This window comes from uncultured Rossellomorea sp., from assembly GCF_947488365.1.
Taxonomy (GTDB): domain Bacteria; phylum Bacillota; class Bacilli; order Bacillales; family Bacillaceae_B; genus Rossellomorea.
The window spans coordinates 230,687-461,372 of sequence record NZ_CANKZT010000004.1 but is presented as its reverse complement, the minus strand read 5'-3'; the positions used below and the strand labels follow the sequence as shown (position 1 = coordinate 461,372).

At 41.6% G+C, this 230,686-nt stretch carries 224 protein-coding genes, 1 tRNA gene, 1 other RNA gene, 2 pseudogenes and 4 riboswitches (2 of these 232 cut by a window edge); of the genes and pseudogenes, 72 read left to right on the top strand and 156 right to left on the bottom strand.

Translation table 11 applies throughout. From position 1 onward, the window contains the following. On the top strand, positions 1–8 hold the 3' end of the coding sequence (locus Q1B03_RS16780) for a DUF378 domain-containing protein (RefSeq protein WP_044338099.1). The gene continues 226 nt to the left of window position 1, outside the view; 8 of the gene's 234 nt are visible here — the last part of the coding sequence; its start codon lies off the left edge, out of view; it ends in the stop codon at positions 6–8. A gap of 94 nt (positions 9–102) precedes the next feature. Here the strand turns inward: Q1B03_RS16780 and Q1B03_RS16775 are convergent, their stop codons facing one another. From Q1B03_RS16775 to Q1B03_RS16765, 3 genes are all read right to left on the bottom strand, one after another. Continuing rightward, positions 103–1,494, bottom strand: a complete 1,392-nt coding sequence (locus Q1B03_RS16775; RefSeq protein WP_299744037.1) for an aldehyde dehydrogenase — start codon at positions 1,492–1,494, stop codon at positions 103–105. Between the two features lie 222 nt (positions 1,495–1,716). Next, on the bottom strand, positions 1,717–2,961 hold the full coding sequence (locus Q1B03_RS16770; RefSeq protein ID WP_148970825.1) for a Glu/Leu/Phe/Val dehydrogenase: 1,245 nt from the start codon (positions 2,959–2,961) through the stop codon (positions 1,717–1,719). 165 nt (positions 2,962–3,126) lie between these two features. Continuing rightward, on the bottom strand, positions 3,127–4,320 hold the full coding sequence (locus tag Q1B03_RS16765; protein WP_299743872.1) for an ornithine--oxo-acid transaminase: 1,194 nt from the start codon (positions 4,318–4,320) through the stop codon (positions 3,127–3,129). A gap of 296 nt (positions 4,321–4,616) precedes the next feature. Here Q1B03_RS16765 and Q1B03_RS16760 point away from each other — a divergent pair, with 296 nt between their 5' ends. Further along, on the top strand, positions 4,617–5,999 hold the full coding sequence (locus tag Q1B03_RS16760; protein ID WP_299743869.1) for a sigma-54-dependent Fis family transcriptional regulator: 1,383 nt from the start codon (positions 4,617–4,619) through the stop codon (positions 5,997–5,999). A gap of 160 nt (positions 6,000–6,159) precedes the next feature. Here the strand turns inward: Q1B03_RS16760 and Q1B03_RS16755 are convergent, their stop codons facing one another. From Q1B03_RS16755 to Q1B03_RS16715, 9 genes are all read right to left on the bottom strand, one after another. Beyond that, positions 6,160–7,620, bottom strand: coding sequence for a catalase (locus Q1B03_RS16755; protein ID WP_299743866.1), 1,461 nt, complete (start codon positions 7,618–7,620; stop codon positions 6,160–6,162). A gap of 251 nt (positions 7,621–7,871) precedes the next feature. Beyond that, positions 7,872–8,204: a DUF779 domain-containing protein gene (locus tag Q1B03_RS16750; RefSeq protein ID WP_299743862.1), complete on the bottom strand. Its 333-nt coding sequence runs from the start codon at positions 8,202–8,204 to the stop codon at positions 7,872–7,874. Between the two features lies 1 nt (position 8,205). After that, the gene (adh, locus tag Q1B03_RS16745; protein WP_299743859.1) at positions 8,206–9,726 is read right to left on the bottom strand and encodes an aldehyde dehydrogenase; all 1,521 of its coding nucleotides are present in this window, start codon (positions 9,724–9,726) and stop codon (positions 8,206–8,208) included. A 206-nt stretch (positions 9,727–9,932) separates the two neighbouring features. Continuing rightward, a complete protein-coding gene (locus tag Q1B03_RS16740; protein ID WP_299743856.1) occupies positions 9,933–10,496 on the bottom strand; it encodes an MEDS domain-containing protein in 564 nt (187 codons plus the stop codon). Between the two features lie 162 nt (positions 10,497–10,658). Further along, complete coding sequence (gene yugI / locus Q1B03_RS16735) at positions 10,659–11,075, bottom strand: S1 domain-containing post-transcriptional regulator GSP13 (protein ID WP_299743853.1); 417 nt, start codon at positions 11,073–11,075, stop codon at positions 10,659–10,661. A gap of 195 nt (positions 11,076–11,270) precedes the next feature. Continuing rightward, positions 11,271–12,527 (bottom strand): hypothetical protein, encoded by a 1,257-nt coding sequence (locus tag Q1B03_RS16730; protein ID WP_299743850.1) that lies wholly within the window; start codon positions 12,525–12,527, stop codon positions 11,271–11,273. Then, entirely contained in the window at positions 12,520–12,639 is a 120-nt protein-coding gene (locus Q1B03_RS16725; protein WP_299743848.1) for a hypothetical protein, read from the bottom strand. The genes Q1B03_RS16730 and Q1B03_RS16725 overlap by 8 nt, the downstream gene beginning before the upstream one ends. Beyond that, complete coding sequence (locus Q1B03_RS16720) at positions 12,588–13,076, bottom strand: RNA polymerase sigma factor (RefSeq protein ID WP_299743846.1); 489 nt, start codon at positions 13,074–13,076, stop codon at positions 12,588–12,590. Before Q1B03_RS16720 ends, Q1B03_RS16725 begins: the two co-directional genes overlap by 52 nt. A 139-nt stretch (positions 13,077–13,215) precedes the next feature. Then, positions 13,216–13,500, bottom strand: a complete 285-nt coding sequence (locus tag Q1B03_RS16715; RefSeq protein ID WP_148970727.1) for a spore morphogenesis/germination protein YwcE — start codon at positions 13,498–13,500, stop codon at positions 13,216–13,218. 344 nt (positions 13,501–13,844) lie between these two features. Between Q1B03_RS16715 and Q1B03_RS16710 the strand changes: the two genes are divergently transcribed. After that, positions 13,845–15,173 carry a sodium-dependent transporter gene (locus Q1B03_RS16710; protein ID WP_299743841.1) on the top strand — a complete coding sequence of 443 codons (1,329 nt, stop codon included), beginning with the start codon at positions 13,845–13,847 and terminating at the stop codon, positions 15,171–15,173. 130 nt (positions 15,174–15,303) lie between these two features. Then, complete coding sequence (locus Q1B03_RS16705; protein WP_299743838.1) at positions 15,304–15,675, top strand: helix-turn-helix domain-containing protein; 372 nt, start codon at positions 15,304–15,306, stop codon at positions 15,673–15,675. A 183-nt stretch (positions 15,676–15,858) separates the two neighbouring features. Here the strand turns inward: Q1B03_RS16705 and Q1B03_RS16700 are convergent, their stop codons facing one another. Both Q1B03_RS16700 and Q1B03_RS16695 read right to left on the bottom strand, forming a co-directional pair. After that, positions 15,859–17,028: an aminotransferase gene (locus tag Q1B03_RS16700; protein WP_299743835.1), complete on the bottom strand. Its 1,170-nt coding sequence runs from the start codon at positions 17,026–17,028 to the stop codon at positions 15,859–15,861. After that, on the bottom strand, positions 17,025–17,525 hold the full coding sequence (locus Q1B03_RS16695) for an Lrp/AsnC family transcriptional regulator (RefSeq protein ID WP_299743832.1): 501 nt from the start codon (positions 17,523–17,525) through the stop codon (positions 17,025–17,027). Before Q1B03_RS16695 ends, Q1B03_RS16700 begins: the two co-directional genes overlap by 4 nt. A gap of 199 nt (positions 17,526–17,724) precedes the next feature. Here Q1B03_RS16695 and Q1B03_RS16690 point away from each other — a divergent pair, with 199 nt between their 5' ends. Then, positions 17,725–18,633, top strand: a complete 909-nt coding sequence (locus tag Q1B03_RS16690; RefSeq protein ID WP_299743829.1) for an alpha/beta fold hydrolase — start codon at positions 17,725–17,727, stop codon at positions 18,631–18,633. A 134-nt stretch (positions 18,634–18,767) separates the two neighbouring features. After that, positions 18,768–19,931 carry a MalY/PatB family protein gene (locus Q1B03_RS16685; protein ID WP_299743826.1) on the top strand — a complete coding sequence of 388 codons (1,164 nt, stop codon included), beginning with the start codon at positions 18,768–18,770 and terminating at the stop codon, positions 19,929–19,931. Positions 19,932–20,302: 371 nt separating this feature from the next. Here Q1B03_RS16685 and Q1B03_RS16680 read toward each other — a convergent pair whose 3' ends face one another. The 3 genes from Q1B03_RS16680 to Q1B03_RS16670 form a co-directional block, all read right to left on the bottom strand. Then, the gene (locus tag Q1B03_RS16680; protein WP_299743823.1) at positions 20,303–20,833 is read right to left on the bottom strand and encodes a superoxide dismutase family protein; all 531 of its coding nucleotides are present in this window, start codon (positions 20,831–20,833) and stop codon (positions 20,303–20,305) included. Between the two features lie 172 nt (positions 20,834–21,005). Further along, a complete protein-coding gene (locus Q1B03_RS16675) occupies positions 21,006–21,209 on the bottom strand; it encodes a hypothetical protein (RefSeq protein ID WP_299743820.1) in 204 nt (67 codons plus the stop codon). 231 nt (positions 21,210–21,440) lie between these two features. Next, a complete protein-coding gene (locus Q1B03_RS16670) occupies positions 21,441–22,181 on the bottom strand; it encodes a peptidylprolyl isomerase (protein ID WP_299743817.1) in 741 nt (246 codons plus the stop codon). Between the two features lie 95 nt (positions 22,182–22,276). Between Q1B03_RS16670 and Q1B03_RS16665 the strand changes: the two genes are divergently transcribed. Further along, positions 22,277–22,675, top strand: coding sequence for a kinase-associated lipoprotein B (locus Q1B03_RS16665; protein WP_299743813.1), 399 nt, complete (start codon positions 22,277–22,279; stop codon positions 22,673–22,675). A 45-nt stretch (positions 22,676–22,720) separates the two neighbouring features. Here the strand turns inward: Q1B03_RS16665 and kapD are convergent, their stop codons facing one another. Next, positions 22,721–23,341: a 3'-5' exonuclease KapD gene (gene kapD, locus Q1B03_RS16660; RefSeq protein WP_299743810.1), complete on the bottom strand. Its 621-nt coding sequence runs from the start codon at positions 23,339–23,341 to the stop codon at positions 22,721–22,723. A gap of 247 nt (positions 23,342–23,588) precedes the next feature. Between kapD and Q1B03_RS16655 the strand changes: the two genes are divergently transcribed. Together Q1B03_RS16655 and Q1B03_RS16650 are read left to right on the top strand one after the other, a co-directional pair. Next, the gene (locus Q1B03_RS16655; protein ID WP_299744032.1) at positions 23,589–24,800 is read left to right on the top strand and encodes an MFS transporter; all 1,212 of its coding nucleotides are present in this window, start codon (positions 23,589–23,591) and stop codon (positions 24,798–24,800) included. A gap of 16 nt (positions 24,801–24,816) precedes the next feature. Then, a complete protein-coding gene (locus tag Q1B03_RS16650; protein WP_299743807.1) occupies positions 24,817–26,664 on the top strand; it encodes a transglycosylase domain-containing protein in 1,848 nt (615 codons plus the stop codon). A gap of 39 nt (positions 26,665–26,703) precedes the next feature. Here the strand turns inward: Q1B03_RS16650 and Q1B03_RS16645 are convergent, their stop codons facing one another. Together Q1B03_RS16645 and Q1B03_RS16640 are read right to left on the bottom strand one after the other, a co-directional pair. Continuing rightward, positions 26,704–27,279: a DUF5366 family protein gene (locus Q1B03_RS16645; protein ID WP_299743804.1), complete on the bottom strand. Its 576-nt coding sequence runs from the start codon at positions 27,277–27,279 to the stop codon at positions 26,704–26,706. A 166-nt stretch (positions 27,280–27,445) separates the two neighbouring features. Next, positions 27,446–27,709 carry a hypothetical protein gene (locus tag Q1B03_RS16640; RefSeq protein ID WP_299743802.1) on the bottom strand — a complete coding sequence of 88 codons (264 nt, stop codon included), beginning with the start codon at positions 27,707–27,709 and terminating at the stop codon, positions 27,446–27,448. 302 nt (positions 27,710–28,011) lie between these two features. On the opposite strand from Q1B03_RS16640, the gene Q1B03_RS16635 reads away from it, so the two are divergent. Genes Q1B03_RS16635 through mnhG form a run of 7 tightly spaced genes read left to right on the top strand, consistent with a single transcriptional unit; the run spans position 28,012 to position 33,770 of the window. After that, positions 28,012–30,417, top strand: coding sequence for a Na+/H+ antiporter subunit A (locus Q1B03_RS16635; protein ID WP_299743799.1), 2,406 nt, complete (start codon positions 28,012–28,014; stop codon positions 30,415–30,417). Beyond that, positions 30,414–30,842: a Na(+)/H(+) antiporter subunit B gene (locus tag Q1B03_RS16630; RefSeq protein ID WP_299743796.1), complete on the top strand. Its 429-nt coding sequence runs from the start codon at positions 30,414–30,416 to the stop codon at positions 30,840–30,842. Before Q1B03_RS16635 ends, Q1B03_RS16630 begins: the two co-directional genes overlap by 4 nt. Next, positions 30,842–31,183 carry a Na(+)/H(+) antiporter subunit C gene (locus Q1B03_RS16625; RefSeq protein WP_044338125.1) on the top strand — a complete coding sequence of 114 codons (342 nt, stop codon included), beginning with the start codon at positions 30,842–30,844 and terminating at the stop codon, positions 31,181–31,183. The genes Q1B03_RS16630 and Q1B03_RS16625 overlap by 1 nt, the downstream gene beginning before the upstream one ends. Further along, positions 31,176–32,657 carry a Na+/H+ antiporter subunit D gene (locus Q1B03_RS16620; protein WP_299743791.1) on the top strand — a complete coding sequence of 494 codons (1,482 nt, stop codon included), beginning with the start codon at positions 31,176–31,178 and terminating at the stop codon, positions 32,655–32,657. Before Q1B03_RS16625 ends, Q1B03_RS16620 begins: the two co-directional genes overlap by 8 nt. Positions 32,658–32,663: 6 nt before the next feature. Next, entirely contained in the window at positions 32,664–33,140 is a 477-nt protein-coding gene (locus Q1B03_RS16615; protein WP_299743789.1) for a Na+/H+ antiporter subunit E, read from the top strand. Next, positions 33,140–33,424, top strand: coding sequence for a Na(+)/H(+) antiporter subunit F1 (locus Q1B03_RS16610; protein ID WP_299743786.1), 285 nt, complete (start codon positions 33,140–33,142; stop codon positions 33,422–33,424). Before Q1B03_RS16615 ends, Q1B03_RS16610 begins: the two co-directional genes overlap by 1 nt. Further along, positions 33,408–33,770: a monovalent cation/H(+) antiporter subunit G gene (gene mnhG, locus Q1B03_RS16605; protein ID WP_299743783.1), complete on the top strand. Its 363-nt coding sequence runs from the start codon at positions 33,408–33,410 to the stop codon at positions 33,768–33,770. Before Q1B03_RS16610 ends, mnhG begins: the two co-directional genes overlap by 17 nt. A 58-nt stretch (positions 33,771–33,828) precedes the next feature. On the opposite strand, the gene Q1B03_RS16600 is transcribed toward mnhG, so the two are convergent. Both Q1B03_RS16600 and Q1B03_RS16595 read right to left on the bottom strand, forming a co-directional pair. Then, positions 33,829–34,197 (bottom strand): DUF2188 domain-containing protein, encoded by a 369-nt coding sequence (locus tag Q1B03_RS16600; RefSeq protein ID WP_299743782.1) that lies wholly within the window; start codon positions 34,195–34,197, stop codon positions 33,829–33,831. Positions 34,198–34,281: 84 nt separating this feature from the next. Next, entirely contained in the window at positions 34,282–34,665 is a 384-nt protein-coding gene (locus tag Q1B03_RS16595; RefSeq protein WP_299743779.1) for a PaaI family thioesterase, read from the bottom strand. Positions 34,666–34,840: 175 nt separating this feature from the next. Here Q1B03_RS16595 and Q1B03_RS16590 point away from each other — a divergent pair, with 175 nt between their 5' ends. Continuing rightward, entirely contained in the window at positions 34,841–35,221 is a 381-nt protein-coding gene (locus tag Q1B03_RS16590) for a hypothetical protein (RefSeq protein ID WP_299743776.1), read from the top strand. Between the two features lie 75 nt (positions 35,222–35,296). Here the strand turns inward: Q1B03_RS16590 and Q1B03_RS16585 are convergent, their stop codons facing one another. Both Q1B03_RS16585 and Q1B03_RS16580 read right to left on the bottom strand, forming a co-directional pair. Beyond that, a complete protein-coding gene (locus Q1B03_RS16585; RefSeq protein WP_299743774.1) occupies positions 35,297–36,613 on the bottom strand; it encodes a Na+/H+ antiporter family protein in 1,317 nt (438 codons plus the stop codon). A 502-nt stretch (positions 36,614–37,115) separates the two neighbouring features. After that, positions 37,116–38,621, bottom strand: a complete 1,506-nt coding sequence (locus Q1B03_RS16580) for a leucyl aminopeptidase (RefSeq protein WP_299743771.1) — start codon at positions 38,619–38,621, stop codon at positions 37,116–37,118. A 157-nt stretch (positions 38,622–38,778) separates the two neighbouring features. Here Q1B03_RS16580 and Q1B03_RS16575 point away from each other — a divergent pair, with 157 nt between their 5' ends. Next, a complete protein-coding gene (locus Q1B03_RS16575) occupies positions 38,779–39,258 on the top strand; it encodes a divergent PAP2 family protein (RefSeq protein ID WP_149157587.1) in 480 nt (159 codons plus the stop codon). Positions 39,259–39,268: 10 nt separating this feature from the next. Further along, positions 39,269–40,057 carry a cobalamin-binding protein gene (locus tag Q1B03_RS16570; protein WP_299743766.1) on the top strand — a complete coding sequence of 263 codons (789 nt, stop codon included), beginning with the start codon at positions 39,269–39,271 and terminating at the stop codon, positions 40,055–40,057. A 42-nt stretch (positions 40,058–40,099) separates the two neighbouring features. On the opposite strand, the gene Q1B03_RS16565 is transcribed toward Q1B03_RS16570, so the two are convergent. From Q1B03_RS16565 to Q1B03_RS16545, 5 genes are all read right to left on the bottom strand, one after another. Beyond that, a complete protein-coding gene (locus tag Q1B03_RS16565; protein WP_299743763.1) occupies positions 40,100–40,804 on the bottom strand; it encodes a 3D domain-containing protein in 705 nt (234 codons plus the stop codon). A 276-nt stretch (positions 40,805–41,080) separates the two neighbouring features. Next, positions 41,081–41,398, bottom strand: coding sequence for a YuiB family protein (locus Q1B03_RS16560; RefSeq protein ID WP_299743760.1), 318 nt, complete (start codon positions 41,396–41,398; stop codon positions 41,081–41,083). Positions 41,399–41,609: 211 nt separating this feature from the next. Further along, a complete protein-coding gene (locus Q1B03_RS16555; protein WP_172655674.1) occupies positions 41,610–41,735 on the bottom strand; it encodes a YuiA family protein in 126 nt (41 codons plus the stop codon). 158 nt (positions 41,736–41,893) lie between these two features. Continuing rightward, the gene (locus Q1B03_RS16550) at positions 41,894–42,391 is read right to left on the bottom strand and encodes an NUDIX domain-containing protein (RefSeq protein ID WP_299743757.1); all 498 of its coding nucleotides are present in this window, start codon (positions 42,389–42,391) and stop codon (positions 41,894–41,896) included. A 65-nt stretch (positions 42,392–42,456) separates the two neighbouring features. Then, a complete protein-coding gene (locus Q1B03_RS16545; RefSeq protein WP_299744027.1) occupies positions 42,457–43,674 on the bottom strand; it encodes an NAD(P)/FAD-dependent oxidoreductase in 1,218 nt (405 codons plus the stop codon). 792 nt (positions 43,675–44,466) lie between these two features. Between Q1B03_RS16545 and Q1B03_RS16540 the strand changes: the two genes are divergently transcribed. Next, a complete protein-coding gene (locus Q1B03_RS16540; protein ID WP_299743754.1) occupies positions 44,467–45,465 on the top strand; it encodes an NAD(P)/FAD-dependent oxidoreductase in 999 nt (332 codons plus the stop codon). 262 nt (positions 45,466–45,727) lie between these two features. Next, positions 45,728–46,372, top strand: coding sequence for an SDR family oxidoreductase (locus tag Q1B03_RS16535; RefSeq protein WP_299743751.1), 645 nt, complete (start codon positions 45,728–45,730; stop codon positions 46,370–46,372). A 50-nt stretch (positions 46,373–46,422) separates the two neighbouring features. On the opposite strand, the gene Q1B03_RS16530 is transcribed toward Q1B03_RS16535, so the two are convergent. Further along, entirely contained in the window at positions 46,423–46,785 is a 363-nt protein-coding gene (locus Q1B03_RS16530; protein ID WP_299743748.1) for an iron-sulfur cluster assembly accessory protein, read from the bottom strand. Between the two features lie 197 nt (positions 46,786–46,982). Further along, the gene (locus Q1B03_RS16525) at positions 46,983–47,219 is read right to left on the bottom strand and encodes a YuzB family protein (RefSeq protein WP_258549604.1); all 237 of its coding nucleotides are present in this window, start codon (positions 47,217–47,219) and stop codon (positions 46,983–46,985) included. Between the two features lie 331 nt (positions 47,220–47,550). On the opposite strand from Q1B03_RS16525, the gene Q1B03_RS16520 reads away from it, so the two are divergent. Next, positions 47,551–48,618 carry an NAD(P)/FAD-dependent oxidoreductase gene (locus Q1B03_RS16520; RefSeq protein WP_299743745.1) on the top strand — a complete coding sequence of 356 codons (1,068 nt, stop codon included), beginning with the start codon at positions 47,551–47,553 and terminating at the stop codon, positions 48,616–48,618. 103 nt (positions 48,619–48,721) lie between these two features. Here the strand turns inward: Q1B03_RS16520 and Q1B03_RS16515 are convergent, their stop codons facing one another. Next, the gene (locus tag Q1B03_RS16515) at positions 48,722–49,048 is read right to left on the bottom strand and encodes a YuzD family protein (protein ID WP_299743742.1); all 327 of its coding nucleotides are present in this window, start codon (positions 49,046–49,048) and stop codon (positions 48,722–48,724) included. 311 nt (positions 49,049–49,359) lie between these two features. Here Q1B03_RS16515 and Q1B03_RS16510 point away from each other — a divergent pair, with 311 nt between their 5' ends. Next, entirely contained in the window at positions 49,360–49,596 is a 237-nt protein-coding gene (locus tag Q1B03_RS16510; protein ID WP_034763763.1) for a NifU family protein, read from the top strand. Positions 49,597–49,653: 57 nt separating this feature from the next. Here Q1B03_RS16510 and Q1B03_RS16505 read toward each other — a convergent pair whose 3' ends face one another. Both Q1B03_RS16505 and yutH read right to left on the bottom strand, forming a co-directional pair. Beyond that, positions 49,654–50,613 (bottom strand): D-glycerate dehydrogenase, encoded by a 960-nt coding sequence (locus Q1B03_RS16505; RefSeq protein WP_299743734.1) that lies wholly within the window; start codon positions 50,611–50,613, stop codon positions 49,654–49,656. Between the two features lie 78 nt (positions 50,614–50,691). Next, positions 50,692–51,693, bottom strand: coding sequence for a spore coat putative kinase YutH (gene yutH, locus Q1B03_RS16500; protein ID WP_299743731.1), 1,002 nt, complete (start codon positions 51,691–51,693; stop codon positions 50,692–50,694). A 290-nt stretch (positions 51,694–51,983) separates the two neighbouring features. Between yutH and Q1B03_RS16495 the strand changes: the two genes are divergently transcribed. Together Q1B03_RS16495 and sda are read left to right on the top strand one after the other, a co-directional pair. Beyond that, positions 51,984–52,484, top strand: coding sequence for a phosphatidylglycerophosphatase A (locus tag Q1B03_RS16495; protein WP_113968983.1), 501 nt, complete (start codon positions 51,984–51,986; stop codon positions 52,482–52,484). 346 nt (positions 52,485–52,830) lie between these two features. Beyond that, positions 52,831–52,932: pseudogene (gene sda, locus Q1B03_RS16490) on the top strand (sporulation histidine kinase inhibitor Sda); the annotation flags it as partial. On the opposite strand, the gene Q1B03_RS16485 reads toward sda, so the two are convergent. The 3 genes from Q1B03_RS16485 to Q1B03_RS16475 all read right to left on the bottom strand — a co-directional run bounded on the left by Q1B03_RS16485 (position 52,929) and on the right by Q1B03_RS16475 (position 55,078). Continuing rightward, the gene (locus Q1B03_RS16485) at positions 52,929–53,180 is read right to left on the bottom strand and encodes a helix-turn-helix domain-containing protein (protein ID WP_299743724.1); all 252 of its coding nucleotides are present in this window, start codon (positions 53,178–53,180) and stop codon (positions 52,929–52,931) included. The pseudogene sda and the gene Q1B03_RS16485 sit on opposite strands and share 4 nt — an antisense overlap. A 573-nt stretch (positions 53,181–53,753) precedes the next feature. Beyond that, a complete protein-coding gene (locus Q1B03_RS16480) occupies positions 53,754–54,518 on the bottom strand; it encodes a TIGR01457 family HAD-type hydrolase (RefSeq protein ID WP_299743721.1) in 765 nt (254 codons plus the stop codon). A 122-nt stretch (positions 54,519–54,640) separates the two neighbouring features. Next, positions 54,641–55,078, bottom strand: a complete 438-nt coding sequence (locus tag Q1B03_RS16475) for a DUF86 domain-containing protein (RefSeq protein ID WP_299743719.1) — start codon at positions 55,076–55,078, stop codon at positions 54,641–54,643. Positions 55,079–55,217: 139 nt separating this feature from the next. On the opposite strand from Q1B03_RS16475, the gene Q1B03_RS16470 reads away from it, so the two are divergent. Together Q1B03_RS16470 and Q1B03_RS16465 are read left to right on the top strand one after the other, a co-directional pair. Then, entirely contained in the window at positions 55,218–55,487 is a 270-nt protein-coding gene (locus Q1B03_RS16470) for a DUF3055 domain-containing protein (protein ID WP_299743716.1), read from the top strand. 67 nt (positions 55,488–55,554) lie between these two features. Continuing rightward, complete coding sequence (locus tag Q1B03_RS16465; RefSeq protein WP_044338153.1) at positions 55,555–55,857, top strand: hypothetical protein; 303 nt, start codon at positions 55,555–55,557, stop codon at positions 55,855–55,857. A 42-nt stretch (positions 55,858–55,899) separates the two neighbouring features. Here Q1B03_RS16465 and Q1B03_RS16460 read toward each other — a convergent pair whose 3' ends face one another. Next, positions 55,900–56,175, bottom strand: a complete 276-nt coding sequence (locus tag Q1B03_RS16460; protein ID WP_299744023.1) for a YutD family protein — start codon at positions 56,173–56,175, stop codon at positions 55,900–55,902. A gap of 102 nt (positions 56,176–56,277) precedes the next feature. Here Q1B03_RS16460 and Q1B03_RS16455 point away from each other — a divergent pair, with 102 nt between their 5' ends. Continuing rightward, positions 56,278–57,006: a YhcN/YlaJ family sporulation lipoprotein gene (locus Q1B03_RS16455; protein ID WP_299743705.1), complete on the top strand. Its 729-nt coding sequence runs from the start codon at positions 56,278–56,280 to the stop codon at positions 57,004–57,006. A 145-nt stretch (positions 57,007–57,151) separates the two neighbouring features. On the opposite strand, the gene lipA is transcribed toward Q1B03_RS16455, so the two are convergent. After that, positions 57,152–58,069, bottom strand: coding sequence for a lipoyl synthase (gene lipA / locus Q1B03_RS16450; RefSeq protein WP_299743703.1), 918 nt, complete (start codon positions 58,067–58,069; stop codon positions 57,152–57,154). A 268-nt stretch (positions 58,070–58,337) separates the two neighbouring features. Between lipA and Q1B03_RS16445 the strand changes: the two genes are divergently transcribed. Continuing rightward, on the top strand, positions 58,338–59,297 hold the full coding sequence (locus Q1B03_RS16445; protein ID WP_299744020.1) for a M23 family metallopeptidase: 960 nt from the start codon (positions 58,338–58,340) through the stop codon (positions 59,295–59,297). Positions 59,298–59,337: 40 nt separating this feature from the next. Here Q1B03_RS16445 and Q1B03_RS16440 read toward each other — a convergent pair whose 3' ends face one another. The 30 genes from Q1B03_RS16440 to Q1B03_RS16295 all read right to left on the bottom strand — a co-directional run bounded on the left by Q1B03_RS16440 (position 59,338) and on the right by Q1B03_RS16295 (position 88,781). Continuing rightward, complete coding sequence (locus Q1B03_RS16440; protein WP_299743700.1) at positions 59,338–59,451, bottom strand: methionine/alanine import family NSS transporter small subunit; 114 nt, start codon at positions 59,449–59,451, stop codon at positions 59,338–59,340. Between the two features lies 1 nt (position 59,452). Beyond that, entirely contained in the window at positions 59,453–60,979 is a 1,527-nt protein-coding gene (locus tag Q1B03_RS16435) for a sodium-dependent transporter (protein ID WP_299743697.1), read from the bottom strand. A 320-nt stretch (positions 60,980–61,299) separates the two neighbouring features. Next, positions 61,300–62,865, bottom strand: a complete 1,566-nt coding sequence (locus Q1B03_RS16430) for a Na+/H+ antiporter NhaC family protein (protein WP_299743694.1) — start codon at positions 62,863–62,865, stop codon at positions 61,300–61,302. Between the two features lie 115 nt (positions 62,866–62,980). Further along, positions 62,981–63,163: riboswitch (Lysine riboswitch) on the bottom strand. Positions 63,164–63,242: 79 nt separating this feature from the next. Next, positions 63,243–64,007, bottom strand: a complete 765-nt coding sequence (gene yunB, locus Q1B03_RS16425) for a sporulation protein YunB (protein ID WP_148970790.1) — start codon at positions 64,005–64,007, stop codon at positions 63,243–63,245. Positions 64,008–64,066: 59 nt separating this feature from the next. Then, positions 64,067–65,179, bottom strand: coding sequence for an HD-GYP domain-containing protein (locus tag Q1B03_RS16420; RefSeq protein WP_299743689.1), 1,113 nt, complete (start codon positions 65,177–65,179; stop codon positions 64,067–64,069). Between the two features lie 192 nt (positions 65,180–65,371). Further along, positions 65,372–65,674: a YunC family protein gene (locus tag Q1B03_RS16415; protein WP_299743686.1), complete on the bottom strand. Its 303-nt coding sequence runs from the start codon at positions 65,672–65,674 to the stop codon at positions 65,372–65,374. Between the two features lie 56 nt (positions 65,675–65,730). Beyond that, positions 65,731–67,083: a bifunctional UDP-sugar hydrolase/5'-nucleotidase gene (locus Q1B03_RS16410; protein WP_299743683.1), complete on the bottom strand. Its 1,353-nt coding sequence runs from the start codon at positions 67,081–67,083 to the stop codon at positions 65,731–65,733. Positions 67,084–67,110: 27 nt separating this feature from the next. Beyond that, positions 67,111–67,935 carry a sulfite exporter TauE/SafE family protein gene (locus Q1B03_RS16405; protein ID WP_299743680.1) on the bottom strand — a complete coding sequence of 275 codons (825 nt, stop codon included), beginning with the start codon at positions 67,933–67,935 and terminating at the stop codon, positions 67,111–67,113. 21 nt (positions 67,936–67,956) lie between these two features. Next, entirely contained in the window at positions 67,957–68,799 is an 843-nt protein-coding gene (locus Q1B03_RS16400; RefSeq protein ID WP_299743677.1) for a DUF72 domain-containing protein, read from the bottom strand. Positions 68,800–68,951: 152 nt separating this feature from the next. Beyond that, complete coding sequence (gene sufB, locus Q1B03_RS16395; RefSeq protein WP_148970815.1) at positions 68,952–70,349, bottom strand: Fe-S cluster assembly protein SufB; 1,398 nt, start codon at positions 70,347–70,349, stop codon at positions 68,952–68,954. A 39-nt stretch (positions 70,350–70,388) separates the two neighbouring features. Then, positions 70,389–70,829: a Fe-S cluster assembly sulfur transfer protein SufU gene (sufU, locus tag Q1B03_RS16390; RefSeq protein ID WP_044338168.1), complete on the bottom strand. Its 441-nt coding sequence runs from the start codon at positions 70,827–70,829 to the stop codon at positions 70,389–70,391. Beyond that, entirely contained in the window at positions 70,819–72,048 is a 1,230-nt protein-coding gene (locus Q1B03_RS16385) for a cysteine desulfurase (protein WP_299743667.1), read from the bottom strand. The genes sufU and Q1B03_RS16385 overlap by 11 nt, the downstream gene beginning before the upstream one ends. Next, complete coding sequence (gene sufD, locus Q1B03_RS16380) at positions 72,048–73,358, bottom strand: Fe-S cluster assembly protein SufD (RefSeq protein WP_299743664.1); 1,311 nt, start codon at positions 73,356–73,358, stop codon at positions 72,048–72,050. The genes Q1B03_RS16385 and sufD overlap by 1 nt, the downstream gene beginning before the upstream one ends. Positions 73,359–73,375: 17 nt before the next feature. Continuing rightward, positions 73,376–74,161, bottom strand: a complete 786-nt coding sequence (gene sufC / locus Q1B03_RS16375) for a Fe-S cluster assembly ATPase SufC (protein ID WP_044338171.1) — start codon at positions 74,159–74,161, stop codon at positions 73,376–73,378. Positions 74,162–74,511: 350 nt separating this feature from the next. Continuing rightward, positions 74,512–74,670 carry a hypothetical protein gene (locus tag Q1B03_RS16370; protein ID WP_299743659.1) on the bottom strand — a complete coding sequence of 53 codons (159 nt, stop codon included), beginning with the start codon at positions 74,668–74,670 and terminating at the stop codon, positions 74,512–74,514. A gap of 877 nt (positions 74,671–75,547) precedes the next feature. Further along, positions 75,548–75,913 carry a carboxymuconolactone decarboxylase family protein gene (locus tag Q1B03_RS16365; protein WP_299743656.1) on the bottom strand — a complete coding sequence of 122 codons (366 nt, stop codon included), beginning with the start codon at positions 75,911–75,913 and terminating at the stop codon, positions 75,548–75,550. A 155-nt stretch (positions 75,914–76,068) separates the two neighbouring features. Then, positions 76,069–76,896 (bottom strand): MetQ/NlpA family ABC transporter substrate-binding protein, encoded by an 828-nt coding sequence (locus Q1B03_RS16360; RefSeq protein ID WP_299743653.1) that lies wholly within the window; start codon positions 76,894–76,896, stop codon positions 76,069–76,071. 15 nt (positions 76,897–76,911) lie between these two features. Further along, positions 76,912–77,580, bottom strand: a complete 669-nt coding sequence (locus Q1B03_RS16355) for a methionine ABC transporter permease (RefSeq protein ID WP_299743651.1) — start codon at positions 77,578–77,580, stop codon at positions 76,912–76,914. After that, a complete protein-coding gene (locus Q1B03_RS16350) occupies positions 77,577–78,599 on the bottom strand; it encodes a methionine ABC transporter ATP-binding protein (RefSeq protein ID WP_299743648.1) in 1,023 nt (340 codons plus the stop codon). The genes Q1B03_RS16355 and Q1B03_RS16350 overlap by 4 nt, the downstream gene beginning before the upstream one ends. A gap of 152 nt (positions 78,600–78,751) precedes the next feature. Further along, a riboswitch (SAM riboswitch) is annotated at positions 78,752–78,858 on the bottom strand. 99 nt (positions 78,859–78,957) lie between these two features. After that, positions 78,958–79,308 (bottom strand): SCP2 sterol-binding domain-containing protein, encoded by a 351-nt coding sequence (locus Q1B03_RS16345; protein ID WP_299743645.1) that lies wholly within the window; start codon positions 79,306–79,308, stop codon positions 78,958–78,960. 250 nt (positions 79,309–79,558) lie between these two features. After that, positions 79,559–79,876, bottom strand: coding sequence for a thioredoxin family protein (locus Q1B03_RS16340; protein ID WP_299743642.1), 318 nt, complete (start codon positions 79,874–79,876; stop codon positions 79,559–79,561). A gap of 2 nt (positions 79,877–79,878) precedes the next feature. Next, positions 79,879–80,238, bottom strand: coding sequence for a toprim domain-containing protein (locus tag Q1B03_RS16335; RefSeq protein ID WP_044338481.1), 360 nt, complete (start codon positions 80,236–80,238; stop codon positions 79,879–79,881). Between the two features lie 176 nt (positions 80,239–80,414). Beyond that, positions 80,415–80,651: a YusG family protein gene (locus tag Q1B03_RS16330; RefSeq protein ID WP_299743636.1), complete on the bottom strand. Its 237-nt coding sequence runs from the start codon at positions 80,649–80,651 to the stop codon at positions 80,415–80,417. Positions 80,652–81,080: 429 nt separating this feature from the next. Next, positions 81,081–81,464 (bottom strand): glycine cleavage system protein GcvH, encoded by a 384-nt coding sequence (gene gcvH, locus Q1B03_RS16325; RefSeq protein ID WP_044338178.1) that lies wholly within the window; start codon positions 81,462–81,464, stop codon positions 81,081–81,083. Positions 81,465–81,592: 128 nt separating this feature from the next. Beyond that, entirely contained in the window at positions 81,593–81,949 is a 357-nt protein-coding gene (locus tag Q1B03_RS16320; RefSeq protein WP_299744017.1) for an arsenate reductase family protein, read from the bottom strand. Between the two features lie 112 nt (positions 81,950–82,061). Further along, positions 82,062–82,364, bottom strand: coding sequence for a helix-turn-helix transcriptional regulator (locus Q1B03_RS16315; protein WP_044338179.1), 303 nt, complete (start codon positions 82,362–82,364; stop codon positions 82,062–82,064). 32 nt (positions 82,365–82,396) lie between these two features. Further along, positions 82,397–83,176 (bottom strand): SDR family oxidoreductase, encoded by a 780-nt coding sequence (locus Q1B03_RS16310; protein WP_299743624.1) that lies wholly within the window; start codon positions 83,174–83,176, stop codon positions 82,397–82,399. 149 nt (positions 83,177–83,325) lie between these two features. Beyond that, positions 83,326–85,110: an acyl-CoA dehydrogenase family protein gene (locus Q1B03_RS16305; RefSeq protein WP_299743621.1), complete on the bottom strand. Its 1,785-nt coding sequence runs from the start codon at positions 85,108–85,110 to the stop codon at positions 83,326–83,328. A 70-nt stretch (positions 85,111–85,180) separates the two neighbouring features. Continuing rightward, entirely contained in the window at positions 85,181–86,359 is a 1,179-nt protein-coding gene (locus Q1B03_RS16300; protein WP_148970072.1) for an acetyl-CoA C-acetyltransferase, read from the bottom strand. 37 nt (positions 86,360–86,396) lie between these two features. Further along, positions 86,397–88,781: a 3-hydroxyacyl-CoA dehydrogenase/enoyl-CoA hydratase family protein gene (locus Q1B03_RS16295; protein WP_299743616.1), complete on the bottom strand. Its 2,385-nt coding sequence runs from the start codon at positions 88,779–88,781 to the stop codon at positions 86,397–86,399. 239 nt (positions 88,782–89,020) lie between these two features. Here Q1B03_RS16295 and Q1B03_RS16290 point away from each other — a divergent pair, with 239 nt between their 5' ends. The 3 genes from Q1B03_RS16290 to Q1B03_RS16280 all read left to right on the top strand — a co-directional run bounded on the left by Q1B03_RS16290 (position 89,021) and on the right by Q1B03_RS16280 (position 91,906). Further along, complete coding sequence (locus Q1B03_RS16290) at positions 89,021–90,601, top strand: bifunctional UDP-sugar hydrolase/5'-nucleotidase (RefSeq protein ID WP_299743614.1); 1,581 nt, start codon at positions 89,021–89,023, stop codon at positions 90,599–90,601. Positions 90,602–90,697: 96 nt separating this feature from the next. Continuing rightward, positions 90,698–90,835 (top strand): YuzL family protein, encoded by a 138-nt coding sequence (locus tag Q1B03_RS16285; protein ID WP_299743611.1) that lies wholly within the window; start codon positions 90,698–90,700, stop codon positions 90,833–90,835. A gap of 444 nt (positions 90,836–91,279) precedes the next feature. Then, positions 91,280–91,906: a YitT family protein gene (locus tag Q1B03_RS16280; RefSeq protein ID WP_299743608.1), complete on the top strand. Its 627-nt coding sequence runs from the start codon at positions 91,280–91,282 to the stop codon at positions 91,904–91,906. 109 nt (positions 91,907–92,015) lie between these two features. Here Q1B03_RS16280 and Q1B03_RS16275 read toward each other — a convergent pair whose 3' ends face one another. Next, positions 92,016–93,479: a potassium/proton antiporter gene (locus Q1B03_RS16275; protein ID WP_299743605.1), complete on the bottom strand. Its 1,464-nt coding sequence runs from the start codon at positions 93,477–93,479 to the stop codon at positions 92,016–92,018. Between the two features lie 215 nt (positions 93,480–93,694). Next, positions 93,695–94,612 carry a proline dehydrogenase gene (locus Q1B03_RS16270; protein ID WP_299743602.1) on the bottom strand — a complete coding sequence of 306 codons (918 nt, stop codon included), beginning with the start codon at positions 94,610–94,612 and terminating at the stop codon, positions 93,695–93,697. A gap of 315 nt (positions 94,613–94,927) precedes the next feature. Here Q1B03_RS16270 and Q1B03_RS16265 point away from each other — a divergent pair, with 315 nt between their 5' ends. Both Q1B03_RS16265 and Q1B03_RS16260 read left to right on the top strand, forming a co-directional pair. Then, on the top strand, positions 94,928–95,191 hold the full coding sequence (locus tag Q1B03_RS16265) for a hypothetical protein (RefSeq protein ID WP_299743599.1): 264 nt from the start codon (positions 94,928–94,930) through the stop codon (positions 95,189–95,191). Positions 95,192–95,207: 16 nt separating this feature from the next. Continuing rightward, positions 95,208–95,555, top strand: coding sequence for a spore coat protein (locus Q1B03_RS16260; protein ID WP_299743596.1), 348 nt, complete (start codon positions 95,208–95,210; stop codon positions 95,553–95,555). A gap of 289 nt (positions 95,556–95,844) precedes the next feature. Here Q1B03_RS16260 and Q1B03_RS16255 read toward each other — a convergent pair whose 3' ends face one another. From Q1B03_RS16255 to Q1B03_RS16235, 5 genes are read right to left on the bottom strand one after another with little or no spacing between them, the layout of a single operon-like run. Next, positions 95,845–96,111, bottom strand: a complete 267-nt coding sequence (locus tag Q1B03_RS16255; protein WP_299744014.1) for a DUF2573 family protein — start codon at positions 96,109–96,111, stop codon at positions 95,845–95,847. A 25-nt stretch (positions 96,112–96,136) separates the two neighbouring features. After that, positions 96,137–96,895, bottom strand: coding sequence for a siderophore-iron reductase FhuF (gene fhuF, locus Q1B03_RS16250; protein ID WP_299743593.1), 759 nt, complete (start codon positions 96,893–96,895; stop codon positions 96,137–96,139). Further along, entirely contained in the window at positions 96,892–97,710 is an 819-nt protein-coding gene (locus Q1B03_RS16245) for an ABC transporter ATP-binding protein (protein ID WP_044338193.1), read from the bottom strand. The genes fhuF and Q1B03_RS16245 overlap by 4 nt, the downstream gene beginning before the upstream one ends. Before the next feature lie 15 nt (positions 97,711–97,725). Continuing rightward, the gene (locus Q1B03_RS16240; protein ID WP_299743587.1) at positions 97,726–98,781 is read right to left on the bottom strand and encodes an iron ABC transporter permease; all 1,056 of its coding nucleotides are present in this window, start codon (positions 98,779–98,781) and stop codon (positions 97,726–97,728) included. A 3-nt stretch (positions 98,782–98,784) separates the two neighbouring features. Beyond that, complete coding sequence (locus Q1B03_RS16235) at positions 98,785–99,771, bottom strand: iron ABC transporter permease (RefSeq protein ID WP_299743585.1); 987 nt, start codon at positions 99,769–99,771, stop codon at positions 98,785–98,787. 231 nt (positions 99,772–100,002) lie between these two features. Here Q1B03_RS16235 and Q1B03_RS16230 point away from each other — a divergent pair, with 231 nt between their 5' ends. From Q1B03_RS16230 to Q1B03_RS16215, 4 genes are all read left to right on the top strand, one after another. Continuing rightward, positions 100,003–100,968 carry an ABC transporter substrate-binding protein gene (locus tag Q1B03_RS16230; protein WP_299743582.1) on the top strand — a complete coding sequence of 322 codons (966 nt, stop codon included), beginning with the start codon at positions 100,003–100,005 and terminating at the stop codon, positions 100,966–100,968. A gap of 490 nt (positions 100,969–101,458) precedes the next feature. Further along, complete coding sequence (locus tag Q1B03_RS16225; RefSeq protein WP_299743579.1) at positions 101,459–102,964, top strand: spore germination protein; 1,506 nt, start codon at positions 101,459–101,461, stop codon at positions 102,962–102,964. A gap of 17 nt (positions 102,965–102,981) precedes the next feature. Then, positions 102,982–104,070 carry a GerAB/ArcD/ProY family transporter gene (locus Q1B03_RS16220; protein WP_299743576.1) on the top strand — a complete coding sequence of 363 codons (1,089 nt, stop codon included), beginning with the start codon at positions 102,982–102,984 and terminating at the stop codon, positions 104,068–104,070. Further along, on the top strand, positions 104,067–105,164 hold the full coding sequence (locus Q1B03_RS16215) for a Ger(x)C family spore germination protein (RefSeq protein ID WP_299743573.1): 1,098 nt from the start codon (positions 104,067–104,069) through the stop codon (positions 105,162–105,164). The genes Q1B03_RS16220 and Q1B03_RS16215 overlap by 4 nt, the downstream gene beginning before the upstream one ends. 40 nt (positions 105,165–105,204) lie before the next feature. Here the strand turns inward: Q1B03_RS16215 and Q1B03_RS16210 are convergent, their stop codons facing one another. Further along, entirely contained in the window at positions 105,205–106,245 is a 1,041-nt protein-coding gene (locus tag Q1B03_RS16210) for an oxidoreductase (protein WP_299743571.1), read from the bottom strand. A gap of 124 nt (positions 106,246–106,369) precedes the next feature. On the opposite strand from Q1B03_RS16210, the gene Q1B03_RS16205 reads away from it, so the two are divergent. Further along, positions 106,370–106,684 carry a thioredoxin family protein gene (locus Q1B03_RS16205; protein ID WP_299743568.1) on the top strand — a complete coding sequence of 105 codons (315 nt, stop codon included), beginning with the start codon at positions 106,370–106,372 and terminating at the stop codon, positions 106,682–106,684. A gap of 62 nt (positions 106,685–106,746) precedes the next feature. Here Q1B03_RS16205 and Q1B03_RS16200 read toward each other — a convergent pair whose 3' ends face one another. The 5 genes from Q1B03_RS16200 to Q1B03_RS16180 form a co-directional block, all read right to left on the bottom strand. Next, positions 106,747–108,171: a triacylglycerol lipase gene (locus tag Q1B03_RS16200; RefSeq protein ID WP_299743565.1), complete on the bottom strand. Its 1,425-nt coding sequence runs from the start codon at positions 108,169–108,171 to the stop codon at positions 106,747–106,749. Positions 108,172–108,374: 203 nt separating this feature from the next. Beyond that, entirely contained in the window at positions 108,375–109,556 is a 1,182-nt protein-coding gene (locus tag Q1B03_RS16195) for a GTP-binding protein (RefSeq protein ID WP_299743562.1), read from the bottom strand. Positions 109,557–109,597: 41 nt separating this feature from the next. Then, positions 109,598–110,755, bottom strand: coding sequence for a hypothetical protein (locus tag Q1B03_RS16190; protein ID WP_299743559.1), 1,158 nt, complete (start codon positions 110,753–110,755; stop codon positions 109,598–109,600). A 96-nt stretch (positions 110,756–110,851) separates the two neighbouring features. Beyond that, a complete protein-coding gene (locus Q1B03_RS16185) occupies positions 110,852–111,754 on the bottom strand; it encodes a TIGR03943 family putative permease subunit (protein ID WP_299743556.1) in 903 nt (300 codons plus the stop codon). A 14-nt stretch (positions 111,755–111,768) separates the two neighbouring features. Further along, the gene (locus Q1B03_RS16180) at positions 111,769–112,767 is read right to left on the bottom strand and encodes a permease (protein WP_299743553.1); all 999 of its coding nucleotides are present in this window, start codon (positions 112,765–112,767) and stop codon (positions 111,769–111,771) included. Between the two features lie 189 nt (positions 112,768–112,956). On the opposite strand from Q1B03_RS16180, the gene Q1B03_RS16175 reads away from it, so the two are divergent. Further along, positions 112,957–113,097, top strand: a complete 141-nt coding sequence (locus Q1B03_RS16175) for a hypothetical protein (RefSeq protein ID WP_299743551.1) — start codon at positions 112,957–112,959, stop codon at positions 113,095–113,097. Between the two features lie 69 nt (positions 113,098–113,166). On the opposite strand, the gene Q1B03_RS16170 is transcribed toward Q1B03_RS16175, so the two are convergent. Then, the gene (locus Q1B03_RS16170) at positions 113,167–113,322 is read right to left on the bottom strand and encodes a hypothetical protein (RefSeq protein ID WP_299743548.1); all 156 of its coding nucleotides are present in this window, start codon (positions 113,320–113,322) and stop codon (positions 113,167–113,169) included. A 114-nt stretch (positions 113,323–113,436) separates the two neighbouring features. Here Q1B03_RS16170 and Q1B03_RS16165 point away from each other — a divergent pair, with 114 nt between their 5' ends. Then, positions 113,437–113,616, top strand: a complete 180-nt coding sequence (locus tag Q1B03_RS16165) for an H-type small acid-soluble spore protein (RefSeq protein WP_299743545.1) — start codon at positions 113,437–113,439, stop codon at positions 113,614–113,616. A gap of 68 nt (positions 113,617–113,684) precedes the next feature. Here Q1B03_RS16165 and Q1B03_RS16160 read toward each other — a convergent pair whose 3' ends face one another. The 5 genes from Q1B03_RS16160 to Q1B03_RS16140 all read right to left on the bottom strand — a co-directional run bounded on the left by Q1B03_RS16160 (position 113,685) and on the right by Q1B03_RS16140 (position 119,939). Further along, positions 113,685–115,064, bottom strand: a complete 1,380-nt coding sequence (locus Q1B03_RS16160) for an alkaline phosphatase (RefSeq protein ID WP_299743542.1) — start codon at positions 115,062–115,064, stop codon at positions 113,685–113,687. A gap of 171 nt (positions 115,065–115,235) precedes the next feature. Further along, positions 115,236–116,093 (bottom strand): dimethylarginine dimethylaminohydrolase family protein, encoded by an 858-nt coding sequence (locus Q1B03_RS16155; protein ID WP_299743539.1) that lies wholly within the window; start codon positions 116,091–116,093, stop codon positions 115,236–115,238. Positions 116,094–116,282: 189 nt separating this feature from the next. After that, complete coding sequence (locus Q1B03_RS16150; protein ID WP_299743536.1) at positions 116,283–116,567, bottom strand: hypothetical protein; 285 nt, start codon at positions 116,565–116,567, stop codon at positions 116,283–116,285. A 149-nt stretch (positions 116,568–116,716) separates the two neighbouring features. Then, positions 116,717–118,297, bottom strand: a complete 1,581-nt coding sequence (locus Q1B03_RS16145) for a long-chain-fatty-acid--CoA ligase (RefSeq protein WP_299743534.1) — start codon at positions 118,295–118,297, stop codon at positions 116,717–116,719. A 190-nt stretch (positions 118,298–118,487) separates the two neighbouring features. Continuing rightward, complete coding sequence (locus Q1B03_RS16140; protein WP_299743531.1) at positions 118,488–119,939, bottom strand: DEAD/DEAH box helicase; 1,452 nt, start codon at positions 119,937–119,939, stop codon at positions 118,488–118,490. Positions 119,940–120,028: 89 nt separating this feature from the next. Here Q1B03_RS16140 and Q1B03_RS16135 point away from each other — a divergent pair, with 89 nt between their 5' ends. The 4 genes from Q1B03_RS16135 to Q1B03_RS16120 all read left to right on the top strand — a co-directional run bounded on the left by Q1B03_RS16135 (position 120,029) and on the right by Q1B03_RS16120 (position 122,033). After that, complete coding sequence (locus Q1B03_RS16135; protein WP_299744011.1) at positions 120,029–120,484, top strand: hypothetical protein; 456 nt, start codon at positions 120,029–120,031, stop codon at positions 120,482–120,484. Between the two features lie 168 nt (positions 120,485–120,652). Beyond that, entirely contained in the window at positions 120,653–120,991 is a 339-nt protein-coding gene (locus Q1B03_RS16130; RefSeq protein WP_299743529.1) for a hypothetical protein, read from the top strand. A gap of 131 nt (positions 120,992–121,122) precedes the next feature. Beyond that, positions 121,123–121,659, top strand: coding sequence for a flavodoxin family protein (locus tag Q1B03_RS16125; RefSeq protein WP_148970101.1), 537 nt, complete (start codon positions 121,123–121,125; stop codon positions 121,657–121,659). Positions 121,660–121,745: 86 nt separating this feature from the next. Then, a complete protein-coding gene (locus tag Q1B03_RS16120) occupies positions 121,746–122,033 on the top strand; it encodes a hypothetical protein (protein ID WP_299743523.1) in 288 nt (95 codons plus the stop codon). Here the strand turns inward: Q1B03_RS16120 and Q1B03_RS16115 are convergent. Then, entirely contained in the window at positions 121,936–122,991 is a 1,056-nt protein-coding gene (locus Q1B03_RS16115) for a nuclease-related domain-containing protein (RefSeq protein ID WP_299743520.1), read from the bottom strand. The genes Q1B03_RS16120 and Q1B03_RS16115 overlap by 98 nt on opposite strands. 36 nt (positions 122,992–123,027) lie before the next feature. Between Q1B03_RS16115 and Q1B03_RS16110 the strand changes: the two genes are divergently transcribed. Continuing rightward, the gene (locus Q1B03_RS16110; RefSeq protein ID WP_299743517.1) at positions 123,028–123,198 is read left to right on the top strand and encodes a hypothetical protein; all 171 of its coding nucleotides are present in this window, start codon (positions 123,028–123,030) and stop codon (positions 123,196–123,198) included. 253 nt (positions 123,199–123,451) lie between these two features. Here Q1B03_RS16110 and Q1B03_RS16105 read toward each other — a convergent pair whose 3' ends face one another. After that, complete coding sequence (locus Q1B03_RS16105; protein WP_299743514.1) at positions 123,452–123,892, bottom strand: MarR family winged helix-turn-helix transcriptional regulator; 441 nt, start codon at positions 123,890–123,892, stop codon at positions 123,452–123,454. A 178-nt stretch (positions 123,893–124,070) separates the two neighbouring features. Between Q1B03_RS16105 and Q1B03_RS16100 the strand changes: the two genes are divergently transcribed. The 3 genes from Q1B03_RS16100 (at position 124,071) to Q1B03_RS16090 (ending at position 126,473) form a co-directional block, all read left to right on the top strand. Beyond that, the gene (locus Q1B03_RS16100; protein ID WP_299743511.1) at positions 124,071–124,493 is read left to right on the top strand and encodes an organic hydroperoxide resistance protein; all 423 of its coding nucleotides are present in this window, start codon (positions 124,071–124,073) and stop codon (positions 124,491–124,493) included. Between the two features lie 135 nt (positions 124,494–124,628). Next, positions 124,629–125,039: a VOC family protein gene (locus tag Q1B03_RS16095; protein WP_299744009.1), complete on the top strand. Its 411-nt coding sequence runs from the start codon at positions 124,629–124,631 to the stop codon at positions 125,037–125,039. A gap of 243 nt (positions 125,040–125,282) precedes the next feature. After that, positions 125,283–126,473 (top strand): FAD-binding oxidoreductase, encoded by a 1,191-nt coding sequence (locus Q1B03_RS16090; protein ID WP_299743508.1) that lies wholly within the window; start codon positions 125,283–125,285, stop codon positions 126,471–126,473. A 17-nt stretch (positions 126,474–126,490) separates the two neighbouring features. Here the strand turns inward: Q1B03_RS16090 and Q1B03_RS16085 are convergent, their stop codons facing one another. From Q1B03_RS16085 to Q1B03_RS16065, 5 genes are read right to left on the bottom strand one after another with little or no spacing between them, the layout of a single operon-like run. Further along, positions 126,491–127,126 (bottom strand): Crp/Fnr family transcriptional regulator, encoded by a 636-nt coding sequence (locus Q1B03_RS16085; protein ID WP_299743505.1) that lies wholly within the window; start codon positions 127,124–127,126, stop codon positions 126,491–126,493. After that, complete coding sequence (msrB, locus tag Q1B03_RS16080) at positions 127,123–128,265, bottom strand: peptide-methionine (R)-S-oxide reductase MsrB (protein WP_299743503.1); 1,143 nt, start codon at positions 128,263–128,265, stop codon at positions 127,123–127,125. The genes Q1B03_RS16085 and msrB overlap by 4 nt, the downstream gene beginning before the upstream one ends. Further along, on the bottom strand, positions 128,262–129,314 hold the full coding sequence (locus tag Q1B03_RS16075; RefSeq protein WP_299743500.1) for a cell wall metabolism sensor histidine kinase WalK: 1,053 nt from the start codon (positions 129,312–129,314) through the stop codon (positions 128,262–128,264). The genes msrB and Q1B03_RS16075 overlap by 4 nt, the downstream gene beginning before the upstream one ends. Beyond that, complete coding sequence (locus Q1B03_RS16070; protein ID WP_299743497.1) at positions 129,304–130,011, bottom strand: response regulator transcription factor; 708 nt, start codon at positions 130,009–130,011, stop codon at positions 129,304–129,306. Before Q1B03_RS16070 ends, Q1B03_RS16075 begins: the two co-directional genes overlap by 11 nt. A gap of 13 nt (positions 130,012–130,024) precedes the next feature. Next, positions 130,025–130,543, bottom strand: coding sequence for a DM13 domain-containing protein (locus Q1B03_RS16065; protein WP_299743495.1), 519 nt, complete (start codon positions 130,541–130,543; stop codon positions 130,025–130,027). 163 nt (positions 130,544–130,706) lie between these two features. On the opposite strand from Q1B03_RS16065, the gene Q1B03_RS16060 reads away from it, so the two are divergent. The 3 genes from Q1B03_RS16060 (at position 130,707) to Q1B03_RS16050 (ending at position 132,889) form a co-directional block, all read left to right on the top strand. After that, positions 130,707–131,795, top strand: coding sequence for an MBL fold metallo-hydrolase (locus tag Q1B03_RS16060; RefSeq protein ID WP_299743492.1), 1,089 nt, complete (start codon positions 130,707–130,709; stop codon positions 131,793–131,795). Between the two features lie 69 nt (positions 131,796–131,864). Then, the gene (locus Q1B03_RS16055) at positions 131,865–132,407 is read left to right on the top strand and encodes a DUF6944 family repetitive protein (protein WP_299743489.1); all 543 of its coding nucleotides are present in this window, start codon (positions 131,865–131,867) and stop codon (positions 132,405–132,407) included. Between the two features lie 209 nt (positions 132,408–132,616). Then, on the top strand, positions 132,617–132,889 hold the full coding sequence (locus tag Q1B03_RS16050; protein WP_299743486.1) for a spore coat protein: 273 nt from the start codon (positions 132,617–132,619) through the stop codon (positions 132,887–132,889). A gap of 111 nt (positions 132,890–133,000) precedes the next feature. Here the strand turns inward: Q1B03_RS16050 and Q1B03_RS16045 are convergent, their stop codons facing one another. From Q1B03_RS16045 to Q1B03_RS16035, 3 genes are all read right to left on the bottom strand, one after another. Then, a complete protein-coding gene (locus Q1B03_RS16045; RefSeq protein ID WP_299743483.1) occupies positions 133,001–133,978 on the bottom strand; it encodes an LLM class flavin-dependent oxidoreductase in 978 nt (325 codons plus the stop codon). Positions 133,979–134,199: 221 nt separating this feature from the next. Further along, positions 134,200–135,048, bottom strand: coding sequence for a VOC family protein (locus Q1B03_RS16040; RefSeq protein ID WP_299743479.1), 849 nt, complete (start codon positions 135,046–135,048; stop codon positions 134,200–134,202). Between the two features lie 15 nt (positions 135,049–135,063). Then, positions 135,064–135,465, bottom strand: a complete 402-nt coding sequence (locus tag Q1B03_RS16035) for a DoxX family protein (protein WP_299743476.1) — start codon at positions 135,463–135,465, stop codon at positions 135,064–135,066. A 152-nt stretch (positions 135,466–135,617) separates the two neighbouring features. On the opposite strand from Q1B03_RS16035, the gene Q1B03_RS16030 reads away from it, so the two are divergent. Next, entirely contained in the window at positions 135,618–135,932 is a 315-nt protein-coding gene (locus tag Q1B03_RS16030; protein ID WP_299743473.1) for a helix-turn-helix domain-containing protein, read from the top strand. A gap of 7 nt (positions 135,933–135,939) precedes the next feature. On the opposite strand, the gene Q1B03_RS16025 is transcribed toward Q1B03_RS16030, so the two are convergent. Then, entirely contained in the window at positions 135,940–136,950 is a 1,011-nt protein-coding gene (locus Q1B03_RS16025) for a nuclease-related domain-containing protein (protein WP_299743470.1), read from the bottom strand. Between the two features lie 291 nt (positions 136,951–137,241). Here Q1B03_RS16025 and Q1B03_RS16020 point away from each other — a divergent pair, with 291 nt between their 5' ends. Beyond that, entirely contained in the window at positions 137,242–138,450 is a 1,209-nt protein-coding gene (locus tag Q1B03_RS16020; protein WP_299743467.1) for an MFS transporter, read from the top strand. A 100-nt stretch (positions 138,451–138,550) separates the two neighbouring features. On the opposite strand, the gene Q1B03_RS16015 is transcribed toward Q1B03_RS16020, so the two are convergent. Continuing rightward, the gene (locus Q1B03_RS16015; protein ID WP_082051198.1) at positions 138,551–138,706 is read right to left on the bottom strand and encodes a DUF1540 domain-containing protein; all 156 of its coding nucleotides are present in this window, start codon (positions 138,704–138,706) and stop codon (positions 138,551–138,553) included. Between the two features lie 143 nt (positions 138,707–138,849). Between Q1B03_RS16015 and Q1B03_RS16010 the strand changes: the two genes are divergently transcribed. Beyond that, a complete protein-coding gene (locus Q1B03_RS16010) occupies positions 138,850–139,125 on the top strand; it encodes a hypothetical protein (protein ID WP_299743462.1) in 276 nt (91 codons plus the stop codon). Between the two features lie 42 nt (positions 139,126–139,167). On the opposite strand, the gene Q1B03_RS16005 is transcribed toward Q1B03_RS16010, so the two are convergent. The 3 genes from Q1B03_RS16005 to Q1B03_RS15995 all read right to left on the bottom strand — a co-directional run bounded on the left by Q1B03_RS16005 (position 139,168) and on the right by Q1B03_RS15995 (position 141,778). Then, a complete protein-coding gene (locus Q1B03_RS16005) occupies positions 139,168–139,929 on the bottom strand; it encodes a hypothetical protein (RefSeq protein ID WP_299743459.1) in 762 nt (253 codons plus the stop codon). A 17-nt stretch (positions 139,930–139,946) separates the two neighbouring features. Next, entirely contained in the window at positions 139,947–140,414 is a 468-nt protein-coding gene (locus Q1B03_RS16000; protein ID WP_299743456.1) for a flavodoxin, read from the bottom strand. A gap of 161 nt (positions 140,415–140,575) precedes the next feature. Continuing rightward, positions 140,576–141,778: an MFS transporter gene (locus Q1B03_RS15995; protein ID WP_299743453.1), complete on the bottom strand. Its 1,203-nt coding sequence runs from the start codon at positions 141,776–141,778 to the stop codon at positions 140,576–140,578. 177 nt (positions 141,779–141,955) lie between these two features. On the opposite strand from Q1B03_RS15995, the gene Q1B03_RS15990 reads away from it, so the two are divergent. After that, positions 141,956–142,384 (top strand): MarR family winged helix-turn-helix transcriptional regulator, encoded by a 429-nt coding sequence (locus Q1B03_RS15990; RefSeq protein ID WP_299744006.1) that lies wholly within the window; start codon positions 141,956–141,958, stop codon positions 142,382–142,384. Positions 142,385–142,411: 27 nt separating this feature from the next. Further along, a complete protein-coding gene (locus tag Q1B03_RS15985; RefSeq protein ID WP_299743450.1) occupies positions 142,412–143,167 on the top strand; it encodes a sugar phosphate isomerase/epimerase in 756 nt (251 codons plus the stop codon). Positions 143,168–143,208: 41 nt separating this feature from the next. Here the strand turns inward: Q1B03_RS15985 and Q1B03_RS15980 are convergent. Next, positions 143,209–144,188 (bottom strand): annotated as a pseudogene (locus Q1B03_RS15980) (zinc-binding dehydrogenase). A gap of 131 nt (positions 144,189–144,319) precedes the next feature. Between Q1B03_RS15980 and Q1B03_RS15975 the strand changes: the two are divergent. Continuing rightward, positions 144,320–144,697, top strand: coding sequence for a helix-turn-helix domain-containing protein (locus tag Q1B03_RS15975; RefSeq protein ID WP_299743447.1), 378 nt, complete (start codon positions 144,320–144,322; stop codon positions 144,695–144,697). A gap of 41 nt (positions 144,698–144,738) precedes the next feature. Here the strand turns inward: Q1B03_RS15975 and Q1B03_RS15970 are convergent, their stop codons facing one another. Next, positions 144,739–145,629: a TIGR01777 family oxidoreductase gene (locus Q1B03_RS15970; RefSeq protein WP_299743444.1), complete on the bottom strand. Its 891-nt coding sequence runs from the start codon at positions 145,627–145,629 to the stop codon at positions 144,739–144,741. Positions 145,630–146,021: 392 nt separating this feature from the next. Continuing rightward, positions 146,022–146,963, bottom strand: a complete 942-nt coding sequence (locus Q1B03_RS15965; protein ID WP_341356925.1) for an arginine deiminase family protein — start codon at positions 146,961–146,963, stop codon at positions 146,022–146,024. A gap of 128 nt (positions 146,964–147,091) precedes the next feature. On the opposite strand from Q1B03_RS15965, the gene Q1B03_RS15960 reads away from it, so the two are divergent. Further along, positions 147,092–148,411: an amino acid permease gene (locus tag Q1B03_RS15960; RefSeq protein ID WP_299743441.1), complete on the top strand. Its 1,320-nt coding sequence runs from the start codon at positions 147,092–147,094 to the stop codon at positions 148,409–148,411. Here the strand turns inward: Q1B03_RS15960 and Q1B03_RS15955 are convergent. Together Q1B03_RS15955 and Q1B03_RS15950 are read right to left on the bottom strand one after the other, a co-directional pair. Then, complete coding sequence (locus Q1B03_RS15955; RefSeq protein ID WP_299743438.1) at positions 148,408–149,154, bottom strand: YqcI/YcgG family protein; 747 nt, start codon at positions 149,152–149,154, stop codon at positions 148,408–148,410. The two genes, Q1B03_RS15960 and Q1B03_RS15955, sit on opposite strands and share 4 nt — an antisense overlap. 64 nt (positions 149,155–149,218) lie before the next feature. After that, positions 149,219–149,848: a LysE family transporter gene (locus tag Q1B03_RS15950; protein WP_299743435.1), complete on the bottom strand. Its 630-nt coding sequence runs from the start codon at positions 149,846–149,848 to the stop codon at positions 149,219–149,221. A gap of 146 nt (positions 149,849–149,994) precedes the next feature. Here Q1B03_RS15950 and Q1B03_RS15945 point away from each other — a divergent pair, with 146 nt between their 5' ends. Together Q1B03_RS15945 and Q1B03_RS15940 are read left to right on the top strand one after the other, a co-directional pair. Next, positions 149,995–150,627: a spore coat protein gene (locus Q1B03_RS15945; RefSeq protein WP_299743432.1), complete on the top strand. Its 633-nt coding sequence runs from the start codon at positions 149,995–149,997 to the stop codon at positions 150,625–150,627. Between the two features lie 123 nt (positions 150,628–150,750). Next, the gene (locus Q1B03_RS15940; protein ID WP_299743429.1) at positions 150,751–151,245 is read left to right on the top strand and encodes a L,D-transpeptidase family protein; all 495 of its coding nucleotides are present in this window, start codon (positions 150,751–150,753) and stop codon (positions 151,243–151,245) included. A 77-nt stretch (positions 151,246–151,322) separates the two neighbouring features. On the opposite strand, the gene Q1B03_RS15935 is transcribed toward Q1B03_RS15940, so the two are convergent. Both Q1B03_RS15935 and Q1B03_RS15930 read right to left on the bottom strand, forming a co-directional pair. Then, positions 151,323–152,519 (bottom strand): aspartate kinase, encoded by a 1,197-nt coding sequence (locus Q1B03_RS15935; RefSeq protein ID WP_299743427.1) that lies wholly within the window; start codon positions 152,517–152,519, stop codon positions 151,323–151,325. A 173-nt stretch (positions 152,520–152,692) separates the two neighbouring features. Next, entirely contained in the window at positions 152,693–153,940 is a 1,248-nt protein-coding gene (locus Q1B03_RS15930; protein WP_299743424.1) for a homoserine dehydrogenase, read from the bottom strand. Between the two features lie 160 nt (positions 153,941–154,100). After that, a riboswitch (SAM riboswitch) is annotated at positions 154,101–154,210 on the bottom strand. A 260-nt stretch (positions 154,211–154,470) separates the two neighbouring features. Here Q1B03_RS15930 and Q1B03_RS15925 point away from each other — a divergent pair. Further along, a complete protein-coding gene (locus tag Q1B03_RS15925; protein ID WP_299743422.1) occupies positions 154,471–155,856 on the top strand; it encodes a DUF2254 domain-containing protein in 1,386 nt (461 codons plus the stop codon). A gap of 42 nt (positions 155,857–155,898) precedes the next feature. Here Q1B03_RS15925 and Q1B03_RS15920 read toward each other — a convergent pair whose 3' ends face one another. The 7 genes from Q1B03_RS15920 to Q1B03_RS15890 form a co-directional block, all read right to left on the bottom strand. Continuing rightward, a complete protein-coding gene (locus tag Q1B03_RS15920; protein ID WP_299743419.1) occupies positions 155,899–156,159 on the bottom strand; it encodes a hypothetical protein in 261 nt (86 codons plus the stop codon). Positions 156,160–156,199: 40 nt separating this feature from the next. Then, positions 156,200–157,429: a helix-turn-helix transcriptional regulator gene (locus tag Q1B03_RS15915; RefSeq protein ID WP_299743416.1), complete on the bottom strand. Its 1,230-nt coding sequence runs from the start codon at positions 157,427–157,429 to the stop codon at positions 156,200–156,202. Positions 157,430–157,847: 418 nt separating this feature from the next. Continuing rightward, positions 157,848–158,348 carry a protease inhibitor I9 family protein gene (locus tag Q1B03_RS15910; RefSeq protein ID WP_299743414.1) on the bottom strand — a complete coding sequence of 167 codons (501 nt, stop codon included), beginning with the start codon at positions 158,346–158,348 and terminating at the stop codon, positions 157,848–157,850. A 117-nt stretch (positions 158,349–158,465) separates the two neighbouring features. Beyond that, positions 158,466–159,176 carry a hypothetical protein gene (locus Q1B03_RS15905; protein WP_299743412.1) on the bottom strand — a complete coding sequence of 237 codons (711 nt, stop codon included), beginning with the start codon at positions 159,174–159,176 and terminating at the stop codon, positions 158,466–158,468. A gap of 19 nt (positions 159,177–159,195) precedes the next feature. Beyond that, the gene (locus tag Q1B03_RS15900; RefSeq protein WP_299743410.1) at positions 159,196–159,735 is read right to left on the bottom strand and encodes a signal peptidase I; all 540 of its coding nucleotides are present in this window, start codon (positions 159,733–159,735) and stop codon (positions 159,196–159,198) included. Between the two features lie 501 nt (positions 159,736–160,236). Further along, complete coding sequence (locus Q1B03_RS15895) at positions 160,237–161,475, bottom strand: helix-turn-helix domain-containing protein (protein WP_299743408.1); 1,239 nt, start codon at positions 161,473–161,475, stop codon at positions 160,237–160,239. 231 nt (positions 161,476–161,706) lie between these two features. Further along, the gene (locus tag Q1B03_RS15890; RefSeq protein ID WP_299743406.1) at positions 161,707–165,804 is read right to left on the bottom strand and encodes a S8 family serine peptidase; all 4,098 of its coding nucleotides are present in this window, start codon (positions 165,802–165,804) and stop codon (positions 161,707–161,709) included. A gap of 536 nt (positions 165,805–166,340) precedes the next feature. Between Q1B03_RS15890 and Q1B03_RS15885 the strand changes: the two genes are divergently transcribed. Continuing rightward, positions 166,341–170,399 (top strand): S8 family serine peptidase, encoded by a 4,059-nt coding sequence (locus Q1B03_RS15885; protein ID WP_299743403.1) that lies wholly within the window; start codon positions 166,341–166,343, stop codon positions 170,397–170,399. Between the two features lie 317 nt (positions 170,400–170,716). On the opposite strand, the gene Q1B03_RS15880 is transcribed toward Q1B03_RS15885, so the two are convergent. The 5 genes from Q1B03_RS15880 to Q1B03_RS15860 all read right to left on the bottom strand — a co-directional run bounded on the left by Q1B03_RS15880 (position 170,717) and on the right by Q1B03_RS15860 (position 183,099). Further along, a complete protein-coding gene (locus Q1B03_RS15880; RefSeq protein WP_299743401.1) occupies positions 170,717–174,142 on the bottom strand; it encodes a S8 family serine peptidase in 3,426 nt (1,141 codons plus the stop codon). A 486-nt stretch (positions 174,143–174,628) separates the two neighbouring features. Continuing rightward, positions 174,629–178,807, bottom strand: a complete 4,179-nt coding sequence (locus Q1B03_RS15875) for a S8 family serine peptidase (RefSeq protein WP_299743399.1) — start codon at positions 178,805–178,807, stop codon at positions 174,629–174,631. A gap of 321 nt (positions 178,808–179,128) precedes the next feature. Further along, on the bottom strand, positions 179,129–180,400 hold the full coding sequence (locus Q1B03_RS15870; RefSeq protein WP_299743397.1) for a helix-turn-helix transcriptional regulator: 1,272 nt from the start codon (positions 180,398–180,400) through the stop codon (positions 179,129–179,131). Between the two features lie 391 nt (positions 180,401–180,791). Continuing rightward, a complete protein-coding gene (gene aspA, locus Q1B03_RS15865; RefSeq protein ID WP_299743395.1) occupies positions 180,792–182,222 on the bottom strand; it encodes an aspartate ammonia-lyase in 1,431 nt (476 codons plus the stop codon). Positions 182,223–182,469: 247 nt separating this feature from the next. Next, positions 182,470–183,099 (bottom strand): methanogen output domain 1-containing protein, encoded by a 630-nt coding sequence (locus Q1B03_RS15860; RefSeq protein WP_299743393.1) that lies wholly within the window; start codon positions 183,097–183,099, stop codon positions 182,470–182,472. Between the two features lie 244 nt (positions 183,100–183,343). Here Q1B03_RS15860 and Q1B03_RS15855 point away from each other — a divergent pair, with 244 nt between their 5' ends. Together Q1B03_RS15855 and Q1B03_RS15850 are read left to right on the top strand one after the other, a co-directional pair. Further along, positions 183,344–183,712, top strand: coding sequence for a cytochrome-c oxidase (locus Q1B03_RS15855; RefSeq protein ID WP_299743391.1), 369 nt, complete (start codon positions 183,344–183,346; stop codon positions 183,710–183,712). Between the two features lie 144 nt (positions 183,713–183,856). After that, complete coding sequence (locus tag Q1B03_RS15850; protein WP_299743389.1) at positions 183,857–184,279, top strand: VOC family protein; 423 nt, start codon at positions 183,857–183,859, stop codon at positions 184,277–184,279. A 97-nt stretch (positions 184,280–184,376) separates the two neighbouring features. On the opposite strand, the gene Q1B03_RS15845 is transcribed toward Q1B03_RS15850, so the two are convergent. The 9 genes from Q1B03_RS15845 to Q1B03_RS15805 form a co-directional block, all read right to left on the bottom strand. Beyond that, positions 184,377–185,765, bottom strand: a complete 1,389-nt coding sequence (locus Q1B03_RS15845) for a M20/M25/M40 family metallo-hydrolase (protein ID WP_299743387.1) — start codon at positions 185,763–185,765, stop codon at positions 184,377–184,379. A gap of 196 nt (positions 185,766–185,961) precedes the next feature. Then, positions 185,962–186,264 (bottom strand): cytochrome aa3 quinol oxidase subunit IV, encoded by a 303-nt coding sequence (gene qoxD / locus Q1B03_RS15840; protein ID WP_188048567.1) that lies wholly within the window; start codon positions 186,262–186,264, stop codon positions 185,962–185,964. Then, positions 186,261–186,872, bottom strand: a complete 612-nt coding sequence (gene qoxC, locus Q1B03_RS15835) for a cytochrome aa3 quinol oxidase subunit III (protein ID WP_148970166.1) — start codon at positions 186,870–186,872, stop codon at positions 186,261–186,263. The genes qoxD and qoxC overlap by 4 nt, the downstream gene beginning before the upstream one ends. Positions 186,873–186,874: 2 nt before the next feature. Then, on the bottom strand, positions 186,875–188,839 hold the full coding sequence (gene qoxB / locus Q1B03_RS15830) for a cytochrome aa3 quinol oxidase subunit I (RefSeq protein ID WP_299743385.1): 1,965 nt from the start codon (positions 188,837–188,839) through the stop codon (positions 186,875–186,877). A 17-nt stretch (positions 188,840–188,856) separates the two neighbouring features. Continuing rightward, positions 188,857–189,882, bottom strand: coding sequence for a cytochrome aa3 quinol oxidase subunit II (gene qoxA / locus Q1B03_RS15825; RefSeq protein ID WP_299743383.1), 1,026 nt, complete (start codon positions 189,880–189,882; stop codon positions 188,857–188,859). Between the two features lie 289 nt (positions 189,883–190,171). After that, on the bottom strand, positions 190,172–190,963 hold the full coding sequence (locus Q1B03_RS15820) for a S9 family peptidase (RefSeq protein WP_299743381.1): 792 nt from the start codon (positions 190,961–190,963) through the stop codon (positions 190,172–190,174). 42 nt (positions 190,964–191,005) lie between these two features. Then, the gene (locus Q1B03_RS15815; RefSeq protein WP_299743992.1) at positions 191,006–191,362 is read right to left on the bottom strand and encodes a dicarboxylate/amino acid:cation symporter; all 357 of its coding nucleotides are present in this window, start codon (positions 191,360–191,362) and stop codon (positions 191,006–191,008) included. Between the two features lie 47 nt (positions 191,363–191,409). Then, a complete protein-coding gene (locus Q1B03_RS15810; protein ID WP_299743990.1) occupies positions 191,410–191,526 on the bottom strand; it encodes a cation:dicarboxylate symporter family transporter in 117 nt (38 codons plus the stop codon). 285 nt (positions 191,527–191,811) lie between these two features. Then, positions 191,812–192,729: a sulfite exporter TauE/SafE family protein gene (locus Q1B03_RS15805; protein ID WP_299743378.1), complete on the bottom strand. Its 918-nt coding sequence runs from the start codon at positions 192,727–192,729 to the stop codon at positions 191,812–191,814. Positions 192,730–192,903: 174 nt separating this feature from the next. Next, a riboswitch (SAM riboswitch) is annotated at positions 192,904–193,007 on the bottom strand. A 239-nt stretch (positions 193,008–193,246) separates the two neighbouring features. On the opposite strand from Q1B03_RS15805, the gene Q1B03_RS15800 reads away from it, so the two are divergent. Further along, positions 193,247–193,432 (top strand): hypothetical protein, encoded by a 186-nt coding sequence (locus Q1B03_RS15800; RefSeq protein ID WP_299743376.1) that lies wholly within the window; start codon positions 193,247–193,249, stop codon positions 193,430–193,432. A 56-nt stretch (positions 193,433–193,488) separates the two neighbouring features. On the opposite strand, the gene Q1B03_RS15795 is transcribed toward Q1B03_RS15800, so the two are convergent. Continuing rightward, complete coding sequence (locus Q1B03_RS15795; protein ID WP_299743987.1) at positions 193,489–195,228, bottom strand: ABC transporter ATP-binding protein; 1,740 nt, start codon at positions 195,226–195,228, stop codon at positions 193,489–193,491. Positions 195,229–195,407: 179 nt separating this feature from the next. Between Q1B03_RS15795 and Q1B03_RS15790 the strand changes: the two genes are divergently transcribed. Genes Q1B03_RS15790 through Q1B03_RS15780 form a run of 3 tightly spaced genes read left to right on the top strand, consistent with a single transcriptional unit; the run spans position 195,408 to position 200,173 of the window. After that, a complete protein-coding gene (locus tag Q1B03_RS15790) occupies positions 195,408–196,820 on the top strand; it encodes an ABC transporter permease (RefSeq protein ID WP_299743984.1) in 1,413 nt (470 codons plus the stop codon). 13 nt (positions 196,821–196,833) lie between these two features. Then, complete coding sequence (locus Q1B03_RS15785; RefSeq protein ID WP_299743374.1) at positions 196,834–198,345, top strand: ABC transporter permease; 1,512 nt, start codon at positions 196,834–196,836, stop codon at positions 198,343–198,345. 31 nt (positions 198,346–198,376) lie between these two features. Then, entirely contained in the window at positions 198,377–200,173 is a 1,797-nt protein-coding gene (locus Q1B03_RS15780; RefSeq protein ID WP_299743372.1) for an ABC transporter substrate-binding protein, read from the top strand. 445 nt (positions 200,174–200,618) lie between these two features. Here Q1B03_RS15780 and Q1B03_RS15775 read toward each other — a convergent pair whose 3' ends face one another. Beyond that, a complete protein-coding gene (locus Q1B03_RS15775) occupies positions 200,619–201,446 on the bottom strand; it encodes a DUF2935 domain-containing protein (protein ID WP_299743370.1) in 828 nt (275 codons plus the stop codon). A 163-nt stretch (positions 201,447–201,609) separates the two neighbouring features. On the opposite strand from Q1B03_RS15775, the gene Q1B03_RS15770 reads away from it, so the two are divergent. Further along, positions 201,610–202,098 carry a hypothetical protein gene (locus Q1B03_RS15770; RefSeq protein WP_299743369.1) on the top strand — a complete coding sequence of 163 codons (489 nt, stop codon included), beginning with the start codon at positions 201,610–201,612 and terminating at the stop codon, positions 202,096–202,098. A 117-nt stretch (positions 202,099–202,215) separates the two neighbouring features. Here Q1B03_RS15770 and Q1B03_RS15765 read toward each other — a convergent pair whose 3' ends face one another. Beyond that, positions 202,216–202,734: an undecaprenyl-diphosphatase gene (locus tag Q1B03_RS15765; protein WP_299743367.1), complete on the bottom strand. Its 519-nt coding sequence runs from the start codon at positions 202,732–202,734 to the stop codon at positions 202,216–202,218. A gap of 279 nt (positions 202,735–203,013) precedes the next feature. On the opposite strand from Q1B03_RS15765, the gene Q1B03_RS15760 reads away from it, so the two are divergent. Further along, positions 203,014–204,426, top strand: a complete 1,413-nt coding sequence (locus tag Q1B03_RS15760) for a sorbosone dehydrogenase family protein (RefSeq protein WP_299743364.1) — start codon at positions 203,014–203,016, stop codon at positions 204,424–204,426. A 2-nt stretch (positions 204,427–204,428) separates the two neighbouring features. Here the strand turns inward: Q1B03_RS15760 and Q1B03_RS15755 are convergent, their stop codons facing one another. The 17 genes from Q1B03_RS15755 to Q1B03_RS15675 all read right to left on the bottom strand — a co-directional run bounded on the left by Q1B03_RS15755 (position 204,429) and on the right by Q1B03_RS15675 (position 221,019). Beyond that, complete coding sequence (locus tag Q1B03_RS15755; protein ID WP_299743362.1) at positions 204,429–204,989, bottom strand: hypothetical protein; 561 nt, start codon at positions 204,987–204,989, stop codon at positions 204,429–204,431. 203 nt (positions 204,990–205,192) lie between these two features. Beyond that, on the bottom strand, positions 205,193–205,582 hold the full coding sequence (locus tag Q1B03_RS15750; protein ID WP_299743359.1) for a cupredoxin domain-containing protein: 390 nt from the start codon (positions 205,580–205,582) through the stop codon (positions 205,193–205,195). Positions 205,583–205,720: 138 nt separating this feature from the next. Further along, the gene (locus Q1B03_RS15745; RefSeq protein WP_299743356.1) at positions 205,721–206,113 is read right to left on the bottom strand and encodes a DUF3139 domain-containing protein; all 393 of its coding nucleotides are present in this window, start codon (positions 206,111–206,113) and stop codon (positions 205,721–205,723) included. A 274-nt stretch (positions 206,114–206,387) separates the two neighbouring features. Then, positions 206,388–206,751, bottom strand: a transfer-messenger RNA (tmRNA) gene (gene ssrA / locus Q1B03_RS15740). Positions 206,752–206,901: 150 nt separating this feature from the next. Continuing rightward, a complete protein-coding gene (smpB, locus tag Q1B03_RS15735; protein WP_044338267.1) occupies positions 206,902–207,372 on the bottom strand; it encodes an SsrA-binding protein SmpB in 471 nt (156 codons plus the stop codon). Positions 207,373–207,492: 120 nt separating this feature from the next. Continuing rightward, positions 207,493–209,835, bottom strand: coding sequence for a ribonuclease R (rnr, locus tag Q1B03_RS15730; protein ID WP_299743351.1), 2,343 nt, complete (start codon positions 209,833–209,835; stop codon positions 207,493–207,495). A 27-nt stretch (positions 209,836–209,862) separates the two neighbouring features. Then, entirely contained in the window at positions 209,863–210,609 is a 747-nt protein-coding gene (locus tag Q1B03_RS15725; protein ID WP_299743348.1) for a carboxylesterase, read from the bottom strand. Between the two features lie 351 nt (positions 210,610–210,960). Further along, positions 210,961–211,188 carry a preprotein translocase subunit SecG gene (gene secG, locus Q1B03_RS15720; RefSeq protein ID WP_044338270.1) on the bottom strand — a complete coding sequence of 76 codons (228 nt, stop codon included), beginning with the start codon at positions 211,186–211,188 and terminating at the stop codon, positions 210,961–210,963. A 532-nt stretch (positions 211,189–211,720) separates the two neighbouring features. After that, entirely contained in the window at positions 211,721–213,013 is a 1,293-nt protein-coding gene (eno, locus tag Q1B03_RS15715; RefSeq protein ID WP_044338271.1) for a phosphopyruvate hydratase, read from the bottom strand. Between the two features lie 13 nt (positions 213,014–213,026). Then, positions 213,027–214,562, bottom strand: coding sequence for a 2,3-bisphosphoglycerate-independent phosphoglycerate mutase (gpmI, locus tag Q1B03_RS15710; protein WP_299743328.1), 1,536 nt, complete (start codon positions 214,560–214,562; stop codon positions 213,027–213,029). Then, positions 214,555–215,319, bottom strand: coding sequence for a triose-phosphate isomerase (gene tpiA / locus Q1B03_RS15705; protein WP_299743325.1), 765 nt, complete (start codon positions 215,317–215,319; stop codon positions 214,555–214,557). The genes gpmI and tpiA overlap by 8 nt, the downstream gene beginning before the upstream one ends. Before the next feature lie 59 nt (positions 215,320–215,378). Continuing rightward, positions 215,379–216,563: a phosphoglycerate kinase gene (locus Q1B03_RS15700; RefSeq protein WP_299743322.1), complete on the bottom strand. Its 1,185-nt coding sequence runs from the start codon at positions 216,561–216,563 to the stop codon at positions 215,379–215,381. 182 nt (positions 216,564–216,745) lie between these two features. Then, entirely contained in the window at positions 216,746–217,753 is a 1,008-nt protein-coding gene (gap, locus tag Q1B03_RS15695) for a type I glyceraldehyde-3-phosphate dehydrogenase (RefSeq protein WP_044338275.1), read from the bottom strand. 54 nt (positions 217,754–217,807) lie between these two features. Next, positions 217,808–218,827: a sugar-binding transcriptional regulator gene (locus tag Q1B03_RS15690; protein WP_299743312.1), complete on the bottom strand. Its 1,020-nt coding sequence runs from the start codon at positions 218,825–218,827 to the stop codon at positions 217,808–217,810. Positions 218,828–218,976: 149 nt separating this feature from the next. Then, positions 218,977–219,222, bottom strand: coding sequence for a glutaredoxin family protein (locus Q1B03_RS15685; RefSeq protein WP_299743309.1), 246 nt, complete (start codon positions 219,220–219,222; stop codon positions 218,977–218,979). A 133-nt stretch (positions 219,223–219,355) separates the two neighbouring features. Then, a complete protein-coding gene (gene rpoN, locus Q1B03_RS15680) occupies positions 219,356–220,696 on the bottom strand; it encodes an RNA polymerase factor sigma-54 (protein WP_299743306.1) in 1,341 nt (446 codons plus the stop codon). Positions 220,697–220,947: 251 nt separating this feature from the next. Continuing rightward, positions 220,948–221,019, bottom strand: a tRNA-Arg gene (locus tag Q1B03_RS15675). 580 nt (positions 221,020–221,599) lie between these two features. On the opposite strand from Q1B03_RS15675, the gene clpP reads away from it, so the two are divergent. Then, entirely contained in the window at positions 221,600–222,196 is a 597-nt protein-coding gene (gene clpP, locus Q1B03_RS15670; RefSeq protein ID WP_098352025.1) for an ATP-dependent Clp endopeptidase proteolytic subunit ClpP, read from the top strand. Positions 222,197–222,243: 47 nt separating this feature from the next. Here the strand turns inward: clpP and Q1B03_RS15665 are convergent, their stop codons facing one another. The 5 genes from Q1B03_RS15665 to Q1B03_RS15645 all read right to left on the bottom strand — a co-directional run. Beyond that, positions 222,244–225,120 (bottom strand): ATP-binding protein, encoded by a 2,877-nt coding sequence (locus Q1B03_RS15665; RefSeq protein ID WP_299743296.1) that lies wholly within the window; start codon positions 225,118–225,120, stop codon positions 222,244–222,246. Next, entirely contained in the window at positions 225,107–225,478 is a 372-nt protein-coding gene (locus tag Q1B03_RS15660; RefSeq protein WP_299743292.1) for a response regulator transcription factor, read from the bottom strand. Before Q1B03_RS15660 ends, Q1B03_RS15665 begins: the two co-directional genes overlap by 14 nt. A 2,538-nt stretch (positions 225,479–228,016) precedes the next feature. Further along, the gene (locus tag Q1B03_RS22185) at positions 228,017–228,085 is read right to left on the bottom strand and encodes a lipoprotein (RefSeq protein ID WP_366141304.1); all 69 of its coding nucleotides are present in this window, start codon (positions 228,083–228,085) and stop codon (positions 228,017–228,019) included. Between the two features lie 625 nt (positions 228,086–228,710). Then, positions 228,711–230,123 carry a glycosyltransferase gene (locus Q1B03_RS15650; protein ID WP_299743286.1) on the bottom strand — a complete coding sequence of 471 codons (1,413 nt, stop codon included), beginning with the start codon at positions 230,121–230,123 and terminating at the stop codon, positions 228,711–228,713. Continuing rightward, on the bottom strand, positions 230,120–230,686 hold the 3' portion of the coding sequence (locus Q1B03_RS15645; protein WP_299743283.1) for a HEAT repeat domain-containing protein. Its footprint extends 477 nt past the window's final position; the window shows 567 of its 1,044 coding nt (coding positions 478–1,044); its start codon lies beyond the right edge, outside the window — the gene reads right to left on this strand; its stop codon occupies positions 230,120–230,122. The genes Q1B03_RS15650 and Q1B03_RS15645 overlap by 4 nt, the downstream gene beginning before the upstream one ends.

The following is a 230,686-nucleotide window of genomic DNA, read 5'->3' as shown; positions in this document are numbered from 1 at the left end:
CAAGATAAATGATGCTCAAACAGCATCAAAATTAACGAGGATTACACTTTGATCCTTCGCTTAACAGTTCAAAAAGGTGACCCATTCTTTGGGTCACCTTTCTTATTTCAGTAACTTCTTAATGATCTGCATGCCAAATCTTCCACTTGGATAACGGAAGCTTAAGTCGAACTTCGTCGTCTGCTTTAAGATGCTTTTATAATGTGAGAAAGTTGAGAAGCTTGATTCCCCGTGATAATTCCCAATCCCACTCTCACCTACTCCTCCGAAAGGAAGATATGGTGTAACGATGTGCATGAGTGTATCATTCACACAACCGCCGCCGTAGGAAATTGATCCGTTAATTCGCTCTTCGGTGACTGGATTGCTCGTGAACAAATATAGAGCCAGGGGTTTCGGTCGCTCTGTCACAAATTCAATGACTTCATCAAGCTCCTCATATTCTATGACTGGGAAAATAGGGCCGAATATTTCATCCTGCATCACCGGTACAGTAAAATCTCTCGGCTTCATTAAAGTGGGTTCAATTTTTAAGCTCCCAGCATCTACATTTCCCCCTAAGAGGATTTCTCCATCTTCCAGGTAGCTTGTTAAACGATTGAAATGACGCTCATTGACAATCCGACCAAATTTTTCACTCTTTAATGGTTCTGTTCCATAAAACTCAATAACCGTTGTCTTAAATTCAGTGATAAATTCATCTAGCTTGCTTTTATGAACAAATAAGTAATCAGGTGCAATACACGTTTGCCCGGCATTTGTCACTTTACCGAAGGCGATGCGCTTCGCAGCCAGAGGGATATCCGCCGTTTCATCCACGATACACGGGCTTTTCCCACCCAATTCAAGAGTGACAGGTATCAACTGTTTTGCCGCTGCTTCCATCACCACTTTTCCAACGGGAACGCTTCCCGTAAAGAAAATATAATCAAATGGCTGTTTTAGAAGATGCTGCGTCGTTTCCACTCCACCTTCAATCACGAAAAGCTGTCTTGGGTCAAAATGAGTATTGATCATTTCCGCTAATAATGCCGATGTAGTAGGAGTTAATTCTGACGGTTTAATAATGGCTGTATTCCCCGCTGCAATCGCTCCAATGACAGGGGCTAGTGCAAGCTGGATTGGGTAATTCCATGGTGCGATGATCAGGGTAACCCCGTAAGGCTCCGGCACGGTATAGGCTTTAGAGCCAATATGTGTTTTCGCCGTTTTGACCTTTTTAGGTTCTGCCCATTCGTCGATATTCTTCAGAACAAATCGAATTTCTTCAAGCAGGATGCCGATTTCTGTCGCATACGTTTCCATCTCTGATTTATTTAAATCTCTTTTCAATGCATCGATGATTTCTGCTTCATGATTTTTTATGACTGCTGAGAATTTCTCTAACAAGTCTTTTCTATATTGAATTGGCCGGGTAACCCCTGACTTGAAAAATCGCTTATGCTTTTGAAGTGCTGATTCAACCGTTTCAAGAGAAGCTTCCTCGATAATCATTTCAGTTGACACATGAATCCCTCCGAATCTTTAATGTTTAATAGTTTAAACATAAGAACATTAATATCGTACGACGACTTATGCTTATTGTCAATTTTAATGATTTTACCCAGAATCGATGCTCTCTAATCATTTCGATACAAATAGAAAATTCCTTTACAAACCGAAAAAAAAAACGCATTCCCAATAAATTGAGAACACGTTCTTTATTTTATGCGATCGTTACACCCAACCTCTGAATCTGGAGGCTTCAGCCATTTTGCGTGCGCCGACCATGTATGCGGCGAGTCGCATATTCACTCGACGATTCTGAGATGTTTCGTATACATTGTTGAAAGCTTCGACAAGTTTAGCATGAAGCTTCTCGTTTACTTCTTCTTCCGTCCAATAATACCCTTGGTTGTTCTGAACCCATTCGAAGTATGAAACCGTAACTCCACCCGCACTTGCAAGTACGTCCGGTACAAGCAGGATTCCTCTTTCAGAAAGAATTCGAGTTGCTTCAAAGGTAGTCGGACCGTTTGCAGCTTCTACCACAATGGATGCTTTAATATCATAGACATTCTCTTCAGTGATTTGGTTTGAAATCGCTGCTGGAACAAGGATGTCACACTCAAGCTCCAATAATTCTTTATTTGAAATCGTGTTTTCAAATAGAGTCGTTACTGTACCGAAGCTATCGCGACGATCTAATAGATAATCAATATCCAAACCTGCCGGGTCATGAAGGGCACCATGGGCATCAGAAATGGCGATGACCTTCGCACCCGCATCGTGCATGAACTTCGCCAAGAAACTTCCTGCATTTCCAAAACCTTGGATCACGACGCGTGCACCTTTGATGTCGATGCCACGTTTCTTTGCAGCTTGGTCAATACAGATTGTAACACCTTGAGCCGTTGCCTTTTCACGACCTTGGGAACCACCAAGAACAATCGGTTTTCCTGTAATGAATCCTGGTGAGTCATTTTCACGAAGACGGCTGTATTCATCCATCATCCAAGCCATGATTTGTGAGTTTGTGTACACATCAGGTGCTGGAATATCCTTTGTAGGACCCACAATCTGACTGATGGCACGAACATAACCGCGGCTTAGCTTTTCAAGTTCAGTGAAAGACATCGTTCTTGGATCACAGATGATCCCGCCTTTTCCTCCACCGTATGGTAAATCAACAATTCCGCATTTCAAGCTCATCCACATGGATAAGGCCTTTACTTCCTCTTCATCTACTTCAGGATGGAATCGTACCCCGCCCTTGGTAGGTCCGACTGCATCGTTATGTTGTGCACGGTAGCCAGTGAATACCTTGATACTGCCATCGTCCATTCGAACCGGGATTCGAACGGTCAACATACGAATCGGCTCTTTCAGAAGTTCATACATTTCTTCCGTATATCCTAGCTTAGATAAAGCATCATTGATGACATGCTGTGTAGAAGTAAACAGATTAAGGTTTTCTCCCATTGTAAACATTCGCCTCTTTATTATGTGATCTGAAACGTTGTAATTGTAACATATTACCGTATCTTAAACCATTGACTTGGTAAAGAAATAATTTTTATTTTCACGCCTTATTACGCTCAGTCTAAGAAAAAAATCTTCTTGCTAAATGGTTATTCACCCTTGGGATTAAGATAATACTTTTTTGATTCTTTCGATTGCCCAATCCAGGTCTTCTTGTGAGATGACAAGTGGTGGAGCAAAACGAATGACTGTATCATGTGTCTCTTTACAAAGCAGTCCTTCTTCTTTCAGCTGTTCACAGTATTTACGGGCTGGTTCGTTAAGTTCCACTCCAATAAATAAACCACTACCACGAACTTCCTTAATCATAGGATTATCTATCTCACGAAGTTTACTCATAAAGTATTCTCCCATTTGAAGAGAACGCTCTGCCAGATTCTCATCGATCAGTACATCCAGGGATGCTACAGAAACCGCACATGCCATTGGATTTCCTCCAAAAGTAGAACCATGGGAGCCTGGGTTGAATACACCTAACACTTCTTCATTGGCAACAACACAAGAAATCGGGAATACCCCTCCACCAAGTGCTTTTCCAAGGATGTACATATCAGGGTCAACATCTTCCCACTCACACGCAAACATTTTACCAGAGCGTGCTAGACCTGCCTGAATTTCATCTGCAATGAATAGGACGTTGTTTTCTTTACATAATTCATATGCTGCTTTCATGAAGCCTTTAGGAGGGAATACAATCCCTGCTTCTCCTTGGATAGGTTCGATTAGGAAAGCTGCTGTATTTGGTGTAATGGCGGATTTCAATGCTTCCAAGTCACCGTAAGGAATCAAGTTGATTCCCGGAAGCATCGGACCGAAGCCACGCTTGTATTCTTCTTCTGAAGAGAGGGAAACAGCTGTCATCGTTCTTCCGTGGAAGTTCCCGTTACATGCGATGATTTCCGCACTGTTTTCGGCTACACCCTTCACATCATATGCCCAGCGGCGAGCTGTCTTGATCGCTGTTTCCACTGCTTCAGCACCAGTGTTCATTGGAAGAGCCATGTCTTTACCGGTCATCTTACAAATCTTCTCGTACCAAGGAGCCAATTGATCGTTGTGGAAAGCACGTGAAGTCAATGTCACACGATCTGCTTGATCTTTTAATGCCTGTATGATCTTTGGATGACGATGTCCCTGATTTACAGCTGAATAGGCGCTAAGCATATCCATATACTTATTCCCTTCAGGATCCTTAACCCATACACCCTCTGCTTCTGAAATAACGATTGGTAGGGGATGATAATTTTTCGCACCATACTTTTCCGTTTGTTCGATAATCGAATGAGTACTTACTGCCATGAAAGTTCCTCCTTGTTTAAAACATTCTATTTTTAAAGGCTTATGACGAGGTTAGTTAACAGATATGCAAAAAAAGTTTGCATTTAGAAAACCCTTACACTTATAATAATGCAAAAGATAGTTGCATTTTTCAAGAGTTTTTTAAAATTTTTTATAAATCCGCTCTTTTTGCCAATTTAATTGCTTAACAGTCATCAATTCAGTAACGGACGGAAGGAAAATTTGCGCAAATAGATGCTTTATAGACGATACGTTTTGCAGTAAGACCTAATGAAAAAGAAGAGGAGAGAGACAGCATGCTGGAATCAGAAAAACGTTTGTATATGTACGAAAAAGTCGCTGAACATCTCGAATCAGGCATACATGTCATCGATTCTACCGGAAGAACCATCATCTACAATCGAAAAATGCGCGAAATCGAAGGGATGGAAATTGAAGACGTCCTGGATAAAAATTTGCTGGATGTTTTCCAATTTCACTCTGAAGAAGAAAGTACCCTTCTTAAAGTTCTGAACACAAAGGAACCAACCCTTAATGTGAAACAAACTTATTTTAATATGAACGGAATCGAAATCACGACGATGAACGACACCTTTCCGATCTTTCACGATGAAGTGCTAATTGGGGCGATTGAAATTGCCAGAGACATCACGAAACTCGAAAAGGTGATGAGAGATCATATAAATAAGCGTCCAAGCAGTTTATTTACCTTTGACAGCATCATCGGTAAACATCACCGACTGCAGGACGCCGTCGAAACCGGAAAGCGGGCGACAAGGACGTCTTCCCCTGTGTTGATATGTGGTGAAATCGGTACCGGAAAGGAGCTTTTTGCACAAAGCATCCACAACGACAGCGCCCGTGCCAATCGCCCTTTCATCACCCAGAATTGCTCGTCACTACATGATGATAAGCTAGAAGAAATCCTGTTTCACGAGAAGCGAAAGGACAGCAATCCGGAAGAACACCGCCCCTCCCTCTTCCAACAAGCACAGGGAGGCACACTGCTACTGGACGAAATTAACTCATTACCCCTTTCCCTTCAAGAGAAGCTGCTAAACTTCTTTTCCCAAGGGACGGACCTTCCATATGATGTGCGGGTGATGGCGACTGTGAACGAGGATCCCATCGACGCAATTGCAGAAGGGCGGTTATTAAAGGACCTCTATTACAGGCTGAGCATTGTTTCAATCTTTATCCCCTCTCTCCGCTCGAGAAAAGAAGATTTACCGGAGATTGTGAACTATTTCATTGACCAGTTCAACCACCATTTCGCTATGGGTATTAAAGGGATTTCGGATGAAGTGAGTGAAATTTTCCACCAGTATGACTGGCCAGGCAATGTGAGGGAGCTTGAGCATGTCATTGAAGGAGCATTTAGCTTGGTGGGGTTTGAAGAAGAGATTGGCTTCAATCATCTTCCATTCGGATTCAGGCAGAGGATTCATCATACTTCGACAGGAGAAAATAGTCAGGATGAATCGGAGTTTCTTTACCAATCTGGAACCGAAATCAAGCCGTTGGAAATTTTCATGGAAGAAGCTGAAACCTATTATATTCAAAAAGCGTTGAAATACCATGACTTTAATATCACTAAAACAGCGAAATCCCTTGGTATGAGCAGGCAGAATCTGCAGTATCGGATACGGAAGTATGGGATTGAGCGGAATGCGTTTTAATGTTGGTATGTGGCCACTTTCCTTTTAGGGGAGTGGCTTTTTTGGTGGCGCGGTGATGCTGTTTGTCGCGTTGCTTACATCTCCCCAACAATAGAAAAAAGAGCACCAGCCCTTTCATCAGCACACCTTCACCGATAAAAAGACCAGTACTCATCCATTTTTATTTCACATGCTGCAAATATGGCGTCAGATCCAACCCGATACTCTTCGCCAAATCCTTCCCAAGCCCCTCATCCGCCCGGAAGAAATTGCACACTGCACGCAGGGCAATTCTTTCGTTGATTCCTGATAATTCACTTGAAATATTCTTCACGACTTGCTTCTTCACTTCTTCGGGATAGCTTCTGTAAATGTGACCGGCCTGACCAAAATCGTCCGTTTTCTGGATCTTCTGTCTTCCTGTTTCTCCTGCCATCGGCTGATGAACCTCTGTATACCCTGACACTTCTTTCGGCGTATCATTAAAGCTGTTCGGCTCATAATTTATCGGACTCGTTTGCTGCTTGAACGACATTTGTCCGTCCCTCTGATTATTGGCCACTTGAGCAAATGGGCAGTTGATCGGGAGCTGCAGGTAGTTTGCACCGATTCGGTAACGCTGTGTATCTGAATAAGAGAATAGTCTTCCTTGCAGCAACTTGTCTTCTGACGGAAGCATCCCGTTTACTAGCACTCCTGGGTTAAAACCCACTGATTCTGTCTCAGCAAAAATATTTTCAGGATTTCTATTTAAAATCATGGTTCCGACAAAATGAGATGGAATGTCACCTTCTGACCAATCCTTCGTTGCGTCAAGAGGATCGAAATCAAAGGCATCCATATCCATTGGGTCCAGCACCTGCACATACAGGTCCCATTCCGGGAAATCCCCTTTTTCAATCGATTCATATAGATCACGGCTTGCATGATTAAAATCTTTCCCTTGAACTTCAGCTGCTTTTTCTGTTGTTAAATTTTCAATGCCTTGCTTTGGTTTCCAGCTTAGCTTCACATAAACAGTATTCCCGGCAGCATTCACCCATTTATATGCATGCACACTTGACCCTCGCATTTGTCTATAATTAGCAGGAATCCCTTCATCTGTGTAGAGATGCAGCAGCATGTTGGTTGATTCAGGAGTTAATGACATGAAATCCCAATATCTCTCAGGTTCTTGGATATTCGTTTGTGGATTAGGTTTTAAAGAATGGACCATATCCGGAAACTTCATGGCATCACGAATGAAAAAAACAGGCAGGTTGTTCCCCACAAAATCCCAGTTCCCTTCTTCAGTATAGAATTTGACGGCAAATCCACGGGGATCGCGCAGGGTCTCCGGTGAATGCTGGCCATGGACGACGGTGGAAAAACGGGCAAATACAGGTGTTTCTTTGCCAGTTTCCTGAAAAAGTGCAGCTTTCGTATATTTTTTCATGCTGTTTTTTGTAATGAATACACCATGCGCTCCCGCTCCTCTGGCGTGAACGACTCTTTCAGGAACTCGCTCACGATCGAAATGAGCCAGCTTCTCAATTAGTTGAAAATCTTCAAGCAGCGCAGGTCCTCTATCCCCAGCTGTCAATGAGTTCTGGTTATCGCCGATCGGGGCACCTTGATTCGTTGTTAGTTTTCTATTATCCACTTCAGACACTCCTTTAGATTATAATAATTATTAAGTAATTATAGTTTTATTTTAACTATTTGAGAACGAAAGTCAATTACAAATTATAATCATTCTAAAATTGTAATCGTTAAAATTAGTAAAGTCAGCATACGATAGGCATACCCACACAATCAATCGCTCTAAAGACAATAAAAAAGAGACAACCTATAAAAAAGTTGTCTCTAGAAATTATTATTGAGAGTAGAAGGGTAGAACCATAAGATTCACATTTATGCTTTGATCAGTTTGGAATCCGTAATAAAGCGTACGCCTTCCGTTGATTCCAAAGAGAACACTCCTCCCCTTCCTTCCTTTACATCCAATATGATCCGGAAATGCTTCCAATACTCATATTGTTGTTCGTTCATATAAAAAGGACAGTCGGCTACAGTACCTACTAATACATCACTGTCACCAATGATCAGATCATCTTGACTTAAACACATAGGAGAACTGCCATCACAACATCCTCCAGACTGATGAAACAGGAGGGCCCCATGCTTGCCTTTTAACGTTTCAATCAGCTGAAGGGCTTGTTCAGTTGCCTCTAGTCGCTGTTCCATTTTAGAAGAATCCTAACGCTTTAGGGCTATAGCTAACTAGTAAATTCTTCGTTTGTTGATAGTGTGATAGCATCATTTTATGATTTTCACGACCGATACCGGACATTTTGTATCCACCGAATGCCGCATGTGCAGGGTATTGGTGATAGCAGTTCGTCCATACGCGTCCTGCTTGAACCTCTCTACCGAAACGGTAAGCCGTGTTCATATCACGTGTCCATACACCTGCTCCAAGTCCGTAAAGAGTATCATTGGCGATTTCAAGGGCTTCTTCTTTCGTTTTGAACGTTGTAACGGAAACAACAGGGCCAAAGATTTCTTCCTGGAAAATACGCATTTTGTTGTTGCCTTTGAAGACCGTCGGCTTCACATAGAAACCTGCCTCCTGATCTCCATCCAGTGTATTTTGCTCACCACCGATGAGCAATTCCGCTCCTTCTTCTTTCCCAATCTCAATATAAGATAGAATCTTATCCAATTGCTCTTGAGAAGCTTGAGCACCCAGCATTGTATCTGAATCCAACGGGTTCCCCTGCTTGATTTGTTTCACGCGTTCGATGGCACGCTCCATGAACTTATCGTAGATCGATTCCTGGATCAGCGCCCTTGAAGGACATGTACACACTTCTCCTTGATTAAGTGCAAACATCACGAAACCTTCGACTGCTTTATCAAGGAAATCATCATCCTGATCCATTACATCTTCAAAGAAGATATTAGGTGATTTTCCACCAAGTTCTAACGTAACAGGGATAATGTTTTGAGATGCATATTGCATGATCAGTCGGCCAGTTGTCGTTTCACCTGTGAAGGCTACCTTACCAACACGCTTACTTTGCGCAAGGGGTTTCCCTGCTTCCACTCCAAACCCTTGAACAACATTCAGTACACCTTTAGGCAGCAAATCTTCAATCAGTTCAACCAGAACCATGATGGAAGCAGGTGTCTGCTCAGCCGGCTTCAATACGACACAGTTACCTGCAGCCAGGGCAGGGGCAATCTTCCATACACCCATCAGAATCGGGAAGTTCCAAGGAATGATTTGGGCTACAACCCCGATTGGCTCATGGAAATGATATGAAACCGTATCATTATCGATCTCACCAAGAGATCCTTCCTGGCCTCTGATACATCCGGCGAAATAACGGAAGTGGTCAATCGCAAGGGGTAAGTCTGCCGCTAATGTTTCACGAACCGGCTTACCATTATCCCACGTTTCGGCTACAGCAAGCATTTCTAAATTTTCTTCCATACGATCTGCGATTTTATTTAAGATGATGGATCTTTCCGTAACAGAAGTTTTGCCCCAGGCGTCTTTCGCTGCATGTGCTGCATCTAATGCCTTTTCGATATCCTCTTTGTTTGAACGGGCAATTTTCGTGAAAACTTTCCCCGTAACAGGTGATACATTTTCAAAGTATTCTCCACTTGCTGGCGGCACATATTCTCCACCAATAAAGTTCTCATACTTGTCTTTAAATTGTACCAGTGACCCTTCAGTGTTCGGATTATTATAAAGCATCTAAGATCCTCCTGTATATATGTATTTTCGTTAAATTAAGCGCTTTCATTTCTCATTATAGGCCATTAAGGAGGTACGGACAAGTGTATTGTTCAAAAATTCATTATTTTTCGTTAATTTATGATGGATTATTCCACGAACGGCCAAACCTTCTTCAAAAAAAATAAGTTGATTCTCATCAAGAGAATCAACGATATATTTACTGACTAATTGGCTTTACTATATACTTTCGAGTTCAGAATATTCTCATCCGACATTAAATATCCATGATTTTTCTTTAAAGCGTCTTCCAGTTGATCTGGCATTTTCTTTGAATCATACGCACAGACAACGGTCAGATTGTACTCGTGTACAACGCGATCCGTTTCTGTTTCAAACCATTCAATAATGGACGTTGGCTCTTCTAATGTGCCCCACTCCACATTTGTCCACGAGCGAAAAGAAATATCGTTCTCTAAGTAGGGGGTAATGGCTTTTGTTAATTGTTCATAAATGGCTGGAGGATGGTAACTTCCACTAGATTGATAAAAATCAAAGTTACTGATAACCTGAATCCTCTCCAATTGGCTGCTTGTTAATTGGGTTTTTAACCGTTTGAGCAACACATTCAGATTCCTTTCGTTCTCAATCAGAACGACGGAATCCCCAGTTTCGATCCCCTCAAGAATATAGGCTACGGCGTTTTCTAAATATTTATTTCGATCCTGATAGGCATAAAGGACATGAGTGCATTGATTTCCAGCTAAAAGATTCCCTATTTCCTCTTTCATATTCTCCCTCTCCCCATCAATTTTTTCTATTTATATCTATCAATTCTCTAAAAAAGAGCAATATCCCTCTTTTTCAAAGGATATTCCGGTACCTCCAGGGATATAAAACAAATCTATAAAAAAGACCGCCCTCCAAGAAAGGCAGTCTACTTAAAAATTGTATTATTTCTTGATTAGATCTTCACGTTCTGATTGTTCGATCCACTCTTCAAGCTTGTCTTTAAGAGTGTTGAAGCCAGCTGGTGTTGTTTCTTCGTTTGCTTGCTTTACACTTCCTTGACCTTGACGGCGAGGTTTTTTCGCTGCTGCAGGTTTTGCTTGTGGTGCTGCAGGAGCTTCTTCTGTAGCACGGATAGAAAGGCTGATTTTACCAGCTTTTTCGTCCACTGATAATACTTTAACCTTTACTTCGTCGCCTACTGAAAGGTGCTCGCTAACGTCTTTAACAAAGCCGTGAGTGATTTCAGAGATATGAACTAATCCTTGTGTTTCTTCATCAAGTGCAACGAACGCACCGTATGGTTGAATGCCTGTAACTTTACCTGTTACAACAGTTCCTGTTTCGAATTTTGTAGTCATGGTAACACTCCTAGTATATATATTATTTTTCGTCTTTACACGCAATTGTAGATTATATCATAGAATCCGTGATTCGGCAAAAGTTTATTCTATAAGACCTCTGCAACTAACCCCATTTTCATTGATTTATTCACCTATAATTGCTTTCTCACTAGTTATGCTTCCCAATTTTTAAAATTATTAAAACAGTGTAACTTAGCGCTCTTTATATAGTTCTTCTGTCTCTGAAGACAAAATGACCGGTGTCGTCTGAACCCAACGATCTGGCTTAACGAAATTTACACGTCTTAACTCTTCGTATACTTCTTTCAGATGAAGGGATGTTGTGTACTCTGGATACTCTTTCAGTATATATCGGTAGGTTTCTTCAACTTGTGATTTCATTTCATCACTTTCATCAAAGATGGGCTGATACACATTTCCATCTGTAAAGTTTTGATAGAGAAGATCGTATTCAAGCTTCACTTCCACCCTGAACCTTGAATTTTCCGGCAATTCCTTTAACATCTTTTCGTAGTCCATCAAGCGATCAACTGCTTCTTTCCATGTCCCTGTAAATTCACCTGCTTTAATGACTGGATCAAAACGGGTAATCATATACAATTCATACCCTTCCGGTAAGGCTCCACGACTTGTGATCATCCTGAAGTACTCCACATCCAATGTAGTTTCAAGCCGGTCCGTCTCACTGTTATACGATAGCTTAACTGCATTATTGAATATTCCATCCCGCAATAACCATAGTTTGGGGGGATAGTCGTTATTCATATGATTGAACTCCTTTATATTCAATTCTCCGTTCTCAACATAAGGCTTCCAATATTCACCATACTTATTCAACTCGTCCTCATATAGAGGGAGGATATCTTGTTCCTTTTTAATAAAATCATCAACCCATACTTCTGCTTCTTCCATCGTTAAAGGAGCTTTCAGATTTTTCATCATCACATCAGGAGTAGCCAATATCTGAGTCAACTCGTCACTCGCTCTCTGGATCCACTCCACTTTTCTTTCATTTGAGAAGTCCCGCTTTGGAATGGACTCGATATATGTGAGTTGCCTCCCTGCATCCCGTGCGATCACAGTCGAATTAAATATGCCTTCCGTAAACCCGAGCCGCTCCATTGCTTGAATTTTCCTTACATCATATTGAGCTTTCGCATTTTCTATCTCCCTTTGAAGTCGTTGGTCTGACTCACCGGCAAAATCAGCTTGATTCCCATTCTGTCTTCCCGGTACATCCATCGTAAGCTGCAGGATGAGAACCGCACCGATCAGAAGGACACCAATGAAACTTGCGACGTATGGCCAATGAATAAGTGTTCGCTTCTTTTGGGATTTCCCTTCTTGTTTTATGGCTTGTATGATGTCTGAGGGATTGGTCTGATCCGGAATTTTCTTATACGATTGATTCAATAATTCCATGCGTTTTTCAAGCATCTTGTCATCCATTCAATCTCCCCTCCCTTTTTTCAGCCTCTTCCAGTTCTTTTTTCAAGAGGTTTTTCCCTCTTAAAAGTCTTGTTTTGACAGTAGATAAATTGATTGACAGTATTTCAGCCATTTCTTCATACTTCTTTTCATGAAAATAGTAAGGATGATCGGTATTTGATATTTATCATCCAGCATTTGGATGCATTCGTGCAGCATGCGATCCTCTTCCTGTCTCAGGATACGTTCTTGAGGAGTAATGACGTCTCCTGAGGGTTCATTCCCGATTTTTTTCACTCGATTATTATGCTGATTTTCTTTTCGTTTAAAATCCCTCGACACATTTAACGTGATTTTATAAAGCCAGGTTGTAAACTTCGCATAAGAGAACCCGTCTAAAAATCTGTACACACGAATGAACACTTCCTGAGTAATGTCTGGTATATCAGCGATGGAATTCCCCATCTGATAGGCAAACCGTTCCACGATGGGAAAATAATATGTGATTAAATGGCTATATGCCTGCAGATCTCCTTTTTTCGCACGTTCGATCAAGTGCTCATTTTCCACTCGAATTTCCCCCCTTTTTCTATGATGCTTTCATTTATGTAACGACTACAAAGTGGATTTTGTTTCATTTATTTACCATTAATTTATTCTTTTAAAATAGACAAAAAAAAAAGCCTAACCCAATTCAAATTGGATCAGACTAATTCTTTACAGTGATTGATTTTTTCTTTCGTTGCTTTTGGATAAATGGCAAGGCATACAGCATGAAGGCTGCAATATGGGCGAATGCAAGGTTTGCAACAAATAGGCTCCACAACGTCACATGTCCCCATCCTCCAAGTTCCGGAACGGCTACGTAATAAATAAATACTGCCCATAAGGCTATAACAAATGGGATATGAAGAACCGCCCACTTACGATGTTCTATCCAAAGAAATAGCGGAGTAGCCGTTGCGATAAATAGATATACAAGAAATACATCCATAGTAAATCCCTCCAATCCGATAGTAAACGCTTTCAATTATGGCGAAAAAAAGAATAATTTGTGAACGTTTTGTTACAATTAGTATACTACATTTTAGAGAAATTTCCAGCCCATTCATCATGTTTTTGACTAGTTTTCTAGAAATTAGGTTAATTGTAATGTTTACAAACGTTTTCACACATAATAAATGGAAATACATGTTGCCAAATTGTTCGCTATCACTCATTTAATGGTATTCACCCCCATATTTCTTATATATTGAAAATTTAAAAATCCGGTGTACAGAGGGTGTAAAACATAGTACGATTGAAAAATCTTATTTTTTTGAAAGGAGGATCTTGATCTTGGCCAAAAAAGAACAGTGGACTTCTAAGATTGGTTTCATTCTGGCGGCAGCCGGTTCTGCTATAGGGCTGGGTGCCATTTGGAAATTCCCGTATATGGCTGGTGCAAATGGAGGGGGTGTCTTCTTCTTACTCTTTATCCTTTTCACCGTTTTGATCGGTGCTCCCATTCTTTTGGCAGAGTTTGTCATCGGAAGACGGGCTGGAGCCGACGCTGTCACTTCCTATAAAAAGTTGGCTCCTCATTCCTATTGGCACTGGATCGGATATTTAGGAACGGTTGTTTCTTTTATCATATTATCGTTTTACAGTGTTGTGGGCGGATGGATCCTTTCTTACTTGGCCAGAAGTGTTACAGGCTCTTTAATTGGGAAAACCCAAGAGGAGTATGGAACCTTATTCGAAAGCATCATTGCAAATCCTAAGGAAGTGCTGATTGCACAATTCATCTTTATTGTGATCACAATACTTGTGGTACAAGGCGGGATTCAAAAAGGGATTGAACGTGCAAGTCGTTATATGATGCCGGCTTTATTTATCTTATTTATTATTTTAGTCATCAGGTCCCTTACCTTGGAAGGCGCAATGGAAGGTGTCCGCTTCCTGTTATTGCCGGACTGGAGCTATTTGAATGGGGAAACGATGTTACTTGCGCTAGGACAGGCATTCTTTGCCCTTACTGTCGGACTCTCTGTCATGGTGACGTATGCATCTTATCTTTCAAAAGAGGATAGTATGCCACGGTCCGCCATCAGCGTATCCGGGTTAAATATCTTTATCTCATTATTGGCAGGATTGGTCATCTTCCCTGCTGTGTACGCCCTTGGTTTCCAACCGGATGAAGGACCTGGAATTGCTTTTGTTGTCCTGCCAGCCGTCTTTAATGAAATTGCTTTCGGCGGCATTTTCTTAACTGTATTTCTCATTTTATTATTGTTTGCAACCTTGACTTCCGCATTCTCCATACTTGAAATCGGAGTGGCTGCACTGTCAAAAGGAAATCAATCGAAACGAAAGCCATTTACATGGTTAATCGGAATCCTTGTGTTTTTTGCAGGTATTCCAAGTGCCCTTTCATTTGGTGTATTCGATGATTTTCTCATTCAAGGAAAGAACTTCTTTGACTTTGCCGATTATATAACGAGCAATTTCGGATTGCCGATAGGGGCATTACTGATCAGTATATTCGTTTCCTACCGATTAAAGAGAGAAGATGTATGGAGCGAAGTCCAATCCGGTTCGTCTATATCACCGGCCCTGTTCAACTGCTGGATCTTTCTATTGCGCTACATCGTACCCGTAGCCATTCTACTTGTTTTCATATCTTAAATGAGAGGTCCGTCCCTAAAGACGGACCTTTTATTTTTAACATTTTGTTCACTAGAAGGCGGGCTATTTTTTTCCAAATGGTGATAAACTATAGATATAAGGAAGATATTCTATGGGGAGGGACTTTAGCATGTCACACTTTGGTGAGAATTTAAGACGTGTACGCGAAGAGCGCAAATTATCTCAACAGGAGCTTGCTTTAAGGGCCAGATTAGGCACGAAGACGATTGAAAAGTATGAATCCGATCTGCAAATCCCTGATACACAAACAATTCTAAAGCTTTCAACCGTTCTTGATATACCAGCTTCCGAGCTGCTTGAACGGGAAGTCAAGGATCATCATCCGACCGGAGTTGATGTTGAAATGGAGCAGCTGATCAAAGAATTGGGTCCCAAACGAACGAAGTTGATCCTCCGCAAGGCAAAGGAATTCTCTGAAGATGATTTCCTGCGTGTGATGCAAATGTTATATGAGTTGAAATACGAAAAGAGCCAGCCTTAAAAACTTTTTATAAAATGATGTATAAATAATTGAAAAAGGGGTCATACTGAAAATAAGCTTTCTAAGTATTCCCCCTTTTGTTTTCATTTGTTGGACGATATTTCATCGTCCTATTTTTTTTTGCCCAAATTAAATAGGTGCCAGGCACAAATGTGTTTCTTTGTGCCTGGCACCCTTCATTTTCTAACTATGATTCTCAACAAATCTCTTCATCCGTTTCACAGCTTCCTGCAGCTGCTCCATACTTGAAGCATAAGAACAACGAATATATCCTTCTCCGCCTTTTCCGAATACATTACCAGGTACAACCGCAACTTTTTCTTCCATAAGAAGCTTTTCTGCGAATTCCTCTGAAGACATTCCTGTTTTCTTAACGGATGGAAAGGCATAGAAAGCTCCTCCCGGGGTGTGACAGGTTAATCCCAGTTCATTTAAAGAGTCCACAAAATAGTGGCGTCGATGGCGATAGCTTCGCTTCATTTCCATCACATCATCCATCCCTTTCTCCAGTGCCTCCACCGCGGCATGTTGGGCAGGCGTAGACGCACACATCATGGCGTATTGATGAATTTTAAGTAATGACGAAGCGATCTCTTCAGGTGCACAAATATAACCCAGCCTCCAGCCCGTCATGGCAAACCCTTTAGAAAATCCATTGATCACAATGGTACGTTTTCTCATGTCCTTTAAAGATGCAATGGACACGTGGTGATGATCATAGGCCAGCTCAGAGTAAATTTCATCTGAAAGGACCACCAAATCATGCTTACGAATCACCTCTGCCAATTCCTCCAGGTTCTCTCTTTCAAGGACCGTCCCTGTTGGATTATTTGGCGAACAGAGTAAGACGGCTTTCGTTCTCGGGGAGATGGCTGCTTCAAGTTCTTCGGCTGTGACTTTGAAGTCATTTTCCGGCTTGGTTTCAACCGTTACAGGTACTCCCCCTGCCAATTGAACAAGTGGTACGTAGGAAACGAAGCTTGGCTCCACTACAATCACTTCATCTCCCTGATCAATGATTGCCCGCATACTGATATCAAGGGCTTGAGAGGCACCGACCGTCACAATGATCTCGTTTTTCGGATCATAGTCGACGGAGTATCCATCTTTCATATACGCAGCAATCTTTTCCCGGAGCTCAAGTAAGCCTGCGTTTGCTGTATATGAGGTATAGCCTTGCTCCAAGGACAGAATCGCGGCTTCTCGAACCGTCCATGAGGTAATGAAATCTGGTTCCCCAACCCCTAACGAAATGACGCCTTCCATATTTGCAGCCAAATCAAAGAATTTCCGGATACCGGAAGGCTTTAAGTTTTTCACTGATTGAGATATGTAAGAGGTCTTTGTTGTCATGGTGACACCACAATTCGTTTATCTTCACCATGATCACCAAAAATGGTTCCATCATGTTTGTATTTCTTTAATTGAAAGTGAGTTGTTGTAGATAATACAGAATCAAGAGTCGATAGCTTCTCAGACACAAAGGTAGCCACTTCGTGCATGGATCGGCCCTCCACCGTCACAGAAAGGTCATACGCCCCCGACATTAGATAGACGCTCTTCACTTCTTTGTAACGATAAATACGGTGAGCCACTTCATCAAATCCTACTCCTCTTTTTGGAGCGACTTTTACATCGATCATCGCCGTAACCCCTTCATGTCCTTCTACCTTGGACCAATCCACAACGGTACTGTATCTGACCAGAACATTGTCTTTTTCAAGCTTCTCAATCGCTTCCTCTATTTCATCTGTTGATACTTGAAGCATTTTCCCTAAATTCTCGGTGGAAATCCTGGCATCCTTCTGTAAAATCCTAACTAAATCCAGTTCCATTTCTCTTAGTTGCATTCTTCTTCCTCCTCATCACCACTAAATGGTTTTATTATATCAGAAGTCACTATTATGAAAAGAGGGTTCATCACTTTAAGGCTATTTTCCCCATTCCATCTATAATTACAATTGAATATGTTACAACTTTCAAATAGAGGTGTTAAATGAGTAAATACGGGTAAAATACCTGTAAGCCAGTAGAGAGGAGTGACGAAGTATGCAAGAACAAGATTTTGCAAAAGTGGTTCAAGTGAATGGTGCCAATGTTTACTTTGAACATCATCAGCATCCTACAGCCTCGGAAACCTTCGTCCTTCTTCATGGATTTCTATCGTCAACCTTTAGCTTTAGACGGCTTACACCTCTTTTGAAAGAAAATTATAATGTCATTTCCATCGATCTTCCTCCCTTTGGGAATAGCGAGAAAAACAACCGATTTATCTATTCTTACGACAACTTGGCCAACACGGTCATCGCCTTATTGGATCACTTGAATGTAAGGAATGTCCATTTAACTGGTCATTCAATGGGTGGTCAAATCGCTTTGAACGTGATGAAAAAAGCACCTTCATTAGTCGAAAAAGGCGTTCTCCTATGCAGTTCCGGCTATCTCAAGAAAATGAAGTGGCCTGTCACGATGCTGAGTCACATCCCCTTTTTCCATCTGTATGTAAAGCTGTGGCTTACTCGATCAGGTGTAAGGAATAATCTTGAAAATGTGGTACATGATTCAAAAATGATTGATGATGAAATGATGTTTGGATATTTGAAACCTTTTCTGGAGGATGATATTTTCAAGGCCTTAACAAGGATGATTCGAGACCGTGAAGGAGATTTATCAGGGAACGACTTACGTAACATCCAAACACCATGCCTCCTTGTTTGGGGAGAACATGACAGAGTGGTACCCCTATCCACGGGGCATAAGTTGAAACAGGATATCCCGAACTCAAGGCTGGTGGTCCTAGAGGAAACCGGTCATCTCGTTCCTGAAGAGAAGCCTGAGGAAGTATTGGAATACATTCATCAATTTGTATCTGCAAATGCGGCAGAGTTTTCCGACGATACTCAGACACAACCACTATACAAAAAAGGACTTTCCCAAGCGCTCATTTCTGAAACGTAGGGAGAAGTCCCTTTTTTATGTTACAAGTTAAATCGAACAAGATCCGCAATAAGGATAAACAAATAATTTTCATCTTTTTCGATTACATCATATGATTATATTAATCATTACATATTTAGAAAGGGGACAAATTTGTGAGTAAATTCGAAGAAATCATCAACCGAAAAGGTTCATCCTCCGTAAAGTGGGATCTGACGAAAACGGTATTTGGAAAAGACGATGTTTTGCCCATGTGGGTGGCAGATATGGATTTCCTTCCTCCACAAGATGTATTGGATGCCCTGCAGGAACGATTGAAGCACGGAATCTTTGGCTATACCTTTGTAGGGGATGAAACGGCATCAAGCATTAAAGACTGGGTACAAAATCGTCACGGCTGGGACATCGAGAAGACGTGGCTGCAGTACAGTCCAGGAGTCGTGCCGGCCATTTCAACCATTATTCAAGCCCTCACTGTACCCGGTGACAAAGTACTCATTCAGTCCCCCGTCTATACACCGTTTTTCAGCTTGGTGGAGGACAATGACCGGGAAATTGTCAATGCTCAATTAGAGTATAAAGACGGCAGCTATTCCATTGACTATCATGCCTTTGAAGAATCACTGAAAACAGGCGCAAAACTGTTCTTACTATGCAATCCACACAACCCGAGCGGACGTGTATGGAAAAAAGAAGAGCTTACGAAAATGGCTGAATTATGCCATCAGTACAATGTCGTGATCGTCTCGGATGAAATTCACTCAGATCTGGTATACGACACGCACAAGCATATTCCATTAGCATCTCTGAATGACTCGTTCCGGGATATAACGATCACGTGCATCGCACCAAGTAAAACCTTTAATCTCGCTGGATTACAGGCTTCAGCCATGATCACTCCCAATCCCGATCTCCGGGAAAAGATCGCCGCCATTCATAAAAAACAGGGCTTTTTCACTCTCAATACGTTTGGGATTGTTGGAATGGACGCAGCTTATCGCTTTGGTGGGGCATGGCTGGGAGAAATACTTGCGTACCTGCAGGAAAATGTGAAAGTCACGAAGGAGTTCATTGGGAAGCATTTACCCAATCTTCAAGTGGTGGACGCAGAAGGAACGTACCTGCTCTGGATTGATTGCACAAAGATGAATCTATCAGATGAAGAACTGAAGGAACGTCTATTGGATAAAGGAAAACTCGCATTGGAACCCGGAACGAAATACGGTCCTGGCGGGGAAGGCTTTGTACGAATGAATATTGCCTGTCCACGAGGGACGCTGATGGATGGGTTGGAAAGATTGCGAAAAGCTTTAAGCTGATGTTAAAAACGGGAAGAGTTGCCGGCAACTCTTCCCGTTTTTTGTATTAAAGAGGGGAGGTCATCGCTTTGATCGATTGGTATCCCTTTTCATCAGCTGGAATCTTAAAGATGTTATTACACAAATATCTTAGTGTGTTGATTAGAATAAGGACAAACCAATGAGTGTTGGGTTAATAAATTGGTTCAAGCATTGAATTGAGTGACCATCTGGAATGAAATCGGTTGGGGTAGAGGGTGTTAATTTCAACTTTTGCACGTTTTTTTTACTTTTCAAATTCTAATTGTACCAGGTGCAATTAGAATTATTTGTACCTGGTACAATTCGAACTATTTGTACCTGGTACACTGTGCTGCAAATCCGCACACACTCTACTTCTTTTTATCGCTCACAATTTCCCCGCAGGCAATACGTTTACCGGAATCACCAGAAGGCTGCGTCATGCCATCATCCTTATTTTCATCAATGATCAAAGAAGTACCTTCTTTTGTAAATAGAGATGTCTTCCCTTTTGTCAAGGTGACCCCCCCTGCCATCAGCTTTGCCTTTGTTGTCCCGTCATCATCCACGATGATATTAGGCAGGTCTCCTCCATGGGCCCCTTCAGGATGAAGAAGTCCATGTTTGGTGTCATCCGGATTGAAGTGATTCCCTGCAGATACAAAATCCGGACGTTTACATACTCCTTTTTCGTGGATATGAATCCCATGCTCACCCGGTGGCAGGCCTTCAAGATCCAAGCCGACTTCCACTCCGTCTGATTTCTCTTGCAGGGTGGCTTTTCCAAGTGAATCCCCGTTCTCATTTTTCATTTCCACTTCGACCTTTTTGGGGTTTTCAATGGCACATGCCCCAAGTAAAACACTCATCAAGATCATATATAATAGTGATAATTTTGTCATATCGCTCTTCCTCCAAATCTGCATACTCTTCCTCCATTGTTGACGTTTGAGGGAAAAAGTATTCCTTTTTTGCCCGAAAAGAAGCTGCAGGTTGGAGACGGTATTAGAAGAAAATCGGGGTGAATCAACACAACAAAAAAACACGCCTATATTTAAGCGTGTTTCATTCTTTTTATTCTGATTCCCTTTTACGCTGCCCCGCTTCCTCTTCCATCTTCTTCGTTTTCAATTCTTCACGTTTTGAAACCTTTATAATTAAACGGAACGTCAATAAGGCAGCTATTAAGAAGATGGCCATTGTAATGCTTGCCGGGATATATTCCGACTTATCTTCAGGAAAGTAAAGAAATAAATTTAATACATAAGAAGAAAGCATCGTAAGCTCCTTTCAAAAAACAAACTCTTCTTTTATTATACCAACACTGTAAAGGACAAACCAACTTGAATTCGGTCCGTTTTTAACGATTTATTGAACAGCCCCGGGAACAAGCCTCGACAATTTCCGAGGAAATACTTGTATATTCCTGCATATCCTGAACCTTCAGATCCTCCACGCTATAAAAAAAAGAGCCCTGAACCTCCAAAAGGGTTCACAGCTCTCTCATTCCTATTTTACAACCTTAATGCTTTCGATCACAACTTCTTCTTTTGGAAGGTCGTTCGCACCAACTTCTACGTTGGCAATTTCATCAACGATGTCCATTCCTTCAACCACTTGACCGAACACGGTGTGCTTTTGATCAAGCCAAGGCGTTCCACCATTCTTCATGTAAGCGTCAATGATTTCTGATGGGAATCCTGCTGATTTCATTTGCTCTTCAAACTGTGGATCGATGTCATCCTTCTGCACGATGAAGAATTGACTTCCATTCGAATCAGGACCTGCATTGGCCATGGAAAGGGCGCCACGAAGGTTGAACAATTCAGGTGAGAACTCATCTTCAAAGGATTCACCATAAATACTTTCTCCACCCGTTCCATTTCCATTCGGGTCTCCCCCCTGGATCATGAAGTCTTTGATCACGCGATGGAATTTCAGTCCGTCATAATAGCCGTTTTTACTATGAGTAATAAAGTTTTCAACTGTTTTAGGTGCCTGCTCGGGGAATAGCTTTATTTTAATCGTTCCCATTGAGGTTTTCATTTCTACTAATTTCTCGTTTTCAGCAACTTCTGTTGTAAGCTGAGGGAATGTCATTGTGTCATCTCCTTTGGATTCTTCCGCAGTATTCTTACTTTCCTCTGTTTGTTGTGTTTCTTCTTTAGCGGTATCTTCCTTCTCTGTTTGTCCACAAGAAGCAAGTACTAAACCTAGTAAAAATAGGATTACAATCATCAGACGCTTCATATATGTACCTCCACATGTTACCTTTATAGTAGTTATTTCTCAATTCATTCCGCTTTCATTATAATAGAGTTTGAAGTATTAGAGGAGGATTTTTTATGAAAAACATACAAATTGGTGATTATGTCACAGCTTTTTATAAAACCGGGAAGTATATCGGCGAGGTGACCGGAGAGCGGCCAGGTGCCTATGTGGTGAAGATTCTCTCAGTGTTAAAACACCCTCGACAAGGGGACCTGCATAATCCTCAGGAGGTGGATGTTCCACTGTTTCACGAGAGAAAAGCCCTTGCCCACCGTGAGCAGGCAAACATGCCGGAGAAAATGGTCAAGCCCTTTGATGGGAACATAGTAGACTATAATGAATCATTAGTGGCTGCCTACCTTACTCTTAAAAATGAGCTGGAAGCAGATTCTTCCCCTCACGCCCAAAAGAGCCTGGAAACACTCCAGTCCATTCAGAGAGAATATGAACTTATGTACAGTCTGACATTTTAACCCAAAATGAGGGACGGACCTTAGTAAGGTCCGTCCCTCATTTCATCATGCAAGCTGATTGTAAAATTTGGAGAGGTCGATTCTGTCCCCTATGGTTGTAGGTTCAGCTTTATCGAGGTATTTTTTGTCTTTTTCGACCAGATTGTAGATATGGTGGGTGGTGAGGGCATCATCTAATGCTTTATGATGTTTTCCGACTCCTTCTCTACCGTATTCCTGAACTGCTTTCCATAGCCCCGTTTGGTTTTGATCACCAAAGAAGCGTTTATATTCCATGGACAAGTCGACGAATTGAGCTTGGAAAGGAAATGGAATATCAGTCTGGGAACAATTATCCCTCAGTACCTTCATATCCATGTTTCCCCACGTTACTACCTTCTCGACTCCCCTTGCATTTAAACCGTTAAAATAGTCGATCAAGCAATGAAACGATATTCCCGTATCGACTTCTTGCTGATTGATCGATAAGAACCGTTTACAGCGATTGGTTAGTTTGGGAAACGCAGTCGGTTTCACATAAGATGAAAACGTATCTGACACTTTCCCATTCTGAACGACCACTACACCAGCTTCGATAATCTCTGGATAAAAACCTTTGGGGACTCTATGTCGTTCCGGCATAGAAAACTCAAAATCTATGAACACAAGCTGATCCGCTTTCGCCACAATACTCCCTCCTCAAAATGTGGATAAGACCCCAATTTATCTATAATAAATAGAATGCAAAAATAATGGTACACACGTCACTTTCCCATACTTCTTATTCTTACATTATATCATGTTGAACCTAGAAATTATGACTAATTCCCGGTTTTCACCGTGAATAAATGTTCTTCGTTGGACTGGAGACTGTATCTTTAATAAAATGAATATTTAGGTATACGAAATAAATATCACATAGAAGGTGTTAACCATTTCAATCAAAAAAAAGAATTTAACGATTATGCTTTTGGCCAATTTCCTGGTAGCGGCAAGCGCGACAATGGTCTTGCCGTTTTTATCCCTTTATATCGAAACCTTTGGTACGTACAGTGAAGAATATGTACAGCGCTGGTCAGGGTTTGTGTTTGGGGTTACATTTTTAACGGCTTTCTTTATTTCTCCATTATGGGGACGGATCGGAGACCGTTTCGGGTATAAGCCGATCCTCCTTATTACAGGGTACGGAATCGCTGCGTCCATTTTTCTAATGGGCTTTATGGATTCGGTGTGGGGACTCTTTCTGCTTCGAATGGTCATGGGGGCTGTGACAGGCTTCATCCCTACCTCAATGGCCCTTATTTCCGCCCAGACCCCCAAGGAAGAAGCAGGTCGCACATTGGGGACCTTGCAAATGGGAACCGTGTCAGGAGGGTTATTCGGTCCGGTGATTGGTGGGATCCTCGCCGATAATGTGGGCTTTTCCTACACGTTTATTTTCACCTCCATTGCCATTGCCGTAGCAGCAACTGTTGTATTAATAGGCATTAATGAGCAACGGAGCAAAGAGCAACGGAATCAACGAAACCAGTATTCAAGTAAAGAAGTGCTTCACCATATTTTGAGTCACAAATTATTAGTGACGGTTCTATTACTGTCATTCCTTATCCAGGTTGCGAATTTTAGCATCCAGCCTCTTCTCGCCCTTTATGTAGACGAACTTACCTCTTCTACGAATCTGGCATTTCTGGCGGGAATTGCTTTCTCTGCTACCGGATTTGGTAATTTACTCGCGACCAGACGATGGGGTCAGCTTGGTGATGATATTGGTTATGAAAAAGTTTTATCGATTCTCCTTGTTCTGGCATCTATTTTCATCGTGCCTCAAGCACTTGCTGTTGAACTTTGGCAACTCGTCCTGTTCCGTTTCTTGTTTGGGATCGCGATTGGCGGGATGATTCCTTGTGTGACGGCTTATATCCGTCAGGAAGCCCCTATAAGCATGCAAGGGGAAGTGCTTGGATACAATCAAAGCTTTCGTTTTCTTGGAAACGTGGTTGGACCTGCTTTCGGAGGGGTTGTGTCAGGATATATTGGTATTTCTTCCGTTTTTTATGTAACAGGTGCTTTATTCTTGGGCGCGTTTGGATTACTATGGTGGAGTATACGTCATTCTGAATCAACCAGCCATGTGAAAGATTACTAGAAAAGTAGAGTGAGAAATGAGAGTTTTCGCAGGTTATATAACGGTTATTAGTTTTATGCTCATATTTTTTACCACATTATTTTTTACGACGGATGAATTAAACAAAGTACAAAGCTTTCAAAAGGAACTGGAACTCGCTGTAAGTGTAGATACCATAGACCTGAATCGGACGAGCTTACTCCTCGACCAAAACGGGCATGTCTTTTCAGAGGTGAACCGTCCCTATCGTTTATATGTTTCGGATGAACAGATTCCTCCCTTTATGGAGGAAATTCTAGTCGCGTCAGAGGATCAGAACTTTTATGAACACGTTGGATTTGATGCCGGAGCGATTCTTCGGGCTGTTGTGAAAAATTTAGTGTTTACCCACATTCAACAGGGTGGGAGCACGATTACACAGCAGCTCGCAAGAAATTTATATCTAGGTCAGGAAAAAACGTACAATCGTAAATTGACCGAGTTATTTTATGCCCATGAAATTGAAAAATCATTATCAAAAGATGAAATTTTAGAGCTTTATCTGAATGTCATTTACTTCAGTAATGGTGTTTATGGGATTGAAACTGCGTCACAGTACTACTTTCAGAAGAGTGTAACGGAACTCAATCAGGCAGAGATGGCGTTCATTGCATCGATTCCCAATAACCCGGGAAAATATGATCCCATCGATCATTTCGATCAAACGAAAGTTCGTCAGGAGCGCCTCCTGGATATTCTAGTGGCTACGTCCAAGCTTTCTAAAGAACAGGCGGAAAAACTAAAAAAAGTTCCGATTAGCTTAAACGTTCGTAAGAAAAAAGACTTATACCCTGACTACGCTTTTTACGTTGAAAACGAATTAAAAGAACTGATCTCCATGCACGAGGGGTACAAATTGGAATTAGAAAATGCAGAATCTCCTGAAGAAAAGGAAAGGATCGCTCAGAAGCTTGAGGAACGTTTTCAGGAAGTGATTTCCTCAGGTGTCCGGATTCAAACTGCTTTAAATCCAGCTCTTCAACAAAAAAGTGTTCAAGCCTTAAATGATAATTTACAGAAAGAGCTACAGGGAGCCACTATCACCATCGACAACAAGACAAGGAACATTGTGGCCTTGTCCGGCGGCAGGGAGTATCAGAAATACAATTTTCATCATGCATTTCAAGCCTTCAGGCAACCAGGATCAGCGATAAAACCACTTCTTGTATATGGGCCATATATTGAGAAATACCAGGCTTCCATTACAGATAAAGTGAATGCGAACCGGTACTGCATCGGTGATTATTGCCCTATAAACTATGGAGGGGTTCAGCCTGGTAACGTGACGTTAAAACAATCGCTGGCGCAATCCTATAACAGTTCGGCACTTCGATTGCTGGAAAGAGTCGGAATAGAGGAAGCCTTTAAATCCCTATCTGCTTTTTCATTTAAAAAGGTCTCAAACGAGGACAAAACGTTTGCTTCATCGGTTGGAGGATTCACTTATGGAATGAGCCCTTTGGAATTAACCGATGCCTATACATCTTTTATTGATGGGAATTACCAGGAGAGTCATGCCATTATTCACGTGAAAGACAATAACGGTAAGATTCTTTATAAATGGAAGAATGATCAGAAGAAGGTATGGTCCGCAGATACAACATCCAAAATAAGAAAAATGCTGGGCGAAGCAGCTACTTCGGGAACCGGAAGGACAGCTTACGTTTCAAAACCTTATGTGGGAATCAAAACCGGAACCACCAATAACTATCATGACTACTGGGTGATGGGATTAACAGACACCTTCACTACTGGAGTATGGGTCGGGCACGACATCCCCCGGAACATGAGTCAGATCGAGCAACAGCGGCCAAGTCATAAGATTTGGAAAAGAATCATGGAATAACAAAAGAGTCTTCAGCATGTGCCGAAGACTCTTTTGTTACTAAAATTTCACCTTCGACATCACTGGCAAACTCGCCATCACCCCGTTGTATAATTTCAAAAAAACAAAGAATATCGTTAAGAATAAGGATGACCACGAGAACACCTGTAAACTGACGACTCCGATGATTCCCATTTTCGAGAGGGATGGACTTATTTTATAAACAAAATAAATAAAATACACGATGGAGCTTAAAGTAAATATGATCAAAAGTCCCAGGAAGGATTTCAGACTCAGGACAGACACGAGGCCACCGATAAAGTAAATCATCGAGCCTGTTCGAACGCGGTTATACAATAAACCATTCGAATCCATGGAGAAAAACAGCATGGATACACCATTGATCGTCTCCGCTATCAGCTTCAAGGCAGCAAACACCATAAAAAAAGCAACCATTAACAAAATCAAAATGGCGAGCTTTAATTGCATATCCGATAAAAACTCCCTCATTCCGGGATAGACACCAATTTTCTTGAAGATGTCTACAAACACTTCCACACCATATACGGAAAACGTAAGGCTAAATAATAATATAGAAAAAAGAGGCAAGTAACTTGTTAAGTATGTATTTTTCAATCAAAACTCTCCCATAACGATTCTTCAACCACTCTCATCATAATCGTTTATGAGTATCTTGAAAAGGGTATAGAAACAGAAGGAACAATGACTATATACCTATCATTCATTTCGTGAAAATGACAAAAAGACTGCCCCTTCCATTCATTGCAGAAAGGACAGAACCTTATTGTTGGGTCTCAGGGCCAGAATGCGGCACGACTCGAATATATTCCCGCGATCCAAATGGTTGTCTTTGAGGAATGGGATCTCTCGTTACTTCTTCTTCCACTTCTTCTGTTTCACCATATTGAACCGGCCTGATATTCATACTGGTAGGGTCTTCAATTTCAATGATTCCTCTATTAAACCGATCTTGTGATTCAATTAACCACGCAAAGCCAAAAAAAGTAAAGAATATGGTCGTAACCGCTACAGTTTTCTTTTTCATAACTTCACCACCTTATGGATAGGATTCTCCAATTAGACCGAAACTATTCTTGAGCTCGAGTAATTCAGAAAAAATCTAACAATTTTTCAGGTGTATTTTCCGTCTGTCTTCATATTTAATACTTCATGAACAATCTGATACGAACGGAATCCTCAGTAATGCAAGCATTTATTTTTTACGTTATAATGCTCTTTGAGGTTCAGCTTCGGTCGAGGTTTTTGAAAGAAGATGCTTGTTTAAAAACTGGAAAGACATTAGACCATGCTTTAGAATAAATGAATTTTACATGAGGGGGGTTTTATATGACTTTGTTACATTGGGCTATTGTATCGCCTTTTTTATTTGCCATACTCATTCCATTCCTTTATAAGGCATTTCGGAATGTACATACCGGTTGGTTCGTATTACTGCTGCCAGTCGCTTTATTTACTTACTTTTTTCAATTCATCTCCATTACCAAAAATGGAGACACCGTCAAGGAAACCTTGGAGTGGATGCCCTCCTTCGGGATCAACTTCATCGCCTATGTTGACGGCCTTGGATTACTTTTCTCCCTTCTCATCACAGGGATTGGTTCACTGGTTGTCCTGTACTCGATTTATTACTTAGATAAGAAGAAAGAACAACTACATAACTTTTATGTGTATCTAATGATGTTTATGGGAGCGATGTTGGGAGTTGTCCTTTCTGATAACCTAATCGTTCTTTATATGTTCTGGGAGTTCACTTCCATCTCCTCATTCTTATTAATCGGTTACTGGTATCATCGTGAACGTTCGAGATACGGTGCTCAGAAATCCATGCTCATTACCGTATTTGGTGGACTGAGCATGCTAGGAGGATTTTTACTTCTCTATCTTATGGGTGGGACCTTCAGCATCAGGGAATTAGTCATGCAAGCAGATCAGCTCATGACTGAAGCACTGTTCCTTCCAGCATTATTGCTTGTCCTATTAGGCGCATTCACGAAGTCCGCTCAATTCCCGTTCCACATTTGGTTACCTGATGCCATGGAGGCACCGACACCGGTCAGTGCTTACCTGCACTCTGCCACAATGGTCAAAGCCGGTATTTATCTTGTTGCCCGCATGAGCCCGGTATTTGCAGAATCAAGTGTATGGCTGTGGCTTGTGGGCGGATTCGGTATTTTTACACTATTCTGGGGTTCCTTTAATGCGGTGAAACAAACGGATCTTAAAGGAATACTTGCATTTTCAACCGTCAGTCAACTTGGTCTTATCATGTCTTTATTGGGAGTCGGAGCAGCGGCTCTTCACTATAGTCAATTGGAAGATAATATTTATATGGTGGCTACCCTTGCAGCCGTCTTCCATTTAATTAACCATGCGACCTTTAAGGGAAGCTTGTTCATGGTTGTCGGTATCATTGACCATGAAACAGGCACGAGGGATATTCGTAAGCTTGGTGGGTTGATGAACTTTATGCCGATCACTTTCACCATTGCGATTATCGGAGCCTTCTCCATGGCTGGACTTCCTCCATTTAATGGATTCTTAAGTAAAGAGATGTTCTTTACAGGAATGGTAAGGGTCCTTGAAATGGATATTTTCAACTTGGATACACTGGGCATGATTTTCCCAATCCTTGCTTGGGTAGGCAGTGTGTTCACATTTATTTACAGCATGATTCTTGTGTTTAAAACCTTCACAGGTGAACACCAACCGGAGAAACTTGAAAAGAAGCCACATGAAGCTCCACTTGGAATGTTGATTCCACCAATCATTTTGGCTTCACTTGTGATTATTTTTGGTTTCTTTCCAAATATCCTGTCAGAACGAATCATCGCTCCGGCAGTGGCTGCCATTACTCCCAGCCTGATTCAGGAAGGACATGCTGTCGAAACTCATATTTCATTCTGGCATGGATTTACGCCTGAACTGTTTATGACGTTCGGGGTCATTCTATTTGGAATCCTGTTATATCTCCTCCTTCCAAAATGGAGAAAAGTGTACTCATGGATCCCTGATCGTTTCACATTGAATTCATTTTATGATGGTGGATTAATCGGAACCGAACGCGGAGCTTACAACTTTACAAAAGGTTATATGACAGGTTTTATCCGTACGTATCTTGTATATATATTCTCCTTCTTAATTGCCGTATTACTGTTTAGTTTGTGGTTTAAAGGAGCATTTGCGATCAATACGGATGATTTGGCTCCGATTGGAGTCTATGAGGTGGCCATAGCGCTTTTACTTATTATCAGCTCGGTTACCATCTTGTTTGCAAAGTCTCGATTAACGTCCATCATTTCGCTGGGGGCTGCCGGATATACGGTTTCTTTATTCTTTGTATTATTCCGCGCTCCGGACCTTGCTCTTACACAGCTTGTAATCGAGACCGTGTCCGTTGCTCTATTCTTACTTTGCTTCTATCACCTGCCTCCATTAAGCAGGCATGAAGAACGAATGAGCTTTAAACTTGGTAATGCGTTGATTTCCATTGGAGTCGGCGTGGTCGTTACCTTATTTGCGATTTCTGCTTACAGCACAAAGCTTTATGACTCAATTTCAAGCTATTACATCGAGAATGTGTATGAAGAAGCCGGCGGTAAGAACATGGTCAACGTCATACTCGTTGACTTCCGTGGATTTGATACATTATTTGAAATTTGTGTGTTGGCGATAGCCGCACTTGGTATTTTCTCCATGATTAAATTGCGTCTGACAAGGGGGAAAGAAGGATGAAAACAAAAACGAATGACGTCATTTTACAAACCGTAACGAACGTTGTCGCATTCATCATTATCCTGTTTTCTCTGAGACTTTTCTTCGCCGGGCACTACACCCCGGGTGGAGGCTTTATTGGAGGCTTGATGACTTCGGCTGCGATTGTGTTACTGTTGTTGGCGTATGATATCAAAACAGTAGCTACTATCCTGCCAGTGGATTATAAAATCATTACTGCGATTGGTTTACTTCTGGCTGTGGCGACTTCTGCGGGGGCACTTCTGTTTGATGTTCCTTTCCTGACTCATGCGTACGATTATTTCCATCTTCCATTGTTAGGAAAGACATCCCTGCATACAGCCGTTTTATTTGATACAGGAGTGTATCTGGTTGTGATCGGTGTCACAATGACCATTATTCAAACGATTGGGGTGAGCGAATAATGGAAATATTAATGGCCATTGTTGTCGGAATTCTTATTACCATCGCCGTGTACTTAATGTTATCCAAAAGCTTGCTCCGAATCATTATCGGGACGGCATTGTTGAGTCACGGTGCACATCTTTTACTTCTTTCCATTAGTGGTCTAAAAGGAGGAGCTGCACCTCTTCTTGGAGAACACGCAAAATCTTATGTCGATCCGTTACCACAAGCATTGATTTTAACAGCGATTGTTATTAGCTTTGGAGTGACAGCTTTCTTCCTTGTTCTTGCTTATCGGGCATATCAAGAGCTTGGAACGGATAATATGGATCAGATGAGAGGTAACGAAGGAAATGACTAACTTATTAATACTACCCATTTTAATCCCGTTATTTACGGCGATTATCTTAATGTTTATCAGCAAATATGTGAAACTACAACGCGGGATTTCAAGCCTATCGACTCTGGCTACCATTGCAGCATCCCTTGTACTCATCAACACCATCTACAATGATGGAATACAAACGATTAACTTAGGAAGCTGGGTGGCTCCTTTTGGGATTACACTCGTTTCTGACATGCTCTCTGCTTTACTGGTGACGACGACAAGCATCATCACATTGGTTGTGCTACTTTACTCCTTCAAGTCGATAGGAGCCGACAGAGAACGATTCTACTACTACCCTGTTGTTCAGTTCCTATTGGTGGGAGTGAACGGGGCATTTACAACCGGGGATATCTTTAACCTCTTCGTCTTTTTCGAAGTAATGCTGATGAGTTCGTATGTTCTGCTCGTTCTTGGCGGGACAAAGGCTCAGTTGCGTGAAGGAATTAAATACATCCTTGTCAATGTCATCTCCTCTGCTTTATTCGTTATTGCCGTGGCGTATTTGTATTCCGTAGTTGGGACACTGAATATGGCAGATATTTCGAGAAAGATTGCTGATGTGAATCAGCCGGGAATTCTTACAGCGATCGCCATCATGTTTCTCTTAGTCTTCGGACTTAAGGGTGCGATCTTCCCTCTTTACTTTTGGTTACCAGGCTCATACTACGCTCCACCAACACCGGTGCTTGCTTTATTCGGAGCCTTGCTTACAAAGGTAGGGGTTTATTCGATTTTACGAACGTACACATTATTCTTCTACCATGATATCGGGTATACACATGAAATCCTGAGCATGTTAGCCATCCTGACAATCGTGCTTGGCTGTATCGGCGCCATCGCGTATTGGGATGTTAAGAAAATCATTATCTACAACATCATCATTGCAGTTGGTGTGATATTGTTCGGGGTGTCGACCATGAACCCTGAAGCATTAGAAGGAGCTATTTACTATCTAGTTCACGACATGTTCATTAAAGCCGCCCTCTTCCTTCTTGTCGGGGTGATGATCGCGATAACGGGAACGACTAACCTTAAGAAGATGGGAGGTCTCATCAAGGAGTACCCGTGGCTCGGCTGGACATTCCTGGTCGCTGCATTCTCCTTGGCAGGTATCCCTCCTTTGAGTGGATTTATTGGAAAACTATTAATTCTAAGAGGAAGCTTTGCTGCAGAAGCCTATGTAGGTGCAGGAGTGGTTCTGGCATCAAGTCTCTTAGTACTGTATTCTGTTATTAAAATCTTCCTGAACGGTATATGGGGTAACCCGAAAGAATACAAAGGAGTTTCAAAAGGACACGCTCGTTACTTATGGATGACCTCAGCGATACTCGTCGTGTTAGCTGTATGTTACGGCTTTGGTGCCGAAGCGATCCGTCCTTTATTCTCACAAGCAGCGGAAGTACTGGTGAATCCGAATCTCTATATAGACGCAGTGTTAAAGGAGTAATGTAGAATGGCTTTTCAAATTTTATTAAACTTTTTCATGGCCTTTGTCTGGATGTTTCTTTCGGTATCCTTTACTTCTCAGTCATTCATAATTGGCTATTTGCTAGGATTGCTTGTGATTTTTGCATTCAGAAGGTTTTTCAGCTCACGGTTTTATTTATTGCGCGTGACTGCCGTGATCAACTTATTGTTCTTGTTCTTAAAAGAACTTATCCTTGCTAACATCTCGGTCTTAAAAACGATTCTAAGACCCAAGCTTGATTTCCAACCGGGAATCTTTGCTTTACCGACTGATTTAAAAACAGATTGGGAGATTACCCTATTAGCTAATCTCATTACCTTAACACCCGGGACCCTCGTGATGGATGTATCGTATGATAATAAGATCCTTTATGTCCATGCCATCGATATCCCGGATGTGGATCAAGCCATTGATGAGATAAAAAATTCCTTTGAAAAAGCCATTATGGAGGTGAGCCGCTAATGTTACACACGATTTTTCAAATCACACTGCTATGCGTCTCCCTATCCATGCTGGGACTTGTATACAGGGTTGTGAAAGGGCCAACCACTCCCGACCGTGTGGTAGCCCTGGATGCAATCGGTATTAATCTGATTGCCATCATCGCCCTCGTATCCATTATGCTCGATACTTACGCCTTTCTGGAAGTTATTCTCCTTCTTGGGATTCTGGCTTTCTTAGGAACCGTTGCCTTTTCAAAGTTCTTAGAGAAAGGGGAGATCATCGAACGTGAGCGAGATCATTAGATTTTTCATCGGATTCTTTTTAGTAGTAGGAGGGTTTCTCAGCCTGGTCACTGCCTTTGGTTTGCTGAGGCTCCCGGATGTATATACGAGAAATCATGCGGCTTCTAAAAGTGCGACACTGGGCGTGATGTCGATTCTTTTGGCAACATTCCTTTACTTTTATTTGGAGCATGGACACTTTAATTCGAGACTGATTCTGACAATCGTCTTCATCTTTGTGACGGCACCGGTTGCTGGACACCTCATCTCAAGAGCTGCTTATAATTCCGGGGTTAAGCTCTGGGACAAAAGTGTTCGGGATGACCTGAAAAATAAAAAAGAATACGATCGTCAAAACAATCAGTAAGCAGCATACAAAAAGGCTTGACCCCACGAGGATCTCCTCGGTTGGTCAAGCCTTTTTCTTATCGTTGATACAAGTGATCCTCTACACTTCCATCCTGTTTGTGTACAACAAGCGTGCCGGAATGATCCGTCACATAGTCCTTTGCCTTTGACAATAGCTTATCCTTTGTCTCTTCTACCAGGATGGCACGTTGTCCGTCTGCTTTCTTTAATTGCCAGCCGTCATCATGTGGGGTGACATGATATTCCGTTTTATCCGAAGCGTTCCCTTCTTCAGATTTATGGGCCTGGTCAGTGGCAATCGCAATCGCTCTTCCTTCCTCATACCCTTCATCGAGAAGAGCATTGGCAATCTCAATGGCTTTGTGTCGAACGTCCGCAGGCAGGTTTTTCAGTGAATCCGGATAATCATTTTTTGTCCAACTCATTAAATATTGCCTCCTATTTAAATGGTTAGTAATTGATTTCCCATTTATTCACTTTTTAAACGTATGGATATGTAAGAATTCAGTTTAGCGTTTTGGAACAACTGCCATCGTACATCTTGAAACACAGATCAATTGATCGTCCTCATCCGTGATCTTAATCTCCCAAACCATTGTGGTTCTCCCTTGGTGCATCACCGTTCCTGTCGCAGTGACAAGACCTTCACGCTTTGCTTTAATATGATTGGCGTTGATCTCCAAACCGAAGCAAATCTCCTTATCCAGATCAATTAATTGCACCGCCCCGACACTCGCAACCGTTTCTGCAAGTGCCACTGATGCTCCTCCATGGAGGAACCCGAATGGCTGTCTCGTGTTTTCATTTACGGGCATCGTCGCAATTACTTTTCCTTTTCCCAGTTCGACAAACTCAATTCCTAACGCGCTGATTAATGTATTTTCCATGTTCATGTGAATCACCTCATAATATTTTCTTCTCTATTATCTGTTCTATAGTGGCTGTGAAAATCCTTTATTTTGCCTCAAAGGGCTTGCACTCTCTCCCCATCCACCTTTTGTTTCATGAATAATTCCCTCTTCATTTTCATACATATCCTTAGAGCATTCCTAAGAAAGGGGTTATGTTATGTATCGGTACCATCCTTTTTATCCGCCCACTCAACGCCCCTATCCTCCTATTTATTCAAGGGCACAGCCTTCTTACAACCGCAACTATCCCCCTGTTGAAACCAAAACATTTATGTCATCAGCGGGTAAAACCCTGAGCCTGATGGATGACGCCCAAAAGGTACTGCGCAGAATTAACAGTTCTAAAGATTTTTCATCGAAGTTTATGAATGCTGCACAGCAATCAAACCTCCCTGAAGTTCATAAACTACTTCAAACCATCGGCACAAGAGTACAACCCGTAGTCTCATTTAATCCTGACGGTGTGCGTTTAGTCTTCGATGAGAAGCTTGGCCAGGTGGATTGCTGTCATTTGATCGTAATTGTTCGGTGGATGTAGGGAAGGCATAATTATCGACGATGGTTACCTATTCAATAAAAAAAAGCAAGGGAACACATCCCTTGCTTTTTCCATTTATAAAATGATTGCTGCAATCCAACCGAACAGGATCAGTGGAATATTGTAATGTAAGAATGTTGGTACACAAGTATCCCAAATATGATTATGCTGTCCATCTGCATTTAATCCTGCTGTCGGTCCAAGCGTACTGTCTGATGCCGGAGAACCAGCGTCACCAAGTGCACCTGCTGTTCCTACAATCGCGATCGTTGCGAGAGGGCTGAATCCAAGCTCCATGGCAAGTGGTACGAAAATGGCTGCAATGATCGGAATCGTAGCAAATGAAGATCCAATTCCCATTGTCACTAGAAGCCCTACAATCAACATGATAAGAGCAGCTAATGCCTGGTTTCCGCCGATTACGTCAGCAGTCGCTTCAACCAATGTTTCGACATCGCCTGTGGCTTTTACCACTTCAGCAAAACCTGATGCAGTAATCATCACAAAGCCAATGAACGCCATCATTTTCATACCTTCATTCAGTAACCCGTCTGCCTCTTTCCATTTAACTGATCCAGAAATATAAAGAACAGCAATACCGGCTAATGCACCAAAGATCATTGATTCCAGCTGAAGCTGAACGTATAAAGCGACAACGATGGAAACAAGGGCGAAAATCATCGCTCTTTTATTATAAACGACCTTCTCTTCAGCGATCACTTCTTCTGCTTCATTGTAGTCCCTTGGTTTACGGTAGCTCACAAATACGGCGATGAGTAACCCGATCACCATGCCCCCTACTGGAAGAAGCATCGCTTTTGGAATATCACCTAATGCAATCTCCATGCCGCTTGTACCCATGTTTTGTGCAATAATCTCATGGAACTGCAAGCCAAATCCTACTGGTAAAAGAATATAGGGAGCCGTTAATCCAAACGTAATCACGGATGCAATTAAACGTCTGTCTATACGTAACTCTGTCATCACCTTTAATAAAGGTGGAATCAAAATAGGAATAAAGGCAATGTGAATCGGAATTACATTCTGTGAAAAACAAGCCATAATTAAAATAGATAAAACAATAAGTGCTTTCGAAAGGGCTGTTTTTCTAGAATCGCCTTTTTTCCCAACAACCTTCAGTACCCAGTCAACAAGCAGATTCGGGATTCCCGTGTAGGAAATCGCCACTGCGAATCCACCCAGTAATGCATAACTTAACGCGATATTTGCCCCGCCGCTGATTCCATCAGAAAATACGGCAATCGTCTTGTCTAATCCCAATCCACCAGTCAATCCTCCGACTAACGCACCAGTAATCAGAGCGAATACAACATTCACACGTACCAAGCTTAGTACAAGCATGACAAGAACCGCTATAACAACTGCGTTCATAACTACTTCCTCCTCAAAATTCTCCATACAACGATATATCGTTTTCCTTTAGTTCACTAAATTGGTAGAGTAATAAAATCACGATTTCAACTTTAACAAGATAAAGAGAGTTTGTCAACACTTTAGCAGGGTGAAAGATGGCATGGGGGATTTTTCAGGAAAACGGTAGGTTCATGTGGACTGTTGGGTCTGGTTGGGTCTTAGTGATTCCGGGTGAGTTGAATTAATTCCCATTAAATGTTAATCGGCTGGATTCTGGTCGAAAACGGCTGGATTTTCTACCTTTTCGGCCGGATTTTGAAGAAAAGTGGCTGGATTTTCCCCTATTTCGGCCGGATTTTAAAGCAAAACGGCTGGATTAGCTGCTATCCTAAACCGGATCCCGGTTTCATCCACAAATTAAGCTATCCTATACATTACAAATAAGGAATTCCAACAAAAAAAGCCTTCTTTCAGTGCTGGAATGCTCATGCACTGAAAAAAGACTCTTCGATCCATCACATTATTTCTCTAAAGGCACAAAACGCTCAACTAATAGTGCAAGCGTCCTTGCCATTACACCCGTTCCACCAGCAGGCCCCAGTTCATAACTGCCTTTGGTGGTAGCCGTACCGGCGATATCAAGGTGCACCCAAGGTAGACCTTCAGCGAACTCTCCGACAAATGCGCCACCCATGATGGCGTGACCAGCCCGTCCTGGTGAATTGTTCAAGTCGGCAATATCACTGCCACGAACACGTTTCTTATCGTTTTCCGTATATGGAAGCTGCCAAATGTATTCGCCCGATTCACCTGACGCTTCCAGCACTTGCTCGAAGAAAGCTTCATTATTCGTGAGAGCACCTGTTTTGTCTTCACCCAGAGCAATGATGACTCCCCCTGTTAAGGTTGCAACGTCCACTAAATAATTTGCCCCTTGATGCTTTGCATAGGTCATACCGTCAGCAAGCGCAAGACGGCCCTCAGCGTCTGTATTCAATACTTCAATGGTTTTACCGCTCATAGAGGTAATCACATCGTCAGGCTTGAATGCAGAGCCGCTCACCATATTGTCTGTTGAAGGAATGACGGCAACGACGTTCTGTTCCGGTTTGATTTCACCGATGATTTCCATGGCACCAAGAACTGCAGCAGCTCCTCCCATATCGGCTTTCATTCCGACGATTCCATCTTTAGGCTTAATCGAGTAACCGCCTGTATCAAAGGTGATTCCTTTTCCGACTAAACCGATGACATCCTTCCATTCATCTTTTCCGCTGTATTTAAGAACAATCATTTTCGGTGGTTCGACGGATCCCTGATTTACTGCGAGCAGTGCGCCCATTCCCAGATGCTCCATCTCTTCTTTATCTAAAATCTCAACTTCAAAGTTGTATCGCTCAGCTAATTCAAGGGCGTATTCTGCTAATTTCGTCGAGGTTAATAGATTACCGGGGGTGTTCACCAGCGTACGGGCTGAATTGACTCCGTTACCAAAGGCAGAGCCGATATGTAAAGCCATCTCTACTTCCTTAGAATCTGAGCTTGTAAAGAACTCGATCGACTCTACCTGTACCTCTGGTCGATTTGATTTCTTCTTGTATCCGTGGAATTCATATGTAGACATCGTAAAGGCTTCTGTAAAGGCATGAGCTGCATCTGTTGCTGTCATTTCTTCAGAAACAAATGTATCCAATGCTACTGAAAAAGAAGACATTTTCATCTCTTTTAAAGCCTTTGATGCTACGCCTAACGATTCTTTTAAAGAATCAAACGTAAGCTCTTTTTGTTTTCCAAGACCTACAAATAATAACCGCTTCGTTTCCAGTTTTCCAAATGTATGTATTTTTGACACTTTCTTTGCTTCCGAAGAAATGTCTCCGTCTTTTACAAGTTGCGTAAGATAGCCTTCAAACGTGCGATCAAGTTCTTTCAGCTCTCTTTCGAATGTTGGCTGATTGTAAACCCCAACGACCAGGCACTCTTGATTTGCCGTTCTTACTTCATTTTGATTAATCGAAAATTTCATTTTAACCGACACCTCCGCTCTCTATTATAGCGAAGATGTCCCATTATTTCGACTTTCTACCAAACCAATCCACAAAGTTAATTCAGTGGTTAATAGGGTATGATATAATGAGAACATTATTTTTATTCAAACAATTGAAAGGGTGGCATTTAACAGCATGGAAGTATTTTTTAATTTTCCATTATGGGCATCTTTATTTTCGATTTTTTTTGCTCAGTTTGTAAAGGTTCCCATACAGTTTATCGCTACGAGGGAATTAAATTGGTCATTGATTACCTCAACAGGCGGGATGCCGAGTTCCCATTCAGCGGCCGTAACGGCATTATCTACTGGAGTGGCCCTGGAAGTGGGCGTGGATTCACCAATCTTCGCTGTATCCGCCATGTTTGCCATCATCACGATGTTCGACGCAACGGGTGTCAGAAGGCAGGCAGGAGAACAAGCGATTGTTCTGAATCGGTTGATGGTGGATTTCCAGAGGTTTATGTCAGAAGCAAAAGGCTGGCAGAACAAGCCTGAACAAGAAAAGCGCAAGGAGCTAAAAGAATTACTCGGTCACAAACCCATTGAAGTGTTCTTTGGGGGACTTTCGGGGATCATTCTAACCCTTCTGCTTCATTATTTCTTTTATGCTTAGGAGTGTCACGATGAGAATTGTTTCAATCTGCCCCAGTAATACAGAAATAATCGATTATCTTGGATTAACACCGAATCTTGTAGGAGTGGATGATTACTCCGATTATCCTAAAGAGGTCGAGTCCCTTCCCCGGCTTGGACCGGATCTCTCTATTAACATGGATAAGGTAGAGTCCTTGAAACCTGATTTGGTGTTTTCTTCATTAAGTGTACCCGGTATGGAAAAAAACATAGAAGAACTGGAAAAGCGGAACATCCCCCACATCACGTTAAATCCTCAGAGCTTCTCTGACATAGCCGAAGACCTTTTAACGGTTGGGAAAGCTTGTGGAATCGAAGAACATGCCATGAGCCGACAACAAGAATTTTTGCAGACCGTAAAACGCTTAAAAATGATCAGTTCCGGGGTTCAAAATCCACCATCTCTATACTGGGAATGGTGGCCAAAGCCCGTTTTTACCCCTGGTAAGATCAACTGGTTAACCGAGTTGAGCGAGATGATCGGTGCTCGAAATCTATTTGATGATGTGGATCTGGCGAGTGTTCAAACGGATTGGGACGATGTACTGAAACGTGATCCAGACTATATCTGTCTTGCCTGGGTCGGCGTTCAGCAGAAACGGGTTAATCCCGAAATCGTGAAGAAGCGCCCTGGTTGGAACGAAATGAAGGCTATTCAAAATGACCGGATTTTCGTTCTGGAAGAAGCTCTCTATTGCAGGCCATCACCCCTTCTGTTGAAAGGTGCTGTCAAGCTTGCTAGAGTTCTTCATCCTGAATTGTATAAAGAGGTCCAGTGATGATAAAAAGCTCGCAGTTCAAATTGAACTGCGAGCTCTATTCTATTCTTCTTTTGGTGATAATATCTGCTGTCTAAACACTTGCATGGATTTATTTTCATTAAGATCCACTAATTGCTGTTCAGATAACTCACCTGAACCCATCTGGATTACATATACATCCAGCGTCTGTTTACCCCATTCATTATACACATCGTCCACTGTCTCGTAATAGAGGTCCAGTCTATTCCCCTTAATAGCGCTCCCTTTATCGGCTACTACCCCATATCCATAATGGGGGATAAAAAGAATGGTACCAATAGGATAAACGGAAAGATCGGCTGCAATCGTAGAATATAAATCACGTTTCACTTTCACTCCAGAGTATGTAATTCCATAGAGGGGATGCCCAGGGTTTTTCCCGGTCGATTCAATCCCGGCTGTATAGCCTGTCGCTACAACCTTATGCTTCGTATACTGATCCCAATCAACCGACTCTTCCAACGTCCTCGGTTCAACAGGTGTACTCGCAGAAATCTGAGTCTCAAAACCTGCCAGCCTCTTAAGAAATTTAAATGACAATCCTAAACGATTTGTCTGATGCTCTTTATAATTCAAACCGGTTTGATCATGGTCACTCTTGTCCATCAACCAGGTTTTAAAGGTTTCGGCCTCTACTCCCGAAACTGATTGAAACGTAGTACCCAGTGCCAGGACAAATAAACTGGCCATAACGAATCTCTTCATCCATGTATTAAACAAATTCATGTATTCACTCCTCCCACCATTATTACTTCCCAACCAGGAGGGGATATATGCATAAATTGAGAAAAAAATCGAATAGTTTCAATATTTGGAAATTATTAGGGTGGTAGTTTCGAGAGTCCCTTATAGAGGAATTTCAACGCCCATATGCGGCCATATGCGACTTTACAGGGGCTGACGATGATATTTCCTACTTCAACTAGTATGTACAATTTTTATAAAAAGTCATAATAAAAAACCGTTCAACTCGAGAAAGATGTCTCGGTTAAACGGATGCGGTTAAAACATGCGATATCCTTTTGCTCTTAAAATCCTCATCACGACTCCTGCCAGAATCGCTCCTGCCAATCCACTTCCCAAAATCACAAGATCGGCTACAGCCAAGTGGCTGATTTTCGTACCTAACTCAGAAAACGACCCGCCTGCATTTCGAAAATAATCTATAAAACGAACATCGTCTACGATAAAAATAACAACAATTGGATAAATGATAGCCATAATCCACGTCATACGCAATAACATATTTAACAAAAAACCTATTCCGAAAAATAGAACAAAAAATAAAAGCATCGAAATAATCATTACATGTATAGGCATTGTACCGTTTACACCTCCATAAACACTAAATAATAGTGTACCCCGAGTGAAATGAAAGCGTCAATATTTTCAAGGAAGTTTTGTGGCTTATTCACAAAATAAACTTATTTATCATGCAGACATAAAAAACAGACCCAATGTCAGTATTCATACTTCATAAACGAAGTATCAACCTTCATTAGGCCTGCTTTTGCCATCTAACTTTTAGAGCTTATTTTTGCTTCCCGCTGCCTCCGCAGCACGGACACGTTTCAGAACCACCTAATACTAACTGAAAGTATCCTTTTCCTGAACAGTAAAGACAGTATTTTGTTTTAGTACTTGCAGTAGCTCTCATCATTCCCTCTCCCTTTTCTTTAATTTCTTAATTTTCTGATAATATATCATCTATCCAGAATAAAGAAAAGGGACATTAGAAGGGATGTACCTCTAAGAAAGCGAATACATTTATGTTTTTCTTTCATTATCTCTTTTTTTCTTAAAGTTTACAGAATTTTATAAAAATAATTTGTATTGAGTGTATCCGAACTGATTTCCTGGGTTTATCCCTTCAATCGGATTTAACTTATGTTGGAATGTCATTGCTTTTATCATCTCATGCACCATCACGGATGTTTTATCATCCTCTAATAATTCTTGAGGCGACTTCCACCCAACATCCCACAATTCTTTTTCTTCGATAAGGATAGAAGAAGTTTTCTTATTTTCCAACAGAAAGATCACCATGTTGTCACTAATGTCATTCTGGATGACTCCTGATCTTACTCCGATGATTCCTTTGACCGACGTTTGTAAACCTGTTTCCTCTCTCACTTCTCTAATGACCGCTTCGTCTACTGTTTCTCCTGCATTGACGAAGCCTGCTGGTAAAGACCACATACCTTTTAATCCGCTGTATTTCTTTTTCACCACAAGCCATTTACCACTTTCATCAATGACCAGTCCGGCAACCGCCAGCCAAACTTTCCCTCTTTTCACTGCAAACACCCCCATCAACATCTCCCCATAACAAAAAGCAGAGTGGAAACCACCCTGCTTTTCACTATATGATTTAAGAATTAAAAGAACTTGAACTTTCCTTTTTTGAAGACAAGTGATGGCCCACCAACCATGTAAAGAGCGCGGTTGTCGACTACTTTCTTCATGAAGGAAGCTTTTGTCCCAGTGATTTTCTTACCGTAAACGACACCGATTGCATCGTCTTCACCCAGTGAACATACTGTTCCTTTAATGTCTGGAGTGAATTCTTCCATATGATCTTTCCCGTGTAGTAAAGAAGCAATGTTACGGGCACATACTTCCCCTTGTTGCATCGCAATTTGTGCAGTCGGAGGGTACGGACGCTCTGTCTCTTCATTGATCATTAGTGAACAGTCACCGATGATGAAGATGTTATCATGACCTGGAGCGCGAAGATCTTTGTTGATTTTCACACGGGCACGCATATTTTCAATTCCCGCTCTTTCGATGATGGAGTTACCGCGTACACCTGCAGCCCATACGATCGTACCAGCCTTGATTTCTTCTACTTCATCTTCACCTTTAGCGATTAATACGCTGTCCGCTGTCGCTTGTTTAAGTGGAGTTCCGATGTGGAATTCTACACCTTTTTTCTCAAGCTTGGCACGAGCATACTTCACTAGCTCAGGATCGAATCCAGGAAGGATCATTGGTGCAGCTTCCACGCACACAATACGTACTTTCTTACGATCGATATCATATTCGTGACAAAGTTCAGGTACACGGTTTCCTAATTCACCTAAGAATTCGATACCAGTGAAGCCTGCTCCACCTACAACGATTGTAAGGCGGTCATCGTTTTTCTCTTCTTCGTTTTTATACGTAGCAAATTGTAATTCGATATGCTCACGGATTTGACGGGCAGAGTTGATGTTCGAAATCATGAAAGCATGCTCATGAAGACCCTGGATACCGAAAGTCTCAGATTCTGCACCTAATGCAACGACCAGGTAATCGAATTCTACTTCACCGTCACTTGTGATGACTTTCTTTTCTTCTACTTTAATATCTTCAACAGTAGCTTGTAAGAAGTTTACTTTGCTTGTATTGACAACATCTTTAATGTTGTAACGTACACGATCATGATGAAGTGTACCTGCAGAAGCTTCGTGTAACCAAGTGGTTTCGTAGTGATAATCATTTTTATTAACTAAAATAATTTCTGCTTCATTTGTACCTAATTGCTTTTGAAGACGAGTTACCGTCATTAATCCACCATAACCTGCACCTAATACAACGATTCTTGGCTTTCTCAACTGAATCACATCCACCTTTTTTGATAAATTTGCTTTGGATACTCTTAGAGTCCTCCACATCATGCTTTTTTATCCCGTTCAATCTGATGCTATTACCTTTTTCCCTATAGGAAAGAAACTGAAACAAATCAAACGAGAAGTTTTCCTTCAATTAAGAGGAAAGGATTGTATAAAAAATAAATAAAAACGATAAACAAGAAAGTATGTGACGTATTTCACGAACTACTACATACTTATGCGAGAATTGTCATAAATTCTTAACATTATGCCTACATTACATAATATTCTTTTTACCATGCATTTTCAAGATATATATAGGAAATTGAAAACTTAAGAATATTCCGAAAAGCGAAGGCGGCTTGCTCAGAGGCGACAAGCATAAGGTACCTGCCGGAAAGGCGTTCTTTGCCTTTTTGGCAGGTTTGACTTATGACCTCGAGCCTCTAGCTGCCGGAGCTGGACAACTCGAAAAGCGGAGGCGGCTTGCTCAGGCCCGACAAGCATAAGACGAGAACGCCGGAAAGGCGCCCTTTGCCTTTTTGGCGTTCTTGGCTTATGACCTCGAGGGACTAGCCGCCGGAGCTGGACATCACCGAAAAGCGGAGGCGGCTCTAGTCCTGGAGCTGGACAACCCGAAAACGGATGATCATTTATCTCCCCCAAAAGTCTGAAACTCCACTCCTCAAAAAGACTGATTATTCCCAATTATAATTTCAATTATTGTGAAGAATCGATCGCTCTATGATAGAATAAATTAAAGTGAAATACATCTTAATTGTTGGAGGGATCTAGTTGAAGGAAGATCAAAAAGTGTATGATATTACGATCATAGGCGGCGGTCCTACTGGATTGTTTACGGCGTTCTATGGCGGCATGAGAAAAGCATCAGTTAAGATTATTGAAAGTTTACCACAACTCGGGGGCCAGCTGGCTACTCTATATCCTGAGAAATACATATATGATGTTGCCGGTTTTCCTAAAGTGAAAGCCCAGGATCTTGTCAATAATTTAAAAGAGCAGATGGCAAAGTTTGAGACGACGATCTGTTTGGAGCAAGCTGTGGAAGGTGTAGAAAAACAGGCTGATGGCATGTTTAAGCTCACAACCGATAAAGAGATTCATTTTTCCAGAACGATCATCATCACAGCAGGGAACGGTGCTTTCCAGCCTCGACGCCTGGAACTAGAGCATGCGTCTGAATTTGAAGGTAAGAATCTTCATTACTTTGTTGATAACCTGGAACATTTTAGAGGCAAGAAAGTTGTCATTTGTGGTGGTGGTGATTCTGCCGTTGACTGGGCGCTTATGCTTGAGCCGATTGCAGAAAAAGTCTACCTCGTCCACAGAAGAGATAAATTCAGGGCACATGAGCATAGTGTGGAAAACCTGCACAATTCTACGGTTGAACTTAAGACACCTTATGTCCCTTCAGAACTGGTTGTGGATGATAACAAAATCAATCAATTGATTTTAGAAGAAACTAAGGGTGATGAGAAGGAAATTATTGATCTTGATGAGTTAATCGTAAACTTTGGATTTGTTTCTTCTCTTGGTCCGATTAAGGACTGGGGCCTTGAGATTGAAAAGAATTCGATCGTTGTCAACTCAAGAATGGAAACGAATATTCCAGGTATATACGCAGCAGGTGATATTAGTACGTACGACGGTAAAGTGAAGCTTATTGCAAGCGGATTTGGTGAGGCACCGACAGCTGTTAACAATGCCAAAGCATATATGGACCCTAAGGCAAGAGTCCAACCGATGCACAGTACATCCATGTTTACAGATTAAAGACTATTATTAGGGAGGTTTTAGGATATGTATTCCTAAGCCTCTTTTTCATTTGGAGGAGACAACACCCAAAGGAAAACAGCAAAAAGATGGCAGCTCTTATGAAACGGAATATCCAATCGAAGAAGCAACGTGACCTGATATGCATCAAACATCCACGTATACGAGTGATTTCCATCATCACCCATTGATTTGTTTATTTTAGCAATGAATGGGTAGACCAATAATAAGACAAAAACTTAGATAAAGGATGATGGAGAGAATGAATGTATTAGTTATTGGAGCAAATGGTCACACTGGCCGTCACATAGTGAAAGAACTTTCAAATAGCAGTCAGCATTTCGTGAGAGCCATGATTCGAAAAACAGAACAAGCGAAGGATATGGAAGATTTAGGGGCAAGACCGATTGTTGCAGACCTGGAGCAGGACTTTTCATACGCTCTTGAGAATGTAAATGCCGTTATATTTGCAGCTGGTAGTGGCGGATCGACCGGTGACGATAAAACTCTTGCCATTGACCAGGAGGGTGCAAAAAAAGCGGTGGATTATGCGAAGAAGATGGGAATTGAGCGTTTTGTGATGCTTAGCTCAATGGGTGCCGATAACCCGTCAAGCGGCCCGGATGAATTGCAATTCTACTTAAAAGCAAAAGGTGCAGCGGATTCCCACTTGAAGGAAAGCGGCCTAAACTACACGATCGTCCGCCCTGGCTCCCTTTCATTTGATGATGCAACTGGAAAAATTGAAGCAGCCACTTCCATTGAAGACAAAAGCAGAGACATTTCCCGTGAAGATGTCGCGAAAGTACTTGTCGACGCCTTGACAATCGAAGAAACCAATCACAAAGTATTCGAGATCTTAAGCGGTGACACACCTGTCGAAGAAGCGTTAAAGAATATTCATTGATACTTGAAAAGGGACGGACCTCCACTTTGGAGGTCCGTCCCTTTTAATCATTAGCAGTTCTCCGGCGTACCCTTATTCGTCGCCGTCACGAATGATGATCCGCATCCGCATGAAGCGATGGCGTTCGGATTGTCGATGGTGAACCCGCCGCCCATCATGGACTGCTTGTAATCTATTTTAGTACCGTTCAAGATAGCAGCATCATTTTTAGCTACAACAAGCTTTATTCCATGTTGTTCCAGTGTTGTATCTCCATCTTGAAGCTCATGTTCAAATCCCATACCGTAAGAAAGGCCGCTGCAGCCTCCCCCTTTTACCGCTACTCGCAACATGGCATCTGTTTCGTCATGTTCCTTCATCATATCTTTAATCTGAAGGGCAGCGGCTTCTGTTAGAATGACAACTTCACTCATTTACTACACCCCCAACCTTTTCATTTCTTACTACTTAGTATACTCCTTTCTATTTTACTACTCAACCAAAGGAGCTTTGGTGAATGAATGTAAGAAAACTTTTTATTGGGCTCTTTTGATCATGTTTGTTGCTACTTTAGAGGAAAAAGAATTCAATAAGACAAAAAAAATAAGCCAGTCACAAGACCAGCTTTTCTTTAGAACATCGGATTATCTTCCAGGAACTGATAGATATGATCCACCAGTTCTTCAGGTGTGTCCCCTGTTACGACTTCACCATTGACGAGAGCATAAAAGGATTGTGCGCATTTTCCGCAGTAACCCAGGCATCCGTACTCAATGACATCAAGGTTGGGGTCCCTTTCTAATATCTCAAGCGCTTTTTGCGCACCACTAGCAAGATTGCTTATACAAAATTCTATAATAGGTTTCAATTCTATCACCTCACTACTCTTTGTTATGCTACCTTTTTTTATCAATATCGTCAATCATTTGAGTTCCATGTAATGGTATAACAGATTGTGAACATTTTCGCTTATTTCTGTTGTGAAAACGCCACTATTTCGATATACTTTTAATGTTAATAGGTTTATTAATGTGATAATTGCTCGAATTATGCTTCATATTGAAAATGCTTACTTTTTCAGGACCCGTTTTAACGTGAATGTCCTTTGAATCCTGTCCCATACAACTATAGGGATATAAATCATATACAAACACACTATTTCAACAATAATGTAGAGTGCAAAAAAGGGGAAATTTTTCATGAAACAATTAGTGCTGCTTGGTGGAGGATACGGTAATATGCGAGTTCTTCTTCGCTTATTACCCAACCAATTACCTGAAGATGTATCGATTACCCTGATTGACCGAAATCCTTACCACTGTCTTAAAACTGAATACTACGCATTAGCTGCTGGTACGATTTCAGATCAACATGTACGCGTATCATTCCCGGAACATGCCCGTTTATCCTATGTGTACGGAGATATTTCCGGAGTGGACATGGAAAACAAACTCGTAAATATGAAAGATCAAGATCCAGTTCCTTATGACGACCTTGTGATTGGACTCGGTTGTGAGGATAAATATCATAATGTTCCCGGTGCTGACGAACATACTTACTCCATTCAAACAATTGAAAAATCCCGTAAAACATACCAAACCTTATGTAATCTTCCAGCTGGTTCGATCGTAGGAATTGTTGGAGCCGGCTTAAGCGGGATCGAGCTTGCGAGTGAGCTTCGTGAAAGCCGTTCTGATTTGAAAATTAAGCTATTCGATCGTGGTCCGCGTATTCTTAATGCCTTCCCTGAACGGTTAAGTTCTTATGTTCACAGTTGGTTCGACGAGAATGATGTAGACATCGTCAACGGCTCGAACATCACAAAAGTGGAACCAAACACCCTTCATAACCATGAAGAACAAATTTTTTGCGATGCCATCGTATGGACAGCAGGAATTCAACCAAGCAAAGTCGTCCGAGATATGGATGTTGAAAAAGATGCAAGCGGTCGCGTTATTCTGACAAAGTATCATAACCTGCCTCAGGATGAGAATGTTTACGTGGTTGGTGACTGCGCAAGCCTTCCTCAAGCTCCAAGTGCCCAGCTTGCTGAGGGACAAGCGGAACAAATCGTGACAGTCTTACTTAAACGTTGGAAGAATGAACCGCTGCCGGCAGAATTACCTAAGATTAAGCTAAAAGGAATTCTCGGCTCACTCGGAAAGAAACATGGTTTCGGTCTGGTAAACGAGCGCTCCATCACAGGTCGCGTCGCTCGATTGTTGAAATCCGGTGTGTTATGGATGTATAAATATCATAATGGATGATGGAAAAAAAGAACCGCAATGTGCGGTTCTTTTTTAGGTACAGCTTTATTTCTTTCATTAAAAAGGACTCTCCCAATAAGGACAGCCCTAATACCCCAATCAATCAAACCGCTTTATACCCAAATTTCTCAAGCTCAGAATAGATCGTCTTTAAGCGGGGATTCCCTTCTCCGATAATATTCCCTTCTAACAGAACAATCGGATAAAACATATCCTCTTCGATCACTCTTGAAGCAAACTGCTTAACGAATTCATCTTCAGGAGGATTGTGGATATCAACATATTTAATCACGAATGGCTGGTTTGGATACTTACGACTAACAGCAGCCTCAAGCCATTCGTACGTTTCTTTCGATGATGGTAAGTTTACACAGCTTGGACACAGTATTTCTGCCCCATACACGTAAAGTTCAACAGGTTTTCTCTCCATGTCACTCTCTCCCCTTTGTTTCCCTCTCTTGTTTATTTTACAAAAAAAACAGCCGGGTTGGAACGATTATATGTAAATTCTGTACTGGGCATTGCATTTTGAAAATTTCTTATGCAATGTGAAGTTTGGCGAGATTCAAAATGCATGAAAATTAGTGGCACAGAGTGTAGCGGAAAGGAACGGTCCATAATATTACACCACAATTCATTAAAAAACCATTTCCAAAAAAGAAATTCCCAATAGTTTGCAGGTTGATAGATTTTTTGTGAATATGTCATTATAATAGAGAGTAAGGAAAGGAGTAGATAAATATGGCTGAAAACGAAATGATCGCACCTGTTCAGGAAGTATTAGATAAATTACGTCCGTTCCTACTTCGCGATGGTGGAGACTGTGAACTAGTGGACGTTGAAGATGGTATTGTAAAATTACGCCTTCTAGGTGCTTGTGGAAGCTGCCCAAGTTCAACCATCACATTAAAAGCAGGAATCGAACGCGCATTAGTGGAAGAAGTTCCTGGTATCGTTGAAGTAGAGCAAGTATTCTAATAAACCATTAATGAAACAGGCTGAATCCTTCATTGGATTCAGCCTGTTTCTTTTTGACTATAGGGATGTGCTCGGTTTCTTTCCCTTTAATACGGCATGAATATTCTCTACACATAAAGACATCATCCCATAACGTGTTTCTTTAGAGGAACTGCCGATATGAGGAAGTGCGACCACTTGATGTAACTTGAGAAGAGGATGGTCTGCATCGATCGGCTCCGCTTCGAATACATCTAATCCTGCCCCTGCAATATCTCCCCTCTTTAACGCTTGTTCTAAAGCTTCTTCACTTACGATCGGGCCACGGGCTGCATTGATGAAAATCGCTGTATTTTTCATCAATAAGAATTGTTCTTCTTGAAACATACCTTTTGTGTCTTCGTTTAAGGGAGCAAGAACCACGACAAAATCCGATTGAGTGAGGAGTTTCTCCAATGTTGCATATTGAACACCAAGGTCTTGTTCCACTGCATATTTTCTGGAACGATTATGATATAGAACATTCATATTGAATCCCTTCGCTCTTCTTGCCACAGCTTCACCTATGCTTCCCATTCCGAGAATGCCAATGGTTTTGTGATGAATATCTAAGCCAGCTAATAAAAGGGGTGACCAGCTTTTCCACTTTCCTTCTTTCACATAACGGTCTGCTTCGACGATTCGTCTTGCCGTAGCCATTAATAGTGCAAAGGTTAAATCAGCCGTTGTTTCCGTTAGAACATCAGGCGTATTGCATATGGTTATGCCTAATTCTTTTGCCGCTTCAAGGTCTATATTGTCATGGCCGACAGCCAGATTTGCCACGACTCTTACTTGTGGAGATCTCTGTAACAGCTCCCGATCTATCTTGTCCGATAACATCGTAAGTAAAGCAGAGGCGCTCTCTGCTTTATGGAGAAGAACGTCTCTTGGTACCGAAACATCTTCATGCTCCCACATGTCAACTTCAAATTCTTTCTGCAAGGGTGCAATGATTGATTCCGGCAACTTTCTTGTAATATAGATGGATGGCTTCATATGTAGTCCCTACCTTCACTCTTTTTCTACAGTTTAGCATAAAAGTGAAGGCCGTTCCGATTGGGAGGGTCGTCGATGTTACAGCCATGTAACAAGGGGAATTCCCCATTTTTTAACGGGGACTTCAGACATATGATAAAAGTCAGACAGGAATGCTTCATATTGGTGGGAGTTTTTCAGATAGCGCTCCAGCTTATCTTCAACTACCTTCTTCTTCTGTTCTGATTGTGAAATATAATACTCCTCTATGCACTCGAAATAGTGAAGGGGAAACAAGAGACGTGAATACAGCAGTCTCCAAGAGAATGGTGAGAGTGGGGTAATGGATTCATACTCTCTGATGAATTCCTGGAGCTCAGGATGAAACGTTTGGCTTCTCATGAAATAGCGTTCTCTCACCCACTCTGCTATGTCCCGGCTGCAGTGATCGAACACCCATTGGAATGGAAAATGAATGCACACTTCCGTCCCCCATGTGGATTGAAGAAAACGCTCATGGCAAACCGTCCCCGCATCCTCTGGCTTCGGATCCTCATCAAGCTCCGTGTCAACCAGGTACTGGATGGCGTTTTCTGCCAAAGCACTGTAATAAGGGTAGCTCTCAACAAAGCGGCGTTCAAACTCGTCAGCCGGCTGGTCCTGAATAACCTGATAATAAGCCTTCTCTAACTGAGCAAGCCTCTTTTCCCACAGACTTTTCCACTGTCCCATACGATTTATTTTCTCTACTTTTTCTTCAAAGGTCCGTCCCCTGAAATGGAATTTGCTTAACTTTCTGCCCATCTTTTTATCAGAGGGAGATTGGATGCTTTCATTTCGCAGCACCACATAATCTTTATCCTTTTCTACCACAAGGAATCTTCCTTCGTTGCTCTGGACGAAGGTTGAAACATGCCGATCTCCCTGACTTTTTAGGTGTTCTGCCAATTTGTAGAGTTCCACTAAGGTTTCTTGTTCCATATTCGATACGCCCACAATACTATATACTAATCCCCCGACCATATATCGATCCATCATTCCATCAAAAAATGCCCGCTCTGGATGCAATCCAAAATGATTGATTAATATTTCTTGAGACATATTGATCTCTCCTATCTAAAGTAACCATCTTTTTTCACAGGGTGATCCGTGTCAAACAAGTCCTTTTTCATAATGTCAATTCCTTTCAAAATCACTTCATTACCACTCACGCACTTTATATGAAAACAACCTTTATAGACAATTATGAATATCTAAAACTGGAGATGGGCAAGAATGAGAATAGAAGCTATTATTATGTCTATTTTTCAAATGGGAATCATATGTGTAAAACAAGGCTTCGTCTAATCGAAATAGGGGTTTTATAATCTTTCAAAGAAAAGGTGAATAGGATGAAGGATAAAGAATCAATGGATTTATTAGAGAAAACGGCACGTAAATGGCTGCATGAAAGAGGAGTAGAGATTGAAGATATTGCTCAATTGGTCATGTACCTTCAACAAAAGTACCATCCTGATCTTGAACTAAAGGAATGTGTCTATAACGTTGAACGTGTGTTAACGAAGCGGGAAGTGCAAAATGCGATACTAACGGGTATTCAACTTGATATATTAGCTGAGAAAAAAATGCTGGAAGAACCGCTTCAGGCGATAATTGAAGTAGATGAAGGTTTATATGGTGTGGATGAAATTCTAGCCTTTTCAATTGTTAATGTATATGGATCGATTGGATTTACAAACTACGGCTATATCGATAAACAAAAGCCGGGAATCCTGGAGAGGTTGAATGATAAATCATCTGGTATGTGTCATACCTTCTTGGACGATATTGTAGGTGCAATTGCAGCAGCTGCATCAAGTAGACTGGCACACCGGGCTAAATGCGCAGAATAAGCCTAGACGGAATAAAATACGTATCCAAATCAGACGACAGGCGTCGTCTGATTTTTTTAGTGAAAGAAGAAGTGTCCTAAAAACTGACAAAATAAATCATACTGTATCCCCTAAAAATCACATAAAACATAAATAGTTCCTTTTCACTAACTTTATTATTGCACATCAATGAATAGTTTTATATAATTACAATTATAGTTGTAATTACCATAAATATAGTTGTGTCAAGGACTTCTAAACGAATACACAGCAAATAAAGGCCATCACTTAAACGGGATTAGACGGGTTCACACATACATACAAAAAATAAACAAGATGAAATCACGTCCAACTCCTAAGTGACCTAGCCCTTATCGCTGCATACAAGGAAGCAAAACAGTTAAAACTCAGTAATGATTTTATCATTCTGATCGAACAAGAAATTAAAAAGAGAAAATTAGTTCATTAAAGAATCGTTTGATTGTAGATGTCTTCGTGTTCTTCACAAGTCGGCATGATGTCTTCCCACTGAACGTCAAGAGCACATACAATGGCATTCAACTTGTTCAGGGACGGGTTTGCCTCTCCCTTTTCAATCAACGAAATATAATTAACCGTCAATCCACATTTGTGACTTAATTCTTGTATGGTGATTTCTTTTGCTCTTCTGTGGTACCTTATTTTCTTTCCGACAAGTCCTGTAACTGTAATACTCATTACCTCACTACCCTTTTAAAAATTCTTTAGAAATGACGTGGAATGTTTCGAAAATCAATTATGAAACAGTGACTTTCATTCTTAAAGTTGTTTGCATTCGTAAAGAATAGTTAGAAATTGAAAAGGTATCAATGCTAATAGTCCCCTACTACCTTTGATGTTTACCCTAGATTAATACCTTTACACTTAATTTCGTAATATTTTTTTAAAATATTCTTATTGTTTTTCAGATCCTGTCTTCCTAGTCCTTCTGAGTACTCAAATATGTGTAATGGAAAAGTTAGTTAGAGGAAAAACCATATAATACTTTAGGAGTATAATTCTCGTTCCTGCTATTATTTTACTTGCTACAGTATCTATAGAGGCATAGATATTAGCAAAAAGGACCAATTACGTAGGTCCTTAAGTATAAATAGTATTTTGATTACTTCTTTTAACACTAGTTCTATTTTACTTATACGAACGAGGGTTGTCTATTATGAATGTGTTACTAATTTAAGACATTTTTCTATTTTTGTATTCAGAAGGGCTTATAAGGTGGAGACTGTAAAAACAGCCTCCACTTTTTTATTATTATATATCCCATTCGTCTAATGTATCAATTGTGTAGGTCGGCTGAATATCCTTCGAACTTAAAGCCTCTTTGGTTGTGACTCCAGTGTGAACAAGCAGCGTATCGAGTCCGGCATTGATTCCAGCCAAAATATCGGTATCATAGTTATCCCCAACCATTAACGTGTCTTCCTTCGGGACCCCTAATACAGATAGGGCTTGCTCCATAATGATCGATTCGGGCTTTCCGATAAAGGTCGGTTCTGTTTGTGTGGAGACGGTGATAACTGACGTCAGGGAACCATTCCCAGGAAGCAATCCTCTTTCAGTCGGAATGGCGATATCTCCATTGGTTGAAATAAAAGTAGCACCATTTCTAACACCCAGGCAAGCGAGAGACAATTTTTCGTAATTAATGTCACGATCTATCCCCACTACTACGAAATCCGGTTTCTCATCCCTAAGAGTAATCCCGCTATCTTCCAGTGCCGAACGAATTCCTTCTTCCCCGATGACATATGCGGTTCCATTTGGTTTTTTCTTTGCTATATACTGAGCTGTCGCCATTGATGTTGTGAATATCTGTTCCTTCGTGGCAGGAATGGCAAAGGACTGCAACTTTTCTGCAACCTGCTCAGGTCTTCTTGAAGAATTGTTTGTTACAAACAGATAGGGTAATCCCTTCTCCTGAAGACGTTTAACGAATACTCCCGCTTCCTCGATCTTTTCTTTCCCTTTATACATCGTGCCATCTAAATCGATTAAGTATCCTTTATATTCTTTCATTGTTTACCTCCATATGATTGTTTTAGTATGCCCAAACACCTTAAAGTCTGTTCTATTTACGATAAAATGTAGCTTTAAATAAAACAAAACGCTTCCTGGTCAGAAAGCGCTGTCATATCTCATTAATTTTTAAATGCGGATACAGGTCCCAGTTCATTTTCAAGGTAGCTGCGAACCTGTTGAGGAAACTTCTCTAACGAGTAGAATACCTCGTTTAAAACCTTATGTAATTGATCATGGTTGACGGCTGTATACTCCTGAACAAGTATCTTACGATTGCCTACAAGGAGCTTGAGGTCTCTACTCATCTTGTCATCGATCACCTTTTCATCCAAAAGGATGTCAATGATGTCTTCATAGCTTCCAGGGTCTCTCATAATGAACCCATCGATCATGCTGTTCCCTACATCAAGTACGGATTCAATGATCGTATGAGCCATTCGCTCCAGGGCTAGTTTTTCTACTATGGAGTTCCATTGATCATTGGAACGAACGATGATTAACTGCTCACTCATATAAAGCAATGTCACTTCAATCTTTTCTCTATCTACGAAATACATGGTGCCACCTCTTCCTGAACGATATAATATCATCACACTTTATTCTAACATAATTTCACCATCACCATACAGGTACATCCTGCAAAACTCACTTCAGTTTGTTATGATGAAATAAGCAGAAAAAGAGGAGGACATCGTCATGAGTGAACGATTTTATTTATACGATGATACAGAAAATACAAAAACACGATTTGTGAGCTTTATGGGGGAAAATCAGCGGTACGACTTAGCTATTACCCAGACAGATCGATATTATGGTAAATCTTTGGTACTAGACCTTCAAGGCAGTCGATTTGCGATCGTTGGCAGAGATGATCTTGATGAACCCGGATATGTAGAAAGTGTATTCAAGTTAACTCTGGAAGAAGCCGATGAATTGAGGGACTTCTTAGGGGAAATCATTTTGTAAAATGTGCACTGAAGAATGAAGTCCACCCCACTCTCACATACTACAAGTATGAAAGGTGGGAGATAAAATGAGTAAAGAACCTAGAGACAAAGAAGAAGAAGTATATAGTGACTTCTCTAATGTTGAAACGTATCGCAATTTTATCGTTCCAGAAACACTTCCTGAAGGACCTTACGGATCTCCGCGGGGAAAGCATACTCCAGTCGAGAACAAAAGCACTCCATGGGAAGAAGGACAACGGTATTACAGTGCCTTCAACTATGAAAACAAATCACTTCATCAGGATATTCCACGTCAGGAGCCTGGGTCTCATCCTGTTCATGCAGACCCCGATGTGAATGAAGAACCTCCATATACTGAAAATAAGTAAAAATACAAAAGGAACAAACCAGACGGTTTGTTCCTTTCACCATTATTTATTGACTTTCTTCAAAAGAAAATAAGCGCAGCCAAAATTACAATATTCGTACAAGTAATCCTTATGTGTACTTACCTTTGTATCAAATGACGCTTTTTGATTGTGGTCATCGAAAAATCCCTTTAAACGAAGCTGGCCATATCCCCAATCCCCAAGGATATAGTCGTATTTGCTTAAGATATCGCTATATCTTTCCTTAAATGCTTCCTCGTTGAATCCGTCTCTAAATTCCTCAACGATTTCGTAGCATGTATTCTGCACACAAATCATTTCGTCCACCCACTTTCATTTCCTTATCTTAAATTATAACGGATTGTCCATTAATTACTATGAAAAATTGTCATAAGAGATGGTCACCCTATCAAATAGGGGGTGTTTAAGTTGAATAAATTCATTCTGGGTACAACTGTTTTAAGTATTGCGCTAATCGGAACTGCCTGTGATGGAATCGACACGGCCAATGAGGAAATGTTTCACGACAATGGAAACACCATAAACGTGAATGACCGGGAAGACCTGTACAACGAAAATAGCTGGACCAAAAAAGGAGCCCACCGCGGTGAGGACTTCGGTTATGTTCGCCAACAGAAAAGTCCTACAGGTGGTCAAACCATTTCCACCAAGGATATGTACAGCATCAATCGTGAACAAGTAGCCGACACGATCAGCAAAATGAGTGTGGCTCTTCCTGACGTGAAAGATTGTTCCACTCTTGTCACAGACGAAGAAGTATTGATTTCATATGTGACCGACAAAAAGGATAAAGATGGTCGCTTTGAAGTAGCCGATCAGGTAAAGAAAACAGCCATGTCTGTTATTCCCCGCTGGTACCACGTCTATGTGACTGATGACAAGAGCCTGATGCGGAATGTAGAGAACCTTGCCAAGATGGATAGTGATAGCCGTAACGCCAACACAGCTATCGATGATACCATTAACCTAATGCTGCAGGATTCTCCTCAGGGAAGAAATGTAGACGCAGGTGAAAATCCAAATGGTGAAATGACATCTGAGAAATACGAAATGCAGGACGACGACGTCCATAAAATTAACAAAGATCGCCAAAAACGAAAAGACAACACAGACAACATGGTCGATTAAAAGTAAGATTGGAGGAGGCTGACCAGAGGCGAAGCATTATGGCGTAAATGCTTAAATGCATCCCTTGTCATCCTCTACTTAGCTACAAAAAGGACTGACTGTCAGAGATTTTCTCCTTCAGGTCAGTCCTTTTATATATAAATGATTATGCCTTTTGAACTTCTTGCTCTCCGGCTGCTTGTCTTGCTTTGGCAGCTGCGTTAACTTGCTCATCTGCATGGTATGAAGAACGAACAAGTGGACCTGCTTCACAGTGACTGAAGCCTTTTTGCATCGCTGCTTCACGTAGTTCAGCAAACTCATCCGGGTGATAATATTTCTGTACTTTCAAGTGTTTCTTAGATGGCTGCAGGTATTGACCTAATGTCACAATATCAACATGGTTTGCACGAAGGTCATCCATTGTTTCAAGGATTTCTTCCTTTGTTTCCCCAAGACCGACCATGATACTTGATTTTGTTGGGATATCCGGGTTTAATTCTTTAGCACGACGCAAAAATTCCAATGTGCGGTCATATGTAGCACGGGCACGAACTCTTGGAGTCAAGCGACGAACGGTTTCGACATTGTAATTCATAATGTCTGGTTTTGCATCCATCAGTGTTTTGATGTTATCGAATACTCCACCCATATCAGAAGGTAATACTTCAATTGAAGTGAATGGACTTTTCCGACGAATTGCACGAACTGTTTCAGCAAAGACTTGTGATCCACCATCTTTCAGGTCATCACGGGCAACAGCTGTGATAACTACATGCTTCAGATTCATTAATTGAACAGAATCTGCAACGCGTTCTGGTTCTTTCAGATCTAATTCAGTTGGAAGGCCTGTTTTTACTGCGCAGAATCGGCATGCTCTTGTACAAATATCTCCAAGAATCATGAATGTAGCTGTTCTTCTAGTTCCCCAACATTCATGAATATTAGGACAACGAGCCTCTTCACATACCGTGTGAAGATTGTTTTCACGCATCATTTTCTTCAAGCCCATATAATTATCGTTCGTATTCAGCTTAATTTTAAGCCAATCCGGTTTCCGAATATGTTCATCTTTCTTGCTCATACCCCTCATCTCCAATCCTAAATAATTCTGACTTAGGCAAAGAGTGAAACGCTTTCTAGATCGTTCATCTTATGTAAAAAAAGCCATCATCAATATACTTCTTTTGTCACTTTATCATACTAAAAAAGCGAAAACAAGCATGTGATACCCTATTACCATTTATTGATGATTATGAATCCCGGTGAACGATACAAACTAGAAGTAGGCCCCTAAAAATGGAGGGATTATTTTGTACAAACGATTGGTCTTTACCTTTGTGGCTTTTTGCATGTTCATTAGTCCTTGTCAAACCTTTGCAGCAGAAAAGCTGACAGATGAACAGATCCACACAAAGAGAATGGAGTTATTCCAGAAAAGCGAGGCACTTACTCAAATTCCCTGGTACTATCTCGCTGCCATTGATCAGTACGAGAGGAGTCTTCGGTTTGCCCGTAAAGATCGGGAAAAGCCCTCTTCTCTTATATCGATTTATATGGAGCCAGAAAAGTGGGTCGGCCCTCTAAACCCTAATCCGGATGATGACAATCCCGAAACAATCGCTCTATTCAATGGAGTGGGCCGGGATGGAGACTTCGACGGTAAAGCGAGCCTGAAGAGTGATGAAGATATATTGGCAGCTTTGACAGAGGTAATATTGCGGTACGGAATTGACCGGGATAATTTCAAACTTGCTCTGTGGGACTATTACAAACGTGATAAAACGGTCAGTATCATCATGGGAAATGCAAAAATTTATAAGCAATACGGTACAATCCATTTAAACCAGAAAGCCTTTCCCCTTCCCCTCAGGTTCAACTACAGTTATCGAAACACTTGGGGTGATGCCCGTGGTTGGGGAGGAAGACGAATTCACGAAGGGACGGACCTCTTTGCTGATTATGGTGTACCTGTAAGAGCGACATCGTATGGAATCATTGAGATGAAAGGATGGAACCGATATGGAGGCTGGCGGATCGGGATACGTGACATTAATAATACGTATCATTACTTTGCTCACCTTAGTGGTTTCTCTAAAGATCTTCACGTAGGACAAGTGGTTGAACCCGGTATGGTCATAGGCGGTGTTGGGAGCTCGGGATATGGACCTCCTGGAACATCGGGAAAATTCCCTCCCCATTTGCACTATGGGATGTATAAGGATAACGGCTTGACGGAGTGGTCCTTTGATCCATACCCTCACTTACGAATGTGGGAACGACAAGACAGAATCAAAAGCAAAAAACGTTAAAAAAGCAGACAATGGTTATCCCATCGTCTGCTTCATCTTTTTATACCTGTTTTTTGGATTTGGATTTGGAAACAGCGTTCATGATACTAGCTGCTAATCCACCCCAGATGATGACCATTCCTACAACCATCATTGCAATAGCGCTACCAGTCATATTAGCTTACCTCCTTATAGCTCTCAGCTTCTGTTTTTGCATGCCAGCGTTTAAAGGAGAAAGCAACACCGGCGAGGATCGCGAATCCTGCAACAAACCAACCACTGTAAAGAATGAAGGCATCCGAGTAACCACCGTAGTTTCCAGTTTCAGTTTCAAATTCTTTTAGTAGGTTCATTTTGAATAAACCGAACATCATCCATCCAAGGACGATTGGTGTGATGACACCTAAGCATATCTTCCACCATGCACCAAGCTGGATATCAGAGATTCCATTGGCGTGGGATTGAAATGCACCTAACTTGCGTAAGAACCAGGCAATTACTACAACTTCAACTAATCCGGCGAATGCTACACCAAACTGATTGATAAAGTAGTCTGCCGCATCCAGGAACAGTAATCCACCTTGAGTCGCAAATAAGATAGAGATGATCGCAGAAAGTCCTCCACCGAATAGGACGGCTTTTGTACGGGAAACCCCGAACTTCTCAGAAACACCTGCTACATACGTCTCTGTAATCGAGATAAGTGATGACAGCCCTGCTAATACCAGGGAAGCGAAGAACAAGAATCCGAATAATCCGTTAAGGGCCGGGAATTCATTAATGATTTGCGGGAATACCACAAACGCCAATCCAACTCCCCCGCTTACTACTTCCTGAACACCTACACCTTGAGATTGAGCCATGAAACCTAAAGCAGCAAATACTCCAATACCTGCTAATAATTCAAAGCCCGAGTTACTGAATCCTGTGATGAACGCGTTATTTGTAATATCCGATTTCTTCGGAAGATAACTCGAATACGTAATCATGATTGCAAAAGCGATTGATAAACTGAAGAAAATCTGTCCGTATGCTGCTACCCATACACTTGGATCAGCAATTTTGCTGAAATCCGGTTTGAAGAAAGCGTCCAGACCATCCAATGCTCCAGGTAATGTTAAAGCGCGAACAACAATGATTAAGAATAAAATAACTAGTGCCGGAATAAAGATCTTATTCGCTACTTCGATTCCTTTCTTTACACCTTTGAAAAGAATTCCTAATGTAATCACCCAGACCAAGACAAGTGGAATGAATACTCCAGGAACGATACTGCCCGTTTGACCAGGATCAACCGTAAGCTTTAAATAGTCATTGAATAAGAATGACTCTGTATCCTTGCCCCAACCTAGATTGAAAGAAAATACACTGTAGGACATCGCCCACGCGATAATGACGGCATAATAGGTAGAAATAACAAATGCAATTAACACCTGCCACCAGCCAAGCCACTCTGATTTCCTATTAAGACGGAAATAAGATAGCGGTGCTGAGCCACGGTACTTATGACCTAATGTAAATTCAAGTACTAATAATGGAATTCCCGCTGTTAGAAGAGCGAATAAATAAGGAATAAAGAATGCTCCTCCACCATTTTCATACGCTACTGCCGGAAAACGCCAAATGTTTCCCAAACCGATTGCTGACCCGACGGCAGCTAGAATAAATCCTGCTCGTGTTCCAAACTGGGCACGATTCTCCATATTGGTCCCCCCTAGTTCTTTTCAACTACCATATTAAGGTATTTGAAATTTTTATATTTTCAGATTATTTATAATCTAAAGTCAGTATAGCTAGTTCCAGGACAATTGTCAAAGCTATTTTTAAGCCTACAGAGAGATTTTTTCAAATTGGGACAGGTACTATTTCACTATATGAATTTTGTCGAAACATGAAGGATTAATGATTGGAAAGGTCGAGGGGGATTTCTTGATACCACCATGGGTTTTAATAAATACCCTGACATCAAGTGAAAATTGCATAAAAAAACCAGGAGCCAATGAGCTCCTGGTTCTTCATTTCATTATTGTTCTGATACAGCCGGTTTTGCTTTTTCACCAAACAGAAAAGCGAATGCCAGGATTAAAATAATCACAACTCCTAAACCAAGTAACGTGCTACCAGTGAATCCCAGTACAAGGTATCCAATTGAAGCAGCAACCGCTCCGATCAATGCATATGGAAGCTGTGTGAGAACGTGATCGATATGATTGCTTCCTGCTCCAGTTGAGGAAAGGATCGTCGTATCTGAGATTGGAGAACAGTGATCTCCCAATACGGATCCAGCTAAAACGGCTGCCATAGCAGGCAATAAGATACTTACATCTGTCGCTGCTGCAATTTCCCCGGCGATCGGCAGTAAGATACCAAACGATCCCCAGGATGTCCCTGTGGAGAACGCCATGATTCCGGCAACTAAGAACAAGATGACCGGAAGTGCCTGCATCGGTAAGCTGGATTGTTCAACCAGACCCGCAAGATACGTACCTGTTTGCAATTGATCGATCAATGTTACGATCGTCCATGCGAAGATAAGAATGTAAACGGCTGGCAGCATGGATTTGATTCCTTCCACTACTGCTACTCCAACGGCTTTGCCTTCAATTCCTTTCAAGCTGACTTGACGAAGGAAGAAGATCAGCGCAACAAGGAGACCGAATAATCCACCATATAATAAAGATTTCGTTACATCTGTATTTTCAAATATCGGCAGGATGTCAAATGATCCGACGGCTTGATACCCTGTCCAGAGCATCATTCCGATTGTACCGATGACCAGAGCCACGATTGGCCAGACAAGATCTCCTACTGATCCTTTCGAGCTTACAGGCAGATCATTTTTCAATTCGCCTGGAATCTCTTTTTCAGGGTCATAAAGGGCTCCTGTTTCAAGGGCTCTTACTTCATGCTCTTTCATTTTTCCGAAGTCCAAGCCTTTAGCAGCAACCATGATCACAAGAAGGACAGCTGCCCAGACGTAAAGGTTCATTGGAATCATTTGAACGAATGCTGAAAATGCTGTGTATTCAGTGATGCTGTGTGCAGCAAGAATCGAACCGATAATCCCGATAATGTACGCTCCCCAGCTTGAGATTGGTGAAACGACACAAATCGGTGCCGATGTGGAGTCAATGATATAGGCTAGTTTTGCCCGTGAAATTTTGTGGCGATCCGTAATGGGTCTCGAAACCTGTCCAACAGCAAGGGCGTTAAAATAGTCATCAATAAAAATTATGATACCTAAAACGGCTGCAAGAAGCTGTGCCCCTTTTCTCGTTTTCACACGTTTCATCGCCCATTCACCAAATGCGCGGCTACCGCCGGAAATGTTCACAAACGCCGTGATCACACCAAGAATAAGTAAGAAGAAAATAATATAGACATTCCAGGTGTTGAGTGCTCCATCTGCGACAAAGATGCCTTTAAAGGCGTCCCACATAAAGCTGAATGTATTTGTAATTGAGAAATCTGCTAACAGAAAGGCAGACGCAACGATTCCTACTCCGAGTGAAAGTAGAACCCGTCTCGTAAGTATAACCATAAGAATGGCTAAAAGGGGTGGTAATAGTGAGTAAATCGTGTTTTCCATAGTGTCCTCCTCCTATTTGATAGGGGGGAACCATCGTAGCATGACAGAGGATAATAAAAAAAGGCAACGATAGAGAAACTATCATTACCTTAGTAAGTAATTTAAGTGCTCCATCACGATCTGTAGCTCCCCATTATAGAGATTCCCCTATAATGACAGTGTTATCCTTCTTCAAGATAACCCCAGCAAATACACCTTCGACATGCATATTTACTTCGGCAAAAGTTCCCTTTCATCTGTTCTCCCAGTTGTCATCCTCAAACAGCATACTCTTGAACCCTGCGCCTCTACCCCATCGGACTGATGATGTGGTGTGTTATTAAATTTTCTTTATTAATATAACAAACTATCATTCTTTTGACAACTTTTTTTCCTGACTAATTTGTGGGAATTTCAATGGATGGGCTGGATTCACCTCCACCATTGTTATAAAACTGTGGTACATCCAGGTGAACGGTACCCATGGCAACCAGGATATCCTGCTTGATGGTTTCCGTTTTCGTTGCAAATGGAATGATGATCTGGACATTGACTTCAAGCTCGACAAACACTTTTACAACAGCATTATTGATCCCAAATTGCTCTACTGTCGTTTTAATATCGGAACGGACATCCCCGATCGAATGAAAGCGAATGGGCACTTTTGGACCCAGATTACCGAGTAACACGTTGTTGGTCGCCTGACCAAGAGGCACCGAGTAAGTGATGCCCTTCGCTGCTTTAGATTTCCCTTCATCGATTTCCACTTCGGTAATAAATTCCAGGTTTTCTAAATTTCCTTCCTCTGCTTCCTGCAGGTTTTGCTGTACTAAGTTTGTGATTTCTGCCTGAACCCGGTTGATTGTCTGAGTATTGTATTTAAATGAGACAATATCGCCTTCTGTATTCTTCACTTCTTCCGTTATATCCGAAATATCAAGAACATCGGCAATTTTTTTGTTAATTGCTTTATTGATAACTAACGTACCGATCCTGCTGGTCTGGGTCTCAGCATAAGCAAGAAGTGTCGGTTTTAAACCTTTATTAATGATCCACAACCCGAATCCAGTAGATATCATAAAGAATAGAATCGTAATGATCATCACATATCGAAAAGGTAGCGGCCCTCCTCTTCGGGGTTTGTATGTTTTAAACTTTGACAAAAAAATCCCCCCTTACAAGCTATTTGTATGCACAGTAAGAGGGGTTTAACGCAAAAAAATTATTTAATTTTTAGAGATTGGGGTTCATAATCCGGGTCAAACCCGGTAATCACCTTATCTAATTCCGTGCTTAAATCAATGGGATAAGGGGTTTGTAATTCCTGTCCGTCTTCTTCGATGATCCGAATCACCGGTCGATCCGTTACCCCTTTATTTTGATCTGTCACTATTCCTTTTCGGCCATCATTCAGCTCCACAACCATCCCATTTGGATAGATGGCAACAGAAGACCTGAAGGCTTCGATTACATTTGTATCAAACAGGGTGCCGCTGCCTGCATATAATACCTCCAACGCTTGATGTGGAAGCATGGCTTTCCGATACACACGATTAGACGTCATGGCGTCAAATACATCCGCCACTGCAATGATTTTTGCAAACGGATGAATATCCTCGCCTTTGATTCCCCGTGGATAACCGGATCCATCAAGCCTCTCATGATGCTGATAAGCGCAATGAGCAATGATCAAAGACACAGAATGAAGCTGTCTCAGAATCTCAAAGCCGTGTTCAGAATGCTTCTTAATTTCAGAGAACTCGCCTTCTGTCAGCTTACCTGGCTTCAATAGAATCTCCTCTGGTACCAGCATCTTACCGATATCATGCAAAATCGCTCCCACCCCTAACTGCTCGAGCTGTTTAGCAGAGAGCTTAAGTTCAAGACCAATTGAGAGCGTATACAATGTAACATTAAATGAATGATGAAAAATATAGGAATCATATGTGAAAACATCTGTCAAAATGGTTAGGAGATCATGATTTGCCTTTACTTCAGACAAGACTACATCAATCACCTGCTTCAATTGCTTAGCACTATCTTCAATCATGAGCGCACTTGGCGCCGTTTTCGATGCGCTTAATTGATTAAAGGCCATTTCAATATTGTTTACAGCTTGCTGTCTCACTTTATTCGAAACGGTCCCATTTACATGGATTCCGCTCGAAAGCGAGTCTTCAATATAGACATACTGAATACTAAGCTCCTGCAATCTATAAATCATGCGTTCTGTTATCGGAACGTTATCATGAATTAAAGCTTGACCTCTCATATTATATACGGTTGTAGCTAGAACCATGCCCGGTTTCAAAGCCCTAGTTGATATAAGCCTCATAGAATTCTCCTATGTAATTCTTTCATTTTTCGACAAAATTTCCTAGTATCTCCATTATAAAGGATAAAAACGTTCTTGCAAGGTGTATTTCCTTGTATATTGTTAATTATTCATGAAAGAATATTGATGGTGTCCTCCGACACCAAAACAAAAACCAGCGCCCTCAAAAGAGCAACTGGTCCTTCTTGACACTTATATCATTTTTAACAATGCATCCCGGCCGATCATGCCCGGTGTGATGCCGCGATTTTCTGCTTCGATGGTGATGGATTCAAGAGGGGCATCAAGTAGCTGATCGATTGTTTTTACACCGACGGCTCTTCCTGCAATGATTCCTCTGTCTTTTAACTTCTCATTTAGTAACGCTACGTCCAGTGCTCCACACATTATATATCCTATATCACTCGTCACAACGAGGAGATTGGTTTTGGGCAGTTCAACAGAAATCGCTAAAAAGGTATGTCCCTGAATGGTAATCGGAAATACATTCATCATGTTTCATCGCTCCTTTCACTCATATGTATGACGCGGAAAAGGAAACGGTGAAACATTTACTGCTTTAATTTCCATTCAAGAACATCTCGTAAAAACTCAGGCATAAAGTATTTTTTTTCTAGTCTTTGAAGGTCAGGAAAGAAGTGTCCAAACGTGAACATATCAGGTAAGGCAAGCTTGTACACTTTCTGAGAATCGATCGGCTTGTTATCGATTAAGATTTCATGGTCTCCGAATTGAACATTCGTGTATACAAATCGTCCCATCACTTTGCCTCTGAACCCTAACCCTTTCACTTGAAGATGCGGCCATTCCTCATTAAATGTTTGTTTAATGATTTCCTTAAGCTCCGCCCCCTTCACCTTAATCAGGCAGGGATTGATCGGATGAGGCAGGATGCGATGCAAATCCTGTTTCGTCACCGATCCCTCACTCAGTCCATCGATGAGCAAGCCTGAATTAAGAAAGGCACAATCAGCCCGGCACCATTCAGCAAGGGCATCACATAAAACGTTCGGAAGCGGGGATGGATTGAACCAATCCACGGATAAGGATTTCGTAAGAGATGATACTTCTTTTCTTAACAAATCCTCTCCTGCCTGATACCACTCCAGGCTTTCCTGTTCTTCCTTTTCGACAGAGGGAAGCTCGTGCTGTTCATAGAGCTGTGCTTTTTTCCCTATGATGGTTTTATTGGTTATATCAACCTCAATCATCATATGCCCAACATAATGACCAAACTTTCCTGCTGCGCCAAGCATCGTTCCCTTAATTTCTTTTCCTTGATGAAGTACATGATGGGTATGAGCTCCGAGGATAACGTCAATCTCAGGAAATTGTTCTGCAATCACCTCGTCATCCCTTATCCCTAAATGTGAAAGAAGGATTATCATATCCACCTGTGGATGAAGCTCTTGAACCAACTTCTGCAGTTCATCCATTGGAGATGTAATATTCCAGCCGAGAGCTTCGTAAAATGGTTTGAAATAGGCTGTCAATCCAATGACCCCTATCTTCATTCCACTATCCGTTCGAAAAATATGATAAGGCTTTAACCAGCTTGGATGTTGTCCAGACTGATCTAATAGATTGCCTACAATCACGTGAAAATCGGCATGATCATAAAGGCTGTTTAAATCTACATAGTCCAGTGTAATACCTTCATTGTTCCCGATCGTTACAGCATCAAAGCCGACTTCATTTAGAAATTCGATGTTTCCTTTTCCTAAAGTCGCTTCACTTAATGGATGCCAGCGGTCCACATGATCTCCGATATCAAATAGATAAACAGGATCCCCTTCATCAAGATGCCATTGTTTTCTCATTTTCAAAAAATCCCGAATCCTTGACCAATGTTCAAAATGACTGTGAAGGTCGTTTGTATGATAAATATGAATGGTTTCTCTCACTATTTGCTCACTCCTATTGGAGGTATGTTATCCTGTAATGCCTTGGTAAATCAATCGAATTCCAATTAAAATTAAAATAATGCGTAAAATACTCACTAATACTTTCGATTCAAGTTTCGTATTTAAATAGGCCCCGGACTTAGCTCCAATCCAGGCCCCAGGAATAAGGGCAAGAGCATACAACCACTTTACATTGCCTAACATGATATGTGTACCTGAGCCAACCAACGCAGATAGAAAAATCATGAACATGGATGTGGCAACGGCTACATGGGGAGGAAAAAGAAATACTAAGATCATGGCAGGTACCATTAATGATCCGCCACCAATGCCAAATAAACCTGACGTAAATCCAACTACAAAAGCAATAGCCCCTCCTAATAAAGGAGGATACCCATAACGAAAGGTCTTTCCAGCGGGATCCGTAAACTTCCGTTGAAAGGAAGCATCCTTGAATTTCTCAATAGGCTTTAACTTGTTTCGGACCATGAGAATAATGGCGATCAGTATCATGAAAATGCCGAAGTATAAATTAAAGCTTTCCATGTTCAATCCCTTGTTTACCCACGCTCCCAGTATTGAACCCGGCCCACTGCCTGCAAAGAAGATCAAACCGCTTTTATAATCTACGGTCTTGTGCTTTAGATAGGCCAGGGTGGATGATAACCCTGTAAAAATCATAATGACCAATGATGTTCCTACTGCTGTCTGAGGGTTCATTTCTTCTATCAAGCTTGTATATGTACCGAAATAAATGAGGGCAGGAACAATGATGACGCCTCCGCCCAATCCGACGAGGGATCCTATTGCTCCTGCTAAAAGTCCGATTGATAGAAGAACAATCCATTCCATCTGTCTTTCATCTCCTGTCAGCTAAAATAAATCCAGTTGCTTTGGTGCAAGTCCTCCATATTCAATGCCTAATAATTCAATGAGCTCTTTCGCGTTATCAGCGGCATCTCCACCGGAATTATTATTGAAAAGAATATAAAGATCGTTAGAGGTTTTGTGCAGCTGATAAATATGCGGAATCCACTCCTCTAATTCAGCACGATTATAGCGATATAAATAACGAACCTCCCGCCAATCTCCTCCATTCGGTTTATTCCAGCCATACAGATTCCTGCCGTGAAACCGAATAAGAGTCGCATCTTTATGAGTGGCTTCCAAGACCCGCGGTACAGATCCTTCTCCTGCCTGAGGTTCATCGCAAATGCTATGGATCCACCCTTCCTTTTTCATAAACGTTAACGTCTTATCCCGAAACTGTGGTCTGAACCAGCTTTGATGACGGAACTCAAGCGACAGGGGGAACCCTTTTAATTGTTCCCGGCAGTACCGGATATAGTCAACATGTTCCTTATTACAATCGTACCAAGGGGGAAATTGAAGCAGTACCATCGCTAACTTACCTGAATCTACGTATGGAGCAAGGGATTCTTTAAAGGCCCTAAACATCTCTTCCTTTGTTTCGAAAGGGATTTCTCCCCGCTGATGTCCCGTCATACCCTGATACGCTTTTACTATAAACTTAAAGTCCCGGGGTGTTTCCCTTACCCATTTTTCAGCATTTCGAATAGGCTGGACAGCGTAGAACGTTGTATCCACCTCGACGATGGGGAAATGAGCACCGTATTCTTTTAGTTTGTCTCTAGGGGAAACATTTTCATAAAGGGTATCATGATCTCCCCAGCCTGTTACACCTATGTATATCATCTTCATTCACCTGCTTTATTATGAACATGTCCATTTTATCATAAGGGGAATGGAAATTCTTATGTTTGAATGGATTGAGGAAGAATCGTAGTGATTATTGGAACCAGAAAAAACTCCCCTGATGAGACATCAAGGGAGTTTGGTTTAAAAGATTATCCGATTGAACCTTCCATTTCGAACTTGATCAGGCGGTTCATTTCGACTGCGTATTCCATTGGAAGTTCTTTCGTGAATGGCTCGATGAAGCCCATTACGATCATCTCTGTTGCTTCTTCCTCTGAAATACCGCGGCTCATAAGATAGAATAATTGTTCTTCAGACACTTTTGATACCTTCGCTTCGTGTTCTAACGAGATGTTATCGTTAAGAATTTCGTTGTAAGGGATCGTATCGGAAGTTGATTGGTTATCCATGATCAGCGTATCACACTCAATATTTGAACGTGCGCCTTCCGCTTTACGGCCAAAGTGTACAATTCCACGGTACGTTACTTTACCACCATGCTTGGAGATGGATTTAGAAACGATTGTAGAAGAAGTATTTGGTGCCAAGTGAATCATTTTCGCTCCGGCATCCTGATGCTGGCCTTTACCTGCCAATGCGATGGATAGTGTCATACCTCGAGCGCCTTCACCTTTAAGGATAACCGCCGGGTATTTCATCGTTAATTTAGAACCGATGTTTCCATCCACCCATTCCATCGTTGCGTTCGCTTCACATACAGCACGCTTGGTAACCAGGTTGAACACGTTGTTCGCCCAGTTTTGAATCGTCGTATATCGGCAGTACGCATCTTTCTTGATGATGATTTCAACGACTGCAGAGTGAAGTGAATTCGTTGTGTAAACAGGTGCTGTACAACCCTCAACATAGTGAACACTTGCGCCTTCATCCACGATGATCAGTGTACGCTCGAATTGACCCATGTTCTCTGAGTTAATGCGGAAATAGGCTTGAAGTGGTGTATCCACCTTGATTCCTTTAGGAACATAGATAAAAGATCCACCGGACCATACCGCTGAGTTAAGGGCAGCGAACTTGTTATCCGTTGGAGGAATAACCTTTGCCCAGTGCTCGCGGAAAAGTTCTTCATTCTCTTTAAGAGCAGAATCTGTATCTTTAAAAACGATCCCCATGTCTTCAAGATCTGATTGCATGTTGTGGTATACAACTTCTGACTCATATTGAGCAGAAACCCCTGCAAGATACTTTTGCTCTGCTTCCGGAATACCTAATTTATCAAACGTCTGCTTGATTTCTTCAGGTACTTCATCCCAGCTGCGCTCCGACTTTTCAGAAGGCTTCACATAGTAAGTGATCTCATCAAAGTTCAGTTCCTGCATGTCACCGCCCCATTGAGGCATAGACATATTATAAAAATGCTCAAGTGACTTCAAACGGAAATCAAGCATCCATTGAGGTTCTTCTTTCATGCGGGAGATTTCTTCTACGATTTCACGCGTCAAACCACGTTTGGAACGAAAAATTGAGACGTCTTTGTCGCTGAATCCATATTTATAATCTCCAATCTCAGGCGCTTTCTTAGCCATGTTGATTCCTCCATTCTTTGGTAGTGCCGAAGGAGAGCATTATTCCTGCTCTTCCTCTGACACTCCTTTTTCCATCGCTTTCCATGCCAATGTCGCACATTTGATACGGGCAGGAAATTTCGCGACTCCTTGTAATGCTTCAATATCTCCTAAATCCACATCGTCGTCATAGTCATTGCCTTGCATCATATCAGAGAAGATCTTGGAAAGCTTCAATGCTTTCTCAATCTCTTTCCCTTTAACCGCTTGTGTCATCATTGAAGCAGAAGCCATGGAGATCGAACAACCTTCTCCATCGAACTTCGCATCCTGAACGATACCATCTTCCACCTTTAAAGTCAGGTGTATGCGATCTCCACAAGTAGGGTTATTCATATCGATGGTAAAGCTTCCATCTTCTAAAGAACCTTTATTTCGTGGATTCTTATAATGATCCATGATGACTTGTCGATATAACTGATCTAAATTATTAAAAGACATCGCTGAAAAACTCCTTTGTCTTCAATAGGCCTGCAACAAGTTTATCAATATCTTCTTCCGTATTATAGAGGTAGAAGCTGGCACGTGCTGTTGCGGATACGTTCAACCACTTCATCAGAGGTTGTGCACAGTGATGACCCGCGCGAACGGCAATCCCTTCAGCATCAAGTACGGTTGCCACATCATGCGGATGAACATCATCAATGTTAAACGTAACAAGACCTGCGCGTTTTCCGGGATCACTTGGTCCGAAAATTTTCATGCCTTCAACTTCATTCATTTTCTCCAATGCATAAGCCGCAAGCTTATGTTCATGTTCTTCAATGTTATGAAGTCCTACTTCTTCAAGGAAATCAATCGCAGCTCCAAGTCCAATGGCACCTGCAATGATCGGTGTACCACCTTCAAACTTCCACGGAAGCTCTTTCCAGGTGGATTCTTGAAGTCCGACAAAGTCAATCATTTCTCCACCAAATTCGACCGGTTCCATTTTGTTCAGGTGTTTTTTCTTACCATAAAGCACTCCGATTCCTGTGGGACCTACCATTTTATGACCTGAAAAGGCAAAGAAATCACAGTCCAAGTCTTGTACGTCGATCTTCATATGTGGAGCGGCCTGTGCTCCGTCAACGACCATGACTGCACCATTTTCATGAGCAATCTTGGTGATTTCCTTAATTGGGTTCATCGTACCAAGCACGTTTGAAACCATCATGATCGAAACAATTTTCGTTTGAGATGAGACGGTCGCTCTGACATCTTCAATCGCTATCGTTCCATCTTCTTGAAGAGGTACATATTTTAAAGTCGCTCCGGTTTCTTTGGCTAACTGCTGCCAAGGAATGATATTACTGTGATGCTCCATGTGAGTAATCACAATTTCGTCACCCTCGGTAAGGTTGGCGCGACCGTAGCTTGCTGCAACTGTATTGATTGCTGTTGTCGTCCCACGGGTAAAAATTACTTCTTGAGTCGAGGAAGCGTTAATGAAATTACGGACCTTTTCGCGGGCACCTTCATATCCATCTGTCGCTCTCGTCCCAAGAGTGTGAACACCCCTGTGAACATTAGAGTTATATCCACGATAATAATCATTCATCGCTTCGATAACTGAAACTGGCTTTTGTGATGTTGCGGCACTGTCAAGATAAACAAGTGGATGGCCATTTACTTCCTGGTCGAGAATCGGAAATTGTTTACGAATCTCTTTTACATCCATTAGTTTACTTTCCTTTCGATAACCTCAACAAGTTGTTTCTTAACTCCTTCAATCGGTAATTGTTTCACCACTGGAGCCAAGAAACCATGAATAACCAGACGTTCCGCTTCATGCTGCGGGATACCACGACTCATCAGGTAGTATAGTTGCAATGGATCCACTCGACCCACAGACGCAGCATGACCTGCCGTTACGTCATCTTCATCGATAAGAAGAATCGGGTTTGCATCTCCACGTGCTTTTTCGCTAAGCATCAAGACGCGAGACTCTTGCTCTGCATTCGACTTAGACGCACCGTGTTCAATTTTACCGATACCATTAAAGATGGAAGATGCTTCGTCTTTCATTACTCCATGCTTAAGGATGTATCCTTCAGAGTTTTTACCGAAGTGAACAACCTTTGTCGTGAAGTTTTGTTTCTGTTTTCCGCGTCCAACAACAACCGTTTTTGTATCTCCGTATGAGCCATCGCCCATTAGGTTTGTTACGTTTTCAGAAACGGTGTCTCCATCGTTCATCAATCCAAGAGCCCACTCGATGCGTGCATCTCTTTGTGCAACTCCACGACGGTTAACGTAAGTCGTTAATCCGCTTGCTAGATTATCCACCGCACCGTACGCCACTTTCGAATTATTATTTGCCACAACTTCCGTTACGATGTTGTATACGCCATCTTCTACATCTGTAGTAGAAATATAGTTTTCAACATACGTGACAGAGCTATTGTCTTCAGCAACAACCAATACGTGGTTAAACATCGCCACTTCAGCATTGTCATGGACGTATACCGCTTGAATCGGTTGGGTTAATTCTACGTTTTTCGGAATGTAAAGGAATGCCCCTCCATTCATTAACGCTGCATGAAGTGCTGTTAGCTTATGCTCATCCGTTTTAACGCCTTCAGTCATGAAGTACTTTTGAACAAGTTCACTATGATCCTTCACTGCTGTAAAAATATCCGTGAAAATAACACCGTTATCCTTTAATTCGTTCGAAAGAGAAAGAAAAGCAGGTGTATTATTACGTTGAATATATAAACTTTGGTCTGTGCTTTCCAAATCAACTAATGCTTTAGCTTCATCCGGCAGCTCACTCAATGATGAAAACGCATCACTTTCCACAGTATGCTTCTGGAATTGAGTAAAATTCCAATTCGTGATTTTTGTTTTATCAGCAACTGGAAGGCTTAGATCCTTTACTTTATCAAAGGCATCTGTACGAAGGGTTGTTAACCATTCTGGCTCTCCAAGTTGTTTTGAGTAGGAGCTGACATAGTCCTGATCTACTGGTAGTTTCGTTTCTACAGTCATTTTCATCCCCCTAACACTTACGCTTCTTGGCCAACAGTTTCGTCTTTGATTCCTAACTCTTCTTTAATCCAGTCATATCCTTCAGCTTCCAGGCGTTGTGCTAATTCCTCTCCGCCAGATTTCACAATGCGTCCTTGCATCATGACGTGAACATGATCAGGAGTGATGTAGTTAAGAAGACGCTGATAGTGAGTGATGATTAAGCAACCAAAATCTTCACCGCGCATTTTATTGATTCCCTTTGATACAACTTTAAGGGCATCGATATCAAGACCAGAGTCAATCTCGTCCAGGATGGCGATCTTAGGTTGTAACATCATTAATTGAAGGATTTCATTACGCTTCTTCTCTCCGCCAGAGAACCCTTCGTTTAAGTAACGCTGTGCCATATCTGGATCCATTTCCAGGTATTCCATTTCAGAATCCATTTTGCGGATGAATTTCATTAGAGAAATTTCTTCGCCCTCTTCGCGACGGCTGTTGATTGCTGAACGTAAGAAGTCCGCATTCGTAACACCGTTGATTTCACTAGGATACTGCATTGCAAGGAATAGACCTACGCGAGCACGCTCATCAACTTCCATTTCAAGCACATCTTCACCGTCGAAGTGAATGCTTCCTTTTGTCACTTCATACTTTGGATGACCCATGATAGCAGAAGATAAAGTAGATTTACCTGTACCATTTGGTCCCATTACTGCGTGGATTTCTCCACCTTTAATTTCAAGGTTAACCCCTTTCAGGATTTCCTTTCCTTCAATCTCAACATGAAGATCTTTAATTGTTAAAGTAGAACCTGCCATGTGTATTTACCTCCGTGACTTTATAATGAATTTAAGAATTAAATTCTTTAATCATTCTCAATTTATTCTCATTACAATCTTATAACAAATAAAAGCTATTATCAACTTTTTCAACTATACAGATAGTGTAAACTTGACAAGATAATCCTTTTCTATTGTTAACTTAAAATACAGGAAAAATGTAGGGGTTTCTTATACAGTTTCCTGTCATGGTGAACATATCGATACTGATATGATTTGAAACCTATGAAACCGTCCGCTTTGTTCTTCCGTTATTAGACTTGGCGTTGTATTCATAACAATAAAAAAACCAGTGCATCGTCTACACTGGTTTCCTTTTTTCTTCCTTATTATATATTAGAGTGCACCTTACGATCAAGTGCAGCAATCATTCTTCTGCTTTCCTTATAGTCCTGCTCTCTTCTTTTCTCTACTTGCATTCTGACATCATGCTTTCGTTTGTACACCTCATAACCAATCCCATGGGCTCCATGCATTGCCTTTTCCATTTCACTTGTGTACGAGATACTCTCAAGAGAGTCGATAATGAATCATTCCTTTCAGGTTTTTAATTACGTTACAACTATACTACCCCCTCGTTCACAAGACAAAACCAGTATAGGGTCATTTTTTCTTAAATTCACCTTTTCAACCTGACTCCGAGGGGCTACCATTAAGTTTTCACAAAATTCCGCCATTATACTGCCAATTAATAGCTTTTTTAATATATATTCATTTTATTGAATAAGTATTTAGTACTTGGTGATCACAAACGAACTTTCCACCTCATATTAAATAAAATAGCTTTTTTCATAAACATTGTCGCTATTTTACATAAAGAAAGTACGGCCGGTGAGTATCCTTGTCGATCTTTTAGGGTCTCTCCCACTGTTTTCGGGCAGCTTCCAAAAATGTAATTTTTCTATTGAACGGATGGTAATTTGAAAACAGGGACCGTTCCTTTTCGTTCCAGGCACTTGCTTTCCGCGGGGAGGAAGTCGAGCCTCCTCGGGCTTTGCCCTGCGGGGTCTCGACCTTTCTAGCTCCGGCGGCTAGCCCCTCGAGGTCATAAGCTAAATGGTCCAAGAAGGCAAAGAACGCCTTCTTAGGCCCATTCATCTTATGCTTGTCGGGGCTGAGCGAGCCGCATCCGCTTTTCTACTTTTCCTCTATTTCCCGCAGGAGTCAAGTGCCTTCCGCTACAATCCACTCTGTGCTACTACTTTATGGCTGTTAAACGCTAACTTCAAGAAAAGTCACCTCACCATCCAACACACTAATTGACAAAGCCCAGGAAGATTATGTAATTGAATGAAAAGCCTTGTTCAAACACTAATTTCAACAAAAAAATCGAAGAGGATTCCTCCCCTTCGACTCATCCCTTACTTATTGTTTTAACTGATTCAAATCCTGAATCGATTGCTGTACTAAAGTCACAGCCTGACTCATGACAGCTCCGCCGCCAAATGCAGCCGTTACTCCTATTGCTTCAAGGATTTCTTCTTCTGAACACCCTTGATCCAGGCATCCTTTTGTGTGATAGATGATGCAATATTCATCCTGGGAATAAAGACTTATTCCTAACGCGATCAACTGCTTTTCTTTTTTTGAAAGAACTCCTTCTCTAAAGCAGTGCTCGGTAAACGTATTATACTGCTCGGCAAGCTCAGGCATTTTTTCAGTGAAGATTCCAAGTCCCATTTTATAATCATGAAGGGCAGCTTCTGTTGTATTTCTTGGTTCTATCTGCATTTCATTCAGCTCCATTTCTGAAATAGATTCATCGAAAATAGTATGAGCTATAATGGAAATGATTATGTTTAAAAAAAATACGGTAAGTACTTATCCAGAAAAGAAACCCGATTTTGATCAATCAGAATCGGGTTTCTTATTTACGCTATATGAAATTATTCGGTCACCGGAACAACTGCCCCATCCCATTCCTCTTTAATAAAGTCCTGGATTTCTTTTGAACGAAGAGCTTCAACAAGCGCCTTCACTTCCTCTTTGTTTTCGTCACCTTTATTCACAGCAATCACATTCACATATGGAGAATTACTGTCTTCAATGGCGATCGAATCTTCCAAAGGATTCAAACCTGCATCGATCGCATAGTTGGAATTGATCAGAACAGCATCTCCCTCTTCATTTTCATACAATTGTGGAAGAAGAGCTGCTTCATATTCGTAATCGAATTTTAGTTTCTTTGGATTTTCTTTAATGTCTTCCAGCGTTGCTTTTGTCTTGTCTACTCCATCATTCAATGTAATAAGACCTTTTTCTTCTAATAACGTAAGAATACGTCCGTGATCTGCTACAGAATTACTCATTAGAATCGTTGCACCTTCAGGCAGCTCTTCAAGGGATTTGTACTTTTTAGAATAAACGCCAATCGGCTCAATGTGAATGCCGCCAGCATTTTCAAAATCATAACCGTGTTCCGCTTTTTGAGATTCTAAGTACGGTACATGTTGGAAATAGTTTGCGTCAATATCCCCATTATCCAGATCTTTATTTGGCAAGATATAGTCTTGGTACGTTTCAATTTCTAAATTGATACCTTTCTCCTCTAATAAAGGCTTCACTTGTTCAAGAATTTCAGCGTGAGGAATATTGGAAGCTCCAACCACTAATTCTTTCTCGTCGCTGCCTCCTCCTGATTCTGAATTACTCCCACATGCTGCCAATCCAAAAATGCTTGTTGCTGCAATAACTCCTGCTACCCATTTTTTCATGATATTTCTCTCCTTTTACCGTTTATCTAATTTATTTGTAAAGAAATCACCTAATATTTGAATCGCAAACACAATGAGTAAGATCATAATGGTTGCGGCGAGCGTCACGTCTTCCCTGCTTCGTTGAAAGCCATCTAAATAGGCCAGGTTTCCTAAACCGCCTGCTCCGATGACCCCGGCCATTGCCGTATATCCAACGAGAGCAATCGCTGTTACTGTAATTCCTGAAATCAAAGCCGGCATGGATTCCGGGATCAGGACTTTCCAGATAATTGTGCTCGTTTTCGCCCCCATCGCTTTCGCGGCCTCGATGACGCCTTTGTTCACTTCTCTTAAAGCAATTTCTACCATACGGGCGTAAAACGGAGCAGCTCCAATGATCAGTGCCGGCAAAGCTGCATTCGCTCCACGGATTGTGTCCAATAAAAACTTGGTGAACGGAATTAACAACACGATCAATATAATGAATGGAATCGATCTGAACACATTTACGACTGCACTTGTAATCGTGTATGTCAGTTTGTTATCCCATAGATTTTCCTTAGAGGTGAGGAAGAGCAAAATCCCAAGGATCATTCCGAGTACAAAGGTAATCACTACAGACATCCCTGTCATATACAGGGTTTCGAGGGTTGCTTCCCACATCTTGTCCCAATCTACATTTGGAAATAAATTTTCAATCATCCTCTTAACACCTCCACTTGAACCAGTTGCGTTTGAACAAACGTCAATGCGTCTTTAATGGTCCGTTCATCCCCATCAAGGTGAACAAATAACGTTCCATAGGCACCTTTTTGAGTTTGGGAGATTTGTCCTTGAAGGATGTTTACGTCTAAGTCAAACTTCCTTATCAGAGTGGTGATGAGCGGTTGCTCGGTTGATTCACCGACAAAAGTAAATTTCAACACTTTCCCATTAGGATATTGCATCAATAGGTGATCAATGGTTTCACCCGTTTCTTTTACTTGCGAGACTTCTCTCACGAAACGCTTTGTCACTTGCTCTTGTGGATTTCGGAACACTTCCAATACATCCCCGAGTTCCACGACTTTTCCCTGTTCCATGACTGCGACACGGTGACAGATCTTCTGAATCACGTGCATTTCATGAGTGATCAGGACAATCGTCAGCCCTAAGCGTTTATTAATATCCACCAATAAATCAAGAATGGAATCAGTTGTTTGTGGATCTAGAGCGGAAGTAGCTTCATCACATAGAAGGACATCAGGATTGTTAGCAAGTGATCTTGCAATCCCCACTCGTTGTTTTTGTCCGCCGCTCAGTTGAGAAGGATAGGCATCTCCCCTGCCTTCCAATCCTACAAGCTTCAATAATTCATTGGCTCTATGGAGTCTCTCTTTCTTTGGTACTCCAGCAATTTCTAATGGGAACTGTATATTTTCTAATACTGTACGAGACCAGAGGAGATTAAAGTGTTGAAAAATCATGCCTATGGACTGTCTTGCTTCCCGAAGCTTTTTACCCTTTACACGGGAAACGATTTGACCATTTACGTCCACTATTCCTTCTGTAGGAACTTCGAGACCATTGAGCATGCGGATCAGCGTACTCTTACCTGCTCCACTATAGCCAATCACTCCAAAAATTTCTCCTTGGGCAATCTCGATATTGACGCCATCAACGGCTGAAATTGGACCCGATTTGGATTGATAAATTTTTTTCACATCTGAAATGGTAATCATGTTGTATTCCACCTTCTTTCGGAGTAAAACGACCTGTTTAATCAAGATTATGGTTGCACATAGCTGGCATTTTCCGGTTATCTTTTTCTAAATCATTAAAAAATGCCTCTCTGCGATAAGCAGAAAGGCATAATCATATAGGACTATCCTTTCTCTCATCTTTCAAAGCAAATGCTTTGAGTGAATTGGCACCATTTCAATTTTCATTGACGGTTGCCGGGCTTCATAGGGCACGTCCCTCCACCTCTCTTAATAAGAGTAAAGTATCGATTATTAAATTTTTTTAAATAGTTAAAGACTCTGAAAATTTGCTACAAGAGAGATTCTATCATCGGTTATAGAGTGTGTCAATTATTTTTTAAACTTTCACCGGCTCTTTTCCCCTTGACCTCGTAAGCCAAAGGACAGATTCAACAAATAGAAGCGGTCGATACCCTCCTCTGATTTCAAGTGCCCCGGCTTCGATCAGTTGAGACAACCGTTCTTCCCCTGTGAGTAGGGAAACCACTTTTTCCTCCATTCCTTCAATTACGAAATGAGCGTCTTCACTCAAATCATCTAATACATCGCATCCCTTGCTCGAAATAGAAATACCGTACAAATCTTTTCCACAATCAAAATGAAGAACAAATGGGCTGTCTGGAAATAAGAGTCGTAAGTGATATCTTGAATGACACTGATCTACTAATTCCTCTAAATATATTCGCATGAATACCCTCCCAGTGAAACTTCTATATTATTACAATTCCACTTTTAGGTATTTTTCCCTTTTATACTTTCTCGACATGTTTTGAACGTATTCATCTAATTTGTCGAACAGTAAGAATTTGGATGGATACTAGTCAAAAAATGATGCCATTCGCAATATTTCCCGAGAAATATGTCTTCGTTTGTAGAAAGAAAATCGTTTAGAAAGAGACATATAAAAAAGACCTTCTCCCAAAAGGTCTCTTATCCCTCTAACGATCAGTGATCTTGTTTAAGGTTTCATATAGAAATGGCACGGATTGGAAGGCATAAATCCTCTCCCACTCGACTCCATCCTTAAATAATAGCAAGCAGGGTACACTTTCGATGGATTGTTCTTCCGCAAATTGGGGCAAATAATTCAAGTTGGCCTTCACAAAATGAAAAGATTGCGGAAGCTTTTCCACTACGTCAATCATTTTACTTGCCACCTGACAGGTGCCACACATCGGTGTATAAAGGTAAACGGCTTCAAGCGTATGGCCTTCAATCAGATCGTTTAATGCTTCGGTATTACTTACCTCAATCAAAACTAGATCATCCTTTTTCCTAAATATTCTTTATGAACGTCTATATTGGCTCCAATCAGGACAGACGCCAGGTGATACTCGGGAGCTGCTGCCACTTCCTTGTACATACGATCAATGTACAAATGTTCAGCTTCAGGAAACTCACGTTTAAATTGCTTTCGTAATTTTTCACCTGCATCATCAGCATCTACGAGGATATAGACATCCCTTTCCAATAATGCATCAATGAGTTCGTCCATTTTCGTAATGCTAATGGTCCCGTTTGTACAAATAATTTCAATCGGTTCTTTGATGATATCTTTCACTTTTCGTTTGTCAGTTGTTCCTTCGACAATGATTACTTTTTCGTCAAGTTCCATCATGATCATCACCTTATCTTTCAGAAATAAGATTACGATAGTATATTCAAATAACAAGAGATGATGTCCACTTTCTACTTATATTTTCTCATGTTTATAAAAAAATGCGCAAGTGGTTTGCCTATCTGCTTATACAAATGGTGCCAGATTCATTGTCGAATCTGGCACCATGGGCATTTCTAACACCAGCCACCCTCATCACAATCTGTGTATCTTGCTTGATCGCCTTCCGTGGAAGTGTAGCTTTGATAAATTTTATTTTCTTTTGCTTCAAAGTTTGGCTCCATGCTTAATCCATCAAGAGGTAAAGCCATTCTGCCGATTGGCTGATTATCCAAATATAGTTCTACTTCACCATTTTTCAGTTTTCCTGTCACCCTGTTGGTTACATCTAATTTCTTAGGCTTGAGCACCATACGTATTCATCCTTTCTTTTTAGAAGGCATTTTTCGTAAACTTTGTTGTTTTAATAAAGCGTGCAGTGGTTGATTTCCGCTCCAGGTGCTCGCTTTCCGCGGGGCGTGAGTTGAGCCTCCTCGGGCTTTGCCCTGTGGGGTCTCAACTTTCCCGCTATTCCCGCAGGAGTCGAGCACCTGCAGCGAGAATCAACCTTCTAAGCATGAGGCCCTGTTCTGCTAAGCTGGGTTGCTCGTTCGAATACTAGCTGAAAGAGGAGAACTTCCCCTCACCACCTAGTTCACACTGAATCACACAGCACTGGCAGTCTATATATTAAGAACAACAATTGTTGCGAAAAGAGCTTTCTTATAAAAAACGTCTACTCATATGGTGCCCAAAATAAAAAACAAAACACCTTGAGAAATTCTCAAGGTGCATGGTAGAAATTATCCTTCATTAATCATTTCGTCATACTGTTCAGCTGTCATAAGCTTGTCTACTTCTCCAGCGTCTGAAGGTTCAACAACGATCATCCAAGCTTTTTCATAAGGTGATTCGTTCACGAACTCAGGGCTATCAGACAGCTCTTCATTCACTTCTACCACCTTACCGGATACAGGTGCATATAGCTCAGAAACGGTTTTAACCGATTCAACACTACCGAACGGCTCGTCCGCTTTGATCTCATCTCCAACCTCTGGTAACTCAACGAATACGATATCGCCCAGTTCAGATTGTGCAAATGATGTGATTCCCACTCGTACATTTTCCCCTTCAACTTTGACCCACTCATGTTCTTCAGAATAACGAAGTTCTTTCGGTGTACTCATTCTCTATCCCTCCAAATGCTAGTTATACAACCTAATATTGACACACTTTTCATTAAAAAAGCAAGAAAACCTAGCATGAATAATGAAACTTTTTCATTGTCCATGATTTGGTAATCCCAGACCTCTTTTTACTTCCAGGTTTCTTCAAAGGTTTCTTCCTTGAAACCAACTGTCACCTTACTTCCATCCGTAGTGATTGGACGCTTGATCAGCATCCCGTCCGTGGAAAGTATTTCTAATAATTCCTCATCGGAAGCCGAGTTTACTTTATCTTTCAAGCCTAATTCCCGATACTTTTTACCACTTGTATTAAAGAACTTCTTAAGAGGTAATCCGCTCTTTTCATGTAGGTTTTTAAGCTCGTCTTTTGTAGGGGGGGTTTCAACGATATGTATTTCATTAAATGCTATGTTTTCATCTTCCAGCCACTTCTTTGCTTTCCGGCACGTACCACACTTCGGATATGAATAAAAAGACAACGACATCATTCCACCACCTTTCATTTATCTGGATGGGGACTCCCCATCCAGAATACACATTCCTCGAATCTATCTCTACATTCGACAATATTCTTTATTATCCTTCTTTTGTGAAACATTACTCACATTGTTTTTCAACCGTTTCAACCAGTTCCTTTAGTAGGACAGTTGCATTATCCAATTCAAGAGAATAGAAGCGCTGGGTTCCTTTTTGCTCTAAAGAAACTAATTGTTGATCTCTCAGGATCTTTAAGTGATGAGAAACAGCAGGGCGGGATAAAGTTAGATTTTCAGTTATCTGATTAACCGTAAGAGGTTCTTGTTCGGCAAGAAGTAATATTATGTCCTGACGATAAGGATCACTTAGCGCTTGAAATAATGGAATGCAAGCACGAAATGTATCAATTGCTTTTTGACCCATAGTCTTCTCCCTTCAAACTCATTCACATTCAATTATACCCGTTCTTGCACCTTGCGAACAATATTTGTGACCATTTTCCTCGGCATAAAACGGATGGACTGGGTCAGCATTCTATTTTTGAAACCTGGGATGATAACTGTTTTGTTCTTCGTCATCATTTGGTTATATCCCTCATCTACCACTTCTTCCACACTCATCACACCAGACTGAAATAGTTTTGAAGACTTCAGGTCAGCTGCATCACTGAACCCCGTTTGGGTAGCTCCTGGGCACAAAGCGGTTACTTTCACTCCGTGCGGTGCCCATTCATTCGCCAAGGCTTCTGAGAATGAAAGGACATACGCTTTTGTTGCATAGTAAACGGCCATTAATGGACCCGGCTGGAATGCTGCTGTTGATGCTACATTCAGAATTTGTCCACTATTTCTGCCCACCATTTCTTTTCCAAAATACTTACTTAGCTCTGTAAGGGCAGTGATATTCACTTGAATCATGTCCAGTTCTTTGGATAGTTCAGTTCGCTCAAACTCCCCAAACAATCCGAATCCTGCATTATTGATTAGGAAATCCACCTGGATCCCTTTTGCTTTGACTTCCTCATATAACGTTTCCGATGCTCCTGGTTCGGAAAGGTCTGATGGTATGACATATGCTTTCACACCGTACTTACTTTTAATTTCTTTTGATAGAATACGAAGCTTCTCCTCACTTCTTGCTACAAGAATCACATCATGACCTGAACCTGCAAATTTATGACTAAAGTGCAAGCCTATACCACTTGAAGCCCCTGTAATTAATACTGTTTTATTCATCTATGATTACCACCTTATCTTTAATGTTTAAACACTTAAACGTTTAAGTGTTTAAACATATAATAATTAATTGAGTTGTAGATGTCAAGTTATGAACAAAATTAAGGGACGGACCTCCATTTCAGAGGTCCGTCCCTTAAACTACTTAATTAAACTGTATATTTTTGTGCGTCTATCAGCTTTTCAGATGCCGCTCGTTTGACTGCGATCACGTTGATCGGTGTATGGCGGGTGAATTTACGGAGTGCGGATAGCATCATGCGCAGTGTGTCACCCGTTTCAGTTGCTACCAGCGTTTCTTTGGCATGTTGTTCGATTTCATTGAATGCTTCTTGACAGAAGATTTGTGTGTAAAGAAGTTTTTGCTGAGCTTTCTCTACTCCACCTTTTTGAATGGCTTTTTCTGTTCTAAGAACAACGGATTCCATCGCGTATGCGTTCGAAACGATATCGGCAATGTTCACAAGAATTTCCTGTTCTTTTTCAAGGGCTTTACCGAACTTTTGAGCCGCTAAACCAGATAGCATCAAGCCGATTTTCTTCGCGTTTTTCACAAGGTATTTTTCTTGAGCCAGTGGCTCATCTCCTACTTCTTCAGGCATAAGCATCATCAATTCCTCTTGAAGGGCCTGTGCCTTTTGAAGTAATGGAAGTTCACCTTTCATTGCTTTACGAAGGTACGTGCCAGGAACCAGAAGGCGGTTGATTTCGTTTGTTCCCTCAAAAATGCGGTTGATACGGGAGTCACGGTACATTCTTTCAATTTCATATTCCTGCATGAATCCGTATCCTCCGTGAAGTTGAACACCTTCATCTACTACATAATCCAGTACTTCTGTTGCGAAGAATTTATTCAGTGAACACTCAATCGCGTATTCTGCAATTGATTTTGCCACTTCTGTTCCGTTCTTCACTTCTTCATCCGTAAGCTTGCTCATGCGATCCTCGAACAATCCTACTGTACGGTAAACGGAGCTTTCTGCTGCATATAATTTAGACGCCATTGTTGCCAGTTTTTCTTTTGTCAGGTTGAAAGCAGAAATTGGAGTTTTAAATTGCTGACGTTGATTCGTGTATTGTACCGTTACCTCTAATGCACGTTTACTCGCTCCGACAGCTCCTACCCCTAATTTATAACGGCCGATGTTTAAGATATTGAAAGCAATGATATGGCCTTTCCCTGCATCACCAAGAAGGTTTTCCACTGGAATTTCAGCATCTTCCAGGATTAATGTACGGGTGGATGAGCTTTTGATACCCATTTTCTTCTCTTCCGGCCCAGTTGAAACGCCTGGGAACTCTTTTTCTACGATGAACGCCGAGAAATGCTCCCCATCGATTTTCGCATACACAACGAATACATCAGCAAATGCAGAGTTTGTGATCCACTGCTTCTCACCATTTAAAATGTAGTGAGTACCTTCTGCATTCAATTTAGCTGTCGTTTTAGCACCCAGTGCATCTGAACCTGAACCCGGCTCCGTTAATGCGTATGCTGCCAGTTTTTCACCAGTCGCCAATGGAGGAAGATATTTTTGCTTTTGTTCTTCGTTTCCGAACAGAACGATTGGCAGTGACCCGATTCCAACGTGTGCACCGTGAGAGATGGAGAATCCGCCTGCACGTGACATTTTTTCAGCAATCAGTGCCGAGCTCACTTTATCCAGGCCCAATCCGCCGTACTCTTCAGGAACGTCAGCACCCAAAAGGCCAAGATCCCCCGCTTCTTTTAACAGGCGAACGGAGTGGTCAAATTCATGGTTTTCCAGATTATCGATGACAGGTACAACTTCATTCAACACATAATCCTCGGTTGTTTTGGCAATCATTTTTTGTTCATCAGAGTATTCCTCCGGTGTGAAAACTTGCTCACAGCTTACATCTTCAATTAAAAAACTTCCACCCTTGATCAGCTTTTCTGTTTGATTCGCCATTTCGAATCCCCCTAAAAATTATTATTTTGAAGGAGCAGTGGGCCTCGGCATTCGAGGTCCGTCCCTCCTATTAACCTATTAATTCAAAGACGCCGGCTGCACCCATTCCGCCTCCGATGCACATGGTGACGATACCGAATTGCTGGTTTCTGCGTTTCATTTCGTGTACGAGGGAAAGGGTCAGCTTCGCACCTGTACAGCCCAGCGGATGACCAAGAGCGATGGCTCCACCGTTTACGTTCACTTTTTCTTCATCCAGACCCAGCTGACGAATGACTTGGATGGACTGAGAAGCGAATGCTTCGTTCAGTTCAAATAGTCCGATATCCGACAGCTCCAATCCCGCCATCTTCAAAGCCCGTGGAATCGCCTCGACTGGACCGATTCCCATGATTTCCGGCGGAACTCCGGCTACTGCAAAGCTTCTGAACTTCGCCATTGGTTGCAGTCCTAATGAACCAGCCTTTTCTCTATCCATCACCATGACAGCAGCTGCTCCGTCACTCGTCTGGGATGAGTTCCCTGCCGTTACAGAGCCCTTCACATTGAAAGCCGGGCGTAACTTAGCCAGAACTTCCGAGCTTGTTTCAGCACGTACCCCTTCGTCTTTTGAAAATTGGAATGATTTCTCCACCAGTTTATTTTCATTGCTTACTGAACGATGAAGCACATCAACCGGTACGATTTCATCGTCGAATTTCCCTTCAGCAATAGCTTTTGCCGCTTTTTGGTGACTTCTTACCGCAAATGCATCCTGATCTTCACGGGATACTCCGAACTTTCTTGCCACCTGCTCAGCTGTATGCCCCATACTCATATAGTATTGAGGCGCATTTTCAGCAAGCTTGGCATTCGGGCGGACTACGTGACCCATCATCGGAACAAGACTCATGGATTCAGCTCCACCTGCAATCGCTGTATCAGAGTGCCCAAGCATGATTTTTTCTGCAGCATAAGCAATGGATTGCAACCCGGATGAACAATATCGGTTAATCGTGATTGCCGGTACTGAATCAGGCAGGCCCGCAAGACCACCGATATTTCTAGCCATGTTTAACCCTTGTTCTGCTTCAGGCATCGCGCATCCGATGATCAGATCATCGATGTTGCCTTCATAGTTTCCTGCACGTTTGAGGGTTTCTTTAACTACAAGTGCCCCAAGATCATCTGGCCGCACCTGTGCTAATGATCCTTTTCTTGACTTTCCGACTGGTGTTCTTGCACCAGCAACAATGACTGCTTCGCGCATGAAATTCCCCCGCTTTCTAATATGATATAAACGCTGATTAATTGCGTAATGGTTTTCCTTTTACAAGCATGTGCTGCATTCTTTGCTGTGATTTAGGCTGAGCAACAAGACTCAGGAATGCTTCTCTTTCAAGATCCAACAAGTACTGTTCGTCTACTTCTGTTCCATATGGTACTTTTCCGCCTGCGATCACGTAAGCAAGCTTTTTCGCGATCATCAGATCATGTTCTGAAATGAAGCCTGATTGGAGCATGGATTGAGCTCCAAGAAGAAGGGTTGCATATCCTGTTTCACCTACAACGGGTACCTTCTTGCGGATCGGAGCTGAGTATCCACCTTCGTATAGGCTTAGTGCAGCCTGTTTTGCATCGTATAACAGATGATCATTGTTTACACTTACTCCATCCGCATTATTTAAGAAGTTGTTGTCTCTTGCTTCATCACCAGATGTGGAAACCTTCGCCATTGCAATTGATTCGAATACTTTATTGGCTACTTTTTGAAGATCGAATTCCACTCCATTTGGAAGGTTCGCTAAGTGCTTCATATAAAGTTCTTTGTTTCCGCCGCCTCCAGGGATTAATCCAACACCGACTTCGACTAAGCCCATGTACGTTTCCATGGAAGCCTGGATGTGAGCAGCCGGTAAGCAAACTTCGCTCCCGCCGCCTAATGTCATGCCGAATGGTGCGGCTACCACTGGCTTGGATGAATATTTGATCTTCATCATCGCCTGCTGGAAGTGCCTGACGACCATATCGATTTCAAATACGTTGTCATCCTGTGCTTCCATCAGGATCATGGCAAGATTTGCTCCTACACAGAAGTTCTTGCCCTGGTTTCCGATGACGAGTCCTTTATAATTCTTCTCTACTTCATCCACTGCAAAATTGATCATTTGCGTTATGTCCATTCCGATCGCGTTATTTGGAGAATGGAACTCAAGAAGCGCGATTCCATCTCCGATATCTATTAAGCTTGCTCCGGAATTCTTTTTGATAAGCTTTCCTTGCTTCTTAAGAGCCTTTAAGTCGAGTGCCTTCGGGTTTCGCTCTACAAGTTGGTAGTCTCCATTGTGATAGAAGTAACGCTCTCCATCTTCTTCTTTATAGAAAGTGGAGTGACCTTCAGCGAGCATCGTTTCTACCCACTCAGGTACCTTTAGGCCTTCTTCCTTCATGCGGGTCACAGATTTTTCAACACCGATTGCATCCCATGTTTCAAATGGGCCCATTTCCCATCCGAAGCCCCATTTCATGGCCTGGTCGATGCCTACGATATCATCAGCGATTTCACCATGCAGCCGGGCTGAATAATTTAACACCGGGGACACGATATTCCATAGGAGCATGCCTGCTTGATCTTTCGCATAGACAAGTGATTTTATTTTATTCTTTAATCCTTTTTCATTCTTCGCCATTTCAAGAGAAGCGGTTTTCAGCTTTTGACGTGGCTGATAATCCATCGTTTCAGGATTAAGCTCCAGGATCTCTTTTCCTTGTTTCAGGAAAAATCCCTGGCCGCTCTTGCTCCCAAGCCAGCCATTTTCAAGCATCTTCTGCATGAAGGCCGGTACTTCAAACACCTTCTGCTCTTCCCCTTCCACTTGGTCGTACACATTCTTCGCAACATGAGCGAATGTATCAAGTCCGACCACATCAAGTGTACGGAAAGTGGCACTTTTCGGTCTTCCGATCGTTGGACCCGTAATGGAATCAACTTCTCCTACAGAGTAGCCGCCTTTCAGCATTTCTTGAACAGTGATGAGCAATCCATAGGTTCCGATGCGATTTGCAATGAAGTTTGGTGTATCTTTCGCCATCACGACACCCTTACCGAGCACATCTTCTCCAAATGTCTTCATGAAGCTGACTACTTCCGGATCCGTGTTCTTCGTCGGAATCACTTCAAGAAGCTTTAAATAACGAGGCGGATTGAAGAAATGCGTGCCTAAGAAATTCTTTTGGAAATCATCGCTTCGCCCTTCTGACATAGCCTCGATTGAAATCCCGGATGTATTTGAACTTATGATGCTTCCCGGTTTACGGTATCGTTCCACTTGTTCGAACACTTTTTTCTTGATATCTAAATTCTCAACGACTACCTCAATGACCCAGTCACAATCCCCGATATTTTGAAGGTCATCCTCGAAGTTGCCTGCTGTAATGAGTGAAGCGTTTTGCTTTGAAGTCAATGGCGCCGGTTTTTGTTTAAAGAGCTTTTTTAAAGCGTTTTCACTAAATTGATTGCGAAACGCCTTGCTCTCTTCTGTCAGTCCCTTTGCTTTATGTTCGTCGGTTAATTCTCTTGGTACGATATCTAATAACATTGTCGGGATGCCGATATTTGCAAGGTGAGCGGCAATTCCTGAACCCATGACTCCTGATCCTAACACTGCGGCTTTCTGAATTCTACGAACCAATGGTATTTCCCCCTTTTACACACTTTGAATGAATAGTCATTCATTTTTTACTCAAAAAAAAGACTCGAATGAGTTCCTGTTACATCTAATATATCTGATTTTCTAAAATATCGCAATATTTAAAAGAGTAAAAATGATAAATTTTACAAAAACTTTGATGTTTTTACTTTGTCATCTTCTTCCTCCATAATGTAGACTTGATAACACTATAATGCCTTTTTCAGGATATGGAGGTTCGAATGAAAAACCATACAACATCTATAACGATACTTGAAACCAGTGATATTCATGGACATATATTCCCTTACTTATATGGAACGAAGGAGAAGGCAACTGTTGGTTTAGGTAAACTGGCAACCTTTATTAAAAGTGTACGAAAACAAACCGGGAATGTTCTGGTCATTGATAATGGAGATCTCTATCAAGGCACTCCCCTTACTTATTATTATATGAAACAAGCTCGTCATTTGCCAAACCCTTTTGTTTCAATTTTACATGAAATGAATTATGATGCAGCCGTGATTGGCAACCATGAATTCAATTATGGGATGGAACCCTTACGTAAAGCGCAACAAGATGCAGAGTTTCCTTTTTTATCAGCAAATATCCTTGATAATAGGACGAAGAAACCTTACTTTGGGCTCCCTTACTTCATCAAAGTACTACCTAACGGGGTAAAAGCAGCCGTGCTTGGCGTGACGACACATTATATTCCAAACTGGGAAAAGCCCTCTCACATAGCAGATCTGGAATTTAAAGATGCCTTTACCTCAACTCAGAGTTGGATTTCCTACATACACAAAGTAGAAAAACCTGATGTGATGATTGTGTCGTATCATGGAGGTTTCGAAAGAGATATTCAAACGGGTTTAACGACTGAGAGACAAACTGGTGAAAACCAAGGCTATAAAATTTGTCAGGAAGTAAAAGGAATCGATGTGCTGCTCACTGGTCATCAACACCGAAAACTTGCCGGCACCATCAATGGGATTTCAATCGTACAGCCGGGAATGTATGGTGGGACTATCGGACAAGTAACCATTGAGTTACAACGAAACAAGCAAGGATGGACTGTGTTAAACAAGGAGACTCAGATCGTTTCCATGGAGGGAATCGAGGCCGATAAAAATGTCCTTTCCTTAGCCTGGGAGGTTGAAAGCAAAACACAGTCCTGGCTTGACCAACCCATAGGTACGATTGAAGGAAATATGCTGATAGAAGATACATTCGAGGCTCGTATCAGGGAACATCCATTCATTGAGTTCATTCACCGCGTACAAATGGAGGCAGCTGATGTTTCCATTTCAGCAACCGCACTATTCAGTGAATCTCAACGGGGGCTGCCGAATATGGTCACAATGAGGGATATCGTGTCTAATTATATCTATCCAAATACGTTAATCGTTCTCGAAATAACAGGGAGAGACATACGTCTTGCCCTTGAGCGTTCGGCATCTTATTTCGCTGTGAACCAAGCAGGATCGCTTAGTGTGAATCCGAATTTCACCACTCCTAAACCTCAGCATTATAACTATGATATGTGGGAAGGAATTGACTACGTGTTGAATATCAGCCATCCAATAGGAAAGCGGGTTACTTCCCTGCTTTTCAACGGGGAGCCCCTGCAAGAAAATAAACATTACCAAGTCGTCATGAACAATTACCGGGCAGGTGGCGGCGGGGAATACACCATGTTCAAGAACAAACCGATTATCAAAGAAATACAAATCGACATGACCGAGCTGATTGCTGACCACTTCCTCAAATATAAAACGATAAAAGCTGCCTGTAATCACAATTGGAAAGTTGTTGTCGATTAAGAGGGACGGACCTCCGTGAAGGTCCGTCCCTCTTCTGCATATAGAACATCATAAAATTTATAGGATCCGGGAATCTTAGTAATGGAGGTGTTCGACATGGCTAAGCATAAGAAAAATCCTTCCAAGGCTGGAGTGAGTGCAGCAAGTGTGAAGGGGGACGCTGGTCCTACCGTTGATTTGGACGGCGGCGGAAAAAGAAACAGTCAAAACAACCAATTTAAGAAGCAACCATAGTGTGTTTTAGGAAATTGCGCCTGATTTTGCTGATCAGGCGCTTTTTTTCGTGGGATGATGGGATCGGGGTGGGTGATTGGCGATTCGTTGGGGATTTAAAAGGCTTTGGGAAATTTATCGACCGTTATTTCGATATATCAACCGTTATCCGGATTTATCGACCGTTCTTTCATTTAATCAACCTTGTTATCAATATATCGACCGTTCGACAAATTCCGCTAAACACAAACACTATTCCCCTCCCTTCCTAACCACACACTAATCCCCAAACTTTTCCCTTCCCCATACAAAAATTAACTTTGCCTTGTCCCCACTTTTACAGTAAACTAAGAATATAAATTCTAAGTTGTCAGACCTCCTACTTTATCTATCACAACCTAAGGTAGCTCGTCTGTTTTTTAAAGTACAGTAATGAGAACGTTTACAGTAAAGGAGACTATGTGAATGAAACGCAGACTTTTGTTTTTTACGATTGGACTTTTTATTTTGACAATGGGTGTTGCCCTGATTATTAAATCTGGTTTAGGTGCCTCTGCCTGGGATGCCCTGGCCGTTGGGGAATCGAATATGTTTGGGATTACGGTTGGAACCGCTGTTTTCATAAATGGGATTGTACTGATCGGCCTTAATGCTCTTATTATGAAGAAGAAGCCTGATGTATTGGCTGCGGGGTCCATTCTTGTGATTGGCCTTTTGATTGATTTTTGGTTACTGGTCGTCTTTAATGATTACGCTCCCGAGATGCTGATGAATCAGGTGTTCACCCTTGCTTCAGGTATTTTGACAATGGGACTTGGAATTGCGATTTACTTACAGGCTAAATTCCCTGCTAGCCCTATGGATACACTTATGGTGGCCATCCATACGCGTTTCGGATTAAATCTTCGTAATTCGCGAATCATCAGTGAAGGATTTGCCCTGTCACTGGCATTCCTGTTTAAGGGAGATATCGGAATCGGTACGATCATTGTTACGCTCCTATTAGGATTCGTGGTTCAATATAGCTTCCCAATGTTCGAACAGCTCTTTGAAAGAAAATCATTGGGTAAAGCAGCTGTCTCTGCTGACTAATCAATAATAAAAAAGCAATCTTCCAAGTGGAAGATTGCTTTTTTATTATTGATATATTTTGGCTCATCCTGAATGAGGGGTGGCTCGTGCCCGGCACCAATTGTTCTGTTTACGTGGAACTTAATCCCCCTTTAGAATTCAAGAGCTCATTGATACGCTTTCTCTGGCTCTTATTTGCAAGCACATAAAGTGTATCATTTGCTTTGATGACAGTGTCACCCATTGGAGTGATCAGTTCATTGTTGCGGATAACCCCTGAAATCAATGTTTTCTCAGGCAGATTGATGTCCTTGATCGCCTTGTTTGTAATATAGGCATCGTCGTTGATGAGAACTTCGAGCATTTCATTGTTTGTTTTACCGATTGAAACGAGTTCTATGCTGTGAGCGATTGGCGGTTTTTCTTCCCCAGCAAGATTCAGATAGTTGGCTAAAGGTGAGATGGTCGTTCCTTGTATCAGAGCGGATAGAAGAACAACGAAAAACACGACGTTGAAGATGACTTCATTGTTTTCGATATTGGCAACCATTGGATACGTTGCCAATACGATTGGTACCGCGCCCTTCAAACCTGCCCATGAGATGAAGAACTTTTCTTTAATGGAGAAACTCTTTGCCAGGGCAAGACTTAGATACACTCCCAGTGGTCTCGCTACTACAATCAATAGAATCGATAGGACGATCCCTTGCCACGCAATGCTTGGCAAATGCTGAGGGAAAACCAATAATCCGAGCAGGATAAACATGACGATTTGCATCATCCACGCAAACCCTTCATTAAAACGGACAATGGAATGTCGATAGGTCAATTCCTGATTCCCTACTACGATCGCCATGATATAGACAGCTAATAGACCACTCGCTTCAAGAATGCTGGTAAATGCGTAAGTGAAGATAGCCAGTGAAATGGACAGAACAGGATACAAACCGGATGAATCAAGATTGATCCGATTAATGATCCACACCGATGCCCATCCAAGCGCCAGCCCAAGTACCAGGCCCATGCCCATTTGCCAAAAAAAGCTTAAAATCAAGGTAGCAGGATTTAATCCGGGAAATTGGATCAATTGCAAAAAAGCTACCGTCAAAAAGATTGCCATCGGATCGTTACTGCCTGATTCAGCTTCCAGTGTAGAAGAAATTTTCGGTTTGATGTTTTTGTTGCCTAAAACGGAGAAAACCGCTGCAGCGTCCGTCGAACCAACGATTGCCCCAAATAACATCCCTTCCAGCCAGCTTACATCGAGGATGAACTTTGCTGCCACCCCAATCGAAAGTGTGGTCACAATGACTCCAATGGTTGCCAGTGATAATGAAGGTTTATAGACACTTTTCACATTGCTCCATTTTGTCTGAAGTCCACCTTCAAACAAAATGATGATTAAAGCAAGTGTTCCGATGAATTGTGTCATTGGAGCATTATCGAAGAAGAAATATGTATTTAGTACCATACCTACGATGATAAATAATATAAGTGAGGGGACGCCTAATCTGGTGGAGAACTTGGCGGTTATGACACCGACTAAAAGCAAGAGGCCAAGCAGTAAAGTCAAATTATCAATGGTGATTTCCATTTTATCGCCTCTTATTCATGAAGATTATTCACTTTTATTATATTATATTGTGAATACCGTAACAATTAAAAAGCCTCTTCTCTCTTCTATTCAGCAATAATATTCCCATTAGTCGTTTAGGGATACCTTCTCTTCTTAACTAGGGATGGCTGGCTTCGCCTATAAACAAAAATAAGACTCCATGAACATCCACAGAGTCTTATCACTAATTGCAATTATTTCTTCATGACACCTTTTAAAACAAAGGCGACGTTGGCTGGTCTTTCAGCCAGTCTTCTCATAAAGTATCCATACCAGTCAGTACCGTACGGAACGTATACGCGCATTTTGTAGCCTTCTTTGACCAGTTCATGCTGCCGTTCCACACGGATACCAAACAGCATTTGAAACTCGAATTGATCACGTGGGATATTGTACTCTTCCACGAGTCTTTTCGTATATTCGATCATCTCATCATCGTGTGTGGCAATGGCTGTATAATTGCCGTTTAATAGATGAGTTTTAATAATTTTTTTGAAATTATCGTCTACATCCTTCTTTTCGGGAAACGCAACTTCAGGTGACTCTTTATAGGCCCCTTTTACTAGACGCAGATTGGGGGAATACGCATTCAGATCATCCATATCCTTTTCTGTTCTATATAAATAGGCTTGTATAACCGTGCCGATGTTATCATACTCAGACTTTAACCGCTTGAAGATATCAATGGTCTTCCCACAACGGGAGTAGTCCTCCATATCAATGGTCACGAATACATTATGCTTGGTTGCTTCATCAAGAATCAATCGCATATTCTTCATGACAACCTCTTCGGAAATATCCAGCCCCATTGATGTCATCTTTAGGGACAGCTGAGATTTCAGGTTTTCTCTCCCGATTGCACGAACAGCCTCTACACATTCTAGTGCCATTTCGTTTGCTTCACGCTCATTGTCCACAAACTCTCCTAAATAGTCGATCGTTACAACAAGATTCTGACTATTCAGTTCGCGAATAACCTCAACTGCCTGCAGAATCGAAGACCCTGCAACGAATCGGCCGGCTCCAAAACGCAGGCCATATTTCTTAGCGAGCTTTGTCATCGGCTTATTTTTTGAAAGGAATAAAAAGAAATTACGCATTGCTTGCTCCATGTTGCTTACCCCCTGAAAAAACATATACATCATACTATGAAACCGTTTTCTTTATTGCTAAAAAAGAAAATGTTCGTACTATAATATATCTACCAACATTTTATCACCTTTTAAGCGTTTTGAATATACTTTCAATACGTTCTTAGTAGAATATTATCGAAATTTGTATACACGTGAATAATCATGTTGAGCATTAGGAAAAATAACCTTTGCCCTATGATTATAAAACTTTCTTAAGGGGTCGTATACAGGGTAATATTACCTATTGATCATATTAAGAAAGTCAATTGAAGGAATGAAAAGGAGGAAAAGAATATGCAACAACAACCTCAACAAGGAAGCCAGCAACAAGCCTATACGGAGCCGCCACAGATGCTTACCACAAAGGATTCATTATATTTAAATGACATGCTTGCTTGGAATTTAAATGCTATGAAAAAGTGTCATTTCGCCGCAGCTCATTGTCAGGATGCTGAGATTAAAGCTGAGCTGGATAAGTGCGGGCAGATGCATCAGCGTCACTATCAACAACTACTAGCACATTTGAACACGACTAACCAAAACCAAAACATGATGTAGAAAGGAGTTCTCTTATATGAATCAACAAAATCAGCAAAAAATCCAAAATCCCCAGACTCAAGTACCGGCTACACCACAGACGAATGATCGTGACTTCATCACCGATGTCCTGTCTCACGAGAAATATATGACGGCTTCTTATTGTACAGCTCTGAACGAAGCGAGTCATCAAGCACTATATCAAGACCTACTTACAATTTTTAATGAAACACAAAATGCTCAACGCGAGCTTTACAATGAAATGTTCCGCAAAGGCTGGTACAAGCTCGAGGCTGCCGACAGTCAAAAGATTCAACAATCGTATCAACAGCACCAGCAGTATTCTTCTCAATTTCCCTATGGGTATGGCGGTCAGGTTCAATAATGCAGAAGGCAGACGCTGGTCTGCCTTTTTTGTTGGGAAGTGCGTTTGGGGTGAGGCTGGTATAGCTACGAGTTAGTAGCTTATCGGGATGAGACGGGGCATTTTTGGCAAATTGAAAATAAAAGTAAAGTTTTGAAAATAAAAGTTTGAAAGTCGATAATAAGCGAGCAAATGTCAATAATAGATCCCACAAACTCGTTTAAAACCTCCCTCTGCCTCCCTGTCCCGATCAAAATAAAATAAAAAAGCACCCTCTTATACAAGGAAGGGTACTTCCACATTAAAATTTTTACTCTTCATTCTTTTTCCTATTCATTTCAGCGCGATGAGCTTCATTCATCACTTTTATCTCTCCAACAATCCGTTTCATCTCATCTTTCCCCTCAGGATATAAAGAATTCCAATGCTTCACGAGAGCAGGCATGTTTTTCGCGATGAATGAATAAAGAGCGTACTGGGTGACCATTTCTTTCTTGTCCGAATCGGTCTCACCTACTAATAGCTCAGTGTACTTTTCAATCAATGCATCAAATTGTTCGGGAAATTCTTTCATTATCTTAAACCTCCTTGTGAATATTGAGCTATGTCCTTTTCACTCGACAGGTTTGCGGACATGTTTTACAGCGATACTGTTCTCCATTTTCCAGTCTATAGGAGAAGCAGCACGTTTTGCGAACACGAACGTTTTCCGTTACACCTTCTACATTTACTTTACTACTATAGTAACGGGCTAGTGGATTTCTGTGATAGCGACCGAACCATTGGCTGTGTTCATCCAAAAGCAACTGACGGAATTGTTCATCCCTCTGCTTTCTCATTCCTTCACTTAAAAGGAAGGCATCATTCTCGTATATCCAGAAAACATATACGGCGATGTTTTCCCACAGTATGAGATTAGATAGCTTCGTCGTTTTCTTTAACACCTGAATCACTTTATCAAGATGCTCCCGAAAAACCGACTGAATAAATGCCTCTTTTTCCTTATGAGAAGTAAATTCAGTAACGGATGCGTCTTTTATATAAAACTGGGGCATCCATAAACCATTCTTGTCTCCATCTATGAGAATAAGATTTTCCGGTTTAAGGTTTAATTTCTTATTCCAATATGTCATCGCCATCAAGCCCATTGCCGCTACGAAAGCATATCGTTTCATGAATAAGGAAGCCGCTACTTTGAGATCCTCTGTTCCAATTAATGCAACCCTTTCAGAAAGGTAAGCCTTCATCCCTTCCTCATCTAAAAATGAGCTTGCTTCTTCCCCTTTAAAAGCAGGTGACCACTCTTTATGAAAACGATATTTCTTAAGGGTCTCCCACTGTTCTTGGGTGAGAGCATTCATCCCGTCTCACCCACGGCATTCAGAATGCAACGGCCTTTACCAAATGGGATGCATAGCGGGGTTCCAAACAAAGGATCTCGGGATACCTGACAATCCATATCAAACACATTCTTCACCAGCTCACAACTAATCACATCTTCAGGCTTCCCTTGGGCATAAATTTGCTTATCACGGATGGCAACAATATTATGAGCATAGCGACAGGCTAAATTCAGATCGTGCAGTACCATGACAATTGTTCGCTGTTCTTTCTCGTTGAGTTCGAATAGTAAATCAAGAATTTCAATTTGATGGGTCATATCGAGATAGGTAGTCGGTTCATCCAACAAAATGATGTCTGTGTCTTGCGCTAATGTCAGGGCGATCCAGGCACGCTGTCTCTGTCCCCCTGAAAGTTCATCCACTTTCCGGTGCTGCAGCTCTTCCATCTTCGTTGCCTTCAGTGCATCCTGGACAATTTCTTCATCCTTATGGGACCACTGCTTCAGCCAGGTTTGGTGAGGATAACGACCTTGCTTTACCAGCTGCAGGACGGTCAACCCCTCAGGAGCCGTTGGCGATTGAGGGAGAATGGCCATTTTACGAGCGACTTCTTTCGTTGATAAACGAGAGATTGCTTCCCCATCTAACAGAACCGATCCTTGTTTCGGCTTAAGCAATCTGGCAATGGAACGAAGAAGAGTGGATTTCCCGCAGCCATTTCCACCGATAAAGACCGAAATCTCCCCTTTTGGAATGTCAATATTCAATTCATCAATAATCGTTCGTTCCCCGTAAGATAGAGTCAAATCCTTCGTTTGTAAAATGTCACTCATTAATGGCCAACTCCTTTAAGAATTTCTTGTTTTAAATAAAAGATAGATAAAATATGGTGCTCCGATTGCTGCTGTAAATACTCCGGCTGGAACTTCCAGCGGCAGGAATAGAGTTCTGCCTATCAAATCTGCTACCATCACGAGGATTCCACCGATAAAGGCAGCAGTCGGAAGTAACGCACCGAAAGAAGATCCAACCATTCTTCTTGCCATATGAGGAGCCATCAAGCCTACAAAGCCAATTCCTCCTGCAAAGGCAACCGCCCCCCCTACTAAAGCCGTTGACATCAATAGAAGCAAAAAGCGTTGTCGCTGAACGTTCCCTCCAACACTTGTAGCAATTTCTTCCCCAAGTTCCTGGATATTCAATTGACGGGTTATAAAGAAGCTTAACAGGATAAAGACCAGGCTCCACGGAAGCAGAATCCATACGTCCTGCCAATCCGACCCGTTCACGGTACCTGTAATCCAAATGTTTGCCTGGCTTGCTCTATAAATAGGGCCAAGTATCATAAGAAGTGTTGTCAATGCTTGTGTCAGAGCTGATATCCCGATTCCGATCAACACGAGCCTGACAGGAGATACACCTTTTCTCCATGCCAAGAAATAAACTAAAAAGGCAATGACTGCCGCCCCTATAAAAGCAGCAACAGGAAGCCATTTAATACTGACCATCAATGTATTATCATCATTGCTGAAAACGGTCAGAAAAGCGACGACAGCTGCTCCTGCCCCTCCAGTTATCCCGATAATGTCGGGAGATGCCAAAGGGTTTCGGATCATCCCCTGTAAAATCCCCCCTGCCACGGCCAATGCCATCCCGGCCAGCAGGGCAATGATAATCCTTGGAAGTCGAAAAGACGTAACAACAAGCTGTTCTAAACTTGTTCCGCCTCCAAAGAAGACGCTAACGACCTTCCAAGGTGCTATTTTCAAATCGCCTATTCCAGTACTCATTATCAGGACGAGTAAAGTGATGACCCCTAATATCATAATTTTTTTCATGGCTGATAAATCAACGAGCATAGAAACCCGGTCCTGAAGCCAACGTTTTCCTATAAATCTATTCATCGGTTAAAACCCCTTCCTTGCAACGTACACGAAGAATGGTGCACCAATAATGGCTGTCATAACACCAACCGGCACCTCCTGGGGCATGATGATGTAACGGGCTCCAATGTCAGCGGCTAATAGTAAAATCGCTCCGAGTAATCCTGAGTAAGGGATTAACCAGCGATGATCTACACCAATGATTTTCCTGGCAAGATGAGGGATGACAATTCCGATAAAGCCTATTGGACCGGCAACGGCAACAGAACCTCCAGCCAGCAGTACGACAACAAGTAATGCGATAAATTTAATCAAGGCTGTTTTAAGGCCCAACCCTTTGGCAACATCTTCTCCCATGGCAAGTATATTCATTTTACCTGCTAACATGAGCGCAAGGATCCAGCCTGCCACAATATAAGGAAATACTCCGGATAAAATATCAAGGCTTCTCCCTTGAACAGAGCCTGCAAGCCAGAATAATACCTGCTCTAAGGCTGCTTCATTCAGTACAAGCAAACCTTGTGTGAATGACGAAAACATCGCAGTGATGGCTGCTCCTGCTAACGTCAGCTTCATGGGAGTCAAGCCTTTATTCCCGACTGAGCTGATGACATACACTCCGACAGCGGCTAAACCAGCCCCTAAAAACGCCAGCCACGTAAAGGATTGAAGATTGGTTACCCCAAATAACGTAACCGCCACTACCACCATAAAGGCACCACCGGCATTGATCCCGAAAATACCGGGAGATGCTAACGGATTCTTCGTCAAGGTCTGCATCAGGACTCCTGAAATTGCGAGGGATGCCCCTACTGTCGCAGCGATAAGTGCCCGCGGTAAGCGGATTGTCTGGAGCACAATATGCTCAGTCGATCCATCCGGGTTGATAAACGCTTCAAACGCTACTCTCCATGACGTATCCGTATACCCGAAGACAATGCTGACTCCTATACACAATACGAGAAAAAGAATGGTTCCTATAAACAGAATAAATTGTTTTTGAATTTTCATTATGTGTTAACCTCTCTATCCCTTATTGAAATTCAATAAGGAAAGGAAAATCTATTAATGCTCACGTTCTTTTCTTCTTTTACTATTTTAAAGAAGAATGAAACAACCGTCAATGACTTTGAAAATCATTATCATTTAGATGTTGACAATGAAAACCTTCTCAACTAATATAAAAAGTATAAATGATAATCATTATCAACCACAAATTATTTTTCAGGAGGATTTATACATATGAAATTAAGAAGTTTTATGTCTTTATTACTCATCGCTTCCCTTCTACTTTTAGCAGCTTGCGGGAATAATGAAGAGGAAAAAGAAGAATCTGCAAGTAACGATGATAAGAAAGAAGAAACCTATACAGTAGAACACGCAATGGGTACGACTGAAATCGAAGGAACTCCTAAGAAAGTTGTCATCCTTACAAATGAAGGAACAGAGGCTCTTCTCTCTATGGGCGTGACACCTGTTGGTGCAGTACAATCCTGGACAGGCGATCCTTGGTACGATCATATTGCCGACGATATGAAAAATGTTGAAGTCGTCGGAACTGAAAGCGAATTAAATATGGAAGCCATTGCAAAACTTCAACCGGACCTGATTATCGGGAACAAAATGCGTCAAGAGGAACAATACAATCAGTTGAAGGACATCGCTCCAACGGTCATGGCGGAAACACTTCGCGGTAACTGGAAAGAAAACTTTGAATTATACGCTAAAGCAGTAAACAAAGAAGAAAAAGGTCAAGAAGTCTTAGCCGAGTATGACCAACGAATTGAAGATCTTAAAGGAAAACTTGGAGATAAACTTAACCAGGAAGTATCTATGGTACGCTTTTTAGCAGGTGACGTACGTATCTACCATAAAGATTCATTCTCAGGTGTGATCCTGGATCAATTAGGATTTGCCCGTCCTGAAGGTCAGGATGTTGATGACTTTGCTGAAAAAGGTGTGACGAAAGAGCGAATCCCTGCGATGGATGGAGATGTGTTATTCTACTTCACATATGAAACGGGTGATGGGGAAGCGAACAAGCTTGCTGAAGAGTGGCTGAACGATCCTCTATTCCAAAACCTTGAAGTAGCAAAACAAGATAAAGTGTATGAAGTAAGCGATGCTATTTGGAACACTGCAGGTGGCGTTATGGCAGCGAATGCCATGCTTGATGATATCGAGAAGTTTTTCCTGGAGCAGGAATAACCAAATGAGACTGGAAAAGGGACATTCCTTTTCCAGTCTTTTTTTGACCTTTTTTTAATGGTTCTTTCGCAGAGATTGTTGTTATAAAAACAGAAGCTGCCAAAGCTCTGTCAACCAGTATGCGCTGGATGGTGAGGAGAAGTGGAACTGCTCCCGTTAAAATGTGTAGGTATGTATATTTATCTTCATTAAGAAACTCATGCATAGTGTTGATTCTCGCTGCAGGTGCTCGACTCCTGCGGGAATAGCGGGAAAGTTGAGACCCCACAGGGCAAAGCCCGAGGAGGCTCAACTCACGTCCCGCGGAAAGCGAGCACCTGGAGCGGAAATCAACCAGCACTTTCCTTTTAAAAGCAACGAAGTCTACGAAAACGCCTTTCATATCCAGCAGACCTTAACTTTTTTTCCCACTTCCCCCATCCTTTTTCATAATTCTCCTATTTTCGGAAACACTACAGGATAGACCATACATCGAACATGAGGGATTAGTATGTTTCCATTCTTTAAGAACAAGAAAAACGCCGATAACACGAAGAAAAAACAGACCTACGAAAACTTTAAGCAAGAAGCTGAGAAATCGGCTGACTATAAACAAGCCTTTTATCAAAACCCTTATACAGGGACCAAATTCAGTTTGCATTTCATTACCACTCTGATTGATGGAAAGATTCTGCAGGAGGATGTTCTCCCCTCCCTGCTTTCAAAAGATTTTCACTCCTTTGATGACCTAAAAACCTTGGTTCCTGTATTGGATATTCAAATTTCAAAAGATGAAGCGGATATCGAACAGAAGCTTTTTAATGGGTACACATTATTAACGATGGATGCCTCCAACCGGAAATTTGCCTTCATTGCAACGAAAAATGAAATGGGTAGAAAAGTTTCTCAACCAGAAGTGGAATTCAGTGTGGTTGGTCCGAAAGAAGCCTTTGTTGAATCTCTCAGTGACAACCTTAACCTGCTCCGCAAACGTCTCCCGATTAAAGAGCTGTTAGTGGAAGAATTCAACATTGGAAAACTGACACACACGAGAGTCGCTTTAGTCTATCTTGATGGATTAGTAGATGAAGCGAATGTGAATACGTTGCGTCAACGTTTGCGATCCGTGGATTTTGATCAAATCATGGATAGTTCATTTATTGAACAGCTCATTGCCGATAATAGCAATTCCCCTTTCCCCCAGTTATTGGATTCAGAACGACCAGATCGAGTCGCTTCTGTACTGGTGGAAGGGAAGGTGGCCGTGATGGTGGATGGATCGCCTCACGCATTGATTGGACCCACGACCCTTGTTGAGTTCTTTAATGCCTATGAGGATTACTTCCTGAATTTCTCGATTGCTTCATTCCTCCGTCTAGTGCGTGTTTTCGCAGTAGCATTCTCGATATTGATTACACCCGTATATGTTGCTGCGTTGACGTATCATTATGAACTTATCCCAAAGGATTTAATGGCCACTCTTGTCACATCCAGACAAGAAATTCCTTTGCCTCCTATATTAGAGGCGTTATTTCTCGAATTAACGATTGAATTATTGCGCGAGGCAGGAGCGCGCCTTCCAACCAAAGTTGGTCAAACCATCGGTATCGTTGGGGGGATCGTGATCGGGACTGCATCCGTTGAGGCAGGGATCACGAGTAACGTCCTGCTCATTTTAGTTGCCCTTGCTGCGCTTGCTTCCTTTACGACTCCCGTGTACCGCATGGGCAATACGATCCGCTTGCTCCGATTCCCCTTCTTGTTGTTCGCACAACTTTGGGGATTATTAGGAATCGTTTTCTGCTTCTGCTTGCTTATGGGACATCTCTTACAATTAACCTCCCTGGGCAGACCGTTCCTGGAGCCACTCTATCCACCGAGAATGAAGGATCTGAAAGACGCTCTGATCCGGTTCCCTTTTAGTAAACAAGCAGGTCGTCCAGAATATTTAAGAACAAAAAAACCATACAGGTTCCGTCCATCGGAAGGAAAGAAAAAGCTAGATATAGATGAATAAAGGTCGGAGGTGATCAGATGCAAACCATTCCAGATAGAAGAAAAATATCCCCTTTCCTTGTTTTCTTTCTCATTCATTCCATTCAAGTCGGGGCAGGGGTTCTTGGGTTCCAACGAATCATTTCCATGAATGCGGGGTATGATGGATGGATTTCTGTTATCCTGGCAGGTATCCTTACTCATGTTCTCATGTTCCTTATGTACCTTATTTTAGGTAAATCTGGAGGGGACCTTGTATCTGCTCATACTTTGGTTTTCGGGAAGTGGATTGGTAATATATTTAATTTATTATTCGCTCTCTATTTTAGCCTGCTGGTCATAACGATTATGAGGACGTATATCGAGGTGTTGCAAGTATGGATGTATCCCCGATTAAGTACGTTTATGTTTGCGTTGTTCTTCTTGCTTCTTGTCTACTATATTGTGAATGGGGGAGTCCGTACCATTGCAGGTACAGCATTTTTTGGAACTGTGCTGCCCAGTTATCTGATTTTAACCTTTGCGTTTACGTTTAAATACGCAGATTTCCGAAATATTTTACCAGTATTTGATCACACCATCAAAGATATATTGATTTCCACAAAAAATATGTCACTTACCTATCTGGGATACGAATCCATACTGATGCTCTATCCCTATATTAAAGATGCGAAAAAGTCTCAAAAATATGCTCATTGGGGGTTAATTACAACAACGATAATATACACCCTGATTGCCATTATTTCTTTTGCATTTTTCAGTCAAAAGCAATTAGAAAAGACTGTCTGGGCCACCCTTTCCATGTGGAAGATCGTTGAAATGCCCTTTGTTGAACGTTTTGAATATATCGGTATCGCCAATTGGTGCTTAGTGATTCTGCCCAACGTGTGCATCTCTCTCTGGTGTGCCAGCAGGATCATTAAGCGAATGACTCCTTTGAGACATCGTCATGCACTGATCATTATTTGTATCCTCTGTCTATGCGTCTTAACTTTTATCACTGACAGAAAACAGGTTAATTTCTTGAATACGGTTTCAGGACAAATCGGTTTTTATTTCAACTTTTTTTACATACCTGCTCTCTTAGTACTGGTGACTATCATGAAGAAGGTGAGACAAAAACAATGAAACAACTTTCCTTGATCATATTACTCATTTGTTCTCTGTTCCTATCTGGATGTGTAGAAAAGGAAATTCTTGACGATTTATATGTTGAAACCGGAAAAGCCTATGATTATGGAGGAGAGAATAAAATAAGAGGGACAGCCCTGTTCCCCATTTATTTATCCGATAAATCCATTCAAAACGGAACGCTGTCTGCAGAAGCATCATCCACTCGGGAAGTGTTGGAGAAATTAGAAAGAAGGGCGCAACAGCCCCTTGTAAGAGGAAGCTTGGATGTCGTGTTGATAGGAGAAAAACTGGCCAAAAAAGGCATTATCGATATTGGAGACTCCCTGCAAAGAGACGCCAGTGTTGGGGCAAGGGTATATATAACGGTAACCGAAGGCGAAGCAGGGGAACTCATCAAAGGGAACTATGGCTTAAGAGGAAATGGAACGTATCTTTCTAACTTGATCACCCACAATATCACCCGAAGGGAATTGCCGGAAACAAATCTACATTTATTTCTATTCGACTATTTTCAAGAAGGACAGACACCGTATCTCCCCATATTAAAGAAGCTAACGAATGAAAGTGTAGCCATTACAGGTGTTGCCCTCTTCGATAAAGACAAAATGGTCAAAAAGATTCCCGCTGAGGAAATGTTCTTCTTTAAATTATTAGTGGATAAACTTGCTGAAGGAAGCCATGTCATCAAAATGGGGAAAAAGCCTGGCGCTGCCGAAAAAACGGTTGAGGCTTCTGTAACGAGTCTAATCACTAAGCACAAAATTATGATTAAACATAAAGCTGATCCTGTTGAAGTGACAATGAGAATCAAGGTTAGGGGAATTGTCAGAGAGTATACCGGAAAAAAATTGACACCTGATAAAGTGGGAGAAGTTGAGAAAAAAATGGAAAAGGATATAGAAGAAACGTGCTTAGCCATGCTGAAGGAGTTTCAGGAATTAGGCATCGACCCTGTAGGCATCGGACAAAATCAAAAACATGGAGTACGTGGCTTCGATATTAAGGAATGGGAAGGAAGCATCTACCCCAGGGTGAAATTCAATGTGGAGGCAAATGTAAAGATATTAGAGGCCGGTACTGTGGAATAATAGCAAGAGAAAGGCTCCCCTGGGCGGGAGCCTTTCTTTTTTAACTCAGATAAATAACACGTTTACTTTCCGCGCTATCTTTACATGCTTCAATCAATTCTATCACGCCTAAAGCATCTTCAGGTTTTACAGGAAGAGATTTGCTCTCTCTTAATGTCTTATATATCCCTTTGTAGTATTGAGTATAATCTCCCTTTTCAGAAGGAATGACTTCTGAGGTCACTTCGTCATCAGAAATGGTTGTCAACGTACCCCAGTTTTCTTCATCTTCCATACCCCAATCTTCAATAAGAGGATTTTTCTCAGCTTTTAAATCATCTTCCTGACGATCCATTCCGTGCTTCACGAAGCTTCCTTTTAATCCATGAACCTGATATCGCGGTCCTGGATCAAGGACGATAGAACGAGAGTACAACTGCACCCTCAATACGTCATACCCGAGTGTAATGTGGAAATAATCTTCCGCTTTTTCCGGATTTCTTTGTGGAAACACATCTGCCTGCACCCAATGTGGTGCACCAAACAGGGCCAGTGCTTGATCCAGGAGGTGTGAGCCCAAGTCATATAGCACACCGGCTCCCTCGATTTTATTTTCTTTCCAACGGTCTTTAATAGTCGGGCGGAAACGGTCGAAGTGGGCTTCATATGTATAGATTTGTCCTAGAGCTTCTTCTTGGAGTAATTTTTGGATGGTTAAAAAGTCGGCATCCCATCGTCGGTTATGGAAGACAGAAAGATGCAAGCCTCTCTCTTTCGCTAAAGCTATCAGCTCTTTTCCTTCGACACTATTCGTCACAAATGGCTTCTCTACCACGACATGTTTATCAGCTAGTAAAGCCTGCTTAATCATGGCATAGTGAAGATGGTTCGGCGTTGTGATCACCACTAATTCGATGTCTTGTTGAAGTAAATCTTCAAGGGACGACACCACTGTTGTACCCTCAATGTCTTTCAACACTTTCTCTTCATCAGATGAAAGCACCGCTTCAATATGAAACTCCTCCAAATGTGAGAGTAACGGGCGATGAAAACTTTGTCCTGAAAAACCGTATCCTACTAATCCAACTTTGATCGGTTGCATAATGTCACCTTTTTCTTTCAAAATGTATTCCCATATTATCATGTACAAGTTCAGACGAAAAATGATTCGTTTTACAATTGATTGTTTGTTTGTATAAAATAATGTAGAAAGGGAGGTTAACAACATGCAATCAATCAAAAACAAAGAAACCTTTGAAGATTTAATCACTTCGGCAGAGCCGGTGATCGTGAAATTCCATGCAGACTGGTGTCCTGACTGCCGTCGTATGGATATGTTCATTGATGAGATCATGGAAGAGTTCGGTCAATATAAATGGTACGACATTAATAAAGACGAATTTCCTGAAATCGCCGAAAAATATGACGTCATGGGCATCCCCAGCCTGCTGGTTTACAAAAACGGCGAAAAAATCGCTCACCTGCACAGCGCCAACGCCAAAACACCAGAACAGGTAACAGAATTCCTTGGCGCACTATAATCCAGAGGTCCGTCCCCGTTTATGCAGAGGGACGGACCTTTCATTTAAGTCACTTCAAACCATTAATTGATATTCCCCTTTCCATCTACATAAACGGTTTGAATAATCGTTCTCTGAAATTTGTTTCCCTCCTGGGTTTCTCCTTCTATATCGATGGTGATGTTATGGACTCCTTCTTCAAATTCAGCTAAAGGCAAAGAAGATAGATCTTCAGTTGTAATGAGGGTGGTTTGCTTTTTGTTTCCGCTCTTCATTGGGATATGGTGAATGGTATATGTTTTCTTCACAGGTTTGTCGAGTATATTCCATGAACCCATTAAAGATTCTCCATCACCCGTCAATTGATTCCCTCCTTTACTAACCCCTTTCTGAAACAGAATGGTCAGCATGTATTTTTCACTTTGACTATTATGTGCCCTCATTTCCCACTGTCCCAAAAGGGGCTTGGAAATGATAATGGAATGATGATAAGCGCCTGGGAAAAAGCCTGTCGCATCTTCCGTAATCATGAACTGTTTATACACTTGCCCGTTCGGACTAACGAGCTCATAGAGCGTAAACTGTTGATCACTGATCCAGTCCACCGAGATTTTCTCTACCTCTTCCTCGACAGAAAATTTCTCCACTCCAATACCCATAAATGCCCCGCCTCTATGGAGGACCGATGTTTCTCCCTCTTTTGCATGCTCGCTCACGGCAGCATAGGATATCTCTTGCACCTCTTCTGTTAAGAGATCCTTTAAATAAGGGAAGATCTCCCCGCCTTCTTTTATCGTCGTATGAGACCAATCCCGGACCTGCACCTCACCCCCATACGGAAGGCGTGAACTTGTTACCAGAACCGCTCCATCACTTTGTCCAAATCGGCTTAAGTATAACCCGCCCCAAAACAATTCAGAATTCACCCCTCCCCATCCTGTACCACCGAATGTATAGAATGGGGTGGCTTTGGCGAGATCAAGTTCGTCCGTCTGGGAACGAAAAGATTTCATATATCCCGTTTGCAAGGAGAACACGGCATTATTTTTACTCTTTAAAGCATCCGTTAACCAGCCGGCCCATTTACTATAGGCAAGGTCTGCAAGCTCTGATCCATGATGAGGAGACGAAAGAGTGATGACTCTCTCTACATAGGGTCCGGCACCATAATGAACCAATGCGGTTTGAACATCGATCCCTCCCTTACTATGCCCCACAACCACTACCTTCCTCTTAAAATAGTCGTAAATCTCACGAAGCTTCCCCTCTAAAATCTGCCCATTTTTCCACATATCTTCGTCTGGATGCAAATCAATGAAAACGGCTTGGTGCCCATATTTCCGTGTGAATTCCTGTAGATCGTTTTCTCTAATCCACGTGTCTGATGAGGCATGAATTCCATGAATAAATAAAATCGGATATCCCTCCGACCCTTCTGCCATTTCATCCACAAACCACCTGCCCGGTATTCCAGACGCATTCTTCATCCCTTCCATTTTCTCATGCAATTCTATTACCTCCCTCTAGATTCCTATCTTCATTATCGTTTAGAAGAATCAAAATATCAGCAGGAATGTTAAATATAGGCATATAGATACAAGCTCCATGTTCGCAGTGCATCTTATCCAGAAGTCCAGTTTCATAATTTGTCATCAATACGATAAACTAAAAAAAATCCAGGCGCGTTCATGCGCCTGGATTTTTCCATCTATTAAACTTCCACTGTAAAAGCAGGGATCGGGTCTTTAAATCCAGTCCAATCCTCTGTCATTTCTTTTTCTGTTAGCAAGCAGCTATCCAATGACTGCTCGATTTCTTCCCTGTTCATCTCAAGACCGATAAACACGATTTCATTCATTCGATCCCCATAAACAGGGTCCCATTTCTCTGCTAATTCCACTTCTTCAGCAAGGATTTCTTTTCTCTCATCTTCAGGATAAGCAGCTACCCATTCCCCTGCTCCCTGGATGATGATCGAAGGGCCTGCCTGGGACAATAAGCCCGTCATGTCGTTACGGGTCGGCAGCCAAAAGAAGCCCTTTGCACGCACGATGTCTACCGGCCAATCCTCCATCCAAGCCATGAAACGTTCTGGGTGAAAAGGCTTGTTACGGCGATAGACAAAAGAAGAAATTCCATATTCCTCAGTCTCGGGTGTATGTTCTTCTTGTAATTCTTTTATCCACCCGGCTGCCTGGCTTGCTTTTTCAAAATCGAATAGTCGGGTGTTCAGTACGTAATCTAATGAAATCTTAGAATGTGAGGTTTCGATGATTCTCGCTTCCGGGTTCAACTTATGAAGAACAGCTTTTAATTCTATTACATCCACTTCTTCCACTAAGTCTATTTTATTTAACACAATCACATTCGCAAACTCTATTTGATCAATCAGCAAATCCACTACTTCCCTTGTATCCCCTTCGTCTGTTGCCTCAGAGCGATCCAGCAACGTTTCACCACTTGCAAAATCATGCCAGAATCGATTGGCATCCACAACCGTCACCATTGTATCCAGTCTTGTGTTTCTTGTTAAATCAATGTCCATCTCCTCATCCATATATGTGAATGTTTGAGCTACAGGAATCGGTTCCGAGATCCCGGTAGACTCGATCACAATATAATCGATATTCCCCTGATCGACCAATCGCTGGACTTCTATCATTAAATCTTCCCTTAAGGTGCAGCAAATACAACCATTTTGAAGCTCGACTAGTTTTTCTTCTGTTCTAGTGAATCCGCCACTCTTCACGAGGGACGCATCGATATTCACTTCACTCATATCATTCACAATAACCGCTATTCGCTTATCTTCCCGATTATGTAAAATATGATTTAATAATGTCGTCTTGCCTGATCCTAAATAACCGCTTAATACTGTTACTGGTACTTTCATAATAAACATTCATCTCCTTTTAAATTCGAAATCATTACGATTTAAGTTGTATGGTTCACTATTCTTTCTGCTGCTTTCCTTGCACCTGAAATATTACGCGAGGGCGGCCCGATTTCTAACTCAGCCAGTGGTCCCGTAACAAATAAATGATTACACCATGACAAGTCCTCTTTCACTATCGGAAAACCACATTTCGCACACGCTAACTTTTCTTTTTGAATGAGTTTTTGCAGCCAGTCCACTTTCATGACCTCTCTTGAAAATCCGGTGGCAAATAGTATCGTCTTTGCTTTTACACTCGACTCTGCCTTCGTTAAATGCAGTATAATCTCATCGCCTAATACATCCCATGATTGGATTTCATCTTGGATAAAGGTGAACGTGTTGCTTCGTTTCAAATTTCTCAACTTATTAGCTAATTCACTTGGCATAGACCCTTTATGACGGGCATGATCAATGACCTCTCTTCTGTGTTCGTACCTGTGAATATTTACAAATCCATTCATGTATTTAGGTCCAAGCCAGCCTGGATCACTATCAAAATCGTTTACTCTATAAGGGTGACGGGCTATTTGATATACATGTCCGGGGAATTGTTTGCTTAGCTTAACCACCATGTGGGCAGCGGAGATCCCTCCACCTATCACGACGATTGGTGGCTCTATTCTCAGAAGGGACTCAGCAAATAAATGTCCAACTTGTTTTGGGCGTGACGCAACAAGAGCACTTCCCCAAGAGGGATAAGCCAATTTATTATTCATTCCCGTTGCAATCACAATGTTATTCCCATGAAAATGGTCCAAACTACTGGTTCTTACTATCCAACCGTTATCTCCTTTCTCAACGTGGTCCACCTTTCCCTGAAACCAGGCTTTAGATATTTTTATTCCTTCCAAGACAGCGTTACTATGCTGATTGAATAGAGTAAGAGCCGGCCGCTTATATGGTCCGTAGAAATTTTCTCCTCCACCCTTCTTAAAGGATTTCAGACTAAATGGATGTGTATCCAAATGGTGGACAAAAGGTGAACGCAAATACGGCATGTCAATTAAACCAGTCAGCCTTTTCCATTTAAATAATGGCCCTGGGTAAGGATCAATTACACATATCTTATGAATTGGCACCTTTTTCTTTTTCACAAGATACGTAGCCACGGTGCATTCATGGATACCTCCACCGATTATGATCCATTCATACATATTCTCACCACCTGATTATGCCTATTAAAACGAAATAATTACGATTTATTGATTATGAGAGAATCCTTACTTACATAAAAGTAAGGATTCTTTCGTTTATTCAATTTTAATGAAAAACTCTTCTACATAAGGATTAGCAGGCGGGTCGATTACTTCAAACACCGGATTCTTTATTACAGGCATTTCCTGACCATTAAAATCTACCTTATCAATCACGCCACTCACATTAATCCATGTATCTGGTTCCAGTTTACTCAGTTCTGAATCACGTGCCAATAAACCATAAACCGAGGCATCAGCTACGCAGCATGTAACGGTGAAACGGGAAATGACCAATTCTTCCTCTGCAAATCCTTCATCTTTATAAACAAAACCTGTAAGCTGAATTTCTTTACCGACGAAGTTGTCAAGATTTTCATCCACAATACTTAATGTTTGAATATATTGTTCATCTCTTACGAATATTTTTTCTTTTTTATTTACTATCTCTTTCAACTTGTCGAAATCCTTTTCCACAGGAAACTCATCATACGGTCCGAGGGTAGGCTCAGTTGCAAACGAATTTTTTTCTGCACTCTCACCTTGATTTACTCCGTTTTGTTCACTGGATGGGGGTGTTGAGAATAGACTATTCCCCACTTTCACCCCTCTCTTAGCCGCAACGGAACTATCCAATAAGTTATCTGGCAGGAGGAATCCCACCACAATTGGAAAAATAAATAGAGCATATACCATGCTGGACCTGATGAACCCTTTAGGCAGTTCATGACCTTCGCAACCACAATGGTGTTCTTTTGCAGAGGCTGAAGATGTACCCCGGATGATTTGAATCGCCCCCAGGAGAATGAAGACCCCCAGAGCAAAATACATATAACCATGCATTTTGGGTGCGACAAAGTTTTGCAAATTAAACGTTAAAAATAGTTTCAATACCAAGAGAGCATAACCAATTAAGATGATCCCTCTGATGAATGTATGGAATTGGATGGATTGTTTCACTCCTCTAGCCTCCTTTACACAAATACTTGGAATACAAGCGTGCAAATATATACTACGATTGTCACGATTCCAATAAAGATCAACACGAATTTTTTATTAAAGTAAGCAAGCATCAATAATGTATTCTTGAAATCAATCATCGGCCCATACACTAAAAATGCCAAAAGGGATGATGCAGAAAAGATACTGCCGAAAGACGAAGCCACGAATGCATCTGCTTCTGAACATAGTGAAATAATATAGGCAAACCCCATCATAACAGCCGGTGCAAGAACCTCATTCGTCCCAATCCCCACTAACAATTCTCTATCAAGATATGTCTGAAATCCCGCTGCAACAAATGCTCCGATGATAAGGAATTTGCCCATGTCAAAAAATTCATCACTGGCATGTACAATTGTCTGCATTAGTTTATTGGATGAGTGATCGTGATGATGCTCTTGGACACGCGCTTTCTGTATTAGCGGGTTTCTCTTTCCATAAAACCTGTACAATAGAGCCCCAATGATTAAGGCAGCTATTAAAGCAATACCCATCCTCCCCCAGACAACCGTCATATTATTTTGGAACGCATAGTAAGTAGATGCGAAGACAATCGGATTTAAAATAGGGGCTGTAACCATGACGACAATCGCAAGATGGGCAGGCATCCCTTTTTTAATTAACCTCCTGGCCACCGGTACAATCGCACATTCACATACAGGAAGCAATGCCCCTACTACAGCTGCAGGAAACAAAGCCAGGTAGGGGAACCTCTTCGGAATGATTTTTTGTAATAACCTCTCAGACACAAATACTTGAATAAGTGCTGATGCGAAGACACCGATTAAGATAAAAGGGATCGCTTCTAAGAGGATACTCAAGAATATGGTAATGACATTCGCCATCGAAGAGGTAAGAAACTCTTCCGGGACATAGACTTTCACCCAATCTCCCGCTAAAAAAAGAACAATGAATAACAAAAATAATAGTATCCCTGTCATCTCTTGACTAAAGCTCCTCAAAGAATTCATTCGTTTACGTTTCCTTTCTTTAGACTGCATTTATTAATCGTAATCATTTCGCTTTACATTATACCTTATTCTTGTCCCAAAAAACTATGCTAAATTATTTTTAATCTTTCTTTAACATTTCAATTCTGCATAACCTAAAGTTATTCTTCAAAAACTAAAGATGAATTGAATAGATTGGAGGGGATTCATATGACGAAAAAGGTCAACAAAGGCAGTGAAAATCAAAATTCACCCAAGCGTGGCACAACAGAGTTTGCTACTGAAATCACGAGTGGAGACAACAGTAAGGGAAATAAACATAATAAAAATCAGCGTAACAAAACGAAATAACAAAAACCTGTCCGATGGAAAATCGGGCAGGTTTTTGTTATTTATAGGTAAAGGATTCAGCTGGTACTCTTACTCATCATCACTGGTAATCTTTACCGCGGCTGTATTATTTTGAATATAAGTGGGCGGCGCCGGATCAGCTTCTTTTTCATTACTTCCATAAAATCTTTCATTCAATTCCATATTTGCTTCTGTAGTCGATGTTCTTTCATCCTGTTTCTTCATGTCATCACCCTTTCACTATTAGCGTATCGGATTCAAAATGAAATATACGCTCATTTTTTTCTAAAAAAAGGACAAACTAACCAATGAAAATAGACTATAAGGAGGAAATGAAGAATGGATTATAATCGTGCAAAACAGATATTATCTTCTTCAGCTGATATTGAAGTAAAATATAAAGATGCATCTGTCTGGATCGACTCTGTTAATGAAGACGGTCAAACAGCCGTTGTTCATCTTCGCGGACCATTAGAAGAACGTTCCGAAGTAAGTGTTTCAGATTTAGAAGAAGCATAGACGGAGAAAAGACCATGCATTCCACCCCAAAAGGAGGGGGAATCATGGTCTCATCTATCTTAAGATGCTTATTTATTATCTTTGATTTTCCCTTTGTTTTTAAGAAGTTCAAAGATCATTTTTGCTTGATCTGTGTTATCGATCATACCGGAGAATTTCTCTTTTTGTGGACCAAATGCATACACAGGAACGTCATCTCCTGTATGCCCATCCGTTGTCCAGCCAGTACCTGAACGTTTGTCGAAGATTTTCTCGATGGCATTATCGATTTCGGTTTGATCGCCTTTTTCTGCTGCTTTTTTCACAGAAGCGATTTCCTCTTCCGTTAACTCAAGGTCGATGTTTTCGGCTAATGTTTCTTCCACTGAAGCACCGTTCACAATTTGTTCAGCCATGAAGTCTGGTGTTTTCTTTGCAGCTTGAATCGGTGCCGGATCCCAATTATATTCACCGTCTGCCCCGATCGAGATTCCCCCTGTAGAATGGTCTGCTGTAACAACTACCAATGTTTCACCATTTTCTTTTGCAAAATCCCTTACTGCTTCAAGTGCCTTCTCAAAGTCTCTCATTTCACTCATAGCCCCGACCACATCATTATCGTGACCAGCCCAGTCGATTTGGCTGCCTTCCACCATAAGGAAGAATCCGTCCTCGTCCCCTTTTAAACGGTCGAGTGCAGATGTCGTCATATCCGCTAAGCTTGGCTGTTCTTTATCACGGTCGATCATCTTGTCCATTCCCACTTCAGAGAAAAGACCAAGAACTTGTTTGTTGTCGTCATTTTTCAGTTCTTCGGCGGATTTTACATAGCTGTAGCCATCCTTTTGGAACTCCTCAGCAAGGTTACGGTCATCACGTTCGAAGAAGTCCGTCCCCCCACCTAACATGACGTCTATCTTATGTTCTCCATTAATCATTTCATCATAGTAGTCATCCGCAATCGCATTTTCGCTTTTACGCTGCTCTTCATGCGCACCATAAGATGCCGGAGTGGCATGGGTGATTTCTGATGTTGCTACGATTCCTGTAGACATGCCGTTTTCTTTCGCCTGCTCTAATACCGTTTTAACATCTGTTTTATCATTATCGACAGCAATCGCATTATTGTAAGTTTTGACTCCGCCGCTCATTGCTGTCGCAGCAGCTGCTGAATCTGTCACGTTTTCTTTCTCATCCTCTGGATAAGTGGATTGTAATCCGACAAGGTAAGGATCGAATGCCGTTTTTTCCATCTCAACTGTTTCAGGATTGTCATTCATATAGCGAAGCGCCGTTGTATAAGGAACGCCCATTCCATCACCGATCATAAAGATGACGTTTTTGGCTTTGCCGTTCTTGGATTCCTTCGCTTGTGCTTCTGTGTTGTCTTGATTCATTCCTATTACACTTCCAAGAGCTAATGTTGACACAACCGCTAACGGAAGAATCTTCTTCATTGATTTCTTCATTTACCCTACCTCCTATAAGTTCGACTACATATGTAGAATAAAGGGGAAATATGAAGAACCATTTGCAAAAGGACTACAGGAGTGTAAAGCTTCTGTAAAATGAAGAAAAACAGGTATAAAGCCACCTGTTTTTCATTAATGAATCTATTCAGTTCATAGTCAATAAGACTTCTATTCTCTAATCAGGGGAAGCGTACAACAACGGAATGAGCCCCCAGACTTGATGATTTCGGATAAATCCAGTTCAATCACGTCAAAACCTTTTGATCTGATTCGTTCATTCAAATCTTGATTTAGAGTAAGACTGATGATTTTCCCATCACCGATTGCTAATACATTGGGTCCCATTTGAAATTGTTCATCATCCGTTACAGTGATGATATTGTAATGCAACTTGATCTTCTCAAGATCCTCTTTTGAAAAGGCAGGTGGATACACAAGGGCCCACCCCTCTGATATGATCGTAAATACACAATCCAAATGAAGAATTCCTTCTTTTAAAGGTAACTCATGAACGGTATATTGGGGGAGCTGATTTCGTAACGATTGGATGGCCAATTGGTTCGTCCGTCCACTCACTCCGATCCAAATATTCTGCTCATCAACGAGCACATCCCCTCCTTCAATGGAATGGAGAAGTTCATGATAAGGCACGTCATTCGTTTCCAGCCAATTCTTCAGCGTTTTCACTTCGCCCCGCCTGACATCGGTATTCATCGATGCAACGAAGAATTGATCATGAATCGTGAAACCGATGTCCCTTGTGAAGACTTGTTCATTAAACTCTGGTGATGGTTGAAGGTGAATGACCTCTGAACCATTTTTCTCTAACGTATCAACAAAGTTTTTATGTTGCTGTACCGCATTATCTATATTGATATTTTCCTTTAGGAAATGCTTTTGAGTCTCATTTATGATTTCATTTATTTGCATATTTTCAGGTGAAACAACAACCACTTTCTTTAACTTTCCATACTCATTGGAACAATGGGTTTTAGATTTTGGAACCAACGGGGAATTTAAACTCATCTTTACGCCCTCCATTTATATACTCTTAAAAACTGCTTTTCCCTGTTATTATGCTGATAAAACTTCCTTTTTATAATTTATGCTGAAGAAGCCTAAACAGGGACGACAGGTATAGTTAATGGGTGTTATATGGGCTACTGTGCACTTCAATTAAAAAAGGACTCAGCTAAGCCCTTTTCAGAATGCCTTCTATTGTTCTTCTGAGGCTTTATCGTCCTTATCCACCTCATCGTCATTCAATGTTTCACCGGAAGGATCTTCATTAAGCGTACCCTCATTATCTTCTTCATCTGCTTTGTCTTCATTCATGGAATCTTCGTTATTCGACTCTTCATTCATAGTGCTTTCATCTTGAGAAGTATCCTGCTGTTCCACGTTATTAGCTTCATCTTCGGCACCTTCATCATTTCCACAACCAGCTAAAACCAAGCCTGCACTCAGCGGTAAAGTTAGTAATAAATTTCTTATTTTCATTAACAATCTCTCCTTTGAAGTGTGTCTGTAAGTGCTTAGTTCTTGTTTACCACGAATAGATTATGATAAACAAATGAGTGAGATTTTGGAAATAAACCCTTTGTTATCCAATGAAAAAAGCGTGCTGTCGCACGCCAAAATAATACTTCCTAATGAACCATCCGGTCATGATCCTTCCAGTATTCTTTTCGGAGCACAACCTTTTGGATTTTTCCTGAAGCGGTCTTAGGTAACTCCTTTGCAAAGGTAATACTCTTCGGTGCTTTGAAGTGGGCAAGCTTTTCTCTGCTGAATTCGATAAGATCCTTTTCCGTTAAGCTGTGACCCTCCCTGATAACAACGACTGCATGGGGCACTTCTCCCCAACGCTCATGGGGGATGGCTACGACCGCTGCTTCGAGGACACTGTCATGTTCATAGAGAGCCCCCTCTACTTCAATGGAAGAGATGTTTTCTCCTCCGCTGATGATGACGTCTTTCATTCGGTCGACAATTTCAATGAAGCCCTTCTCGTCGACCGTCGCCATATCACCTGTATGCAGCCATCCATCTCGAATGGCTTGATTGGTTGCTTCGGGGTTTTTAAAATATCCTTCCATCACGGTATTCGTTCTTGTCACGATTTCTCCAATCGCTTTCCCGTTACGGGGCACTTCATTACCGAGCTCATCCACTACTTTTACCTTGCTGCCAATCATACTGTAGCCGGCTTTCGCCTTTAACCGGTATTTTTCTTCCTTTGGTCGGTCCTGTTCGGAAGATCTCAGGATGGATGTAGTGATAAGTGGTGATATTTCAGTCATTCCGTACACCTGGATAAACTCCCACTTTAGATCCTCTTCTACCTTTCGGACAAATGCTGGTGGAGGAGCCGAACCCGCAATGACAACCCTTACATCTTGTCCGATCGTCCGCTCCCTGTTCGGATAGTTCTCCAGAAGCATATTCAGAACAGTCGGCGCCATATGCATAACCGTTACGCCGTGCTTCTCGACTTTATCTAAAATCATCTCAGGGTCTACTTTTCTGAGCATCACCTGGGTCGCACCGTTGGCAGTATAATAGAAAGGTGAACCCCAGCCATTCACATGAAACATGGGCAGGACATGGAGTAACGTGTCGCGATCCGAAACCCGTAAATGATGCATGGATGATAGAGCATGCAAATAATTGGACCTGTGGGTGAGGAGCACTCCCTTCGGATCTCCTGTCGTCCCACTCGTATATAATAAAGAAGCGATATCGGTTTCTTCCAAGTCTACGCGATCGAAAGCTTCGTCGCTGAATGAACCGCGCCACTCGTCATAGCCGGGATGTCCATCTATTGACTCACCATGGATCACAATATGCTTTAAATCCGGCACATTAGACAGAATCGGCTGCACCAGCGGATAAAGTTCCTCATCCACAAATAATGCTTTGCTCTCACTATGAGTCAGGATAAATAGATAATCCGCAGGTTTTAAGCGCGTATTAAGTGGTGTCATGATCCCTCCGACACTATAGACCCCATAGAACCCCTCCAGCATCTCTGCGGTATTGGGAGCTAAATACGCAACCTTGTCCCCTTTTTCAATCCCAAATTCCTGTAGCCCCCGGGATAGTTGATTCACGCGGGCATTCAGCTGCTTATACGTCAAACGCTTCACATCATCAATAATCGCTATCTTCTCTCCATATTGTTCGACTGCCCGATCTAAAAAATCCGTTAACACTAAAGGTACATGCATATGTACAACCCATCCCTTCTGTTCGTTAATGACTATTTATATTCATTATTTTAGCAGATCCGGGATATTAGTTGGGAATATTCTGAAATTTTATATAATGAGATACTGATTTATAGGGGAGGGCCGTATATTGATGAAAGATGTTCTATAAAAAAAGCATGACGACACATTGGTCACCATGCTTTTTGAGTTAGCGGCCTCTTCTATTTAAAGAGGATTTACCCTGGCTGTTTCTTTTACCGCTGGAGTCGTTTCTTCTTGGTTTGCCGGAATCACTTGATCTGGATTGTCTGCCTCTTGAGGGACTGGCGGAGTCTCCTCCACGTCGGGATGATGATTCTTCCCTTCTCGATCGACGACTGCGTGGCGAATCACCACCGTCACTGTTACGAGACCGGCCACTACGTGGAGACCTTGCTTTACGCTCTTTATTCGCTTGGATATTCTTTTCACGTCTATCCTTCGCACTTTCATTTGATCCCTTATGGACATCGGCGGTTTCCTTAGAAGGAGCCACCTCCACGACACGACGAGGCAATGAACGGCCAATGCCTTTTTCAATCATCTCAAGATCCTGCTTGTCCTTCAGTGCAACAAAGGTAATGGCAAGTCCATCTTTTCCGGCACGACCTGTACGTCCGATTCTGTGAATATAGCTTTCCACATCTTGAGGGATATCATAATTGAACACATGAGTGACTCCTTCAACGTCAAGACCACGAGCAGCCACGTCGGTCGCGATAAGAAGCTGAAGTTTCGCGTCCCTGAACTTCTTCATCACTCCTTCTCGTTTCGCTTGAGATAAGTCACCGTGTAGTTCATCCACCAGAAATCCTCTCGTTTTCAGATCACCCAGAAGCTTGCTGACCCTTCTTTTCGTTCGGCAGAAAATGATGCCTAAAAACGGTTGAACGTCAAGAATCGTTTGACTGAGGGCATCTAATTTCTGACGATCCGTCGTTTCTACGATTTCCTGCTGTATTTCCTGTACAATCTTTTCTTTTTCGCGAATCTGTACATTATGAGGGTTATTCATATAGCGCTTGCCGATTTTTCGGATATCCTTTGACATCGTCGCAGAAAATAGAGCGGTTTGACGGGTAAACGGAGTCTCGCGAATAATCGCTTCGACTTCATCGAAAAATCCGATATGAAGCATTTGATCCGCTTCATCCAGTACAAGGAACGATACGTTTGAAAAGTCCACAGTCTCCCGACGAACGTGATCAAGTAAACGACCAGGTGTCCCAATCACGATATGAATCGCTTTATTCTTCAGTCGCTTGATCTGCTTCTCAACATCTTGGCCGCCGTACACAGCTAACACATTTATGTCATCTTCCGTAGAAGAAAGAATCTGATTCAACTCCGCGGTTACTTGAATTGCGAGCTCCCGCGTCGGAGTCACAATAAGAGATTGGATCTCATCTCTCGCTGGATCAATTTTGGAAAGCATAGGCAGGAGAAAAGCCATCGTTTTTCCCGTTCCTGTCTGTGCCTGCCCGATCACATCTTCACCATTTAATAAAACAGGTATGGTTTCGCTCTGGATCGGTGTTGGTTCTGAAATCGATTGTTCTTTTAACGCATTGACGTACTTAGGTTGGATTCCTAAGGAAGTAAAATCATTCAATGGGGTCACCTCTTTGTTCCCATTATACCCTTATCTCTCTTTAGAAAATAGGGCACTGTGTTATAATGGGAAAATCGTAAAATGAAATGAGGAATATGATGTTACCATTTGAAGATAAATTAACCATTATAGAAGAGTTTCCTGAGCTTACACGTAAAAACGTTTCATTGAATAGGGTGAATTTCCACTTTGAAGAAAGTCTCTATGAAAAGACGACTGTGGTATATCACCTGCATCCGAACGGAAACGGTTTTGTTTATACGGGGAGTCTTCCTGACTATAAAGCCAATCAAAAAGGACTCGTGAACATCCGTGATTTCTCGGGTGACGAACTGCGTGACATCATTCGGGCATCCATTGATCATCTGGCTACGGAAGAAGAAATCGTGCCGCCCGTCGAACAGATGTGGAAAGATACTGAAGGTCATTCCCTCATGCTGATCGAAGAAGATGACCGCTGGAATATTTATGCCGGTGATAACCTGGAAGACAGCTTTGGCGGGTATGATGAAGCTGCGTTGTATTTGCGTGAAGAAGGGTTTCGCAGACGGTAATAAGAGGCAGCTTCACGCTTTTCTTGAAAAAGGACGGATTCTTTATCGATTCGTCCTTTTTTGATGGATTATTGCGCTGCATCTGTCATGGGGGAGCGTCCACTTGTGAGAATCCAGGTGAAATTGTGAGGAATCCAGCTTGGTTTTTGTGAGAATACAGGTGAAATTGTGAGGAATCCAGTTGAATTGGTGAAGAATCCAGTTGAATTGGTGAAGAATCAAGCCGGTTTTTGTGAGAATCCAGCCGTTATTGTGAAGAATCCGGCCGTTTTCTCTCATAATCCAGCCGGTTTTGCTAATAATCCGGCCGATTCCGGGAAAAATCCAGCCACTTTACTATTATTACCAAATAGTACTCCAACTCTTATCCCCCCTGTCGATCGTCGTTTGGGAATCATCTCTGTTGCTCGGATATGCGTATATGCATGTGTATGCCTCATCAAGAATCGCATTTACCTTCTCTTATCAAAAGGTGGCATCCAAACGGTTTATTGCTGTAAACTCTAACTATAGATGACTATTGGCAAACAGGATCTATAAGAAGGATCGCAGTCACCGTGGCATCCATTGTCTTCATGTGGAATGCTAAAAATAACGACTCAAACAATACATTTGAATTCATAGAGGAGTGTTGATAAATGAAAGTATTAGCCCTTTTAGGAAGCACACGAAAAAACGGCAACTCAGAATACCTTGCAAAAAAAATCGTAGAAGGAACCGATCACACTGTCGTATCTCTTACGGACCTGCATATTGAACCGATTGAAGACTTAAGACACTCTGAAGGTGGATTCTCTCCAGTCGATGATGATTACGAAAAACTCGTTCAATTAATAGAAGAGCATGACGTATTACTATTTGCTACACCTCTTTATTGGTACGGAATGAGCGGTCCCATGAAAAACTTCTTCGACCGCTGGAGTCAGTACCTGCGCGATGAGCGCTTTAACTTAAAAGAAGAGCTTACGAAGAAGAAAGCATATGTAGTGATTACCGGTGGAAGCTCAGCAAAGATTAAAGGCCTTCCCCTCGTACAGCAGTTCAATTACATCTTTGAATTCGTGAACATGGAATTTGCAGATTATATGATCGGTGCCGGAGTGAAGCCTGGAGAGATTGTGAATGACATAGCAGCCCTTGAAAAAGCTGAGCGTTGGAATGCATTATTTAAATAATGGATGATCCCTTTAAGGGGTCATTTTTTTTTTAATTTTACCTGATAAGGAAACATTATAAGCAAAATTCTTTATGGAGGCGCTCTATGGATTTTCCGACAATACACACAAACGTCTGGGACGCTGTCATCGCGATTCCTGTGATTATCATCCTCACCCAGCTCATTAAAGTTTTCTTTAAACCTCATGCCTTTTTAGTACCGAATATTGCCGTTATTCTTGGCTTGCTTATCTCTATTTTCATCAGTCATAAAGGACACCTTGCTACGGGAATTTTCATGGGGTTCTTCTATGGGTACGCTGCGATCGGGAATTATGCTTCATTGAAGACTTCACTATTGACTTTCCGGGGGGAGAAGGAGGATGCTCCATGAGGGGCGTTAAGTCGTATCTTTTATCTTTGGTTGAGCCAGTTGTTGATAGGTTCATTTTCTGTAAAATCTTACGAGTCGCTGAAGGGGATTCCAATTGTAAAAACTCCCTCGCTTCCCTGTTCGTAATAGAAGGCCGGATAAGAAAAGCATAATCTCTTAACGAATAAACATGAGCATCTTTTTGTACTGTTTTACAGCTGCGGCATCTCCAAGTACCACCCATTCTCTCCATTGGTGCGGATTCACACTGAACACAATAGACACCACAAATAATATCTGTTTGTGAAACGTTAAATTGATGAAGAACATCATACGTTTGAGGTGTATGGTGTTTAAGAAGAAGCTTGGTCATTTTGGATAATTCTTTAGGAGTTAATGAAGGGATTGGATAAAAGTGTGTGTAGCTTTCAATTTTGAAGGGAAGCTTCGCACTTCTTACCAGCCTTTGAGTCACCTGCTCTTCCGTGGTGTTTTTTATTTGAGTATGGGGATTCGTAAGTACTACCAGGTGCTCTATTGGTACAGTAGGACATTTATTTTCCATTAACCATCTTTCAAGCTCCACCTTCTGTCTGTACGCTTGCAGGATTGGATCTGGAAACACTTCTGTTTTACCATTTAACGTTCGAATCATTTGATTGAAGTTTGTATCGATATAGATATCTCCAGCAATGTTTTTCACTTCTAAAATAAGAATAAAATGTCTATGAAGGATTAACGTATCAATTTGAATGAAGGAAGATTTGATTTGTAGACGAAGATCATGAAGGATAACATACTCTTTATCAGGAAGATTGTTCAAATAGTAGTCTAATGATAACTCACCACTATACCCAGCCTTGAATTTACCTAGTTGAGACTCTATTTCAAGTCTTCTCACAAAGTATTTTGACAATCGCCTTAAAAGGGCTTCAAGCTTTGAGATGATAACAGGGGGTTGATGTTCTTTTCCGATCAAATAGATCACTCCTTTAGGTGAATGGGAAGAGTTTCAGTGGGTGACAGAGGTGCTGTTGAAAAAGATCCAACGGTTTTAGGAGACGACGCTGTTTTTGAAGAATTTCAGCCGTTCATGAGGTGGGCAAAGTCTTTCACGGGATTGATCGGGCCGTTTCTGAGGTGGGACGGGGTAATTCAAGAGAGAATCCAGCCGTTTTTGAGGTAGAACGCAGCTTTCAAGAGATCATCCAGCTGTTTTTAAGATAGAACGCAGCTTTCAAGAGATCATCCAGCCGTTTTTCCGGAAAATCCGGCCGTTTCTGAATAAAATCCGGCCGAAACGTGGAGAAAACCAGCCGTTTTTAAAAGTAATCCGGCCGAAATCACGAAAAATCCAGCCTCTTACCAAATTATAACAAATCCACAACCATGATTCTACAATTTTCTCAAAAAAAAAGATGACCAAAGTCACCCCTACTCTACTCTCTTCTCATACCTTGCAGTCTTCCCAATATCGTGGTTAACGTCTGATCCAACCTCTCCAACTCTTCCCCATCCATCTCTAATCGTTCGAGCAATCGAGTCGGAACACAAGCAGCCTTTTCCTTCATGGCTTCTCCTTTTTGTGTAAGAGAAATCACGACGCTCCGCTCATCTTCAACTGACCGGTGACGCTCGACAAGCCCGTTCGCTTCCATTCTTTTAAGCATCGGAGTTAACGTTCCCGAGTCTAAGAACAATTTACGCCCCAATTCTTTTACAGATGCCGTCCCATCTTCCCAAAGCACTAACAATGCAAGGTATTGCGGATAAGTCACACCGATTTCTTCAAGCAGCCCACGATATAACTTTGTTATTTCCCGCTCTGCTGTATAGATCTTAAAACATATTTGATTTTCTAATAATAATGGATCTTTCATACATGTCGATTCCTTTCTTGAACAAACTAACTTTAGATTATCATACAAAAAAAGATATCAATTATCAAATTTAATTGTACACAACTTAATTGTTGACAACTAAAACCAAAGCCGTTAATATTAGTTTTGTAATATTAAATTACACACAACCAAAACAAGAAAATGAGGAGTGAAAGAAATGGAAGCATTATACACAGCAAAAGCAACAGCAACAGGTGGACGCGCCGGAAAAGTAACAAGCAGTGACGGAGTATTGGATGTCGGACTGGCAATGCCTAAATCACTTGGGGGTTCTGGAGCAGAAGGGGCAACGAATCCTGAACAATTGTTCGCAGCTGGATATGCAGCTTGTTTCGATAGCGCTCTTAACTTAGTGGCTCGTCAAGAAAAGAAAAAGATTGAATCGAAAGTAACAGCTGAAGTTTCCATTGGAAAAGATACAGACGGTGGATTCAAACTCGGCGTTGTGTTATCAGTAGCAGTAAGTGGTGTTGAATTAGATGAAGCGAAGCAATTGGTCGAAAAGGCACATGGAGTTTGCCCATATTCTAAAGCAACAAGTGGCAATATCGATGTTGAATTAAATACTGAATCACTTTAAATAATCGCGGATAGGCAATTAACTGCCTATCCCTTTTTTTTCTATAAAAAACGAACATTTGTTCTTGTTTTATTCCAACGGTTTGGACTATAATGAAGAGGTATTAAAATTCATGTGAACCGGAGTGGAGAAATGATGAAACATCAGGCTGCACCTTATTTTAGTTTTAGTGGCGAAGCGAAAGAAGCATTAGACTATTACAAAGAAGTGTTTGAAGGAGAAGTATTGGCCGTTCAGACTTTTGGTGAGGCCGATTACCCAAGTCCACCGGAGATCGCTGATCAAATCATGCATGCTCACTTTAAAAAAGGAGAGCTTTCCTTTATGATGTCAGATAGCTTTCCCGGTCATCAGCCAACGGTAGGAAACAATATATCCCTTGTCCTTGAGCTGGAAAGCGAAGAGGAAATCGATACTTATTACCGTCGGTTAACTGAAAAAGGAACTGTAGTAATGGAACTTCAAGACACGTTCTGGGGCGCTAAATATGGTAAGGTAAAAGATCCTTATGGCATCTGTTGGGACTTGAATTACACGAAAAATTAAACCAGTGGCTACTGCATCCTCACCCTGAATAAATGCAGTAGCCGTTTTTACTGATGCATTTCGATTGAATTTCTTCCGACTGAAATATTTCTTTATCCTCATACAAATTAATCCCACTTTACTTATATGATGCTGGAACCCACTAAGACCCTGCGGTACAAAAATATATGTTTTATCCATGACTCTTAAAGGGAATGGAATATGAACATAATTTAAATATCGCTACTTATTGGGGGAACCAAAATGGATCTGCATAATGGCCGCTTGTATTGGCCAACTACATTAAAAGATAAAAAAAGAAGCTTTGATAAACATTATGATGTAGCCATTATCGGGGGAGGAATGTCCGGGGCATTATGTGCCTATTCACTTACAGAAGCGGGTTTGAACGTTGCAATCATTGAAAAGCGGAGTATGGCTTCAGGGAGTTCATCCGCTAATACAGGATTACTGCAATTTTCCAACGATATCATGCTACATGATCTGATTGATCAAATTGGAGAAAAGAAAGCTGTCCGTTTTTATAAGCTATGTATGGAAGCGATCGGAAACCTTGAACAAGTGGCAATGAATTTACCAGTGTCACCTGAATTTATAAGGAGAAAAAGCATCTACTATGCGAGTACTACCCGACATGTATCTAAACTAAAAAAAGAATATAAAACACTAAAGGAACATGGCTTTCCAGTAGAATATTGGTCTAAAAAAGAAATCAAACAGCGATTGCCTTTTTCAAAACCGGGAGCTTTGATTACCCTTGGAGATGCCGAGGTAAATCCTTACCGATTTGTGAACGGCATAATCGACTATTTAAAGGCAGGTCAAAAGACAACAATCTTTGAAAATCTTGAAGCTGGCTGGGTAGAAGAGGATGCTGACGGTGTCAACATTCATACTTCTGAAGGTATTATTCAGGCATCCCACTTGGTCCATGCAACCGGGTATGAAACCCCTCCGATCGATAAGAAAATTGGCACTGATATCAATCGATCTTATGCCATTGCCACTGAACCCATTGAAGATTTATCCCAATGGCATGAACGAGCTCTGATTTGGGAGACAAAACGTCCTTACTTATATATGCGCACCACAGTGGATAACCGAATCATCGCAGGAGGATTGGATGAAGATCCACCTCACGCACCTCAAAGTGAGAAGAAAATAGAAAAACGCGGAAAACAAATTGAAAAAGAGGTTCAAAAACTATTTCCTGACCTCACTATCAAAATGGACTTTGCGTGGGGAGCAAGCTTCGGAGAGTCATTGGACAACCTCCCTTATATCGGTAAGCATCCTGAAAAAGAACGAACATATTACTTATTAGGATACGGTGGGAACGGCACGGTTTATAGTATGCTTGGGGCTCACATCCTCCGTGACCTCATATTAAACCGTCCAAACCAGGACGCAGACATCGTTAGATTAGACAGGTGAAAATAAGGGACGGACCGTTAAAGGTCCGTCCCTCCCATCACAAGATAATGCTTATCTTTTTTTTGGAGGTGTCCTTCTGTTATCAGCTCTTTTGTGAGACTGGTGACCGTTTCTCTTGTAGAGCCAATGAAGCTTGCGATGTCCTGGTGGGTAAGGGGGACCGTTATTTTCATGAATCTCCCCTGTTTTTCTCCAAAGTTCTTCATGAGGAATGACATGAGATAAAGGATCCTTTCTTTGACGGGTGCGTGCATGATGCGTTCGAGGAACATGTTTCGTTGTTTCATATGTTGATTGAAGGTGAAGAAGAGCTCTGCAAGAAAAGCAGGTTTCGTTACACTTAAGCTATCCAGTTGTTTATGGGAGATGACTGTTAAGATCGTGTCATCGCTAGCTTCTGCATAAACTCCCTCGTCGTCTAAGCTGAAACACGCTATGTTACTGAAGAATTCTCCCTCACCCAGCATGGTGAGGATGATTTTACGTCCATCCTCACTGTTTTTATATAGCTTTACTTTCCCTGTTTGAATCCTGTACAGATTTTTACTAAGTGAAAAAGGTTGAAAGATTACTTCTTTTATTGAGTAGTTTACGAGCTTTCCAGGAAGATCACTGATGGCTGAAGCAGATCGTACTGAGGTTGCTCTATTCAAGACGACTCCCCCTCCATTTGTTCAAAATGAGAAACGAACTCCCCGTAGCCTTGTTCTTCCAGCTCATCTTTCGGGACAAATCGAAGGGCTGCTGAATTCATGCAATATCTTAAACCTGTTGGCTCTGGACCATCATCGAACACATGACCCAGGTGAGAATCGGCGTGTTTACTCCTTACCTCCATCCGCACCATGAATAGCGTGCGATCTTCCACTTCAACAATGTTCTCCTCAACTAGGGGCCTAGTGAAACTGGGCCAGCCGGTCCCGCTTTTATATTTATCTTTTGAGCTGAAAAGAGGCTCTCCTGAAACGATATCCACATAGATCCCTTCTTCTTTGTTGTCCCAGTATTCATTATCAAATGCTTTCTCGGTCCCGTCTTCCTGGGTCACTTTGTATTGGATATCTGTAAGTCTATCTTTTAATTCTTCGTCTGTGTAGGAAGGATAAAGGGGCTTCGTATCCAGCTTGATGTTCCGGTCTTCTCCCCAAGCTTCATCAAGGAAGTCATCCCTTCCTGAGTTGTTTCGGTAAAACTTATAGCTTAATTCATTTTTCTTATAATAATCCTGGTGATATTCTTCCGCTTTGTAAAAGGTTTTAGCAGGTTGGATTTCTGTGACGATTTCTTCTTCAAAGCGCCCAGAGTCTGCTAATTCCTGCTTTGATCGCTGTGCTATATTCTCCTGTTCTTCATTATGATAGAAGATACCACTCACGTATTGTGGGCCCCGATCGACGAATTGGCCACCGTTATCGGTAGGATCGATTTGTCTCCAGTAAACTTTCAATAGCTGCTCATACGTAATGACTTTAGGATTATATTCAATTTGAACGGCTTCCACATGTCCTGTCTGTTTCGTAGATACTTCATCATAGGTTGGATTCTTTTCCTCACCGCCTGTGTATCCGGAAATGACGGAATACACGCCATCCAGTTTTTCAAAAGGTGGTTCCATACACCAGAAGCATCCTCCTGCAAAGGTCGCAACCGCATGTTCTTCATCCACCATATCCAGCTTTACCGGCTCACTTCCCAATGACTTCTGGGTCATGCTTGCATACAGTTTAGGACCGAAAAAAGCCGCCAGACTCAATAGGAGTACCAGGCCGATTCCCATCATCACTTTTTTCATCGTCTCTCCTCCTTACTTATTTCTAAAGGTAACCTGAACCAAAAGGTGCTGCCCGACTTACCATCACTTTCGACTCCGATATCCCCACCATGAAGTTCAACAATTTCTTTGCAGATGGAAAGTCCTAATCCAGACCCTCCACTTGCTTTATTTCGAGACTTCTCCACCCGGTAAAAACGTTGAAAAATCGATCCCTGCTCTTCAAGAGGAACTCCTTTTCCTTCGTCTGTAACCGAAAACCTCATCATCCCCCCACCTTTGACAGCCCTAATATACAGCGTCGTTTGGTCAGGCGAAAAGGATAATGCGTTTTGTATTAAGTTGGTCATCACCCTTTTTATTTGAACAGGCATTAAAGAAACAAGGGGCAAAAGGTCATCATATTCCACTTTCACTTCAACATGCTTCTCTTGTAAAACCCGTTCAAACTGCTGAATGGTTTCGATCAGGAGTTTATCGATTGGTGTCGGATGTGGATTCCATGGCAACTTCCTGTTTTCCAACTGTGAAAATTCCAATACCTCTTCAATTAAATGACCCAGTTTTTCTGTTTCTGACAAAATGGTTTCGTAATATCTCTTTCGCGCTTCCTGATCTTCGATAATGTCATCGTTTAAAGCAGCAACAAAGGAATGAATCGATGATAAAGGTGTTCTGAGATCATGGGAAACATTCGCGATCAGTTCACTCTTGAACTTCTCTGATTCCCTTATTTCGTCGAACATTGCTTCTATTTTAGTGGACATATGATTAAAGTTAGCAGCGAGCTCTTTGATTTCCTGAGGTCCGCCTTCTGTCACCTTCACATCAAAGTCACCTTTAGCCATCCGCTCTGCTTCTTTGCTCATCTGCTTTACAGATTTTAACAAAGGCGATGTGATCATCAAATTCACTGCAAAGGAAAGGATCCCCGCCCCAAGTGTAATAAGGGAAAGCAGGATGATGATATTGGTTGAGATAAACATCTGAACATACGAGATTGTGAGAAATACTAAGATTACGGAGAGAGAAATCGTGTTGGCTAAAATAAGGAGGGTTCTAATTTTCATAGTGCTGCTGCCCCTCAAACTTATAACCTATTCCCCACACGGTTTTTATCCATTGCGGCTCAGAAGGATCTTCCTCTATCTTTTCTCTTAACCTGCGAATATGAACATTGATCGTATTGGCATCACCCAGATATTCATACCCCCATAAGGTTTCGAGCAGTTGGGACTTGGAGAACACCTGTGAAGGATGCTCTGCTAACAGGGTTAATAAATCGAATTCTTTCACAGTCATGTCAATTTCTTTCCCGGCCGCGACTACTTTTCGTTTATCTCGATCAATAAGTAAGTCTTTCCACTTAAGAACTTCCCTTTGAGCTTCCCGTTTTGGAGTGGAATTGGTCCTTCTTAATACGTTTTTGACACGGAGCAATAATTCCCGTGGACTGAAAGGTTTGGTGACATAGTCATCCGCACCTATGGTCAACCCATAAATCCGATCCTTCTCCTGTCCCAGAGCTGTCAGCATGATGATGGGGGTATCACTGTCTTCCCTGATCTTTTCAGCTGCCTGCCACCCATCCATTTCAGGCATCATAATATCCAGGATCACGATGTCCGGTTGGAATGTATGGTACCGTTGGATTGCTTCAATACCGTTAGAAGCAGTACTCACTTCATACCCATCCCTCATGAGATACCGAGCGCATACATCCACAATATTTTCTTCATCATCTACTAACAGGACTTTGTTTACCATGGTTTACTCTCCTTTACATCGCCTTACCTAATTCAGCACGACCGAAATCCACATTAAATTGTTTACACCATATCACAATCTCCATTCCTGATGATGCAGAATGATCTCCTGGAATCTCGTAATTTTGATTGCCTATGTTCCCCTTCAATTTACCCAGGGAAATTCCTTCTTTGGTTTTCTGACCTTCCTCTACTAAGTAAACGTAAAGATCCGGTCCATTGGTCACTTCAAAATTTTCCAATCGGATATTTTTATCTGATATACTCACTATCCCTTTTGCCTCGTGATTTTCATCTGCTCCCTGAAAGGTTCCGACTAATTCATTTATTTTCATTGTATCGTTTGTCATTTCGTCTGGCGAAGATGAATCGGTTTCTTTCATAGTATGCTCTCCCTGGTCTTTCATAATGGATCCGGAAGACGATGAAACTGGCTCTTCGTTCACGACCTTATCCATAAACAATGGGGAGATCAGCCACCATCCTACTCCCAAAGCTCCTGCTATAGCTATTCCCATCATCCATCTTTTCATTGAATCATCCCCTCACTATGATTAACGATAGTTTACTAAACAAACCTTATGGATTTTTAACGGAAATCTTAATTATTTCTTAAATGTGGCGCCGACTTCATTTTGGACAGTCACAAGCTAATCTGAGATAGTTAAAGATATCGAATGAAAAGGAGCAAAATCCATGCTACTATTTATATTTTTGCTGATCGCTATGATTGTGATTGCCTTCCTGGTTCTCCGATTCTACCCCGCATTTGGCAAGAAGCCTTCCCTTGAACGCGTTCAATCATCACCTCAGCATTCAAAAGGCTCATTTAAAAATCCCATTCCAACCTCTATGGATACCAGCTTTTCCACGTCTCTTACAATGATTCGGGATCTTATGAAAAGAACTGGTAACCGTAAACCTGATCGCGATATTCCAAGTGTTGGATTTCCGTCCTTTGACCATCCTCATTCCGTCACGAATGTAACCTGGTTTGGACATTCAGCTTCTCTCGTTGAAATGGATGGAAAAAGACTACTTCTTGATCCAATGTTTGGTCGTGCGCCATCCCCGTTTCCATGGATAGGAGGAAAACGGTATAGCAAAGAGCTTCCTTTTGAAAAAGATGAACTGCCTTCCATCGATGCTGTAGTTTTTTCCCATGATCATTACGATCATCTCGATTATGGCACCATTCGAAAGCTTCGAGGCAAAGTGAAGCAGTTTTTTGTTCCCATCGGAGTAGGGAGTCATCTTGAGAGATGGGGAATCCATTCTGATCACATTACAGAGCTTGATTGGTGGGACGAGGTTGAGTGGAATGGTCTTACTCTTGCTTGTACCCCGGCAAGACATTTTTCCGGCAGAAGCTTACATGATCGTAATGCTACCTTGTGGTGTTCATGGTGTCTCATCGGGAACTCCTCCAAAATCTTTTTCAGCGGAGATAGTGGATATGGACATCATTTTAAAGAGATTGGCAGTGTATACGGGCCATTCGATTTGACCTTGATGGAATGTGGTCAATATGATCCCAGGTGGGCACCGATTCATATGCTCCCAGAAGAAACTGTACAAGCCCATATTGATGTGAAAGGGAAGCAGCTTTTACCCATTCATTGGGGAGCATTCACGTTATCCTTTCATGAATGGACCGACCCGATCAAACGTGTGACAAAATGCGGTGCAGAACACGGGGTTCCTGTTGTTACTCCAAGGATAGGGGAAACCTTTCTTGCTGGAAATGATTCTTACCCTACATCCAAATGGTGGGAAACAACTTAAATGCATCATGAACAAACGATCGCCTAGTTGTATACACTATCTAAGAACCGTAAAGTAGGCGATTATACTATGAGCAAAGAACAAAAAGCCACATTCGGAGCATGGGTTGCTGCAATCGGAACGGTCATTGCCGCTGTTGGCAGTACCCCTATTAAGAGCATTCCAGAAGATACTTTAAACTCGTTCAATCTCGTAGGAAATGAACTGCAAGCAACAGGAAATGCTTTAGAGGCAGATGCAATAGATGACTTTACCCTGACGAAAGCAGGGAATCAAATTCAAGCTATTGGAAACGTAACCGTTATAGCCGGCATACTCATTAAGTTTAACGATATTACGAAGCAAGAGCTGAACATTAAAGGAAATCTTCTCCAGGCATTAGGGGGAGGGGCTGCACTTGCCGATTCATTTGATGAAGAACATACGTTAGAAGAGCTATATTCGATATACGGTAATCTTCTCCAGATTATTGGTAATTCCCTTCAGGCCATCGCTGGAATCCTCGAATTAAATGAAAGAGACAGCGGTAATATTAATGTGGCGGGAAGCTGGATCCAAGCAGTCGGTGCGATCATTTCCGCATTAGTTCAAACAAAAGAGTCATCCTCATAAAGTTGTTTTACATACTCATTATTTGTTATTTGAGATGTAGAGCAACTAGGTTAGCTGCTCTATATTTAGATAAAGAGGAATTGTGTTCCTCCTACTCAAAAAATCCACATAGGCCTATTTCCCTAAAATCTCTCTATATAGGTTAATGCCCATACCTTTTTGTTTGAGGGCGAATATTCATAACCATAGATAGAGAGGAGGTTTATGCTATGAATGATTTTCACAATACCGGTTATGAAACATTTGTGGATTACAATGATATACGCCGCCCCATCGGACGCGTGGGGTTTGGAAGACCTGGATTCGGCTTCGGAGGATTTGGAAGACGCCCGTTCGGATTTGGATTTAACCCGTTTTTAGGAGGACTTGCTGGTGGACTGCTGGGAGCCGCCCTTTTAAGTCCTATCGGTTATGGTTATGGTTATGGATACGGATATCCACCACCTTATTATGGTTATCCTCCTTATCCCTATTATTATTAATAAATTCATACCAAAAAGGAGCCAGTGCACTTATTCACCGTACACTGGCTCCTCTTTATTAAAACCTTGATTATTCCTATATTGGAGTAGTCACTGCAGATTTTTTGAAGCCTAAAGGACAGCCTCAGCAATGAGCTCATATGATCTTACTTTATCTTCAAACTTGTATACATTGGTAATAATCATAAATTCATCTGTCTGATAGATTTCACTCAGCATATGAAGCTCCTCCCTCACTCTTTGAGGTGTCCCTATAATGGCTCGCTTTCGGTTTTCCTTCACTTTTTCTTTTTCCAACTCTGACAGCGTTCTTGCTTTTACTTCTTCCTTGGAGGGAATTCCCGTGTCTCTTCCCTTTTCTACCGATAACAGCCACAAATCTTGAGTGAGGGCAATTTCTTCAGCTTCTCCTTGCGTTGGAGCACAGACGATAAAGATACAAACATTGCTCTTAGGTTGGGATAAAGACAGGGAAGGCTGAAAATGAGAATGATAATAGTCCAGAGCCCTTTTCCCATTTACAGGATTGATAAAGTGACCATATGTGAAGGCCGTACCCTGCTCAGCAGCCACGCGTGCCCCCCTGTGGGTGATTCCTAATATCCAGGGAAGCGGGGGCCTCGTCACTTTTGGATAAGCCTTGACTGCTTGCTCATCCGAGTGATGTAAATAAGCTTGAAGCGCTTCTACCTGACCCGGAAACTCATTCATACTCTTCTTCAATCCATCCGTCAGAGCCAGACGTGTCTCATACGAACCACCAGGCGACCGGCCGATTCCGAGATCGATTCGATTGGGAAAAAGGGTCTCCAATACATTAAAGTCCTCCGCGATTTTGTAAGGGCTATATTGCGGAAGAAGTACGCCACCGGATCCGACCCGAATCGAACTCGTCATAGAAGCAAGATGAGAAATTAACACTTGAGGAGCAGAACCGACAATCCCATTCGTATTATGATGCTCTGCGACCCAAAAACGTGTATACCCGAGCTCCTCGGTTCGCTGCGCAAGAGTCACCGTATTTTGAAACGCCGTCCGCGCATCCTCCCCCCTCGTAATCACAGACTGATCCAATACACTCAACTTCATTTGATGCCACTCCCCTGCAATCTAGATATCACTTAGTATGTCCCCATCATTATCACACGAATTTCCCATCAAATAAAAAACCTTGCCTGAGGGACGGACCTTGGAACATAAGAGTGCAAACGAATTTTCGTGTTGCAGGATGGATTTAACGCTTTGGAATAAGGCTTTCGATGATAATGTGCAAGAGGGACGGACCTCATTTGAGGTCCGTCCCTCTTGCCTTACAAGCTTAGATAGATTCGGTTGCCTGATGGGTCTTCGGTCAGGAGTTTTCCTCTTTGTTCCTGGATGGTTGCTCCTATGGATTCCAACTGGCGGATGATGGTTGTTCGTTTTTCTTCTGATGGAAAATGTAAGGTGAACCAGTTAAGACCGACACTGTTTTCAGCTGGTCTCGGAGCCCCGACCCCGTTCCAGGTGTTCAGTCCGATATGATGATGGTATCCACCTGTTGATATGAATAGTGCCTGATTTCCAAATCGACTGACTACATCGAAGTCAAGTCCCTCGCCGTAAAATTCTTCAGTTGATTTTAAATCTGAAACATGCAAATGGATATGCCCCATAACGGTGCCGGCAGGAAGCCCATCCCACGATTGTCCATCGGCCTCAGCCAATATTCCCCGTGCATCGATCGGATCGACGGTCATCTCTACTTGATTTCCATTCCATTTCCAGTCAGATGAAGGACGGTCCCTATAAATCTCAATTCCATTTCCATCAGGATCTGATAAATACAGTGCTTCACTAACAAGGTGGTCAGATGACCCCAGTTGTATATTCAGCTTAATAAAATGTTCTAATATTTTTCCAAGATCTGTTCTATTCGGCAACAACAGGGCAAAGTGGTACAAACCTGTTGTTCTGGCCTGCTTAGGTGTCACATCTTCAGGTTGCTCCAGAGATAATAGTGGGTGTATGCCATCTACCGTGAGAGTCGCTCTTTTATCTGTTCCTTCCAACAATTTAAATCCAATTACTTCTTGGTAAAAGTCAAGAGATCGCTCCAAGTTTTCGACTTTTATATTTACTTCCCCAACAAATGTATGTGGTTCTTTATGAAAGTTCATCTTTATTCCTCCCATTCATTCTGACTGTGAAAACTTCTGATCTATTGAGAACAATGACTCCTTAGCCACGACAAAATAGATTGAGATCGCAAGCAGGGCTAAATCCAATTCATATCCTGCCATCTGCCCATTTCCTAAGAAACCAGCAGCTAATTTCACTTTTACGATTGCTCCTGCCATGACGAACGCAAATAGTACTGCAACAATCCGTGTACCAAATCCCAGGATCATCGCCAGTCCGCCGACCAACTCAATGATTGCGACTGCATATGCTGTAAATCCCGGCAGCCCTAAGCTATGAAAGAAACCGGCCGTATTTTCAATCCCTCCCTGAAACTTAGTCAAACCGTGAATAAAAAAGGTGCTTCCTAGAAATATTCTTAAAATAAATGCCCCTATTAAGTGATTCTGTAACATTGTATATTCTTCCTTCCTTTTTGTTATTTTATTAAAGTTAGTTACTTTATGTAACTTATATTATTTTAATAACTATGTACTGTCAAGTAATTAAATTACTAAAATGTTGATGATGTGGTATACTAGTTACAAAGAAGGAGGCGCCTGACAGAGTGAAACAATCAGAAATATGTCCAAGGTTCGAAAAAGCAATCGGCATCTTAAGTCAACGATGGACAGCACTCATCATCTATCAATTGCTTTCCGGTCCACAACGAAACTGCACCATCAAAGACGCAATCGGCATCAGTGGCAGACTTCTCTCAGAGAGATTAAAGGATCTTGAAGAAGAAGGAATCGTAAAACGAGACGTTTACCCTGAAACACCAGTGCGTATAGAATATTCTTTAACGAAAAAGGGTTACTCTTTAGAACCTTTAATGAAAGATATAGAGAAGTGGTCCCAGGAGTGGATTGAGAAGGAATGAAAACTCGTCAGGTTATTGGCGGGTTTTTTTGTTTGTGTTTTCGGGGTGGGCTTTCATCGAATAATAGGATGTATTGTGTTCCTTTTTTGGTGCCTGTTGTGGGGAGATTTAGGGATTGGAGGAGTCTTTTTGCAACATGAGAAGAATTGATTTTCAAAAAATTTCTTAGTTCCGCGTTATTTATTTTAGGACCAATCAAAAGTTCATAGTCTTTGAGGGCTTGGATGTGAGCATTAATCTTTTCATTTTTACAATTCATACAAAGCCATTTGCCATGTTTCCTTGCTAACGGCCGATAATTGCACTCTTCACATATGACCCCCTTTAATAGCTCACCCTCTGTAATGTTAAATCTCTCTAAGACAGAGAAATCAGGCTCTTCGTGTTGTCTTTTTAAGCTGCGAATGATTTTTTTAATTTCTTTAGGCGCGGCCTTCTCTTTTCGAAGAGAGTTCTCAATATATCTCACCTTGTCCAATAGAGAACTTCGATGGATGACGATTTTTTGAAGGGTTTTGTTATCTAGAGAGGTTTTAATGATAGTCCGATCGTTGCCCATGACTACGCAAGAAAAAACGGGGATGGAGGGCAATCCATTCTCTTTTAACCATTTCAATAGCTGACTTTCTTGTCGTTTGATTTGGATCGTAGGGTCCGGTAAAGCTGACTCAAATCCATCTTTTGTTTGAATAAGTTGATTGAAGATAGGGTCGAAGTAAGCAGTGCCAGCAAGGTATTTGACTTCAATATTGAGGATGAATTTGGTTGTAATGGGTAGGGTGTCGATTTGAAAAAAGCTATCTTTGCAGGGTAATCTGAGATCGTGGAGAATGTAGTATTTTTTAGGGTCTAAAAAGCTTAAAGTGTAATCTAGTGCTTTCTCTCCTTTGAATCCTGCCATTCTTTTACCAAGTTCTTCGGATATCAGAAGGAGTTTAGGGTGGTTGAGGGGAAGTCTGCGGAGTAAAGCTTGTAACATCAGGATGATTCGAGGTATTATTCGTTCTTTTTCGATCATTTTATCACTCCAATCGGGTTTTATATTACATGTATTCTCCATAAACTGCAGAAAATCCTGCTTCGAGATGGTGGATTTGAATTTTATCAGCGAAATATTATATTTATCAGCGAAATTCACGATTTATCAGCGAAATTCCCATTATATCAGCGAAATCTCAATTTTATCAGCGAACGCCCTTTTCCTCCAGATACCCTCCCCTTACCACACCAAAAAAAATCATTCCCATTCCCCTCCACCCATAGTATATTTAGAGAAGCGAAATAACTTGACTGCGAGGGACGGACCTTTATGTGGAAAAATAAAAATGTATGGATATTATTGATAGGTGAATTTATAGCAGGTCTCGGATTGTGGTTAGGGATTATCGGTAATCTGGAGTTCATGCAGGAAAAGGTGCCTTCTGATTTCCTAAAGTCGGTGATTCTGGCTTCTGGACTGCTTGCGGGTCTTGCTGTTGGACCTTTAGCCGGCAGGATAACGGATCAGGCGAATAAGAAAACGGTGATGCTTATCTCAGGCTTCACCAGGGCATTAAGTGTTGTTTTCATGTTGATTGCGATCAATACAGGCTCGGTGCTGTGGATGGTCGTTTTCTTAGTGAGCATTCAAATTTCTGCCGCGTTCTATTTCCCTGCTCTTCAAGCCGCCATCCCCATGGTGGTGAAAGAGAAGGAATTGCTTCAAATGAATGGGGTCCATATGAATGTGGCCACCCTTTCAAGAATACTTGGTACGGCGTTAGCTGGAATTCTATTGGTGGTTATCTCCTTATCGATGCTCTACCTATTATCATTAGTGGCCTATTTAGCACTATTCGTCATGACCTGGTTCCTTACAATTGAAGAAACGTCAACTTCCAAACAGCAAGGTGAAAAAACAAAAGGGGCGGGCTTCAATGAAGTATTCCCTGTCATTAAAGGGCTGCCCATCGTATTTATGACCCTTGTGATGACGTTGATCCCCCTGCTGTTTATTGGTGGATTCAACCTGATGGTTATCAACATCAGCGAGCTACAGGATAGCTCAGCTATTAAAGGTTGGATCTATACCGCCGAAGGGATTGCCTTTATGACAGGTGCTTTTGCTGTAAAGAAAATGGGTGAAAAGGTGTCACCCTACAAAATCTTATTCTTCTTCAGTTTCGTCATCGGCATTGCGCAACTGCTCCTTTATTTTGCGACCAGCCCGTTTTTATCTGTGCTGGCATTTACTGTTTTTGGTTTTGCAGTAGGATGCTTTTTCCCGACGGCTGCCACGATCTTTCAAACGCGGGTGCCAAAAGAATTTCACGGCCGTTTCTTTTCGTTTAGAAACATGCTCGACAGACTGATTTTCCAAGTTGTGCTCCTCTTGACAGGACTGCTATTGGATCTTGTGGGACTGCAGATCATGACCGTATTATTCGGATGTTTATCCCTCTTTATGACAGGACTTTTTTACTCAAGATATCGACAGCTTAGAACGACCACTTTATCGGAACAGGCTGTTAATCAATGAGAAGCTCACAAAAGTGAGCTTTTTTTGTATAAGAATGAGAATTATTATCAATACTATATAAAAAGAAGACAACCACGCCTATGGTTGCCTTCTCTCTTCATTACATACCAGGATCAAATGTTTTACAATCCGTTTCTTCACTGTTGTGGGCTTTGTTTCCTTTGTGACTGACAACGAAAATCTGGTCGGCAGAGCACTTTTTGCCTTCACGGTTGTATTTGCAGTTGCTTACTTCACATAGTACGTCTTGAGCCATTTTCAAACACCTCCCTTATTATCTTTAGAGTGTACTTTCCCCCCCTGTTTCATACCTGATTTGTGGATAAGAATCATCATATACCTGAAGCTTTCACCATATAATCAAAGAGATATGTTTGATATGAAGGGAGAATCTTTAGTATGGAGCAGAGGCGTCTTTACCATGTTCAAAATCTTGCATTTGAAATCATGGATCAAATGAATACGGATAATGAATGGAAGAGGACAGATCATTTAAAGCATGTGATCGATCATTTATCTCGTGCAATTGGTAGTCTTACAGATCCATCAGGGACTTTCTCTATTGATTATGTTGAAGAAAAAATTGCCACCGCCCATTATATATTGTTTAAAAACGAGAAAAAAGTCGCCCGAATACATTTTGATAAACAATCAGCATCCGCTTTAATTGAATGAGAAAGAGGACTTACCGAAATACGGTAAGTCCTCTTCTTCTGTTTAATGCTTCTTTTGAAAAAGAAATTCTATTTCATTGTTTGCACAAACCTCCACAAATGGACAGCTCAAACATACTTCCCCATTCGGTTTGGTAATGGATGATAGTGGTGCAGACAGCATATCTTTTAATTTCTCTATGTAAGACAAACCTTTCTTCATTTCTATCTGAGAAGGGGAATGGACGAATTCTTCTCCATTTAACAAGGAAACGATTCTTATCGACGAAGGAAGTCTTCCAAAAGATCTTTCACAGAAAACCACCGTCAAATAATAATACAAGGTAATCATTTCGTGATTTGTATCGACAAGATACTTGGTGACTGTAAACGATTCTTGTTCCCATTCTGCCACTTCTATCGTGAGGGATAAGTGAGTTTCAAGCTCTTCGAAGTATTGTTGAAACTTTTCATTAATAAAAAGAGGTGGTAATGTCCCATAGTTCTGAGTTAAGTCCTGCATTAAATAATCCGTCACTTTCGCCACCACTAAGTAATAATCTATCTTTGAATCAAAGATGTTTGTTTTAACAGAGGAAAGGTGCTTCTCAATGATTTCAAGTGCTTTGATGGGCGTCCTCATTTTGACGGGAAGCATAAAGAAGTCCTTCACTACCTGGTTCACAATGAACTGCATAACCTTTTTCCATTCAACTTTACTTGCTTCTTCACGCTGGATGTAGTGATAGTAAAACTTGTGGGGACAATTGATGAATTCTTTTAGATGTATATCCGATAATGTTTTAATCGAAAGTGAATAGTTCACGAATGCCTCTCCTTTCTCTAGCCTTCTTGTTTACTGAACAAGAGCTCACTAGCAAATGTGCGCCCAAATTCTTTACACGCCTCCACATCTTCATCCTCTGGTGTTAATTCCACTTTCAAACCATTATGAATCAAACGGGCTCCTCTTTCTTGCAATTTCTCATTTAATAAATCCACCGCTGCCCCGTACTTAGGATAAAAAGAATCACAGGACCCGAAGCTTGCGGCAATCTTAAACGTTAAATCCACATCGTCCATGTCATCGTAAAACTCCTCAACTTCATAAGGGAGTTCTCCATCCCCCCAAGTATATGCACCTAACAGGATTCCTGCATATTTCTCAAGGACCTGAACATTCGGGCAGTCATTTATATCAATTACATCGATTTCAGCTCCGGCTTCCTTCACACCTGTCTCGATGGCCGTCGCCATTTCTTCTGTATTTCCACTCATGCTTGCATAGATCATAATTATTTTTTTGGTCATGATAAACCTCCATCGCACACCTAATTGATAATAATTATCATTATCACTATATGTAAACCATACAAACTTTCCTTGTATTTGTCAACAACTAATTGAAAATTATTCTCAATTAGACAAAAAAAAACATCCCTCTCATGAAGGATGCTTTCCTACTCATTTATCTACAATTCCAATACGCTCGCTTTCTGATTTTCAACATGATTCTCATGTATGGTTGCTTTATAAACCACTATCGTGACGAAAATCACTCCACTGCAAATGATATACAAAGCAGAAAATCCAAGCTGAAACGAAAAGACTCCCAACACAAACGATCCCACGGCAATCCCCAGATCGTAAAAAATAAAGAATGTTGCGGTCGCATGCCCCGTCCTTTTTTTTGGTGCGGCCTGTATGGACATCGTCTGAAAGCTTGGAAGAAGTGCCCCATATCCGAGTCCGATGAGTGTTCCAGCAATCAATAATAGAACGACGGAGTGTGTGACACTCAACAAAATCAAACCAATGGCAAAAATAAATAAGGATGGATAGATGACTGCATCCGGTCCTGATCGGTCGAATAAACGTCCTGTAAATGGGCGTGAAAGCAACATGGCCGCTGCGAAAACAACGAAAAATAAGCTGACTGATTCAAATAAACCGATGGATTTGGCGTAGACCGAAATAAACGACATGATGCCTGAGTATGCAAATGAGGTTAAAAATCCTACAAGTGCAATCGGGATCGCTTTAACTTCCACCAAATCCTTAAAGGTTAAGCGTCTGGAGTCCATTGTTTCAACCACATCCCCCTCCATGACCTGAATGCCGAAAGAACAAATGAATCCAATGACTATGACGAATGCAAGCCCCAAGAACAAGGTCGTATATGGAATCCACTGAATAAGGGCTAACGAAATGAACGGTCCGACGACAACAGCCAAGTTCATCGACATAGCGAAGTAACCCAGCCCTTCTCCCTTCCGATGAGGGGGAATCATGTCTGCGGCGATCGCGACTAAAACCGTCGAGCTGATACTAAACCAAATCCCATGAAAAAAGCGAAGCCCCATTAACAGATAAAAATCATTGACCCAAAAGTACAAGAATGAGGAGATGCCAAAAAATAAAACGCTGATGATGAGCGTTTTGCGTTTCCCTAACCATTCAATCATTTTACCGGAAAATGGTCGGACAATGATCGCTGATAATAAAAAGATGGTAGTAGCGAGTCCTGCCTCCCCTTCCGTTCCTTGAAGTTCATCGATCACGTAAAGGGGCAGGACCGTTAACAACGAATAAAATACAAGAAATATAAGAAAGTTGTTTACTAGTGCCATAAAAAATGGTCGTGTCCATATAGTTGATGGAGTTGAATGACTCATAAAATTCTCCTTCGTTTAATTAGTTGTTATACTAATTATATCCACAACATGTATATTTGTAAATGTAGTTGTTGTGACAAGTAATTTCGTTTTCTTTTATTAAACCTCTCTAAAACCCTCCATTTCATGTATGATAAAAGGAAGAAAAATTGAATGCAGTAGGTGAAAACAGTGACTATGTCCCGCGATGAATCTATCGGCTTGTACACGAGCCATACAGTGAAGAATATTATTCGATTCCTTACCCTGCATCTGAAGGAATTTGATGTTACGCCCGAACAGTGGACGGTTCTAAAGCGCTTAGCGGAACAGGATGGAATCAGTCAGAAAGAACTTGCCATCAAATCAGAAAAAGATCAGCCAACCCTGACGAGAATCCTGGACATCTTGGAACGGAAAGAACTGATATACAAACAGAGGAACCTGGAAGATAGAAGGTCATTTTTAATTTTTATCTCGCAGAAAGGCATGTCTGCCAAGGATGAGCTGTCCCCTTTTATAGAAGGTTTATACGACGGAACGATTCTTAAAGGTATATCGGAGGAGAATTTAGAAGTATATAAGAGCGTCCTTTCCCAAATGAATGAGAACATTTCAAGAAAATAAAAACCATTACTTAATAGGAGTGTGACCATGAAAAAAATACCGATTGCCCTGCAAATGTATACTCTGCGAAATGAAACGGAAAAGGATTTTACAGGGACACTTCAACAAGTGGCCGGGTTGGGATATGAGGGTGTTGAGCTGGCCGGCCATGGCGGGTTATCCGCGAAAGAACTTAAGGGCACACTCGATAGTTTGGATCTCCGTGTCGCTTCAAGTCATATTCCTCTCTCTGAACTGAGAAACGATGTCCAGAAAGTGATTCATGATCAATTGGAGCTGGGCAGCAGCTATATTGTCTGTCCTTATCTTCCACCTGAAGAGAGAACAGAGAAGCATTATGTTCATTTGATTGATGATTTAAATTCAATTGGGGAATTATGTTTTAACGAAGGGATCACCCTTTGCTATCACAATCACGATTTTGAACTAACCACCCTATCGACGGGAAAACCGGCACTGGAAATGATTTTGAATGAAACGAACCCTCACTGGGTAAAGGCAGAGTTTGATATTTACTGGCTGACCTTTGCTGGAGAAAAGCCGGTGGAATGGTTGAAACGATATCAGGGACGAACCCCTCTTGTACATTTGAAAGATATGACGTTGGACGGGGAACGATTTTTTGCTGAACTGGGAACGGGAGGTGTGGACCTCGCTTCTGTTCTCGACTATGGTATCCATAGTGATGTGGATTGGTGGATCGTCGAACAGGATCAGTCCAGGATTTCCCCTATTGAAAGCGTCAGGATGAGTTTGGATTATTTGCGTCAAAACAACATATAATGTAAAAAGGAGAGCCTGACCAACAGGCTCTCCTTTTTACATTATATTATTTTGGCCACTATTTTCCCTTTCACATGGCGTTCTGATAAACGGCTCAATGCTTTAGGAACTTCTTCAAGTCGGATGGTTTCTTTCAGCATCGCATCTAATTTTCCTTGTTCCAATAAGGAAAGCATGTCATCCCCGATGACGGCAAAATCTTTCTGAGCGATGACATCATTTGATTGGTGTGCTGCCGCCAGGGCAATCTCATGGTAAGAAACCACTTTAGTGAATGATTTGATTTTGGTGAAATCAGGCGCACCAGCAATGTATACCATGTGACCCATGTATGCCAGAGCATCTAGAGAGTCTGTTGCACTCTGTCTGCTGACCGCGTCCACCACGGCATCCACTCCCCGTCCATTGGTTATTTCCAACACTTTTGCATTCACGTCTTCTTCAAGATAATCGATGACGAAATCTGCCCCGAGGGATTTTACATATTCATGATTGTGACCGGAAGCAGTGGATATGACAGTCTTACCTGCAAGTTTCGCAAGCTGCACGCCAAACCCTCCTACTCCACCGGCACCGCCATGGATCAGAATTGTATTTACCTGATCGAACGGTAATTTACGATGAAGTGCCTGATAAGCTGTGTAACCTGCCGTCGGAAGAGCCCCAGCATCTTCAAATGACACACTTTCAGGAATGCGTGAAACGGTATGCGCATTGATAATCGCGTATTCCGCATATCCTCCTTTTTTGGTAAAGTCACCGTGGTAAACGACTCGATCTCCCTTCTTCCATTCGGTCACTCCCTCACCTGTTCTACTACCACTCCTGCCACATCAAGACCGAGAATATGCGGATAGGACCAGGCAGGCATCCCATTGGTCGCTGTCTTATAATCAACCGGATTCAACCCGACTGCATGGACTTCCACAAGAAGTTCTCCCTTTTGTGGCGAAGGTGTTTCGATTTCCTCCACCTTCATGTCTTTCCATAAACCTTTATCGTGTAAAAGTAATGCTTTCATATCTATTCATCTCCCATTAGAGTTTATAATTAATTTTTGTATATGGTATATAATATATACTATATACTTGTTACACAAGCAGGCACTATTTAGTATCCTAGTTACCGTTTAGAAACCAAGGAGGTACTCAAATGAAACAACTAAACCCCGAATACCAATGCGCCATTGACTTGGTCATCGATGTTATAGGAGGTAAATGGAAAGTACTCATACTGTGGAATTTAAACGAAGGGGTGAAGAGATTTAACGAATTGAAGCGTTCTCTCCCGAACATCACTCAAAAAATGCTTACCCAGCAGCTTCGGGAGCTGGAAGAGCACGGCCTGGTCACGCGGACGGTCTATCAGGAAATCCCGCCGAAGGTCGAGTATTCTACGACAGATATGGGGAAGAAGCTGCAAACAACTCTTTTTGAAATGTGTAAATGGGGCGATGAGTATGCGGAGCAAAAAGGGATCGAGATGAATCGCTGTTGGACGACTTATAATTTTATGGAGAATAATCAGTAGCACTAAAAAGGACTTGTCACAGAAGACAAGTCCTTTCATGATTATTTGGATAGAATCTGCCTGAGAGCCTTTTCCAATGTACCATATTGAAAAACGAATCCTGCTTTTTCCAACCGTTCCGGAATGACCCATCTGCTTTTCAGGACCAGTTCGGTTTCTGTTTTGATTAACAAGGCACCTGCTTCAAGCATCCATTTAGGGGTCGGGAGCCCTATCTTCTTGTTCATAACGCTCCTTACGTGTGCCATCAATTCACGGTTGGTGACTGGATTTGGAGATGAACAGTTAAACACTCCATTTAACTCCTTCTCTTCATTCAGAAAAAGAATGATCTGAAACAGATCTTCTACATGGATCCAACTGAATCTCTGATCGCCAGGCCCCTGCACACCTCCCAGACCAAATTTGACCAGATTCTTATATGGTGTCATCACACCGCCATCCGGCCCTAATACGATGGCGATTCTCAAAGCCGCCTGCCTGGTTGCTGGTAATGAAAAAGAGAAGAATGCTTTCTCCCATTTTTTTGCTACTTCAACAGAGAAGCCCGTACCGATATCTCCATTTTCCTCCGTCATGGGCCGGTCCTCTGCATGACGATAAATCGTTGCAGTGCTGGAATTGATCCATAAAGGAGGTGGATTCTGACACTGTAGAAGGGCATTCCCCAATATTTTCGTTGTTTCCGTCCTGGACCTGAAAATTTCGTCTTTATTTTTTTCATTGTAACGGCAGTCGACTGATTTTCCTGCAAGATTGATGAGCATATCCGCATCTTCTAATGACTGAACAATGTCATTGGGACGATCCCAGGAAACATGGGGAGACTGTCTTGAAATGATGGTCACTTTATAGCCCTTCTCAAGGAATTTCTTTTGAAGATACTGGCCGATAAAACCTGTTCCCCCCGCTATGACGATTTTCTTTTCCACAGTATCAACTCATTTCATTTGTGAATTTCTTCACATTTATCATACCAAATCCTGTAACAAAACCAAACTGAATCTTTCCTTATTCCACCATGTACCTGAACACATGAACCACTATGTAAACTCGTTTTGGTAATGGAGGAATTCGCAAAATAAAACAGAATGGAATTCAGTTGGACTAATTTTTTCCCTTACAAACAAAGCCTGCGATCAGATTTAAGATCGCAGGCTTTTTCCTTTTTAAAAGGTCTTGAAGCAAAGGTTTGTCAACTCTATATTCCCTACAGTATTCAACATCTTTTCCCAGGAAATGATGTCGGTTGACCAAGGTTGGTGTCGTTAAAATACACTTTATGTATTTTTCAGGATAACCAATATATGTGATTTTCTATCCGTTATCCCCGCTCGAAAGGCAGCGTCATGCACCTGATCCCACCACCGCCCTTTTCAAGCTCATTCACATCCACTTCAATCAAATTCTTGCCTTTCAATTTCGGGTGATCTTTCACTATTTTTTTACTCGCTTTCGTGCTTACCAAAAGGGTTTCGGGGTCAAGATTTAAGAAATTAATATCAGCAACCGTATGCTTTACGTCATCCGTCCATAGAACCTCAAAGCCCTGGCGCTTAATAAATTCCTCCATCATCACATACCGGCCACCCTTTTCATTGATGATTTGTACTGGGAAAAGTCTCATATAACTCTTCGCAATCATCAGGTCTGACCCGGCCACATTGCAGTTCATATCCAAATGCATGGTTTCCCCCGTTCGAGGTAGATCGATGATTCCAATCTCAGAAAATCCTGCTTGAAAGACTTTCTGCTTTATCTTCTCTATACTTTCAATACTTGTACGCATTCCCGTATTGATAAAGACAGCGTCTTTATTCAAAACGAATACATCACCGTTTTCCAATGCCTTCAAACCATTATTATCGCTGATTGAAAACGTCTTTTCGTCCAACCACGATTGAAACAGCTCATGACTATGAATGTATTCAGGGGCTCTCATTGTAATCCCCGCATCTCCTGGAATCACAGTATTTCCGTACACACAGGCCAAATCGCGTACAAATACCCGGTTGATCAGCTGGTGATTGAGTGCAGCATTCTCACCCGTCAGGTATTCAGAGTAATTAATGACCGTTACCCCCGCGTCTTCCATCGCCCTGATCATTCCCACGTGGTTTTCTTGAGCTTTTTCCTGGTTAACGGGCTTCTCCCATCCCACATAATCCGCGGTTCTTTGATCGGGTACATCCGATGTAGAAGGCGAACACACCAACACCGTCTTTAATTCTCCATGTTCACTCCAGCAATTCGGATTAATCTTCAAGATGATCCAGCCTCCTTAGTTTCAGTCATCCTTACTTTTTCCTTTCCCATGGAAATCATTCTGTTCGCTTCACATAATTCATGAGTCCCAATGTCAAACTATGAAGGTTAAAGGTCAGGTGAAAACGTATGAGTAAGTGTACAAATCAAACGAATCTATCATGGTGGCAGCTTTCCTTGATTGGAGTGGGCTGTATCATCGGAACAGGGTACTTCCTGGGGTCAGCCATCCCCATTCAAAAGGCGGGCCCCTCCGTTCTGATTGCCTATTTAGTGGCCGGAATTGGAACATGGATGGTGTTTCAGGCCCTTGCAAAGTTAACGGCCCATCATCCTGAAAAGGGGTCCTTCCGTACTTATGCAAAGCAGGCTTACGGATCATGGGCAGGGTTCAGCAACGGCTGGGTCTATTGGTCGGCAGAAATGCTCATCATGGGGAGTCAACTAACCGCTCTTGCTCTCTTTGCCCAATTCTGGTTTCCTACTATTCCTCTGTGGATCTTCACCGCAGTATTTGCAGGTCTTGGATTATTGATTATCCTGATGGGTGTGCAGAAAGTAGAGCAAATGGAGAATCTGTTTGGAATCATGAAAGTAGCGGCCATCGTGATGTTTGTCATTATCGCTTGTGCTTCCATGTTCGGGTGGCTAGGTATCGGTGGGGCGGCTCAGCAGCTTCAATCTCCATTAAAAGAAGTTCTTCCACAAGATGGGAAAGGGCTTTGGCTCGCCCTTCTTTTTGCCTTTTATGGATTTGGGGGAATTGAAGTGATGGGTTTAATGGCTCAGGAGCTCAAGGATCCCAAGGAGGCACCAAAGTCCGGGAATATCATGCTTCTCATTTTAACGATCCTTTATCTTTTATCCTTTTATCTCGTATTAAAGCTCGTTCCTCTAGGCAGGATCGATTCGAATGAAAGTCCATTTCTTACGGCCCTTAAACAATATGACCTTCCCTGGATCCCGCATGTATTCAATGCCATTCTGATTATTGCCGGGTTCTCCACCATGGTCGCTTCTTTGTACGCGGTCACGACGATGCTCGTGGCATTGGCAGAAGAAGGAGATGCTCCGAAGGTTTTCGCCAAAAAAGGGAAAATGAAGGTTCCCCTGCCTGCTTTCGGACTCACCACCCTGGTTGTCGCTCTTTCGATTGTGATTGCCATGCTCCTGCCGGATAAACTATTCGAGTATGTCACTACAGCGGCGGGGCTCATGCTCCTTTACACATGGATATTCATTCTCGCTTCCTTTCACAAGCTGATGAGCAAAACCGGTTGGGACCGCATCCAAACACTCTTTGCTCTCACTCTCATTTTATTGGCCATCAGCGGTACACTACTTGATCATGTGAGTCGCATAGGGTTCTTTGTAAGCATCGGATTCATCATGGTGATTGCGATAGCGACATTCATAAAAGGAAAAAGAGCTAAAGCCGGAACGCTTTAACTCTTGATTTTCTTTTGGCTATTTAAAAATGGACATTTCGAAAGTGAAGAATCGTCGTCACTAAGATAATATTGTTTCCATTCGTAGTTATCTTCCTGCCCATACCATTTCAGGCTTGGATGCGGCTCTGCCTCATCATATTCAATAAGACGCTTCCGAATGACTTTCTTTAATTTCTGTCCGAATGCAGTGGAAGAGTTAATTTCATCAAACACCCATCGGGGCTGGAAGGCTACAAGAAAGTAGGGAAAGTGACGGCTTTTCCTTACGATGTGAGCCGGTGTTGCACAGAAGGCAAAATACGGTTCACCCTCAAAACAAAACTCCCATGTATGATGATGGGGATCCTTTGCTATACCGTCCGGCCAAGGTGTTTCATCTAATTCATGTATCCTATTTAATAGAGTCCAGAATATATGTTGATACGAATCAATGGAATGGCTGTCTTCCCCTATTCCTTCTGAATTAAAAAACACGACAAGAGATGCGTAAGTCCCTGTATCCCTTGAGATTTTTCCATATTGTTTGAGCAAGCCCGCCAGCTCTTCAGATGCCGCTTCATTCCTCGGATCATCTGCAAAGCCGAAACGTAATGTATCTGACTGAAAGCCTTGTTTTCCAGGCACACATGGATAGGGATGATGTTCGTCGGACATCACAGCCGAGAAATGATTATAGGCTGATTGCTGCCAGTTTGTAAGTTCATCCATGTGTTGATCGATCCAACTTTTCGAACGTAACATATAGCCGATCCCTCCTAAAGATTACACATTTATCCTATTAGGAGGGAGCCTTATGGGTGTCTGTCTAGCCGAACAATAAACGGCAGGCGTTCACACCAAAATAAATACCGAATCCCATCAAGATGAATCCGGAAATGATGGAGATCAATCGCAGGATCCGGGGACTGACCAGCTTTCTCGCACCCGTCGCAACACTTGCCATCGTCAGGTCCCAAAGTGTGATCCCGAGAAATATCCCCATGCTATACAGAAATAGTTGCCCCGCTTCATAAGAGCTTGAAGTCTGAGCCAGAATAGAACCATAGATTCCTAGCCAGAATAAAATACTTAATGGATTTGAAATTGCCATAAAAAAGCCTGTACGAAACGCTTTCCCTTTCGTTTCGTATGGATCACCACTTGAGGATGAGGTGAGGGAACCCGACTTTAAGATGCTTTCAATCCCAGTATACGTCAGGACAAAAAAACCAAAGGCCCATAAAAATAATTTTATCAACGGGGTATCAACGAATTGAGCCAGTCCAAAATAAATGAGGAGCATAAATACTCCGTCTGCCACCATGCCGCCTACTCCCACAAGCCAGGCGTGGAAGAACCCGAAGCGAATCCCCTTGTCCAATTGAGCGGCATTAATCGGTCCCATGGGTGCAGACAGAGATAATCCCAAAACGATATAACTCAGAAATATACTCATTCTAAGACCACCTTCAAAATGACTTCTTCCTATTGTATTCGGACAGGCCGGTGAGTATTAAACCATTCTGGGGTGAAGAAATACATAATTGACAAATATGTGGTTATTCTAATCAACGATGTCACTTAAATAGGAGGAAAACACTCATGCAAAATCAACCTAATATGCCGCCTCAACCGGGAACTCAAATGCCACCCAATATGATGAATAACCAAAGTAAAGATCATGGTGGCCATGAACTATTTGATGCCCACGAAATTATTGCCGGGATCATCAGCATGCTGGATCAGTATCAAATGTATGATCAACACATCCAGGATCCTGAACTTAAGGATATTCTAAAGAGGCAGTCAACTTTCGTGACGACTATGTATAATACGATTGTGGGAAGCTTTACTACAGGGCATGACCCTGCTGTACCAACCCAACAATACAAAATGACCCAATCCCACGCCACTACTTATGGGGTAAAACCAGGAACACCCAAAAAACCAAACCAATCCGTCAATGAGCTTTCAGATAAAGGCTTGTCTGCTTATATGCTTGGACAAACGAAATCTCTGGCCACCCTGCTTGCCATGACGGCTCTTGAAATGACAAATCCCGTATTACGCCGCGTTGTGGCAGACAGTGTACCGAACTTCATTGAAATGAGTTATGAGATTTTCCTCTATCAAAACAAGCATGGCTATTATCAGGTTCCTCAGCTAAATGAACAGGATATGACGCTTATGCTGCAAAGCTATACGACAGTTCCACAGCAGACCCCCCCTCAATAAGCTGCTATTTACGCCTGCGCCTTCTTTGGATGCAGGCTTTTTTATGTCCCGGCTCGTCTGATGAACCGACTTTTTCACATGTACATAGACTAAGAAAGAAAGTGAAATTGGGAGGTGTTTGAGTTGGTACACACAGTAAAGACAGGAGAAACACTTAGTCAGATATCAAGGGACTACCGGACTCCCTTGGCCGTCATCCTTAATGCTAACCCAGGTATTGACCCAGATAATATTTATCCCGGACAAACGATCACCATACCGGGGATTCCTGACGCTACTGCGAATCCCTACCGTATTCAAGTCTCTGTTAACAACCGCTGGCTGCGTTTATTCAAAGACGGCATCCAAATCAAGCAGTACCCCATTGCAGTGGGTAGAGTACTCTTCGAAACCCCAATTGGGGAATTCATCATCATTAATAAAGCACCGAATCCCGGTGGCCCCTTTGGAACGATGTGGATGAGTTTATCAAAAGAGAGTTATGGGATCCATGGAACAAATGACCCCAGTTCCATTGGGAATGCCGTGTCCAGAGGGTGTATACGCATGTATAATAAAGACGTTGAGGAGTTGGCAGGCCTCATTCCGATCGGTACACCTGTGTTGATCAGTCCATAGAAGAAGTGTATAGGGATGCCTATACACTTCTCCATTTGGGAAGTGGTGACAGTCAGATGGCATCACCACTCTTTCCTTTATAAGACAGCTCTCTTTGTTTCTATATAATCCAGTCCAAAGTGCATATGAAGGACTCTGGCCGCCTTTTCCACATCCCTTTTTTCCACAAGAGCACTTAATCCTACTGAAGATTCCCATATAGACACCTTTGAAATATGGTAGTCATGAAAAACGTTGGTAACCTTCTCTTTCACCTCATGGGATGAGTTGATGCGTCCAATCACAGATACTTTAGATAGATCTTCTCTTTGTTCTATATGGGAGTAGGCCTGATTATATTGTTCGACGATTCTCTTTACTGCTTGAAAATCCTGTTCTTTAACGATGAGGACAAGGTTTTCCCCGTACTTTACTATTTCTGTCTCGATATGGTGTGAATCGAGATCATAAAGAATCAATGACTCTCCTCCCTGGCAATCAAATATTGTGAGAACAGAGATGTCTTCCTGATGGGCCACACCGACTATTGAAGCATTTCTATGAGTTTTCCCACTGATCAAGGTTCCACGCCCCTCATTCAAACTGGAACAAACAACAAGCGGCACGTGATGTTCCCTCGCATGTTTGATGGCTCTTGGATGCAGGACACCCGCTCCCATGGTGGCTAAGCGCAGCATCTCCTCATAGGAGAGGGTATCAATTTTCGATGCCCGGGGAACGACCCGGGGATCCGATGTATACACACCATCCACATCTGTATAGATATCACATCTGACGGCTTTTAACGCCGATGCAAGAGCAGCTGCCGTCGTATCCGAACCGCCCCTCCCTAATGTGGTCACCTCTCCTCCTTTCGTAATCCCTTGAAAGCCGGCTACTACGACGATTCGTCCGTCTGATAACTCCGATTTGATCCGATGCGTATCGATTGAGGTAATCTTCGCATTTCCGAATACTCCGTCGGTTCGGATCCCCGCCTGCCTGCCTGTCAGCGACACTGCTTCTACTCCTTGATGTTCGAGGGCAATCGTCAAAAGGGCAATCGTCACCTGCTCCCCAGTGCTTAAGAGCATATCCATTTCTCTCTTGCTTGGCTCTGTGGAAAGTTCCCCTGCCAATTTCACGAGGGTATCAGTCGTTTTATTCATAGCTGAAACCACTACGACAACGTCATGCCCCTTTTCTTTTTCTTTCAAGACATTGAAGACCATCCGTTTGATTCGATCTGTAGAACCAACAGAGGTTCCACCAAACTTTTGAACAATAATACTCAAGTGATCCCCCTACTTTCTATCAGACCTTTTTTTGAAGCTATTTTTCACTAATGGCTGCTTTCCGCTCCTGGTGCTCGCTTCCCTCGGGAGTCAAGCATCTGCCGCTCCAATCAACATCGTGATAAACATTTCCTTTAAACAAAGATCGATATGATACTTGGTTAATACTTTTTTTATGAAACGGCGACGCCAGTTTTCACCTCATTTTCCAACGGAATTTCTTTTAGAATAGAAACGGCTTGAATATCGTCATGTGTCCTTAGAAGAGTTTGAAGTGTGTCTTTGCTACCTTCAACAAAAACATACAAGTAATCGTCCAGCTGAATGCGATCCTTTAATGTAAACGATGGGATCCAGCTTTGATAATCTTCATTTTCACGGATCCTCAGAACCCATTGGTGGCTGCTCTCTTGATGAACTTCCCCGGTGCTCACTGTGCTTTGGGCAGAGTCCGTATACTTCCGTTCTATCAATGAAAGAAAATCCTCTACCATGGCGCTTCCGGTAGGTAATTTACCGGCCCCGGGACCCAGCAGGGTGATCCTGCCTACAAGGCTGCCCTTTAGCGAGATGGCATTTTCCACATCCTCCACACCGTAAAACGGATGGGTGTCATGGACAAGGATTGGTTCGACTTCACCCGTGATATGATTTGAAGAATCCCGTTCAAGGGAACCTACATGCTTAAATCGCAATCGAAATGATTCCGCTGCTTGAAGCCATTCTGCAGTCAGGTGTGATATTCCTTTTCGTCTGATATCCTTCCAGTCCGGCTGCTTGCCAAATGCCGTTTGACTTAAAATGAGAAGTTTATAGAAAGCATCATAGCCTTCAATATCACTGGTCGGATCAGCTTCAGCATACCCCTTCTCCTGGGATTGCTTTAACGCTGTCTCAAAGGAGATTCCACGTTTTCTCATTTGCGATAAGATGAAATTGGACGTCCCATTCAGAATTCCTTGAACCCGTTCAATCTCATTCACCTTAAGAAGCTGCCTGATACTGCCGATCACGGGAATCCCCCCCGCTGTCGTCGCTTCGAAACCTATGGTTACCCCATTATTTCTCGCCTTTTCCAATAGATCCGGACCATATTTAGCAAACATGGCTTTATTTGCTGTGACAATATGAATTCCCTTCTCGATGGCTTTGGTTAAATACGTATGACCCGGTTCTTCACCTACGATTGCTTCAAAGATCACATGAAGATCCGGGATATCCAGAATTTCTTGAAAATCCGTTGTGACCTTAATGGACGAATCAATGTTTCGTTGTTTAACAGGATCCTTAATAAGGATGGCCCTTACCTTTACCTCTTTACCGAGGACTTCCCTTATTCTTTCCTGATGGGTATCAATGGCTTCACAGACTCCTTGCCCGACTGTTCCAAACCCCAGAAGTGCCACATTTATCGTTGACATGCTTCAGCCTCCTAAGTATCTTTTTTTCAATTTTTCACTTGCTTGATTCATTCCTTTGAAGATCCACCCTGAGAGTCGAAGAGAGCAATGTGGGAAAGAAAGAGGGTATACAGAAAAGCCCTCTTCTTTTTAAGAAGAGGGCTAAATAATCATGCTCCTCCCCTTATCTTCCAGATCCGTATAGATCTGTAGGAATTGGCACCTTTACAGTCTGATCCTGTAGGTTGCCGGGCTTCATCGGGCCTATCCCTCCGCCGCTCTTGATAAGAGATATATCGTTTCGTTTTGGTATTACTTGCTATTTGAGTATGAATTGGATTATATAGGGGATTCATTCCTTCGTCAATACCATTTTTGGTATTTTTAAAAAATTCTTTCTAATGTCAATGGGTAGGGTAATTCCTATTGGTTTACTTGAGATTCGACTCCATCTACGAGCCTATAAATCTAATTTGCAGAGAGACGTTTTAACATGATCTGGCAGGGAAAACTAATCCATATCCCTTTATTTGAAAGGAACCGAATCTATTATGCTGAAAAAAGTGCTTCCCTTATCCATCAGAAAATATCTGCTCATGTCAAAACGGCAACGAATGCGTGAGATCCGACTGAACATTTGGTATATGCCATTCTTTTATATTTGTTTTTCCATACTCCTTGTAGCACTCACCCTCTACTTAGATCTGTATGCAGACATTTCTCAGTATACACTCGATTTTTTAAGTATGGATGCATCTGTTACACGCATGCTTGTCAGCACACTCATCGGGGCCATCCTGACGCTCAGTGCTTTCACCTTGAATTCACTGCTTGTTGTACTCACGATGTTCAGTGGTCAATTTTCGCCAAGGATGCTCCTTGATTTCATTTCGGACAAACAAACGCAACATGCCCTCGGAATTTTCAATGGCAGCTTTGTATATGTACTGCTTCTCTTTCTTTTTATCGGAGATTCAAAGAAAGAATTGTTTGTTGCTGCCCCGACCATGACGATCGGACTTGCATTCCTTACTGCTGTCACTTTTATCTTTTTCATTAATCATGCGTCTACTTGGATGCAGGTACACAATATCACGTACAATATGAAGCAGGTTTCTGAGGTGATGATCAATCAAACGCTGAAACATGACTTAGAAGCCCACAGAACTAGAAACACCGGCGATATAATGGAGCACCATAAGGAGAATATCATTCATGTGAAGTCAAGAGAGTCGGGATATATACAGTTGATTGATTTTCATGGAATGATTGAAGCGGCAAAAAATGATCAACTTGTCATACAGCTCCACTATAAAGTCGGGGATTATGTTTTGGCGGGGAATGAATTGGTGAGCATTTGGGGACCTGAAACCAAGGATATTTCTACTAATCACTATCTCGACTTTATCGAAATGGGCCATAAGGAGACGGAAATTCAAGACCTGCAAATGGGAATTCATAAGCTAGCAGAAGTAGCAATCAAATCCCTTGGAAATGATGATCCTAAAACAGCCTCCAATACGATTGATCAAATGGCCGATCTGATGATAACAGTTGAAGATCACCTATCCTTCACCCCGTATTTAATCGATCAAGAAGGAAAAATACGAGTCATTCTCCAGACAGAAGCATTTGAATACTATCTATATCGGGGATTTGGCTATATCAGGCATTATGCAAAAGAAAATCATCTCATCATTACTGACATCGTTCGGGCACTCGCTCTTATTGCAGAGTCCATTGACCCCTCTAAGCACAAAGCCATATGGGAATTCGCCTGTAATACCATTGATCATATTGAAAGGGAGGTCATTTACGAATTAGATAAAACCTTTCTTCTGCAGGAAGTTCATAAGCTGGCACGTCTAACTGAAAACCTTAGAGAATATAAGAAAATCGAAAGTAAATTCTATCCTTCTGCTAATAAAAACACGTAAAAAGCTTCATCTCTAAAAGAGATGAAGCTTTTTTACCAGGAATTAAATCCATGTTTCGACGATACTGGAATCTTCCCCTTGTGCTTTCGGTACTAGCGAGAAACGTTCTGGAATTTCACTTCTGATTGCTTCTAATGTAGGTCTCATCAAAATATAATGAGTGGGCTGATTGACATCGAATAGCCTTGCTACAAACATGCCTTGATAATCTTTGGGACTGGAATAAATACAGATGATGGGCATTTTATAATCACTTAATGTCACCTCATCAAATGATGAAATTAATCGATCCGGGTTTTCCATCAAATCTCTCCTTTCTGTGTCATTTCTAATCATATTACCGTCAGCTTAAAACGCATTCTTTTCTTTTTGCCTCTCTACCATCCATTCGATTATGATTGTAGAGCTTTTGAATGTAATAGTTGCACTTAGCGTATTGCCCTTCTTTCTTCAATAGAGGGATGATGACATTCTCTATATATTGATAATATGCTTCTTCTCCCTCTTGGACCCTGATCTCAAGCATCGTAAAAAAAGTTTCCATTTGGGGATTTTTCATATCTGTCACAGATGCCTGTCCTTCTTCTATTAAACTTGCATATTTTTCATTATTTGCTGAATCGTCTACATTCATGGAACTATCAATATAACCAAAGAGGCTGTTTAAATATATATCTCTATCAGACTCATGCTTTAATAATCCATATGCCATTTGAAATGCATCTCTCGCCTTTCTATCCTCCATTACGTCTCGATAAAGATTCCCTAAATTCAGATGAAGAACGGCTTTTCTTTTATGATCATGGAGATTATCACAATGTTGGATCAACTCGTCATATTTCTCTACTAACGACGCCAGACTCGCTCCTTCGCTTCTGCCTTCCGCTACCAACTGAATCGTAGCAGCATCTACGCACCTTGTAAAATTAAACGTTTCCTTGAAATAGTTCAGAGCCAGCTGACTATATCGTAGGGATTTGTCAAGTTGCCCAAGATCTTGATAGCCAACTGACATGTGATAATAGGCTTCAGGATTGGAATAAATATCCCGATCTATTTTCTCCAAATACGTTATGGCTGTTTGCGGATTTCCTTTTGCAAGCTCATACATGCCTTTTATATGATAATATAACTGAAAATCATAATCGAACATATGGAAGGACAGACGTTTATTAGAAAACTGACTTAAATAGAATGCAGCTTCTTTAACCTCCCCTTTCATAATAAAGTACCTTGCTTTCAGTAGCTTAAAGGTGCCATTAAGGGTTTCAATTTTGATTAATGGATTTTGTTCAATGGTCTCCTTCAATAATTCAATCTTTCCATTTACTTGCTTAATCATGACATCATGCCACAATTCCAAATCTAATCGTAATTTTTTATACGCCTTTAACTCTTTCTCCACGTTCATATTTAGCCTTTGATTGAACAATTCGATTTTATCTTTCGTAATCTGCAAGTGTCCGCTTTCAATTTTACTGATATGGCCAGGTGTACAAATTCCATCCCCTACCTGTTTCTGGGTCATCCCCTTAAAGATTCGATAATATTTAATAAATGTCCCAATGTGCATGATTTAACCTCCAGGGTGACGTAGTATACGTTAATTCAGTACATCCAAATTTTTTATTTCAATATAGGTTATACTCCTATTATACTAATAAGTGATCATGAAAAAATTGGGGTTTTCAGCAGGTTTCCTAAAGTCTCAAATAAAACTATTTACCCGCTTCTTTTTACTTACACCCCTACTTTATTGACTATTAAAAGGAAATTACAAAGAAATATCGGCAATAAATCTTATATATTTGAAAAACTTTCAATTATCTGGCTTTTTGGATAAAAATAGTTTAGGTCTTTTAGTCTATTCTATTTTCCCGATTGCTTGCACATTTTTTATGCTATTTTCCGAAAATGATTGTGGCTTTTAAAATTAGAAAAAAAAGATAGCCGGCGCACCTGACTGATTCATGGTGTGCCGGCTATCTTTTTTACATTTGATCTGAAGGTTGGATAGGAGGATCCAACTGGATTTCCTGGTCTGGATAAATCCTGGAAATAACGGAAGAACCCATTAATCTCTTAATTTCATTTGCCGGTAATTCTATCGACACCCCATTAAAGGCTGTTTTATACCTGTGTTTGATACGATATTCCACTTCATTATCATCCAGGAAGGCATGAAGTTCTTGCTCGAAAGCCTGATGACTCTGTTCAACGTGTTCCTTGGCTTTGTCCAAGGTCATATCCACGCCTTGAGCTTCTGCTTCCAGAACGGCTATTTTTGCAGGTTTTGTCTTAAACTCAATAATAACGGAAACAACCTTCTCACTTGAAAGATTAATGGATGGATCAACCTTGACCGCCGAATTCATCGTTTCTTCCACCGCCTCATCCTCATTCTGATAGGTACTTTCCCCTGGATCTGCCTGACATCCTCCTATGACCATCATAAAGACCAGGAAAAGGACTCTCCAGTAGCACTTCTTCATTAACATTCGATCTCCTTTATTTAAGAGTTTTAAAAAAAAAGACAATCTATCAGGATTGTCTCCTTTCGATTGCCTTTTCAAACGTTATTCACGAAGTTATTCTATTTTAGAGATTCGTTAGTTTTTTGCACCATCATCCATTTGCTTGGCTGTTACATTCAAATTCGATGTATAGGTAATTCCTTGATACTCATTACCTGCTTTTTCGTCCAGTTTGATTGCGAAAGAAAGGTCAATGTATTGGTCATCATTTAATTGCCAAAATTCATGCTTCTCGCCCTCTTTAGAACCGTCCCCAAGTACCATCTTGGCTTTCCCGCTCATGCCTTTTGCAGCAGGTTGTGCCTCTTCCTCTACAAATCCGACAACCATTTCAACTCCAGGAGCGATCGCTTTGGACATAGATCTAACTTCATTGGTTGTCCCATTGAATAACTCATCTAAGTAGATTCTTGATTCTTCCAGGATGTCGTCTGTCATTTCTTGTCCTTCAGAGAACTTATAAGCGATATATCCTACTTTATAGGCATCTAAAGGTACATCTGCACTGAGAGACTGGTTATAGGTAGCTTTAAGATAAGCATCCATATCACCTGTGTTTTCAATCTTTAACCATTCACCGTACTTTAATTGTGAAGGGGCAAACCCAGTAGCTTCGATGATCTTGGTTTCCATGTCTTGTGAGTTGTTGATCTCCAATGTACCGTTTGTGATCTCTCCTGTGGCATTTGTCTCGGATGTGAACCAAGAATATGTACCAAAGCTTCCAGATACTACGATTGCTCCTACTAATGCGCTTCCCAAAAATGCATTCTTCAACTTAAACATGTCAATCCCCCATTATTTATTATGATTTGGTATACTCCTCTTGCTTCTTCGGTTTGATTTTTTCATAAACCGTCAAACACACATACCCCGTTAATGGAACAATGATGAAAAGTAAGAAACCCATCGGTCCCTTCGTATATTGAGAAAGGAAACCGAGATTTGGAATATGAAAGAGTTCCTTCCCTACGATTTCATTTGCCGTTGTAACATCTTCATCCACCGTATTGTTGTTATCACCTTGAGTATAGAAGTGCTTTACTCCGTCTTCTCCAACAATGGAGGTGATTCTGTGAGTGATCAGGTTTTTCTCCTGGTTGTAATAGGAGATGATATCTCCTTCTTTAAGATCATCCGGATCCATCTCCCGGGTAATGATTACATCTCCAGCCTCAAAGGTAGGAGACATACTATTCGACAATACGGTTAACGGCTTGTATCCAAAAAAGGATAGCGGTTTATTGCTGTTCAGGCTTATGAAGATGGAAACGATGATCATCATGATGAGTAAAAAGATTACGATTGGAATGGCTTTTTTGACAATTTTCACTACCTGCTCCATTTCTCACCCTCTATTCTGGTTGTGCTGTATAAAAATAATTGGTCTAGCAAAAGAAGTTCCCCTAATCAGAATTTAAGTAAGATTCTGATTTCTGTCTTTATTATGACATAGCTGTAAGCCTTGGTGTATTGGGGTTTACACATGATTAAGCTTTCGTTTTCATAGGTATTACTGCCTGATTTATTCTATCTTTGAAAATGAAGAAGTTGCTTAATTCTTACGAAAAATCAGATAGTGTGATAAAATAACCAGTCTTTTTTCACTACCTTAATCCCCCAACTATTGTCAATTAGAGGTACAGTTTTGATACGTAATGTTGGATAGTAAAAAAATTCGGGGTCAACTTATCATTATTTGACCTTTTTATATAAAAATACACACCTGTTTCTGATTGATGGATAGTGTTTTCTACTTCTTCAAATCAAAAAACCAAGGTACTTTTTCCCGTACTCTTGGTTTAGATCAACCCGCTTTTCATTTCAGTGTTTTACTCACACGACCTTAACAATTTTCAATCAATCTACCTGCATAAAGAAGGGCTTTCTCTTGATTTCCCATATCTAAATAATGTTGATACATCGTTTTTTCATACGTATGCAGCTGTTGATGTTTTCCACTCCCCTCAAGCATGGGAATGATTTTTTCTTCAATAAACTGATAATACAACTCTTTTTTATCCTCATGTAACAAGCGGAGCATTTTAAAGAATAGAAAACTGCTTTGATCGTTAATGTCCTTCGCGAATTGAGTACCTGTCTCTATCAGTTGTTTGAGATCCTGTTCTTCTTGCTTTCCTTCGATATGTAAACTGCAGTAAACGTATCCAATCAGATTATTAAGATAGATAGGTGACTTTTGGTTCTTCTCCAATAAAGATAACGTCTTCTTGTAGTACATTTTTGCCTTTTCATTGTCCTCAACATACGAGTGTTCGTATGCTAAGTTGCTTAATAAAGCCGCTTTTTTTGACGTTTCATTAAGAATATCACACTGTGCGATTAAACGATTATACCGTTCTACGAGTTCCTCGAAATCCCAAAGTTCGTTTCTTCCTTCGTTTATCAACTTAATTGTTTCAGCATCAATGACCTTTTTAAAATTATTCGTTTTCCTGAAGTAATCAAGTGCGACTTCACTATAGTAATAGGCCTTTACTTTAAATTGGAGGTTATGATAGGCGATGGCGATTTGATAGAAGAATTCGTGATTTAAATATTCTTTTTCATTGATTTGAAGAAGATATTCGAGTGACTTCTTGAAGTCTCCTTTTATTCCTGCTGTGATTCCGAGAAGGTGATGAAGCAGGTGAAGTTCATACGTGTTTAATTCTTTACGGTGTTTATTCATTTTATCCAGCAGCGTTTCTGCTTGGGCGATGTTCCCTTGCAAAAGGTTGTATCTGGATTGTAATAAAAAATACTTATTCTTAACAGATTGGATGAGAAATAATGAATTCTTTTCTACCTCGTCTTTTAAACGTTCAATCTCACTTATTTGTTGTAAAACCATGCTATCGTGCCATTGCTCAAGCAATCGCTCATATTTCTGAAGGGACTGCATTTCCTTTTCCAGATCGATTCCGAGTTTCTCGCTTAGCATATGCGTGATTTCAGGAGAATATTGGGTGTTACCACGCTCAATTTTACTGATATGAGTAACGGAACAAATCCCTTTTCCCAGTTCTTCCTGGGTCAGTTCTTTTTTCTCTCTGTAAAATTTTATAAGTAATCCTAAACTCATCGAATTCACTCCCGAAAGATTATACTAATTGTTTTTTGATTAACTCTTTTTAATCATCATACCTTTTCAATCTTCATTAAAATAGTGTTATTTTTTGTCTATTCGGACTTTTCAAAGTAGGAGTAAAGTGTAATCTCGATGAATTTTCATTCACGAAAAAAGAGCAGCCCTTAACGGACTACCCTTTCTTCTGGTTGATTACGTTCATCAAAATGTTTCGAAATGAAACCGTTAAGGATTAATTCCCAGTTCCTCTTTAATCGTGTCAATCGTATTACCATCTACTTCAGATTGAGGATCTGGAGTATCTAATACAAAATCATTTTCAGATAAGTAATACTTCTCAAGGAGTGTAAAGTCTTTTTCATCTGTCGTACCATCGAAGTTGATATCCGTATTTCGATAGTCCGTTCCCCAATGATCTTGAAGCAGTAGTGCATCGTGAATATCGATGGCATTGTCTTTATTGATATCTCCAGGCTTGGAAACGGCCATATAATAAGTGATGTATTCACCAATATCTACACCATTTTCTGTACGTCCCGCTTCAAGTGGTGTATATGTTGTGTAGTGTCCCGGTACATCCGTAACGACGGTATACTTCTGTACAGATGATGGTAGTTGTTCGATAGAAATAACACCGTTTTTCGGTATGGTGACAGGATAAGTATTTCCATTTGTATCCTCTAAGTGTATAGTGGCACCTATTTGTGTGTAATCCCGGCTATAATCAAAGCGACCTGCATCTGTCAGGAGTCCTTCTGCGCCTATAAATCCTGCATTAACCTTTGATACTTTCGGATAGACTGGGTGAGCTCCCATTTTCGTCGGGATCCGCGGTCCGTTATTAATCTTCATCGTACTTACACTACTGAACAATGGAGAATACGTATTGAAAAACTCCTGCTCATTCGTATCAGCTACAATCTTGAATAATGCAACGTCTCCTGATACGCCTTCATCTGGAATTTTTATCTCAATATCATTTCTGACACTTGTTGTACCGGTTTTTGTCACATTCAATTCTGATCCCTCTGGTAACCCATCCGCTAATTGGAATTCAACAGAATCCAAAAGCTTACTTGAGTTATAGGTATACATTGAAAAGTCATGGGCTTTTTCCAAATTGTTAGCGTAGAATGTATAAGTGATCTTGTCACCCATTTGGTAAGACTCTTTATCCGGTTTCGCGAAAACATATTGAAGTCCTTTAGGTGCATAGTAGACCACTTTAGGAATAGCTGTATTTCCAGCATAATCAGCTCCTAAATATTGCATTTCTCTGATGGATGACGTTTTTACATTGATTTCCTTTGAAAACTGTCCATTTTCATCCACTTGTAGTCGATAGCTTGGACCATTCGTCCCATACCATATATTATTACTTGCTTGAGTGAGCGGGATATCGGTCTTTGCCGTTTCCTCTATTTCTGGATCCAATAAAGTTCCCGATAAAGTGACTGTTTCTTGACCCTCTTCCAGCTCTACAATCGGAAAGTCACCGGTTGGCAATGCATTCGTCTGATCATAAACGACTGTCGGTGCCCCGTTATCTAAGCTAATGGTGGATGTTTTGGCAAACTGCTTTCCATCTTTCGTCGTTCCGATCATCTTCACATCATAAATGCCATCTTCCACTCTCACTTTTGTATAGCTGATCGGCTTTTTATCATGTCCTGTTAATGGATAATAATATCCATAGAACCCCTCTTCAATAAAATAATCGACATCGATTGCAGCTCCTGTTGCATTCACACCTGTAATCCATCCCAGGTCTTCTTTCGTATCTGGATCAACCAGTACCCAATCCAATCTTTCCATCGGGGAATTCAATCTGAAATCAAGATCGGTTTCTTTTCTGCTATAAGGATTGTTCACGCGATTAGTCGAAATACTTTTCGTATAAACATCAAAGTAGCCGATTCCTTCCTCCACGACTTTCGCTCCGAATGGGATACGATAGCTGTTCTCTGGATCCTTTTGATTTTGAATCACGATGTATCCTTCATATGTTCCTTTTTGAGCCGTTTTCGGGATGGTAAGAATCGCATTGAATTGTTCTTCTTTATTCTTTTTCACTTTCATGGAGCTTGGCACATTGAGCCTCACACCATTTTTCTCAGCATCCAGAGACCCAGAAGCCTTTGCCCCCACATTATATTCTACTGAAATATCGTACTTGTTGATATTATTACTATTATTTGTAATTGATAGATTGGTCGTTTTTGTAATATGTTCATCCCCCATCGGGATAAAACCGTAGCTTAGACCACCGGTTTGTTCCGGAATGATGATTTCTTCCTGGTTTTCAATAAATGGTGTTTCATCCAGAACGGAAATCATCGTGTCCGAATGGATGGCTTGCATTGGATCGACTCTTCCCGCTCCAACTTCAAATACGCTATATTGATTCTTCAATGGATCTGCCGTATTCATTAACACAGATTTAATTTCGCTTGGCGTATAATCAGGATGTGCTTGAAGTAATAATGCTGCTATCCCCGCTACTTGAGGTGACGCCATTGATGTGCCTGATAAACGTTGATAGGCATGTGAATAATCCGATGAATCTTCTTTATTCTGCATATAGGATGGAACGGTTGAGAGAATATTGACCCCAGGTGCCGTCACCTCTGGCTTGATATCATACAATGTTCCTGAAGGACCTTTTGAACTGAAGGATGCAAGCTCATCACCGCTGATTTCCGCTTCCCCCATTTCTCCCAAAGTGATGGTTGGTATTCCATCTTTGAATAGTTCTTTCACTGCTAAACCATCTTGATTCGTTAATGAAAAAGTAGGGATATTGTCATTGCTTTCGCCTAAATAATGAGGGATATGCCCTTCATCCGGATTCATATTATAAATGATGACGGCTTTGGCCCCATTTTGTTTCGCGTATTCCATTTTTTCGATGAGTGCATAGGAGCCGCGAGCCACGAATGCCACTTTTCCAGTGACATCTTTCCCGTTGTAATCAGCAGGTCCACCTTCTCCTACTTCAACCATTTCAAAGCTTTGGCCTTGGAGCTTACTAAACTCATCCGTCCATTTGTTCGTCATTAACTGTAGAACTCCATCCAGATCCTTACCTTCCACAGAGAACACGCCATCATACGTCGTGACAAAAGATGGTGCAGAACTTGCTCCTACCGTCAAAGCAAGGGCAGCGGCACCTGGAGATCCCAACGTATAATTTCCTTGATCCCCAGAGTTCCCCGCGGCAACAACGGCTGTAACACCACTTAATACGGAATGATCAACGGCTATGCTCGTTGCATACAAAGGGTTATTCGTTGCTGCTCCAAGGGAGAGGTTGATGACATCCATTCCATCTGCCACGGCACGGTCGATTCCTGCAAGAATGTTACTCGTTGATCCAGATCCGTATGGTCCTAATACCCGGTATACATTTAATTCCGCATCTGGAGCGACACCAATCACTTTGTAATCTGAATCATTTACAGCTTGACCCACAATCGTTCCTGAAACATGTGTACCATGATCTGTGTAGTAACTGTTCCCTTGATTGTTCTCAGGATATCCAGAAGCTTTCCAGTCATCATACGTCGCTTCCATCGGATCATCATCTTTATCTACAAAATCGTATCCGCCTTTATAGGCATCTTTTAAATCTGGGTGGTTGTAATCGATTCCTGTATCAATAACACCAACCTTAACCCCTTTACCTGTATATCCTTCTTTATGTAGTTTATCGATATTCATGAAAGGAATACTGTCCACTTTTGTAGTAGATCCTTCTTCTTCATCGGTTTTCGGTGGAGGAGTAAGTTGAACCTCTAATTCGCTATAGACGGCTTTAACAGCTTCCGATTCTACTAGACTTTCAACTTGATTGCCTGGGAGAGTAATCGCAACTCCATTAAATGCATTCGTATAAGAGTATTTAATTTCATAAGGATCTTTACCAGATTTCGTCTTTTTCCCAATTTTAGTATCTAAGTCTTTTTTAAACTTTTTATGGGACTCTTCTACCTTTTTCTTTGCCGTTTCAAGAGAAACCTCTTTACCCTTTAGGGATTGTTGTATTTGTTCTGCTTTTGCAGGCAGCTGATCAAATTCGACAATAACGGTCACGTTCTCTTCACTCTTCAAGTCAATATCTCTTGATAACTGAAGACCCTTGATAGAACGATTAGCCTCCAGGTTTTGTAAAGCTTCAAGCTGCTCCTTTGAGAGACCAGCCAGGACCTTCATAGCGTTGGACTCTGACTCTGCATGTACTGCAGGTTCAGAACTTAAAGGTGCTGCTGCCCCTAAAAGAAGTCCTACACTTAATGCAATTTTTGGATATTTGCTGTTTCTCATGAATTCAACCCCCATTTACTTTCTTAAGTTAATTATATTGTCGAATAACGAATAAGTCATTGGGGGGAATTTTGTCAATAAAGGGAGACGTAACATAGGAATGATTGTATCTTCTCCCTTTTAAAACTCTGAAAAATCAATCATTTGAGATGGAATTAAAATCACCTAACTACTAAACAGTTCAATAGAACCGGAACTTTTAACCTATAAAAGTTGGGGGATAAAAGAACATTTTTCTATTCAACAATCCTTACTTAGTTTCTTGCTAGTATCGTTCAACTTCAATTATTCATCCTCTACATCAGTCATTTGGGAAAATCGAAACCTTCAAAAGGACTAACCAGATCATTCATACATACTCAAACACTGCCATTCACACATGTACATAGTACTATTTACATGTTTATTTGTGATTTTTTAACAACATTTTTTTCTTAATTATCCCCATACACACAAAAATACATTTATGTGATGATTTTAAATATTAAGAAAATATTACCTTTTCTTAATCAATAAAAAAAAGAGGAGTGAATGATTTGTACAAGCAAAAGTTGTTAAAAAAAGTAACAGTAGCTGGTCTGTCATTAGGAATGGTATTTAGTACCGTAGCATCCATTCCTAGTAGTGTTCTCGGCGAGACATTCGACACTAGTTCACTATCAAGTTTGAACGCTCTAAAACACCTGACTGATTCACAGAGAAAAGCGCTAAAAGATTTAGAGTTGAATGACAAGACTGGATTACAGTTGTCTCCATCCATCCACTTAGATACAGATGAGGATATCTCAGTCATAGTTGAGTTTCATCATAAGCCTGTCAAGGTTGCTCAGCTTCACGCAAGCTTAAAAGGAGAAGTTTTATCAAAGACAAAAGCTAAAGATAACATAGCAAAAGAACAAAAGAAATTTAAAGAGGATCTCGGTAAAATATTCGAAGGTGAAAATGATAAGTCTTATGACATTAAATATCATTACACAGAGGCCTTTAACGGGGTAGCGATGACTTTGCCGGCAAACAAAATAGAATCGCTCTTACAAACAGAAGCAGTAAAGACGATTTGGGGTAATGAAGCGGTAAGTATAGAACCACCAAGTACAAAAGAAGTTTCAAGCCTTAATATCTCTACTAAAATGGCCGACAGTAATCCTTACTTAGGAGTTGACCGTCTGCATCAAGAAGGCTTAACCGGTGAAGGTCTAAATATCGGGGTAATCGATACAGGAATTGATTACAACCACCCTGATTTAAAACAGGCCTACAAAGGCGGGTATGACTTTGTCGATAACGATGAAGACCCAATGGAAACAACATATGAGGATTGGGAGAATTCAAGAAAACCAGAAATCTCAAACGGAAACGCCTACTATACTCAACACGGAACCCATGTTTCTGGAATTATTGCTGGTCAAGGGACAAATAAAAGTGACTATACGACGACAGGAGTCGCTCCAAACGCAGAAATTCATGCGTATAGAGTATTAGGTCCATACGGCAGTGGAATGACTGAAAATGTGCTTAAAGGAATCGATCAGGCAGTTGAAGATGGGATGGACATCATCAACATGTCATTAGGTGCTTCCATTAATGACCCCTATTTCCCAACGAGTGTCGCTGTCAACAACGCCGTTTTGAGCGGAGTCACGACTGTGGTAGCCGCAGGAAATTCAGGAAACGCAGCCTACACTCTCGGATCACCCGCTTCCTCTGCTTTAGCTCTTACAGTCGGTGCCAGTGATACTCCCCTCGATATCGATACATACGAAGGGAAACTTTCTACAGAATCTGTCGCTCTTAAGTTATTGGGGAGACACTACAGTGATAGAATAGAAGATTTTGAAGGTCAAACACTCCCTATCGTAGAGGTGGGATTAGGTAAACCTGAGGATTATAACGGTAAAGATGTGGAGGGTAAAATTGTTCTCGTCCGTCGTGGAGAAATCACATTTAATGACAAGATCAAATTTGCAAAACTGCATGGTGCTAAAGCGATCTTTATTTACAATAATGAAGGTGAGGGGCAAATCCCATACTTTCTAGGTGAAAACAAAGACTTCATTCCTGCATTCGGTTTGACTAAAAGTGATGGAGAAACTTTACTTGAAGAATTATCGAATTCTAACGAATTTACATTTAATAAAATAGGAACGGTTAAAACAGAAGGAGATCATTTAGCTGATTTCAGTTCAAGAGGTCCATCTAAATTTAATTATGATATCAAACCTGAAGTGACGGCACCGGGAGTTGGTATTCAGTCCACGGTTCCATCTTATATGGTAAACCATGAGGAATCAGAGAATTATGAATATGCCTATCAACGATTATCCGGAACCTCCATGGCATCCCCTCAAGTAGCAGGAATGGCTGCATTACTATTAGAAGCCAATCCAGACCTAAAACCAGAAGACATCAAAACCATTCTTATGAACACCGCGGATCCGTTAAATGGTGATTATAGCGTGTTTGAAGTCGGTGCGGGTAGAGTCGACCCATATGAGGCGATCCATTCTTCTATGAAATTCCAAGTCATCGATGAAACAACCAACATTGCAAACGGTGAAGAAGTGTTGATTGGTGAGAAAACAGGTTCTATCGGATTTGGACTGCAATACAACGACGGGCAAGCGATTCGTGACCAGCGTACCATTGAAGTAAGTAATCATGGAAATGAAAAGAAGACCTTTACTGGTGAGGTTGAATTTACAAACCATTCATTAAAGGCCGACAAAAACGGTGTTCATGTGGTGTTTGATAAGAAGATTTCTGTTAAAGCGGGTAAAACGAAGAAAACCAATGCCTTTGTGATGATCCCTAAAACAGCTGATCAAGGTTTTTATGAAGGATATATCACTTATACGAATGTAAACGATCCTGAAGAAACGTACCAAATTCCATTTTCAATCAGAGTAGCGAAAGAAGGATTCGACTTTTTAGTATTAGATAAGCAAGTATTAACGACCAATCCAGGAAGCTATGTTGGTTCATTTCCGGTTGCCACATTCGGCTTTCAGCTGAATTCAAAGGTAGAACAAGTAGATGTTGTGTTAGCCGATGGCGAAACAGGTGAAGACATTGGTTATGTCGGGTATTTCAATGGCAGCGACCTACAGATTGGTGTCCCTTATGGACTATACGGTTATGGGGGAAATTATTACCCATTCACTGGAGATGAGGATTACCCTATCCATTTAAAAGAAAAATTAGCCGATCAAGGCCATTATAAACTCAAGTTCATTGCAACAAATGAAAACGGTAAGACCTTTACAGAAAGTGATGACATTTTCGTCGACAATACTACTCCAGAAATGAAGACAAGCATTGATGATCAACTTGTTTATGAGTTCGCTGAAGGGCAACAAACGTATCCGATAACCGGAACCTTGATTGACAATGAGGTGGATGATATTCAAGCTGCTGGAATTGATATTAGTCAAACAGATAATTTCGCATATGAATATTTGTACAGCATGTTCCCGGATAATCTGATCCGCCCAAATGCAGATGGAACATTTGAGAAGGAGATCCCCCTTGTCAGACCAACCAACAATCTGGCTCGATTAGAAGGCTTCGATGCTGCTACCAACAAGACAGAAAGAAAAACTTATCATTTTGTTCCAGAAGGCACTGCCTATATGACTGGAACCTATGATCAAAAGTCTGCAAAACCGGGAGACATTGTTACGTTTACAATGACTGCAAACAACGTAAAACAATTGAAAGAAGCTAAATTCACTTTCTACTATATTGATTCAATGGAAATCCTGGATATAAAGAAAAACGCTGCTTTATCCGAATATGACGTTGACCTACAAACAGATTTGTCGATTGGATCCTTTTCCAACGCAAAAATAGACCTTACCCTGAATGAGGATCAAGAAATAACCGGAGATATTCCTATGTTAGATGTCACCTTTAAAGTGACTGATAAAAAATGGACCAATTACGCAGGTTTTAACTCTACTAGCAACAGATACATTGATGCTAATGGTAAAACGGTATCTGCCCAAGGATACATTGAAGGTTTGAAATTACTGAATCAAACTGGAATTATTACTGGAGGCTTTGTAGGACAAGGATTCTTAAAGCCTGATACGTCCATTGATTTCTCAAGGGATTATACACAGGTTGGTGCTTCAGTTGAGCTGGTTAGTCCGGATGGGACAGAATACCCGACTGATATTAGTACTCGTGGGTTCTTCCGATACGATAACATTCCAGTTAATCCTGAGCCATATACTCTCAAGGTAAACATACCTGGTCACTTCCCATATTATGAAGAGATTATGGTCAATACAGAGGAAGATGGACAACTTACCGGAACATTAACCAACACTACTGCTTTCACTTATGCAGGGGACGTGAATCAAGACGATGTCATTGATATCTTTGATGCCCTGTATTTAAAAGAAAAATGGCAGTCCGATGATCGTTCGGCAGACATTAATGATGATGGCATTGTCGATCAAAAAGATTGGAGTTATGTTGAAACGAATTATCTTATGCGTAATCATACATTGGATGAGTTAAAAGATGTTGTTAAAAACTATCAAGGGATGACACTTGAGAAAGTGAAAATGGAATTAGGATTGACAAACTAAATCAAAGGTGATTACGTAAATCGAAATAGTAAGTAGTGGTTGAATCCTCAAAAAATCACAATCGTTCTAAAGAAAACAACGACAATAAACCAACCGTACTCATGTTCATGATGTTCACGAGTACGGTTGGTTTATTATGGTTTCCTCCCCTTATAGAATAAAAAACTTGTTGTATCATTATTTGAAAACATGATTAAGTAAGTTTGACTTTGAAGTTCTTTTTCTTGAGGTAAGAGGCTATAGTATCTCATCAACCTAAAGTCGTTTTACACGAAAAAAAGCCAAGAACGTCATATGTTCTTGGCCCTTCTCATTAGTTAGTGTTTAACTGTAATCTTCTTCTTCTCAGAGGTCAACGATAATCCTGTTTCATCTGTTCCTGTCACGGTCACATAATAGTCACCGTCCGGATATTCTGCAGCAGCATACCATTTCAACCCATATATCGAATGTTCATTTTCAATATCAGCATACTCGATCACTTCGCCTGCTGAATTAGAAATCTCTATATGCCAATCTATTCGTTTATAGCCAAAGATTAAGATGGAAGCCGGTTTCGTTTCATTCACATTGGATCGTGACACATTCCAATAATTGATAAATGGATCTGCATTCAGCAATTCCTCATTTCCAGTATAACCAACACCAACATTTTGGAGAGCATCTATGGCTGAAATCATGACAATTTCAGGCTTTTCGTCGGTAATGTACTCATTTGCATCACTGTATACGCTTTTACGACTACCGCCATTTACCCAGATGAAATTTCCGACATGTTTCGTTCCTTCTTCTGTGACACCCCATGTAATTTTATACTTCCCATCCGTTTGTTCTGTAATCTTGATATTTTTAACAACAGGCGCAACAGAATCCAGTTTAAACGGAATCTTCGTTTGTTGAGGCTCTGCTCCCTCATAATTCAATGTACTCTCATACACATACGTATAGTTCCCGTCAGGAAGTTGGTTCCCGCCGTCATCTTCCCCACTCCAGAACATCCCATCGAACTTATAAGAGTAATTTCCATAGCCCATAATGTTCTTTCTAAATGGGTACGGGCTGCCATCTTCCGTAAATTCACCGAAATTCGTGATGTTGGCAACAGTTTTTCCATTCTCATCCTCTACCTTCAGAGACATTTCTTTCAAATTACGAAACGCCGTGAAGGAAGGATATATACCTGACGCAACCGCATTCTTAGAATATCCAATCTTATTTGGATCAAATGTTCCTGTGGAAGTATCATACCCCATAGGCAACTCCATTACGTCATTCCAAAGAACGGTATATCCTAAGTATGGATCTCCATTCACCGGACTCACATCAATATTATTAAGGGAATCCCAATCGCCGTAATATCCCATGAAAGGCATCGTTAAAGTTGCTAAATCTTTTACAGAGGTTCCTTTAGGAACAAAGCGGACAAACCCTTCAACAAAACGACCTTCGCTTAACCCTTCCGGGAGTGTGACAGAGATCTTCACTTCGCCATCACGACGTGGTTTGTATTGAATTTTCTTTTCTCCCATCTGTTTTCCGTTGATTTTAACGACCGCTCCCTCTATCGGTATCGAATGTAAAGTTAGATATTCTCTTTCTACACCGCCATATGTCTTCTTCTCTGTCTCATCCATTAACACATCTACTACGATTTCATATTGGTCATTGGCTTTTTCAAGCTTTTTTGCCAAGGGCTCTACATCCAATGTGAAATCGAACGTTCTGTCCACTTCCTTTAACGCAACGGATGCAGCCTTTTCCAAAGGGGCACCTACATGTTCCACAAGGTAAGGAGATTTAATCGCTTGTTCAATCTTCATCAAACCTGAACCTTGACGTCTTGGTGAGTATAAGGAATTTTCATCGTCGGGATTCGTTAACACCTGGGACGTGTTCATTAATGCATTCTTCGCTTTTAAGACCGTTTCTTCATTTTTTGGTAAACCTAACTCCTCGTAATACTTCTCAAGAAGTAAAGCCGCTCCAGCTGCTACGTGTGGAGTTGCCATGGATGTTCCACTCATGGTTTCATATTCGTTGTTCAATACTGTCGAGCTGATCTTTCCTCCAGGAGCTGTGATTTCTGGTTTAAAGCTTAAATCCGTTGGTGAACCATAAGAAGAGAATGAAGACATCGGTTCTGTTGTCGGGTTTTGTACCCAAACACCTTCATCTGACAGTTGCACTGAAATCTTCTCTCCGCTTTGTAATCGCTCGATTAATTGATCTCCTTCTGTATGTCCAGTCGTAACGGCTGGAATGGTGTATCTTGAGAAATTTAAATTTGCATAAGATGGATATTTATCCGGTGGAATGACGATCAGTCCGACTGCCCCTTTTTTTGCTGAGTCATATTGAAGAGTCGAATAAACAGCATACGATTTTGCAGGTTTTGCAACTACAATTTTCCCTTCTAGATCCAAACCATCCAGATGGCTGCCAAATCCTTCACCGGCGAAAATCAATTCGTAATCTTGACCAGCTTCGAGTTCATCACTAAGCTTTTTGGAACTGGATTGTGTTTGATATCCAAGCTGACTTCCATCATTCAAACTTAAAGCATCGACACTCATCTGATCATTCTCTGATGAAGCAACCTGCAGTGCGGATGGTGTTACACCAGGGTCGCCAACAAGGCCGATATCAGGATTTTTGGCCCATGGTAATTGTGATCTTTCCAGCAAGTTTTGTTTTGTACTATAAGAAGCGTTACCTGCCGCAGCTACGACTAATACCCCATGTTCTGTTGCATATTGAATGGCCCGTTGTACCGGATCATTCGGGTCTACGCTTCCTGCGTCAGATCCCAGACTTAAATTGATGACATCAGCCCCAAACTCCACCGCATGATAGATTCCAGCCACAATATCATCGTCATATGCACCACTTCTACTATCCGAGAATACTTTTTCGGCCAATAGCTGTACATCCGGTGCCACTCCCATCGCCTTTTTCTGGGATTCTTCGTATGCCCCTACAATTCCTGCTACGTGGGTTCCGTGGGAATTACTTGCAGGAATGACATTGGTGTCTTTATCTGCCCAGTCATAGCCTGTCGGTACTTTGTCTGTATACCAAACATCATCTACTTCCGACTCATCAAGCTTATCTTGTATGTTATGTTCATTATACTTCGCTTTTTTCTTTCCTTTTTCAGAAAGCGTCATGGCCTCATGGCGATAGTCGATGCCAGAATCCACGATCGCTACGACCATTCCATCGCCGCTGTAATTATATTTCGTCCATACATTCATCGCTTCCACAAGCTCGTTGCTCTTTACATCCATATGCTCATAGGTTTTGGCAATACGAATATCCTTTACGCCCTCTAGCTCTTTGATTTTCTCTGCGTCTTTCATCGTCGTTTCCATACTGAATCCATAAAAACCTGTTGAATACGTATGTATGATTTTAGAAGAAGCATCCCTCTTTTTCATAAACGTATTTTTCACTTGCTCTACCTGCTTTTCAGGTGCCGTTTTCAGTTTCTTATTTACGTCCACCTCTACAATTAGGCGAATACTTTCATTTGAGTTGAATGCTTTAAGGTCCTGTCCGTATAAAGGATCATCTGTAGCTTTCTTTTCCATATCCATCAATGGGAGTTTCCCTTTATGGATATGAGCAGGTGCCTTTTCTTCCTTAGACTGATAGAATTCAGCACTTGCTGGCGTAATCATACTGCTGCTTAGGAGAACGGACATCAATCCAATGGATAACGTACTTTTCTTCGAAACCATCATGTATTCACCCTTTTTGATAGAATAGTATCTTTCTTTTTACGTATCTCATAGAAGAAACAGTACTCCTGTGTAAGTATCATGAATATCCCCCTTCACTTCCCCTCCTCCTTCAATCAGTTTGAATACGGAGTACCATACTCTAACCATTTCTGTTAAGTGATCAGGTTTCCTGTTGGGGGAGTTCCGATTTACCAACAAGGGCATAACGGGTCTTTTTACCCTGAAAATACCAACATTTTTTGCATTTCTCTTCAAATAGCCCTGACTGTTAGTTAAAAAGAATGAAAATTCTATAAAATAATTGGGGGAACCAGGGGAATTTTAATAATAAAAGAATAGAAGGATGTCAAAAGAATTCATTATAAGAAAATAGACTCACCATACTGATTGCTCTATATGTTTAAAAAGCTACCCATTGGAAATAAGAAAAAGGGAAAGAAATGTTCATGAACATTTCTTTCCCTTTTGTTAGTTAATGCCTACTTGTTATTCAGTTCGTTCTAATCCCATCATATTCAAATAATAGGCTAGATCTTTTTTTCCGTTGGTTTCTTTAGGTGATTTCCCTTTAGGCGCATCCGGTCCTTTTGTTAAGAAGTTCTTTTCAATGAATCGAACGTCCGTCTCGTTTACTACTCCATCCTGATTCAGGTCATATGTTTGAATCTCAGGGTTTTCTTTACCGTAATATTCAACGATATCCTGAACATCTTTGATGTCGATCAAACTGTCACTATTCACATCTCCTGCAAGACCCATTTTGGTTCCTCCGGAAACGAACCTTCCATACTCTTCACCCTTTAATTCAAATCCAGGTATGAATGGAGTATAAGTCTTTATATGTCCTGGTGTTTCCACTACGACATTGTATGTCTCACGTGAAGCCGGAACCCCATAAATGGTGTATTTCCCATTTGCAGCAATGCTGCCTTCGTATTTTTCACCATCCGGTGATAGGGCATATACCTTCGCTCCGATATTTTGAACTACACCATTTGGTAAATAAAGATTTCCGCTGCCACTTTTCTTCAAAAATGCTTCTGGTTTGATATTCCCTTCAACCTTTGAATGTTTGGACACGAAATCATAGGATGAAGTGCTGTAATATGGAAGAGACACAGCCTTATCTTCACCGGCCTTTGTGTAGCTTGACTTTGTGACATCCAATTTATCAGATCCATAAAACCAGTCATCTTGAGTGACCTTGAACGTCACATCCACAACAGGCATATCACCATTCAACCCGGAGTACCCTTCTCCGTTCAATGCAGCTCCTACCGTTACGTTAGCGTAATATCCAGAATCGCTTACTACAGGATCCTGAAGGGATGCCTGAAGCCCGTTCTCTTCTGCATAGGCTTTAAATTCATCATTCAACTTTGCCGATTCAAATGAGTACATTTCCCCTTTATATTGAATCGTGTACTCTCCTAACATAAGATTTTTTACGTTATTCAAGCTCAGAGTCATGGTCACTGTATCGTCTAACCCAACTTCATTCTTGTTGTAATCAGATGTTACATATTCAGTGCCCTCTTGTAAGAAGATATAATGTTGGTAATTGACATTCATTGCAATATCAGCACCGGCTAAACTTAATCTTAATGGTCCATCTGCAATATCAGAAGGTTCGATTCCAAACTGAGTATCCCCTTCTGAATCGGCTGAAGGGAAACAACAATTGTAGTATGGACGGATGCCAGTTGCTATAAAAAATCTGTTTGATGATTGATCATAATTCATTCCTTTTGATTGCAGGACATCCACTGTTTCATCCTGCACATTTCCGTGTAGCCAGAATGCTGTCTTTCCAAACTCTTCTGTGTACATATCTTCACTGATTTCATACACATCTGAAGCTTTATCAAATGTCACTTGGGGTTTTGTATTGTCGACGATGACAGGTGTGTCGATCGTATACGTTTTACCCTCTTCGTCGTACCCTATGAATTCTAATTCATAATCCCCTTCAGGCAAATCAATACTTTGGTCTGATATCGGATTTTGTTTGTCATTTGTAAACGGATAAACGACCCCTGAGAAAACATAAGGAATGTAATATTTTTTGTCAGGCTTTGCATTCGCATCTTCAAGGGAAGCAATGAATCCAATAGCTTGACCCGATTGTCCATCTTTCACTATAATGTCTAACTTGGTCAGTGGGCTTTTCATTTTGAATATTGCTGTTAGGTATGGATTGTAGTACTGCCACTTAGGCGTATTATTCGCAAGAGCGGGCCTGTCTGTTTCAAGATAGTCGAACCCTTTTCCAGTGACTCGGATCGCAAACGGAACCTGGTACGTTTCAGTCGCATCACTTGCATTCGTCAGGTGAATATATCCTTCATATCGCCCTTCTTCTGCATCTTCCGGAACCGTGATCGTTGGTGAAATCTCTTTCGAACCGCTTGCGGCAACCGCTACACTCGTCGGAACGTCTAAGTGAATGCCGTTCGCAGCTGAATCCTTGATACCTGTACGTTCACCATGGTATTCGACTTCAACCTTGAATGACTTGTCTTCCCCGCCATTGTTCTCGATGTTCATCCTGCTGTCTGCTTTAATTCCATCGTCATCTTTGTAGTGACTTCCGAAAGAGATGGATGCCGTCTCTTCATCGATCTCGACCTCTTCACCATTTTCATTTAGATTTTTTGTTGTATCCATCACTTTGATGGATACATCGGCATGTACTGCATCATAGGCATCCACACGTCCCGCTCCCTGTTCAAATACGGATACGTCACCATTCAAGTCTTCTGCCGTGTTCATTAAGGCGGCTTTCACATCGAATGGTGAGAGATTTGGATTTTCTTGAAGCATGAGGGCCACCACTCCCGCAACATGAGGTGTTGCCATCGATGTTCCCTGAAGGCGGGCATAGGCTGCAGAATAGTCTACCCCTTCTTCCGGGCTATTGATATATTCTGGAATGGTTGAGAAGATCGCTACCCCAGGTGCCACAACATCCGGTTTAATATCATAGCTTCCAGCCACAGGTCCCCTTGAACTGAAGCTGGCCAGGTTATCCCCTTCTGTTTGGACAGACGCTACATCTCCAAACGTAATGGATGCGTTATCGCCTAGCCCTTTCAAACGCTCTCCATCCGTTTTTGTCATACGAAAGGTCGGGATATAGTCTGATCCTTCTCCCAAATAGGCCTGAATCTCACCGTCTATATTATTGTAGATGATGACAGCTTCAGCCCCTGCTTCTTTCGCTTGTTTCATTTTCTCCACAAAGGCAATTTCACCACGTTGAATCAAGGCAATTTTCCCCGTTAGATCTTTCCCTTCAAAATCAGCTTCATATCCAAGTCCGGCAAAAACTACTTGTTTTGACTGATTTTGAAGAGATGATAAATCATCGGAAAAGTTCTTTCCCAATAATAAAACATTCTCAAATGTTTCACCATTTACACTCATGGATTTGAAGGTAGGGATATCCATGTCAAAATCACTTGCCCCAACCGTAATGCCGAGGGCCGCTGCACCTGGAGCTCCAAGTGTTCCTTCTTCCGGCCCACTGTTTCCTGCTGCCACTACTGCCACCACTCCTGAGAGCATCGCATTGTTAACTGCAACCGAAGTCGGATATAGCGGATCGTTCGTTGAAGCACCCAAAGATAAGTTCATGACGTCCATGTCATCGATGACAGCTTGCTCAATTCCTGAAAGGACACTTGTGGCTGTTCCAGCACCGTACGGACCAAGAACACGATAGCCATATAAATCGACATTAGGGGCAACCCCTTTTACCGCATAGTCGACTGTATTCTTCTGTTCGCCGCCAATCGTTCCCGAGACATGTGTACCATGCTCCGTGTAGTAGGCTGATCCAGAAGCAGGATTGACCTCAGGTTTACCTGAATTCTGCCAATCTTCATAGGTTGTTTCCATAGGGTCATTATCGTTATCAATGAAATCATAACCACCCTTATAGGCATCCTGCAAATCAGGATGATGATAGTCAATTCCTGTATCAAGTACTCCGACCTTGATTCCTTCACCCGTTATATTTTCATCATGAAGTTTATCTACATTGATTTGCGGGATACTATCCATCATTTTAGATTCAGAAGCTTCCCCTTCCATTTCCGGAAGTTCAAGCTGAACGACTTCATCTTTCCATACACGTTTCACGACCCCGGAATCCAGCAAACTATCAATCTCATTTCCCGGGATGGACATCGCGACACCATTGATGGCGGAACGATATTCTTTCGTGATCTTCGCATCTTGTAATCCAGAGCTTGCACTCTTTTTATTTTTCATAGAATGGAATGTTTGTTTGAATTCACTGTGAGATTTCTCTACCTTTTCAGCCGCTGCTTTAGTAGTCGTTCGGAGTCCCTTAGCCGCCTGCTTCATCACTTCCACTTTAGCAGGTGCCTGTTTGAATTCAACGATGACATCAACGAGTCCTTCGCTTTCTGTATTAATATTCGGAGCGATTTCAAAATCCGGTTTCGCTTCGATCTGTTTAAGAGCACTTCTCTGCTCATCCGATAGATTCATCAACGTCTTTTCTACATCTTTTACTTGTGTGAACTTAGACGGATTTGGCGAACCTTCTGCCATCACGTTAAATGGCATCCCTGATGTGCCTAGTAAACTTGTAGCCAGTGCAACCGTCAAGATCTTGGCTGAACGTTTCTTATTCATACTTTTCCCCCTCTTATATTCATCCATTAGCGTAGAGTTGTTTACAATTTGTATTTTAATCTTCTTTAATATGACTGTTAATTGGGAAAATTCTTTACACTTTCCGACATTTATCTTAAAGATTCTATTTTTTTTATGACATTTCTCTATTAAGTCATGAAGAAAGTTGGGAAAGTTTCGCATGAGTTAGTCTTTGTACCTATTTTTTATTTCCTACACCCTTATAAATAGGTAAATACACCCTTTACCGAAAGGTGAATAATCCCTATTAAATTTCTTATAAAAGTAAAAAAACAAGCAACCAATAGCAGTCGCTTGTTTTTACTTTTTTATTTGAAGAGGTTCAATATGGTTAAAGATTAACTTTTTCAATAGCTCATTCGATAATTGAAGATAGTGATTGGAAGAAATCAGGTCCCCCTTCTCTTTAAAATAAACCGCTAGTCGTTCTGAAAATGACGCGGCCTTATAACGATCATATTGCTTCATCATTGGCAGACCACGATCGATTAAATAGTCGCTAAGCCGTTTATCATCCTCTGTCGCATCTAAATACAACACCATCAACTCCGTATATTTAACGGACTCTTGATCTTTAAAATCTTTTAGGTTCTCCTGCAAAAGATTGATTGCTATTTCCCTCTCGTTCAAGTCCAGCAACACTTGTACCATTTCAATCAATGTGCCGTAATACCCCATTGTATGCTTTTTTTTCAATTTGAGGGACTGGGAGAAATAGTCTAACGACTCTTGCAGCCTTCCTTTTTTTCTATTTAGCAATCCGAAATTATGAAGGGCGGTAATTTTCGTTTCGTTATCCTTTAACATCTCTGCATCGTTTAAGGCCGTATGCAACATGACTTCTGCACGTTCAAAATCGTTAATATAAATCAAGTTAGCCGATAATCCGATTTTCACATGGAGTATCCTCAAAATGTTCCCAGTGTTCTGAAAAATCCTCAATGCCTTGTGTGAGTAATGCAGAGACAATGTAAAATGCTTCAATAACCCATGATTAGCCGCTTTATAATAATAATAATCTGTTACTTTCTCACTATAGAGATCGGCTCTATCCTCTATTTGATCAAAGATGGAAAGCGCCTTGGAGTATTGCTGTTTCTGTCCGTAATAAATTCCCTGAAAGAACTCCCATAAATACTTTTCAAACGATGAAAATTTACTCATATTCTTTTTGAGTCCAAGAGAAGCCTGTTCATATTCGGTTGGATTGTTCGTGAATAATTGATATCGAAGCATGTAAAGCTCAAATAAGTAAACCATTTCCGTACATTGGATATAGTCTTTATGTCTTTGTAACTCCTGATACAGTCTTTCGGCATGATCTCGATGAAGTCTCTCAATCGCTTCATAGAATTGGGCTAGCTGGCGTTTCAAGTAAAGTGTCTTTGCCGTTTCCTCTTCGATTGATACACCAAGTCGCTTACAAAGTAATTCTAATGTTTCCAGATTTCCTTCTTTAGAACTGTTCTCAATCTTGCTTAAATGAGTGGTTGAACATATCCCCTTGCAAAGCTGCTCTTGTGTTTTATTTTGTTTTTTTCGATGATAGTAGATGATCCTGCCTATAGACATTGTTTCACTTCCCCCCTTGTATATATCTATCATTATACATAGGATATTCGTTTCTTATAAGCTATTAATGGGAAGTAATTATCCTTATCTTATTGGGTAATATATATAAATTATTAATAAATATACATTTTTACCTTTTCAAGGAAAATGATAAATTCAAATAGACAGCTTTTGTCATTAATGTGTTCTGAGGGCAAGGTACAGGATTTTATGAGTTAATTGGTCTTAATGGTATAAACCAATTAAACCCTACAAAAGTCTTATGGGTGTAGTGAAAAGAGAATTAGACCGCTAATAAACTTTCCCAAGTGTGATTTCTAAAAATAAGAAAAGAGAAACCTCCCCTATTTATAAAGGAAAATTTCTCTTCATTCGTTATACTGGTTAAAACCTATTCCCGATCAAATAGCACTCGTCCCGCAATCCCAGGATTCGTCATTTCATAAGGATTCAGAATTAAATCAAGCTCTTCTTCTGTCAAAACATCATATTCCAAGCATAGCTCTCTCACTGATTTTCCTTTTAGAATGGCTTCCCTGGCGATTCTGGATACGACTTCATACCCCAAGTGAGGATTCACAGCTGTAATGATTCCCACACTATTTTCCACATACTCTTTCATACGTGTCTCATTCGCTTCAATTCCCACAAGACAATTGTCCGTAAAGCTTCTGAACGCATTGTTCATGATACTGATAGACTGAAGGAGATTAAATACGAGTACTGGTTCCATTACATTCAGTTCAAGCTGGCCCGCTTCTGATGCCAAGGAGATGGTCTGATCATTCCCCATGACCTGAAAGGCTACTTGATTGATTAGTTCAGGCATGACCGGATTGACTTTACCGGGCATGATGGAAGAACCGGGCTGTCTGGATGGCAGTGATATTTCACCAAGTCCGGCGCGCGGGCCCGAAGCCATCATACGCAGGTCATTGGCAATCTTGGACATATTGACCATACATACCTTCAGTGCAGCCGAAACTTCTGTGTATGCGTCGGTATTTTGCGTAGCATCGACAAGGTGCTCAGCCCCCGTTAATGGTAACCCACTGATATCGGCCAGATGTTTCACGACACTCTTGATATATACAGGATCCGCGTTTAATCCAGTTCCTACTGCAGTCGCCCCCATGTTTACTTCATAGAGGTGCTCCCGTGTTCGTCCGATACGTTTAATATCACGCTCCACTACCCTGCTATACGCTTCGAACTCCTGCCCAAGGCGAATCGGAACAGCATCTTGAAGATGGGTACGTCCCATCTTAATGACGTGATCGAACTCCTGTGCTTTCTTTTTAAAGGCGTTCAGCATATGTTCCATCGTGACAAGTAGTTTCTCTAATAACTTCAGTGTGGAAATATGAATAACTGTCGGGAATACGTCATTCGTTGACTGTGACATATTCACATGACTGTTCGGGCTTACCTTTCCATATTCACCTTTTAGATGGGACATTAGCTCCAGGGCACGATTGGCAATGACTTCATTAGCGTTCATGTTGATGGAAGTCCCTGCCCCTCCCTGAATGGGATCGACGATGAAGAATTCATGAAGCTTCCCTTCCAATATTTCATCAGAAGCTCGCACGATGGCTTGACCGATCCCGTCATAAAGGCGTGTGGTTTCCATGTTTGCTAATGCTGCCGCTTTCTTCACGACTGCTAAGGCATCAATCATCTCTTTATGGATTTTGTACCCCGTAACCGGAAAATTTTCCACTGCCCGTAAGGTTTGAATTCCATAGTACACATCTTCGGGTACTTCTTTTTCTCCAAGAAAATCTTTTTCGATTCTAAATCCACTAGTGACATTTATCATTTTTTTCTCCCCATTTTCGAATTACAGTTTCTCTAATTGATGATTCTATCAATTCCTGACACAGTAGGCAACGATTAATACCAAAACCCCAATAATTTCATTACTCTCCATATAAAAACGGTTCTTAAAAGGTGAAATTCCAGAAAAAAACGTCTCGTGTCGATTCACGAAACGTTTAATACGTCATTTAATCAAATTGCACACGAAAACTGCACCCTTTGCAGATAAATCCCGCTTTTCTAGCAATCTATTCATTCTGTTTGACCTGCTCCCTCAACTCTTCCAGCTCATTAACAAGTTTCATGACCAGCTCATCACTTTGCCTTAGCTGTTCATTTAATAGTCGAATGGTTTCTTCTTCCCAATGATATGGACTACCGTGATTAGGAGTATAATGTAAGTCTCGGTAGACGTCTCCTTCTTCTTCTGTTTCACGGAAATATACCGCTACTTCACAGCCTGAGTCCCCAGCTGCTATTCGTTTTCGCAGAACCACTTTAGAATAACCGAATTGACGGGATGCAATCCCTCCAAATACGCTAGATGTCATATTGCACAAATGTGGAGCATCCTGAACGACTTCTCCAAATGGGCAAGCCGTAGCCTTTACGACGACATGATCAGAATATACTTTAGATATGTAAAAATGCCCACCGATTGAATTTTTCAAATCGACAATGACCTCTGCATATCGGTCGACCGTCCAATCCTCACCTTTATCCCCATATAATCCTTCAATCCATTCACCTGTACGAAGGCCGATTTGACGAATGTATTCATCTGCTGTTTTACCTACCGTTTTTTGATGTATATACGCGTATTGAGTGATGAGTTTACTTAAGAATATCGTGCCGGTTAGTGATGTCTCAGTTTCCACCTTATCACTCCTTCATTTTTTCAGGAACTCCACTCATCAGGAAACGCTTACATTCTTCTCGAACTTTATGAGAGGCTTCCACGAAAATTCTGTAAAGACAGATGAATACCCATTTCTTTCAGTATAACACCTAATAAACACTATCTGCCTATTTTTTGAAATTAAATTAGATACATGGACGGAAACCCAAGTTCTATATAGGTCAAAATTCTCATATATTACCAGAGGAAAGGAGGGAAATTAGATGGGGATTAAACTGATCAAAATTTCTGTCGTCTACTTTATGATTGGTGTGTGTATCGGACTGTATATGTCCATGGTCCATGACTACAGTTTGTCTCCGGTCCATGTCCACATTAACTTATTAGGCTGGACTGCCCTAACGTTAGCAGGTCTCATTTATCACTTATTCCCGGCAGTATCTTCTACTAAACTGGCTAAAGCTCATTTCTGGCTTCACAATGTCGGATTGCCCCTTATGATGATTGGTTTATTTTTCTTAATACTTGGAAATGAAGGCGTCGTCCCGGTTATTGCTGCCGGTGGTGTAGTGACTACAGTCGGTGTCCTTTTGTTTGGAATCAATGTCTTGAAGGAATTGAAAGCAGAGTGAAGGTAGTGAGCGCCACCTCCGACGTTGAGGTTGGCGTTCTTTTGTTTGGTTAAATTGATTGATTATTCATATTTTTTAACCAACAAGGACAAGATGATGCTACAATAAAAAATGTAGTCATTATAATCAATAGGAGTGATAGACATGTCAGTCAATGTTTACCTTAATTTTAATGGGAATTGTCGAGAAGCAGTGGAGTATTATGCAGAGGTATTCGGTACGGAGCCACCGCAGATCATGACGTTTGCAGAAGCACCTCCCCACCCTGATTATCCCCTTCCTGAAGAAGCCAGGAACCTCGTGTTACATACAAGACTGACAATCGATGGCAGCAACGTCATGTTTTCCGACGTGTTTCCTGATATGCCTTTCGTGGAAGGAAACAATATCACCCTGGCCCTGGTAAGCAACGATACTGAAGAGTTGACAACCCGTTTCCACAAACTGAAAGAAGGCGGGAAGGTGGATATGGAGCTTCAGGAGACATTCTGGAGCAAGTTGTATGGTCAGGTGACCGATAAGTTCGGTATTCAGTGGCAATTTAACTATGAGAGTGAAGAAGAATAAACTCAAAAAATCAGCCCTTTTTAGGGGCTGATTTTTCATTATTAGTAGTTTGTTAGTTGATTGGTAAAGATTGAAGTCTGATTATTTTTGATAGGGTTTATTTAATATCTTGCTCGTAAAACATCTCTTCTTTCGCCTTTAGTTTAGGACCTTTTTTAGCCTTTGGACCCTTAAAATCCACTCTGGCACGGTCATAAACAGCAGATCCCACGATTTCGGCCACATCTTGAAGCTTTTCTTTGCTAATTTTATCAATGGTGTCTTCAGGTGTATGATACCAAGGTTCTGAAGGGCTATGGATAAATAGTGCAGCAGGAATTCCTACTTCAGCAAAAGGAACATGATCACTGCGTCCACCCTGACCGTATGGTGTCGCCTCACCGTTTAGTTTTTCACTTGATTTCTGGGCAAGCTCCGTCACAAGGTTAGGCTTACCATCGAGAGTAAGCATGACAAGGTCACCTGCATCTTTACTACCTACCATATCAAGGTTGAAGTTAGCCACCGTACGATCGATTTCATCTTCTGATAACGTCTCAACATAGTGTGAAGAACCTAGTAAGCCTACTTCTTCTGCTCCGAATGTGATAAAGCGAACTTCCGTATCTGTCTGTTCATTCTTCAGGACACGTGCAAGCTCGAGAGTCATAGCAGTTCCTGAGGCATCATCGTTTGCTCCAGGAGCTCCAGCTACCGAATCATGATGAGAACCTACGACAATAATATCGTCAGTTGCTTTCTTTTTATTTTTTGGATGCTTTGTTGCAATCACATTATGAGAAGTTTTTTCTCCTGTTTCCGCTCCTTCGATCGTAATGGTGACTGATTTTCCCAACTCAGCTGAAAGTGCTTCCCCTTCTGCTTTTGATAGGGCAACTGCCGGAACAAAGTCATCATTATGTTCTCCTAATGTACCGCTTAATGGTCCATCTGAATGGTTATAAATGATGACTCCGACCGCTCCCTTTTCAGCTGCATTTAATACCTTTTCACTAAAACTGATTTCCCCGCGTTCAACAAGGGCAATTTTCCCCGTCAGGTCATGGTCTTGAAGGTCTTCCTTCTTTCCAAGACCCGCATCAACAAGTTCACCCGTTACATTTCCACTGACTGAGTATGTAAATGCTCTTGGCGCATATTCCCCTTGTTGGCTCTCTACAGATAGCTCAATCGTAGTAGGTGGTGTGTAGCCATAAAACGTAAATGGCTGGATTTCCACTTCATATCCATACGATTCAAATTGCTCCTTAATATAGTGAACAGCATTTTCTTCAGAAACTGTCCCGGCTACACGTGGAACTTTTGATAAGTAATCAATGTTTTGATAGATTTTTTCTCCATCAATCTTTTTTAATAGTTTCTTATCAAAGTCATTTTGAACATGGTGATATCCGACTTCGCTACTTTGAGCAAAAGCGGGCTGTAACCCAATGGCTCCAATGGATAAAGTGGCGGCAAGAGTAAGAGATACAATCGGTTTTTTCAACAATCAAATCCTCCTGGTAGATTAATAGTTTGAATATACTGAATCATACATTATTTCGCAAGACGAAATAAGAGGCGAAATCACCAGTAAAATTTTACTATTTTTTCTATTTATAGGAATATACTGTGTTTCTGTTGAGAATATAAAAATAGAGACCGTTGAATGAATTCAACGGTCTCTATTTCAAATTAATGCATTAATGCATATTGCTCAATACCCAAATCGATCCAAGTACGATCACAAGGGCAATGAATGCAGCTGACATCATTTTTCCTACCTGCCATCTGCCTTCTCCTTCTGTTACGTGCATGAACATAAACAGTTGGATTGCCGCCTGGATAAAGGCAAGAACAAATACAAGAGCCACCATCACATTGTACGCGAGTCCTGCGTAAAGTCCGAACCAAACGGCCAAAAATGTCAATGCAATGGATAAAACAAAACCTATAATCTGTGTCCAAGGAATACGACTATGATTCGCTGTATTGTGTTCCATTATCCCACCATCCCTAGTAAGTACACGCTTGTAAACACGAAGATCCATACAAAGTCCAGGAAGTGCCAATACAAGCTGGATACGAATAGTTTTTTAGCGGTATCTGGATTTAATCCTTGTCTTTTCACCTGGAACATAACCAGTATAATCCATAAAATACCTAGTGATACGTGGAGACCATGCGTTCCGGTCAATAGATAGAAAGAAGACCAGTATGCATTGGTTCCCATGGCTGCTCCCTCATGGATCAGGTGAAGGAATTCCGTGATTTCCATGTAAAGGAATCCTGCTCCAAAGAGCAGTGTGATGATCAGCCAGACCATCATCCCTTTGACATTTCTTCTTCTTAATTCATTTATCGATAACCCGGACGTGAAACTACTGATCAATAATAGTAACGTCATGATGATTGTATTCTTCAGATCAAATACTTCAGATGGAAGCGGTCCTCCAACCGTGCCGCTTTCAAGGGCAAAGAATGTAGCGAAAATAGTGGCAAATAGAGCTACTTCCGCACCAAGGAAAACCCAGAATCCGAAAATATTCAGTTTGCCGATCTCCGATTGATATTCAAGTGGCGTATTTGGATCTACATTTGTACTATGTGCCATATTCACGCCTCCCTCTTATACGGATTTTCAGTTTTTTCTATTTCTTCCACACTTACATAGTAACCAGCATCCTGTTTGTGTGAGAATAGTGAACGGTATGCCATGCATCCGAAGATACCGATAAGGGCAAGAATCGCCATCCACCACAGTTCAAACACCAAGCCGAATCCTCCAACGAAGAATAACCCGGACATGATAAATGGTGTCCCTGCATTACTTGGCATATGGATCGGTTTATACTCAACCTTTTCAGGTTTGCCAGATTCTTTTCTCTCTTGTTTCATATAGTAGAAAGCATCCGCACTCTTCACTTCAGGAACATGAGCGAAGTTATAATGGGGTGGAATCGCAGAGCTGGTCGCCCATTCAAGCGTACGTCCATCCCAAGCATCCCCTGATAGTTCCCGTTTTGCAAAACGATAGCTATAGTAGACGTTATAGACGATGATCATGAATCCTACTCCCATTCCGAAAGCCCCGACAGAAGAGATGACATTCAATGCTGTCCAGCCATCTTCTGGTCCGTATGTGTACACACGTCTTGGCATACCGGAAAACCCTAAGACGAATTGCGGTAAGAAACATACATTGAAACCGATAGAGAAGAACCAGAAAGCCCATTTTCCGATTCGTTCATTCATCTTATGACCAAACATTTTTGGATACCAGTATACGAGTCCTGCGAAGCAGGCAAATACCACACCGGCAATCAGCGTGTAGTGGAAGTGAGCAACCAGGAAGTAGTTGTTGTGATATTGGAAGTCAGCTGCAGCCATACCGAGCATGACCCCTGTCACTCCACCGATCAGGAAGGTCGGAATAAACGCAACGGACCACATCATGGCGACGGTAAATTCAATCCGCCCCTTGTAAAGAGTACCCAACCAGTTGAATATCTTGATCCCGGTCGGTATGGCGATCGCCATCGTCGAAATCGAGAATACACTGTTCACCGCAGCGCTGCCCCCCATTGTAAAGAAGTGGTGAACCCACACAACGAAGCTTAACCCTGAAATGGCTACTAGTGAGATAATCATTGATTTATAACCAAACAATGTTTTTCTTGCAAATGTTGCAATGATTTCTGAGAAAATACCGAAAGCAGGCAAAATAACGATATATACTTCCGGGTGTCCCCATAACCAGAATAAATTCGACCAGAGCATCGGATTCCCGCCGGCTGTCAGCGTGAAGAAATGCGTACCGAATAATCGGTCAAATGTCATCAACGCTAATGTCACCGTTAAGATCGGGAAAGCAAATACGATGATGAATGCAGTGATCAATGTCGTCCACGTAAACATCGGCATACGAAGAAGCGTCATGCCTGGTGCACGCATTTTGATGATCGTAACAACAAAGTTGATCCCCGTTAATAATGTACCAATTCCGGAAATCTGCAAGCCAAGAAGGTAATAGTTAATTCCCGGTCCCGGACTTCCTTCGATTGCCAATGGTGCGTAGTTCGTCCATCCGGCATCCGGTGATCCACCGAATACGAATGACATATTGAAAAGGATCGCCCCAAACATGAATGACCAGAAACTTAAGTTATTCAGGAATGGGAACGCGACGTCCCTTGCACCTATTTGGAGAGGGACTACGACGTTCATTAGTCCAAGTAAGAATGGCATTGCCATGAATAGAATCATGATCGTACCATGTGTCGTAAAAATTTCATTGTAGTGCTGTGATGATAAAAATTCATTATTGGGCACCGTTAATTGCGCCCTCATTAAAAGTGCATCGACTCCTCCGCGGAAGAGCATGATCAATGCAGCAATGATATACATGATACCGATTTTTTTATGATCAACACTCGTGATCCAGTCGTTCCATAGCCATTTCCATTTTTTAAAGTATGTTAGGGTTGCGACGATCCCGATTACGGTGAAAACGATGGAAATATTGGCTCCAAGAATCAACGGATCATTGAGGATTAAATTATCCTTTATAAAATCAAACATCTAGAAGTCCTCCTTTCTTAGTGTTCATGTCCTTCGTTATTTTCATGGCCTTTATGCTCTTCATTATCATGGTCTTCATGGTGATCATGATCCTCCATGTCTCCATGATCACCATGATTTCCATGACTTGATTCAGCATCTTTATCCGCACCATGTGAAGATGCCTCTACACCATATTTCTCACGGATCGCCATGGCATATTCAGAATTCTTCCCATGGTCGACGATGGATAAGTGAGTAGATGAGAAAGTCATCTTGTCTACGGTGTCAGGAAGCATGAGCTTTTCATACGTTTCTTCCGTCAGCTTCGGCTCATTTTCCTGAGCATCTTTTACCCACTCTCTATACTTCTCTTCTTCTAACGCAACAAAATCAAACTTTTGGTGGGTCATCCCTTCACCAGTGAAGTTTGAATTTCTTCCATCATACGTTCCCGGCTCATCAGCCTGTAAGTATAAATCATTCACCATTCCCGGCATACCATAAATCTGTCCGCCGATTTGAGGCACCCAGAAAGAAGCCATGGAATCTGCAGCCGTCACCTTAAATAAAATGGGATGATCTTCCGGTACATTGACATAATTAACTGTCTCAATACCTTCCTCTGGATAACTGAAGATCCATTTCCAATCAGCAGCAGTCGCATGGATCACAATCGGATCTTTATGAGCAGTTGCTTTTGGAGCTTCCTTTAATTCATATAATGCCTTTGTATTTGGGATAGACAAGGCAATAACAATCAAAACTGGAATAAGCGTCCATATTATTTCTAATTTCGTACTCCCGTGCATTTCGGGCTTGTAATCGCTATCCTTTTTACTGCTGCGATATTTTAGGAGAATAACAGTAAAGAAGGAAAGAACGACAACCATGATGCCAAGCATATAGTAGATTGACAGCATGATGAGATCTTTCTGAACGGCCCCTACCGGCCCTTTCGGATCGAGAATGATCATTTCACTTCCCGAACTGAATATAATGATGAAAAATAATGAAACCAGACTGATCAAGACAATCAAGTATGGCTTGAATTTATTGAACATAGGGGAAATCACCTTCCTTTATGTCGGATTTATCACTGTAGCCTATACTATCAAATTCTATTAAAAGGTACCCTTGTTTCACTTAACTTTAAACAGATTTTCGAAATTTCGTCGAAGTTTATTCACAGAACGGTAACAATGTTGGAAAGAATTTCTCACATCTCAAAAAAATAACTCTCAAAATTATTTGAGAATAATTTTGAGAGCGGTTTATAGATTGATTATTGTGAGAATTTTTTACTTTTATATTTTTATGGATGCATTTACACACAAAGCATTATTCTGCGTTTTACTTTGGTGTTTTTTGAACCCACTCCCCTGTCGTCTTGATTAACTCGTTGAAGACTATATTTGACGAATAGGTATGACACGCTCCTTTAATAATGCGTTTTTCACAACTTCCCACTCGTCTTCTAGAAAATGAAGCATCATAATGAATACAATGATTCACATCTATTTCCTCATCTTCATCCCCATGGACGACCAATACATTCCCTTTAAAACGCATGGCGCACTTAATTGGCTCATAGCGCTGTAAAGATTGGAAGAATTCTTTTCTGAGCAGATATCCTTGAAATTCCACTTCTTTATTTATATCCATTTCAGTAGCATTCTCTATTCCAATAATATTCATGATATCTTGATAAGGAGTCCCCACTGCCGACCATAGCACCAGGTTCCTCACTCGTTCGTCTTTTACCGCGGTCAGTAAAGCGACCGCGCCACCTAAGCTATGGCCGATGAGAAGGACATTGTTCCGATCAATACAGGGTAATGTTTGAACATAATCAATTACGTGAACGGTCTGATCGATCAAATCTTCTATTTTATTTCTTCCATAATATCCTTCACTTTCACCACAACCAGAATAATCAAATCTGACGATTACATATTCATTTTGTGAAAGCTCTCTTGAGGCATTAACAAACAAGCGGTTAACCCCCATCTTTGTACCGATAAATCCATGGCAAATAATGATGACGGGATAAGTAGACTTCCCACCTTCTAAATAGGATGGTGGATAATGGATAGCTGCCGAGAGATTCAAATCTCTCCATTGGATGGTTACATGCTTTTCCATGGTTCACCTCTTCGTTCTAAGGGCGTTTCAATCCCGGATTTTTCAAGCTGAAATATATCTCTTCGTATTTTGTTCTGCTGCACGCTTTTTCTTTTCAGATTCTTCAATCACTACAGCTGCAGATGCATCCCCAATTACATTTGTAGATGTTCTGAACATATCAAGAATTCTGTCGACGGCTGCAACTAATCCGATGCCCTCCAATGGGAGATTTACTGAGCTCAGTACAATCGTCAGCATAATCAGACCTGCACCCGGTACCCCTTCAGCCCCGATAGAGGCAAGTATCGCTACCCCAATAACGTTCAATATTTGAGCTAAAGACAAATCCACTCCATAAAACTGGGCAATGAAGAAAACGGCAACACCTTGATAAATCGTAGCCCCATTCATATTAATGGTAGAACCCAGCGGTAAGACAAAGCTGCTTACTTCTTTAGAAACATTCAGGTTTTCTCCCTTGTATTCCGGATGGCGACAGGAAGGGTTGCTGAGCTGCTGACAGTGGTAAATGCGATTAGTCCGGCTGGAGCAATGCCCTTTATGAAATTCAAAGGGTGCATTTTCCCTCCCCATTTACTGCGGAGAAATACACCAGGCTAATGTGAAACAGGCACGCAATGGCGACAGTGATAATGATTATTAAAAGTGGTAATAAAACGGACAGTCCATGTTGTCCTTTCTTGTTCTCGTTGATACAATTTTTCTCTCTAGACATCCAACAACTATGTGTTTGCGGATCTCCATATCTGATTGGTGGAGTTTGATCAATTCATTGATTAAGAACCGCCTTCTTCCCCTTACAGATTCCCGCAAATGTTTGGACATCTCCGCCCCTCCATTAAATATTAATGAGAAAGAGTAGCCTGGTCATGGTCTTGGTGGAGACCTTGTTTTTTTCCATTCTTCACCAGACTATAGATGATTCCGGATATCCAGCCTAAAACCACCAATACATATGCTGCTGTTGATAATCCAGGACTCACTTCTCCAGCTTTTAATAATGTGTTTAAGTTGGTCAATACAATGAATCCACCTACTAATACTCCCAGCAAATAAGGTTGCAGGATCCGAACCAGCCATGCAGCAAGGGGAGCAGCAAGTACGCCACCAATGACAAAGGCACTTACCCAGAACCAGTTGAATTGTTCCCAGCCGAGAAAGATGACGAATCCTAAAGTGGCAGCTATCGTGACGACAAACTCACTTGTATCAACGGTCCCGACTACTTCTCTTGGTGTTGCATTCTTGTTTGCCAATAATACCGGTGTATTGATCGGCCCCCATCCCCCGCCTCCGATTGCATCAAAGAATCCAGCAACGGCACCCAAAGGAAAGAGGAATCGCTTTTTGGTCAGGATTGTCTTTTTGCCAACTTCTTGTCTCCTTGAGCCTGATTGTGAGAAAAATAGAAATCGAATGAAAATATATATACCTAAAATCAATAGAAAAGTAGAAATATATGGCTTGATCAATCCCCCTGGAATATTACTGAGAAATGCTGCACCAATAAAGGCACTTATGGCACCCGGGATTAATAACAACACCGCCATTCGTTTATTGACATTCCCAAATTTAAAATGTGATATTCCTGAAGCTGCCGTTGTCGCAATTTCAGACATATGAATGGAGGCTGAAGCGACAGCAGGGGCAACTCCGTAAGCTAATAAAAGTGAAGATGATGTTAAACCAAACGCCATACCCAGTGATCCATCCACTAACTGTGCAAAGAAACCTACAAGTGCAAAGATGATTAATTTTCTCATTTCGTTCCCTCTTTCTGATCTATTATTTATATTGGAATACTCGGAATTAAACCTAAAAAAAAGGCACTAAACCTGTATTAGGTTTAGAGCCTTTGGTTTTCCAATCAGCTCAAGCATTATTCCATTAAAAAACCTCTCCCAATAAGGAGAGGAATGGTTGATTCATTCAGCTCTTCCTTATCTTCCAGGCAATTTGCCTGCTGGACTTAGCACCTTCAATACATAGAGGTTGCTGCGGGATCATCAGACCAGTTTCTTCCCCCGGCTCTTCATAAGGATATGTTAAAACATAATTTATCTTAATATTCTTTCAATGTCAACACCTTTTCAAGCATTATATGCGTGTCAGACAAAATAATTCCTACTTGACAGGTAAACTTTATCTGAATTAAGATAAATTAAATCCCTTCCATATCCCCTATGCTCATTGGAAAACCAAAGGCACCCCACAATGCCTATGGTTTATTTTTTTGCTCTGTTTTCTAAATCATCTTGATTTTTTTGAAGGAGGAAGATCATGATTTCCAATCTGAACCAACTCAATCAAAGAAAAGTAATTCTTCATATTCTCGAAGCTGCCTTGCCAGAAATAAAAAAGGACCTGCACCGATTATCTCATTCACAACTTCTGGAGTATTACGAAAAAGAAATTCATACCCAACATCCACATTGTGGACTTCAATCGATCCACTTTCAATCATAACGACTCACATAAAAGAAAGCTCAGCCATCCTCTTGGCTGAGCTTTCTTTATGAGCCTTATACACTTACTTTCACCGGAGTGGCAACCCAATGACCTTTTGAGACTTCTACCAGCTCGGAATTCTCTAACTGATATTTGTCTTCATCCGTTTGCTCCTCTAGTAAGACACGTTCTTTTTGCTTCTCGATCTTTGGATCGGGGATTGGGATGGCAGAAAGCAATGATTTGGTGTACGGGTGCTTAGGATTGGAGTATAACTCTTCGCTGTCAGCCAGCTCTACAATTTTTCCTGCGTACATTACAGCAACCCGGTCACTAATATGCTTGACCATTGAGAGATCATGGGCAATAAATAAATAGGTAAGTCCGAGGCGTTGCTGCAGATCCTCTAATAGGTCTACAATTTGCGATTGAATCGAAACATCGAGAGCTGATAACGGCTCATCGCATACGATGAATTTCGGCTCTACGGCTAATGCACGGGCGATTCCGATCCTCTGCCTTTGTCCCCCAGAGAATTCATGTGGATAACGCTTTGCATGGGAGGCACTCAGTCCTACCATTTCCAATAGTTCCTCTACCCGATCTTTCCGTTCCTTCTTAGTCTTATAAAGACCGTGGATATCCAGCGCATGGCCAATAATATCAAGTACTTTGAATCTTGGATTAAGGGAAGCATATGGATCCTGAAAGATCATTTGCATATGGCGGCGCATCGCCTTCATTTCTCTTTTATTCATTCTGTTCACGGACATTCCTTGATAATAGACGTCACCTGCAGTAGGTTCATGAAGGCGAAGAATCGCTCTCCCCGTTGTGGATTTTCCAGAGCCTGATTCTCCTACAAGACCAAGAGTCTCCCCTTCCAGAATAAAGAAAGAGATATCATCCACTGCTTTAAGACGATTTCCTTTCCCCAGATCAAAGTGCTGTTGAAGAGACTTCACTTCAAGCAAGGGTCTTTCGCTCCTTGCTTGAAGTGGTGTCGGCTTCTTCTTTTTTTCTTCGTCGAGACGTGGCAAGGCATTCAGGAGCTTTAATGTATACGGATGTTTGGGCATTTCAAAAATCTCTTCAGTGGTTCCGGATTCCACAATCTCGCCTTCCTTCATCACTATCACCCGATCACACATTCCTGCCACCACACCAAGATCATGGGTGATCAAAATGATGGATGTACCGAAACGTTCCTGCATGTGCTTCATAACGTTGAGGATCTGCTTTTGTATCGTAACGTCCAAGGCGGTTGTTGGTTCATCGGCGATTAACAAGGTTGGCCGGCATGCGAGGGCGATGGCAATCATGACTCTCTGTCTCATACCACCGGAAAATTCGTGGGGATACTGATTATAACGCTCTGCACTATTGCGGATTCCCACTAATTTCAAAATTCCAATGGCTTCGGTTTTCGCTTCACTGCTGGACAAACCCTGATGCTTCATCAAGCTTTCGGCAATTTGTTTGCCAATTCGAATCGTCGGGTTCAAAGAGGTCATTGGATCCTGAAAGATCATCCCGATATCCCTACCGCGAATGCACTGCATCTCTTTTTCTGACTTGTCGGCTATGTTTTCACCCATAAAGAGAATTTCACCATGTTTTACATAAGAAGGCGGTGTGGGAAGAAGCCTCATGATGGACCGGGCCGTCACACTTTTCCCACTGCCTGACTCTCCAACGATTCCAAGGGTTTCCCCCTGTTTCACATCAAAGCTGATACCTCGAACGGCTTCAAATTCATCATCCATTGTTTGAAAGGATACTCGTAAGTTGGTTACTCTTAAAATTTCTTCCATCATTTCCACCTTCCACGACAATATGTAAAATTTTTTAAAATTTACATTGATTTTTCATAAATGTGTATTTAAAATATACTAAACAGATCGGAATAATGCAATTTGAATTTTATAAAGGAGGTTTGCATGAACAAATGGAAACGGTTAAAGCCACAAGCACGGGTTCCCCAGCTACCACAATGGTATCTGACATGCTCCAGCGAACGTACATCAATATGCAGCGCCGGACCATTTACAGATACCTTATTCTGATCTTGGGCTTACCAGTCAATCTGGTCGTCTTTTTCTTTTACCTCTATAGAAAAAGGAAAGATCCATTCTTAACGCAATTAAATCAAACAAAAGCAGAACTCTATGAAGAGGGTCTAAAAGATAAACGGCAACGTTCATTTGTCGAAGAGCTTCTTCAAAAGAAAGAATTCTTCAATCAACATACGCCTCTTCCTAGGATTCAAAAAAAGGCCGAACGCTTAGCCGAAGTTTATCTTGAACAGACTGCCGTTGAAAGAACGGAAAAACAGCTCGCTCTACAAGGTTTACAGAAAGTAACATACGATGAAACCTTTCAATCTCTTATTTCCAGTCCTTATTTTCTGATCCTTTCCTTTTTACCAGGCTCACCTATGTATCTATTGCTATTCTTGTATAGCAATCATTACATCAAATACATATTCGAGCGCCTTGTCATGAGCATGTTTGTGATCATAGGGGTCGCATTTCTCGTCTTTACGATCCTTTATATTTCACCTTTTAACCCGGCGGCAAATATTCTCGGTGAAACCGCTACAAAAGATCAAATCGCGGCATTCAACCACATATACGGTTTGGATCAACCTTACCTCGTCCAGTTATGGAATACGATTAAAGGGATCGCAACCTTTGATCTTGGATCTTCATTCACAGGGAATGAAGAAGTATCCTCCAGTATTGCGAGGAAATTTCCGATCACCCTTACGCTTGCTGTGATTTCTCTCTTGATGGCGATTGCAATCGCCATACCGATTGGGATCATATCTGCGACGAAAACAAGATCATTTTTTGATTATACGTTTATGTTCCTTGCCCTGATCGGCTTATCCATCCCGAATTTTTGGCAAGGATTGATTTTCATCCTGAACTTTTCAATTAAGTGGAAGTGGCTTCCTGCTACGTATAGTCCCAACAACTGGCTGTCGATCATCATGCCCGCTGTGGTTCTCGGAACTGCTCTTACGGCGGCCATCGCCAGGATGATGAGGTCATCCACACTCGAAGTGATTAATGAAGACTATATTACGACAGCAAGGTCAAAGGGCCTCAATGAGAGGCAGGTACTGTGGAAGCATGCAGTGAAAAACGCTATGATCCCGGTTATTACCGTGATTGGTCTGCTGTTCGGAGGTATGCTCGGTGGCGCAGCCGTCACAGAGAAGGTATTCAATATCAGTGGTCTCGGGAGTTATATCGTTGACAAACAGTTCATCCCGGACATCCCAAGTATTATGGGGGGCGTTGTATATATTGCGATTACAATCTCTCTCGTGAACCTACTGATTGATATTTTGTACGCGTTCTTCGACCCAAGAATCCGATCAAAGATGAAACATTATTAAAGCAGGTGTAAGCATGTCAACGATAGTAGAAGTACCACATTATCTAAGAAGATTTGCGTTGAAGGTGTCATCAGAATATACCCAGTCCACCTTTACATGGGTTCTTTCCTTGGCGATTACGTTGATTCTGTTGTTTAACAGCTTTGACCTTTCAACAGGGACCATCAAGCCTAATGTTTTTGGAGTATTTATAGCCTTTGCTTTCTTTACGGGCATACAAGTACTCATCACATTTTTAATCCGACGTGATTTAAATGCAGCCGGCTATATTCAAAGGAATACCAGAAGACTGGGATACATTCAGCTTTTAAGCGTGATGACTGGAAATATTTTTGTCGTGAGTGCTGCCTTTTTGCTAATAAAAGAAAGGAAGACTCCTGAGTATACTTTTGCTGTTTATATGATTTTGACTCAAGTTTTTATCATGGCCGTCTCCGCTCTTAATCTATTTAAACCGTACGTATCCGATACATTTCTTTTAGGCATATTTCTACTCGGAATCGTTACAGTATTTCACTTGGCGGTATTGGTCCTGATCATAAAGATTGGTGATCAGCAGGTGATGCCAAAATGGATAATCGGCATCTCAAGCTTTCTTTTCGTAACAGGGATCACCGGTAATATGTTCGCCGTCTTACTCGGTTGGAACTTACTGATGAAGGTAAGACAAAACCAGAATCCCGGTACCGGTACTTGGTACAGAGTATGGGAGAAAGTCACCGCTAATATGACTTCCATGCTCGGGCTGTTTTTTATCGTATTTTTATTCTCGATTTCTGTTTGCAGCTATTTAACGTTTGATTACAGCATGGCCATCGAAAATAACTATTCTGCCATTCTTCAACCGCCTAGTCCTGCTTACCCGTTGGGAACAGATGACTACGGAAGAGATTTGTTTTCAAGAATCATCTTTGGTGCCCGTATCTCTCTTATTGTCGGTTTTTTCTCTACGATCATTCCATTTATCATAGGAGGGATACTTGGAGCAGTATCTGGATACTATGGACAGCGCACCGATAATATTATTATGCGATTACTGGATATCCTTTACGCCATTCCTGGTATTCTATTAGCCATTGTCATCATTGCGGCATTCGGTTCGAATACGATCACGCTCATCCTGGCATTGAGCGTAGGTTCCATTCCCACATATGCAAGAACGATGCGGGCTAATGTATTAATGGTATCAAACTATGAATATGTAGATTCTGCCAGAGCTATTGGCACTAATGATTTCGAAATCATCTTCAAACATGTGATTCCGAACTCCCTTGCACCGATGATCGTTAAGTCAACTCTGACCATCGGCGGCGCCGTGATTGCCACGAGCAGCTTGAGCTACCTCGGTCTCGGTATCGAACCGCACATACCAGAGTGGGGTAATATACTGAAAATTGGAAGCACGTATCTGGAGTCCCACTCTTATCTGGCCATTTATCCTGGTCTTGCCATTATCACGCTTGTTCTTTCGTTTAACTTTTTAGGAGATGGACTGCGGGATGCTTTGGATCCAAAGCTAGATTAATTGAAATATGACATTTTAGGAGGTAATTCTATTGAAAAAATCAATCTTCACCATATTTCTTGCCCTTATTGTATTTGCTGCAGGTTGCGTTAACACAAAGTCAGACGTTGCCGAAGACAGCAAAAACGATGGAAATTCAACAAAACCAACCATTGAAATTCTTGGAATGAGCACGGGAGAAACCGACATCAACATTCTTCGTGATCAACTTGTGAAAAATGGATTTGAAGTCAAATTAAATTTGCAACCTGATTACGGAAGCTTCAAATCTCAACAGGAAGCAGGAAACTTTGACGTAGCGTTATCCAGCTGGACGACCGTTACAGGAAACCCTGATTATGCCGTACGTTCCGTGTTCAAATCAGGCGGGGACTACAGCATTTTGGCTGACAAAGAAGTAGATGCATTAATCGACAAAGCCAGCACCCAGACACCTGAAGATTACACCAAAACATATAAAGACCTGGAGCAGCGCCTTGTGTTCGATAAAGCGTATATCGCCCCTCTTTATATCTCTTACAAAGCTCAAGGGATCAATCAAGAGATTCTTGACCCCAATACAGTTCGACTCTCTAAATCCCGTGCACTTGCATGGGAAACGATGGATTTCAACGACAAAGCCAAACGTGAAACAGAACCGCTTATCATGCAACAAACAGCATCGACTCTAACATCCCTTGATCCGATTAAAGGGAATGACGGTTCAATCAACACAATCAACACTAATATGTATGTTCGCCTGATTAACTTGACAGATGATGATCAAATCACGTCAAAAGGTTCTCTTTCTCACAATTACAGCATCGGAGAAGGGAATTCCGAGTATTATTTCCTTCTAAGGGATGATATTAACTTTGCCAAAATCACCGATAAAAAAGCAGTTGATACGGGAGAACGCGTTGGAGGAGACGACGTCACCTTCTCTCTGAACCGTGCAAAAGACAAAGACTCTGTACCCGATCATCGTACGTACAGCCTCCACGAACATATTAAAGATGCTGAAGTCGTAACCGACCTTAAAGCATTGGATAGTAAATCGAACAATGGTGAGACAATAAGAGAAAGCCTTGAAAAAGATCTGGATGTAGAGATTTCAGAACTGGTTTCTGATAAAGCGGATGCCAATAATGACGAAGGGAAATACCAAGTCGTGAAAATGACTACAACAGAACCTTTCCCGCAAGTCCTGAACTACCTGGCTCACCAATCTGCCGGAATTGTATCGAAAAAACAAGTAGAAAGCATTAACACATATGATGTAGCTTCATTCGATGTCAACAAAGACATCCCTTACGGAGATCAAAACACCGTCACTGAAGGCGCTCAATACGATAACACTCTTTATGCCAGCGGCCCATACATTCTTTCTCATAAAAATGATTATGAAGCAGTCTTCTTAAAGAATCCTGCCTACATGAAAGGAACCGAGAACGAACCAAAGATCTCAAACATCAAAGTCCGATTCATCGCTGAACCAGAAAGTGCACTATCTGCCTTGCGTAACGGAGAAGTTCACATGTATTATGGTGTTCCTGAAACGAAATACGGTGTAGTAGAAGACGATGAAAAATTAAAGCTTCAACGAATCGAAAGCAACGGAGTCAGCTATCTTCTCTTTAACACTAACGAGCGGGAAGTAGCGAAAAGTGATGACCTGAGAAAAGCCGTCCTATACTCCATCAACCAGGAAGAATTCATCAACTATTATCAAGGAAATAAAATCAAAGCAGTATCGACGGTAAGCCCACTCGTAGATACCGGGAACGAATTGAAAGCCGATTCGAAGAAAGTGAAAGAGTTCTTGAAGAAATATCAAGAGAGTAAATAAGAAGAACGCCTGCCCAAATGTTAAAGGGGCAGGCGTTTTTTGTGTGAACTTAACTTAAGATCAGTACTTGTTGGAATATATAAAAGTTCATTTCCGGAAGGTACTCTAGCCGGTCCCTTAGGAGTTCCGTTTTTTTCGTTTATTTGTGGCTCATGGTGACGACAATTAACGATTGCCTGTTAAATATCAATCTATTTTTAACAGGCAAATACATTGGAAGATTCTCTCCTATCAAAATATCCGTTTTTGTTAACAGGCAATCCATCCCCAAGCGCTTTATAGATTGATTATTTAGAAAGATGACATTTAATCCGATTATGACTACTTCCATTCACCTTCGACTGATCCATACGTATCGAAGTTTCCTCCTGATGAATGAAGCTGGAAGAATCCTCACCACGACAGGCTCTTTATACCGGGAAAATTTCATATCCCCTGCCCTCTATTATAAATAGGTGGCTCTTTTTAGTGAGCAAGTCCCGGCAGCCTCCTTGAGCTTTGGAGAATAATAGCTGAGCTTTTTAATGAAATAACAGGTTTCAGGGAAATGATGTTCTAAAAAACGGAGAGTGGTTTTATTCAGCAGTTTTTTCTTATTATATTTCATAACCATTCCAGAGATATACTGACTCATTTCCAAAGTCGTTTGACCAACTTCATGGGCAAATTCCCTCTGCCGGGCGAAGCCAGGCTGCTTAAATCGGAGATATCCTTTCAGATGCCGATTTTGAATGATATACACTTGATATTGGTTAATATAAGCCTCTGCCTGCCTGCTCGCGTTAATTTCTATGGGATCGAGTATGTTTTGAAATAATACCGCGTGCCCCAGCTGATCTTCAAGCCATAAATCCATCAAATTCACCAAAGGAAGCGGTTCTGGCTCTTCACCCTTCTGGAGATACATTAAAATCCGCAAGTATTCCTGGTTTTCTGCAAGCGTGCCATTTAGGTAAGTAGGGGATAAATTTAGATTAACTTTATTATCGATCCTTAACGATTGCAGCATTCCTTCAAATTCGAAATAACCTTTGGCCACCGGCCACACCTTATTCGAAAACCAGACCATGGTTTCATCCTGATGGTCTGCTGTACGCGGAACGCGGTTTAATTGGTCGATAAGCTCCCCGAATAGTTGAATGTACTGCTGTGAAACACCCACATACTCTGCTTCAGCGGCAGATAAGTGGTCTCTGATGAAATAAGCATGATCCTGTAATACCTCAAGCCAGAATAAGTGCTCCTCCCATGTCGTGATCATTTGATTCGCCACATTTTTACCCCCTTTTTATTATTTATATATTTAATTAGGAGTGAAAAAAGAAGGACTTCATTCAGAACTACCATTAGATTAAAGAATCGTGCACGAATGTACATAAGTTTTTCATAAAAAAGGAAGAATATATTTACCACTATGATGAAAAGGGTGTCCTTCTATGAAGAATAGAAAACAAATGATTATGTTAATGGCCTTGCTGCCCTGGTTATCCCTTCCACTTCTGCGCAAAAAAACGTTCATTAGATTTCTACCCGGTACACTGTTTATGTGCGTATATTTAGTAGCAGAGGGCATTTTGGCTACCCGGAGAAAATGGTGGTGGTTTCCTTTTTCCATCAAACCGAATGTACTGGCTGAACTGCCATTGATTCTAGGTCCTTTTTTTGTTGGGTCATTTTGGATATTTAAATACACATACGGGAAGTTCTGGATCTATTTCCTGGTTAATTTGATTGTAGATTCTTTTTTCACTATCTTCATGTTGAATTGGTTCAAGAGGATCGGATATGTCACCTTGATCAGGTTTACACGAATGCAGCTGTCGTTACTCTTTTTATTAAAATCGATATTTATGTATGGATTTCAGTATTTGTATGAGAACGTTTTTTCCGGCACGATTAAAAAAGAGGAGCAAGTGGAAAGTTAATAGGTCATTCCGTGGTTATTTAAAGAAAAAACCTCTCATCGCTATTGAACGAAGAGAGGTTTTTGCCGTTGCTATTTTCTTATAGTAAATTTCCACGCTCATGTAATGAACCTTCACTCAGTGATGTGTTCCTTCACCTTTAAAACCACCAGCAGTTTTACTCACTACCATGCTGGTCATAGAGGCTATGATGGCACTTCCGATAATATCAGATGGATAATGATGTCCCAGCCAAATCCGGGAAAGACCTGTCAACACAGATAGTATCCACATGATCGAACCAAGGAAACGATCATAAAGAAAAATGGACGTAGAAACGGCACATGCCAGCAAGGTATGCTTACTTGGAAATGAAGAATCCGTTCTTGATGGAATGAGTATGCCGACCCGCCGTTTGGCAAATGGACGCGGCTTAAAGTAGAATAACTTAACCAAAGTGTGAAGAAACAAAGTAATTACAGAAGACATCACTGCATTCCACGACACTCTTCTATAATGATCATTTCGAAACCACATGAATAGCAAAACAAATATAAAAACATAACGAATCTTTTTTGATAAAAAGATCATCAGTAAATCAACCGGTTCCGAGCGACCAGAAAGCAGGTTGATTGCACTGAATAGTTTGTAGTCCATAAATATGCCTCCATTTTGATAGATACCAATAAAATCCCCTATTAAAGCGTGATGTATGTAAAAATCTATTTATGAATTCATTTTTATACCGTTATTGGAAAACCAATTCATAAAGATAGCAATAGTCAGTAACTTTTCACAGTATCATCAGTAAACAAGGGTTGTAAACCAAGCTGACGCTCCATAAGCCTTGTCTGATTCCCGCCTGATTTTGTACTAATAGACGGTTCAAATCATATTCTTATCATAAGAAAACAATAAGAAGGAGGGCAAAGTCAGTTGATAAAAGTAAAAGTTGGTTTACAGCCTATCGTAAGTAAGATCAATTTACCCACTGTGTTGAAAACGGCTTTACTCCCGGGTGACTCAAGGGAAAGACTATTTATCGCAACCCAGGTAGGAGAAATCTTTTACATAAGAAATGGAGTTATCCGGACGTTTTTAGATATTCGCTCACGAATTCTAAGACTGGGCGTTTCTGGAGGCGGTTATGATGAACGGGGATTACTGGGGCTGGCATTTCATCCAGAGTTTACTTTGAACGGTCTGTTTTATCTTCATTATTCAGCCGCTGGAACAGAAGGATCAGGTGCGCTTGATGAGTCTTATAAGCCTGACCCGTGTGATCCTGCAACATTAAACCTCAGGTGGACAAATAGGGAAAATCAATATGATCATATTGATACGATCGAAGAATGGATATTACATGCGAATGGGACACCCAGGAAACGACGGACATTGCTTAATTTAAGAAGACCATTTTATAATCATAATGGGTTCAATAGTTTAAATTTCTCACCCGAAACAGGTAACCTTGTTTTAACAACCGGAGATGGCGGGTCTGGCTATGATCCATTTAACTTAAGTCAGGACAACATGGAAATATCTGGTAAAATAATTGAAATTGATGTAAATAAGAATACACCCATCAATAACCCACCCATTGTCACTCGTTTTAATGAACTTCCCACATCTATTCAGGAAACGCTCACCGTAATGGCCAAGGGGGTTCGCAATATACCAGGCATTTCATTTCAAAGATACTATAATCAGTATATTAAATATGTTGGAAATGTCGGACAGCATCTGGTCGAGTCGATTTTTTCATTTGTTCAGTATCAGCCAATACAGGTTACTCAGCTTGTTCAAGCTTCTTCCATGAATTTCAAACATGACTATGAAGAGTTCATCAACTTTGGCTGGCGGGGCTGGGAAGGTGATTTTCCTGCTTCGATTATTAAAGCCTGCTCACGAACTCCGGATTGGGATGAGAAATCTATTGCCTTTTACAATGAAGCAGTAACACTTTCAGGAAACCGACTTCATCCATTAACTAGTTATTTTCATAAAGACACCAGACCCGATAAGTTTGAAGGAACTGCACTTACAGGAGTCCAGCCGTATATGGGGAAAAGAATCCCTGGTTTAACAGGAAGCGTTGTGTTCACCGATCTTGCCCGGAAAGAATCCCACCCTCAGGTTAGAGGGGCCTTAGCTTACACCACCGTAAGGCTAAATGGTAAACAAAATGAGTTTAGTGTGATACAGACCGATTATGATTTTGGGTCTCAATCTGCCTATTATGTTAGTTTGGGGACGAATCTAAAGCAGACAAGATTATATTTAGGGGTTTATAGCTCTACGAAAGTGACTGACCTTAACCAAGGCACTGTTTTTGAAATAATTCCATGATCTTAAATAATCATCCTCTTTAATCTTCTATAAAGGATTAAAGCCATTTCAACCCACAACCAGCTATAAAGAAAAGCAAATACACATATAATTCCCGTTGTAAGTAATGAAAAGAAACCAGGGGATGCAGGCCCTAAAACCGGGAAGTCAACAATAAATAGCAGGCTCATAATTCCTGCCATTAAAAGAATGGCACCTGTAGCAATGATACTTACTCTCTCTCTAAAAAAGTGAAAGGATCCCCCTATGCCAAGTCCTAACAATCCTGTTGTAAAAGGAAAGACAATTAGTTCAGTGGGCTGCAGGATAAATAACAACATGATTGTCAGTAAATAGGACATTCCTCCAAATGGAATGGAGAACATGGAACATAACAGAATAGGTGCAGTGGCGAGGGGACTTATTAAATATCCTATACCTGGTAAAAAGCCACCAGCAGCCTGCAGAATACCAGCAATACAGGCAAAAATAGACACTAAACTGAACTTCATCGTTTTTTTATGATGAGTGAATATTAGTTGAGATGAACGAACGTCATCAAATACAGGTTTAAAATATTTCACCTTTCCACCCCATTCAAATTAGTATCAGTTATCCTATATACTATTTACCATTTATAAGAGGTGGAACTATTATGAATAATACATAGATCCATTTCTGAACTTAGCATCCGTTTGTGAAGGAAATTCAATTGTCATGATGAGATCACGGTCATAATAAGTGGATTTCCTTTACAAAAAGAAGCAAGGCCATATAGGCCCGCTTTTTATTTGATGATTACTTTCCCAACCATTCCTTCCTGGAAATGGTACCGGCATATCAATTCATATGTACCACGCTGTTTCGGATTCACAGTAATCGTTTTTTCTTTTCCTGGCTGGACCTCGGCGTCAACCCCAAGCTTTTCCACAGTGAAGGTGTGCTCTTTCTTACCTTTGTTTTTCAATATCAACGTTGTGGCTGTCCCATTTGGAATCGTGATGACTTCCGGATTAAAGTAATCATCTTTCAACTCGACCTCAATCATCACTTTCTCCGTCTCCATAAGCTGAGTTACAGTACCTGATTCGGCAAATACGCCTTGTGATCCTAGAGTGGTCAACACCATAACCATTGCAAACACAACGACTAATCCTGTTACCCTTTTCATAGACATTCGCTATCCCTCCTTCCTAAACACTATTTTTTCTAATTCATAGCAAATTACTCTATAAATTTGGTTTCAACGCCCCTCAAATAGAACTTTTTATCTTGGAGCCCCAGATCTCTTGCTTTTGAAGTCCTAATGGATGTTTCAATCGCTCAATTTACTTTTATCCAACCCTCCCTTAACACTTTCAAAATGTTTATATACTTCACTTTCTGTATAACCTGAAATACCACCCTGACTAATTACTCCGTCGTTATAATGATAATAATAAATAGCATTTGGTTCGTCATTAAATACTACCGGTATACTCCATGGTTCATAGGAAAATAAAAAAGCCTGTATTGAATGTACGGCTTCAATCTTTGATATATCACTTTCTTTATATCCTTTCTCTACTGTCAAGTACCTAAATATTGCCTCATATCGCTTTTTCTCACCTATATCTGTATAGACGATGTATGATAAATAAGTAAGAAAAATACTAACCAATGTGATCGTAATGATAGTTGATTTTCTGTTTTTGATAAAATTGACCATTACCTTTTTACTCCTTTTTAAAAAACTCTAAATTTAGTTGTAAACGAATACCCCATTAGTGTAATTATACACTAATGGGGTTTATTCACAATTAAATTGTCAGTTTATTTAGGAAGTTGTAAGAAAGGTTATTCTATTAAACTGGTCCTTCAAGTGAATAATAAAAGCCATGCTTCTGCATTCAAACAGAGCATGGCTCAAAATTGGCACATAATATAGGTATTTTAAAGCCTAATCTTAAAATCGATAAAATAAAAACCACCAAATATGTATTTGGTGGAGACGGTGGGAATCGAACCCACGTCCAGAAACATCGCCACTTAAGCGTCTACGAGCGTAGTCGATATATTCGCAAGTTCACTGCAGCTTCTGCCTATCGACGGGCGTCCGTGCAGCTAGTCTGATTGTTCTCTTCCTTTGTCCTCAGACGGTGGACTCCGGCGTAGCCTACTAAGAGTGAGTCCCTTACCCTACCACATAGGCGATGGAGGGAGGAACAGCTAAAGCGCTATTACGCAGCTAAAGCTAAGTTATTGTTAGTTTTGCCAGTTATTATTGGCTTTGACGTTTTATCGTGGACGATCCCCACGGCTCGCAACCTAAGCTCGAACTATCCCTGTCGAATCCGTAACGTCCCCATGATAGAAAGGGAAGAACGGGAAAGAATAAGTTCAGCGTGTAAGTCACTTATTCAATTGTTCTTACAGCCACAAGATTACCTCGCGACATCTATTAGTATAACAAATCCTGAGATAATTGCAAATGCCAGATTCCGGAAATCTGTACAATCACATGCCTTTTTGACGCTGAGCCAGTTCTCTCTGGATAGAGCGGTTCGCTTCTTTTCGTTTTAAATCTTCACGTTTATCATACTTCTTCTTACCACGGGCAAGACCGATCAGAAGCTTAGCTACACCATTTTTGATATATAGCTTTAGTGGAACGATACTATATCCTGCTTCCTTCGAATCACCGATCAACTTATTGATTTGCTTTTTATGGAGCAGCAGCTTACGTGTTCTGAGAGGTTCGTGATTAAATCGATTTCCCTGTTCATAAGGACTGATATGCATATTATGAACGAAAATTTCTCCATTTTGAACACGGGCAAAAGAATCCTTCAAGTTCACCCGGCCGCCACGGATTGCTTTAATTTCTGTTCCTTGCAGTACTAGACCCGCCTCATAAGTTTCTTCTACGGCATAGTCATGACGAGCTTTCTTATTTTGGGCAATAAGCTTGCCTTCTCCCTTTGGCATTAGAATCCCCTCATTTTCTTTCTAGAGTTTACTGTTTATTATCTCATAACTCCCGGAAAAATTGTACCGAAACACTTGGAAAGGAAAAGGAGCAAAGGATATCCCATTGCTCCTCACCCCTTATTTCTTCTTTTTACGTTTGCTTCGAGGCGCATTTTCAAAGTGTTTCTTATTCGTCTTTTTCTTCTTGTTGTTTTTCGGCGGACGCGTTGACCACTCGCCGTCCTTTTTACGGTCTGAAGATCGATTCGATTTTCCACGGTCCGATTTTCCTTTATCAGAGCGGATCGAGCGAACGCGGTCTTCGCGCTCCTTGCGATTACTCTTCATTCCTACGATTTCAAAGTCTATGGAACGCTCATCTTTATTGACGCTCACGACACGAACGGTGATCTCGTCACCGATTCGGAATACGTTTGCCGTTCTTTCACCGATCATGGCGAGGTGACGCTCATCAAACCGGTAGTAGTCGTCCGTCATATAGCTCACATGAACAAGACCTTCAATCGTGTTAGGCAATTCGACAAACAGTCCGAAGTTCGTAACGGAACTGATGATACCGTCGTACTCTTCTCCCACTTTGTCTTCCATATACTCTGCTTTTTTCAGTTCATCTGTCTCACGCTCTGCATCCACTGCACGACGCTCACGGCTTGATGTGTGCTCAGCGATGTGGCCCATTTGAGCACCCCATTTTTCACGGGTTGCCTGATCAATTTTCCCTTCAATTAAATAAGTTCTGATCAAACGGTGAACAATCAAGTCAGGGTAACGACGGATCGGTGAAGTGAAATGAGTGTAGAACTCTGTCGCCAGTCCGAAGTGACCGAGGCTTTCAGGGTCATATTTCGCCTGCTGCATGGAACGAAGCATCATCGTCGAAACGACCATCTCTTCAGGTTCCCCCTGGACGTCCTCCACAATCTCTTGAAGAGCCCGAGGGTGAATCGAATTCGCTGTCCCTTTTACAATCAGACCGAAATTCGTAATGAATTCGAAGAAGCGCTGCAACTTGTCTTCCTTCGGGTCTTCATGAATACGATAGATGAACGGCACTTCCATCCAGTGGAAATGTTCAGCAACCGTCTCATTTGCCACTAACATGAACTCTTCGATCAGCTTTTCGGCTACCGAGCGTTCACGCAGAACCACATCCGTCGGTTCTCCCTCATCATTGACAAGTACTTTCGCTTCTTTGAAATCGAAGTCGATGGCTCCACGCTTCATGCGTTTCGTACGAAGAACCTGCGCTAAATCTTCCATTTCTTCGAACATCGGTACTAACGGCTCGTATTTTTTTCGAAGTTCTTCGTCTTTATCGACAAGAATTTTGTTGACATCAGAATACGTCATTCGTTCCGTAGTTTTAATGACGCTTTGGAAGATTTCGTGTTTCACGACATCGCCATCAGGTGAAATTTCCATATCACAGGATAGAGTTAAACGATCGACCTTGGGATTAAGAGAACAAATACCATTCGATAACCGGTGAGGAATCATTGGGATTACCCGGTCTACCAGATATACTGAAGTTCCTCTATCAAAGGCTTCCTGATCAATTGGGGAGCTTTCTTTGACATAATACGTGACGTCTGCAATATGTACTCCAAGTTTGTAGTTCCCATTGTCCAGTTTCGTCACCGTTACGGCATCATCCAGATCCTTAGCGTCTGCGCCATCGATCGTGACGATGGTCTGATCACGAAGGTCTTTCCGGTTTGGAATTTCCGATTCGTCGATTTCACTTGGCACCTTATTCGCCTGATCCATGACCTCTTCAGGGAATTCAACGTCAATCCCATGCTTATGGATGATCGACAGAATATCGACTCCCGGATCATTTTTATGCCCGAGGATTTCGATGACTTCCCCTTCGGCACTTTTACGTCCCTCAGGATAAGATGTTAATTTCACGACGACCTTATGTCCTTCGGCTGCCCCCATTTGAGCAGATTTAGGGATAAAGATGTCACTGGCAAACTTTTTATCATCGGGAATCACGAATCCGAAATGCTTACTTTCCGTAAACGTACCAACCATTTGGTCGACACCACGTTCGACGATCCGGACGACGGTTCCTTCTCTTCTCGAACCTGAAGAAGAAGTAGACACTCTTACTAATACAATATCGCCGTGCATGGCGTTATTCGTTTCATTAGGAGGGATGAAGATATCGTCCATCCCGGATTCTTCCGGTATCACAAACGCAAATCCTTTTGCATGAGCGGATACTTTCCCTCTTACCAGATTCATTTTTTCAGGCAGGCCGTAGCGATTGCTTCTAGTGCGAACGACTAACCCCTTCTCTTCCATTACGACAAGAGCCTTTACGAAGTCCTTGAAGTTCGTGGACCCTTTAATTCCGAATGCTTCTTCAAGCTCCTGTACCGTCAATGGCTTGTATGCTTCTTCCTTCATATAGGAAAGGAGCCTATCCACATGCTCTTTAATATTTTCGTCCATGACAATCCCTCCTGATCATCGAATTCATCAAACCGTCCAGTCCAATTTCTCTAGGAAACCGTAGACGTCTTCATGAAGCTGTTCTTTTTCTTTATCTAATGTAATGACATGACCAGACTCTTCATACCACTTAATGTCTTTGTCATCGGATTCAACGTTATCATAGATGATATTCGCAGAATCCGTATTGATCATATGGTCATGTCTTGCTTGTACCACAAACGTCGGTGAATAAATCATATCCACGTTTTCCCGTACATCCGCTATCAATTGCTGCAGGGCTTTCAACGTATTCATCGGTGTTTTCTTAAACTCTTCTATTTCTTTTTCAATTTGTCCTTCCGGTTTTCCTTCAAACTTCTTAAATTCACGGGCGTAATCCACGACCCCTTTATACATGACTTCTTCACTTTTTATATACATCGGTGCACACATAGGGACAATACCCTTTACAGGTACAGTGTAACCTAATTTAAGAGAAAATACCCCTCCAAGAGAAAGGCCGGCAACCGCAATCTCTTCATATCCCTTACTCTTTAAATGCTCATAGCCATCCATGACATCCTGCCACCAATCTTCAGGACCGGTATGTACCAATTCTTCAGGTGGAACCCCATGTCCTTTATAGTGAGGGGCATGTGATGAATAGCCTTTCTTCTCCAAGTAGCGTCCAAGCATCCGGACGTCGGCAGAATTCCCAGTAAATCCATGTAGTAAAAGAACAGCACGGGGACCTGCTTCAAATGTGAATGGTTTTGGTAATACAGTTTTCATGACTAGTAACTCCTTTTATCTGATTTTAAACAAACGTTTGATTAGTTGATAGGAACCTTGATTTGCAGGGCCTGAACCTGTTAAACAATTGTTTAAATGATTTTATTATGTAATAGGATTTTCTCTTTTTTTTTGTGAAACAGACGTTTGATTAGTTGTGGAAAAGATTGATACTGCAGGCTTCTCTCTTTTAAAGATTCGTTCTTCTCTATTTTTAGCAAACATTGGTCAGACAATCCAATATTTCGCTTGAAAAGTAAGTTTGTTTTCACGCATAGAAGGGATCACCCGCTACCCCACTTACATGATAAATAAAAAAACCTGACCTTAATGATCAGGTTTTTGTACGTATTAGATAGCTACGATGGCAATGGTTAGTACGAAGAAAAGTACCGATAATACGATTGTGATTCTGTGCAGTACTAAGTCAATACCACGAGCTTTTTGTTTTCCGAAAAGTTGTTCTGCACCACCAGAGATGGCCCCTGAAAGTCCAGCACTTTTACCTGATTGAAGTAATACAATGGCGATAAGTGCGATTGATACGATGATAAGTAAAGTGACGAGTATTGTGTGCATGAGTCCCACCTCCTGATACGAACATAACATTACTACTAGTTTACCATAGGGATTATGCAGTGGACAAGGTAATATTGTTTGAATTGTGGAAAGAGTTGGTTAGGGACGCGAACGCATGTCGGTGTGGGGATGGAATAAAATGAGATATGCGATTCGATTTTGGGATAAAATGTTAATCGGCTGGATTTTGGGTTATTTCGGCCGGATTATTTTCGAAAACGGCTGGATTTTCATCTGAAACGGCCGGATTTTTCTCAAAAACGGCTGGATTCCCACCCAAAACGGCCGGATTTCCATCCGAGTCCCCCTTAAAAGCCCCTTGGAACAGTCTTCTCCGCAAAGAATCGAATGAAATGGACTACATCACCATTGAAACGTTCTTCTTTAGCTTGTCAAACCCTTTTTTTAGCTGAAAAACGTTAATTGTAACGTGCCTTGGCAAACCAGGGTGGTGATATAGATAAAATAATGCCATCAAAAATCAAAAAAGCAGCCCCATCCAAAGACGGGACTGCTTTTCAAATTGCTTGTATTAGCGGTTAACGTTATAGAATGTTTTCGCTCCAAGATATTGAGCTGTGTGAGCTAATTGATCTTCGATGCGAAGAAGTTGGTTGTATTTCGCTACGCGGTCTGTACGTGATGGAGCACCCGTTTTGATTTGACCGGCGTTTGTTGCTACTGCAATGTCAGCGATTGTGCTGTCTTCTGTTTCACCAGAACGGTGAGAGATGACTGCTGTGTAACCAGCACGTTTCGCCATTTCGATTGCGTCGAATGTTTCAGTAAGTGTACCGATTTGGTTCACTTTGATCAGGATCGAGTTACCGATACCCTGCTCGATACCTTGAGAAAGCTTAGTTGTGTTTGTAACGAATAAGTCATCCCCAACTAGCTGAACTTTCTTACCGATACGCTCAGTTAGAAGTTTGAAACCATCCCAGTCGTTTTCGTCAAGACCGTCTTCGATTGAAACGATTGGATATTTGTTGCACATTTCTTCATACCAATCAACCATTTCTGCAGATGAACGAACAACACCTTCACCTGAAAGATGGTACTTACCGTCTTCTTTATTGTAGATTTCAGAAGCTGCAACGTCCATTGCAAGAAGAACTTCTTCTCCTGGCTTGTAACCAGCTTTTTCGATTGCTTCGATAATTGTAGAAAGTGCTTCTTCGTTAGACTTAAGGTTTGGAGCGAATCCGCCTTCGTCACCTACTGCAGTGTTGTAGCCTTTACCTTTAAGTACTGATTTCAGGCTGTGGAAGATTTCTGTACCCATGCGCAGACCTTCTTTAAATGTAGAAGCTCCTACAGGCATGATCATGAATTCCTGGATGTCTACGTTGTTGTCAGCGTGCTCTCCACCGTTAACGATGTTCATCATTGGTACTGGAAGCTGTTTCGCGTTGAATCCACCAAGGTATTGGTATAATTCCACTCCGAAGAAGTCAGCAGCTGCACGAGCTACAGCCATAGATACACCAAGGATTGCATTCGCTCCCAGTTTACCTTTGTTTTCTGTACCGTCAAGAGCGATCATCGCTTGGTCGATTGCTACTTGCTCAGTGATGTCATAACCGATCAGTTCTTCAGCGATTTCGTTGTTTACGTTATCGACTGCTTTTTGTACCCCTTTACCAAGGTAGCGGCCTTTTTCACCGTCACGAAGTTCAACTGCTTCGTATTCACCAGTTGAAGCTCCAGATGGAACTAGTGCGCGTCCGAAAGCACCTGATTGTGTATATACTTCTACTTCAATTGTTGGGTTACCGCGTGAATCCAATACTTCACGAGCGTATACGTCTGTAATAAATGGCATTTAGAATCTCTCCTTATTTTTTAATTAGTGATTTTCCAGTCATTTCGGCTGGTTGATTAACATTTAATAAATCAAGCATGGTTGGAGCTAGGTCTCCTAAAATTCCACCGTCACGAAGTTCGATTCCTTCTTTCGTTACGATGACAGGGACCGGGTTCGTTGTGTGAGCCGTCATAGGCTTGCCTTCTTCGGTCAGAACTTCATCTGCATTCCCGTGGTCCGCAGTGATGATGGCTGTTCCACCTTTTTCAGTGATAAGGTCTATGATTTTCCCAAGACACTCATCCACTGTTTCAACCGCTTTGATCGTCGGCTCAAGCATCCCTGAGTGTCCGACCATATCCGGGTTTGCAAAGTTCAGGATAATCGCATCCTGACGGTCTTCACGGATTTCTTCAAGTAAAGCATCCGTTACTTCATACGCACTCATTTCAGGCTTTAAGTCATACGTTGCCACCTTAGGAGAATCGATGAGAATTCGTTTTTCTCCCGGGAATTCATCTTCACGTCCGCCACTCATAAAGAAGGTGACATGAGGGTATTTCTCCGTCTCGGCGATACGTAATTGTTTCAGTCCGTTTTGGGAAAGGACTTCACCAAGTGTATTATCAAGATTTGTCGGTTTGAATGCCACAAATCCATTTACCGTTTCACTGAATCGTGTTAAGCAGACAAAGTGAAGGTTCTTCGGATGCTTCTCTCCACGTTCAAATGAACGGAAATCTGCATTCGCAAATGTATTTGAGATTTGGATCGCACGGTCAGGACGGAAGTTGTAAAAGATTACAGCGTCATCGTCTTTAATTGTTGCAACCGGCTCTCCGTTTTCCTTCGTCATCACGGATGGAATGACGAATTCATCGTAGATTCCATTTTCATATGAATCGTTCACAAGTTCCATCGGATCGTGATAGCTTGGACCTTCACCGTAAACCATGGCACGGTAGGATTTCTCCACACGTTCCCACCGCTTGTCACGGTCCATGGAATAGTAACGACCAGAAATCGTCGCAAATTGACCCACGCCGATTTCTTTCATTTTCGCTTCAGCGTCTTCAATATACTTCTTCGCCGTTTGAGGGCCGACGTCTCGACCGTCAAGGAAGGCATGGACATAAACATCTTTCATTCCTTCTTTGGCCGCTAAACCCAGAAGGGCATAAAGATGCTCGATATGGCTGTGCACTCCGCCATCCGAAAGTAGTCCGAAGATATGAAGATTTGTGCCTTTTTCCTTTGCATGATTGATGGCGTCAAGGAAAGTGGCATTCGTTTCGAATTCACCTTCACGAATCGCTAAATTCACACGTGTTAAGCTTTGGTACACGATACGTCCTGCACCAATATTCAAGTGACCCACTTCGGAGTTCCCCATTTGTCCTTCAGGAAGTCCTACTGCTTCACCACTTGCAGTTAATTGATTATGAGGGTACTGATTCCACAAGCGATCAAAGTTCGGCTTGTTCGCTTGGGCTACAGCATTTCCTTCTTTTGTGTTACGGCAAGCAAAACCATCTAAGATGATTAACGCTACTGGTGACTTACTCATGTGTGCTTGCCCCTTCTAAAAGCTGCAAGAAGCTTTGTGGTTCAAGGCTTGCTCCACCTACAAGGGCTCCATCGATATCTGATTGGGCCATGTATTCTTTAATGTTCCCAGGTTTTACACTACCACCATATTGAATTCTCACTGCGTCTGCTGCTTCTTGAGAAAATTCTCCTGCAACCACTTGACGGATATGAGCACATACTTCGTTCGCATCTTCAGCTGTAGATGACTTACCTGTTCCGATTGCCCAGATTGGTTCGTAAGCAATGACGGTATGTTTCACTTGATCTGCTGATAGGCCGGCAAGTGCTTTTTTCACTTGGTTACCAACAAGTTCTTTTGTTTCATTATTTTCACGTTGCTCGAGCGTCTCCCCTACACAAACGATTGGAGTTAACCCGTGTTTGAAAGCAGCAAGAGTCTTTTTGTTCACTGACTCGTCTGTTTCATTGAACATTTCACGACGCTCTGAATGCCCAAGGATGACATACTTTACGCCTAAATCAGAAAGCGCTACAGGACTGACTTCCCCTGTAAATGCTCCGTTTTCTTCGAAGTGCATATTTTGAGCACCAATTTCTACCTTGTATTCTTTTGAAATGTTCACTAAGCTTTCTAAAAATAGGGCTGGAGAACAGATGACAGAATCGACAACCTCTTGATCAGGAACTAATCCTTGTACTTCTTCAGTAAAAGATTTTGCTTCCGATAAAGTCTTATTCATCTTCCAGTTACCCGCAATAATCGGTTTACGCATTGTACTCATCCTTTCTGTTATATAATCGGTTCCAAAAATTGTTGGTCTTTGAAAAGCGATTATTTATCGTTAAGAGCCACTACTCCAGGAAGTTCTTTTCCTTCCATGAACTCCAGGGATGCTCCACCACCTGTAGAAATATGACTCATCTTATCAGCATAGCCAAACTTTTCAACGGCTGCTGCAGAGTCACCGCCACCGATAACAGAATATGTATCTGTTGCATCGGCTAACGCCTCCGCTACGGCTTTCGTTCCATTTGCAAATGTTTCTAATTCGAATACACCCATCGGTCCGTTCCAGATCACAAGCTTAGAGCTTTTGATCGTATCCTGGAATAACGCTCTAGTCTTAGGCCCGATATCAAGTGCTTCCCAATCAGAAGGAATCGAATCAATATCCACTTCCTTCGTATTTGCATCATTTGAGAAGTCATCAGCAACGACTACATCAACAGGCATAAGGAATTTAACACCTTTATCTTCTGCTTTTTTCATGAATTGCTTGGCTAAATCAATTTTGTCTTCTTCAAGAAGGGATTTTCCTACCTCATGGCCTTGGGCTTTCACAAATGTGTAAGCAAGTCCTCCACCGATGATCAGGTTGTCCACTTTATCTAATAGGTTGTCGATGACACCGATTTTGTCTTTTACTTTTGCTCCGCCAACGATTGCTGTAAATGGGCGTTCAGGGTTAGATAGAGCTTTTCCTAATACGTCCAGTTCTTTCTCCATCAGAAGGCCAGCTACAGCTGGAAGATGCTTGGCAATTCCTTCAGTAGAAGCATGTGCACGGTGAGCCGCACCGAATGCATCGTTCACATAAAGATCGGCAAGCGCTGCAAATTCTTTTGCGAGTTCAGGATCATTCTTTGTTTCTCCCGGGTAGAAGCGGACGTTTTCCAGTACAAGAACGTCGCCTTCAGCCATGTCGCTGATCTTGGTTTGAACAGCTTCACCATAAGCTTCATCGGCTTTTGCTACATCTTTCCCAAGAAGTTCGGAAAGTCTTTCGGCTACCGGGGTCAAGCGCAGTTCTTCCACCACTTCACCTTTAGGACGCCCTAAGTGACTAGCCAGAATGACTTTAGCTCCGCCATCCACTAAGTACTTAATAGTAGGAAGAGCAGCTTGAATACGAGTTTCATCTGTAATCTTGCCTTCAGACATCGGTACGTTGAAGTCTACACGGCAAAATACGCGTTTCCCTCTTACATCGACATCTTTAATCGACTTTTTGTTCATCGTAAAAGGCCTCCTTTAGTTTTCAATTTCTACATCTTTTTCAAAAAAATAGAAATGGCAATAAGAAAAGGGAGAGGGGAATCTTCCCCGCTCCCCTTCATCACATCTTCATTATAGATGGTGGGACAAAATTTATCCATCAATCACCATGCTAATGATGTCAATTTACAAAACTTTATCGATTAAAGTCCTTTAGAAGCGATATAACCAGCCAGGTCTACAACACGGTTAGAGTATCCGCTCTCGTTGTCATACCAAGAGATTACTTTTACCATGTTATCTTCTAGAACCATTGTAGATAATGCATCAATTGTAGAAGAAGCCGGGCTACCGTTGTAATCAGTTGATACTAAAGGCTCTTCGCTGTACGCAAGGATTCCTTTAAGATCGCCTTCAGCCGCTTCTTTAAGCGCAGCATTCACATCTTCAGCTGTTACGTTTTTATCCAGTTCAGCAACTAAGTCTACTAGAGAAACGTTTGGAGTTGGAACACGAACCGCTCCACCGTTCAGTTTCCCTTTAAGCTCAGGAAGTACTAGAGATACAGCTTTCGCAGCACCTGTAGTTGTTGGAATCATGTTCTCAGCAGCTGCACGAGCACGACGGTAATCTTTATGTGGTAAGTCTAAGATTTGTTGGTCGTTTGTGTAAGAGTGGATGGTCGTCATCATTCCACGCTTGATTCCGAATTTATCGTTAAGAACTTTAGCGAATGGCGCTAAGCAGTTTGTTGTACAAGATGCGTTAGAGATAACATCGTGGCTAGCCGCGTCATACTTGTCTTCGTTAACACCCATAACCACTGTGATATCTTCATCAGATGCAGGAGCAGAAATGATGACTTTCTTCGCACCAGCTTCGATATGTTTCGCAGCGTCAGCACGCTTTGTGAAACGTCCAGTAGATTCAACAACGATATCTACACCAAGATCTCCCCAACCAAGTTGAGCAGGATCGCGCTCAGCTAATACTTTTACTTTTTTACCGCCGACTACAAGGTAGTCACCATCAACAGTTACTTTCTCTTGAAGAGTTCCGTGAACTGTATCATATTGTAAAAGGTGAGCAAGCATGTTTGCATCAGTTAAGTCATTAACCGCTACTACCTCTACGTCATTATTTTTAAGTGCTGCACGGAATACATTACGTCCAATACGTCCAAATCCGTTAATACCAATTTTTGTTGCCATGAATAATTTCCTCCTTTAGATAGTTAAGGATGATTTTTTATATTTCAAAAGGGCTTACCCTTTTAAAAGCTCTCTTGCGGCTCCCTCATCCGTGATAAGCACGGTTTTATACGGAGCACTCTTCATATACGCCCGAATCGCTTTCGCCTTCGAGCTTCCGCCGGCGACGGCGATGACGTTTTCGATGTGACTTAAATCTTCTAATTGCAGGCCGATCGTTGGCACCTTATGTATCACTTCACCCGATTCGTTAAAATAATAACCAAATGCCTCCCCGACAGCATGACCATCTGTGATTTTCTCAAAATCCTCTTCAGTGGTCTTCCGTCTTTCAGCCATTGTGATAGCATCTCCAATCCCATGGAGAACCATGTTAGCCGATTTGATCAAATTCAAAACCTCTTTGATCATCGGTTCTTTCAAGAAGGATTTGTATACTTCTTTACTAACCTGATCCGGCACATATAAAACACGATGTCGCGTTCCTGTGTGCTCAGCCATCTTGGCACATATGGTGTTAGCCTGGTTTTTAACGTCTTCTCCGATTCCACCCCGAGCAGGAACAAACAAGGTATCGTCAGAGAAATCAGGTGTCAGCCTTTCTGCTACGGCTGCCATCGTCGAACCTCCAGTCACAGCGATGATAGTATTTCCTTTCAGGCGACGTTTCATACTAGAAGCTGATGCACGCCCTAATTCTTCTTTTACCCAAGGAGACTCATCACTATTCCCAGGAACGATTACAATTTCATGAAGATTTAGTAAAGATTTTAATTCCTGTTCCATAACGTTGATTCCTGAAATCTCTCTCATCATGCTTTCAAGGTTCTCTAAAAGCTGGATACCTTCCTCCGTCATGATCATGCCAGAGGTTTTGATATCAATGAGATCTTGATTGTTCAGGAACTCCACTTCGCTTCTTAGAACGCGTTCTGTCAGCCCCATATTCTGGGCAAGACTTCTGCGTCCGACAGGCTGCATGAAACGGATGGACCGTAGAATTTGATGCCTTTTTTGCATAACTTCAAGCAGGTCAGGTAATAATCGCTTTTGTATGTCAATTAAAGATTCCATAGATAAAAGCTCCTTCAAATGAAGTGCGTGGTTGAGTTGGACTTTAAAGGTCCCACATAGACATATTATGTCCCACTACCTCTAAAAAAAATTCATCCCTGCTTTCAAATTTTATTTTATCAGGGTATGAATCGTAATTCAACTAGAAACTATCGGGTTTTCTCATGTAAACGCTTGCTGAGCGTAAAATAATCAATTTGCCCATACTGAAGGATTTCCCCGTCCAGTTCCACGACCGGGATCATCAGTCCGAAACGTTCTGTGAGGACATCGCTTTTATCGATGTCCTTTTCTTCAATGGAAAAGCCCATCTCATCCTGAAGGAGTTTCAGGGTGATTTTTGCGTCTTCGCAAAGTCCGCATTGTGTGCGTGTGTAAAAAATGACTTGTTTCATGTTGTTGCCTCGCTTTGTTTAATTGTAGGAAACGTCGTTTCGTTTGTTGGCCTTGTACCTGGTACAAAATGGCTTCGGTGTACCAGGTACAAATTAACCATTGAGTACCTGGTACACTCACTAGTCCAAGATTCTATTCGTACCTCTTCCTCATCGTTGAAGAAGTGATCCCTAATTGATCACGGTATTTGGCAATCGTCCTTCTTGAAACATCATAGCCTTTATCCAATAGTAGATTGACAATTTTCTGGTCTGATAGAGGCTTTTTCTTATCTTCTTCATCAATCAGCCTTTGCAGCTCATTTTTCACCGCCCTGGCAGAAGCTACTTCTGAATCCTCGAGCTTGACCGATTTGATCGCCGAGGTAAAGAAGTACTTCAACTCGAAGATCCCATAAGGTGTTTGCATATACTTTCCTTTTACAGCCCGGCTAATGGTGGATTCATGAACATCGATTTCATTGGCCACTTGCTTTAACGTCAGAGGATGGATCGCGGATGGACCTTTTAAGAAGAAGGCTTTTTGCTTTTCAGCCAGCATCTTCCCTACTTTCAGGATCGTTTGCTTTCGCTGTCTTAAACTTTGCAATAGCCACTCGAAGTCTTGCTCCTTTTCCTGAAGATAGGACTGGACTTCCTTATCCGGGTGATGCTTTAGGAAATCTGTATATTCTTCATTATATGTGACGTTTACGGTTGTACCATCATATAACGATACAGCCACTGTATGACCATCGATCACTTTTACGACCAGCTCAGGAATAATGTATTCAGCGATATGCTGGGAATATTTTGAGCCGGGTCTCGGATTGCAATGCTGGATATAATCAGCCGCCTGCTGGATGTCTTTTAGCTCAACGGCAAGATCATTGGCGATTGCCTTCCACTTCTTTTCTGCAAAAGCTTGAAAATGGTTATCGACAATCATCGTAACCAGAGGGGGAACATTGGATTTCCGTTGCAGCTGAAGGGATATGCACTCCTTCAGGGATCTCGCTCCTATCCCGGCCGGTTCTAATTCCTGAAGCTTATTAATATAGTCTTCTAGTCGAGCCATTTCCAAACCATGTTTTTGAATGAAGGATTCTTCGTCTACTCTCAAATACCCATTGTCATCCAAGCTGTATATTAATTCTTCCATTACCTTTCTATCCAAAGAAGTAAGCGATTTCAAATTTAATTGAACAGATAGCGCATCCGCAAGAGTCCTCTTTGGCACGGATACATATTCATACCAATCCACCGTATTTTCGTGATTGCCGGCATTTCGTTTATAAGTATAAGGTTCTCGTTGATGGAGGGGGTCTAGTTTAGGCGGTTCTAATTGTATAAGGGGATTCTCTAATTGCTTAGCTTCTAAATAAGCATTCAGTTCCATCGTAGAATATTGGAGGATGGTGATGGCTTGAGAAAGCTGCTGCGTCATTTGAAGTTTTAATTGTTGATTTTGAAAAAGTCCTGCTTTCAAATTCATGATTACTAACCTCCCATTTGTCTATTCTACAATAAAATTGGCGGTTCGTTAATGGGAATTCGTTGGTAGTTGGTGGGTTTGTACTATAAATATGAAGGAACGAGTGGGAAAATGAGAGGAGAACCGAGGCTACTATTAAACTTTATATAAAGGTCCCTGTCCAATTAGCTCTATTAATTAGCTACAACGCAAAAGAGTTCCTGTGCTTGTAATGTCTCTCTACAAACACAGGAACTCTCTGGATTAAAGTACGCCCTCGGAGGGAATCGAACCCCCATTTTAAGAACCGGAATCTTACGTGCTATCCGTTGCACCACGAGGGCATGAAATGAATGACCGTCACGAATACATATTATAAGCCAGAAAATGCTTGTTTGCAATAGATATTCTCGTTTATGTCTTTTTTAGATTATCTATTAATATCCTTTAAGAATTGCAGTGGGAAGTTCTTTGTAATTAGTTAACTCTTCAAGATCTCCTGTACTCTTTATCTATCTTATTAAAGAACCACAGAGTGTATTGAAGCGGAAGGCACTTGACTCCTGCGGGAATAGCGGGAAAGTTGAGACCCCACAGGGCAAAGCCCGAGGAGGCTCAACTCACGCCCCGCGGAAAGCAAGTGCCTGTAGCGGAAAGGAACGGTCTATGATTCACTCTATACTGTTTTAGAAGGTAGATACATAATTCACTGAAATTGACCTTCTACTAACTTAAATAACAACAAACTTACCACATCACCCCCGTTTAAAAAAGGAATGAGTGGGTATGATGTAGAAAGGATTTACATACAGGGGAATAAAGGAAGCGTTTAGTTTGACCTTTATTGACCATGGGTGTATGATTACAGTACAAAGTGAATAAGTAATTCAGAAAAATAAAAAGGATTTCTAAGGAGGAACGAGGATGAATTTAATTCCTACAGTAATTGAACAAACAAACCGCGGTGAACGTGCGTATGACATTTATTCACGTTTATTGAAAGACCGTGTAATCATGCTTGGAAGCGGCATTGATGACAATGTGGCAAACTCCATTGTAGCACAACTTCTTTTCCTTGAATCTGAAAACCCGGAGAAGGATATCTCAATCTACATAAATTCTCCTGGTGGAAGCATTACGGCAGGTATGGCAATTTACGATACGATCCAGTACATTAAGCCTGATGTACAAACGATCTGTATAGGTATGGCCGCTTCAATGGGTGCGTTCCTTCTTGCAGCTGGTGCTAAAGGTAAGCGCTTAGCCCTTCCAAACGCTGAAGTAATGATTCACCAACCACTTGGTGGAGCACAAGGTCAAGCAACGGAAATTGAAATTGCAGCGAAGCGTATTCTATTCCTTCGTGAAAAACTGAATCAAATCCTGGCTGATCGCACTGGTCAACCATTGGAAGTGATTTCAAAAGATACTGATCGCGATAACTTCATGACAGCGGAAAGAGCGCTTGAATATGGATTGATCGATCGCATCATCACTCGTAACGATATGAATAATAAGTAAGAGAATGAAACCCCCTCACGGAATTGAGCCGTGAGGGGGTTTTTATTTTACTCTATTTCAAACGTTTTCTCCTTAATCGGTACTAAAACCTCACCATTCATCCCTTTTTTCAAGAGGAGATGTAAGATCGTTTTGGATAGCTTACTAGGGTGATATGGTTTGACTAAATAATCATTGGCTCCGAGCGTGAGTCCTTTTTCTTTTTCATCTAATGCGGAAGATATAATAATCGGTACTTGTGCAAAATTTTGGTCCGATTTGATTTTTTCAAGTACATCCCATCCCGACATGCTGCCTTCGAGCATAATATCGAGGACAACGGCATCAGGCTTCGATTCCTGCATTTCTTTCAAGGCATCATTTCCTGACGGAGTGTGCTGCACCTTGAAACCACTGTCGGATAGCTCCGCTTTCAGTAAGGAAGCAAGATTGATATCGTCTTCAATGACGATAATTTTCATCCCATCCCCGCAGTGTTCATCCTCTTTGAAGGTTTCGATGGTCACGAGAGGTAAGCGGATGGTAAACACGCTTCCTTTCCCCTCCTCTGATGACACAGTGATTTCCCCGTCATGGATCTCGATGATTTCTTTTACGATCGTAAGTCCTAATCCCGTGCCACCGATTCTTCTGCGGTCAGAATTGTCGACACGATAAAATTTGGTGAATAAGTTTGGAATCGAGTCACTTGGTATGCCGAGACCTTCATCCCTGATATCTATGAGAATACTATCCTCTTCTTCCCGTAAATAGATCGTTATGGTACCCCCATCAGGTGAATACTTGATGGCATTGCTGACCAGATTGGTGAATGCCTGGGACAACTTATCCCGATCTCCCAGGACGATCGTACAATCCGTCTCCCTTGCGATATTAAAGAAGTGATGGGGGGCATTGACCTTTTGGGTATCGATCACATGCTGAATGATCGGGACAACATCCTCAAATCGCCTCTCGAAGGTTTGGCGTCCCGACTCCATGCGCTGGACGTCAAGGAAATCGTTGATGAGGGACGTCAGCCGCTTTGCTTCTTGATAAATCGTCGTTAAGTATTTCTTTGTTCTTTCCGGTTTTAACTCCTTCGTCAGCATAAGTTCCGTAAAGCCAAGCACGCTCGACAGCGGGGTGCGAAGCTCATGACTGACCGTACTGACGAATTCTGATTTCATTTGATCGACTTCGAATTCTTTTGTGATATTCCGGTGGACGAATATGGTGCCGACCTGCTCCTGCCCTCGATAAAGAGATTCGGAGTATACCTGGAAGACTTCTTTACTGTCCACCAGATGATAGGTAAGAAGATGTTTACCTGTCTTCCCTTCCTTCACGATGGTCTCATAATATTCATCCAGTTTTTCTTTGTTTTCGACCCGATCGATCAGTGCCTGCTTCCATGTTTGATAGCATGCCTGTTGAAGTTCATCGATCTCCCCCTCGATCAAGGTCGTTAATTTCGTATTCATTAATAAGTTGTTGCCGTCTTTATCGATGAGCTGTATTCCTTCTTGAATATTATTCAGGATATCCTGCGTTAATTGACGGTTTGCCTCGGTTTCTTCAAACAGTCTGATCTTTTGCAGAGAAATGGAGATTTGCTTTGCCAGACTCGTGTACTCAGCCAACTCCTGCTTATCGAAATCATTTCCGAAACGGCTAAATACCATGATGGCTTCCACTTGTTGATCGGCGGAAAGGACAGGTAAAAATAAGTCATACGAGTAGAGGGTTTCTTCATGATACCCCTTCTCAAGAGGCAGCATTTCCCGCTTGAGGGAGAAAGGTTCCCTCGAATCGAATAATCGTTGATGGATCCCGTTATAAATGTACGTCAAGAACTGTGCAACACCATTTTGAGAGATCCCAAATGATGCATTTGACTTTTGCTCATCCATGAGAACAATCATGCCCCGTGAAGCTCCCATCACCTGACTCATACTCTTCACAATGCTTTCCAGTACCTCTTGTTTGTTCAGGGAGCCCGAAATCCCATGAATGAATTCGTTCCGGCGTTCGAGCTGCGACTCCCTGTTCATCGTCATATTCAGCAGATGCTCAAGTTCAGACTGCTGGGATTCCAGCTCATCCTGCTGGGCCTGCAGTTCTTCATTTTGGGCCAGGAGATGCTCTTCCTTCTCCTGGATTTTATAAATCATCTTTTCGAATGCCCTGGACATCTTACCGATTTCATCTTTCCGTTTATTCTCAAACGTCCACTGTTGGTATGAATCGTTTTCTGCAATTTGTTCAGCGGCAGAGGCCACCTGGTTGAGAGGATGACCGATTTGTTTTGCAATCATTCTCATCAATCTCATCAGAACCAGCAGCATAAGAAAAATGAAGATCACAAAAGCCGTTTGACTTATTGACTCTTTCCGTTTCAACTCATCATACGCACTTCGCTTGCTTTGTTCAATGGAGTCCGTATACCCGTTGAGCTGGGTTTGGAACGTTTCGATTGTAGCAGTGGCCCCGGCTGCCGAAGCCTCTTTCACAGCCTCTATATCCCCCTTTTCATAATCGCTTATGATCCGCGGCGCCATATCCTTGAAATAAAGATTGGAAAATTCCTCTACATCTTTAAAAAAGAGCTGATCTTCCGGTTCTGTTTTTAACCCTTTTAATTTCTTTAACGTGTCATCCACTTTTTTCTCTTGATTAAAGATACTTTTTTTGAACTCCTGCCTTCCAAATGCAAGGTATCCTCTCGCATCAAAGAAGGCCTTTTGAAAATCTCTGTCCAATTGCTCAGCCAGGTCTTCTTTTTGATTCAACTGATTCCTCTGAACCTGGTACTCATTCGTAATGGATTGATCATACAAAGACAAAAAGGCTGCCACGATGAAGAAAATGACGATGAAGCCGCTCATCAATCCGATGAATTGATTGCGTAGGCTTGTTTGGAATAATTCTTTAATTTTCTTCATTCAATATGTCCTCGATCCGCTGAACGAGTTCTGCCGGACTGTACGGCTTGGCGATGAAATAATCGGCTCCGGATTTCAACACGAGGTCCTTATCCGATTGCTGGCTCTTGGCAGAAACCATCATGATTTTCACCGTACTTTTTTCAGGTGAATTCCTCACCCTTTCAATCACTTCCAGACCACTCAAAAGAGGCATCATATAATCGAGAAGAATGAGATCATAGTCATTTTCCATGATCTGATCGACCGCTTCCCGGCCATCGGCTGCTTCATCGAGCTCATGTCCCTCGTCTTCGAGTGTATCCACCATCAACATCCGGAGGACTTCTTCATCTTCCGCAATGAGAATTCTCGCCATTCTTATTCCCCTACTTTCTCAAATGCTTTTTTCATTTCATAGTAGGATTGCTTCAATCTCTCATGGGAGGTCGGCTGGTCCCATGTTTCCCAGGAGTACGGATGAAATTTTGCGGGATTGATGAATCCGTCCCCGGTACTGGCAGGGTATGAGAAGACCTTGCCTCCATCTCTTTCGTATAAACCGATCTTGATGGACTCCAGGGTCGTTGAGCTTTGCAATCCATTACCTGACCAAATATCCCCCATCGCTTCTTTAAGGCTTGGGTCCTTCACATTCAGCAACTGCCAAGGAATACGGACTTCATATCGACCTTGAGAAGAGTCAACACCGATATCCGTCAAAGAATCATACGCTTTATCCTGAAGATTCGATGTCCCGAACTGGAGGACGCCTGTTTCATAGGACTGAAACGGGATATTCTTCCCCCCTACATCCAATGATTTGTTCAACGTCAATCGGATCGGATGATACTCCCCGTTGTTTTTCACTTTCGCATATTTCTCTTCTTCAATCATATGAAGCACATGCCCATACTGATAGTGATGGGTGTCATAATAGCTGTCGATCCACAAACGTGCTTCCTTCTCTCCCTTTATGTGAAGGGCAAAGTCCACCCCTTTTGTGGACACATCCTTCACATTCGGAATCGTGGATTGCCCCTGGTCTTGAATCGTGTCAAAGAGTAGATAGGTGTCTTTCCCTTCAGAAATTCGTTCTGAATCAACCCGTATATAGACAAAGCGTTCATCACTCGTCACATAGAGGCTGTGTCCATCCTTGTCAAAAGCAGGTTTGATCCCATTAAAAGTCCAATCCCCGGTCCTTCCGTCCACGTGGATCATGCTGGATTTACTCAGCCCCGGGTCAAAGCTCAACATTCCGAACTGCTGCTCATTGGTTTGGGCATTTTGCCAGAACGGGCGCCTGTCGGGGTTGTCATAGTCCATCGTATTCCACGTCCGTTTGAACCACTCATCCTGCCAGGCGAACACCATTCCACCGGCCATTTTTTCTTCCACGATATCTTCGAATAATCGCCGGTCGATTTCACCTTGCTCTTTTTCCGAATGATGACCCTGATCCATGCCGTAGACGTTTTCATGTGTCAGTCCCCGTGATCCCGGGACACCGAACTCCGCTACGACTAACGGCATGGAGTGTGCTTTCTTCATATCATTCAAATAGCCTGCATAGTTGTTCTTTTCTCCCCGTTGGTCGATATAATCGACATACTCCGGCTCGTAATTCAGAAAATCGGGATAATACGGATAAATATGATAGGAAGCAAATAAACCCGTTTTCAATTTGTCGGTGCCCTTCATGACGTTCGGATTCACAGACACCATGTCTTCTTTCTCCAGGGGTTCACTTGGATGATCCAACAGATCGGTCGTGACCCAGTTCGTGAAGCTCACAGGCCTTTGCCATTGATACGTATCCGTTTCATATGCGATTCCTTCATTCATTCTTTCAGTGAGCCAGATTTCAAAAGGCTGTGCCTTTTCCGTCTCAATGTATTCTCCCTTGAAATCCTGAAGTCCTTTATGCTTTTCATTTGTCGCAAGGACCACTTCGGGATCCCACTCCACCCCGAAAATCCAGCCAAGGACGTAAGGGGATATGTCATAGGTGTAAGATCCGGACGCATGACCTTTTCGTTCCGGTATTTCAGCATTCCCATGCACGAGATCAATGGTCTTCTTGATTTCTGACGAAAGTTCGTCGGTGTTTTCCTTTGCAAAGGCATCCTCGGACCTTAAGAAGATCTCTTCATTGACCCACACGCCGTGGAATAAATACAGCGGTTTTTCTGCCATTTGATTGTACTCGTAAAAAGCTTCATAAAATTCGGGAGGATGGATGGTGTAAATCCGGAGGGAGTTCGCATTCATCCCTCCGATCTGCTTGAACCACCTCAGATATTCCTCTTTGGAAATCGCGGTTTCACCTGGGAAAGAACCCGGCCTTGCAATTCCCATATTCACCCCTTTTATGAGGAGGTCTTCCCACTTTCCATCCTTCTTCACCTGAATGTAGTCTGTGCCGGTTTTCCCAGCGAGCTTCACATCATTTTCTTTGGTAATTTCAACGAATTGGGTCTCCTTACGGTCACCATCCTTTTGGATATCCTTAAGGATCGCCGTCATCAGGGGAGTATACGCCTTCCAGTAAAATTGAGACATGTCATCCGGACTGGTGGACCCCGTCCATTTTCTCCAGGTAGAAAACCCGACGGTCTGGTACAGGTCAGGCACATCCGCCTGATCCGCATAATCACCGCTGAAATAATACGTGTCAAATTGACGGTTCTGGCCGTGAACCACAGCCGGGAATGTAACAGGAAGATTCAGTGCTTTCATGGTGTCCTTTCCACTCTCTGACAGTGACAGCGTATAGTTGGCCATGACCTCATCAGGATTGATCGCTTCCACGATATCAAACCAATATGAATAAGCTGTGCTGATTTCTTCGCCGATGAACTCTTCACCCTGAGGCGTGGTGGAAAAAACGACACCTTTCTTCCCGATGTCATCCTTATCCAACACCACCAACCGGTCCTTTTCGTCCACAAGCACATAACCCGGTCCCGTGAACTGATACGATTCACCATACTGTTTCTCGTAGTTATCCCTCACCCATTCAGGCACTTCGCTATTCGTCAGTTCAGGGAAATACCTTCCGATCCAGCCCGACCACTCCAGATTGAACAGGGAATAGAATTTCTTCCTTGTTGCTTCTTCCGTAGGCTGTGCCATGGAATTGAACTCGGCGATCAATGTTTTTCCATCGTTCATTGCCATGTCTCTCAATACTTCCATATCCTGGTCCGTCAAGCCTCCGTAAAGCTTGGAGGAACGCTTGCCAGAGACATTTTCATTATGGAACTCCTCTTCATACACACCATACGTATCGGCTATGTAGACTGCATCATACCGGTCGGTGGATGGAGGGATATTTTTAATATCAAAGGTTTGATTTTTGTTGGGAACAAATCCAACATAGTCTTTCTTTAAATCGTAACGATCCCCATTCGTTTGTACATATTTTTGCTGATTCAGAAGCCACATCAGCCCTTTATGTTCACGGTACGTCGTATCAGGGACCGTTTTATCAATGACCAGTAGGTCCAGGTCCTTCTCTTTCTTAACCTGCCAGAGCCAAAAAGGGGCAGACACCAGCAGGACGATGCCTGCGATGAACAAGACAAATGAATAGGATTTCAGCTTCGTCATTTTGACACCCCTTTTCTCGCCATTTCTCCCCAGCCCCTTTTCTTGCGGATCACGTCGAGTATTCCTTCACAGCGCCATAAAACGGTTAACGGACGATACCATAATGTCTCGGTTAATGAATAGGCGAAAAGCCTCCCGATGTCGGATGCTTTCGGATACTTTCTGACGGACCATTCTTCCAGAAGAACGGCTGCCATGGACAGAATCGAGCCATAAAGGATCGAGAGTAAAAATAATAAAATCGCAAATTCAAGATAAACCCCGCCGAGAAAGAGCGATAGAATCATAATGATATAACCCATCAATTCAACGACAGGACCAAAGAATTCAATGATAAGAAAATAAGGCATGGACACCATTCCAATAGAGCCATATTTGGGGTTAAACAGAAGGCGGCGGTGAATCCAAAGGCTTTCAAATAAACCCCGATGCCATCTGCTCCTCTGGCGCCTCAAGTACTTCAATGATTCCGGTGCCTCCGTCCAGCTGACTGGATCCGGAACATAAACAATCTTTTTGTCCGCTCTTTGCTCCTTTACATACCGATGGAGCCTGACAACAAGTTCCATATCCTCTCCTACCGTGTGGGAATATCCTCCTGCGTCCACGACCCAGCGCTTCGAGAACACACCAAACGCTCCCGATACGATCAGCAGCAGATTGTGCCTGCTTAAGCCGATGCGCCCCATAAGGAACGCCCGTAAATATTCAATGACCTGCATGACAACGATTGGAGAACGTGACAACCCTACTTTCACAATTTCTCCACTTTCGATTTCACATCCGTTGGCGATGCGAATACTTCCACCGGATGCAATCACGTCGCCATCTGATTCAATGATCGGTTTCATCACCTTTAAGAAGGCGGTCCGTTCAAGAACCGAGTCTCCATCAATGGAACAGAAGTATGGATAATTGGACACGTTAATCCCGGCATTCAATGCATCGGCTTTCCCGCCATTTTCTTTATCGATAACGAGCAAATTTTTGTACAGCTTTGATTGGTAAACTCCCTTTACTGACTTTGTTTGAAGCTGTTGACGGATCACCCATTTAATCTTCACCAATTGGAATGCCTCAACGAGCTTTTCCATGGTATCATCGGTTGAGCCATCGTTTATGATAATGATTTCATATTCAGGGTATTCAATACTCAGTAAGGACCTCACCGTCGCCATGATACCGACAGATTCATTGTAAGCAGGGACCAGTATGGAAACCGGCTTCGTCTGATGGAGGTGTAAGAGCTCTTCGTACGGCTGCCAATCATCCAGCCCGTAGGTTTTCCTTAATTGAAAAAGGGAGATCACGAGGAGAATCGTATAAAAAGAGATAACAAGAATCATATAAATGAGAACAAACCATCCGATGAACATCATGATGTTTCCCCATTCTGCTGTTATATTCATGTAACCGCCCCCCTTTCCAGCCATTGCCCAGCCATATCCCTTGCATATTCGTCTTCGGCATGGGCAGCGATTTCTCCTAACAAAGCTTTCCCGTTTTCAAGGCGCAAGAGGGATTGCGCCGCCTGGGACCGGACATAAAAAGATGGATCACTCATAAGCTCTTGTAAGTATGGAGTGAGCTCCCGGGAACGGATATACTCACATGCTTTGATGGCCATCAGCCGTTCCTGCCAGGATTCAGCGCGTAGGTGAACGGAAAGTTTAGGTATGGAAAGATAAAACTCCATACCCACCACCGCTTTCAATGCACGGACCCTTAGTTCAGTGGAGTCCACCTCCAACAGGTCCTCTAGGAAAGCAACATGTTCCATCCTATTTTTTACCCCTATCGAATCGATGAGGGCATATTTCATCACATCAGGGAGTTCATCAAAAGCCAGGACCAATGGTTGAAACTGATCTTCCCTGAATGAATGAAACAGTATACTGTACTCAAATTCCGTCAAATCATGCTTCGTCCCAGTCAATCTAGCAAGCAGGTCTTCCTCATCGAACAGAACAGC

Excerpts from the sequence above, each read along its gene's own strand:
- Q1B03_RS16775 (WP_299744037.1), bottom strand. The coding sequence starts at position 1,494 with ATGATTATCGAGGAAGCTTCTCTTGAAACGGTTGAATCAGCACTTCAA.
- Q1B03_RS16770 (WP_148970825.1), bottom strand. The coding sequence starts at position 2,961 with ATGGGAGAAAACCTTAATCTGTTTACTTCTACACAGCATGTCATCAAT.
- Q1B03_RS16765 (WP_299743872.1), bottom strand. The coding sequence starts at position 4,320 with ATGGCAGTAAGTACTCATTCGATTATCGAACAAACGGAAAAGTATGGT.
- Q1B03_RS16760 (WP_299743869.1), top strand. The coding sequence starts at position 4,617 with ATGCTGGAATCAGAAAAACGTTTGTATATGTACGAAAAAGTCGCTGAA.
- Q1B03_RS16750 (WP_299743862.1), bottom strand. The coding sequence starts at position 8,204 with ATGGAACAGCGACTAGAGGCAACTGAACAAGCCCTTCAGCTGATTGAA.
- adh (WP_299743859.1), bottom strand. The coding sequence starts at position 9,726 with ATGCTTTATAATAATCCGAACACTGAAGGGTCACTGGTACAATTTAAA.
- Q1B03_RS16740 (WP_299743856.1), bottom strand. The coding sequence starts at position 10,496 with ATGAAAGAGGAAATAGGGAATCTTTTAGCTGGAAATCAATGCACTCAT.
- yugI (WP_299743853.1), bottom strand. The coding sequence starts at position 11,075 with ATGACTACAAAATTCGAAACAGGAACTGTTGTAACAGGTAAAGTTACA.
- Q1B03_RS16730 (WP_299743850.1), bottom strand. The coding sequence starts at position 12,527 with ATGGATGACAAGATGCTTGAAAAACGCATGGAATTATTGAATCAATCG.
- Q1B03_RS16725 (WP_299743848.1), bottom strand. The coding sequence starts at position 12,639 with ATGGCTGAAATACTGTCAATCAATTTATCTACTGTCAAAACAAGACTT.
- Q1B03_RS16715 (WP_148970727.1), bottom strand. The coding sequence starts at position 13,500 with ATGGATGTATTTCTTGTATATCTATTTATCGCAACGGCTACTCCGCTA.
- Q1B03_RS16705 (WP_299743838.1), top strand. The coding sequence starts at position 15,304 with ATGTCACACTTTGGTGAGAATTTAAGACGTGTACGCGAAGAGCGCAAA.
- Q1B03_RS16700 (WP_299743835.1), bottom strand. The coding sequence starts at position 17,028 with ATGACAACAAAGACCTCTTACATATCTCAATCAGTGAAAAACTTAAAG.
- Q1B03_RS16695 (WP_299743832.1), bottom strand. The coding sequence starts at position 17,525 with ATGCAACTAAGAGAAATGGAACTGGATTTAGTTAGGATTTTACAGAAG.
- Q1B03_RS16690 (WP_299743829.1), top strand. The coding sequence starts at position 17,725 with ATGCAAGAACAAGATTTTGCAAAAGTGGTTCAAGTGAATGGTGCCAAT.
- Q1B03_RS16680 (WP_299743823.1), bottom strand. The coding sequence starts at position 20,833 with ATGACAAAATTATCACTATTATATATGATCTTGATGAGTGTTTTACTT.
- Q1B03_RS16675 (WP_299743820.1), bottom strand. The coding sequence starts at position 21,209 with ATGCTTTCTTCTTATGTATTAAATTTATTTCTTTACTTTCCTGAAGAT.
- Q1B03_RS16670 (WP_299743817.1), bottom strand. The coding sequence starts at position 22,181 with ATGAAGCGTCTGATGATTGTAATCCTATTTTTACTAGGTTTAGTACTT.
- Q1B03_RS16665 (WP_299743813.1), top strand. The coding sequence starts at position 22,277 with ATGAAAAACATACAAATTGGTGATTATGTCACAGCTTTTTATAAAACC.
- Q1B03_RS16650 (WP_299743807.1), top strand. The coding sequence starts at position 24,817 with ATGAGAGTTTTCGCAGGTTATATAACGGTTATTAGTTTTATGCTCATA.
- Q1B03_RS16640 (WP_299743802.1), bottom strand. The coding sequence starts at position 27,709 with ATGAAAAAGAAAACTGTAGCGGTTACGACCATATTCTTTACTTTTTTT.
- Q1B03_RS16635 (WP_299743799.1), top strand. The coding sequence starts at position 28,012 with ATGACTTTGTTACATTGGGCTATTGTATCGCCTTTTTTATTTGCCATA.
- Q1B03_RS16630 (WP_299743796.1), top strand. The coding sequence starts at position 30,414 with ATGAAAACAAAAACGAATGACGTCATTTTACAAACCGTAACGAACGTT.
- Q1B03_RS16625 (WP_044338125.1), top strand. The coding sequence starts at position 30,842 with ATGGAAATATTAATGGCCATTGTTGTCGGAATTCTTATTACCATCGCC.
- Q1B03_RS16620 (WP_299743791.1), top strand. The coding sequence starts at position 31,176 with ATGACTAACTTATTAATACTACCCATTTTAATCCCGTTATTTACGGCG.
- Q1B03_RS16615 (WP_299743789.1), top strand. The coding sequence starts at position 32,664 with ATGGCTTTTCAAATTTTATTAAACTTTTTCATGGCCTTTGTCTGGATG.
- Q1B03_RS16610 (WP_299743786.1), top strand. The coding sequence starts at position 33,140 with ATGTTACACACGATTTTTCAAATCACACTGCTATGCGTCTCCCTATCC.
- Q1B03_RS16600 (WP_299743782.1), bottom strand. The coding sequence starts at position 34,197 with ATGAGTTGGACAAAAAATGATTATCCGGATTCACTGAAAAACCTGCCT.
- Q1B03_RS16595 (WP_299743779.1), bottom strand. The coding sequence starts at position 34,665 with ATGAACATGGAAAATACATTAATCAGCGCGTTAGGAATTGAGTTTGTC.
- Q1B03_RS16590 (WP_299743776.1), top strand. The coding sequence starts at position 34,841 with ATGTATCGGTACCATCCTTTTTATCCGCCCACTCAACGCCCCTATCCT.
- Q1B03_RS16585 (WP_299743774.1), bottom strand. The coding sequence starts at position 36,613 with ATGAACGCAGTTGTTATAGCGGTTCTTGTCATGCTTGTACTAAGCTTG.
- Q1B03_RS16580 (WP_299743771.1), bottom strand. The coding sequence starts at position 38,621 with ATGAAATTTTCGATTAATCAAAATGAAGTAAGAACGGCAAATCAAGAG.
- Q1B03_RS16575 (WP_149157587.1), top strand. The coding sequence starts at position 38,779 with ATGGAAGTATTTTTTAATTTTCCATTATGGGCATCTTTATTTTCGATT.
- Q1B03_RS16570 (WP_299743766.1), top strand. The coding sequence starts at position 39,269 with ATGAGAATTGTTTCAATCTGCCCCAGTAATACAGAAATAATCGATTAT.
- Q1B03_RS16565 (WP_299743763.1), bottom strand. The coding sequence starts at position 40,804 with ATGAATTTGTTTAATACATGGATGAAGAGATTCGTTATGGCCAGTTTA.
- Q1B03_RS16560 (WP_299743760.1), bottom strand. The coding sequence starts at position 41,398 with ATGCCTATACATGTAATGATTATTTCGATGCTTTTATTTTTTGTTCTA.
- Q1B03_RS16555 (WP_172655674.1), bottom strand. The coding sequence starts at position 41,735 with ATGAGAGCTACTGCAAGTACTAAAACAAAATACTGTCTTTACTGTTCA.
- Q1B03_RS16550 (WP_299743757.1), bottom strand. The coding sequence starts at position 42,391 with ATGGGGGTGTTTGCAGTGAAAAGAGGGAAAGTTTGGCTGGCGGTTGCC.
- Q1B03_RS16535 (WP_299743751.1), top strand. The coding sequence starts at position 45,728 with ATGAATGTATTAGTTATTGGAGCAAATGGTCACACTGGCCGTCACATA.
- Q1B03_RS16530 (WP_299743748.1), bottom strand. The coding sequence starts at position 46,785 with ATGAGTGAAGTTGTCATTCTAACAGAAGCCGCTGCCCTTCAGATTAAA.
- Q1B03_RS16520 (WP_299743745.1), top strand. The coding sequence starts at position 47,551 with ATGAAACAATTAGTGCTGCTTGGTGGAGGATACGGTAATATGCGAGTT.
- Q1B03_RS16515 (WP_299743742.1), bottom strand. The coding sequence starts at position 49,048 with ATGGAGAGAAAACCTGTTGAACTTTACGTGTATGGGGCAGAAATACTG.
- Q1B03_RS16510 (WP_034763763.1), top strand. The coding sequence starts at position 49,360 with ATGGCTGAAAACGAAATGATCGCACCTGTTCAGGAAGTATTAGATAAA.
- Q1B03_RS16505 (WP_299743734.1), bottom strand. The coding sequence starts at position 50,613 with ATGAAGCCATCCATCTATATTACAAGAAAGTTGCCGGAATCAATCATT.
- yutH (WP_299743731.1), bottom strand. The coding sequence starts at position 51,693 with ATGTCTCAAGAAATATTAATCAATCATTTTGGATTGCATCCAGAGCGG.
- Q1B03_RS16495 (WP_113968983.1), top strand. The coding sequence starts at position 51,984 with ATGAAGGATAAAGAATCAATGGATTTATTAGAGAAAACGGCACGTAAA.
- Q1B03_RS16485 (WP_299743724.1), bottom strand. The coding sequence starts at position 53,180 with ATGAGTATTACAGTTACAGGACTTGTCGGAAAGAAAATAAGGTACCAC.
- Q1B03_RS16480 (WP_299743721.1), bottom strand. The coding sequence starts at position 54,518 with ATGAAAGAATATAAAGGATACTTAATCGATTTAGATGGCACGATGTAT.
- Q1B03_RS16475 (WP_299743719.1), bottom strand. The coding sequence starts at position 55,078 with ATGTATTTCGTAGATAGAGAAAAGATTGAAGTGACATTGCTTTATATG.
- Q1B03_RS16470 (WP_299743716.1), top strand. The coding sequence starts at position 55,218 with ATGAGTGAACGATTTTATTTATACGATGATACAGAAAATACAAAAACA.
- Q1B03_RS16465 (WP_044338153.1), top strand. The coding sequence starts at position 55,555 with ATGAGTAAAGAACCTAGAGACAAAGAAGAAGAAGTATATAGTGACTTC.
- Q1B03_RS16460 (WP_299744023.1), bottom strand. The coding sequence starts at position 56,175 with ATGATTTGTGTGCAGAATACATGCTACGAAATCGTTGAGGAATTTAGA.
- lipA (WP_299743703.1), bottom strand. The coding sequence starts at position 58,069 with ATGAGCAAGAAAGATGAACATATTCGGAAACCGGATTGGCTTAAAATT.
- Q1B03_RS16445 (WP_299744020.1), top strand. The coding sequence starts at position 58,338 with ATGTTCATTAGTCCTTGTCAAACCTTTGCAGCAGAAAAGCTGACAGAT.
- Q1B03_RS16440 (WP_299743700.1), bottom strand. The coding sequence starts at position 59,451 with ATGACTGGTAGCGCTATTGCAATGATGGTTGTAGGAATGGTCATCATC.
- Q1B03_RS16435 (WP_299743697.1), bottom strand. The coding sequence starts at position 60,979 with ATGGAGAATCGTGCCCAGTTTGGAACACGAGCAGGATTTATTCTAGCT.
- Q1B03_RS16430 (WP_299743694.1), bottom strand. The coding sequence starts at position 62,865 with ATGGAAAACACGATTTACTCACTATTACCACCCCTTTTAGCCATTCTT.
- Q1B03_RS16420 (WP_299743689.1), bottom strand. The coding sequence starts at position 65,179 with ATGAGGCTTATATCAACTAGGGCTTTGAAACCGGGCATGGTTCTAGCT.
- Q1B03_RS16415 (WP_299743686.1), bottom strand. The coding sequence starts at position 65,674 with ATGATGAATGTATTTCCGATTACCATTCAGGGACATACCTTTTTAGCG.
- Q1B03_RS16405 (WP_299743680.1), bottom strand. The coding sequence starts at position 67,935 with ATGGAATGGATTGTTCTTCTATCAATCGGACTTTTAGCAGGAGCAATA.
- Q1B03_RS16400 (WP_299743677.1), bottom strand. The coding sequence starts at position 68,799 with ATGATATACATAGGTGTAACAGGCTGGGGAGATCATGATACCCTTTAT.
- sufB (WP_148970815.1), bottom strand. The coding sequence starts at position 70,349 with ATGGCTAAGAAAGCGCCTGAGATTGGAGATTATAAATATGGATTCAGC.
- sufU (WP_044338168.1), bottom strand. The coding sequence starts at position 70,829 with ATGTCTTTTAATAATTTAGATCAGTTATATCGACAAGTCATCATGGAT.
- Q1B03_RS16385 (WP_299743667.1), bottom strand. The coding sequence starts at position 72,048 with ATGGATGTAAAAGAGATTCGTAAACAATTTCCGATTCTCGACCAGGAA.
- sufD (WP_299743664.1), bottom strand. The coding sequence starts at position 73,358 with ATGACTGTAGAAACGAAACTACCAGTAGATCAGGACTATGTCAGCTCC.
- sufC (WP_044338171.1), bottom strand. The coding sequence starts at position 74,161 with ATGGCAGGTTCTACTTTAACAATTAAAGATCTTCATGTTGAGATTGAA.
- Q1B03_RS16370 (WP_299743659.1), bottom strand. The coding sequence starts at position 74,670 with ATGGAAAAGGCAATGCATGGAGCCCATGGGATTGGTTATGAGGTGTAC.
- Q1B03_RS16365 (WP_299743656.1), bottom strand. The coding sequence starts at position 75,913 with ATGCAGATAGAACCAAGAAATACAACAGAAGCTGCCCTTCATGATTAT.
- Q1B03_RS16360 (WP_299743653.1), bottom strand. The coding sequence starts at position 76,896 with ATGAAAAAATGGGTAGCAGGAGTTATTGCAGCAACAAGCATTTTTGGA.
- Q1B03_RS16355 (WP_299743651.1), bottom strand. The coding sequence starts at position 77,580 with ATGATTGAAAATTTATTTCCAAATGTAGATTGGGACAAGATGTGGGAA.
- Q1B03_RS16350 (WP_299743648.1), bottom strand. The coding sequence starts at position 78,599 with ATGATTACCATTTCAGATGTGAAAAAAATTTATCAATCCAAATCGGGT.
- Q1B03_RS16345 (WP_299743645.1), bottom strand. The coding sequence starts at position 79,308 with ATGCGAATATATTTAGAGGAATTAGTAGATCAGTGTCATTCAAGATAT.
- Q1B03_RS16335 (WP_044338481.1), bottom strand. The coding sequence starts at position 80,238 with ATGATGGAACTTGACGAAAAAGTAATCATTGTCGAAGGAACAACTGAC.
- Q1B03_RS16330 (WP_299743636.1), bottom strand. The coding sequence starts at position 80,651 with ATGGTGCTCAAGCCTAAGAAATTAGATGTAACCAACAGGGTGACAGGA.
- gcvH (WP_044338178.1), bottom strand. The coding sequence starts at position 81,464 with ATGAGTACACCGAAAGAACTTCGTTATTCTGAAGAACATGAGTGGGTC.
- Q1B03_RS16320 (WP_299744017.1), bottom strand. The coding sequence starts at position 81,949 with ATGTCGTTGTCTTTTTATTCATATCCGAAGTGTGGTACGTGCCGGAAA.
- Q1B03_RS16315 (WP_044338179.1), bottom strand. The coding sequence starts at position 82,364 with ATGGGTCAAAAAGCAATTGATACATTTCGTGCTTGCATTCCATTATTT.
- Q1B03_RS16310 (WP_299743624.1), bottom strand. The coding sequence starts at position 83,176 with ATGAATAAAACAGTATTAATTACAGGGGCTTCAAGTGGTATAGGCTTG.
- Q1B03_RS16305 (WP_299743621.1), bottom strand. The coding sequence starts at position 85,110 with ATGGCGAATCAAACAGAAAAGCTGATCAAGGGTGGAAGTTTTTTAATT.
- Q1B03_RS16300 (WP_148970072.1), bottom strand. The coding sequence starts at position 86,359 with ATGCGCGAAGCAGTCATTGTTGCTGGTGCAAGAACACCAGTCGGAAAG.
- Q1B03_RS16290 (WP_299743614.1), top strand. The coding sequence starts at position 89,021 with ATGAAAAACCATACAACATCTATAACGATACTTGAAACCAGTGATATT.
- Q1B03_RS16285 (WP_299743611.1), top strand. The coding sequence starts at position 90,698 with ATGGCTAAGCATAAGAAAAATCCTTCCAAGGCTGGAGTGAGTGCAGCA.
- Q1B03_RS16280 (WP_299743608.1), top strand. The coding sequence starts at position 91,280 with ATGAAACGCAGACTTTTGTTTTTTACGATTGGACTTTTTATTTTGACA.
- Q1B03_RS16275 (WP_299743605.1), bottom strand. The coding sequence starts at position 93,479 with ATGGAAATCACCATTGATAATTTGACTTTACTGCTTGGCCTCTTGCTT.
- Q1B03_RS16270 (WP_299743602.1), bottom strand. The coding sequence starts at position 94,612 with ATGGAGCAAGCAATGCGTAATTTCTTTTTATTCCTTTCAAAAAATAAG.
- Q1B03_RS16265 (WP_299743599.1), top strand. The coding sequence starts at position 94,928 with ATGCAACAACAACCTCAACAAGGAAGCCAGCAACAAGCCTATACGGAG.
- Q1B03_RS16260 (WP_299743596.1), top strand. The coding sequence starts at position 95,208 with ATGAATCAACAAAATCAGCAAAAAATCCAAAATCCCCAGACTCAAGTA.
- fhuF (WP_299743593.1), bottom strand. The coding sequence starts at position 96,895 with ATGAATGCTCTCACCCAAGAACAGTGGGAGACCCTTAAGAAATATCGT.
- Q1B03_RS16245 (WP_044338193.1), bottom strand. The coding sequence starts at position 97,710 with ATGAGTGACATTTTACAAACGAAGGATTTGACTCTATCTTACGGGGAA.
- Q1B03_RS16240 (WP_299743587.1), bottom strand. The coding sequence starts at position 98,781 with ATGAATAGATTTATAGGAAAACGTTGGCTTCAGGACCGGGTTTCTATG.
- Q1B03_RS16235 (WP_299743585.1), bottom strand. The coding sequence starts at position 99,771 with ATGAAAATTCAAAAACAATTTATTCTGTTTATAGGAACCATTCTTTTT.
- Q1B03_RS16230 (WP_299743582.1), top strand. The coding sequence starts at position 100,003 with ATGAAATTAAGAAGTTTTATGTCTTTATTACTCATCGCTTCCCTTCTA.
- Q1B03_RS16225 (WP_299743579.1), top strand. The coding sequence starts at position 101,459 with ATGTTTCCATTCTTTAAGAACAAGAAAAACGCCGATAACACGAAGAAA.
- Q1B03_RS16220 (WP_299743576.1), top strand. The coding sequence starts at position 102,982 with ATGCAAACCATTCCAGATAGAAGAAAAATATCCCCTTTCCTTGTTTTC.
- Q1B03_RS16215 (WP_299743573.1), top strand. The coding sequence starts at position 104,067 with ATGAAACAACTTTCCTTGATCATATTACTCATTTGTTCTCTGTTCCTA.
- Q1B03_RS16210 (WP_299743571.1), bottom strand. The coding sequence starts at position 106,245 with ATGCAACCGATCAAAGTTGGATTAGTAGGATACGGTTTTTCAGGACAA.
- Q1B03_RS16205 (WP_299743568.1), top strand. The coding sequence starts at position 106,370 with ATGCAATCAATCAAAAACAAAGAAACCTTTGAAGATTTAATCACTTCG.
- Q1B03_RS16195 (WP_299743562.1), bottom strand. The coding sequence starts at position 109,556 with ATGAAAGTACCAGTAACAGTATTAAGCGGTTATTTAGGATCAGGCAAG.
- Q1B03_RS16190 (WP_299743559.1), bottom strand. The coding sequence starts at position 110,755 with ATGTATGAATGGATCATAATCGGTGGAGGTATCCATGAATGCACCGTG.
- Q1B03_RS16180 (WP_299743553.1), bottom strand. The coding sequence starts at position 112,767 with ATGAATTCTTTGAGGAGCTTTAGTCAAGAGATGACAGGGATACTATTA.
- Q1B03_RS16175 (WP_299743551.1), top strand. The coding sequence starts at position 112,957 with ATGACGAAAAAGGTCAACAAAGGCAGTGAAAATCAAAATTCACCCAAG.
- Q1B03_RS16170 (WP_299743548.1), bottom strand. The coding sequence starts at position 113,322 with ATGAAGAAACAGGATGAAAGAACATCGACTACAGAAGCAAATATGGAA.
- Q1B03_RS16165 (WP_299743545.1), top strand. The coding sequence starts at position 113,437 with ATGGATTATAATCGTGCAAAACAGATATTATCTTCTTCAGCTGATATT.
- Q1B03_RS16160 (WP_299743542.1), bottom strand. The coding sequence starts at position 115,064 with ATGAAGAAATCAATGAAGAAGATTCTTCCGTTAGCGGTTGTGTCAACA.
- Q1B03_RS16155 (WP_299743539.1), bottom strand. The coding sequence starts at position 116,093 with ATGAGTTTAAATTCCCCGTTGGTTCCAAAATCTAAAACCCATTGTTCC.
- Q1B03_RS16150 (WP_299743536.1), bottom strand. The coding sequence starts at position 116,567 with ATGAAAATAAGAAATTTATTACTAACTTTACCGCTGAGTGCAGGCTTG.
- Q1B03_RS16145 (WP_299743534.1), bottom strand. The coding sequence starts at position 118,297 with ATGCATGTACCTTTAGTGTTAACGGATTTTTTAGATCGGGCAGTCGAA.
- Q1B03_RS16135 (WP_299744011.1), top strand. The coding sequence starts at position 120,029 with ATGTTACCATTTGAAGATAAATTAACCATTATAGAAGAGTTTCCTGAG.
- Q1B03_RS16125 (WP_148970101.1), top strand. The coding sequence starts at position 121,123 with ATGAAAGTATTAGCCCTTTTAGGAAGCACACGAAAAAACGGCAACTCA.
- Q1B03_RS16120 (WP_299743523.1), top strand. The coding sequence starts at position 121,746 with ATGGATTTTCCGACAATACACACAAACGTCTGGGACGCTGTCATCGCG.
- Q1B03_RS16105 (WP_299743514.1), bottom strand. The coding sequence starts at position 123,892 with ATGAAAGATCCATTATTATTAGAAAATCAAATATGTTTTAAGATCTAT.
- Q1B03_RS16100 (WP_299743511.1), top strand. The coding sequence starts at position 124,071 with ATGGAAGCATTATACACAGCAAAAGCAACAGCAACAGGTGGACGCGCC.
- Q1B03_RS16095 (WP_299744009.1), top strand. The coding sequence starts at position 124,629 with ATGAAACATCAGGCTGCACCTTATTTTAGTTTTAGTGGCGAAGCGAAA.
- Q1B03_RS16090 (WP_299743508.1), top strand. The coding sequence starts at position 125,283 with ATGGATCTGCATAATGGCCGCTTGTATTGGCCAACTACATTAAAAGAT.
- msrB (WP_299743503.1), bottom strand. The coding sequence starts at position 128,265 with ATGAAAAAAGTGATGATGGGAATCGGCCTGGTACTCCTATTGAGTCTG.
- Q1B03_RS16075 (WP_299743500.1), bottom strand. The coding sequence starts at position 129,314 with ATGAAAATTAGAACCCTCCTTATTTTAGCCAACACGATTTCTCTCTCC.
- Q1B03_RS16070 (WP_299743497.1), bottom strand. The coding sequence starts at position 130,011 with ATGGTAAACAAAGTCCTGTTAGTAGATGATGAAGAAAATATTGTGGAT.
- Q1B03_RS16065 (WP_299743495.1), bottom strand. The coding sequence starts at position 130,543 with ATGAAAAGATGGATGATGGGAATAGCTATAGCAGGAGCTTTGGGAGTA.
- Q1B03_RS16060 (WP_299743492.1), top strand. The coding sequence starts at position 130,707 with ATGCTACTATTTATATTTTTGCTGATCGCTATGATTGTGATTGCCTTC.
- Q1B03_RS16055 (WP_299743489.1), top strand. The coding sequence starts at position 131,865 with ATGAGCAAAGAACAAAAAGCCACATTCGGAGCATGGGTTGCTGCAATC.
- Q1B03_RS16050 (WP_299743486.1), top strand. The coding sequence starts at position 132,617 with ATGAATGATTTTCACAATACCGGTTATGAAACATTTGTGGATTACAAT.
- Q1B03_RS16045 (WP_299743483.1), bottom strand. The coding sequence starts at position 133,978 with ATGAAGTTGAGTGTATTGGATCAGTCTGTGATTACGAGGGGGGAGGAT.
- Q1B03_RS16040 (WP_299743479.1), bottom strand. The coding sequence starts at position 135,048 with ATGAACTTTCATAAAGAACCACATACATTTGTTGGGGAAGTAAATATA.
- Q1B03_RS16035 (WP_299743476.1), bottom strand. The coding sequence starts at position 135,465 with ATGTTACAGAATCACTTAATAGGGGCATTTATTTTAAGAATATTTCTA.
- Q1B03_RS16025 (WP_299743470.1), bottom strand. The coding sequence starts at position 136,950 with ATGATCGAAAAAGAACGAATAATACCTCGAATCATCCTGATGTTACAA.
- Q1B03_RS16020 (WP_299743467.1), top strand. The coding sequence starts at position 137,242 with ATGTGGAAAAATAAAAATGTATGGATATTATTGATAGGTGAATTTATA.
- Q1B03_RS16015 (WP_082051198.1), bottom strand. The coding sequence starts at position 138,706 with ATGGCTCAAGACGTACTATGTGAAGTAAGCAACTGCAAATACAACCGT.
- Q1B03_RS16010 (WP_299743462.1), top strand. The coding sequence starts at position 138,850 with ATGGAGCAGAGGCGTCTTTACCATGTTCAAAATCTTGCATTTGAAATC.
- Q1B03_RS16000 (WP_299743456.1), bottom strand. The coding sequence starts at position 140,414 with ATGACCAAAAAAATAATTATGATCTATGCAAGCATGAGTGGAAATACA.
- Q1B03_RS15995 (WP_299743453.1), bottom strand. The coding sequence starts at position 141,778 with ATGAGTCATTCAACTCCATCAACTATATGGACACGACCATTTTTTATG.
- Q1B03_RS15990 (WP_299744006.1), top strand. The coding sequence starts at position 141,956 with ATGTCCCGCGATGAATCTATCGGCTTGTACACGAGCCATACAGTGAAG.
- Q1B03_RS15985 (WP_299743450.1), top strand. The coding sequence starts at position 142,412 with ATGAAAAAAATACCGATTGCCCTGCAAATGTATACTCTGCGAAATGAA.
- Q1B03_RS15975 (WP_299743447.1), top strand. The coding sequence starts at position 144,320 with ATGAAACAACTAAACCCCGAATACCAATGCGCCATTGACTTGGTCATC.
- Q1B03_RS15960 (WP_299743441.1), top strand. The coding sequence starts at position 147,092 with ATGAGTAAGTGTACAAATCAAACGAATCTATCATGGTGGCAGCTTTCC.
- Q1B03_RS15955 (WP_299743438.1), bottom strand. The coding sequence starts at position 149,154 with ATGTTACGTTCGAAAAGTTGGATCGATCAACACATGGATGAACTTACA.
- Q1B03_RS15950 (WP_299743435.1), bottom strand. The coding sequence starts at position 149,848 with ATGAGTATATTTCTGAGTTATATCGTTTTGGGATTATCTCTGTCTGCA.
- Q1B03_RS15945 (WP_299743432.1), top strand. The coding sequence starts at position 149,995 with ATGCAAAATCAACCTAATATGCCGCCTCAACCGGGAACTCAAATGCCA.
- Q1B03_RS15930 (WP_299743424.1), bottom strand. The coding sequence starts at position 153,940 with ATGTCAACGATAAATGTGGCACTTCTGGGGTTTGGAACAGTCGGGCAA.
- Q1B03_RS15925 (WP_299743422.1), top strand. The coding sequence starts at position 154,471 with ATGCTGAAAAAAGTGCTTCCCTTATCCATCAGAAAATATCTGCTCATG.
- Q1B03_RS15920 (WP_299743419.1), bottom strand. The coding sequence starts at position 156,159 with ATGGAAAACCCGGATCGATTAATTTCATCATTTGATGAGGTGACATTA.
- Q1B03_RS15915 (WP_299743416.1), bottom strand. The coding sequence starts at position 157,429 with ATGCACATTGGGACATTTATTAAATATTATCGAATCTTTAAGGGGATG.
- Q1B03_RS15910 (WP_299743414.1), bottom strand. The coding sequence starts at position 158,348 with ATGAAGAAGTGCTACTGGAGAGTCCTTTTCCTGGTCTTTATGATGGTC.
- Q1B03_RS15905 (WP_299743412.1), bottom strand. The coding sequence starts at position 159,176 with ATGTTTAAGTTGAAGAATGCATTTTTGGGAAGCGCATTAGTAGGAGCA.
- Q1B03_RS15900 (WP_299743410.1), bottom strand. The coding sequence starts at position 159,735 with ATGGAGCAGGTAGTGAAAATTGTCAAAAAAGCCATTCCAATCGTAATC.
- Q1B03_RS15895 (WP_299743408.1), bottom strand. The coding sequence starts at position 161,475 with ATGAGTTTAGGATTACTTATAAAATTTTACAGAGAGAAAAAAGAACTG.
- Q1B03_RS15890 (WP_299743406.1), bottom strand. The coding sequence starts at position 165,804 with ATGAGAAACAGCAAATATCCAAAAATTGCATTAAGTGTAGGACTTCTT.
- Q1B03_RS15880 (WP_299743401.1), bottom strand. The coding sequence starts at position 174,142 with ATGATGGTTTCGAAGAAAAGTACGTTATCCATTGGATTGATGTCCGTT.
- Q1B03_RS15875 (WP_299743399.1), bottom strand. The coding sequence starts at position 178,807 with ATGAATAAGAAACGTTCAGCCAAGATCTTGACGGTTGCACTGGCTACA.
- Q1B03_RS15870 (WP_299743397.1), bottom strand. The coding sequence starts at position 180,400 with ATGTCTATAGGCAGGATCATCTACTATCATCGAAAAAAACAAAATAAA.
- aspA (WP_299743395.1), bottom strand. The coding sequence starts at position 182,222 with ATGATAAATGTCACTAGTGGATTTAGAATCGAAAAAGATTTTCTTGGA.
- Q1B03_RS15855 (WP_299743391.1), top strand. The coding sequence starts at position 183,344 with ATGGGGATTAAACTGATCAAAATTTCTGTCGTCTACTTTATGATTGGT.
- Q1B03_RS15850 (WP_299743389.1), top strand. The coding sequence starts at position 183,857 with ATGTCAGTCAATGTTTACCTTAATTTTAATGGGAATTGTCGAGAAGCA.
- qoxC (WP_148970166.1), bottom strand. The coding sequence starts at position 186,872 with ATGGCACATAGTACAAATGTAGATCCAAATACGCCACTTGAATATCAA.
- qoxB (WP_299743385.1), bottom strand. The coding sequence starts at position 188,839 with ATGTTTGATTTTATAAAGGATAATTTAATCCTCAATGATCCGTTGATT.
- qoxA (WP_299743383.1), bottom strand. The coding sequence starts at position 189,882 with ATGTTCAATAAATTCAAGCCATACTTGATTGTCTTGATCAGTCTGGTT.
- Q1B03_RS15820 (WP_299743381.1), bottom strand. The coding sequence starts at position 190,963 with ATGGAAAAGCATGTAACCATCCAATGGAGAGATTTGAATCTCTCGGCA.
- Q1B03_RS15810 (WP_299743990.1), bottom strand. The coding sequence starts at position 191,526 with ATGCACCCTTTGAATTTCATAAAGGGCATTGCTCCAGCCGGACTAATC.
- Q1B03_RS15805 (WP_299743378.1), bottom strand. The coding sequence starts at position 192,729 with ATGAGAAAATTAATCATCTTTGCACTTGTAGGTTTCTTTGCACAGTTA.
- Q1B03_RS15800 (WP_299743376.1), top strand. The coding sequence starts at position 193,247 with ATGATTTCCAATCTGAACCAACTCAATCAAAGAAAAGTAATTCTTCAT.
- Q1B03_RS15795 (WP_299743987.1), bottom strand. The coding sequence starts at position 195,228 with ATGGAAGAAATTTTAAGAGTAACCAACTTACGAGTATCCTTTCAAACA.
- Q1B03_RS15790 (WP_299743984.1), top strand. The coding sequence starts at position 195,408 with ATGGTATCTGACATGCTCCAGCGAACGTACATCAATATGCAGCGCCGG.
- Q1B03_RS15785 (WP_299743374.1), top strand. The coding sequence starts at position 196,834 with ATGTCAACGATAGTAGAAGTACCACATTATCTAAGAAGATTTGCGTTG.
- Q1B03_RS15770 (WP_299743369.1), top strand. The coding sequence starts at position 201,610 with ATGAAGAATAGAAAACAAATGATTATGTTAATGGCCTTGCTGCCCTGG.
- Q1B03_RS15765 (WP_299743367.1), bottom strand. The coding sequence starts at position 202,734 with ATGGACTACAAACTATTCAGTGCAATCAACCTGCTTTCTGGTCGCTCG.
- Q1B03_RS15750 (WP_299743359.1), bottom strand. The coding sequence starts at position 205,582 with ATGTCTATGAAAAGGGTAACAGGATTAGTCGTTGTGTTTGCAATGGTT.
- Q1B03_RS15745 (WP_299743356.1), bottom strand. The coding sequence starts at position 206,113 with ATGGTCAATTTTATCAAAAACAGAAAATCAACTATCATTACGATCACA.
- smpB (WP_044338267.1), bottom strand. The coding sequence starts at position 207,372 with ATGCCAAAGGGAGAAGGCAAGCTTATTGCCCAAAATAAGAAAGCTCGT.
- rnr (WP_299743351.1), bottom strand. The coding sequence starts at position 209,835 with ATGGACGAAAATATTAAAGAGCATGTGGATAGGCTCCTTTCCTATATG.
- Q1B03_RS15725 (WP_299743348.1), bottom strand. The coding sequence starts at position 210,609 with ATGAAAACTGTATTACCAAAACCATTCACATTTGAAGCAGGTCCCCGT.
- secG (WP_044338270.1), bottom strand. The coding sequence starts at position 211,188 with ATGCACACAATACTCGTCACTTTACTTATCATCGTATCAATCGCACTT.
- eno (WP_044338271.1), bottom strand. The coding sequence starts at position 213,013 with ATGCCATTTATTACAGACGTATACGCTCGTGAAGTATTGGATTCACGC.
- gpmI (WP_299743328.1), bottom strand. The coding sequence starts at position 214,562 with ATGAGTAAGTCACCAGTAGCGTTAATCATCTTAGATGGTTTTGCTTGC.
- tpiA (WP_299743325.1), bottom strand. The coding sequence starts at position 215,319 with ATGCGTAAACCGATTATTGCGGGTAACTGGAAGATGAATAAGACTTTA.
- Q1B03_RS15700 (WP_299743322.1), bottom strand. The coding sequence starts at position 216,563 with ATGAACAAAAAGTCGATTAAAGATGTCGATGTAAGAGGGAAACGCGTA.
- gap (WP_044338275.1), bottom strand. The coding sequence starts at position 217,753 with ATGGCAACAAAAATTGGTATTAACGGATTTGGACGTATTGGACGTAAT.
- Q1B03_RS15690 (WP_299743312.1), bottom strand. The coding sequence starts at position 218,827 with ATGGAATCTTTAATTGACATACAAAAGCGATTATTACCTGACCTGCTT.
- Q1B03_RS15685 (WP_299743309.1), bottom strand. The coding sequence starts at position 219,222 with ATGAAACAAGTCATTTTTTACACACGCACACAATGCGGACTTTGCGAA.
- rpoN (WP_299743306.1), bottom strand. The coding sequence starts at position 220,696 with ATGAATTTGAAAGCAGGACTTTTTCAAAATCAACAATTAAAACTTCAA.
- clpP (WP_098352025.1), top strand. The coding sequence starts at position 221,600 with ATGAATTTAATTCCTACAGTAATTGAACAAACAAACCGCGGTGAACGT.
- Q1B03_RS15665 (WP_299743296.1), bottom strand. The coding sequence starts at position 225,120 with ATGAAGAAAATTAAAGAATTATTCCAAACAAGCCTACGCAATCAATTC.
- Q1B03_RS15660 (WP_299743292.1), bottom strand. The coding sequence starts at position 225,478 with ATGGCGAGAATTCTCATTGCGGAAGATGAAGAAGTCCTCCGGATGTTG.
- Q1B03_RS15650 (WP_299743286.1), bottom strand. The coding sequence starts at position 230,123 with ATGAATATAACAGCAGAATGGGGAAACATCATGATGTTCATCGGATGG.